The sequence below is a fragment of the Nocardioides marmorisolisilvae genome (assembly GCF_003725775.1).
GTDB lineage: Bacteria > Actinomycetota > Actinomycetes > Propionibacteriales > Nocardioidaceae > Marmoricola > Marmoricola marmorisolisilvae.
The window spans coordinates 449587-674701 of record NZ_RJSG01000002.1 but is presented as its reverse complement, the minus strand read 5'-3'; the positions used below and the strand labels follow the sequence as shown (position 1 = coordinate 674701).

Annotated in this window: 225 protein-coding genes, 6 tRNA genes, 1 other RNA gene, 1 pseudogene and 1 riboswitch (2 of these 234 running past the window's edge); of the genes and pseudogenes, 84 read left to right on the top strand and 149 right to left on the bottom strand. The window is 70.1% G+C overall.

Annotated elements, in window-relative coordinates; translation table 11 throughout:
- The 3 genes from obgE to rplU form a co-directional block, all read right to left on the bottom strand.
- Positions 1-1038, bottom strand: partial view of a GTPase ObgE gene (obgE, locus tag EFL95_RS07040; protein WP_123233316.1) — the 5' portion only. Its footprint begins 456 nt before the window's first position; only the first 1038 of its 1494 coding nucleotides appear in the window; it begins with the start codon at positions 1036-1038; its stop codon lies off the left edge, out of view.
- Between the two features lie 105 nt (positions 1039-1143).
- A complete protein-coding gene (gene rpmA / locus EFL95_RS07035; RefSeq protein WP_123233315.1) occupies positions 1144-1398 on the bottom strand; it encodes a 50S ribosomal protein L27 in 255 nt (84 codons plus the stop codon).
- Between the two features lie 46 nt (positions 1399-1444).
- Entirely contained in the window at positions 1445-1747 is a 303-nt protein-coding gene (gene rplU, locus EFL95_RS07030; RefSeq protein WP_123233314.1) for a 50S ribosomal protein L21, read from the bottom strand.
- Positions 1748-1969: 222 nt separating this feature from the next.
- Here rplU and EFL95_RS07025 point away from each other — a divergent pair, with 222 nt between their 5' ends.
- From EFL95_RS07025 to EFL95_RS07015, 3 genes are read left to right on the top strand one after another with little or no spacing between them, the layout of a single operon-like run.
- Complete coding sequence (locus EFL95_RS07025; protein WP_123233313.1) at positions 1970-3247, top strand: class I SAM-dependent methyltransferase; 1278 nt, start codon at positions 1970-1972, stop codon at positions 3245-3247.
- Between the two features lie 43 nt (positions 3248-3290).
- Positions 3291-5051: an MFS transporter gene (locus tag EFL95_RS07020; protein WP_246004841.1), complete on the top strand. Its 1761-nt coding sequence runs from the start codon at positions 3291-3293 to the stop codon at positions 5049-5051.
- The gene (locus EFL95_RS07015; RefSeq protein ID WP_123233312.1) at positions 5048-5491 is read left to right on the top strand and encodes a MarR family winged helix-turn-helix transcriptional regulator; all 444 of its coding nucleotides are present in this window, start codon (positions 5048-5050) and stop codon (positions 5489-5491) included. The genes EFL95_RS07020 and EFL95_RS07015 overlap by 4 nt, the downstream gene beginning before the upstream one ends.
- A gap of 62 nt (positions 5492-5553) precedes the next feature.
- Here EFL95_RS07015 and EFL95_RS07010 read toward each other — a convergent pair.
- The 3 genes and pseudogenes from EFL95_RS07010 to EFL95_RS07000 all read right to left on the bottom strand — a co-directional run.
- Positions 5554-8049 (bottom strand): annotated as a pseudogene (locus tag EFL95_RS07010) (Rne/Rng family ribonuclease); the annotation flags it as partial.
- A 535-nt stretch (positions 8050-8584) separates the two neighbouring features.
- A complete protein-coding gene (locus EFL95_RS07005) occupies positions 8585-9337 on the bottom strand; it encodes a TIGR03936 family radical SAM-associated protein (RefSeq protein WP_123233310.1) in 753 nt (250 codons plus the stop codon).
- A gap of 94 nt (positions 9338-9431) precedes the next feature.
- Positions 9432-10598: a winged helix DNA-binding domain-containing protein gene (locus tag EFL95_RS07000; protein WP_183407071.1), complete on the bottom strand. Its 1167-nt coding sequence runs from the start codon at positions 10596-10598 to the stop codon at positions 9432-9434.
- Positions 10599-10652: 54 nt separating this feature from the next.
- Here EFL95_RS07000 and EFL95_RS19440 point away from each other — a divergent pair, with 54 nt between their 5' ends.
- The 3 genes from EFL95_RS19440 (at position 10653) to EFL95_RS06990 (ending at position 12282) form a co-directional block, all read left to right on the top strand.
- Positions 10653-10826 carry a hypothetical protein gene (locus EFL95_RS19440; protein ID WP_183407070.1) on the top strand — a complete coding sequence of 58 codons (174 nt, stop codon included), beginning with the start codon at positions 10653-10655 and terminating at the stop codon, positions 10824-10826.
- A gap of 3 nt (positions 10827-10829) precedes the next feature.
- Positions 10830-11042, top strand: coding sequence for a hypothetical protein (locus tag EFL95_RS06995; RefSeq protein ID WP_123233309.1), 213 nt, complete (start codon positions 10830-10832; stop codon positions 11040-11042).
- Between the two features lie 85 nt (positions 11043-11127).
- Positions 11128-12282: an MFS transporter gene (locus EFL95_RS06990; protein WP_246004840.1), complete on the top strand. Its 1155-nt coding sequence runs from the start codon at positions 11128-11130 to the stop codon at positions 12280-12282.
- A 4-nt stretch (positions 12283-12286) separates the two neighbouring features.
- Here EFL95_RS06990 and EFL95_RS06985 read toward each other — a convergent pair whose 3' ends face one another.
- From EFL95_RS06985 to EFL95_RS06935, 11 genes are all read right to left on the bottom strand, one after another.
- Positions 12287-13204: a methylenetetrahydrofolate reductase gene (locus EFL95_RS06985; RefSeq protein ID WP_123233307.1), complete on the bottom strand. Its 918-nt coding sequence runs from the start codon at positions 13202-13204 to the stop codon at positions 12287-12289.
- Between the two features lie 29 nt (positions 13205-13233).
- Positions 13234-15180, bottom strand: coding sequence for a TIGR03960 family B12-binding radical SAM protein (locus EFL95_RS06980; RefSeq protein WP_246004839.1), 1947 nt, complete (start codon positions 15178-15180; stop codon positions 13234-13236).
- A gap of 46 nt (positions 15181-15226) precedes the next feature.
- Positions 15227-16240: a nitronate monooxygenase gene (locus EFL95_RS06975; protein WP_246004838.1), complete on the bottom strand. Its 1014-nt coding sequence runs from the start codon at positions 16238-16240 to the stop codon at positions 15227-15229.
- 12 nt (positions 16241-16252) lie between these two features.
- On the bottom strand, positions 16253-17443 hold the full coding sequence (gene rodA / locus EFL95_RS06970; RefSeq protein ID WP_123233306.1) for a rod shape-determining protein RodA: 1191 nt from the start codon (positions 17441-17443) through the stop codon (positions 16253-16255).
- Positions 17440-19569, bottom strand: coding sequence for a penicillin-binding protein 2 (gene mrdA / locus EFL95_RS06965; protein ID WP_246004837.1), 2130 nt, complete (start codon positions 19567-19569; stop codon positions 17440-17442). Before mrdA ends, rodA begins: the two co-directional genes overlap by 4 nt.
- Before the next feature lie 10 nt (positions 19570-19579).
- Positions 19580-20095, bottom strand: coding sequence for a rod shape-determining protein MreD (mreD, locus tag EFL95_RS06960; protein ID WP_123233305.1), 516 nt, complete (start codon positions 20093-20095; stop codon positions 19580-19582).
- Positions 20092-21003 (bottom strand): rod shape-determining protein MreC, encoded by a 912-nt coding sequence (mreC, locus tag EFL95_RS06955; RefSeq protein ID WP_123233304.1) that lies wholly within the window; start codon positions 21001-21003, stop codon positions 20092-20094. Before mreC ends, mreD begins: the two co-directional genes overlap by 4 nt.
- On the bottom strand, positions 21003-22037 hold the full coding sequence (locus EFL95_RS06950) for a rod shape-determining protein (RefSeq protein ID WP_123233303.1): 1035 nt from the start codon (positions 22035-22037) through the stop codon (positions 21003-21005). The genes mreC and EFL95_RS06950 overlap by 1 nt, the downstream gene beginning before the upstream one ends.
- A gap of 334 nt (positions 22038-22371) precedes the next feature.
- Positions 22372-22782, bottom strand: coding sequence for a nucleoside-diphosphate kinase (gene ndk / locus EFL95_RS06945; RefSeq protein ID WP_123233302.1), 411 nt, complete (start codon positions 22780-22782; stop codon positions 22372-22374).
- Positions 22783-22792: 10 nt separating this feature from the next.
- The gene (locus EFL95_RS06940) at positions 22793-23140 is read right to left on the bottom strand and encodes a DUF4233 domain-containing protein (RefSeq protein WP_123233301.1); all 348 of its coding nucleotides are present in this window, start codon (positions 23138-23140) and stop codon (positions 22793-22795) included.
- The gene (locus EFL95_RS06935; protein ID WP_123233300.1) at positions 23140-24534 is read right to left on the bottom strand and encodes a bifunctional folylpolyglutamate synthase/dihydrofolate synthase; all 1395 of its coding nucleotides are present in this window, start codon (positions 24532-24534) and stop codon (positions 23140-23142) included. The genes EFL95_RS06940 and EFL95_RS06935 overlap by 1 nt, the downstream gene beginning before the upstream one ends.
- 128 nt (positions 24535-24662) lie before the next feature.
- On the opposite strand from EFL95_RS06935, the gene EFL95_RS06930 reads away from it, so the two are divergent.
- From EFL95_RS06930 to EFL95_RS06910, 5 genes are read left to right on the top strand one after another with little or no spacing between them, the layout of a single operon-like run.
- Positions 24663-25133, top strand: coding sequence for a DUF4334 domain-containing protein (locus EFL95_RS06930; RefSeq protein WP_221176343.1), 471 nt, complete (start codon positions 24663-24665; stop codon positions 25131-25133).
- Entirely contained in the window at positions 25130-26233 is a 1104-nt protein-coding gene (locus tag EFL95_RS06925; RefSeq protein ID WP_123233298.1) for an NAD(P)-dependent alcohol dehydrogenase, read from the top strand. Before EFL95_RS06930 ends, EFL95_RS06925 begins: the two co-directional genes overlap by 4 nt.
- A gap of 44 nt (positions 26234-26277) precedes the next feature.
- Complete coding sequence (locus EFL95_RS06920) at positions 26278-27633, top strand: adenylate/guanylate cyclase domain-containing protein (RefSeq protein WP_123233297.1); 1356 nt, start codon at positions 26278-26280, stop codon at positions 27631-27633.
- 10 nt (positions 27634-27643) lie between these two features.
- The gene (locus EFL95_RS06915; RefSeq protein ID WP_123233296.1) at positions 27644-28792 is read left to right on the top strand and encodes an acyl-CoA dehydrogenase family protein; all 1149 of its coding nucleotides are present in this window, start codon (positions 27644-27646) and stop codon (positions 28790-28792) included.
- A 9-nt stretch (positions 28793-28801) separates the two neighbouring features.
- On the top strand, positions 28802-29851 hold the full coding sequence (locus tag EFL95_RS06910) for an acyl-CoA dehydrogenase family protein (RefSeq protein WP_123233295.1): 1050 nt from the start codon (positions 28802-28804) through the stop codon (positions 29849-29851).
- Between the two features lie 12 nt (positions 29852-29863).
- Here EFL95_RS06910 and EFL95_RS06905 read toward each other — a convergent pair whose 3' ends face one another.
- Complete coding sequence (locus tag EFL95_RS06905) at positions 29864-30757, bottom strand: GNAT family N-acetyltransferase (protein ID WP_123233294.1); 894 nt, start codon at positions 30755-30757, stop codon at positions 29864-29866.
- A 79-nt stretch (positions 30758-30836) separates the two neighbouring features.
- Between EFL95_RS06905 and valS the strand changes: the two genes are divergently transcribed.
- Entirely contained in the window at positions 30837-33461 is a 2625-nt protein-coding gene (valS, locus tag EFL95_RS06900; protein ID WP_123233293.1) for a valine--tRNA ligase, read from the top strand.
- 1 nt (position 33462) lies between these two features.
- Here the strand turns inward: valS and EFL95_RS06895 are convergent, their stop codons facing one another.
- The 9 genes from EFL95_RS06895 to EFL95_RS06855 all read right to left on the bottom strand — a co-directional run bounded on the left by EFL95_RS06895 (position 33463) and on the right by EFL95_RS06855 (position 40560).
- Positions 33463-33924 (bottom strand): hypothetical protein, encoded by a 462-nt coding sequence (locus EFL95_RS06895; protein ID WP_148045001.1) that lies wholly within the window; start codon positions 33922-33924, stop codon positions 33463-33465.
- Between the two features lie 115 nt (positions 33925-34039).
- A complete protein-coding gene (gene clpX / locus EFL95_RS06890) occupies positions 34040-35317 on the bottom strand; it encodes an ATP-dependent Clp protease ATP-binding subunit ClpX (RefSeq protein ID WP_123233291.1) in 1278 nt (425 codons plus the stop codon).
- A gap of 167 nt (positions 35318-35484) precedes the next feature.
- On the bottom strand, positions 35485-36090 hold the full coding sequence (locus tag EFL95_RS06885) for an ATP-dependent Clp protease proteolytic subunit (protein ID WP_123233290.1): 606 nt from the start codon (positions 36088-36090) through the stop codon (positions 35485-35487).
- 2 nt (positions 36091-36092) lie between these two features.
- On the bottom strand, positions 36093-36698 hold the full coding sequence (locus EFL95_RS06880) for an ATP-dependent Clp protease proteolytic subunit (RefSeq protein ID WP_183407188.1): 606 nt from the start codon (positions 36696-36698) through the stop codon (positions 36093-36095).
- 118 nt (positions 36699-36816) lie between these two features.
- A complete protein-coding gene (locus tag EFL95_RS06875; protein ID WP_183407069.1) occupies positions 36817-37284 on the bottom strand; it encodes an SRPBCC family protein in 468 nt (155 codons plus the stop codon).
- Positions 37285-37310: 26 nt separating this feature from the next.
- Positions 37311-38510, bottom strand: coding sequence for a lipase family alpha/beta hydrolase (locus EFL95_RS06870; RefSeq protein ID WP_123233288.1), 1200 nt, complete (start codon positions 38508-38510; stop codon positions 37311-37313).
- Between the two features lie 94 nt (positions 38511-38604).
- A complete protein-coding gene (tig, locus tag EFL95_RS06865; RefSeq protein ID WP_123233287.1) occupies positions 38605-39993 on the bottom strand; it encodes a trigger factor in 1389 nt (462 codons plus the stop codon).
- A 112-nt stretch (positions 39994-40105) separates the two neighbouring features.
- Positions 40106-40486 (bottom strand): GntR family transcriptional regulator, encoded by a 381-nt coding sequence (locus EFL95_RS06860; protein ID WP_183407068.1) that lies wholly within the window; start codon positions 40484-40486, stop codon positions 40106-40108.
- Between the two features lies 1 nt (position 40487).
- A tRNA-Pro gene (locus EFL95_RS06855) sits at positions 40488-40560 on the bottom strand.
- Between the two features lie 112 nt (positions 40561-40672).
- Between EFL95_RS06855 and EFL95_RS06850 the strand changes: the two genes are divergently transcribed.
- A tRNA-Gly gene (locus EFL95_RS06850) sits at positions 40673-40746 on the top strand.
- Between the two features lie 60 nt (positions 40747-40806).
- Positions 40807-41001, top strand: coding sequence for a hypothetical protein (locus EFL95_RS06845; RefSeq protein WP_123233285.1), 195 nt, complete (start codon positions 40807-40809; stop codon positions 40999-41001).
- 16 nt (positions 41002-41017) lie between these two features.
- Here the strand turns inward: EFL95_RS06845 and EFL95_RS06840 are convergent, their stop codons facing one another.
- Positions 41018-41512, bottom strand: a complete 495-nt coding sequence (locus EFL95_RS06840) for a DUF2510 domain-containing protein (RefSeq protein WP_183407067.1) — start codon at positions 41510-41512, stop codon at positions 41018-41020.
- Positions 41513-41614: 102 nt separating this feature from the next.
- On the opposite strand from EFL95_RS06840, the gene EFL95_RS06835 reads away from it, so the two are divergent.
- On the top strand, positions 41615-41860 hold the full coding sequence (locus EFL95_RS06835; protein ID WP_123233283.1) for a DUF3263 domain-containing protein: 246 nt from the start codon (positions 41615-41617) through the stop codon (positions 41858-41860).
- A gap of 21 nt (positions 41861-41881) precedes the next feature.
- Here the strand turns inward: EFL95_RS06835 and EFL95_RS06830 are convergent, their stop codons facing one another.
- From EFL95_RS06830 to EFL95_RS06805, 6 genes are all read right to left on the bottom strand, one after another.
- Positions 41882-42859: an LLM class flavin-dependent oxidoreductase gene (locus tag EFL95_RS06830; protein ID WP_123233282.1), complete on the bottom strand. Its 978-nt coding sequence runs from the start codon at positions 42857-42859 to the stop codon at positions 41882-41884.
- A gap of 87 nt (positions 42860-42946) precedes the next feature.
- Entirely contained in the window at positions 42947-44056 is a 1110-nt protein-coding gene (locus tag EFL95_RS06825) for a PP2C family protein-serine/threonine phosphatase (RefSeq protein WP_123233281.1), read from the bottom strand.
- Between the two features lie 44 nt (positions 44057-44100).
- Positions 44101-44931, bottom strand: coding sequence for an Fpg/Nei family DNA glycosylase (locus EFL95_RS06820; protein ID WP_123233280.1), 831 nt, complete (start codon positions 44929-44931; stop codon positions 44101-44103).
- The gene (locus tag EFL95_RS06815; RefSeq protein ID WP_123233279.1) at positions 44924-45433 is read right to left on the bottom strand and encodes a ribose-5-phosphate isomerase; all 510 of its coding nucleotides are present in this window, start codon (positions 45431-45433) and stop codon (positions 44924-44926) included. Before EFL95_RS06815 ends, EFL95_RS06820 begins: the two co-directional genes overlap by 8 nt.
- A 10-nt stretch (positions 45434-45443) precedes the next feature.
- Entirely contained in the window at positions 45444-46364 is a 921-nt protein-coding gene (locus tag EFL95_RS06810; protein WP_246004836.1) for an alpha/beta hydrolase, read from the bottom strand.
- Positions 46364-46945 (bottom strand): LURP-one-related family protein, encoded by a 582-nt coding sequence (locus tag EFL95_RS06805; RefSeq protein WP_246004835.1) that lies wholly within the window; start codon positions 46943-46945, stop codon positions 46364-46366. Before EFL95_RS06805 ends, EFL95_RS06810 begins: the two co-directional genes overlap by 1 nt.
- A 35-nt stretch (positions 46946-46980) precedes the next feature.
- Between EFL95_RS06805 and EFL95_RS06800 the strand changes: the two genes are divergently transcribed.
- Entirely contained in the window at positions 46981-47319 is a 339-nt protein-coding gene (locus EFL95_RS06800) for a DUF2568 domain-containing protein (protein ID WP_123233278.1), read from the top strand.
- On the opposite strand, the gene EFL95_RS06795 is transcribed toward EFL95_RS06800, so the two are convergent.
- Positions 47316-48146: a class I SAM-dependent methyltransferase gene (locus tag EFL95_RS06795; RefSeq protein WP_123233277.1), complete on the bottom strand. Its 831-nt coding sequence runs from the start codon at positions 48144-48146 to the stop codon at positions 47316-47318. The genes EFL95_RS06800 and EFL95_RS06795 overlap by 4 nt on opposite strands.
- A gap of 5 nt (positions 48147-48151) precedes the next feature.
- A complete protein-coding gene (gene metG, locus EFL95_RS06790; RefSeq protein ID WP_123233276.1) occupies positions 48152-49960 on the bottom strand; it encodes a methionine--tRNA ligase in 1809 nt (602 codons plus the stop codon).
- 205 nt (positions 49961-50165) lie between these two features.
- Between metG and EFL95_RS20015 the strand changes: the two genes are divergently transcribed.
- From EFL95_RS20015 to EFL95_RS20005, 4 genes are read left to right on the top strand one after another with little or no spacing between them, the layout of a single operon-like run.
- Positions 50166-50300: a hypothetical protein gene (locus tag EFL95_RS20015; RefSeq protein ID WP_281272198.1), complete on the top strand. Its 135-nt coding sequence runs from the start codon at positions 50166-50168 to the stop codon at positions 50298-50300.
- A gap of 57 nt (positions 50301-50357) precedes the next feature.
- Positions 50358-50489, top strand: coding sequence for a hypothetical protein (locus tag EFL95_RS20010; RefSeq protein ID WP_281272197.1), 132 nt, complete (start codon positions 50358-50360; stop codon positions 50487-50489).
- A gap of 19 nt (positions 50490-50508) precedes the next feature.
- Positions 50509-51348: a peptidylprolyl isomerase gene (locus EFL95_RS06785; protein ID WP_123233275.1), complete on the top strand. Its 840-nt coding sequence runs from the start codon at positions 50509-50511 to the stop codon at positions 51346-51348.
- Positions 51349-51366: 18 nt separating this feature from the next.
- A complete protein-coding gene (locus tag EFL95_RS20005) occupies positions 51367-54057 on the top strand; it encodes a peptidase domain-containing ABC transporter (RefSeq protein ID WP_123233274.1) in 2691 nt (896 codons plus the stop codon).
- Here the strand turns inward: EFL95_RS20005 and EFL95_RS06775 are convergent.
- Positions 54050-54673: a mycothiol-dependent nitroreductase Rv2466c family protein gene (locus EFL95_RS06775; protein ID WP_123233273.1), complete on the bottom strand. Its 624-nt coding sequence runs from the start codon at positions 54671-54673 to the stop codon at positions 54050-54052. The two genes, EFL95_RS20005 and EFL95_RS06775, sit on opposite strands and share 8 nt — an antisense overlap.
- 56 nt (positions 54674-54729) lie before the next feature.
- Positions 54730-56310 carry a CHAP domain-containing protein gene (locus tag EFL95_RS06770; protein WP_148045000.1) on the bottom strand — a complete coding sequence of 527 codons (1581 nt, stop codon included), beginning with the start codon at positions 56308-56310 and terminating at the stop codon, positions 54730-54732.
- A 143-nt stretch (positions 56311-56453) separates the two neighbouring features.
- Here EFL95_RS06770 and pepN point away from each other — a divergent pair, with 143 nt between their 5' ends.
- Positions 56454-58997, top strand: a complete 2544-nt coding sequence (gene pepN, locus EFL95_RS06765) for an aminopeptidase N (RefSeq protein ID WP_123233271.1) — start codon at positions 56454-56456, stop codon at positions 58995-58997.
- Positions 58998-59083: 86 nt separating this feature from the next.
- Here pepN and EFL95_RS06760 read toward each other — a convergent pair whose 3' ends face one another.
- Positions 59084-59464: a DUF5130 family protein gene (locus EFL95_RS06760; protein ID WP_123233270.1), complete on the bottom strand. Its 381-nt coding sequence runs from the start codon at positions 59462-59464 to the stop codon at positions 59084-59086.
- The gene (gene ctaJ / locus EFL95_RS06755; RefSeq protein WP_148044999.1) at positions 59451-59837 is read right to left on the bottom strand and encodes an aa3-type cytochrome oxidase subunit CtaJ; all 387 of its coding nucleotides are present in this window, start codon (positions 59835-59837) and stop codon (positions 59451-59453) included. Before ctaJ ends, EFL95_RS06760 begins: the two co-directional genes overlap by 14 nt.
- Positions 59838-59906: 69 nt before the next feature.
- Between ctaJ and EFL95_RS06750 the strand changes: the two genes are divergently transcribed.
- Entirely contained in the window at positions 59907-60944 is a 1038-nt protein-coding gene (locus EFL95_RS06750) for a mechanosensitive ion channel family protein (protein WP_246004834.1), read from the top strand.
- 62 nt (positions 60945-61006) lie between these two features.
- Positions 61007-61390 (top strand): globin, encoded by a 384-nt coding sequence (locus EFL95_RS06745; RefSeq protein ID WP_123233268.1) that lies wholly within the window; start codon positions 61007-61009, stop codon positions 61388-61390.
- Between the two features lie 25 nt (positions 61391-61415).
- Here the strand turns inward: EFL95_RS06745 and EFL95_RS06740 are convergent, their stop codons facing one another.
- Entirely contained in the window at positions 61416-62285 is an 870-nt protein-coding gene (locus EFL95_RS06740) for an acyl-CoA thioesterase (RefSeq protein WP_123233267.1), read from the bottom strand.
- A gap of 92 nt (positions 62286-62377) precedes the next feature.
- On the opposite strand from EFL95_RS06740, the gene EFL95_RS06735 reads away from it, so the two are divergent.
- Positions 62378-63589: an acetyl-CoA C-acetyltransferase gene (locus EFL95_RS06735; RefSeq protein WP_123233266.1), complete on the top strand. Its 1212-nt coding sequence runs from the start codon at positions 62378-62380 to the stop codon at positions 63587-63589.
- Between the two features lie 73 nt (positions 63590-63662).
- Here the strand turns inward: EFL95_RS06735 and EFL95_RS06730 are convergent, their stop codons facing one another.
- Positions 63663-64208, bottom strand: a complete 546-nt coding sequence (locus EFL95_RS06730) for a YceI family protein (protein WP_123233265.1) — start codon at positions 64206-64208, stop codon at positions 63663-63665.
- Positions 64209-64322: 114 nt separating this feature from the next.
- Between EFL95_RS06730 and EFL95_RS06725 the strand changes: the two genes are divergently transcribed.
- Together EFL95_RS06725 and EFL95_RS06720 are read left to right on the top strand one after the other, a co-directional pair.
- Entirely contained in the window at positions 64323-64811 is a 489-nt protein-coding gene (locus EFL95_RS06725) for a MarR family winged helix-turn-helix transcriptional regulator (RefSeq protein WP_123233264.1), read from the top strand.
- A 107-nt stretch (positions 64812-64918) separates the two neighbouring features.
- A complete protein-coding gene (locus EFL95_RS06720) occupies positions 64919-65569 on the top strand; it encodes a DUF4386 family protein (RefSeq protein ID WP_123233263.1) in 651 nt (216 codons plus the stop codon).
- On the opposite strand, the gene ettA is transcribed toward EFL95_RS06720, so the two are convergent.
- The 5 genes from ettA to EFL95_RS06695 form a co-directional block, all read right to left on the bottom strand.
- Positions 65541-67223 carry an energy-dependent translational throttle protein EttA gene (gene ettA / locus EFL95_RS06715; protein ID WP_123233262.1) on the bottom strand — a complete coding sequence of 561 codons (1683 nt, stop codon included), beginning with the start codon at positions 67221-67223 and terminating at the stop codon, positions 65541-65543. The two genes, EFL95_RS06720 and ettA, sit on opposite strands and share 29 nt — an antisense overlap.
- 32 nt (positions 67224-67255) lie before the next feature.
- Positions 67256-67732, bottom strand: coding sequence for a single-stranded DNA-binding protein (locus EFL95_RS06710; RefSeq protein WP_123233261.1), 477 nt, complete (start codon positions 67730-67732; stop codon positions 67256-67258).
- Positions 67733-67850: 118 nt separating this feature from the next.
- Positions 67851-69506, bottom strand: coding sequence for a GTPase (locus EFL95_RS06705; protein ID WP_123233260.1), 1656 nt, complete (start codon positions 69504-69506; stop codon positions 67851-67853).
- An 83-nt stretch (positions 69507-69589) separates the two neighbouring features.
- Complete coding sequence (locus tag EFL95_RS06700; protein WP_246004833.1) at positions 69590-71317, bottom strand: P-loop NTPase family protein; 1728 nt, start codon at positions 71315-71317, stop codon at positions 69590-69592.
- The gene (locus EFL95_RS06695) at positions 71314-72435 is read right to left on the bottom strand and encodes a PrsW family intramembrane metalloprotease (RefSeq protein WP_123233259.1); all 1122 of its coding nucleotides are present in this window, start codon (positions 72433-72435) and stop codon (positions 71314-71316) included. The genes EFL95_RS06700 and EFL95_RS06695 overlap by 4 nt, the downstream gene beginning before the upstream one ends.
- 49 nt (positions 72436-72484) lie before the next feature.
- On the opposite strand from EFL95_RS06695, the gene EFL95_RS06690 reads away from it, so the two are divergent.
- Together EFL95_RS06690 and EFL95_RS06685 are read left to right on the top strand one after the other, a co-directional pair.
- A complete protein-coding gene (locus tag EFL95_RS06690) occupies positions 72485-73915 on the top strand; it encodes an aminopeptidase P family protein (protein WP_246004832.1) in 1431 nt (476 codons plus the stop codon).
- A 62-nt stretch (positions 73916-73977) separates the two neighbouring features.
- On the top strand, positions 73978-74379 hold the full coding sequence (locus EFL95_RS06685; RefSeq protein ID WP_123233257.1) for a hypothetical protein: 402 nt from the start codon (positions 73978-73980) through the stop codon (positions 74377-74379).
- Here the strand turns inward: EFL95_RS06685 and EFL95_RS06680 are convergent.
- From EFL95_RS06680 to EFL95_RS06640, 9 genes are all read right to left on the bottom strand, one after another.
- Entirely contained in the window at positions 74366-76168 is a 1803-nt protein-coding gene (locus EFL95_RS06680; protein ID WP_123233256.1) for a hypothetical protein, read from the bottom strand. The two genes, EFL95_RS06685 and EFL95_RS06680, sit on opposite strands and share 14 nt — an antisense overlap.
- Positions 76169-76200: 32 nt before the next feature.
- Positions 76201-76620 (bottom strand): hypothetical protein, encoded by a 420-nt coding sequence (locus tag EFL95_RS06675; protein WP_123233255.1) that lies wholly within the window; start codon positions 76618-76620, stop codon positions 76201-76203.
- Positions 76617-77000 carry a cupin domain-containing protein gene (locus EFL95_RS06670; RefSeq protein WP_123233254.1) on the bottom strand — a complete coding sequence of 128 codons (384 nt, stop codon included), beginning with the start codon at positions 76998-77000 and terminating at the stop codon, positions 76617-76619. Before EFL95_RS06670 ends, EFL95_RS06675 begins: the two co-directional genes overlap by 4 nt.
- Positions 77001-77107: 107 nt before the next feature.
- Positions 77108-77842, bottom strand: coding sequence for an FAD:protein FMN transferase (locus tag EFL95_RS06665; protein ID WP_123234831.1), 735 nt, complete (start codon positions 77840-77842; stop codon positions 77108-77110).
- A gap of 44 nt (positions 77843-77886) precedes the next feature.
- The gene (locus EFL95_RS06660) at positions 77887-78405 is read right to left on the bottom strand and encodes an FMN-binding protein (protein ID WP_123233253.1); all 519 of its coding nucleotides are present in this window, start codon (positions 78403-78405) and stop codon (positions 77887-77889) included.
- Positions 78406-78412: 7 nt separating this feature from the next.
- Positions 78413-79819 (bottom strand): ferredoxin reductase family protein, encoded by a 1407-nt coding sequence (locus EFL95_RS06655; protein ID WP_123233252.1) that lies wholly within the window; start codon positions 79817-79819, stop codon positions 78413-78415.
- Positions 79820-79821: 2 nt separating this feature from the next.
- Positions 79822-80307, bottom strand: a complete 486-nt coding sequence (locus tag EFL95_RS06650) for a hypothetical protein (RefSeq protein ID WP_123233251.1) — start codon at positions 80305-80307, stop codon at positions 79822-79824.
- 152 nt (positions 80308-80459) lie between these two features.
- Positions 80460-81953 (bottom strand): sensor histidine kinase, encoded by a 1494-nt coding sequence (locus EFL95_RS06645; RefSeq protein WP_148044998.1) that lies wholly within the window; start codon positions 81951-81953, stop codon positions 80460-80462.
- A gap of 85 nt (positions 81954-82038) precedes the next feature.
- Positions 82039-82779 carry an SDR family NAD(P)-dependent oxidoreductase gene (locus EFL95_RS06640; RefSeq protein ID WP_123233249.1) on the bottom strand — a complete coding sequence of 247 codons (741 nt, stop codon included), beginning with the start codon at positions 82777-82779 and terminating at the stop codon, positions 82039-82041.
- Between the two features lie 76 nt (positions 82780-82855).
- Between EFL95_RS06640 and EFL95_RS06635 the strand changes: the two genes are divergently transcribed.
- Positions 82856-82929, top strand: a tRNA-Arg gene (locus EFL95_RS06635).
- A gap of 14 nt (positions 82930-82943) precedes the next feature.
- Here the strand turns inward: EFL95_RS06635 and EFL95_RS06630 are convergent.
- From EFL95_RS06630 to EFL95_RS06615, 4 genes are all read right to left on the bottom strand, one after another.
- The gene (locus EFL95_RS06630) at positions 82944-83540 is read right to left on the bottom strand and encodes a hypothetical protein (protein ID WP_123233248.1); all 597 of its coding nucleotides are present in this window, start codon (positions 83538-83540) and stop codon (positions 82944-82946) included.
- Positions 83541-84016: 476 nt separating this feature from the next.
- Positions 84017-85030, bottom strand: coding sequence for an adenosine deaminase (locus EFL95_RS06625; RefSeq protein WP_246004831.1), 1014 nt, complete (start codon positions 85028-85030; stop codon positions 84017-84019).
- A gap of 10 nt (positions 85031-85040) precedes the next feature.
- Complete coding sequence (locus EFL95_RS06620) at positions 85041-85763, bottom strand: DsbA family protein (RefSeq protein WP_123233246.1); 723 nt, start codon at positions 85761-85763, stop codon at positions 85041-85043.
- Entirely contained in the window at positions 85763-86248 is a 486-nt protein-coding gene (locus EFL95_RS06615; RefSeq protein ID WP_123233245.1) for a DoxX family protein, read from the bottom strand. Before EFL95_RS06615 ends, EFL95_RS06620 begins: the two co-directional genes overlap by 1 nt.
- Before the next feature lie 74 nt (positions 86249-86322).
- Between EFL95_RS06615 and orn the strand changes: the two genes are divergently transcribed.
- Complete coding sequence (gene orn, locus EFL95_RS06610) at positions 86323-86961, top strand: oligoribonuclease (RefSeq protein WP_123233244.1); 639 nt, start codon at positions 86323-86325, stop codon at positions 86959-86961.
- 45 nt (positions 86962-87006) lie between these two features.
- Positions 87007-87079, top strand: a tRNA-His gene (locus EFL95_RS06605).
- 30 nt (positions 87080-87109) lie between these two features.
- On the opposite strand, the gene EFL95_RS06600 is transcribed toward EFL95_RS06605, so the two are convergent.
- Positions 87110-88006 carry an SGNH/GDSL hydrolase family protein gene (locus EFL95_RS06600; RefSeq protein ID WP_123233243.1) on the bottom strand — a complete coding sequence of 299 codons (897 nt, stop codon included), beginning with the start codon at positions 88004-88006 and terminating at the stop codon, positions 87110-87112.
- A gap of 113 nt (positions 88007-88119) precedes the next feature.
- Here EFL95_RS06600 and EFL95_RS06595 point away from each other — a divergent pair, with 113 nt between their 5' ends.
- On the top strand, positions 88120-88524 hold the full coding sequence (locus EFL95_RS06595) for a hypothetical protein (protein ID WP_123233242.1): 405 nt from the start codon (positions 88120-88122) through the stop codon (positions 88522-88524).
- Between the two features lie 14 nt (positions 88525-88538).
- On the opposite strand, the gene EFL95_RS06590 is transcribed toward EFL95_RS06595, so the two are convergent.
- Positions 88539-89519, bottom strand: a complete 981-nt coding sequence (locus EFL95_RS06590; RefSeq protein ID WP_123233241.1) for a pirin family protein — start codon at positions 89517-89519, stop codon at positions 88539-88541.
- A gap of 69 nt (positions 89520-89588) precedes the next feature.
- Between EFL95_RS06590 and EFL95_RS06585 the strand changes: the two genes are divergently transcribed.
- Complete coding sequence (locus EFL95_RS06585; RefSeq protein ID WP_123233240.1) at positions 89589-91160, top strand: phytoene desaturase family protein; 1572 nt, start codon at positions 89589-89591, stop codon at positions 91158-91160.
- 163 nt (positions 91161-91323) lie between these two features.
- Positions 91324-91399: transfer RNA gene (locus EFL95_RS06580), tRNA-Lys, on the top strand.
- 3 nt (positions 91400-91402) lie between these two features.
- Here the strand turns inward: EFL95_RS06580 and EFL95_RS06575 are convergent.
- Positions 91403-91636, bottom strand: a complete 234-nt coding sequence (locus EFL95_RS06575; RefSeq protein ID WP_123233239.1) for a hypothetical protein — start codon at positions 91634-91636, stop codon at positions 91403-91405.
- 196 nt (positions 91637-91832) lie between these two features.
- Here EFL95_RS06575 and EFL95_RS06570 point away from each other — a divergent pair, with 196 nt between their 5' ends.
- From EFL95_RS06570 to EFL95_RS06555, 4 genes are all read left to right on the top strand, one after another.
- Positions 91833-93080, top strand: coding sequence for a hypothetical protein (locus EFL95_RS06570; protein ID WP_148044997.1), 1248 nt, complete (start codon positions 91833-91835; stop codon positions 93078-93080).
- 412 nt (positions 93081-93492) lie between these two features.
- On the top strand, positions 93493-95031 hold the full coding sequence (locus tag EFL95_RS06565) for a hypothetical protein (RefSeq protein WP_123233237.1): 1539 nt from the start codon (positions 93493-93495) through the stop codon (positions 95029-95031).
- Between the two features lie 69 nt (positions 95032-95100).
- Positions 95101-97149, top strand: a complete 2049-nt coding sequence (locus EFL95_RS06560) for an ATP-binding protein (RefSeq protein ID WP_123233236.1) — start codon at positions 95101-95103, stop codon at positions 97147-97149.
- A gap of 7 nt (positions 97150-97156) precedes the next feature.
- The gene (locus tag EFL95_RS06555) at positions 97157-98221 is read left to right on the top strand and encodes a DNA adenine methylase (protein ID WP_123233235.1); all 1065 of its coding nucleotides are present in this window, start codon (positions 97157-97159) and stop codon (positions 98219-98221) included.
- Here EFL95_RS06555 and EFL95_RS06550 read toward each other — a convergent pair.
- Together EFL95_RS06550 and EFL95_RS06545 are read right to left on the bottom strand one after the other, a co-directional pair.
- Complete coding sequence (locus tag EFL95_RS06550) at positions 98212-98511, bottom strand: GroES family chaperonin (RefSeq protein ID WP_123234830.1); 300 nt, start codon at positions 98509-98511, stop codon at positions 98212-98214. The genes EFL95_RS06555 and EFL95_RS06550 overlap by 10 nt on opposite strands.
- Positions 98512-98569: 58 nt before the next feature.
- Positions 98570-98815: a DUF3618 domain-containing protein gene (locus EFL95_RS06545; protein ID WP_246004830.1), complete on the bottom strand. Its 246-nt coding sequence runs from the start codon at positions 98813-98815 to the stop codon at positions 98570-98572.
- Between the two features lie 48 nt (positions 98816-98863).
- Here EFL95_RS06545 and bcp point away from each other — a divergent pair, with 48 nt between their 5' ends.
- Positions 98864-99337, top strand: coding sequence for a thioredoxin-dependent thiol peroxidase (gene bcp, locus EFL95_RS06540; RefSeq protein WP_123234829.1), 474 nt, complete (start codon positions 98864-98866; stop codon positions 99335-99337).
- Between the two features lies 1 nt (position 99338).
- Here bcp and EFL95_RS19435 read toward each other — a convergent pair whose 3' ends face one another.
- Positions 99339-99494: a hypothetical protein gene (locus EFL95_RS19435; protein ID WP_183407066.1), complete on the bottom strand. Its 156-nt coding sequence runs from the start codon at positions 99492-99494 to the stop codon at positions 99339-99341.
- A gap of 155 nt (positions 99495-99649) precedes the next feature.
- Between EFL95_RS19435 and EFL95_RS06535 the strand changes: the two genes are divergently transcribed.
- Complete coding sequence (locus tag EFL95_RS06535; RefSeq protein WP_221176342.1) at positions 99650-100114, top strand: HNH endonuclease signature motif containing protein; 465 nt, start codon at positions 99650-99652, stop codon at positions 100112-100114.
- 12 nt (positions 100115-100126) lie between these two features.
- Positions 100127-100207 (top strand) — tRNA-Leu (locus tag EFL95_RS06530).
- A gap of 1 nt (position 100208) precedes the next feature.
- Here the strand turns inward: EFL95_RS06530 and rdgB are convergent.
- The 4 genes from rdgB to EFL95_RS06510 form a co-directional block, all read right to left on the bottom strand.
- Complete coding sequence (gene rdgB / locus EFL95_RS06525; RefSeq protein ID WP_123233232.1) at positions 100209-100826, bottom strand: RdgB/HAM1 family non-canonical purine NTP pyrophosphatase; 618 nt, start codon at positions 100824-100826, stop codon at positions 100209-100211.
- A complete protein-coding gene (gene rph, locus EFL95_RS06520) occupies positions 100819-101547 on the bottom strand; it encodes a ribonuclease PH (protein WP_123233231.1) in 729 nt (242 codons plus the stop codon). The genes rdgB and rph overlap by 8 nt, the downstream gene beginning before the upstream one ends.
- A 98-nt stretch (positions 101548-101645) precedes the next feature.
- Complete coding sequence (locus EFL95_RS06515; RefSeq protein ID WP_123233230.1) at positions 101646-102428, bottom strand: ABC transporter permease subunit; 783 nt, start codon at positions 102426-102428, stop codon at positions 101646-101648.
- On the bottom strand, positions 102425-103339 hold the full coding sequence (locus EFL95_RS06510; protein ID WP_123234828.1) for an ABC transporter ATP-binding protein: 915 nt from the start codon (positions 103337-103339) through the stop codon (positions 102425-102427). The genes EFL95_RS06515 and EFL95_RS06510 overlap by 4 nt, the downstream gene beginning before the upstream one ends.
- Positions 103340-103470: 131 nt before the next feature.
- On the opposite strand from EFL95_RS06510, the gene EFL95_RS06505 reads away from it, so the two are divergent.
- Positions 103471-104643 carry a sensor histidine kinase gene (locus EFL95_RS06505; RefSeq protein WP_123234827.1) on the top strand — a complete coding sequence of 391 codons (1173 nt, stop codon included), beginning with the start codon at positions 103471-103473 and terminating at the stop codon, positions 104641-104643.
- 7 nt (positions 104644-104650) lie between these two features.
- Positions 104651-105310 carry a response regulator gene (locus EFL95_RS06500; RefSeq protein WP_123233229.1) on the top strand — a complete coding sequence of 220 codons (660 nt, stop codon included), beginning with the start codon at positions 104651-104653 and terminating at the stop codon, positions 105308-105310.
- Between the two features lie 47 nt (positions 105311-105357).
- Here the strand turns inward: EFL95_RS06500 and EFL95_RS06495 are convergent, their stop codons facing one another.
- From EFL95_RS06495 to EFL95_RS06440, 12 genes are all read right to left on the bottom strand, one after another.
- The gene (locus EFL95_RS06495; RefSeq protein ID WP_123233228.1) at positions 105358-106116 is read right to left on the bottom strand and encodes an MBL fold metallo-hydrolase; all 759 of its coding nucleotides are present in this window, start codon (positions 106114-106116) and stop codon (positions 105358-105360) included.
- Positions 106113-106952 (bottom strand): glutamate racemase, encoded by an 840-nt coding sequence (gene murI, locus EFL95_RS06490; RefSeq protein ID WP_123233227.1) that lies wholly within the window; start codon positions 106950-106952, stop codon positions 106113-106115. Before murI ends, EFL95_RS06495 begins: the two co-directional genes overlap by 4 nt.
- Positions 106953-107002: 50 nt before the next feature.
- A complete protein-coding gene (locus tag EFL95_RS06485) occupies positions 107003-108220 on the bottom strand; it encodes an MFS transporter (RefSeq protein ID WP_246004829.1) in 1218 nt (405 codons plus the stop codon).
- A 110-nt stretch (positions 108221-108330) separates the two neighbouring features.
- Positions 108331-108732 carry a hypothetical protein gene (locus EFL95_RS06480; RefSeq protein WP_123233226.1) on the bottom strand — a complete coding sequence of 134 codons (402 nt, stop codon included), beginning with the start codon at positions 108730-108732 and terminating at the stop codon, positions 108331-108333.
- A complete protein-coding gene (locus tag EFL95_RS06475; RefSeq protein ID WP_123233225.1) occupies positions 108725-109084 on the bottom strand; it encodes a hypothetical protein in 360 nt (119 codons plus the stop codon). The genes EFL95_RS06480 and EFL95_RS06475 overlap by 8 nt, the downstream gene beginning before the upstream one ends.
- Positions 109081-110028, bottom strand: coding sequence for a PLP-dependent cysteine synthase family protein (locus EFL95_RS06470; protein ID WP_123233224.1), 948 nt, complete (start codon positions 110026-110028; stop codon positions 109081-109083). Before EFL95_RS06470 ends, EFL95_RS06475 begins: the two co-directional genes overlap by 4 nt.
- A 1-nt stretch (position 110029) precedes the next feature.
- Positions 110030-110302, bottom strand: coding sequence for a MoaD/ThiS family protein (locus EFL95_RS06465; RefSeq protein WP_123233223.1), 273 nt, complete (start codon positions 110300-110302; stop codon positions 110030-110032).
- A gap of 9 nt (positions 110303-110311) precedes the next feature.
- Entirely contained in the window at positions 110312-110749 is a 438-nt protein-coding gene (locus tag EFL95_RS06460; protein ID WP_123233222.1) for a M67 family metallopeptidase, read from the bottom strand.
- Between the two features lie 74 nt (positions 110750-110823).
- Positions 110824-111708 carry an HAD family acid phosphatase gene (locus tag EFL95_RS06455; RefSeq protein ID WP_148044996.1) on the bottom strand — a complete coding sequence of 295 codons (885 nt, stop codon included), beginning with the start codon at positions 111706-111708 and terminating at the stop codon, positions 110824-110826.
- A gap of 103 nt (positions 111709-111811) precedes the next feature.
- Positions 111812-112387, bottom strand: coding sequence for a DUF2017 domain-containing protein (locus EFL95_RS06450; protein WP_123233220.1), 576 nt, complete (start codon positions 112385-112387; stop codon positions 111812-111814).
- Complete coding sequence (clpS, locus tag EFL95_RS06445) at positions 112384-112683, bottom strand: ATP-dependent Clp protease adapter ClpS (RefSeq protein ID WP_123233219.1); 300 nt, start codon at positions 112681-112683, stop codon at positions 112384-112386. Before clpS ends, EFL95_RS06450 begins: the two co-directional genes overlap by 4 nt.
- Before the next feature lie 13 nt (positions 112684-112696).
- Positions 112697-113050: a nuclear transport factor 2 family protein gene (locus EFL95_RS06440; RefSeq protein WP_123233218.1), complete on the bottom strand. Its 354-nt coding sequence runs from the start codon at positions 113048-113050 to the stop codon at positions 112697-112699.
- Between the two features lie 38 nt (positions 113051-113088).
- On the opposite strand from EFL95_RS06440, the gene EFL95_RS06435 reads away from it, so the two are divergent.
- Entirely contained in the window at positions 113089-113619 is a 531-nt protein-coding gene (locus tag EFL95_RS06435) for a DUF1697 domain-containing protein (protein WP_123233217.1), read from the top strand.
- An 81-nt stretch (positions 113620-113700) separates the two neighbouring features.
- Here EFL95_RS06435 and EFL95_RS06430 read toward each other — a convergent pair whose 3' ends face one another.
- The 5 genes from EFL95_RS06430 to EFL95_RS06410 form a co-directional block, all read right to left on the bottom strand.
- Positions 113701-114486: an ECF transporter S component gene (locus tag EFL95_RS06430; RefSeq protein WP_123233216.1), complete on the bottom strand. Its 786-nt coding sequence runs from the start codon at positions 114484-114486 to the stop codon at positions 113701-113703.
- Positions 114483-116099, bottom strand: a complete 1617-nt coding sequence (locus tag EFL95_RS06425) for an ABC transporter ATP-binding protein (protein ID WP_123233215.1) — start codon at positions 116097-116099, stop codon at positions 114483-114485. The genes EFL95_RS06430 and EFL95_RS06425 overlap by 4 nt, the downstream gene beginning before the upstream one ends.
- A complete protein-coding gene (locus tag EFL95_RS06420) occupies positions 116096-117223 on the bottom strand; it encodes a CbiQ family ECF transporter T component (protein WP_123233214.1) in 1128 nt (375 codons plus the stop codon). The genes EFL95_RS06425 and EFL95_RS06420 overlap by 4 nt, the downstream gene beginning before the upstream one ends.
- Positions 117223-118038 (bottom strand): hypothetical protein, encoded by an 816-nt coding sequence (locus tag EFL95_RS19430; protein WP_183407065.1) that lies wholly within the window; start codon positions 118036-118038, stop codon positions 117223-117225. The genes EFL95_RS06420 and EFL95_RS19430 overlap by 1 nt, the downstream gene beginning before the upstream one ends.
- Before the next feature lie 41 nt (positions 118039-118079).
- Positions 118080-118156, bottom strand: a riboswitch (cobalamin riboswitch).
- Positions 118157-118178: 22 nt separating this feature from the next.
- Positions 118179-119387, bottom strand: a complete 1209-nt coding sequence (locus EFL95_RS06410) for a homogentisate 1,2-dioxygenase (RefSeq protein WP_123233213.1) — start codon at positions 119385-119387, stop codon at positions 118179-118181.
- Positions 119388-119416: 29 nt separating this feature from the next.
- On the opposite strand from EFL95_RS06410, the gene EFL95_RS06405 reads away from it, so the two are divergent.
- The 5 genes from EFL95_RS06405 (at position 119417) to EFL95_RS06385 (ending at position 123925) form a co-directional block, all read left to right on the top strand.
- On the top strand, positions 119417-120280 hold the full coding sequence (locus EFL95_RS06405; RefSeq protein WP_123233212.1) for a hypothetical protein: 864 nt from the start codon (positions 119417-119419) through the stop codon (positions 120278-120280).
- Entirely contained in the window at positions 120277-121509 is a 1233-nt protein-coding gene (gene fahA, locus EFL95_RS06400) for a fumarylacetoacetase (RefSeq protein ID WP_123233211.1), read from the top strand. The genes EFL95_RS06405 and fahA overlap by 4 nt, the downstream gene beginning before the upstream one ends.
- Before the next feature lie 74 nt (positions 121510-121583).
- Positions 121584-122396, top strand: a complete 813-nt coding sequence (locus EFL95_RS06395) for an ABC transporter substrate-binding protein (RefSeq protein WP_123233210.1) — start codon at positions 121584-121586, stop codon at positions 122394-122396.
- 4 nt (positions 122397-122400) lie between these two features.
- On the top strand, positions 122401-123189 hold the full coding sequence (locus EFL95_RS06390; RefSeq protein WP_123233209.1) for an amino acid ABC transporter permease: 789 nt from the start codon (positions 122401-122403) through the stop codon (positions 123187-123189).
- Between the two features lie 4 nt (positions 123190-123193).
- Positions 123194-123925 (top strand): amino acid ABC transporter ATP-binding protein, encoded by a 732-nt coding sequence (locus EFL95_RS06385; RefSeq protein ID WP_123233208.1) that lies wholly within the window; start codon positions 123194-123196, stop codon positions 123923-123925.
- Here the strand turns inward: EFL95_RS06385 and EFL95_RS06380 are convergent.
- A complete protein-coding gene (locus tag EFL95_RS06380; protein WP_123233207.1) occupies positions 123922-124851 on the bottom strand; it encodes an AurF N-oxygenase family protein in 930 nt (309 codons plus the stop codon). The two genes, EFL95_RS06385 and EFL95_RS06380, sit on opposite strands and share 4 nt — an antisense overlap.
- A gap of 61 nt (positions 124852-124912) precedes the next feature.
- Here EFL95_RS06380 and EFL95_RS06375 point away from each other — a divergent pair, with 61 nt between their 5' ends.
- The 3 genes from EFL95_RS06375 to EFL95_RS19425 are packed head-to-tail and all read left to right on the top strand — an operon-like array spanning position 124913 to position 126071.
- The gene (locus EFL95_RS06375) at positions 124913-125602 is read left to right on the top strand and encodes a TetR/AcrR family transcriptional regulator (RefSeq protein WP_123233206.1); all 690 of its coding nucleotides are present in this window, start codon (positions 124913-124915) and stop codon (positions 125600-125602) included.
- Positions 125599-125874: a DUF4873 domain-containing protein gene (locus EFL95_RS06370; RefSeq protein ID WP_123233205.1), complete on the top strand. Its 276-nt coding sequence runs from the start codon at positions 125599-125601 to the stop codon at positions 125872-125874. The genes EFL95_RS06375 and EFL95_RS06370 overlap by 4 nt, the downstream gene beginning before the upstream one ends.
- 56 nt (positions 125875-125930) lie before the next feature.
- Positions 125931-126071 carry a hypothetical protein gene (locus EFL95_RS19425; RefSeq protein ID WP_183407064.1) on the top strand — a complete coding sequence of 47 codons (141 nt, stop codon included), beginning with the start codon at positions 125931-125933 and terminating at the stop codon, positions 126069-126071.
- Between the two features lies 1 nt (position 126072).
- On the opposite strand, the gene EFL95_RS06365 is transcribed toward EFL95_RS19425, so the two are convergent.
- Together EFL95_RS06365 and hppD are read right to left on the bottom strand one after the other, a co-directional pair.
- Entirely contained in the window at positions 126073-126465 is a 393-nt protein-coding gene (locus tag EFL95_RS06365) for a hypothetical protein (RefSeq protein WP_123233204.1), read from the bottom strand.
- Positions 126466-126478: 13 nt separating this feature from the next.
- Entirely contained in the window at positions 126479-127711 is a 1233-nt protein-coding gene (gene hppD / locus EFL95_RS06360) for a 4-hydroxyphenylpyruvate dioxygenase (RefSeq protein WP_123233203.1), read from the bottom strand.
- Positions 127712-127792: 81 nt separating this feature from the next.
- On the opposite strand from hppD, the gene EFL95_RS06355 reads away from it, so the two are divergent.
- A complete protein-coding gene (locus EFL95_RS06355; protein WP_123233202.1) occupies positions 127793-128257 on the top strand; it encodes an Lrp/AsnC family transcriptional regulator in 465 nt (154 codons plus the stop codon).
- On the opposite strand, the gene EFL95_RS06350 is transcribed toward EFL95_RS06355, so the two are convergent.
- From EFL95_RS06350 to EFL95_RS06335, 4 genes are all read right to left on the bottom strand, one after another.
- Positions 128238-130064 carry a DEAD/DEAH box helicase gene (locus tag EFL95_RS06350; protein WP_123233201.1) on the bottom strand — a complete coding sequence of 609 codons (1827 nt, stop codon included), beginning with the start codon at positions 130062-130064 and terminating at the stop codon, positions 128238-128240. The genes EFL95_RS06355 and EFL95_RS06350 overlap by 20 nt on opposite strands.
- Positions 130048-130329, bottom strand: a complete 282-nt coding sequence (locus EFL95_RS06345) for a DUF3039 domain-containing protein (RefSeq protein WP_123233200.1) — start codon at positions 130327-130329, stop codon at positions 130048-130050. The genes EFL95_RS06350 and EFL95_RS06345 overlap by 17 nt, the downstream gene beginning before the upstream one ends.
- A gap of 35 nt (positions 130330-130364) precedes the next feature.
- Positions 130365-130928, bottom strand: coding sequence for a YqgE/AlgH family protein (locus EFL95_RS06340; RefSeq protein ID WP_123233199.1), 564 nt, complete (start codon positions 130926-130928; stop codon positions 130365-130367).
- Between the two features lie 116 nt (positions 130929-131044).
- Positions 131045-131575, bottom strand: a complete 531-nt coding sequence (locus EFL95_RS06335; RefSeq protein ID WP_123233198.1) for a hypothetical protein — start codon at positions 131573-131575, stop codon at positions 131045-131047.
- A 136-nt stretch (positions 131576-131711) separates the two neighbouring features.
- On the opposite strand from EFL95_RS06335, the gene EFL95_RS06330 reads away from it, so the two are divergent.
- Positions 131712-132419, top strand: a complete 708-nt coding sequence (locus EFL95_RS06330; protein ID WP_123233197.1) for a TetR/AcrR family transcriptional regulator — start codon at positions 131712-131714, stop codon at positions 132417-132419.
- A gap of 13 nt (positions 132420-132432) precedes the next feature.
- On the opposite strand, the gene EFL95_RS06325 is transcribed toward EFL95_RS06330, so the two are convergent.
- Both EFL95_RS06325 and EFL95_RS06320 read right to left on the bottom strand, forming a co-directional pair.
- The gene (locus tag EFL95_RS06325) at positions 132433-133461 is read right to left on the bottom strand and encodes a DUF3048 domain-containing protein (protein ID WP_183407063.1); all 1029 of its coding nucleotides are present in this window, start codon (positions 133459-133461) and stop codon (positions 132433-132435) included.
- Positions 133462-133544: 83 nt separating this feature from the next.
- Positions 133545-134297: an SDR family NAD(P)-dependent oxidoreductase gene (locus EFL95_RS06320; protein ID WP_123233195.1), complete on the bottom strand. Its 753-nt coding sequence runs from the start codon at positions 134295-134297 to the stop codon at positions 133545-133547.
- Between the two features lie 118 nt (positions 134298-134415).
- Between EFL95_RS06320 and EFL95_RS06315 the strand changes: the two genes are divergently transcribed.
- On the top strand, positions 134416-135483 hold the full coding sequence (locus EFL95_RS06315) for a phosphatase PAP2 family protein (protein WP_123233194.1): 1068 nt from the start codon (positions 134416-134418) through the stop codon (positions 135481-135483).
- Here the strand turns inward: EFL95_RS06315 and EFL95_RS06310 are convergent.
- Together EFL95_RS06310 and EFL95_RS06305 are read right to left on the bottom strand one after the other, a co-directional pair.
- Complete coding sequence (locus tag EFL95_RS06310) at positions 135450-135860, bottom strand: HIT family protein (protein WP_123233193.1); 411 nt, start codon at positions 135858-135860, stop codon at positions 135450-135452. The two genes, EFL95_RS06315 and EFL95_RS06310, sit on opposite strands and share 34 nt — an antisense overlap.
- A 26-nt stretch (positions 135861-135886) precedes the next feature.
- Positions 135887-137074, bottom strand: coding sequence for a benzoate/H(+) symporter BenE family transporter (locus EFL95_RS06305; protein ID WP_123233192.1), 1188 nt, complete (start codon positions 137072-137074; stop codon positions 135887-135889).
- A gap of 56 nt (positions 137075-137130) precedes the next feature.
- Between EFL95_RS06305 and EFL95_RS06300 the strand changes: the two genes are divergently transcribed.
- Genes EFL95_RS06300 through EFL95_RS06290 form a run of 3 tightly spaced genes read left to right on the top strand, consistent with a single transcriptional unit; the run spans position 137131 to position 138732 of the window.
- Positions 137131-137475 (top strand): ArsR/SmtB family transcription factor, encoded by a 345-nt coding sequence (locus EFL95_RS06300; RefSeq protein WP_123233191.1) that lies wholly within the window; start codon positions 137131-137133, stop codon positions 137473-137475.
- Entirely contained in the window at positions 137472-137927 is a 456-nt protein-coding gene (locus tag EFL95_RS06295) for an SRPBCC family protein (RefSeq protein WP_123233190.1), read from the top strand. Before EFL95_RS06300 ends, EFL95_RS06295 begins: the two co-directional genes overlap by 4 nt.
- Before the next feature lie 16 nt (positions 137928-137943).
- Positions 137944-138732, top strand: coding sequence for an MBL fold metallo-hydrolase (locus EFL95_RS06290; RefSeq protein WP_123233189.1), 789 nt, complete (start codon positions 137944-137946; stop codon positions 138730-138732).
- Here the strand turns inward: EFL95_RS06290 and EFL95_RS06285 are convergent.
- From EFL95_RS06285 to ftsE, 9 genes are all read right to left on the bottom strand, one after another.
- On the bottom strand, positions 138729-139463 hold the full coding sequence (locus tag EFL95_RS06285) for a type 1 glutamine amidotransferase domain-containing protein (protein WP_123233188.1): 735 nt from the start codon (positions 139461-139463) through the stop codon (positions 138729-138731). The two genes, EFL95_RS06290 and EFL95_RS06285, sit on opposite strands and share 4 nt — an antisense overlap.
- Positions 139463-140239: an SDR family NAD(P)-dependent oxidoreductase gene (locus tag EFL95_RS06280; protein WP_123233187.1), complete on the bottom strand. Its 777-nt coding sequence runs from the start codon at positions 140237-140239 to the stop codon at positions 139463-139465. The genes EFL95_RS06285 and EFL95_RS06280 overlap by 1 nt, the downstream gene beginning before the upstream one ends.
- A gap of 57 nt (positions 140240-140296) precedes the next feature.
- Positions 140297-140669, bottom strand: a transfer-messenger RNA (tmRNA) gene (ssrA, locus tag EFL95_RS06275).
- Between the two features lie 50 nt (positions 140670-140719).
- The gene (locus tag EFL95_RS19420) at positions 140720-142096 is read right to left on the bottom strand and encodes a M10 family metallopeptidase domain-containing protein (protein WP_183407062.1); all 1377 of its coding nucleotides are present in this window, start codon (positions 142094-142096) and stop codon (positions 140720-140722) included.
- Between the two features lie 12 nt (positions 142097-142108).
- A complete protein-coding gene (locus EFL95_RS06265; RefSeq protein ID WP_123233186.1) occupies positions 142109-142978 on the bottom strand; it encodes an amidohydrolase family protein in 870 nt (289 codons plus the stop codon).
- Positions 142975-143451, bottom strand: a complete 477-nt coding sequence (gene smpB, locus EFL95_RS06260) for an SsrA-binding protein SmpB (RefSeq protein WP_123233185.1) — start codon at positions 143449-143451, stop codon at positions 142975-142977. The genes EFL95_RS06265 and smpB overlap by 4 nt, the downstream gene beginning before the upstream one ends.
- 26 nt (positions 143452-143477) lie before the next feature.
- Positions 143478-144686, bottom strand: a complete 1209-nt coding sequence (locus EFL95_RS06255) for a M23 family metallopeptidase (RefSeq protein WP_123233184.1) — start codon at positions 144684-144686, stop codon at positions 143478-143480.
- A 119-nt stretch (positions 144687-144805) separates the two neighbouring features.
- Positions 144806-145726: a permease-like cell division protein FtsX gene (gene ftsX / locus EFL95_RS06250; RefSeq protein ID WP_123233183.1), complete on the bottom strand. Its 921-nt coding sequence runs from the start codon at positions 145724-145726 to the stop codon at positions 144806-144808.
- A gap of 13 nt (positions 145727-145739) precedes the next feature.
- On the bottom strand, positions 145740-146429 hold the full coding sequence (ftsE, locus tag EFL95_RS06245) for a cell division ATP-binding protein FtsE (protein WP_123233182.1): 690 nt from the start codon (positions 146427-146429) through the stop codon (positions 145740-145742).
- 104 nt (positions 146430-146533) lie between these two features.
- Between ftsE and EFL95_RS06240 the strand changes: the two genes are divergently transcribed.
- Entirely contained in the window at positions 146534-147145 is a 612-nt protein-coding gene (locus EFL95_RS06240; protein WP_123233181.1) for a hypothetical protein, read from the top strand.
- Here the strand turns inward: EFL95_RS06240 and prfB are convergent.
- Both prfB and EFL95_RS06230 read right to left on the bottom strand, forming a co-directional pair.
- Positions 147142-148251, bottom strand: a complete 1110-nt coding sequence (gene prfB, locus EFL95_RS06235; RefSeq protein ID WP_123233180.1) for a peptide chain release factor 2 — start codon at positions 148249-148251, stop codon at positions 147142-147144. The genes EFL95_RS06240 and prfB overlap by 4 nt on opposite strands.
- 94 nt (positions 148252-148345) lie before the next feature.
- Positions 148346-150298: a hypothetical protein gene (locus EFL95_RS06230; RefSeq protein ID WP_123233179.1), complete on the bottom strand. Its 1953-nt coding sequence runs from the start codon at positions 150296-150298 to the stop codon at positions 148346-148348.
- 262 nt (positions 150299-150560) lie between these two features.
- On the opposite strand from EFL95_RS06230, the gene EFL95_RS06225 reads away from it, so the two are divergent.
- Genes EFL95_RS06225 through EFL95_RS06205 form a run of 5 tightly spaced genes read left to right on the top strand, consistent with a single transcriptional unit; the run spans position 150561 to position 157195 of the window.
- Positions 150561-152591: a hypothetical protein gene (locus EFL95_RS06225; RefSeq protein ID WP_148044995.1), complete on the top strand. Its 2031-nt coding sequence runs from the start codon at positions 150561-150563 to the stop codon at positions 152589-152591.
- A gap of 5 nt (positions 152592-152596) precedes the next feature.
- Entirely contained in the window at positions 152597-153520 is a 924-nt protein-coding gene (locus EFL95_RS06220; RefSeq protein WP_123233177.1) for a glycosyltransferase family 2 protein, read from the top strand.
- Entirely contained in the window at positions 153517-155601 is a 2085-nt protein-coding gene (locus tag EFL95_RS06215) for a hypothetical protein (RefSeq protein ID WP_148044994.1), read from the top strand. Before EFL95_RS06220 ends, EFL95_RS06215 begins: the two co-directional genes overlap by 4 nt.
- Complete coding sequence (locus EFL95_RS06210) at positions 155598-156299, top strand: class I SAM-dependent methyltransferase (protein WP_123233175.1); 702 nt, start codon at positions 155598-155600, stop codon at positions 156297-156299. The genes EFL95_RS06215 and EFL95_RS06210 overlap by 4 nt, the downstream gene beginning before the upstream one ends.
- Positions 156233-157195, top strand: a complete 963-nt coding sequence (locus EFL95_RS06205; protein ID WP_123233174.1) for a lysylphosphatidylglycerol synthase domain-containing protein — start codon at positions 156233-156235, stop codon at positions 157193-157195. The genes EFL95_RS06210 and EFL95_RS06205 overlap by 67 nt, the downstream gene beginning before the upstream one ends.
- Here the strand turns inward: EFL95_RS06205 and EFL95_RS06200 are convergent.
- The 9 genes from EFL95_RS06200 to EFL95_RS06160 form a co-directional block, all read right to left on the bottom strand.
- Complete coding sequence (locus EFL95_RS06200) at positions 157147-158484, bottom strand: cytochrome P450 (protein ID WP_123234825.1); 1338 nt, start codon at positions 158482-158484, stop codon at positions 157147-157149. The genes EFL95_RS06205 and EFL95_RS06200 overlap by 49 nt on opposite strands.
- Positions 158481-160277 carry a peroxidase family protein gene (locus EFL95_RS06195; RefSeq protein ID WP_221176341.1) on the bottom strand — a complete coding sequence of 599 codons (1797 nt, stop codon included), beginning with the start codon at positions 160275-160277 and terminating at the stop codon, positions 158481-158483. Before EFL95_RS06195 ends, EFL95_RS06200 begins: the two co-directional genes overlap by 4 nt.
- Positions 160278-160366: 89 nt before the next feature.
- On the bottom strand, positions 160367-161248 hold the full coding sequence (gene ligD / locus EFL95_RS06190) for a non-homologous end-joining DNA ligase (RefSeq protein ID WP_123233173.1): 882 nt from the start codon (positions 161246-161248) through the stop codon (positions 160367-160369).
- A complete protein-coding gene (gene ligD / locus EFL95_RS06185; RefSeq protein ID WP_123233172.1) occupies positions 161248-162171 on the bottom strand; it encodes a non-homologous end-joining DNA ligase in 924 nt (307 codons plus the stop codon). The genes ligD (EFL95_RS06190) and ligD (EFL95_RS06185) overlap by 1 nt, the downstream gene beginning before the upstream one ends.
- 98 nt (positions 162172-162269) lie before the next feature.
- Entirely contained in the window at positions 162270-163928 is a 1659-nt protein-coding gene (locus EFL95_RS06180; RefSeq protein ID WP_123233171.1) for an efflux RND transporter periplasmic adaptor subunit, read from the bottom strand.
- Positions 163928-164854 (bottom strand): hypothetical protein, encoded by a 927-nt coding sequence (locus tag EFL95_RS06175; protein WP_123233170.1) that lies wholly within the window; start codon positions 164852-164854, stop codon positions 163928-163930. The genes EFL95_RS06180 and EFL95_RS06175 overlap by 1 nt, the downstream gene beginning before the upstream one ends.
- A gap of 25 nt (positions 164855-164879) precedes the next feature.
- Positions 164880-166106, bottom strand: a complete 1227-nt coding sequence (locus tag EFL95_RS06170) for an ABC transporter permease (RefSeq protein WP_123233169.1) — start codon at positions 166104-166106, stop codon at positions 164880-164882.
- Complete coding sequence (locus tag EFL95_RS06165; RefSeq protein ID WP_123233168.1) at positions 166103-166807, bottom strand: ABC transporter ATP-binding protein; 705 nt, start codon at positions 166805-166807, stop codon at positions 166103-166105. The genes EFL95_RS06170 and EFL95_RS06165 overlap by 4 nt, the downstream gene beginning before the upstream one ends.
- Positions 166804-167985, bottom strand: a complete 1182-nt coding sequence (locus EFL95_RS06160) for an efflux RND transporter periplasmic adaptor subunit (RefSeq protein WP_183407061.1) — start codon at positions 167983-167985, stop codon at positions 166804-166806. Before EFL95_RS06160 ends, EFL95_RS06165 begins: the two co-directional genes overlap by 4 nt.
- Positions 167986-168094: 109 nt before the next feature.
- Between EFL95_RS06160 and ku the strand changes: the two genes are divergently transcribed.
- The 3 genes from ku to EFL95_RS06145 all read left to right on the top strand — a co-directional run bounded on the left by ku (position 168095) and on the right by EFL95_RS06145 (position 171292).
- On the top strand, positions 168095-169045 hold the full coding sequence (gene ku / locus EFL95_RS06155) for a non-homologous end joining protein Ku (RefSeq protein WP_123233166.1): 951 nt from the start codon (positions 168095-168097) through the stop codon (positions 169043-169045).
- Between the two features lie 211 nt (positions 169046-169256).
- Positions 169257-170537, top strand: coding sequence for a hypothetical protein (locus tag EFL95_RS06150; RefSeq protein WP_148044992.1), 1281 nt, complete (start codon positions 169257-169259; stop codon positions 170535-170537).
- A gap of 17 nt (positions 170538-170554) precedes the next feature.
- Positions 170555-171292 carry a class F sortase gene (locus EFL95_RS06145; protein ID WP_148044991.1) on the top strand — a complete coding sequence of 246 codons (738 nt, stop codon included), beginning with the start codon at positions 170555-170557 and terminating at the stop codon, positions 171290-171292.
- Here EFL95_RS06145 and EFL95_RS06140 read toward each other — a convergent pair.
- The 5 genes from EFL95_RS06140 to EFL95_RS06120 all read right to left on the bottom strand — a co-directional run bounded on the left by EFL95_RS06140 (position 171289) and on the right by EFL95_RS06120 (position 180719).
- A complete protein-coding gene (locus tag EFL95_RS06140; protein ID WP_246004828.1) occupies positions 171289-172194 on the bottom strand; it encodes an SDR family NAD(P)-dependent oxidoreductase in 906 nt (301 codons plus the stop codon). The two genes, EFL95_RS06145 and EFL95_RS06140, sit on opposite strands and share 4 nt — an antisense overlap.
- Positions 172161-173573, bottom strand: a complete 1413-nt coding sequence (locus EFL95_RS06135) for an amidase (protein ID WP_123233163.1) — start codon at positions 173571-173573, stop codon at positions 172161-172163. The genes EFL95_RS06140 and EFL95_RS06135 overlap by 34 nt, the downstream gene beginning before the upstream one ends.
- A 50-nt stretch (positions 173574-173623) precedes the next feature.
- Positions 173624-178459 (bottom strand): NAD-glutamate dehydrogenase, encoded by a 4836-nt coding sequence (locus EFL95_RS06130; protein WP_123233162.1) that lies wholly within the window; start codon positions 178457-178459, stop codon positions 173624-173626.
- 83 nt (positions 178460-178542) lie between these two features.
- Positions 178543-179811: an HNH endonuclease signature motif containing protein gene (locus EFL95_RS06125; RefSeq protein WP_123233161.1), complete on the bottom strand. Its 1269-nt coding sequence runs from the start codon at positions 179809-179811 to the stop codon at positions 178543-178545.
- A gap of 89 nt (positions 179812-179900) precedes the next feature.
- Entirely contained in the window at positions 179901-180719 is an 819-nt protein-coding gene (locus tag EFL95_RS06120) for a tryptophan 2,3-dioxygenase family protein (protein WP_123233160.1), read from the bottom strand.
- A 42-nt stretch (positions 180720-180761) separates the two neighbouring features.
- Here EFL95_RS06120 and EFL95_RS06115 point away from each other — a divergent pair, with 42 nt between their 5' ends.
- Positions 180762-181226 (top strand): DUF2505 domain-containing protein, encoded by a 465-nt coding sequence (locus EFL95_RS06115; protein ID WP_123233159.1) that lies wholly within the window; start codon positions 180762-180764, stop codon positions 181224-181226.
- Positions 181226-181711, top strand: a complete 486-nt coding sequence (locus tag EFL95_RS06110; protein WP_148044990.1) for a DUF2505 domain-containing protein — start codon at positions 181226-181228, stop codon at positions 181709-181711. The genes EFL95_RS06115 and EFL95_RS06110 overlap by 1 nt, the downstream gene beginning before the upstream one ends.
- Here the strand turns inward: EFL95_RS06110 and EFL95_RS19415 are convergent.
- Genes EFL95_RS19415 through EFL95_RS06095 form a run of 4 tightly spaced genes read right to left on the bottom strand, consistent with a single transcriptional unit; the run spans position 181704 to position 185308 of the window.
- Positions 181704-181856 carry a hypothetical protein gene (locus EFL95_RS19415; protein WP_183407060.1) on the bottom strand — a complete coding sequence of 51 codons (153 nt, stop codon included), beginning with the start codon at positions 181854-181856 and terminating at the stop codon, positions 181704-181706. The two genes, EFL95_RS06110 and EFL95_RS19415, sit on opposite strands and share 8 nt — an antisense overlap.
- Positions 181857-181870: 14 nt before the next feature.
- Positions 181871-183499 (bottom strand): L-glutamate gamma-semialdehyde dehydrogenase, encoded by a 1629-nt coding sequence (gene pruA / locus EFL95_RS06105; protein WP_123233157.1) that lies wholly within the window; start codon positions 183497-183499, stop codon positions 181871-181873.
- Between the two features lie 19 nt (positions 183500-183518).
- Entirely contained in the window at positions 183519-183863 is a 345-nt protein-coding gene (locus tag EFL95_RS06100) for a DUF6912 family protein (RefSeq protein WP_123233156.1), read from the bottom strand.
- A complete protein-coding gene (locus EFL95_RS06095) occupies positions 183860-185308 on the bottom strand; it encodes a WS/DGAT/MGAT family O-acyltransferase (RefSeq protein WP_123233155.1) in 1449 nt (482 codons plus the stop codon). The genes EFL95_RS06100 and EFL95_RS06095 overlap by 4 nt, the downstream gene beginning before the upstream one ends.
- 134 nt (positions 185309-185442) lie before the next feature.
- Here EFL95_RS06095 and EFL95_RS06090 point away from each other — a divergent pair, with 134 nt between their 5' ends.
- From EFL95_RS06090 to EFL95_RS06080, 3 genes are all read left to right on the top strand, one after another.
- Positions 185443-185865: a cupredoxin domain-containing protein gene (locus EFL95_RS06090; RefSeq protein ID WP_123233154.1), complete on the top strand. Its 423-nt coding sequence runs from the start codon at positions 185443-185445 to the stop codon at positions 185863-185865.
- Complete coding sequence (locus EFL95_RS06085; protein WP_246004827.1) at positions 185866-187239, top strand: hypothetical protein; 1374 nt, start codon at positions 185866-185868, stop codon at positions 187237-187239. It begins immediately after the preceding gene.
- 92 nt (positions 187240-187331) lie between these two features.
- Complete coding sequence (locus EFL95_RS06080; protein ID WP_123233153.1) at positions 187332-187811, top strand: Rv3235 family protein; 480 nt, start codon at positions 187332-187334, stop codon at positions 187809-187811.
- On the opposite strand, the gene secA is transcribed toward EFL95_RS06080, so the two are convergent.
- Complete coding sequence (gene secA, locus EFL95_RS06075; protein ID WP_123233152.1) at positions 187808-190714, bottom strand: preprotein translocase subunit SecA; 2907 nt, start codon at positions 190712-190714, stop codon at positions 187808-187810. The genes EFL95_RS06080 and secA overlap by 4 nt on opposite strands.
- Before the next feature lie 166 nt (positions 190715-190880).
- Here secA and EFL95_RS06070 point away from each other — a divergent pair, with 166 nt between their 5' ends.
- Both EFL95_RS06070 and EFL95_RS06065 read left to right on the top strand, forming a co-directional pair.
- Entirely contained in the window at positions 190881-191483 is a 603-nt protein-coding gene (locus EFL95_RS06070; protein WP_183407059.1) for a TetR/AcrR family transcriptional regulator, read from the top strand.
- A 1-nt stretch (position 191484) separates the two neighbouring features.
- Positions 191485-192576: a glycosyltransferase gene (locus tag EFL95_RS06065; protein ID WP_123233150.1), complete on the top strand. Its 1092-nt coding sequence runs from the start codon at positions 191485-191487 to the stop codon at positions 192574-192576.
- Here the strand turns inward: EFL95_RS06065 and EFL95_RS06060 are convergent.
- The 9 genes from EFL95_RS06060 to ahcY form a co-directional block, all read right to left on the bottom strand.
- A complete protein-coding gene (locus EFL95_RS06060; RefSeq protein ID WP_123233149.1) occupies positions 192573-192956 on the bottom strand; it encodes a PLD nuclease N-terminal domain-containing protein in 384 nt (127 codons plus the stop codon). The two genes, EFL95_RS06065 and EFL95_RS06060, sit on opposite strands and share 4 nt — an antisense overlap.
- Positions 192953-194155, bottom strand: coding sequence for a winged helix-turn-helix domain-containing protein (locus EFL95_RS06055; RefSeq protein WP_123233148.1), 1203 nt, complete (start codon positions 194153-194155; stop codon positions 192953-192955). Before EFL95_RS06055 ends, EFL95_RS06060 begins: the two co-directional genes overlap by 4 nt.
- 32 nt (positions 194156-194187) lie before the next feature.
- Positions 194188-194865, bottom strand: a complete 678-nt coding sequence (locus EFL95_RS06050) for a response regulator (RefSeq protein WP_246004826.1) — start codon at positions 194863-194865, stop codon at positions 194188-194190.
- A 63-nt stretch (positions 194866-194928) separates the two neighbouring features.
- Complete coding sequence (gene hpf / locus EFL95_RS06045) at positions 194929-195543, bottom strand: ribosome hibernation-promoting factor, HPF/YfiA family (protein ID WP_123233146.1); 615 nt, start codon at positions 195541-195543, stop codon at positions 194929-194931.
- A gap of 400 nt (positions 195544-195943) precedes the next feature.
- Positions 195944-196666 (bottom strand): ComF family protein, encoded by a 723-nt coding sequence (locus EFL95_RS06040; RefSeq protein WP_123233145.1) that lies wholly within the window; start codon positions 196664-196666, stop codon positions 195944-195946.
- 60 nt (positions 196667-196726) lie between these two features.
- A complete protein-coding gene (locus EFL95_RS06035) occupies positions 196727-198478 on the bottom strand; it encodes an LpqB family beta-propeller domain-containing protein (protein WP_123233144.1) in 1752 nt (583 codons plus the stop codon).
- Entirely contained in the window at positions 198475-200085 is a 1611-nt protein-coding gene (mtrB, locus tag EFL95_RS06030; RefSeq protein WP_123233143.1) for an MtrAB system histidine kinase MtrB, read from the bottom strand. The genes EFL95_RS06035 and mtrB overlap by 4 nt, the downstream gene beginning before the upstream one ends.
- On the bottom strand, positions 200066-200830 hold the full coding sequence (mtrA, locus tag EFL95_RS06025; RefSeq protein ID WP_221176339.1) for an MtrAB system response regulator MtrA: 765 nt from the start codon (positions 200828-200830) through the stop codon (positions 200066-200068). The genes mtrB and mtrA overlap by 20 nt, the downstream gene beginning before the upstream one ends.
- Before the next feature lie 30 nt (positions 200831-200860).
- On the bottom strand, positions 200861-202300 hold the full coding sequence (gene ahcY, locus EFL95_RS06020) for an adenosylhomocysteinase (RefSeq protein WP_123233142.1): 1440 nt from the start codon (positions 202298-202300) through the stop codon (positions 200861-200863).
- 129 nt (positions 202301-202429) lie between these two features.
- Here ahcY and EFL95_RS06015 point away from each other — a divergent pair, with 129 nt between their 5' ends.
- Entirely contained in the window at positions 202430-203380 is a 951-nt protein-coding gene (locus EFL95_RS06015; protein WP_123233141.1) for a DUF808 domain-containing protein, read from the top strand.
- A 10-nt stretch (positions 203381-203390) separates the two neighbouring features.
- Here EFL95_RS06015 and EFL95_RS06010 read toward each other — a convergent pair whose 3' ends face one another.
- Genes EFL95_RS06010 through EFL95_RS05995 form a run of 4 tightly spaced genes read right to left on the bottom strand, consistent with a single transcriptional unit; the run spans position 203391 to position 206332 of the window.
- The gene (locus tag EFL95_RS06010; RefSeq protein ID WP_123233140.1) at positions 203391-204416 is read right to left on the bottom strand and encodes an SIS domain-containing protein; all 1026 of its coding nucleotides are present in this window, start codon (positions 204414-204416) and stop codon (positions 203391-203393) included.
- A 3-nt stretch (positions 204417-204419) separates the two neighbouring features.
- Positions 204420-204596, bottom strand: coding sequence for a Trm112 family protein (locus EFL95_RS06005; RefSeq protein WP_123233139.1), 177 nt, complete (start codon positions 204594-204596; stop codon positions 204420-204422).
- Between the two features lie 10 nt (positions 204597-204606).
- On the bottom strand, positions 204607-205953 hold the full coding sequence (locus EFL95_RS06000; RefSeq protein WP_123233138.1) for a phosphomannomutase/phosphoglucomutase: 1347 nt from the start codon (positions 205951-205953) through the stop codon (positions 204607-204609).
- A 10-nt stretch (positions 205954-205963) separates the two neighbouring features.
- Positions 205964-206332 carry a DUF3499 domain-containing protein gene (locus EFL95_RS05995; protein ID WP_123233137.1) on the bottom strand — a complete coding sequence of 123 codons (369 nt, stop codon included), beginning with the start codon at positions 206330-206332 and terminating at the stop codon, positions 205964-205966.
- Between the two features lie 48 nt (positions 206333-206380).
- Between EFL95_RS05995 and EFL95_RS05990 the strand changes: the two genes are divergently transcribed.
- Complete coding sequence (locus EFL95_RS05990; RefSeq protein ID WP_123233136.1) at positions 206381-206815, top strand: metallopeptidase family protein; 435 nt, start codon at positions 206381-206383, stop codon at positions 206813-206815.
- 13 nt (positions 206816-206828) lie between these two features.
- Here EFL95_RS05990 and EFL95_RS05985 read toward each other — a convergent pair whose 3' ends face one another.
- The 3 genes from EFL95_RS05985 to EFL95_RS05975 are packed head-to-tail and all read right to left on the bottom strand — an operon-like array spanning position 206829 to position 211210.
- Positions 206829-208142 (bottom strand): DUF5719 family protein, encoded by a 1314-nt coding sequence (locus EFL95_RS05985; protein WP_123233135.1) that lies wholly within the window; start codon positions 208140-208142, stop codon positions 206829-206831.
- Positions 208139-210895: a glycosyltransferase family 2 protein gene (locus EFL95_RS05980; RefSeq protein WP_123233134.1), complete on the bottom strand. Its 2757-nt coding sequence runs from the start codon at positions 210893-210895 to the stop codon at positions 208139-208141. The genes EFL95_RS05985 and EFL95_RS05980 overlap by 4 nt, the downstream gene beginning before the upstream one ends.
- A 60-nt stretch (positions 210896-210955) precedes the next feature.
- A complete protein-coding gene (locus EFL95_RS05975; RefSeq protein WP_123233133.1) occupies positions 210956-211210 on the bottom strand; it encodes a WhiB family transcriptional regulator in 255 nt (84 codons plus the stop codon).
- Between the two features lie 206 nt (positions 211211-211416).
- Between EFL95_RS05975 and cofD the strand changes: the two genes are divergently transcribed.
- Genes cofD through EFL95_RS05955 form a run of 4 tightly spaced genes read left to right on the top strand, consistent with a single transcriptional unit; the run spans position 211417 to position 214942 of the window.
- Positions 211417-212433 (top strand): 2-phospho-L-lactate transferase, encoded by a 1017-nt coding sequence (cofD, locus tag EFL95_RS05970; RefSeq protein ID WP_123233132.1) that lies wholly within the window; start codon positions 211417-211419, stop codon positions 212431-212433.
- Complete coding sequence (cofE, locus tag EFL95_RS05965) at positions 212430-213392, top strand: coenzyme F420-0:L-glutamate ligase (protein WP_123233131.1); 963 nt, start codon at positions 212430-212432, stop codon at positions 213390-213392. Before cofD ends, cofE begins: the two co-directional genes overlap by 4 nt.
- Positions 213393-213452: 60 nt before the next feature.
- Positions 213453-214190, top strand: coding sequence for a DUF3105 domain-containing protein (locus EFL95_RS05960; protein WP_123233130.1), 738 nt, complete (start codon positions 213453-213455; stop codon positions 214188-214190).
- 11 nt (positions 214191-214201) lie between these two features.
- Positions 214202-214942 (top strand): DUF3105 domain-containing protein, encoded by a 741-nt coding sequence (locus tag EFL95_RS05955; RefSeq protein ID WP_123233129.1) that lies wholly within the window; start codon positions 214202-214204, stop codon positions 214940-214942.
- Positions 214943-214957: 15 nt separating this feature from the next.
- Here EFL95_RS05955 and EFL95_RS05950 read toward each other — a convergent pair whose 3' ends face one another.
- Positions 214958-216034, bottom strand: a complete 1077-nt coding sequence (locus tag EFL95_RS05950; protein WP_246004825.1) for a mannose-1-phosphate guanylyltransferase — start codon at positions 216032-216034, stop codon at positions 214958-214960.
- A 56-nt stretch (positions 216035-216090) separates the two neighbouring features.
- On the opposite strand from EFL95_RS05950, the gene EFL95_RS05945 reads away from it, so the two are divergent.
- Positions 216091-216741 carry a TIGR03089 family protein gene (locus EFL95_RS05945; protein WP_148044989.1) on the top strand — a complete coding sequence of 217 codons (651 nt, stop codon included), beginning with the start codon at positions 216091-216093 and terminating at the stop codon, positions 216739-216741.
- Here EFL95_RS05945 and EFL95_RS05940 read toward each other — a convergent pair.
- The 3 genes from EFL95_RS05940 to EFL95_RS05930 all read right to left on the bottom strand — a co-directional run bounded on the left by EFL95_RS05940 (position 216726) and on the right by EFL95_RS05930 (position 221894).
- Positions 216726-219671 (bottom strand): FG-GAP-like repeat-containing protein, encoded by a 2946-nt coding sequence (locus EFL95_RS05940; RefSeq protein WP_148044988.1) that lies wholly within the window; start codon positions 219669-219671, stop codon positions 216726-216728. The two genes, EFL95_RS05945 and EFL95_RS05940, sit on opposite strands and share 16 nt — an antisense overlap.
- Before the next feature lie 224 nt (positions 219672-219895).
- Positions 219896-221335, bottom strand: coding sequence for an LCP family protein (locus EFL95_RS05935; protein WP_123233126.1), 1440 nt, complete (start codon positions 221333-221335; stop codon positions 219896-219898).
- A gap of 64 nt (positions 221336-221399) precedes the next feature.
- Positions 221400-221894: an acyl-CoA thioesterase gene (locus EFL95_RS05930; protein WP_123233125.1), complete on the bottom strand. Its 495-nt coding sequence runs from the start codon at positions 221892-221894 to the stop codon at positions 221400-221402.
- Between the two features lie 65 nt (positions 221895-221959).
- On the opposite strand from EFL95_RS05930, the gene EFL95_RS05925 reads away from it, so the two are divergent.
- From EFL95_RS05925 to EFL95_RS05915, 3 genes are all read left to right on the top strand, one after another.
- Positions 221960-223117: an LCP family protein gene (locus EFL95_RS05925; RefSeq protein WP_123233124.1), complete on the top strand. Its 1158-nt coding sequence runs from the start codon at positions 221960-221962 to the stop codon at positions 223115-223117.
- A complete protein-coding gene (locus EFL95_RS05920) occupies positions 223114-224013 on the top strand; it encodes a crotonase/enoyl-CoA hydratase family protein (RefSeq protein ID WP_246004824.1) in 900 nt (299 codons plus the stop codon). The genes EFL95_RS05925 and EFL95_RS05920 overlap by 4 nt, the downstream gene beginning before the upstream one ends.
- 105 nt (positions 224014-224118) lie before the next feature.
- Positions 224119-224463 (top strand): hypothetical protein, encoded by a 345-nt coding sequence (locus EFL95_RS05915; protein ID WP_123233123.1) that lies wholly within the window; start codon positions 224119-224121, stop codon positions 224461-224463.
- Here the strand turns inward: EFL95_RS05915 and EFL95_RS05910 are convergent.
- Positions 224460-225115, bottom strand: partial view of a dienelactone hydrolase family protein gene (locus EFL95_RS05910; RefSeq protein WP_221176337.1) — the 3' portion only. The gene runs 88 nt beyond the window's last position; the window shows 656 of its 744 coding nt (coding positions 89-744); its start codon lies off the right edge, out of view — the gene reads right to left on this strand; its stop codon occupies positions 224460-224462. The two genes, EFL95_RS05915 and EFL95_RS05910, sit on opposite strands and share 4 nt — an antisense overlap.

Sequence of the window (225115 nt, the reverse complement as noted above, 5' to 3'; positions counted from 1 at the left end):
GACGATCCGCTCGGTCACCTCGACGACCCGCTCGCGGCGCGCGTCGGTGACGATCTCCGCCATCGCGAAGGTGAGCTCCTTGAGCCCCGCGTGCGAGAGCGCACTGATGGTGAACACCGGCCATCCGCGCTCGGCGACGTCGGCGCGCACGATCTCGGCCATGTCCGCACCGTCAGGCAGGTCGGCCTTGTTCAGCGCGACCAGGCGCGGCCGGTCCTCCAGGCCGCCGTACTTGGCGAGCTCGTTCTCCATCACCTCGAGGTCCTCGACCGGGTTGCGGCCGGGCTCCAGGGTGGCCAGGTCGATCACGTGCAGCAGCGCGGCGCAGCGCTCGATGTGGCGCAGGAAGTCGTGGCCCAGACCGCGGCCCTCGCTGGCGCCCTCGATCAGACCCGGTACGTCGGCCACGGTGAACGTGGTGTCACCGGCCTTCACCACGCCCAGGTTCGGGACCAGGGTGGTGAACGGGTAGTCAGCGATCTTCGGCCGGGCCCGGCTGATCGCGGCGATCAGGCTGGACTTGCCCGCACTCGGGAAACCGACGAGCCCGATGTCGGCGACGACCTTGAGCTCCAGGCCGATCGTGCGTTCCTCGCCGGGCTCACCGAGGAGCGCGAAGCCGGGCGCCTTGCGCTTCGCGGAGGCGAGTGCGGCGTTGCCGAGACCGCCCCGCCCACCCTCGGCGATCACCATCTCGGTGCCGGCGCCGACCAGGTCGGCCAGCACCGCTCCGTCCTCGGTGACGACGGTCCCGTCGGGAACGGGCAGGACCAGGTCCTCGCCGTGGGCGCCGTTGCGGTGAGCACCCGCGCCGTGGCCACCGTGGGTGGCCTTGCGCTTGGCGTTGTGGTGGTAGTCGATCAGCGTGGTGACATCCGGGTCGACCCGCAGGATCACCGAGCCGCCGGGACCGCCGTTACCGCCGTCCGGGCCGCCGAGCGGCTTGAACTTCTCGCGGTGCACCGAGGCGACGCCGTTACCGCCGCGGCCGGCGCTGACGAGCAGCGTGACGCGGTCGACGAAGGTGGGGACTGCCATCGGTACTCCTTTCTGAGAACGGTGGTTGAGCCTGCGAGCCTGCGAAACCACGAAGGGCGCCCCTGTTCAGGGACGCCCTTCGGAAAGCCTACTGAAGTCGTCCGGTCACTCCGACGGGACGATGTTGACGACGCGGCGACCACGACGGGTGCCGAACTCGACGTTGCCCGCGGCCAGCGCGAACAGCGTGTCGTCACCGCCACGGCCCACGTTGGCGCCGGGGTGGAAGTGGGTGCCGCGCTGGCGCACGATGATCTCGCCGGCGTTGACCAGCTGACCGCCGAAGCGCTTCACGCCGAGACGCTGGGCGTTGGAGTCGCGGCCGTTCTTGGTGGACGCCGCGCCCTTCTTGTGTGCCATTTCGTGTCCTTGGAAGTTTGTTGGAGATCCAGTGCTGACGAGACCGTCAGAGCTTGATGTCGGTGACCTTGACCTGGGTGTACTTCTGGCGGTGACCCTGGCGCTTCTTGTAGCCGGTCTTGTTCTTGTACTTCTGGATGACGATCTTCGGGCCCTTGGTCGCGCCGAGGACCTCGACCGTCACGGCGGCCTTGTCCAGGCCGGCGGAGGTGACCTTCTCGCCGTCGACGACCATGACCACCGGCAGCTTCAGGGAAGCGCCGACGGCCTCGTCGGTCTTGTCGATCTCGATGACATCGCCAACAGCAACCTTCTGCTGCTTGCTGCCACTGCGCACGATCGCGTACACGGCGGACTCACTCTCCTCGTAGGTTCACATCTGTAGTCCGTCGGCACACGGAAGCCCCTCGGGGGGAGGGGCTGGAGGTGCCGTCCGGAGCGGCGTACGCGAGCGCACACCGAGGGAAAACTCTACGCGAAAGCGCCGACGAGGGCAAAACGGTGAGGAGTCGCGACCACGGCCGCCCCTCCTGGGTTAGGTTGCTGCCCGACGAGACCGGGAGGGTCCTGAATGACCGAGGCGACGAACGTTCACCAGCAGGCCTACGTGCGCGAGGCGTGGGAGCTCATCGAGCTGATGGAGCGGATCGGCCCGACGCAGACGGCTTCGGCCTTCGCGCCGCGCTGGGAGGCGGCCCGCCGCAAGGGCGAGGACTTCTACGCCCCGGTCGCCTCCGGCGAGTGGTTCGTCACCGAGAGCCGGGACCTGTACGAGTCACCCACGAACCGGACCCGGTTCGCCCGCACGGTCGACTTCATCCGCCCCGGCGAGCGGATCATGGAGATCGGGACCGGCAAGGGCTTCCTGGCGCTGATGGCCCTCAAGGCCGGCCAGGCCGCGGCGTACCGGGGCATCGAGCTGGTGCCGACCAACGTCACCGCCACCAACGCGGCCCTGAAGGCCAACGGCTACGCCGACCGGGCGACGGCCGAGGTCGGCGACCTCTACGACCTGACCCGGGACACGGTCGCCGAGCACGACACGGATCTGCTGATCTGCTGCGAGGTGCTCGAGCACGTCCCCGACCCCGAGGCCGCGCTCAAGGTCCTGGCCGACTCCCTGCCCGAGGGCACCGACCTGCTGGTCTCGGTCCCGCTGCGCGGACGCCTCGAAGGCATCTGGGGCCACGTCGCCCAGTTCGGCGTCGCCCGGGTCCGGGCGATGGCCCGCGCTGCCGGGCTCACCGTCCACCACGTCGAGCCGCTCGCGAACACCTGGGTCTTCATGCTGGCGTCGCGCGCCCCGAGCAGCGAGCGGGCTGCCCTCGCCGCCGCCGCGGAGCCGGACGTCACCGCGGACCTGACGACCCCGGAGGACTGGTCGCTGCGGGTGGACAACGTGAAGCCCGAGGCGAGCGAGTCGACCTGGAACAAGAACCTGGCCTCGTACGCGGTCCAGGCGACGGAGAAGGGCGTTCGCCTGACTGCCGAGGCACAGAAGAAGCGGAAGAAGGGTGAGACCGCCTACGCCGGCATCACCTTCGCGTGCCAGGACATCCGCGGCATCCGGCTCGAGCTCGCCCTGGGCGACATCGACCTGGTCGAGGCGTTCTACGTCGACGCCTACGCCGGCTCCGAGCGGCTCGGCCGCTGGAAGTGGGTGCCCGCGGACGGGCGTCCCAAGCAGGCCAAGCCGACCTTCATGCTCCAGCCACAGCTGCGCGGGACGTTCTTCAAGCGGCAGTCGGCCCAGGACCTGCGCACCGCGGACCGGGTCGACCTCTTCGCCCAGCTGCCCGCGGGCGGCACCGTCGACGTCACCGTCACCCGGCTGGGCTGGTTCCGCTGACCCTGGTTGGATTTAGTTAACCAAAGTCAAGTAATCTGGCGCGGTGAGCACCGCCCCGGCCAATTCCGCGCCCCGCCCGTCCCGCTTCGACGCCTCGCACCCGCACTACCGCTGGGTGGCGCTGTCGAACACCACCATCGGCATGCTGATGGCCACGATCAACTCCTCGATCGTGATCATCTCGCTGCCGGCGATCTTCCGCGGGATCCACCTGAACCCGCTCGAGGCGGGCAACGTCAGCTACCTGCTGTGGATCATCATGGGCTTCCTGGTCGTGTCCGCGGTGCTCGTAGTCACGCTGGGCCGCCTCGGTGACATCTACGGCCGGGTCAAGATGTACAACCTCGGCTTCGCGGTGTTCACGGCCTTCTCGGTGCTGCTCTCGGTCGACCCGTTCCACGGGGGCGCCGGAGCCTGGTGGCTGATCCTGATGCGGGTCGGCCAGGGCGTCGGGGGCGCGATGCTCTTCGCCAACTCGACCGCGATCCTCACCGACGCCTTCCCCAGCCACCAGCGCGGAATGGCGCTCGGCATCAACCAGGTCTCGGCCATCGCCGGCTCGTTCCTCGGACTGGTCATCGGCGGGCTCCTGTCCGAGTGGCACTGGCGCGCGGTGTTCTGGGTGAGCGTGCCGATCGGCATCCTCGGCACGGTCTGGGGCTATCGCTCGCTGGTCGAGCTCGGGGAACGCCGCCCGGCCAAGCTCGACATCCCCGGCAACGTGACCTTCGGCCTCGGCCTCACCTCGCTGCTGGTCGCCATCACCTACGGCATCCAGCCGTACCGCGACCACGCCACCGGCTGGACCAACCCGTGGGTCCTCGGTGGGATCATCCTCGGCGTCGTGCTGCTGTCCGCGTTCGTCGTGATCGAGCAGCGGGTCGAGCACCCGATGGTCTCGATCGGCCTGTTCAAGATCCGCGCCTTCGCCCTGGCGAACATCGCCGGGCTGATGGCCGCCATCGGCCGAGGTGGCCTCCAGTTCATGCTGATCATCTGGCTCCAGGGCATCTGGTTGCCGCTGCACGGGTACAGCTACGAGTCCACTCCGCTGTGGGCCGGCATCTACCTGCTGCCGCTGACCATCGGGTTCCTGGTGGCCGGACCGGTCTCCGGCTGGCTCTCGGACCGGTACGGCGCCCGCTGGTTCTCGACCGGCGGCTCGCTGCTGGTCGCGCTCTCGTTCGTGCTGCTGCTGGTGATCCCGGTGAACTTCGCGTACTGGGCCTTCGCCGCGATCCTGCTGCTCAGCGGCGTCGGGTCCGGACTGTTCAGCGCCCCGAACACCACCGCGGTGATGAACTCGGTCCCCGCCCACGAGCGCGGCGCGGCGTCCGGAATCCGGGGCACCGTTTTCAACTCCGGCTCGTCGCTGTCGATCGGGGTGTTCTTCTCGTTGATGATCGTCGGGCTCGCCAACGTCCTCCCCCGCACGCTGACCGACGGCCTGACCGGCCAGGGTGTCAGCCACAAGGTCGCCGCCGAGATCGGCAACCTGCCGCCCGTCGGTTCGCTGTTCGCGTCGTTCCTCGGCTACAACCCGATCGAGTCGCTGGTCGGGCCGACCGGTGAGCTCGACCGGCTACCACAGTCCAACGCCGACAAGCTGACCGGCAAGGAGTTCTTCCCGCACCTGATGTCCGGCCCGTTCCACCACGGCCTGGTCATCGTCTTCGGCGCGGCCGCGCTGATGATGGTCGTCGCCGCAGCCGCCTCCTGGTGGGCCGGCGGCAAGTACGTCCATGACGAGCCGGAGCCCGAGCTGTCCGAGGCCGGGGCCGGAGAGGCACTGGGCCGCGAGTGAGCGCCCAGCCCGAGTCCCCGCAGGACTCCACGACCACCCGCCTGTACCTGGCTCTGGGCCGGCTGAACCGGGCGCTGCGGCGCGACGCCAAGGACGCCACCATCGGCCACGGGGGCCTGAGTGCGCTGGCCACCTTGATCGAGCAGGGTCCGCAGCGGGCCGGCACCCTGGCCGAGACCGAGGGCATCACCGCGCCGGCGATGACGCGGATCGTGAACTCCCTCGTCGAGCTCGGCTACGTGGAGCGCACCCCGGACCCGGCGGACGGCCGCGCCCAGCTGGTCGCGCCGACGACCAGCGGCACCGCGCTGGTGCTGGACAAGCGCGCCGTCCGGCTGCGGGCGCTCCAGGAACGCCTCGACCGGCTCAGCGAGGACGAGCGCGCGGCCGTCACGACCGCGCTGGCAGCCCTCGAGAACCTGACCAGCGAGATGAGCTGATTCTGATCACGATGGTCGTCAGGACGCTTGTCCGACGGCCATATCGCTCAAAATCGTGACGCTCAGCGCTTGCGGGCGCCGCGCTTCTTGACCGGGACGTGGAACATCGGAGCCGCCGTCTCCTCGTCGGTCTCGGCGGCCTCGACCTCGTCCTCCGCGACCTCGACGGCCTCGGCGGCCTCGGGTCCGTCCACGGCTCCGATCTCGGGCTCCTCAGCAACGGTCTCGGCAGCCGGCTCCTCCGTCGGCGCCTCTACAGGCTCGGCGACGTCCGACTCCGGGGCCTGCTCAGCGGTGGGCGTCACGGCCGGACCTGCAGGCCGACCGGCGGCGCGACGGCGACGGGTGGTGGTCACCACGACCGGGGCGGCGGGCTCGGCCGGCGCCTCGGCAGCAGCTTCCTGATCCGCTGAAGCCTGGTCGCCTTTCGGCTCGGTCTCGGTTGCGGCGACGTCGGCGTTCTGCTCGGCAGGAGCCTCGCTCGGCTCACCGTGCCCGGCCAGCTCGAGCTCCGGGGTCGGCTCGACGTCGACGATCAGCTCGCTCTCCGGGTGCGGCTTGGTGCCGGCCAGCGCCATCGGCGACGGCTTCGGCGTCTCGACCACGGCGGTCTCGCCCTCGGCGGCACCGCGGCTGCGGCCACGGCCGCCACGGCTGCGCCGGCTGCGGGGCTCGTCGCTGCCGCCCATGCCGCCGCCCTGGCCGACGCTGCGGTTGCTCGGCTCGATCGGGTGGTCGTGCACGATCACGCCGCGACCCTTGCAGTGCTCGCAGTCCTCGCTGAACGCCTCGAGCAGCCCCGAGCCGATCCGCTTGCGGGTCATCTGCACCAGGCCGAGCGAGGTGACCTCGGCGACCTGGTGGCGGGTGCGGTCACGGCCCAGGCACTCGACCAGGCGACGCAGCACCAGGTCGCGGTTGGACTCGAGCACCATGTCGATGAAGTCGATGACGATGATGCCGCCGATGTCGCGCAGCCGCAGCTGGCGGACGACCTCCTCGGCCGCCTCCAGGTTGTTCTTGGTGACCGTCTCCTCGAGGTTGCCGCCGGAGCCGGTGAACTTGCCGGTGTTGACGTCGACCACGGTCATCGCCTCGGTGCGGTCGATGACCAGCGAGCCGCCGGAGGGCAGCCAGACCTTGCGGTCCAGGCCCTTGGAGATCTGCTCGTCGATCCGGAACGACGCGAAGACGTCCTTCGCCTCTTCAGTCGCTTGCCCTGAGCTTGTCGAAGGGTGGTGCTCGAGCCGCTCGGCCAGGTCCGGCGCCACGTCCTTGACGTAGCCATCGACCAGCTTCCAGGCGTCGTCACCCTGGACGACGAGCTTGCCGAAGTCCTCGGTGAACAGGTCGCGGACCACCTTGAGGGTCAGGTCCGGCTCGCCGTACAGGAGCTCCGGGGACTTGCCCGCGGCGACCTTCTTCTCGATCTCGGCCCAGCGAGCGGTCAGCCGCTCGACGTCCTGGGTCAGCTCCTCCTCGCTGGCGCCCTCGGCCGCAGTGCGCACGATGACGCCGGCGGTGTCGGGGACGATCTCCTTGAGCAGGGTCTTGAGGCGGTTGCGCTCGGTGTCCGGGAGCTTGCGCGAGATGCCGGAGGTGTTGCCGTCCGGGACGTAGACCAGGAACCGACCCGGCAGGCTGATCTGGCCGGTGAGGCGGGCGCCCTTGTGCCCGACCGGGTCCTTGGTGACCTGCACCAGGATCGTCTGGCCGGACTTGAGCACCGACTCGACCTTGCGCGGCTGGCCCTCGACGTGGCCGAGCGCGGACCAGTTCACCTCGCCGGCGTACAGGACGGCGTTGCGGCCCTTGCCGATGTCGATGAACGCGGCCTCCATCGACGGGAGCACGTTCTGCACCCGACCGAGGTAGATGTTGCCGATCAGCGAGGTCTGCGACTCCCGCGCCACGTAGTGCTCGACGAGGACCTTGTCCTCGAGCACGGCGATCTGGGTGAGGTCGGCCTTCTGCCGGATGACCATCTTGCGGTCGACGGCCTCGCGGCGGGCCAGGAACTCGGCCTCGCTGACGATCGGAGCGCGGCGTCGCCCGGCCTCGCGGCCCTCGCGGCGGCGCTGCTTCTTGGCCTCCAGGCGGGTCGAACCACCGATGCTGGTGATCTCGTCCTCGAGGTTGCGCGGCTGGCGGACCCGGGTACGGCGACGACGGGAACCGGCCTCGCCCTCCTCGGAGTCGTCATCGCCCTCGGCGCCCTCTGCTGCCTCGGAGCTGTCGGCTCCGTCCTCGCCCCCGGCTCCGCGACGACGGCGACGACCGCCCCGGCGACGACGGCGACGGGCACCACCCTCGCCACCCTCGGCGTCGTCCTCGGCGCCCTCGGGCCCAGCGGCGTCGGCCTCGGCCGGCTCGTCGGCGGCAGCGGTCTTCTTGGCAGTCTTCTTGGCCGCGGTCTTCTTGGCCGCGGTCTTCTTCGCGGCGGCCTTCTTGGCCGGAGCGCCATCGCCCTCGGTCGCGGCCTCCGCGCCCTCGGCGCCGGCGTCAGCGGACTCGGCGGTCTGCTTCGCGGCCCGCTTGCGGGCCGGAGCTGCGGTTTTCTCAGGCGCCTGGAACAGCACCATCGGCGCCCCGGTCGCCGCGCCGGACTCGCCCGCGGGCGCCTCGGGGGCGGCGTCGGTCGCCTTCTTGGCCGTCTTCTTGGCCGGGGTCTTCTTGGCGGCCTTCTTCTTCGGGGCCTCACCGCCCTCGGGAGCCTCCGCCGCGTCAGCGCCCTCGGCGACCTTCTTGGCCGCCTTCTTCGCCGGCGCCTTCTTGGCGGCCTTCTTCGCGGTCTTCTTGGCCGCGGGGGCACCGTCCACCGGGGCGTCCAGGGTGGTGCTCGTGGGCTCAGCGGGAATGGTGGTGCTGGTGTTGTCGTTGCTGGGGTTGTCAGCGTCGAGCATGAGTTGCTCTCCTCTAGCACGCCCCCGGCTCAGTGCCGGTGTGGTCGTGCGGGTCACGCCACGTCGCGCTGCGCGCACCGTGGCAAAAGCCTTCGGTCGGCGGCGACATCCTCCGTGTAGGTCGGATCAAGGACTCGTCATCACCGACCGCGGTCGCTAAGCCGTCTGGCCGAGGGAGCTGTCACCAACCTCAGCCGGCCGCGTCGCGGTCCGGTGCCAACGGGTCCCCCACCGTGCCGGTCTGCGGATCAAGTGGACCTTGTGCCAGTCGCTGCGCAAGCGCTGCGGGCTGAACACCGGTTTCCGAGATCTCACGGAGCGCGGCGAGAACGTCGTCGGGTCTCACGGACGGGGTTCCGTGCCGTAAAACCACTTGCAGTATCGCACACGTTTGGGCACCCGCCTGCGACTCGCCGTCTGCCCGCACCTCGAGACTGACGATCGCGGCCCGGGCGTCGAAGGTGCGCAGGCCCTTCTTGGTCATCCGCTCGACCATCACCTCAGGGGCGGCCAGCAGCTGGGCGACCGCCGGCTCCAGCTCCTCGGCCGAGACTCCGTTCAGCGTGATCTCCCAGTGGGACCCCTCGAGCCGTTCGCTGAGAGATCCGCCGCTGGAGACCACCACGTCGAGGATGTCGAGGCCGTCCGGGAGCGAGTCGTCCAGGGCGCGCGCGACCGATGCGGGGTCGAGCACCTCGGCCAGGCCGATCTCGACGTACTCGGCCTCGCTGGCCGCCCCGGTCGGGCTCGCGCCGGCGTAGGAGATCCGCGGGTGCGGGTTGAAGCCCGACGAGTACGCCATCGGCACCCGGGCTCGGGCGATCGCGCGCTCGAAGGCCCGGCTGAAGTCGCGGTGGCTGGTGAACCGCAGCCGCCCGCGCTTGGCGTACCGGATCCGCAGTCGCTGGACCGGCGGGGCTTGCTGCTCGGGCTGTTCACGCACGGGTCGAGGTTATCGAGTGCTCGAGCTTGCTCGTTGCCGAGTGGCCGAGATCCCGTCGACGAGCGCCAGCGAGGAGCACGGGTCGAACCCTATTTCAGATGCCGCGGCGCACCAGCGGCGACTGGTAGATCGAGTTCACGACGTCCCCGTCGAGCCAGGCCGTCAGCTCCTCTGCCTGGGCCCCCAACGCCTTCGCAGCCTTCGCGGTCAGCTCCTCGGCCGGCACGACGACGACCGTGCCGTCCGACTCCTGGCGCCAGCCTCCGACGATCCGTCCGTTCCACCACGCCGTCGGGCCGCCGTTGCCGTTGCGGTCGAAGATCGCCTCGGCGTGCGGACCGAGGTACCAGTCGCGCTGCTTCCAGCCCATCGTCGTCGGGTCGAGCGCGGGCAACAGGGATCCCCAGTCGCCGGGAGCAGGCTCGTCGTCCAGGTCGTCGGGAAGCAGGTAGCCGGACTCCCCCGAGTCCAGACCGACCTCGACGGCGTCCACGTCAACGAGCGCGCGACGCACCGCAGCCTTGGTCGCGCCGAGCCACCAGACGATGTCGGCCTCGGTGCCCGGGCCGAAGGTGTGCAACCAGGAGCGCACCAGTGCCGCGTATCCGTCCGCCTCGTCCCAGGCCGGTCCGATCCCCGGCAGCCAGTCCTCGGTCGCCGTCCACCGCGGACGCGAGGTCTTCCAGCCGCCGTCGTTCTCGCCGCGGACGACGACGCCCGAGGCCGCCAGCGTGGTGAGCACCCGTGGCGCGACCGACACCTCCGCGCCCCACTTCTTGTCCGGTGACAGGCTCATCCGCGCCTCGAGCATCGGCAGCGCCTCGCGAAGCTGGGCGGTCGTCGTCGGACCGGCGGTCCGCAGGTGGTGCAGCACGGCGGCGCATGCCTGCTCGACCCACTCCTCGCCGTTCGCGGTGACGCCGTGCTTGACCACGTCCCGGGCGAGCTGGCCCTCCTGCTGGACCGCCACCCGCGCCGACGCACTGCCCCACACCGCGGGCAGCAGGTCGCGCGGAAAGGCGAACGCCGTACGCCGCATCGCCAGCTGTCGCACCACCGTGCGGTCGACGTACAGGGCGCGGTGCAGGTCGTCGCGCGTGCAGCCGGTCCGGGCCCACGCGGACAGGTAGACCGAGGCCGGCTCGGTCGCGTGCCAGCAGGTCATCGCGTCGGTCGCCGCCTCGACCGACGCGAACCCCGTGGCCAGCCCGTGCCGGCGCGCGAGGCGCGCCCGCCGCTGCTCGTCACTGATTGCTCGCACGGTGTTCATCAAACCGGACGCCGCCGACAACCGCTGAGCACGTAGCGTGGACGCGTGGTCGCGTTCCTGGTCTCAGCAGTGGTCGTGCTCGGCCTGTGCTTCCTCTACGTACGCCGCATCGCCCGCTCGCGCCGGTCGATCGAGTGCCTCTACGCCCAGCCCGACGACCTGAAGCGTGCGGACGCCAACCAGCCGCCACCCTTCGACGGTTCCGCCGGGTGGGTCTGACCGGTGCACGCCTTCGTGAAGGTTGGCCTCTGGATCCTCTTCGTGCTCGTGATGACCGCGCTGCGATTCCGCACCCAGCTCCAGCTCCGTCGCCAGATCCGCGCCTGGAGGCGCGGTAACCAGACGAGCATCCCCTCGGACGATCTGCGGCGCGCCGGCGACGACCGTTCCGAGCCGCCCGGGGGCTACCCGGGCTGGTCCGACCTGCGGCCCTGAGGGAACAGCCAGCGCACGATCGGGGTTGTCGAGAGATGTGACTCCCCCATCCCAGGACCGCCGGTTCGAGCGTGCCCTGGTCCTGGTGGGGATCGTCGTCCTCGCGTTCAACCTGCGCCCGGCCGCGGTGAGCGTCGGCCCGATCCTCGACGAGCTCTCCGCCGGTCTCGGGATGCGCGGTTGGGAGACCTCGCTGCTGACCAGCCTTCCGGTGCTGAGCTTCGCCACGGTCGGCGCACTGGCTCCGCGGATCGCCCGACTCGCTGGCGTCCACCGGGCCACCCTGCTCGCCCTCCTGCTGGTGACCGGCGGCCTGCTGGCACGCGCCCACGTCGGCTCCCCGGCAGCGTTCCTGGTGCTCTCGTTCCTCGCCCTGGCCGGCATGGCGGTCGCGAACGTCCTGCTCCCCAGCCTGGTCAAGCTGCACTTCCCCGACCAGGTCGGTCTGCTCACCGCCGTGTACTCGACCGGCCTGGCGATCGGTCTGACCAGCGCCTCGGTGCTCACCGTGCCGTTCTCCGACCGCGGCAGCGGGCCGCTCGACTGGCGCCACGGACTGGTCGTGTGGGCGTTCACGGCCGCGGTCGCCGCCGTCCCGTGGATCGCGCTGGTGCGGCACGACCGCAAGGCTGAGAGGACCACGTCACCGATCACCACCAGCGCGGTCGGCCGGACCCGGATCGGCCTGCTCATGGCGCTGGCCTTCGGACTGCAGTCGCTCCAGGCGTACTCGATCTTCGGCTGGCTGGCTCAGGTGTTCCGCGACGCCGGGTACAGCGCCCACGACGCCGGGCTGCTGCTCGGGGTGACCACCGCGATCAGCATCCCACTGTCGTTCGTCATCCCGGCTCAGACTGCCCGGGTCAAGGACCAGCGGGTGCTGCTCACCGCGATCATGGTCTTCTACCCGATCGGCTACCTCGGGCTGATCACCGCGGACGACCACGTCCCGTGGCTGTGGGCCGCGACGCTGGGTATCGGGACCTGCACCTTCCCGTTCATCCTCACCCTCATCGGTCTGCGGGCCCGCACGCCTGCCGGCACGGCCGCGCTCTCGGGCTTCACCCAGTCCGTCGGCTACCTGATCGCGGTCGCCGGTCCGTTCGGCGTCGGCGCCCTGCACGACGCGACGAACGGCTGGACCGTTCCGCTGCTGGTGCTGCTCGGGCTGGCCGTCCCGCAGTACCTCGTCGGCCTGCTCATCGCCCGACCGGCGTACGTCGAGGACGAGCTGGCCTGAACGCCTAGCGGAGGTGGGCGATCAGCTGTTCGGCGAGATCGACCGAGGCCTCGATCTCCTCGCGCCTGATCGAGACGCTCTCCACGTTGAGTCCGAACGGGACGCCGAGGCGCCGGCAGTAGTCGACGAGCTCGACGGCGGTCGCCAGGGCCTGGTCCAGCGAGGCGGCCAGCGGGTTCTTCGCGTGCCGCAGGTCGTTCTCGATCCACCGCGGGACGTCGACACCGAGCCAGCGCAGGAACTCCAGCGTCTTCATCGACCCGCAGACCGAGAACGTGAACACGATCGGCACCGGCGTCAGTCCGCGCGCCTCGCACTCGTAGCGGTAGTCGGAGACCAGGTTCTTGGCGGCGTTGAGGTCGTAGACGACCTGGGTGACGAAGAACCGGCAGCCTGCTTCCTGCTTCGCGATCAGCCGCAGGTGCTCGTTCTCGCGACGGCTGTGGCGCTCCGGGATCGCCACTCCGCCGAGCAGCAGGTCGGGGTTCGCCTCCGCGCGCATCGCCTGCGCCTCGGAGAGCGTGACCGGCGCGGACGTGCCGCTCGAGGCGGCGCCGACCATGACCGTCAGCGTGCGGCTCGGATCCTGCTCGCGGAGCCAGGCGTCGAGCCCGTCGTGCGGGTACTTGCTGACGGCGCGGTAGACGACCACCGGGGTCGGCCACGCGGCGAGGTGCGCCGACAGGTACTCCGCCGGGTCGACGGTCGGGCTGAACGGGAACGGGCGCTCGGCCGGGTTGCGCGAGCTCTCGTCGTCGATGTCGTAGAGGACCAGGCCGTCGAGGTCGAGGTGCTCGAGCCGCTCGATGGTCGCCCGGGCGATCTCCGGCAACCGCTCGGGCGGCGTCGACTGCCGGGGCGGCGTGATCGCGAACAGGACGAAGTCGCCCTGCCCCGACCGGATGCTCGTGGTGATGTCCACGGCGCGAGGCTAGCGGGCTTCGGCCACGGTCAGACGACGGAGAGCGGCAGCAGCCGCTGACCGGTCGGGCCGATCTGGATGTCGGTGCCCATCTCCGGGCAGACACCGCAGTCGTAGCAGGGCGTCCAGCGGCAGTCCTCGACGTCGATCGAGTCGGGGTCCAGCGCGTCCTCCCAGTCCTCCCAGAGCCAGTCCTTGTCGAGACCGGAGTCCAGGTGGTCCCAGGGCAGCACCTCGTCGTAGCCGCGCTCCCGGGTGGTGAACCAGTCGACGTCCACACCGGTGCCGGCCAGGCCGGTCTCGGCCGCGGCCATCCAGCGGTCGTAGGAGAAGTGCTCGCTCCAGCCGTCGAAACGCCCGCCGTCACGCCAGGCCGCCTCGATCACCTTGCCGATGCGGCGGTCACCCCGGGAGAGCAGTCCCTCGACGATGCCGGGCTTGCCGTCGTGGTAGCGGAAGCCGATCGCGCGGCCGTACTTCTTGTCGTTGCGGACGACCTCGCGCAGCTTGTAGAGCCGGTCGTCGGTGGTCACGTGGTCCAGCTGTGCGGCCCACTGGAACGGGGTGTGCGGCTTGGGCACGAAGCCGCCGATCGAGACGGTGCAGCGGATGTCGTTGTGGCCGGAGACCTCGCGGCCCTTCTGGATCACCTTGCGGGCGAGATCGGCGACCTGGAGGACGTCCTCGTCGGTCTCGGTCGGGAGGCCGACCATGAAGTAGAGCTTCACCTGCCGCCAGCCGTGGCTGTACGCCGCGGCGACCGTGTTGATCAGGTCCTCCTCGGTGACCATCTTGTTGATCACCTTGCGCATCCGCTCCGAGCCACCCTCCGGCGCGAACGTCAGACCCGAGCGCCGGCCGTTGCGGGAGAACTCGTTGGCGAGCGTGATGTTGAAGGCGTCGACCCGGGTGCTCGGCAGGCTCAGCGAGACGTTGCTGCCCTCGTAGCGGTCGGCGAGGTCCTTGGCGACCTCGCCGATCTCGGTGTGGTCGGCACTGGAGAGCGAGAGCAGGCCGACCTCGTCGAAGCCGGACTTCTCGATGCCGTTCTGCACCATGGCACCGATCGTGGTGATCGAGCGCTCGCGCACCGGGCGGGTGATCATCCCGGCCTGGCAGAAGCGGCAGCCGCGGGTGCAGCCGCGGAAGATCTCGACGCTGAACCGCTCGTGCACCGTCTCGGCGAGCGGCACCAGCGGGTTGGCCGGGTAGGGCCAGGAGTCCAGGTCCATCAAGGTGTGCTTCGCGACCCGTGCCGGCACGCCGGCCAGGTTCGGGACGGCCGGGCCGAGCGAGCCGTCCGGGCCGTAGGAGACGTCGTAGAACTTCGGCACGTACACGTTGCCGCTGACCGCGAGCCGGCGCAGCAGCTCGTCGCGACCTCCGGTCTCGCCCTCACCCTTCCACTCGCGCACGACCTCGGAGATCTTGAGGACGACCTCCTCGCCGTCCCCCAGCACCGCGGCGTCGATGAAGTCGGCGATCGGCTCGGGGTTGAACGCCGAGTGTCCGCCGGCCAGCACGATCGGGTGGCCGTCGGTGCGGTCCACCGCGTGCAGCGGGATGCCGGCGAGGTCGAGCGCGGTCAGCATGTTGGTGTAGCCGAGCTCGGTCGAGAAGGACAGCCCGAGCAGGTCGAAGGCACCGACCGGGCGGTGGCTGTCGACGGTGAACTGCGGGATGTCCTCGCGGCGCAGGACGGCCTCGAGGTCCGGCCACACCGCGTAGGTCCGCTCGGCCAGGGTGTCCTCGGCCTCGTTCAGCACCTCGTAGAGGATCTGCACGCCCTGGTTGGGCAGGCCGACCTCGTAGGCGTCCGGGTACATCAGCGCCCAGCGCACGGTGGTCCGGTCGTCGCCCCACTCCTTGGTGACCGAGTTCAGCTCGCCGCCGACGTACTGGATCGGCTTCTGCACGCTCGGCAGGTGCGGCTCGAGCCGGGCGAACACGGACTCGGGGGCGGTGCTGACGGGCACGACTGACCTCTCGGGGAAACGGGCTGGAACGACGTACCAGGGTACGTCAGCGAGCGAGGGCCGACAGAATCTGCGCGGCCGGAGCAGCGGTCGCGGCGCGGTAACCGGTGCCCGCCCAGAGGTTGATGTTCTCCGCATCGCCGGCCGCGGCGGCGGCACGCCGGATCGGCGTGGTCAGGTGGTGCAGCGCCGGGTAGCCGAGCGGTGCGGCCGCGTCGTGCGCGGCCATGAACGCCGTCGGTAGCCCGCGGGCCGGCCGACCGCTGTAAGCACGGGTCAGGACAGGGTCGCCGCGACCGGCCCCGGTCAGGGCACCCCGGTACGTCGCGGAGGTGCCGGCCTCGTCGGCGAGCAGGAGCAGGGTTCCGACGGCGACGGCCGAGGCACCAGCAGCCATGGCCACCCGGACGTCGGCCGATCCGCCGACGCCACCTCCGGCGATGACCGGGAGGTCGGCGACCGCGAGAACGGCGCGCACCAGGTCCGGCAGCGGGCTCGAGCCGATCGGTCGCTCGGGCGTGAACGTGCCGGAGTGGCCGCCGGCCGCGGGAGCCTGGACGACGAGCACGTCCAGGCCGGCGTCGGCAGCCAGCCGCGCCTCGTGGGGATCGGTCACCGTCTGCGCGAGCAGGCAGCCTGCAGCCCGCAGGCGCGCTGCGGACTCCGCGTCCGGCAGCCCGAAGGTGAACGAGACCACCCGCGGCGCGGCCGCGACCAGGAGGTCGACCTTGGCGCCCCAGGCGTCGTCGTCCTCGACGGGCACCTCGGGCAGCTCGACCTCGAAACGCGCGGCGAGCGGGAGCAGGCGCTCGCGGTAGGCCCGGTAGGCGGCGAGGTCGACGGGCACCGGTGCCGGTGCGAACAGGTTCACGCCGAAGCGTTCAGAACCGACCGCCTCGAGCTCGCCGGCGAGTGTCTCCGGCGACTTGTACCCCGCGGCCAGGAAGCCGAACGAGCGCGCCGTCGCGGCGGCGTCCACGAGCGCCACGGTCGTCGGCCCGCCCGCCATCGGCGCGGCCAGGACCGGCAGGTCAGCGCCCAGCTCGGCGAGGAGGTCCACCGTTCCGGTGTATCAGATGCGGGCGAGCGCGTCCGCTGCGCGGCGGTTGCGATCGTTCGTGCGCATGCCGATGTTCAGCAGCAGCCCGATCGCCGCCAGCGAGGCGAACATCGAGGAGCCGCCGTACGACACCAGTGGCAACGGGACACCGGTCACCGGCATGATCCCCAGGCACATCCCGACGTTCTGGAAGGTCTGGAAGCCGAACCAGCACGCGATGCCCGCGGCAGCGACCCGGCCGAACATGTCCTCGGCGGCGAGCGCGATCGCCAGCGCCCGGAACAGCAGCACGGCGAAGAGCAGGATCAGGACGCCGGCGCCGATCAGGCCGAGCTCCTCACCGGCGACGGTGAAGACGAAGTCGGTGTGCTGCTCGGGCACGAAGCCGGACCGCGTCTGCGAGCCGTGGAAGAGGCCCTGACCGAAGAGCCCGCCGTTGCCGATCGCGATGCGGGCCTGCTCGGTGTTGTAGCCGGCGCCGCGCGGGTCGAGGTCGGGGTTCGTGAACGCCATGAACCGGTCGACCTGGTAGGCCTTGAGGAATCCGGCGGTCACCATCAGCACCGCACCGAAGACCCCACCGGCGGCGAGACCGGCGAGCCAGCGACGCGGAGCCCCGGAGACGGCCAGCACGCCGAAGACGGTCGCGGTGAGCACGAGCATGGTGCCCAGGTCGGGCTGCATCAGGATGAGCAGCGCCGGGAAGCCGGCGATGAGCAGCATCAGCACGACCTCGACGTTGCCGACGCGACGACGACGCGAGCTCTCGGTCCGCTCGGCGACGGCCAGCGCCATCCCGACGACGACGGCGAGCTTCGCGAACTCGGCAGGCTGGATCGACAGGCCCCCCAGCATCAGCCAGGAGCGGGACCCGTTGATCGTCGTGCCCATCGCCAGCACCAGGAACAGTCCGGCGATCGAACCCAGGTAGACCAGCGGCGCGAGGATCCGCACCCAGCGCCGGTCGGTGAAGAAGACCATCGCCCCGAGGACGAGTCCGATCGCGACGTTGACGAGCTGCTTCTTCAGGTAGGCCGTCGAGTCACCGCCGGTGAGCTGGTCGTTGGTCGAGGTCGAGGACCACACCAGCAGGGTGCCGATCACCAGGATCGAGAGCGTCACCCCGATGAGGACCCAGTCGACGCCACGCCGCCGGCCGAGCAACGGCTGGGCGACCCGGGCTGCGGGAGCGAGAGCGGTCACTGCTTCCTCCTCAACGGCGGCAGGATCGAGCCGTCGGGCGCGAAGACCGGCAGGCCCTTCGGCGGGACGACGCCGGCGATCGCGGCGCGGGCCGCGTTCACGTCCTCGCCCCTGATGCCGTAGAGCGCCTCGTAGATCGCGCGCACCGCCGGGCCTGAGGTACCGGAGCCGGTACCGGCCTGGGTCACCATCATCACCACGACGTAGTCCTTGGTGTAGGTCGCCACCCACGAGGTGCTCTGCTTGCCGTAGACCTCGGCCGATCCGGTCTTGCCGCGGAGCTGGACCTTGTCCAGCGGGAAGCCGCCGAACTTCCAGGCCAGGGTGCCGACCTTCGGGGTCCCGAGCAGCGCGGCGTCGACGTACTTCAGGGCCGACTTCTTCGACTTCACGTGGCCCTGGACCAGCGGCTTGATCCGCTTGATCACCTTGCCGTCCGGACCGACGACGGCCTTGGCGATCCGCGGGGCGTACAGGGTGCCGCCGTTGGAGAGCGCGGCGTAGGCACGCGCCAGCTGGATCGGGGTGACGATCGTGTCGCCCTGCCCGATCGCGAAGTTCACAGCGTCGGTGGCCTTGTACTGGTTGCCCTCGAGGCAGAACTCGTGCGCGTAGATGTGCAGGAAGTCGCGCTTACCGGTCTTGTTCTGCTTGTCGACCTTGCAGTAGAAGCCCTTCATCGAGTTCCAGTAGGCGAGCTTCCACTTGCGGTCCGCGATCCGGCCGCTGGCCTCACCGGGGATGTCCAGGCCGGTCTTGGCACCGAACCCGAACTGCTTGGCCATCGCGACCAGCGGATCCTTGGCGTTGACGTTCTTCGGGTTCGAGCCGAACTGCGTCCAGAAGCCGAGGCCGACCCGGTAGAAGAAGCTGTCGCAGGAGATCTGCAGGGCCTTGGCGAAGTCGATGACGCCGTAGTTGGCGGACTCGTAGTTCTTGAACCAGCGACCACCGACCTGCAGGCCGCTGCTGCAGTCGAGCCGGCTACCGGCGTTGTAGCCGTTGTTGAAGGCCGCGACCGTCATGATCGGCTTCCAGGTCGAGCCGGGCGCGAACTGTCCCTGGGTGGCGCGGGACAGCAGCGGCTCTCCTGCCTTCTTGGAGTACAGCTCCTTGAGCTCCTTGCTGGAGATGCCCCCGACCCACACGCTCGGGTCGTACGTCGGCTGGCTGGCCATCGCGACCACGTTGCCGTTGTGCGCGTTGAGCACGACGACCGCACCGCTGTCGGCCACGTAGTTCTTGTGCGTCACCGGGTCGTAGGTCGCACGCGCGGTCATCATCGCCTTGTGCAGCTCGTGCTCGGCGACGGACTGCACCTTCGCATCGATCGAGGTGACCAGGGTGTCCCCCGGCTGCGCCGCGACCTGGCCGGAGTCGCCGAGGGTCCGGCCCATGCTGTCGACGGTCACCCGGGTGACGCCGGGCACCCCGCGCAACCACTGGTCGTAGGTCTTCTCCAGCCCGGCGCGACCGACCACTGAGGCGCCGTTGACCGTCTGGTCGTCGGACTTCTTGGCGTCGTCGAGCTCCTGGCCGGTGATCGGGCTCAGGTAGCCGAGCACGTCGGCGGCGTTGATCCCGTACGGCGCCGGGTAGGACCGCACTGTCTCGGCCTGGGCCAGCACGCCCGGGAAGTCCTCGGTCTGCTCGGAGATCTGCACCGCAGTGGTCTGCGGGATGTCCTCGGCGACCGGGATCGGCTGGAAGGGCGACCCGTTCCAGCAGGTCCCCTTCTTGGCCTTCGGGGCGCCGCAGAGCCGGGTCCGGGCCAGCACCTCGGAGTACTTCACGCCGACGGTGTGCGCGACCCGCTTGAGCAGCGCGGTGCGGTCGGCCTCCGACTGCTTGCCGAGCACGGTCCGGTCGACGCTGACCACCCAGCTGGTGCGGTTGGTCGCGAGCGGCCGGCCCTCGGCGTCCACGATCAGGCCGCGCGACGGCTGCACCACGACCTCGCGCACCGACTGCTCGGTGGCCTTCGCCTGGTACTCCTCACCGGTGAAGACCTGGAGGTACCAGAGCCGGGCGAACAGCGTGACGAACAACGAGAGCATCAGCACCTGCATCACGAACAGCCGCAGCCTGCTCCTGCGTCGGTCCGGCCGGATCAGGATCGCGTTCACGCAGCGACACTCATCCCAGGGCCAGGCGGGCCGGTCGCACCCGGTCGAGGAGCCAGAGCAGCAGCGGCACCAGGAACGGCGCGAGCATCAGGTCCCACAGCACGCTGATCACGATCACCCGGATGGTCTCGTCGATCGCCCACGTGCCGTCGCCGAGCACGGCTCCGGACAGGGCGAACAGCGACGTGCCGATGAAGGAGGCGGCCCCGACGAGGACCACGGCCATCATCGGCGAGGTGCGGGCGTCCTGGCGGACGCGACCGGCGAGGTAGCCGACGATCACCAGCGCCAGCGCCCAACGGCCGGCGATGTGGTCGGCGGGCGGGGCGAGGTCGAGGAGCAGTCCGGCCCCGAAGCCGAGGACGGCGGCGAACTGCGAGCCGCGCGCGATCGCTGCGACCACGACCAGGATCAGCGCCAGGTTCGGCACCACGCCGTCAACGCTGATGAAGCGGAAGATCACCGTCTGCGCGACGATCGCGAAGCAGACCAGCACGGTCAGGGCGGCACTGCGCATCGCGGTCATCGGACGGCTCCTTGACTGATCACGGCCCGGTTGCCGTGGGTCCCCTTCGGTACGACGACCCCGACGACGTCGAGCGCGGTGAAGTCGACGAACGGCTTGATGACCGCGACCCGCGAGCTCTGCCGCGGCGTGGAGACCACCGACTCGACCCGGCCGATCGGGATGCCGGCGACGTACGGGACACCGTTCTTCGAGCCCCAGGTGACGACCGAGTCGTCGCGCGAAGGCTCGACCGCGTTGTCGACCAGGTCGAGGTCGAGGCGGCCGCGATCACCGAGGGTGCCGCGTCCGCGGAGGAAGCCGATCTCCATGTTGGTGCTCAACCGGCCACCCACGACCGAGGACCGGTCGATGATCAGCAGCACGGTCGCGGTCGAACGCGTCGTGCGCACGACCCGGCCGACCAGGCCGTCGTTGTTGAGCACCGTCATGTCGGCCTTGATGCCCGAGGACGTGCCGGCGTCGATGGTGACCGTGCGGGAGAACGACTGCACCGGCCCCATCGCGATCACCCGGGCGGCGACGAGCGAGTAGCCGGTCTCGTTCGCGGTCCGGGTGAGTCCGTCGAGCTCCGCGAGGCGCTGCCGGTCGAGCGGCTCGGTGGCCATCTCTCCACGCAGGCGCGAGTTCTCGGCCGAGAGCGTGGCGATGTCGCCGCGCAGGGACTTGTTGGTGCGCAGGAAGCCGGTTGCGTCGGCGAAGGGCTGGGTGACCTCGTTGGTGACGTCCTCGAGCGGACCGACCACCGAGCCGACCGCCGAGCGGACCGGGTTCAGCGGCGAGTCCGCGCCGGTGCGGGCGTCCAGGGTGATCACGGTGAGCGCGGCGAGCACGAGCAGGCCCAGCACGCGGCGGGACGGGTCGGCCGGCCGCTGCCCCGAGATCCTGCGTCCGAACCTCCGCTGCATCAGGCGCTCCGACGTCCGTTCTCGGCGACCAGGACCTGCTGGAGGGCCTCGAACTCCTCCACGCACTTGCCGGAGCCGAGGACGACCGAGCTGAGCGGGTCCTTGGCCACGTGCACCGGCATCCCGGTCTCGTGCCGCAGCCGCTCGTCGAGTCCGCGCAGCAGGGCACCGCCGCCGGTGAGCACGATGCCGCGGTCCATGATGTCGCCGGCCAGCTCGGGCGGCGTCTGGTCCAGGGTGGTGCGGACCGCGTCGACGATCGTGTGCAGCTGCTCCTCGATCGCCCGGCGGATCTCCACGCTGGAAACCGGGACCGTGCGGGGCAGCCCGGTGATCATGTCGCGCCCGCGGATCTCGGCCGAGAGCTCCTGCGCCATCGGGAACGCGGAGCCGAGGGTCATCTTGATCTCCTCAGCGGTGCCCTCGCCGAGCAGGAGCGAGTGTTCCTTCTTCAGGAAGGCGATGATCGCCTGGTCGAGCTCGTCACCAGCGGTGCGGACCGACAGCGTGGTCACCAGCCCGCCGAGCGAGATCACCGCGACCTCGGTGGTGCCGCCGCCGATGTCGACGACCATGTTTCCGGTGGCCTCGTGGACCGGGAGCCCGGCGCCGATCGCGGCGGCCATCGGCTCCTCGATGATGTAGACGGTGCGGGCGCCGGCCTGGTACCCGGCCTCCTTGACCGCGCGCTGCTCCACCGGCGTGACTCCGCTCGGCACGCAGATCACCATCCGCGGCTTGGCGAAGTAGCGGCGCTTGTGCACGCGGGCGATGAAGTGGCGCAGCATCTGCTCGGTCGCGTCGAAGTCGGCGATGACGCCGTCGCGCAGCGGGCGGATCGCGGTGATGCCGTCCGGGGTGCGGCCGATCATCCGCTTGGCGTCGGTGCCCACGGCCAGCAGCTCGCGGGAGTGCGAGTGCATCGCGACCACGGAGGGTTCGTCGAGCATGACGCCCCTGCCGCGGACGTAGACCAGCGTGTTGGCGGTGCCGAGGTCCACAGCCATGTCACGGCCGATCAAACTGTTCGCCATCGTTCCTCGCAGGGCGTTTCGTGGGGAAGTGAGCGCGACGCATGTTTCCCGTACGTCACACGGAAACCACACGCCTCACCAGTAACGAGACTAGGTTCGCGCGCTCCCGATCAGGGCGCGACACGCGGTGCGGGCCGCGAGCAGGTGGGCGCGCCGCGGAAACGGCCCAAACCGGCCAGTAGCCCGATCGGGCTATAGATGCGCGACGTTCGGATGAGAAACGATCATCTGACAGCCGGTCCTGACGGATCGGCTGAAACCCCAGATCGCCGAGGTCGGCAGGTGGACCGCCCCAGAGTTTGCCTGTCGACCGAGGCTTTTCTTCTGCCCTGGCTCAGGTGAGGCCGGGGAACCAGATCGCGATCTCGCGCTCCGCGGACTCCGGCGAGTCGGACCCGTGCACCAGGTTCTCCCGGTTCGACAGCGACAGGTCACCGCGGATGGTGCCCGGCGCGGCCTTGCGCCCGTCGGTGGCGCCGTTGATCGCGCGGACGACCTCGATCGCCTCGTCGCCCTCGAGCACCAGCGACACCAGCGGACCGCTGGTCACGAACGCCCGCAGCGGCGGGTAGAAGTCGCGCTCGACGTGCTCGGCGTAGTGCTGGTCGGCGAGCTCGCCGGTGATCTGCCGCAGCTCCATCGCCACGACCGTCAGGCCCTTCGCCTCGAAGCGCGAGAGCACCTCGCCGACGAGACCACGACGGACGGTGTCCGGCTTGAGCAGGACCAGGGTTCGCTGAGTCATGGCACGAACCCTAGTGGGCCTCGGTGGCCGCGGCTTCGGCGGCGGCGCGGTCGGTGTCGATCAGCCGTCCGATGCGCACCGCGGCCAGCCAGAGCAGCAGGAAGATCGCGCCGAGCACGTACATCGCGGTGACCAGGACGCCGAGTGCGACCGCGGCGATCTGGATGGCCCAGCCGACGCCGTACGCCCAGGGCTTGCGGAGCATGCCGGCGACCAGCAGGCACGCCACGGTCAGGCCGAGCCCGATCCACAGGGCCTGGGACTTGTCGACGGACTCGACCGAGATCATCACCGGCGTCGAGAGCCCGAGGACGACGGCCTCGAGGAAGAGGATCGCCGAGCAGAGCCGACGTTGCATCACTCGGCTCCTGCCCGGCCGGGGTGCACGATCAGCGCGCGAGCCTCGCCGACGGTGATCACCGAACCAGTGACCAGCACGCCACCCGACCCGAGTCCCTCGCCGAAGACCCCTCCGACCTCGGCGAGCGCTGCGGCCTCGTCGATCGCGGAGACCAAGGACGGAGCGACGCTGACGCGGTCCTGGCCGAAGATCCCCCGCGCGGTCTCGGCCAGCTCGTGAGCCGGCAACGCGCGCTCGGTGGAGTTCTGGGTGCAGACCACGTGCGCGAGCACCGGCTCGAGAGCGGCGAGCAGCCCTTCGTAGTCCTTGTCCCTCATCACGCCGATGACGCCGATGAGCGGGCTGAACGTGAAGGAGTCCTCCAGCGCCTCGACCAGCGCAGCCGCGCCGTGCGGGTTGTGCGCCGCGTCGAGCACGATCGTCGGCGAGCGCCGCACGATCTCCAGCCGGCCGGGCGAGGTCACCTCGGCGAAGGCGTCGCGGACGACCTCCTCGCCGAGCGGCTCGTCTCCCCCGACGAACGCCTCGACCGCGGCCAGCGCGAGCGCGGCGTTCTGCGCCTGGTGGGCGCCGTACAGCGGCAGGAAGATCTCCTCGTACACACCGCGCAGCCCTTGCAGCGAGACCAGCTGTCCGCCGACCGCGGGCACCCGGCTGCGCACACCGAACTCCAGACCCTCGCGGGCTACCGTCGCCCCGACCTCGGTCGCGCGCTCCACGATCTGGGCCGCGACGTCCGGCTCCTGGACGGCGCTGATCACCGTCGCGCCGGGCTTGATGATGCCGACCTTCTCGCGGGCGATCTCGCCCACGGTGCTGCCGAGGTAGGCCGCATGGTCCAGCGCGACCGGCGTCAGCACGGCGACCTGGGCGTCGATCACGTTGGTCGCGTCCCAGGCGCCGCCCATGCCGACCTCGACCACCGCCGCGTCAACGGGTGCGTCGGCGAACGCTGCGTACGCCATCCCGACGACGGCCTCGAAGAACGACAGCGGGTGGGCTGACTCCTGGTCGACGAGGTGCGTGTACGGCGCGACCTCGTTGAACACGTCGATGAACGCCTCGTCGGTCAGCGGCTCACCGTCGATGACGATGCGCTCGTTCATCTTCTCCAGGTGCGGGCTGGTGAACCGGCCGGTGCGCAGGCCGAGGCCGCGGATCAGGGTCTCGACCATCCGCGCCGTCGAGGTCTTGCCGTTGGTCCCGGTCAGGTGCACCGCCGGGTAGGCCCGCTGCGGCTCGCCGAGCAGCTCGGTGAACAGGCGGATGCGGTCCAGGCTCGGCTCGAGGCGGGACTCGGGCCACCGCGAGAGCAGCGCGTCCTCCACCTCGGCATAGGTCTGGGCCGGGCGGGCGTCCGCCGGGAAAGCATCGTCGTCGAAGTCGGTCATCGCCCGCCCATCGTAGTGAGCCGACCGATGCCGTTCGGGTCTGGGTTGGTGCCGTCCGCGCTGGTTGTTGAGCAGGTTGCGCAGCAACCGTGTCGAAACATAGAACGTGTTCCACTATCGTCGGTCGGGTGACGGTCCGCGAACGCTTCGAGTCCCTCCGCGACGCCCCCTCCCCGTCGACGGCCGACCTGGACGCGCTGTGGTCCGACCTCGAGGTCCTGGACGCCTCCGCGATGCTCGGCGCCTGGCGCGGAGGTGACTTCGCGACCGGCCACCCGGCCAGCGCCCTGCTGACCACGATCGGCTGGCACGGCAAGCGCTTCGACTCGCTCCTCGACGGGCACCCGCTGATCTGCCGCGGCGAGGACGGCGAGCTGTACTCGAACACGAAGTACGCCGGCGGCGGCCACTCCTCGCTGTGGAACGTGGGCTTCCGCGGCGAGACCACCGCGACGATGGTCTACGACGCGATGGCGGTCTTCGACCACTTCAAGCGCGTCGACGACCGGACCGTGATGGGCATCATGAACGGCAAGCTCGAGGCGGCCTTCGGCACCGCCGACCCCTACTACTTCTGGCTGGAGCGTGAGCACGCATGAAGACCACCGTCGCCCTGGTGAACTCGCAGGGAGCCGACTTCTCCCTCGAGGAGGTCGAGCTCGAAGGGCCGCGTGCGGACGAGGTGCTGGTGAAGATCGTCGCCACCGGCCTGTGCCACACCGACATCCACCTCAAGGGCTTCCTGCCCGAGGAGATGTTCCCCAACGTGTTCGGGCACGAGGGCTCGGGCGTGGTCGAGGCGGTCGGTGCCGATGTCACCGGTATCGAGGTCGGTGACCACGTCGTCATCAGCTTCCGCTCCTGCCGCGCGTGCGGTCCGTGCACCGAAGGCGCCGTCGGTTACTGCGACAACTCGCTGCTGCTCAACTACATGGGCATGCGGATGGACGGGAGCCAGCCGTACTCGAAGGACGGGTCGCCCGTCTTCGGCAACTTCTTCGGCCAGTCCTCGCTCTCCCAGCACGCGATCGCCTACGCCGACAACGTCGTGGTCGTCGACAAGTCCGTCGACCTCACCAAGGTCGCGCCGTACGGGTGCGGGTTCCAGACCGGCGCCGGCACCGTGCTCAACGTCATCAAGCCGACGGCCGCGGACAGCCTGGTCGTGTTCGGCTGCGGCGCGGTCGGCCTCGCCGCGATAGCCGCAGCCCGGCATGCGGGCGTGGGCACGATCATCGCCGTCGACCCGCTGGAGAGCCGGCGCGACGCAGCCGCGAAGTTCGGCGCGACCGGCATCGATCCGCTGCCGGCCGGCGACCCTGACTTCAACGTCGTCGAGAAGGTCAAGGAGCTCACCGGCGGCGGTGCGTCGTACAGCATCGACACCACCGCGATCTCGGCCGTGGTCAAGCAGGCCCAGCAGGCGCTGAAGCCGCGCGGCACGCTGGTGGCCCTCGGCCTCGGACCCGAGGAGTACGCGATCGACGCGATCGACCTGCTCCAGACCGGGAAGATCATCCGGTCCTCGATCGAGGGCGACTCCGACCCGCAGGAGATGATCCCGCGGCTGATCGCCCTGAACGCCGCCGGCGAGTTCGCCGTCGACGACCTGATCGCGACGTACCCGTTCTCCGAGATCAACACCGCTGTCGCCGACGTCCTCGCCGGCAAGATCGTCAAGCCTGTCCTGGTGTGGTGATCCGCCGCTAGCCTGACCGCGGGAGGCCGAGTCAGGGGGTGAGCGTGTCCGCGACACCACGGATCGGCTACGCCCCGCGCGGGGACGGCGCGCACATCGGCTACTCCGTGCTGGGCGACGGCCCGGTGATGGTGTTCTGGCCGGGCGGCACGATCTCCGCCGCCGCCCTGTTCGAGGAGCCGCGGTGCGCCCGCGCCCAACGCCGGCTGGCGACCTTCGCCACCACGGTCGCCGTCGACCGACCCGGCGTCGGGTACTCCGACTCGCTCGGGCCCGGGGTCGCGCCGACGATCGAGCAGATGGCCGGCGACGTGCTCGCGGTGCTCGACCACCTCGGCGTGGAGAAGGCGGTGCTGTCGGCGAACGGCTGGGACAGCCAGGCCATGGTCCACCTCGCGGTCGAGCACCCCGAGCGCGTCGAGAAGCTGATCCTGCTCGCGTTCAGCCCCTGCCCGCTGACCGGCCCGGACTGGCCACACGGGGTTCCACTGGAGATCATCGGTGCGATCCAGGAGGAGGTGGCCGCCCCGGGAGAGGGCCGCACCCCGCAGGACATCACCAGCCTGATGGCGCCGACCCAGGCCGGAGACCGAGACCTCCAGCACTGGTTCGAGGAGGGCGGGCGGGTCGGCCCCAGAACCGCCGAGGCACACATCCTGGCGACCCTGCAGATGGACGTGCGGCCGCTGCTCCCCCGGATCACGGTGCCGACGATCGTGCTGCACTCGACCGGGGACCGCTGGGTGCCCGTCGAAGGTGCCCGCTTCTGCGCCGAGCAGGTCCCCGGCGCGCAGCTCGTCGAGTTCGACAGTCCCGACCACCTGTTCTTCACCGACCTGCTCGAAGAGCGGATGTCGGCGATCGAGGCCTTCGTCGAGAGCGGCCTCGACAGCGCTGCACCTGCGCACGCCAAGCGCCGGTTGATGACGGTGCTCTTCACCGACCTCGTCGGCTCGACCGAGCAGCTCAGCGCCACCGCCGACCACCGTTGGTCGGCACTGCTCGACGAGGTCGACAGCACCGTGAACCGGCACGTGCGGCGTCACGACGGCCGGGTCTGCAAGAACCTCGGCGACGGTCACCTCGCCCTCTTCGAGCGACCGAGCGACGCGGTGGGCGCAGCCCTGGACCTGTCCCGCGCGATGAACACGCTCGGGACGCCGATCCGTGCCGGCGTGCACATCGGGGAGGTCGAGCTGCGCGGGGACGACGTTGCCGGGATCGCGGTGCACGTGGGCGCCCGGGTCTCGGCCCTGGCTGCGGCCGGCGAGGTGCTGGTCACCCGGACCGTGGCCGACCTGATCGCGGGTTCGCCCTACCGGGCCGAGGACGCCGGCGAGCACGACCTCAAGGGGCTGCCCGGCAGCTGGAACCTGTTCCGGGTCGCGGCTGCTCGCTAGGGTCGCCTGCATGAGGCTGCGACTCACCGAGGAGGAGGCCGCGTTCCGCGAGGAGATGCGCGTCTTCTTCACCACCGAGATCCCCGAGGACATCCGCGAGAAGGTCCGCACCGGTCGGCACCTGGAGAAGGACGACTTCGTCCGCTCGATGCAGGTGATGAACCAGGCCGGCATCGCGGTGCCGAACTGGCCGGTCGAGTGGGGCGGCCAGGACTGGACGCCGCTGCAGAAGCACCTGTGGCACGAGGAGCTGCAGCTGGCCTGCGTCCCGCCGCCGCTGGCGTTCAACGCCGGGATGATCGGCCCGGTGATCGCGCACTTCGGCTCGCAGGAGATGAAGGAGCGGTTCCTGCCCGCCACCCGCAACCTCGACATCTGGTGGTGCCAGGGCTTCTCCGAGCCGAACGCCGGCTCCGACCTGGCATCGCTCACCACCCGCGCCGAGCGCGACGGGGACGACTGGGTCGTCAACGGCCAGAAGACCTGGACGACGCTGGGTCAGCACGCGGACTGGATCTTCTGCCTGTGCCGGACCAACCCCGAGGTCAAGAAGCAGGCCGGCATCTCGATGCTGCTGTTCCCGATGGACACCCCCGGCGTGACCCTGCGGCCGATCAAGATGATCGACGGCGGCTACGAGGTCAACGAGGTGTTCTTCGACAACGTCCGGGTGCCCGGCGAGAACCTGGTCGGCGAGGTCGACCAGGGCTGGACCCAGGCCAAGTTCCTGCTGGGCAACGAGCGCGTCGGGGTCGCCCCGGTCGGGGCGACCAAGCGGGCGCTGGCCACGGCCAAGGAGCACGCCGTCCAGCTCGGCGCTCTCGGCGACCCGCTGCTCGCCGCGCGCTTCGTCGAGCTGGAGAACGAGCTGCTCGCCCTCGAGCTCACCGCGCTCCGGGTCGTCGCCAACTCCACGGACGGCAAGCCGCACCCGGCCTCCTCGGTCCTCAAGCTGCGCGGCACCGAGCTCCAGCAGGCCGTCACCGAGCTGCTGGTCGACCTGGCCGGCCCGTTCTCGCTCTCCTCGGGATCGCAGACCGTTCCCGAGTGGGCAGCGCACGCGGTGCCGACGTACCTGAACTTCCGCAAGGCGTCGATCTACGGCGGATCCAACGAGGTCCAGCGCACGATCATCGCCGGAACGATCCTGGGACTGTGAGGGGCTGACATGGACTTCGAGCTCGACGACGAGCAGCAGGCCCTCCGCGACGCGGTCCGCGGTCTGCTGAAGGTGTACGACCCGGCCACGAACTCCGAGCGCCGGCGGGAGGTCACCGCGACCGACCCCGGGTACGACGAGGACCTGTGGGGCCGGATGGCCGAGATGGGCCTGCTCGGCCTGCCGTTCGCCGAGGACGACGGCGGCATGGGAGCAGGACCGGTCGAGGTCGCCCTCGTCGCGGAGGAGATCGGCCGGGTGCTCGCGCCCGAGCCGTACGTCGCCGCGGTGGTCCTGGCCAGCGGCCTGGTCGCCGAGCTCGGCAGCGACGAGCAGCGGGCCGAGGTCCTCGGGGGCGTCGCCTCGGGCGAGCGGCTGCTGACCTTCGCCTCGGGCGAGGTCGCCGAACCGGTGATCCAGGGTGCCCGGGCCGACACCATCGTGTGGGAGGTCGGTGGGCAGGTCTTCCTGGTCGACCGCCCCGAGGGCGTCACCGGGTACCGGACCCACGACGGCGGCCGGGCTGCGCTGCTGGAGTTCGACCGCTCCCGGGCGATCGCGCTCGGCGCCGGCGGCTTCGTCGACCCGGTACTGCGCAAGGTGCGCGCCCGGGCCCAGATCGCTGCCTGCCACGAGGCGGTCGGCGCGATGGAGGCCGCGCTGGCCCTGACGACGTCCTACCTGACCACCCGGCAGCAGTTCGGAGTCACGCTGAACCGGTTCCAGGCGCTGACGTTCCGGGCCGCGGACATGTACACCGACCTCGAGCTGACCCGGTCGATCGTCACCTGGGCGACGCTGGTCGCCGCCGACGGCGACGAGGACGCCCTCGGCGACGCAGCGGCGCGGGCCAAGCTGCAGACGATCCGGGCCGCGCGCAGGATCGGGCAGGAGGCGATCCAGCTGCACGGCGGCATCGGCGTCACCGACGAGTACTCCGTCGGTCACTTCACCTCGCGGCTCACCGCGCTCAGCCACTGGCTCGGCGATGCCCGCGAGCAGCTCTCGACCCTGTCGGCGGGCCTGACCCGGTACGGCGTCCTGGACCCGCTGGACTAGGTTTCGACGGGCTCAACCAGCGAGGATCCGCAGACCACCCGTCACCGCGATCGGCCGGTAACCGAGCCGCAGGTACACGCCCGTCGAGGTCTTGTTCTGCCCGTCCGCGAACAGGCACACCCGTGCACCCTCGTCGAGCAGCCGACGCGAGATCGCAGCGACCCCCGCGGCGGCGTACCCGTGGCCGCGGTGCTCCTTCGGCGTGTAGACCGGACCGACCCGGGCCACCCCGAAGCTCGGCGGGTTGAACGCCGTCACCGAGACCGGCGTGCCGTCCGGTGCCTCCCAGAGCCAGACGTCGCCGGCCACGATCCGGCCTCGGGTGCTCTCCCGGGTCTCGATGGCCGGGTGCGGATCGACGCGGCCGGCCTGCTCGGAGGCATCGGGGCCGAACAGGTCGAACCACCCCTGGACCAGGTCGACCTCGTCCTCGCGGGCGATCCGGAACCGGCCCTCGACGGCCGGCGGCTCGACCAGCTCGGTGACCTCGTACAGACTGGTCCGCTCGGTCTCGCTCGGCGAACCGCCGGACAGCGCGATCGTCGCGGCGCCGAAGACATCGATCGTCGGGACGTAGCCGTTCACGACCTCCACGCTCTCGCCGCGCTCGTGCAGCGTGCGGGCCAGCAGGACGGCGGCCTCCTCGGGCATCGCCAGCAGGTACGGCGGGTACGGAACCATCGGCGCGGTGCGCATCCCGGCCGACACCGGGACCCCGGCCTCGTCGCGGACCACGACCCACCACGGAGCCGGGGCGTCCACGGGTCGCGCGCTGTCCCCGCTGCGGGCGTGCCGGGCCGTGACCGACGCGACGACCGTGCAGCGGACCGGCTCGGCGGACAGCAACGGCTCGGCCGCTGCGAGGAAGGCGTGCGGGTCGTCGAAGAACTCCAGCGCGTAGCCCATGGCCGCGAGACTAGCCGGGGGTATCCGCAGGCCAGAACCGGTTTTCACCGCAACCGTGTGCGTCCGTAGAGTTCTGCCCATGACTGACACCCAGAGCACGCCGGAGACCACGACGACCGCTGCCACCAGCGGCGTCGTAGTACCGGACAAGCCTGCTCTGGAGGGCCTGGAGGCCACCTGGGCGGAGCGCTGGAAGGCGGCCGAGACCTACAAGTTCGACCGCACCCAGCCCCGCAGCAACGTCTACTCGATCGACACGCCGCCGCCGACCGTGAGCGGCAGCCTGCACGTCGGGCACGTCTTCTCCTACACGCACACCGACCTGATCGCCCGCTACCAGCGGATGACCGGCAAGGCGGTGTTCTACCCGATGGGGTGGGACGACAACGGCCTGCCCACCGAGCGCCGGGTGCAGAACTACTTCGGTGTCCGCTGCGACCCGTCGCTGCCCTACGACCCGGACTTCACCCCACCGGAGAAGCCGGACCCGAAGAAGCAGATCGCCATCTCCCGACCGAACTTCATCGCGCTCTGCGAGCAGCTGGTCGAGGAGGACGAGCAGGTCTTCGAGTCGCTGTGGCGCACGCTCGGCCTCTCGGTCGACTGGTCCACGACGTACACGACCATCGGCAAGGACGCGCAGACCGTCAGCCAGCGTGCCTTCCTGCGCAACTTCGCCCGCGGCGAGGCCTACCTGCAGGAGGCTCCCACGCTCTGGGACGTCACCTTCCAGACCGCGGTCGCCCAGGCTGAGCTCGAGGCACGCGAGTACCCGGGCGCCTACCACCGCGTGGCTTTCCACCGTCCTGACGGAACGCCGATCCACATCGAGACCACCCGCCCCGAGCTGATCCCGGCCGTGGTCGCCCTGATCGCCCACCCCGACGACGAGCGCTACCAGCCGCTGTTCGGCACGACCGTCAGCTCGCCCGTCTTCGGCGTGGAGATCCCCGTCGTCGCGCACGAGGCCGCCGAGCCGGACAAGGGGGCGGGCATCGCGATGTGCTGCACCTTCGGTGACCTCACCGACGTGCAGTGGTGGCGTGAGCTGCAGCTGCCCGTTCGCACCGTCATCGGGCGCGACGGCCGCCTGCTGCGCGAGACCCCGGAGTGGCTGTCCTCCCCCGCCGCGAGCGCCGCGTACGCCGACCTGGCCGGCAAGACGACCTTCTCGGCGCGCGAGGAGATGGTCGCCAAGCTGCGCGAGACCGGCGACCTCGACGGCGAGCCGAAGCCGACCCAGCGCATGACGAACTTCTACGAGAAGGGCGACAAGCCGCTCGAGATCGTCGCGACCCGCCAGTGGTACATCCGCAACGGCGGACGTGACGTCGACCTGCGCACCGAGCTCATCGAGGACGGCGCCGAGATCACCTGGGTGCCGCCGCACATGAAGCACCGGTACGACAACTGGGTCGGCGGCCTGAACGGCGACTGGTTGGTCTCGCGCCAGCGGTTCTTCGGCATCCCGTTCCCGGTCTGGTACCCGCTGGACGCCGACGGTGAGCCCGACTACGAGCACCCGCTGCTGCCGTCGGAGGACGCCCTTCCGGTCGACCCCTCCACCGACGCCCCCGTCGGCTACACCGCCGAGCAGCGCGGCCAGGCCAACGGTTTCATCGGCGACCCGGACGTGATGGACACCTGGGCGACCTCGTCGCTGACCCCGCAGCTCGCGTGCGGCTGGGAGTCCGACCCGGACCTGTTCGAGCGCACCTTCCCGATGGACCTGTGCACCCAGGCGCACGACATCATCCGCACCTGGCTCTTCAGCCGGGTCGTCCGCGCGCACCACGAGAACCACGTGGTTCCGTGGACGCACGCGATGATGTCCGGCTTCGTGGTGGACCCGGACCGCAAGAAGATGTCGAAGTCGAAGGGCAACGTCGTCGTCCCGACCGAGATCCTCGACAAGTTCGGCGCCGACGCGGTCCGCTGGCGCGCGGCCATGGCGCGCCCCGGTCTGGACTCCCCCTTCGACGAGTCGCAGATGAAGGTCGGCCGCCGACTGGCGATGAAGGTCCTCAACGCCTCGAAGTTCGTGCTCGGCGGCGTCGGGGCCACCGACCCGGACCCGGCGCAGATCACCGAGCCGGTCGACCAGGCACTGCTCGCCGGCCTTGCCGAGGTCACCGAGCGTGCCACCGCCGCGTTCGACGCCTACGACTACACGACCGCTCTCGAGGTCATCGAGAAGTTCTTCTGGGAGTTCTGCGACGACTACCTCGAGCTGGTCAAGGAGCGCGCGTACGCCGAGGACGGCGATGCGGCGACGAGGTCCGCGAAAGCGGCGCTCGCGACTGCACTTCACGTTCAGCTGCGCTTGCTCGCTCCGTTCCTGCCGTACGTGACCGAAGAGGTCTGGTCGTGGTGGCACTCTGCAAACTCCGGGGGAGGATCGGTCCACCACGCCGCGTGGCCGTCGTTCGGCGAGAAGCCGACCGGAGACTCCGCGATCCTCGGTGCGGTCGCGGCAGCGCTCGCCGGCATCCGCGGCGCCAAGTCGAACGCCAAGGTGTCGATGCGGGCCGAGCTGTCCCGCGTCGAGATCTCCGGCCCGGCGGCGCTGGTCGAGGCGGCCAGCAGCGCGAGCCAGGACCTGCGCAACGTCGGCAAGATCGTCGGGGACCTGGTCTTCACGACGACCGACGCGAACGAGCTCAGCGTCGAGGCCGAGCTGGCCCCGGTCGCCGAGGACTCCTGACCTACGCCTCGGTCTCGGCGTTCCGCTCGGCGGCACGCCGGGCGTCGCGCTCGGCCTCCCAGTCGGACTCCTCCTCCGGCTCGGGCGCCCAGACGTAGCTGACGACTCCTCCGACACCGGCGAGGACGACCATGATCACGCCGGTGACCGTGGCCGGCCCGAAGTCGAGCCGGCTGCCGCTGGTGATGTCGCCCGCCGCGAGGATGACGAACATGAAAACGGCTGCCGCGGCGACGTACGGGGCGAGCAGCCACGAATGCACCAGGGCGCCGAACGCGTAGCGAATCGCGAGGAGCGCTCCGATGAGAGGAGCCGCGGCGACCAGCAGGATCGCGAGGCCTCCCGGCCGGGCATCAGCGGCCCCGAGCACCAACCACGGGACCAGCGCCGAGGCCATCGGGACCAGCAGGAGCCAGAACGCCCGACGTGCGGGTCCCGGCTCAGCGGCGTGCGTCTCGCTCACCAGCACAGGCTAGGGCAGCAGCACCCCGCTGGGTCAGGACTCGCCCACGCGCTCGTTTGCTACGTGAGGGTTGCCGACGCGCGTCGCTGCCGACGCTGGTGTGGCAACTGAACGATCAGGCCGACTTCTTCTTCGGCTTGTCCTCGCGCGGAATCAGGGTGGGGTTCACGTTGTCCGCGACGACCTCACCGGTGACGACGACCTTGGCGATGTCCTCGCGGGACGGCACCTCGTACATCACGTTGAGCAGGACCTCTTCGATGATCGCGCGCAGGCCACGGGCGCCGGTGCCGCGCTCCATCGCCTTGTCGGCGATCGCGGTGATGGCGTCCGGGGTGAACTCCAGCTCGACGCCGTCGAGCTCGAAGAGCTTCTGGTACTGCTTGATGAGCGCGTTCTTCGGCTCGGTCAGGATCTGCACCAGCGCCGCGTTGTCGAGCTTGTTGACGCTCGCGATCAGCGGCAGACGACCGATGAACTCGGGGATCAGACCGAACTTCACGAGGTCCTCGGGCCGCACCTGGGCGAACATCTCGTCGGCCTCGGCCTCCTTGGAGGCACGCATCTCGGCGGTGAAGCCCAGGGTCTTCTTGCCGACCCGCTGCTCCACGATGTGCTCCAGGCCGGCGAAGGCGCCGCCGACGACGAACAGGATGTTCGTGGTGTCGATCTGGATGAACTCCTGGTGCGGGTGCTTGCGGCCGCCCTGCGGCGGGACCGAGGCGGTGGTGCCCTCGAGGATCTTCAGCAGCGCCTGCTGGACGCCCTCGCCGGAGACGTCGCGGGTGATCGAGGGGTTCTCCGCCTTGCGGGCCACCTTGTCGATCTCGTCGATGTAGATGATGCCGGTCTCGGCCTTCTTGACGTCGTAGTCAGCGGCCTGGATCAGCTTGAGGAGGATGTTCTCGACGTCCTCACCGACGTAGCCGGCTTCGGTCAGTGCCGTGGCGTCCGCGATCGCGAACGGGACGTTGAGCATCCGCGCGAGCGTCTGCGCCAGGTAGGTCTTGCCGCAGCCGGTCGGACCCATCACCAGGATGTTCGACTTGGCGACCTCGACCGCGTCGTCGCCCTTCTTGGCCGAGCCGTTGGTGACGCCGGCCTGGACGCGCTTGTAGTGGTTGTAGACGGCCACGGCGAGCGACTTCTTCGCCTGCTCCTGGCCGATCACGTAGGAGTTGAGGAACTCGAAGATCTCCCGCGGCTTGGGCAGCTCCTCGAGGCCGACCTCGCTGGTCTCGTTGAGCTCTTCCTCGATGATCTCGTTGCAGAGGTCGATGCACTCGTCGCAGATGTAGACGCCGGGGCCGGCGATCAGCTTCTTGACCTGCTTCTGGCTCTTCCCGCAGAAAGAGCATTTCAGCAGGTCTCCACCGTCACCGATGCGTGCCACGGGCGACCTCTCCCCTCGTTCTTGCCGGCACTAGGCCGACCTCGTCCAGCGCGCCCGCCACCGCACCTGGCACCGAACGCTGAGTCGACGGTACTCCGTCGAACCGACGTACGGGGCCAGAAAGCGGGGCGGACACGGTCATTTCTCCCTGGAGATCCCTGCCGCGCTCAGACGAGCGCAGCAGCCTTGCGGGACTCCAGGATCGAGTCGATCAGGCCGTACTCCACCGCGCCGGAGGCGGTCAGGATCTTGTCGCGCTCGATGTCGCGACTGACCTCCTCCTGGCTCTTGCCGGTGTGCTCGGCGATGAGCTCCTCGAGCAGCTCGCGCATCCGCAGGATCTCGTTGGCCTGGATCTCGATGTCCGAGGACTGCCCGTAGGTGCCCTCGGTGTACGGCTGGTGGATCAGGATCCGGCTGTTCGGCAGCGCCAGCCGCTTGCCCGGCGTACCGGCCGCCAGCAGGATCGCCGCCGCCGAGGCCGCCTGGCCCAGGCACACCGTCTGCACGTCCGGCTGGATGAACTTCATGGTGTCGTAGATCGCGGTCATCGCGGTGAACGAGCCACCGGGCGAGTTGATGTAGATCTGGATGTCGCGGGTCGGGTCCATCGACTCCAGGCACAGCAGCTGGGCCATCACCGCGTTGGCGATGTCGTCGCTGATCGGGGTGCCGAGGAAGATGATCCGGTCCTCGAAGAGCTTCCCGTACGGGTCGATTCGCCGGAAGCCGTAGGAGGTGCGCTCTTCCCACTGCGGGATGTAGTAGTTCATGGTCAGTCCTTGTTCCGGGCCGGACGGCCCTGGTCGGCGGCTTCGCGGGCACTGGTGATCACCTTGTCGATGAACCCGTACTCCAGGGCCTCGGGTGCGGTGAACCAGCGGTCGCGGTCGGCGTCGGCCTCGATCTGCTCGACCGTCTGGCCGGTGTGCTGGGCGATCAGGTCGAGCAGCACCTTCTTGATGTGCAGCGACTGCTGGGCCTGGATCTTGATGTCCGAGGCCGAGCCGCCCATGCCGCCCGACGGCTGGTGCATCATGATCCGCGAGTGCGGCAGCGCGTAGCGCTTGCCCTTCGCGCCGGCGCACAGCAGGAACTGGCCCATCGAGGCGGCCAGGCCCATGCCGACGGTGGCGACGTCGTTCGGGATGTAGTTCATGGTGTCGTAGATCGCCATGCCCGAGTCGACCGAGCCACCCGGGCTGTTGATGTACAGGAAGATGTCCGCCTCGGGGTCCTCAGCGGAGAGCAGCAGCAGCTGCGCGCAGATCGCGTTGGCGTTGGCGTCACGGACCTCGGAACCGAGGAAGACCGTGCGCTCCTTCAGGAGGCGCTGGTAGATGTGGTCGTCGAGGCCGTACGACGGGGCGCCGCCGTTCATCTGAGGGCTGGAGATCTCGTTCACGTCCACGACCCTAGACGGACCCACGGCCAATTCCACGGGCAATTGGTCCTTGTTCGCCCACAGCAGACGGAGCCCGCGGACGACGAGCCGGGCGTCAGCCCTCGACGGTCGCCTTCATCCGCTGGAGCGTGGTGGCCATGTGGCCCTCGAGCTCGTCGGCGTGTCCATCGCTGCCGCCGAGCGCCACCGGGGCGAACAGCTTGCTCAGCACCGTCATCTTCTTCGGCACCGGACGACGGTGCACGACCTTGGTCCCGGTGCCCTCCGGGCTGAGCTCGTAGATCCAGCGGGCTCCGCTGGTCTTGGTGTCCCAGGCCAGCGCCTTCTCGGCGTCGAGCTGGGCGACCACGCTGCGCGAGGGCCAGATCATCGCCTTGCGTCGGTTCAGCCCGAGGTACTGCTGACCGAGCTTCAGCCCGCCGGGCGTGAGCGGGATCATCGTGACCAGTTCCTCGCTCCAGGCGCGCATGTTGCGGAGGTCGGTCAGCGCGGCCCAGACCTGGGCCGGCGGTGCGGCGATGGTGGTCTCGGCGCGGAGCTCGCGGGCGGCGGCGTCACTCATGGCAGGGCCTTCCGGGTCAGCGATGGTCAGTCGGCGAGCCATCCTCGGAGCGCCGCGTAGACCTCGTCGTGGTTGAGCAGGTCGAAGTGATCACCCTGGACGTGCAGGACATCGGCGCCCGGGAACAGCTCCTGGCCGTCAGGGAGGATCCCCACAGCCGAACGGTACTGCACCAGGTAGTCGCCGATCGTCGAGGCGACCGGGTGCTTCGGTGACCGGCTGAGCGTGGCCGCGACCAGGTGGTAGCGGGCGTTCGGCACGTTCGCGGTGTCGTCCGGCATGCCGTCGTGCAGGTCGAGCACGCCGACCGAGCGCTGCTCGAAGATCCGGGTCAGCGGCAGCAGGTCACGGCGGCCGGTGGCCAGCCGCATGCCGCGGGCGATGGTGCGCTCGACCGGCGAGCCGGTGTGCGGCGTCCCGAGGGTGACGATGTCGGTGACCTTCTCGGTCCACTCCCGGTCAGCCGTGGTCGCGACCCCGCAGGCGGCCCGCGCGATCAGCCCGCCCATGGAGTGCCCGACGAACGCGATCCGGCGCACGTCGGTCGGCCAGGACTCGATGAGCCGGGTCAGCAGCGCACTGAGCGCGACGCCGGCCTCGGCGACCGGGACGCCGGTGTTGTTGCGGATGTAGACCGGGGTCCAGCCCGCGTCCGCGGCCAGGCGGGCGCCGTACGGGTCGGTCGAGCTGCCGTCCTCGCGCTTCGGCCGGCTGCGCCGGTCCCAGTAGTGCTCGGTCTCGCACAGGCCGTGCAGGAAGACGACCAGGTGGTCGGAGGCGTCCGGGAAGGCGCCGGCGAGCCCTTCGGGGGTGAGCGGCACGTCGCGACCGTGCTTCCGTACGCCGATCTCGATGGCCAGCGCAGAGCCGTCGGCGAGCAGCTTGTCGCCGATCAGCCCGTTGACCGCGGAGACGACGAAGCGCCCCTGTGCCGACTCGTCGACCCGCGGGCCGAGTCCGTGCGCGTTCGCCGTGCGCAGGGCTTTGGCAGCGCCGCGCAGGCCGAGCCCGATCCCGGCGAAGACCCCGGTGGCCACGCCGCGGTGGATCCGGTGCGGCATCGTGTCGTGCCCCGCCACGAGGTCGATGGCTCCGTGGACCCGGTCCGAGACGCTGTCGTGCACGTCGCGGACGGCGCCGACGATCAACAGGTCGAGGTGCTCGGCTGCCAGCGCAGTGGCTTCGAGCAGGCCGGGTTCGTCCGGTCGCCGCGAGGTCAGGGCCATGCCCACAATCAAACACGGGTCAGTGAACAGTTGTCCACTGACCCGTGTGTGACGTTGCTCAGGCCCCCTTCGAGACGGTTGCTGCGCAACCTCCTCAGGAACCGTCGGTCGGCTCCTCGGCCTCGGCAGCCTCGGCGGCCTCGGCCGCGGGCTCACCGATGGTGCCGTCCGGGCGCAGGTTCTTCAGCTCGACGTGCGCGCCGTTGGTGTCGGTCACCTTCGCACCCTCGACGATCAGCGCCAGCGCCTTGCCGCGCACGACCTCGGCCACCATCTCCGGGATGTGGTTGTGCTCGACCATGTGCTTGATGAAGTCGTCCGGGTTCTGGCCCGACTGCTGCGCACGACGGAACAGGTGCTCGGAGAGCTCGGCCTGCTCGACCCCGAGCTCCTCGGTCTTGGCGACCTCGTCCAGCAGGAACTGCGCCGCCATCGCGTCGCGAACCCGCTTCTCCAGCTCACCCTCGAACTCGTCGATGGTCTGCTTCTCGTTGTCGAGGTACTGCTCCATGGTCATGCCGGCGAAGCCGAGCTGCTGCTCGACCTCCTCGCGGCGACCGGCCAGCTCCGCCTCGACGGTGGCTTCGGGCAGCGGGATCTCGGCGGAGTCCAGCAGCTTCTCCAGCACGGCGTCGCGGGCGGCAGCGGCCTGCTCGAGCCGCTTGCCGCGCTCCAGGCGGGTCTTGACGTCCTCGCGCAGCTCCTCGGCGGTGTCGAACTCCGAGGCGGTCTGGGCGAACTCGTCGTCGAAGGCCGGCAGCTCCTGCTCGCGCACGGCGGAGAGCTTGACCAGCACGTCGACGTCCTGGCCGGCCAGGTCACCGCCGAGCAGCTGGCTGACGAACGACTTCTCCTCGCCGGCGGAGAGACCGGTCAGGGCCTCGTCCACGCCGTCGAGCATGTCGCCGGATCCGACCTTGTAGGAGTAGCCGGTGACCTCGCCGCCCTCGACGGTCTCGCCGTCCTTGGTGGCGATCAGGTCGATGGTGACGACGTCGCCGTCCTGCGCAGCCCGCTCGACCTCGTTGAGGGTCGCGAACCGCTCGCGCAGGTGCTCGACCTGCTCGTTGACGTCCTCGTCGGCGATCGCGATGGCGTCGACCTCGACGGCCAGGTCGTCGTACTTCGGCAGGTCGATCGACGGACGGACGTCGACCTCGGCGGTGAACTCCAGCGCCTCGTTGTCGGCGAACTTGGTGATGTCGATCTCCGGCTGGGCCAGCGGCTGCAGGTCGTTCTCCTGGAGCGCCTGCACGTACAGCTTCGGGAGGGCGTCGTTGATGGCCTCGTCCAGCACCGCGCCGCGGCCGACCTGGCGGTCGATGACGGCCGGCGGGACCTTGCCCTTGCGGAAACCGGGGACGTTCACCTGCTTGGCGATCCGCTGGTAGGCCGCGTCGAGGCTCGGCTTGAGCTCCTCGAATTCGACCTCGATGGTGAGCTTCGCCCGGGTCGGGTTCAGCGTCTCGACGGCGCTCTTCACAGGTGTTCTCCTTGTTGCGGGTTTCCGGTGCTCATTTCCGGCGCTCACCTGCGGAATCAGGGCGCGCTGCACCGACAGGCAAGACTACTTCAGCCTGTGCAGCCCGCCGAAATCAGGACGAGCGGATGGGATGCTCCTCGAGGTGGCGCACCAGGGCCACCGCCTCCGCCGCGGTCAGTCCGAGGGCCTTCGCCTGGGCCAGGTAGGCGGCTGCTGCTTCCCTCGCCCTGCGTTCGACCTGGTCGCCGGTCACGAAGCTGCCGCCCCTCCCCCGGGTCTCGATGACCCCGGACGCCTCGAGCTCTCGGTAGGCACGCGCCACCGTGTTCGTGGCGACGCCGAGGTCCTCGGCGAGTGCACGGACGGTCGGGAGCCGGAGGCCCGGCTCGAGCTCGTCGGCCGCTACGCCGGCGGCGATCCGAGCGCGGATCTGCTCGTACGGCGGCCGCGGATCGGCGTCGTCGAGGGTCCAGTGCTCGATCTCCAGGGCCACGTCGGGGCGACAGGACTCGAACCTGCGGTCTCCTGCTCCCAAAGCAGGCGCGCTAGCCACTACGCTACGCCCCGTTTCGACCCTCGCGAGAAGGCCGAGATCGCAGTCTAGAGGACTCCCGATATGCGGCGCGTGGGGCTGCTGTGGCACCATTTCCTCGCAGCCCGGGACGTGCTCCCCGGCTTCGGGGATGTAGCTCAATGGTAGAGCTCCAGTCTTCCAAACTGATTACGCGGGTTCGATTCCCGTCATCCCCTCCACCACGGCCTACGACCTACCTCTGTCAGCCCCGCGACAGGTCCACTGGCTAGATTCGCTGCATGGCTGAGCCCCAGATGACCGCGCTCGATCGGGTCGCCTTCGTCGCGACCCTGGTCTGGGTCGTGTGCGCCGGCGCAGCCGTCCCGGTCGTGGTGGCCGGCGTGCTCTACGGGAAGGTCGTCGCTCTCCTGGCCGGCATGGTCGGCGGTTACCTGGGTTACCGGATCCACCGGTACGCCTGGGCTGACAAGTGACCCCGGCCGCCCGTCATCACCGCCACAGGTCGCTGGAGGCAAAGAAGAGGACGCCGGCTCCGGCCAGGGAGAACGCCATCAAAGTCCAGATCAGCTGCTGCGGGAGCCGGTCGCGCCAGGCTCCGGCGAGATAGGCAACCGTGCCGCAAGCAGCAATCCCGAGGCCGTATCCGATGCCGGCATGGATCCCCACCCCGACCACGATCGCTCCGAAGTAGGGAACCGCGTAGCGGAGCTTGTGCGGGCTGTCTTCCTCGGGAAAGCCCCACCACGCGAGCACCAGGAAGAAGATGAAGGCGCCGCTGCCCAGGGCGAGGCACACCGCCATGCCGATCACCCCGCCGGCAAAGAGGACAGGCTTTGCGCGGTCCCAGTACTGCTTCCAGACGCTCGGCCCGGGCTCGTCCTGGTTCAGGTACACGCCCGTCCACGCCGCACCGTCCCAGTAGCGCCAGCGTCCGGATCCCTCCGGGTCGGCGTACCAGTTCGCGGGTGGCATCAGCTCGGTCATCACCCTCATCGTGCAGCAGCAGCGTGGTCCTCGTCACGATCTCCGCGGATGTTCACCTCGCCGATGCCCGGATCACGCCAACCCCGTGGCACCCTTTTCGGCATGTCCGACTTCACCGACGAGCACCGCGCGATGCTCGACTTCGAGTCGACCTGGTGGTCCTACCCCGGGTCGAAGGCCGCGGGGATCCGCGACCGGTTCTCGATGAGCTCGACGAAGTACCACCTGGAGCTGAACGCGGTCATCGAGATGCCCGAGGCGCTCGACCACGCGCCGATGGTGGTCAAACGGCTGCACCGGCAGCGGACGCTGCGGCGCCACGAGCGGCGGTCCAGCCGGATCGGCTGAGTCCCCTGGGTTTCGACAGGCTCAACCAGCGAGGGCTGGGATCACGGTCTCGCAGACGAGCCGCAGGCTCTCCCACGACGGCTCGGCCGGCAGACCTCCGCAGAGCGGGTGGTTGCTGATGACCCGGATCTCCTTGCTGCGGCACTTCTCGATCAGCTCGTCCGGGGTCAGCACCGCGTAGATGCCCGCCGTCCGCATCTCCTCGACCGACTCCGAGGCGTCGCGCACGAGTGAGTTGAAGTCGTTGTGCCAGGCGTTGTAGCCGCGCGCCTCGGCCAGCAGGTACCGGCCGTGCTCGGCCCAGAACTTGTCCGGGTCCTCGGAGCAGAAGATCGTCGCCGGACCGGGCGTGGGCAGCAGCACGAAGCCCGGCTCGCGACCGTGCTCGCGGCACTCGGCCTGGTACAGCTCCTTGAGCGCCGGGTCGGCGACCTGGGGCTGGAAGTGCAGACCGAGCCGAGCAGCGCGCCTCGCGGCCGCGGGCGAGCCGCCTCCGTAGAAGAGGACCGGGTCGCGGTTCGGCGTGGGGAGCACTCGCACCGTGCGGCCGGCGTACTCGAACTCTTCGCCCGTCCAGGCCTGCTGCAGCACCGCGATGACGTCCTCGAGCGCCGTGCCGCGACCGTCCCAGGTCGCGTCGAACATCGCGTACTCCTCGGGACGGTACCCGAGGCCGATCGTGTAGGTGACCCGACCACCGGAGAGGTGGTCGAGCACCGCGATGTCCTCGGCCAGCCGCAGCGGGTCGTACAGGTTCGCCAGCAGCGCGGCCACCGAGATCGAGATGGTGCTGGTCCGGGCGGCGACTGCTGCGGCCACGACCACCGGACTCGGCAGGTAGCCGTCCTGGGTGGCGTGGTGCTCGGAGAGCACGATCGCGTTCATGCCGTGCTGCTCGACGTAGCCGACCTGCTCGAGGCAGCGGGCGAACATCTCGTTCTGACGAGCCAGGGCCTCCCCCGGTGCGCGGAAGTCGTAACGGGCGATGAACGCGGTCATGCTTGCCTCTCCGGGACGGACGGCTCAAAACGAGAACGTGTTCTCATTCTGGCGGCCGGAGGGCCTCCGGGTCCAGGGACTCCCCGATCAGACGGGCGAGCGCCGGTGCACGAGCACCAGGGCGCCGTCGTCGTTGCTCGAGGACAGCTGGTCGATCAGGATCCGGGCGGCGCGCTTGAAGCCGTTCGGGAAGAGCAGCTGGGCGCGACCGGCCAGCTTGTCGATGCCGCTGCCGATGTCCCGGTTCACGGTCTCGACCAACCCGTCGGTGAACATCACCAGCGCGTCGTCGGTCAGCAGCCGACCGCGGACGACCTCGAAGGTCGTGTCCGGGATCAGGCCGAGGATCGGGCCCTCGGAGTTCAGCACCGACCAGCGGCCGGATCCGGCGTGCAGCCAGATCGAGGGCGGGTGCCCGGCCTTGCGCAGCTCGAAGTCGCCGGTGCGCAGGTCCAGGTGCAGGTGGATCGCGGTGGCGAAGCCTTCCAGCCAGCCCTGGCGCAGCAGGTAGCCGTTGGCGTCGGGAAGGAACCGCTCCGGTCCGACCGCCGAGGCGAGACCGCCGAACGCGCCCGAGAGCAGCAGCGAACGGCTGCCGGCCTCGACGCCCTTGCCCGAGACGTCGACGACGATCAGGTCGAGCGTCGAGCCGTCGGTCGCCTTGCTGGCCACGATGAAGTCGCCGCCGAACGAGGTGCCGCCGGCGGAGCGGAAGGCCGACTCGACGTGCCACTCCTCGGGCAGCGCCGGGATCGCGCCCTGCTTCATGATCCGGTCGCGCAGGTCGACGAACATCGACTCGCCGCGCGGGCCGGTGACCCCCAGGCGCTTGCGCCGGTAGGAGGTGACGATCAGCAGGATCGCGATGGCGAAGGTGATGCCGATCCGGACGAAGGTCACCGTGGTGATGTCGTCCATGTTGATCGCCAGCACGATGACCGCGCCCAGGCAGAAGATGACGAACCACGGCAGCGTGCGCGGACTGAGCCAGAGGCTGGCGAGCACGATCGGCAGCAGGATCGAGACCTGCGGGATGACGGTCTGAGCGGTGATGCCGCCGATGGTGAGCGCGATCGTCAGCAGCACCAGCAGCACCAGCGGGATCCGGTCGGACTCCATCATCTGGCGTTGGAGCCGGAACCAGCGCGACCTGATCCGTCGCGAGGACCCCGCGGCGAGGTCGCTCACTGGCGGCATGGCGCGTCCTTGCTTCCGGGGGTCATGTCTCGGATCAGTCCTGGTCAGCCTACGGCCCGCGAGCGGAATACGGGCTGGCACCGCGGACACCAGAACAGGTTGCGGCCCACCAGGACGTCGGTGCGGATCTTCGCGCCGCAGACCAGGCACTCCTGCCCGTGGCGGCGGTACACGTAGACCTCGCCACCGTGGTCGTCCTTGCGCGGCTCGCGCCCCATGGCCTCCGGCGTGTGCTCGGGACGGACCGTGTCGATGCGCCCGGTCTCCACGCCGTACTGCATGAGCTCGACCAGGTCGGCCCACATCGCGAGGAACTGGTTGCGCCGCAGGGTCTTGCCGGGCCGCAGCGGGTGGACCTTGTGCCGGAAGAGCACCTCGGCCCGGTAGACGTTGCCGACACCGGCGACGACCGCCTGGTCCATCAGCAGGTCGCCGATCGGACGGTGGCTGCGCGAGATCCGGGCCCACGCCGGTTCCGGGTCGTCGCCCTTGAGGGGGTCGGGGCCGAGCTGGTCGAGGATCTGCTGCCGCTTCTCCGGCCCGATCAGGTCGCACTGGGTGGCGCCGCGCAGGTCGGCGTACGAGGTGTCGTTGGCGAGACGGAGCCGCACCTGGCCGATGGCGACGGCCGGCGGCGGTGCCGGGTACAGGTCGAACTTGCCGATCAGCCCGAGGTGCACGTGGATGAACCGCTCCCCCGCGAGCTCGACGAACAGGTGCTTGCCCGCCGATGTCGCGGCCACCAGGTCGGCACCGTCGAGCAGCGCGGCGTCAGCGGCGAACCGACCCTGCGGGCTGGAGACACGGACCGGGCGGCCGGCGAAGGCGGCGTCGAGCTCGTGGGCGAGCCGGAGGAGGGTGTGGCCCTCAGGCATCCGGGCCGAGACCCTCTGCAAATCCTTGGGCCGACTCCGGCAGCGGCGGCAGGTCACCGGTGGTCTCGTACGCCGCCATCATCCCGATCCGGCGGACGTGCCGCTCGTCGTGCGTGAACGGCGTGGCCAGGAAGACCTCGATGAACCGGGTCATGTCGTCGACGCTGTGCATCCGGCCGCCGACCGAGATCACGTTGGCGTCGTTGTGCTCGCGCGCCAGCACCGCGGTCTCCTCGCTCCAGACCAGCGCAGCCCGGACTCCGTCGACCTTGTTGGCGGCCATCTGCTCGCCGTTGCCGGACCCGCCGATCACCACGCCGAGGCTGCCCGGGTCCGCCACCACGCCAGCGGCGGCTCGGATGCAGAACACCGGGTAGTCGTCGAGCGCGTCGTAGACGAAGGGGCCGTGGTCGACCGGCTCGTGGCCGTTGTCGCGGAGCCAGCCGAGCAGGTGCTCCTTCAGCTCGAGGCCGGCGTGGTCGGAACCCAGGTGCACGCGCATGGAGCGAAGGTTATCGACCGGCGTGCTGGTTGAAGAACCCGGCCACCTGACGGGTCAGCGGTTCGGCGGCGTCGAAGAGGTCGACGTGACGCCAGAAGCCGTGCAGCTGCCCGAGGTAGCGGGTCGCGACCACTGAGACGCCTGCCTCGGCGAGCCGGAGTGCGAGCTCCTCGCCCTCGTCGCGGAGCGGGTCGTGCTCGGAGGTCACCACGAGCGTCGGCGGCAGCGTGCCCAGCTGGTCCGACAGCAGCGGCGCGAGGTCCGGGTCGGTCAGGTCCTCGGGCTTCGCGGCGTACTGGCGCCAGTACCAAGCAGCCTCGGCCCGGTCGAAGGCGACGTCCGTCGAGGAGTAGGAGTCGAACGACGCGGTCGGGTCCAGGAACGGGTAGATCAGAGCCACCGCGGAGAAGACCCCGGGATTGCGCAGCGCCGTGACCAGGGCGAGGTTCCCGCCGGCGCTGTCGCCGTGCAGCAGCAGCGAGCCGGTGAGGCCGAGTCCGGTCGCCGCTCGCTGCAGCCAGCGCACCGCGGTGCTGGCGTCGTCGGGCGCCGCGGGGAAGCGGTACTGCGGCGGACGTCGGTAGTCGACGCTGAGCACCGCCATCCCCGCCCTGTTCGCCAGTCGTCGGGCCGCGGCGTCGTGCACCGCGATGTCGTGGAAGACGAAGCCGCCGCCGTGCAGGTGGATGATCGTCGAGGTGGCACCCGCCGGCCGGTAGAGCCGGCAGAGCACGCCGTCGGCGTCGACGTCGATGACCGAGTCCACGTGCTCGCGCGGCTGCTGGGCGGCGAGCTCCTGGGCGTCGGCCCGGAGCTTGCGGATCATCGCCATCGGGTCGTCGTCCGGCGGCAGGTCCAGCACGTACGCCGCTGCCTCGCGCTGCGCCTGCGGGTACAGCGTCGAGCGGGCGGCGGGTTCTTCGGCGGCCATCAGCGCGACATCAGGGCGTCGAGGGCGACGGTCATCGCGGCTGCGAGGCGGAAGTCCAGGCGCCGGTCGGGAACGTTGACGGCGTACCGGTCGCGCAGGCTGAACTGGCGGTCGACGTGCAGGACCGGCTGACCCTCCTGCACGAAGTCGAAGTGGAAGGTGAACGGGAAGTCCACGAACCGCCGCAGGATGGCGACCGCCTGGTTGCGCTCCTGGCCGATCGCGTTCAGCCCGTGCGGACCGTTGAGGTGGAAGGTTGAGCGCAGCAGGCTCTTGCCGAAGTCCTTGCGGAAGAAGCCGATCGCCTCGCCACGCTCGTCGAACACGTCGTAGCCCGCGTTGAGGTCGATGACCTGGCGCGCCTTGAACGAGAACACCGGTCGGGTGCGCTCCTCGTCGGCGTAGAAGGTGACCTGCTCGCGGAACGCCATCCGCTTCTGCTGGGCCACCGCGATCAGCTCGCCGGGCTGGCCGTCCGGGCCGGCCGCGCGGACCTCGTAGCGGTTCACCATCAGGGTCAGCTTCTGCTTCACGAAGAATGCGGGCAGATGCATCGGCGGGTCGTGCTTCGGCTCGGTCACTGGCCCAGCCTAGGAGACTCTCCTAGGGTGCCCGCATGGCGTTCTTCGGATGGTCGGTGCTGTTCTTCGTCTTCGTCGACGAGCTGCTCGCGATCGCGGCTGCGGTCACCTGGGGTGACTACCAGGGCGGAGCGTTGCTGGCGGTCGCCGCCGGTGTCGTGACCGTCGTCGGCTGGGCCCTGTTCGCGTCGCCCAAGGCACGGTTCGGTGGCCGGATCACGCGACCGCTGGGCAAGGCGATCGTGTTCACCCTGGCCACGATCGGGCTCTGGGTCAGCGACCACCACCCGCAGGCGATCGCGTTCGCGGTGTTCTCGGTCCTGATCAACGCGCTCGCCCAGCTGCCTTCGATCAAGGTGCTGGTGCGCGACTAGCGGGTGACGCGGGCGCGGACCACGTGCCCGCCGCCGGTCCTCCCGGTCGCCGGCAGCCCGAGGTAGCGGGACATGATCTCCGGCGCGCCGATGTCCTCGACCTCGTCGAAGCCGGCGTCGCGGAGCAGACCGGCCATCTCCTCGGTCGTGAAGTCGCCCGTGAACGGCTCGCCCGCCGCGGCCACCCGGCGCGAGAGCTCGCGACGCATCGACCGGGCCTTCCGGGAGAGCCCCCGCAGCCGGGTCGGGTAGTCGAGCACCACCTCGCCGCCCGGGATGCTCGCGATCCGGCCCAGCGTCGCCAGCACCGCTTCGCGGGTCAGGTAGGGCACGACCCCCAGCCACAGCACGTACGTCGGCCGCGTGGCGTCGAGGCCGGCCGCGACCAGTCGCTCGAGGAAGTCCTCGTGCTCGAAGTCGCAACCGACGAACACCACGTCGTCGGGCACCGCGATGCCGGCAGCCGCCAGGCGCTCGGCCTTCCAGTCCCCGGTCGCGGGGAAGTCGACCTCGAAGACGCGCAGAGCCTGGTGCGGGTTGCGGTAGGCGAAGGTGTCGAGACCGGCGCCGAGCACGACCGCCTGGTCGACCCCGCGGGCGACCGCGGCAGCAAGCCCGTCCTCGGCGAAGCGGTGCCGCACCGCGATGAACGTGCGCAGCACGAAGCGGTCTGCCTCCTGGGCGTCAGCAACGAGCTTCTCCCGGTCCGCCCCGAGGATCGTCCAGGCGAGCGGATCGGTGAAGATCCGACCGTCGTCGAGGTCCTGGTGCACGGCGCGGTGCACGGCGGCACCGAACGCGGTGCGGCTCGGCTCCCCGTCGCGCACCCGGATCAGCCCAGCCGGGCGAGTTCCTCGTCGACCACCGACGGGTCGAGCTTGGTGAACACCGGCGTCGGCTTCTCGATCGGCGTACCGACGACCACGGGCCGGCGCTCCCAGGCCGGGACGCCGGCGTAGTCGCCGGTCAGGATCGGGTAACCCGCTCCCCCGTCGAGGTCCTCGGCCTCGCGCAGCTCGGGCATCGGAGCGATGTCGCCCCTCCCGCCGTACGCCGCATCGATCGCGTTCGCGGAGAACGGGAGGAAGGGCGAGAGCACCAGGTTCAGGTCGACCACGCACTGCGCGGCGACGTGCAGGATCGTGCCGAGGCGCTCGCGCTCGTCCTCGCCCTTGAGCTTCCAGGGCTCGTGGTCGGCGAGGTACTTGTTCACCTCGGAGACCGCACGCATGGCCTCGCCGATCGCGGCCTTCTGCCGGTGCCGACCGATCAGGTCCCCGACGGTGCCGAACGCGGCAGCGACGGAGTCGAGCAGTGCCAGGTCCTCAGCGGTCAGCGGCCCTGCCGGCGGGATCTCGCCGAAGTTCTTGTTGATCAGGGTGGCGACCCGGTTGACCAGGTTGCCCCAGCCGGCGACCAGCTCGTCGTTGGTGCGCCGCACGAACTCGGCCCAGGTGAAGTCCGAGTCCTGGTTCTCCGGGCCGGCCGCGGCGACGAAGTAGCGGAAGGCGTCGGCCTGGTAGCGCGAGAGCAGGTCGCGCACGTAGATGACCACGCGCTTGGAGGAGGAGAACTTCTTGCCCTCCATGGTGAGGAACTCGCTGCTGACCACCTCGGTCGGCAGGTTCAGCTCGCCGTAGGAGTGCAGCGTGCCGCCCTTGTCGCCCTTGCCTGCGTAGGCCAGCAGCTCGGCCGGCCAGATCTGGCTGTGGAAGGTGATGTTGTCCTTGCCCATGAAGTAGTAGGACAGCGCTTGCTCGTCCCCTGAGCCTGTCGAAGGGTTCCACCACTGCCGCCAGGCCTCGGGGTCGTCGGTGCGCCGGGCCCACTCGATGCTCGCCGAGAGGTAGCCGATGACGGCGTCGAACCAGACGTAGAGCCGCTTGGTCGGGTTGTCGCGCCAGCCGTCGAGCGGGATCGGGATCCCCCAGTCGATGTCGCGGGTCATCGCGCGCGGCCGGATGTCCTCGAGGATGTTCTGGCTGAACTTGATGACGTTCGGCCGCCAGGTGCCGCTGGCCTCACGCTCGTCGAGCCAGACCTTGAGCGCCTCGGCCAGGGCCGGCAGGTCGAGGAAGAAGTGCTGGGTCTCGATGAACTCGGGGGTCTCGCCGTTGATCTTCGAGCGCGGGTTGATCAGCTCGTCGGGGTCGAGCTGGTTGCCGCAGTTGTCGCACTGGTCGCCGCGGGCGCCGTCGTACCCGCAGTGCGGGCAGGTGCCCTCGATGTAGCGGTCGGGCAAGGTGCGCCCGGTCGACGGCGAGATCGCGCCCTTGGTGGTCTGCTCGAGGAAGTAACCGTTCTCGAAGCACCCGGTGAAGAGCTCCTGCACCACCGCCGTGTGATTGCGGGTGGTCGTGCGGGTGTAGAGGTCGTAGGCGATGCCGAGGTCGCGCAGGTCCTCGGCGATGACCCGGTGGTTCTGGTCCGCCAGCTCCTGCGGAGTCATCCCGGCCTCGTCGGCCGCGATCAGGATCGGGGTGCCGTGCTCGTCGGTGCCCGAGACCATCAGCACGTCGTGCCCGGCCATCCGCATGTACCTGCTGAACACGTCGGAGGGCACGCCGAAACCGGCCACGTGGCCGATGTGGCGCGGACCGTTGGCGTACGGCCAGGCGACTGCGGAGAGGACTCGAGTCATGCGTGGATCCTAGTGAGCGCGTGCCAGCGGTTTACGCGCGGGACCCGACGGACAAAAGCCCCGTAGCCGCGCAGATCGTCACCGGTTCACGAAAACGTAACGGGCACCACGGCGGGGAACCGTTGTAAATGCCGGTTCGGAGTCCTACAAAGGAAGAGCACCTGACCCGGAGACTCCGGGCAACCTACTGGATGGGGTACACCAGATGGCTACTTTCACCGACCTTGCTCCCACCGAGGCCGACGCAGCTGCTGTTGTTGGCGGCGCGGCGTTCCTCGACCTCACGCCGGTGCTGAACCTGGCTGGTGTGATCGTCGCTGCGATCGTCCACATCGACTGATTTTCTCGGTCTCGGACTGTCCGCAACAACATCACACACACAACGGGGGTTACACCAATGGCTACTTTCACCGACCTGGTTCCGACCGAGTCCGAGGCAGCCGGCGTCGTCGGCGGTCCGTGTGCCTGGGCGGACTTCCCGCTCTGCGTGCTCGGCACCACCATCACCGCCTTCCTGCACATCGACTGATCCACCGCGGTAACCGGCGATGACGACGGGCGTCCTTCCCGACGCTCCGGAGACCGTCGCCGGTCGGCGACTCTTCGCCATCAACGACATCGAGTTCACGGTTGCCGAGGTCGCGCCCCACGCGCGGCCCGGCGGCCGTGAACTCGCTGTGTTCCCGGGGGACGCGGCCGCCGTGCAGGAGGCCTTCCGACGCACCCGCGGCCTGCTCACCGCCGACCAGCTGGAGTCCTGGCTGACCGGCTGGGCGATCACCGCCGACGAGTTCGTCGCCTGGACGGAGGCCCCGACCACGACGAGCTGGACCGGCTACGTCTGCTCGGGAGGGCTCGACCGTGACACCGCGGAGCTCGCCTCGGCAGCCGCCGCAGCCTGCGCGCTCGGCTCGGCGCCCACCGATGCAACGTCGTTCGACCCGTCCGGCTGGGTCGCCCGCCTGATGGCCCGCGACGTCACCCCCGAGGCGGTCGATGCGGCGCTCGCGCGGCACCGGCTCGAGTGGACCTGCGTCCGCGGCGCCGGCGTTTTCGCGCGCTCCCGGGCGGTGGCCGAGGAGCTGCGGCACTGGGTCCTCGTCGACGGGCTCGACCTCGCCATCGCCGCGACCCAGGCCGGCTGCCCGACGTACGTCGTCGACGGCGTGCTCGCCGACCTGAGCCCGACGACGTTGCGCGCCAGGGTCGCCGGTGCCCGTGCCGGTGAGCTGCTGGGGCCGGTCGAGGCCGGACCGGGCTGGACCCTGCTGCGCCTCGACGAGCGCGCCGAACCGGACCCGCAGGACGCGACGATCCGCGCACGAGCGCAGAGGAGCGTGGCCACCGAGGTGGTCGAGCGCGCGGTTCTGCGCCACGTGAGCGCCTGACTGCGGTAGGAACGGCACGTGAAGGACGACCTCCCCGGCGATGCCCTGGCGCTCGCCGATGCGCCGCTGCAGCTGCGCCTGATGGTCCAGGCGTGCCTGGAGGAGACCGTCCACGACTTCGGCGCCGAGCTCGCCACCCAGGGCGAGCAGCCGACCGAGGTCCACGTCATCGCTCAGGGCCGGGCCCGCTGCACGGTGCGCGGCACCGACGGCGTCGAGGTCCAGGTCGGGGTGCTCGGCCCCGGGGAGGTCGTCGCCGCCGAGGCCGCGTTCGACACCGCGTCGCCGGTCACCGTGCGCGCCTCCGGGCCGCTGAGCACCGTCCGGCTGCACGGCACGGTGGCGCGCGCCGCGGCCGAGCTCTGGGAGCCTGCGGCCGCTGCGCTGCAGCAGGTCGTCGTCGACCGGGCCCGCGACGTGGCCTCCGGGATCAGCGAGCCGATCGGGCGGCGCTCGACCCGGGCCGCGGACGCCCAGCACGCGCGCGACCTCATCGAGGCGGACGAGCGGAGCCCCGAACCACCGGCGGGGGCCAGCGCGGACTGGGAGCGCTTCCGCACCCGTCGCCGTCGCCCGAAGGTGCCGGTGGTCTTCGGTGTCGACGAGATGGACTGCGGACCGGCCGCCCTGACCGGTGTCAGCCGAGCCTTCGGACACCCGATCAGCTTCGCGGCGGTGCGCGAGGCGGTCTCGACCGCCTCGGACGGCACGAGCCTGCTCGGCCTCTACCAGGGCGCGACGGAGCTCGGGCTGGACGCGCAGATGACGACCGTCTCGGCGTCCCGGCTCGACGAGCTGCCGCTGCCGGCGATCTGCCACGTGCACGGCAACCACTGGGTGGTGCTCGAGAAGGTCGGTCGTCGCGAGGTGCGGGTGATGGATCCCCTCGGGGCCAGCGGCGCCTGGCCGCGGGCAGGGTTCGAGGAGACGTTCAGCGGCTTCGCACTGCTGGTCGCCCCCACGGAGAAGCTCAAGCAGGCACCGACCACGGCCTCGGGGTCCGGGTTCTTCCGGCCCTTCCTGCGCGCCGAGATCCCGGCCATCGTGCTGGCGTTCGTGTTCGGCATCGCGATCGCGGCCGCGAACCTGGCCGTGCCGTTGTCCAGCGAGTGGGTGATCAAGGAGGTCATCACCAAGAACGACACCGGGTCCCTGCTCCCGGTGGTGCTGCTCGTGCTCGGCGTCCTGGCGCTCGCCATGGTCCTCACCGTCACCCAGCGCTACGTGATCACGCGCGCCGCGTTGCGGATCGACCGTGCCAGTCTCGACCACGTGGCCGGGACCTTGCTCGGGCTTCCGGCGCACTACTTCCACACCCGCCGTACCGGCGACATCGAGCGACGGCTCAACGGCCTGCGCGAGGTGCGCAGCTTCTTCCTGACCCGCGGAGTCGGCGCGTTCGTCTCGATCTTCCAGGTGGTCGGCGCGCTGATCATCATCGGCCGCTGGGACCTGCAGCTCACTCTGCTGTACGCCGCGGTGCTTCCGCTCTACCTGGTGCTGATGGTGGTCTCGCGCAGCAAGCTGCGACCTGCCTTCCAGAGCCTCGAGGAGTCGTGGGGCCGTTACAAGTCGCGCCAGATCGACACCATCCGCGGGATCGACACCGTCAAGGCCGCCGGAGCCGAGCAGCAGGTGCGCTCCGGGCTCGACCGTCAGTTCGGCGACCTGGCCGACCGGCTGTTCAGCGCGGACCTCACGATCATGCTCTACGAGGGCGCGCTCTCGGTCGTCTCGCTGCTCCCGCTCGCGCTCGGCATCACCTTCGGCTCGTACGAGGTCGTGCACGGCGACCTCGGTTTCCCGCAGTACGTCTCGTTCCTCAGCCTGGTCATGCTGACCTCACCGCAGCTGACGCAGCTCTTCGCGCTCTGGGACGTCGTCCAGCAGGCCCGGGTGCTGCTGGACCGGCTGACCGAGTTCGTCGACCAGCCGCCGGAGCAGCTCGAGGGCGACGGGATCCCCCCGGGTCGGATCACCGGGCACGTGCGCCTGGACCAGGTCACGTTCCGGCACCCGGGCTCCGGCGACCAGCCGGTGCTCACCGACGTCTCGGTCCAGGCGACGCCCGGCCAGACGATCGCCATCGTCGGTCGCTCGGGCGCCGGCAAGAGCACGCTGCTGAACCTGCTCACCTCGATGATCCAGCCGGAGTCCGGCACGATCACCTGCGACGGCATCGACCTGGCCGAGATCGACCGGCGGGCCTACCGGCGCCAGCTCGGCGTGGTGCTCCAGGACAGCCACCTGTTCGACGGGACCATCGCGGAGAACATCGCGCTGGGCGAGGACCGCATCGACCTCGAGCGGATCGTCCGCGCCGCCCAGGTGGCCACCGCCGACGACTTCGTGCGCCGTCTGCCGCTCGGCTACGACACCCGCGTCGGCGAACGCGGCATCCGGCTCTCCGGGGGCGAGCGGCAACGCATCTGCGTCGCCCGTGCGCTCTACCGTGACCCGGTGCTGCTGCTCCTCGACGAGGCCACCAGCGCCCTCGACGCGGAGTCCGAGTTCGCGCTGCAGACCAGCCTGCGCACGGCACTCGCCGACCGCACCGTGTTCGTCGTCGCGCACCGGCTCTCCACCGTCCGCGACGCCGACGAGATCCTCGTGCTCGAGGCCGGCCGCGTGGTTGAGCGCGGCACGCACCACGACCTGCTGGAGCGCCGCGGGATCTACTACGAGCTCGCCGCGAACCAGCTCAGCTGAAGTCGAGGTCCCGGTTGCGGGTGCGCTTGAGCTCGAAGAAGTCCGGGTAGCCCGCCAGCGTCACCGAGGCGTCCCAGAGCCGTCCGGCCTCCTCGCCGCGCGGGATCTTGGTGAGCACCGGGCCGAAGAAGGCGACGTCGTTGATCGAGATCGTCGGCGTACCGACCTCGGTGCCGACCTGGTCCATGCCGAGGTGGTGCGACTTGGCGACGTCCTCGTCGTAGGAGGAGTCGTCCATCGCGTCGACCAGGTCCGGCTCCAGCCCGACCTCGGCCACGACGGCCTCGATGAGGGCGCGGTCGATCTTCTGCTTGCCGTGGTGGATCCGCTCGCCGAACGCGTTGTAGAGCGGGAACAGCACCCCGTCACCGTGGCGCTGGGCCGCGGCGATGAGCACCCGGACCGGGCCCCACGCGGGCCGCAGCAGCTCGCGGTACTCCTCGGAGATGTCCTTGTCCTTGTTCAGGTACGCCAGGCTCATCACGTGCCAGTGCACGTCGACCGAGCGCACCTTCTCCACCTCGAGGATCCACCGCGAGGTGATCCAGGCGAACGGGCAGAGCGGGTCGAACCAGAAGTCAGCGGTGTCCCGAGCAGCAGCATCTGAAGTGGTCATATCAATTTCAACCACTGCGTGCGGTCGGTATTCCCGGCCGCGTCCCCCCGCGGGATCTAGCCGAAGTGGACCACCATCGTGATCTTGCGGGCGTTCGTGGTGCGCGTCGCCGGGATCGAGAACGTGAGGGTCCGCTCCCCGTGCGTCGGCAGCCAGCTCGGCGCGAAGGTGGTGTGGCCCGCGGTGAGCTTGTGCTCGATCGGGTCGGTCTTCGCGTGCGACAGGGTCACGGTGCCGTAGACGGTCGACAGGCCGGGTGCGGTGACCCAGATGGTCACGTGGCCCGCGCTCATCGAGCGAACCTTGAACTGCGGGACGACCTTGATCGGCGCCCGCATGGTGACGGTCTTGGAGACCGAGGTGTAGCCGTCGCGGGCGTAGCTGACCTTCACGCCGATGGTGTGGCCGGCGTCGCCCGCGGTCGGGACGTAGGTGGTCGCGGTGGCACCGTCGATCGGCTCGCCGTCGCGCAACCAGGTCACCCGGGTCCGGGTCGAGCTCGGGGTCATCGCACCGACGTCGACGGTCAGCGTCTTGCCCGGGTGCGCCGATCCGGAGATCTTCGGGTCCCGCGCGACGACGAACTTCGCCGGGGCGACGGCCGCGGTCGCCGCGCTGGTCTGCGGCGAGTCGGTGTACCCGTACGCCGACGCGGTGCTGACCACGGTGATCTTCTTGCCGAGCTGCGCCGCCCGGACGTGGAACAGGCGCGAGGTCGCCCCAGGGACCTCGACACCGTCGGCGAACCAGGTGTAGCGGGTGGACTCCGCCTGCGGGGTCCAGGTGCCGGCGTTCGCGCGCAGCAGCCCGTCGACGCGGGGGGTGCCGCTGACGGTCGGCGCGGTGTTCGTGACGAAGTCACCCGGCGCCGTCGCGACCGAGACCAGGCTCTTCGAGGTGCCGGTCATGAAGTTCGTCTTCGCCGCCGTCACCTTCAGGGTGAGCCTCTTGCCGAACTGCTTGGTGGTCGGGGTGAACCGGACGCCGGTCGCGTTGGGGATGGCGACGCCGTCGGCGTACCAGCGGTAGGTGTAGCCCGAGGGCAGGTGGTTCCAGGTGCCGTGGCTGCCGACGACCTCGACCCCGACCTTCGGGTCCGCCTTCACCCGCGGGGCGACCGTGGTGACGAGCTGCTCGTCCATGAGGTGGATGAAGCCGGTTGGCCAGCCGCCACCGGTGCGCACGATCTTGCGCCAGTCGAAGTCACCGCCGTAGTGGTCCTCGGAGATGACGATGGTGTCCTTGTCGATGATCTTCTGGACGATGGCGACGTGGTTGCTGCTCCACCAAGCGATCGAGCCGATGTTCGGCGTCTGGTCGACCTTGTCGGAGAACACGACGCCCCAGTTGCGGGCGTCGCCGCTGCCGCTCCAGGGCCGGGTGGCGGACATGCCGCGCTGGATCATCCGGTACGAGACGTAGTTCGTGCAGTTGTGGCCGGAGTACATCCGCCACCACATCTTGCGGTAGTTGTCGGGGCCGTACCCGAAGCTGCTGTAGCCGTTGGCCTCGCACTGGGTGAATCCCTTGCAGACCAGGGTCGAGGAAGCGCCCGCGGGAGGCGCGACGATCACCCCGGCGACCAGTCCGAAGACGGTCAGAACGAGGGCAGCAAAGGGCAAGCGGCGGGAAGACACACCCGAACGCTAGAACAACTTTCGTCACTTTGACTACCACCTGTCACAAACTACAACGGTGCGACACGCCGTTACAAGCATGTAATTTTGGTCGTTCTTCTGCCCGTTTTCGGCGGCTTCACGCGTGGTGGCATGATCCCTGCATGCCTGGAACCAACCTGACTCGCGATGAGGCGCAGACCCGCGCCCGGATCCTCGAGGTCGGCTCGTACACCATCGAGCTCGACCTCACCACCAGCGAGAAGACCTTCGCCTCGACCACGACCATCGCCTTCACCTCACGAGAGCCCGGCGGCAGCGCGTTCGCCGACCTCGTGGACGCCGAGATCCACGAGATCACCCTGAACGGGGAGTCCCTGGACCCGGCCGAGGTGTACGCCGACAGCCGCATCCGGCTCGACAACCTGCACGTGGAGAACGTGCTCGTCGTCCGCGCCGACTGCACCTACAGCCACAGCGGAGAGGGCCTGCACCGGTTCGTCGACCCGGCTGACGACCGCGTGTACCTCTACAGCCAGTTCGAGGTGCCGGACGCACGTCGCGTCTTCACCACGTTCGAGCAGCCCGACCTCAAGAGCGTCTTCACGTTCGTCGTCACCGCCCCGGAGCACTGGAAGGTCGTCTCGAACGCCCCGACCCCGGAGCCCACGCCGATCGGCGACGGGAAGGCCACCTGGCACTTCCCGACCACCAGGAAGATGTCGACCTACATCACCGCCGTCGTTGCCGGCGAGTACCACGAGGTCCAGGACGTCTACGAGGGCAAGCACGGCACCATCCCGCTGGGCCACTACTGCCGGCAGTCGCTGGTGGAGTTCCTCGACCGCGACGAGCTGGTGAAGCTGACCAAGCAGAGCTTCGCGTTCTTCGAGGAGCAGTTCGAGTACCCCTACCCGTTCGAGAAGTACGACCAGCTCTACGTGCCGGAGTACAACATGGGCGCGATGGAGAACGCCGGCTGCGTGACGCTGCGCGACGAGTACCTCCCCCGCTCCCGCCAGCCGCGCTCGTTCTACGAGTTCCGCGCCTCGGTGATCACCCACGAGATGGCGCACATGTGGTTCGGCAACCTCGTGACCATGAAGTGGTGGGACGACCTCTGGCTCAACGAGTCGTTCGCCGAGTGGGCCTGCTACTGGTGCGAGGCTGAGGCGACCGAGTTCACCGAGGCGTGGACCGGCTTCACGAACGCCCGCAAGCAGACGGGTTACCGCCAGGACCAGATGCCGAGCACGCACCCGATCGCGGCCGACAACTACGACCTGCACGCGGTCGAGGTCAACTTCGACATGATCACCTACGCCAAGGGCGCCTCGGTGCTCAAGCAGCTGGTCGCCTGGGTCGGCCTGGAGCCGTTCCTCGGCGGCCTGCGGCAGTACTTCAAGGACCACGAGTACGGGAACTCCGAGTTCACCGACCTGCTGCACGCGCTCGAGAAGGCCTCCGGCCGCGAGCTCGACTCCTGGGCCACCGAGTGGCTCCAGACCGCGGGGGTGAACACCTTGTCCCCGAGGTTCGAGCTGGACGGCGACGGGAGCTACTCCTCCTTCTCGGTCCTGCAGACCGCCGACCCGGACTGGCCGACCCTGCGCCGGCACCGCATCGGCGTGGGCCTGTACGACGAGGTCGACGGCGCTCTGGTCCGGCGCGAGTACCTCGAGGTCGACGTCGAGGGCGCCGAGACCGAGCTCGCGGCGCTGGTCGGCAAGCAGCAGCCCGACCTGCTGCTGCTCAACGACGACGACCTGACCTACGCCAAGATCCGGCTCGACGAGCGCTCGCTGGCCACCGTCATCACCGGACTCGGCAAGCTGGGCGACTCGCTCCCCCGTGCGCTGTGCTGGGGCTCGGCCTGGGACATGACCCGGGACGCCGAGATGAGTGCCACCGACTTCGTCGACCTGGTGCTGGCCAACATCGGCCAGGAGACGGACGCCTGGGGCATCAGCCGGATCCCGGACTACGCGGCCCAGTCGGTGAACTCCTTCTCGGCCCCCGCGAACCGTCCGGCGCTGCAGGCGAAGTGGGAGCAGGGCCTGCGCACGCTGCTCGCCGAGGCCGAGCCGGGCACCGACCAGCAGCTGACGTTCGCCCGGTCCTTCGCCGGCGCCGCCCGCAGCGACGCCGCGCTGGCCGACCTGGAGGCGATGCTGGACGGCACCCTGACCTTCGACGGTCTGGCGATGGATCAGGACCTGCGCTGGGTGCTGATCACCGGCCTGGCCCGTCGCGGTCGCGCCGGCAACCGGATCAGCGACGAGCTCGCCGCCGACAACACGATCTCCGGCAAGGAGAACGCCGCTGCCGCGCGGGCCTCGCAGCCGACGCCCGAGGCCAAGGCCGAGGCCTGGGAGGCGACGATGGTCCAGGCGGACACCCCGAACGAGACCCACCGCTCGATCGCCATGGCCTTCCACGCCACCGGTCAGGACGAGGTGCTGACGCCGTACGTCGCCAAGTACCTCGAGGCAGCGGACACCACCTGGGAGCACCTCGGCACGCACAAGGCCGCGGTCGCCCTGGCGGGCCTGTTCCCCCGCTCGCTCGCGTCCCCGGAGCTGCTCGACCAGATCGACGCCTGGTTGGAGACGACCACCGCCAACCCGGGCGCCCAGCGCCTGGTGCGCGAGGGTCGTGCCGACGTGGCGCGCTACCTGAAGGGTCAGCAGAAGGACAGTCTCCAGTAACACCAGTCGACCCGGCAGAAACTCACTTTCAAAGCGCCGTCGGCGCTTTGAAAGTGGGAGTTTCTGCCGGGTCGACTGCTTGTTGCTTAGGCGTGCAGGGTCTGCGGAACCCGTGCTGCTTCTGCCAGCTGCGCCACACCCCGCTTGAGACCGCCGACGAGGTCACCCTCGGCGAAGGCGGACTCCATCGCCACCGCGGCGAGCCGGACGGCGTCGTCGGGGAGCACCCGGCGCACGACCGAGCCGGTGACGATCTCGAGCAGCCGGGCTGCCGGGTCGACCATGATCAGGACGCTGCGCCCCGGGGCGATCAGCGAGGCGTGCAGCTTCTCCGCGAACGGCCCCGACTCTCCCTCGGACGCACCGACGAAGACGGAGAACTCGTAGCGGCAGACCATCTCCGCGGCGCGGATGGCCCGGTCGATCTCGTAACGCTGGTCGGAGGAGAAACCGTCACCACTTGCCACTGGTGCCACCTCGGTCGGCCTCGGCGGCCTCGATCTGCTCAGGCTTGACCTCGTCGGTGGCTTCGAGACCCTTGCGCGGGCCGCCGAACCACTCCGGCTCCGAGCGCCAGGCCTGGCCCGGCTCGTAGCCCTTGTCGCTGATCATCGACGGCAGCGCCGCGAGCAGCGAGATCACCAGGAACAGGCCCGCGGGGATCAGCACCAGCACCACGAGGAACTGGAGTCCGGAGACGTGCTTCTCGTTCTCCCAGGCGGCCGGGGTGTCCGCGAACGCGGCGACCGGGGCGAGCAGGAGCCCGAAGAGGGCCACGGAGACGGCCAGCACAGCCCGGCGGGCAACGCTGCGGGACTTCTGGGGACGGTGATCGATCACACCTGAAGAATACTCAGTGCGAGCGCGGTCGAGCACACCAGCCGCCGTGATCCTCGCTACGCTCGACAGATGCCCTTCGCCACGACCGTTCCGATGGCCCTGCTGGAGATGCCCAAGACCTGCAAGGACATCAACAACGGCGACGGCAGCTGGACCTGCGCGGCGGTCTACAACTGGACCCACAACGACTGGCTCGCGCACGCGGCGGACTGGGCGATCGGGAAGCCCTTCTCGATCCTGTGCCTGATCGTCGGGGCGCTGGTGGTCCGCTGGGTGCTGAACCGGGTGATCGACCGGCTGGTCGCCCGGGCCAGCGACGGGATCCTGCCCTCGAAGCTGGCCCGCGGGCCGTTCGCCGACCCGGGTGGAGAGACCTCCGCGCACCGCCGCGTGCAGCGCGCCGTTACGATGGGCAGCCTGCTCAAGAGCGTCACCGGCGGCGTGATCTTCGTGGTCGTCTTCATGATGGCGCTCGCCGAGGTCGGGGTGAACATCGCGCCACTGATCGCCGGTGCCGGGATCGTCGGCGTCGCGCTCGGCTTCGGTGCCCAGAGCCTGGTGAAGGACTTCCTCTCCGGCATCTTCATGATCTTCGAGGACCAGTACGGCGTCGGCGACTCGGTCACCTTCGGCGACGTCTCCGGCACCATCGAGGCCGTCAGCCTGCGGGTCACCCGCGTCCGCGACGTCGACGGAACCGTCTGGTACGTCCGCAACGGCGAGATCCTCAAGGTCGGCAACCAGAGCCAGAACTGGTCGCGCACGGTGCTCGACATCGCGGTCTCCTACAAGGAGGACGTCACCCGGGTGCGCCGGATCCTCAAGGACGTCGCGCACCAGCTGTGGGAGGACGAGCGCTACCGCGAGAAGATCATCGAGGAGCCCGAGGTCTGGGGCGTGCAGTCACTCGGCCCGGACTCGGTGGTCGTCCGGGTGACGCTGAAGACGATGCCGCAGCAGCAGTGGGTGGTCGCCCGCGAGATGCGCGAGCGGGTCAAGGCGCGGTTCGACGAGGAGGGCGTGATCACGCCGCTCCCCCAGCGGATCCTGTACGGCGACCCGGGCAAGCCGGCCGGACCGCCGCCGGAGACCGACCAGCCCGAGTAGCGCCTCGCCCTTCGGGAGGGACCGGTCGCCGCGCGCTGGTGGCCGGTCGGCAGAATGGGCACGTGAGCAGCGAGACGTTCTACGACGAGATCGGCGGGATGGCCACCATCACCGCGATCGTCGACCGCTTCTACGCGGGCGTCGCCGCCGACACCTTCCTGCGTCCGATGTACCCCGAGGACGACCTGGGTCCGGCGGCCGAGCGGTTCGCGCTGTTCCTGGCCCAGTACTGGGGCGGGCCGACGACCTACTCCGAGAACCGGGGTCACCCGCGGCTCCGGATGCGGCACGCGCCGTTCCCGGTCACGCCGACCGCGGCGCAGCACTGGCTGACCCACTTCCGCGCGGCGCTCGACAAGGTCGGGCTGACGCCCGAGCAGGACGCCCAGTTCTGGGACTACGTCACCCACGCGGCGCAGTTCATGGTGAACACCCCCGAGGCCTGACCCTTCGAACGGTCGCTGCTCGACCTCAGGAACCGAGGTCCAGCTCGGCGGCGAAGGCCGCCCGCTGCTGCTCGGTCATCGGCGCGGCCTTCTGGGTCTCCACGTCGAAGGTGACCATCACGACCCGGCTGCGCGCCAGCACCTCCGGCGTACCGGTGCCGTCGCCGGGGTCGCGGATCTCGTGGACGACCGTGTACGACTTGGAGCCCATCCCGCTGACCCAGGAGTGCACCTCGTACGGCGCACCGCGGTAGTGCAGCGGCCGCAGGTACTCCACGTCCATCCGGGCGATGACGTTCTGGCTCCAGACCTCGCCCCGGGTGTGCAGGTGCCGGATGTAGGAGACCCGCGCCTCTTGGAAGTACTCGTAGTAGTGCACGTTGTTCGCGTGCCGGTACGGGTCCAGCTCGGACCACCGCACGTGCAGCGGGTAGACGTGCCGCGTCGAGCCCTCGACGCTGATCGGCGAGCGTGCCGGCGTCTCGACCAGGTACGGGCCGAGGAACTCCTTCTCCTCGGGCGACAGCCGGCGGGGCGAGGCGGTGGCGAAGACGAACGGGGCCAGCTCGGTCGAGGCGCGCGCGAACACCGTGCGACCGGAGTCGTCCTCTCGGTAGATCTCGTGGGCGAGGGTGAAGGCACCGGCGCGGATCCGCTCGACCCAGGTGTCGACCAGGATCACCGTGCTGCGCAGGTTCAGCGGGATCAGGAAGTCCACCTGGTGCTTGACCACCAGGATCCCCTCGGGAGTCTCCTGGCCGGCGGCGATGGAGCGGTGCTGGCCGAAGAACGCGATCCGCGCCTCCTGGAGCAGGTCCACGTAGGTCACGTTGTTGACGTGGCCGAGCAGGTCCATGTCGGCCCAGCGGAGCTGACCTGTGTAGGTGTGACGCACACCGCTGATCCAACCACCAGAACGCGTTCTAGGATGACCGGGGCAGCGCAGGCGTTGCCCAACTCACACTTCACCTTTGATCGGAGAACCACATGCCTGAGGCAGTGATCGTTTCGGCCGCCCGCACCCCCATCGGCCGCGCGAACAAGGGGTCCCTCAAGGACTTCCGGGCCGACGACCTCACCGCCTTCATCACCCAGGCTGCGCTCGACAAGATCCCCGGGCTGGACCCGAACGAGGTCAACGACCTGATCCTCGGCTGCGGTCTCCCCGGCGGCGAGGCCGGCAACAACATGGCCCGGATCGTCACCACGCTGATGGGCTACGAGATCCCCGGCACCACGCTGACCCGTTACTGCGCCTCGTCGGTGCAGACCTCGCGCTCGGCGTTCCACGCGATCAAGGCCGGTGAGGGCGACGTCTACATCTCCGCCGGCGTCGAGATGGTCTCGCGGTACCAGTTCGGCACCTCCGACCACATCCCGAACACCAAGAACCCGAAGTTCGAGGACGCGCAGAAGCGCACCGAGAAGTACGCCGAGGGCGGCCAGGACTGGCACGACCCGCGCGAGGACGGCCTGCTGCCCGACATCTACATCGCCATGGGCCAGACCGCCGAGAACGTGGCGCGCCTCCGCGGCCTGGACCGCAAGGAGCTCGACGAGTTCGGCGTGCGCAGCCAGAACCTGGCCGAGAAGGCGATCAACGACGGCTTCTGGGCCCGCGAGATCACCCCGGTCACCCTGGCCGACGGCACCGTGGTCTCAGCGGACGACGGCCCGCGCGCCGGCGTCACCTACGACGCGATCTCCCAGCTGCAGCCGGTCTTCCGCCCCGACGGCGTGGTCACCGCGGGCAACTGCTGCCCGCTCAACGACGGCGCCGCCGCGGTCGTGATCATGTCCGACACCAAGGCCAAGGACCTCGGCATCACGCCGCTGGCCCGGATCGTCTCCACCGGCGTCTCCGGCCTCTCCCCCGAGATCATGGGCCTGGGCCCGGTCGAGGCGACCAAGCAGGCGCTGAAGCACGCGAACATGTCGATCGGCGACATCGACCTCGCGGAGATCAACGAGGCGTTCGCTGCTCAGGTCGTCCCGTCGTACCAGGACCTCGGCCTGGACCTGGACAAGGTCAACATCAACGGCGGCGCGATCGCGGTCGGCCACCCGTTCGGCATGACCGGCGCCCGCCTGCAGAACACGATGCTGAACAGCCTGGACTGGCACGACAAGTCCACCGGTCTGATCACCATGTGCGTCGGTGGCGGCCAGGGCATGGCGATGATCCTCGAGCGCGTCTGAGGTTTCGACCGGCTCTCCAGCACAAGACGAAGGCCCCGGACCGTTCGGTCCGGGGCCTTCGCGTTCCCACAGGTCACGCCTGGGCGAGCACCGCCTGGATGCTCAGCGTGATGTTCACGGTGTGGCCGACGAGCAGCTTGCCGCCGTCCAGCGGGATGTCGAAGTCGACACCGAAGTCCTTGCGGTTGATCTCGGTGGTGGCCTCGAAGCCGATCCGGGTGTTGCCGTAGGCGTCCTTCTCGATGCCGAGGAACTCGACCTCCAGCTCGACGTCCTTCGCGATGCCCTTGATGGTCAGCACGCCGACCGCCTTGGAGCCGTCGAACGAGGTCGAGGTGAAGGTCATCGGGCCGTGGTTCTCGACGTCGAAGAAGTCGCCGCTGCGCAGGTGGCCGTCGCGCTGGGCGTCGCGGGTGTTGACCGAGTTGAGGTCGATGGTGGCCTCGGCCTTGGTCTCGGCCAGGGTCGCGCCGGTGGTGACGGTGCCGGTGAAGGCCTCGAACTGGCCGCGGACCTTGGTCATCAGGTGGCGGACGGTGAAGCCGACCTCGGAGTGGCTGGGGTCGATGCTCCAGGTGCCGGCGACAAGCTCGGTGGGGGTCTGCGTGGTGCTGGTCATGGCGGATGCCTCTTCCTGATTGATAGTTGAATTCTAAATCTGTTCCAAGCGTAGCACGCTTTGTTGAAGTGTCAACTATCTCTGGGCGGCCCCTATTCCCTAGACTCCCCTCCCATGAGCCCAACCGAGACCCGCTGGCTGGACGCCGATCAGCAGGCGACCTGGCGCGCGTTCATCGTGGGCAGCACGCTGCTGATGGACACTCTCGACCGCGAGCTGCGCCAGGAGCACGACATCTCCCTGGGCGAGTACGAGATCCTGGTCCGGCTCTCGGAGTCCCCCGACCGGACCCTGCGGATGGCGAAGATCGCGGAGTCGATGCGGCACTCGCGCAGCCGGGTGACCCACACCGTGAGCCGGATGGAGAAGGACGGCCTGATCCGCCGCATCGCCGCCACCGACGACAAGCGCGGCGTCGATGCGATCATGACCGACAAGGGCTGGGAGCTGCTCCAGGCAGCCGCCCACACCCACGTCTCCGGGGTCCGGGCACACTTCGTCGACCTGGCGGACCGGGCCGATTACGCCGCGCTGGGACGCGTGATGAACTCGGTCTCCGACCAGCTGGTGGCCGAGAACCCGACCTTCGAGGACATCCGCTAGCTCTCCCCGGCAGCCTCCCGCCTGCGGGCGATGATGAGGCGTTCTCCCCATGCGTCTGCGGGCCCGGGATTCCTAGCGTGGGAGCACCCTGCGACGAGGAGGCTCCCGTGACTACCCAGACCCTGACTCGACCGACCCGGACCGACGCGTCCGCGAACCTGACCATGAGCGCCCTCGGGCTGGTCGGTTTCCCGCTGCTGATCCTGACCTACTTCGCCCTCTACCCCGCGTACGGCGAGACCAAGGCCGCCGCGGTCTTCAGCTCGATCTCGGCTGACACCGGACGCACACAGCTCGCGGACGTCTTCGGACTCCTCGGCTGCGTCCTCGCGGTTCCGGCAGCACTGGCGTTCCTGCGGGTACTCCGCCCGGGCAGCCCTCGGGTGGCCGCAGCAGCGGCCTGCTGCACGATCGTCGGCTGGATCGCCGTGGCCACCTCGATGATGACCGATCCGGTCGCGGTCGAGCTGGGCGACGAGAAGGCCTTCCACGCCGTGTACACCAACCCGGTGGTGCTCGCGGTGAACGTCACCGCCTCGCTGCACCTCATCGGCGCCGTGCTGATCGGGGTCGCGCTGATCCGGACCCGGACCATCCACCGCGGTCTCGCGATCGCGATGACGGCCGCGCCGGTGGTGCACCTGACCTCGAACCTGGCCCGTCAGTTCTGGCTCGACGCCCTGACCTGGATGGTGACGGCTGCCGCGGGCGTTGCCGTCCTCCGGGTGCTCAGTCGCGCGTCAGGCGGCGGTGCGTGACCCGGTGCGGCCGGGCTGCCTCGACGCCGAGGCGCTCGATCTTGTTCTCCTCGTACGAGGCGAAGTTGCCCTCGAACCAGAACCAGCTGCCCGGCTCGTCCTCGGTCCCCTCCCACGCCAGGATGTGGGTCGCGGTGCGGTCCAGGAACCACCGGTCGTGCGAGGTGATCACCGCGCACCCCGGGAAGTCGAGCAGCGCGTCCTCGAGGGAGGACAGCGTCTCGACGTCCAGGTCGTTGGTCGGCTCGTCGAGGAGCAGCATGTTGCCGCCCATCTTCAGGGTCAGCGCGAGGTTCAGCCGGTTCCGCTCACCACCGGAGAGCACGCCGGCCTTCTTCTGCTGGTCCGGGCCCTTGAAGCCGAAGGAGGCGACGTAGGCGCGGGAGTTCATCTCGAAGTTGGCGACCTTGATGAAGTCCAGGCCGTCGGAGACGACCTCCCAGACGTTCTTGTTCGGGTCGATGCCGCCGCGGCTCTGGTCGACGTAGGAGATCTTCACGGTCTGGCCGACGTCGAGCGCGCCCGAGTCCGGCTGCTCCTGGCCGACGATCATCCGGAACAGCGTGGTCTTGCCGACGCCGTTCGGGCCGATCACGCCGACGATGCCCGCGCGCGGCAGGGAGAAGCTGATGTCCTCCCACAGGTTGCGGCCCTCGAAACCCTTGGTCAGGCCCTTGGCCTCCAGCACGACGTCACCGAGGCGCGGGCCGGCCGGGATGTTGATCTCGGAGGTGTCGATCTTCCGGGCGCGCTCCGCCTCGGCCGCGAGCTCCTCGTACCGGGCCAGACGCGACTTGCTCTTGGTCTGGCGGGCCTTCGGGTTGGAGCGGACCCACTCCAGCTCCTTCTCCAGCATCTTCGCCCGCTTGGCGTCCTTCTGGCCCTCGATGACCAGACGCTCCTTCTTGGTCTCCAAGTAGGTGGAGTAGTTGCCCTCGTAGGGGTGCGTCTTGCCGCGGTCGAGCTCGAGGATCCACTGCGCGACGTTGTCGAGGAAGTACCGGTCGTGGGTGACGGCCAGGACGGCGCCGGGGTAGCTGGCGAGGTGGCCCTCGAGCCACTGCACCGACTCGGCGTCGAGGTGGTTGGTCGGCTCGTCGAGCAACAGCAGGCTGGGCTGCTGGAGCAGCAGCTTGCACAGCGCGACCCGGCGACGCTCACCACCGGAGAGGTGGTCCACGAGCGCGTCCGGCGGCGGGCAGCGCAGCGCGTCCATCGCCTGGTCCAGACGGCTGTCGAGGTCCCACACGTTGGCGGCGTCCAGCTCGCTCTGCAGGTTGCCGGCCTCCTCGTTGAGCTTGTCGAGGTCGGCGTCCGGGTCGCCCATGGCCATGTACAGGTCGTCGAGGCGCTTCATCTTCGCCTTGGTGTCGGCGACCGCCTCCTCGACGTTCTCCAGCACCGTCCGGCCCTCGGTCAGCGGCGGCTCCTGCTGCAGCATCCCGACCGTGGCACCCGGGTCGAGCAGCGCCTCGCCGTTGTTGGCCTTCTCCAGCCCGGCCATGATCTTCAGCAGCGTCGACTTGCCGGTCCCGTTCGGGCCGACGACACCGATCTTGGCGCCGTGCAGGAACGACAAGGTCACGTTGTCGAGGACCACCTTGTCGCCGTGGGCCTTGCGGACGTTGCGCAGCGTGTAGACGTACTCACCCATAGCCCCCAACCCTACGGTCACTCCGGCCGTGGTCAGGCAGCGGGTTCACCCCGCTCGAGGATCTCGTTGCCGTCGGCGTCCAGGCGCGGACCGCCGGGCTCGACCGCGTGCACCATCTCGCGGACCGCCTCGTCCAGCGGGTCGGGGCCGCCGGACCGCGCCGACTTGAGGAACGCGGCCGTCCCGCGGTTCAGGTCGTGGCCGACGAAGATGGCATCGACGATCCAGGACACCGACGGCGGCTGACCCTCGCGCTCCCACACGTCGACCCGGACCCGGCCGTGCACGACCACCGGGTCGCCCTTGGCCACCGAGTCGGCGACGTTGCGACCCAGCGCCCGCCAGCAGTTCACGGTGAACCAGGACGTCTCGCCGTTGGTCCACTCCCCGCCCTTGAGGTAGCGCGGCGTGCAGCCCAGCCGGAACGAGCTGCACACGGTGTCCCCGACCTCCCGCTGGTCGACGTCGTTACCCACCCAGCCCTGCAGCGTCACGTAGGACTCGTTCATCTGTTCCCTCCTTTGTCGTGGAGGGAGCAGCGTCCCGGCGGGGACGGGCCGGTCGCGAGGACCGTCGAGAGGCCTGTGCAGGACCGGACCGGCGAAACGGCCTGTGGGTGCAGAACGGTCAGCCGCGAGCGGCGCGCAAGCCTTCTGTGGTCAGCCGGTAGGCCAGCAGCTCGGCCTCGACCGGCTCGATCACCAGCTCCTCGGTGACCTCGTCGACCGCCTTGCGAAGCCGGGCATCGGCCTGCTGGGCACGGCGGCGCGCGCTGCGCTGCACCAGCACCCGGCAGAGCACCGCGAGCACGATGCCCAACCCCACCCCGCCGAGCAGCAGCAGCGTCGGCACCGGAACGGAGCCGACCTTGGTGTCGGGCAGGTCGGGGAGCTTCAGGAAGCTGATGCCCGCCAGCGCCACCAGCCAGGCTCCCCCGGCGAGAGCCGAGAGGAGCAGCAGCCACTGGAGCGCCCGCACGGCCCGGGTCCAGAACGGGACCTTGGCGACGCCGAGGTCGGTCGCGGCCACCGCGCGGTCCAGACGGGCCTCGAGCTCGGGAAGCCGGGAGACCGACGCCTTGCGGACTGCGGTCGCCCAGGGTCGGGTGAGCGTGGCCGAGAGCCGGTCGGAGAAGTCGCGCACGGCGGTGTCGACCCGTGCGTTCTGGACCTCGTTCGCGTCCGGGATCGAGGAGCGCGCGGCGGTGATCAGGTCGCGGGTCCCGCCCGGCACCTCGAGCTGGAGCTTCTTCAGCGGGTCCGGCCGGAACCGCCACATCCAGGAGGTCAGCGGCCACCCGGTGGCACGACGGGAGCGGATCAGGGTCGCCTTCTCCACGGCCTCGACGACCACCGGCACCCCCGCGGCGTCGGCGACGGCCGCCCGGATCTCCGCGTGGTCGCGCACCGAGAACGCCGGCGGCTGCGCATCGCCGCTGACCGCGGTGATCGAGGCGGCCAGCTCGGACAGGTTCGTCGACAGCCGGTGCCGGGTCGCAGCCTTGTCGGCCACCCGGCTGGTGATCGCGTGGCGCAGCTCGTCGATGCCGATGCCCTCGCGCGCCGAGGTCGCCAGCAGGGTGATCCCCTCGAGGCCGTCGTCATCCAGCAGCCGACGCAGGTCGGCCAGCATGCCCGGACGTCGTTCCGGGGCGACCTCGTCGATGTGGTTCAGGACGATCAGCATCACGTCCTTGTGAGCCGCCAGCGGCTTGAGGAAACGGTCGTGCAGCGCCGCGTCGGCGTACTTCTGCGGGTCCAGCACCCAGACCAGCAGGTCGGCGAGCTTCACCAGCCGGTCGACCTCGAGGTGATGGGCGACCTCGGTGGAGTCGTGGTCGGGCATGTCGAGCAGCACCAGACCGTCGAGGTCCTTGGGCTCACGACCGGTGTCGAGCATCGAGTCCCGCACGATCTGGTGGCGCGGCGGGATGCCCAGCCACTCCAGCAGCTCGTTGGCACCCTGGACGCCCCAGGTGCAGGCGGTGGCCCAGGAGGTGGTCGGCCGGCGCACGCTGACCGAGGCCAGCTCGAGGCCGACGAGGGCGTTGAACGTCGAGGACTTGCCGGAGCCGGTGGCACCGCCCAGAGCGACGACCGTGTGGTCGGCCGAGAGGCGCAGCCGTTCGGCGGCCTTGGAGACGATCTCGTCAGCGGGATCGAGCAGCGCGTCGTCGAGCCGGCCGCGGGCAGCCTGGACCGCCGACTCGAGACCGTTCACGCGGACCCCGATGTCGGTTCCCCGGGTGACCAGTCGCTTGGCACCCTCCAACAAGGACGACATCTGCTCCCTCTGCACGGCTGACGAATGGAACCATCAGCCTACCGAGTAGGAGTCCTCCCCCGTGCCTCGACGGGGAAGCCGGGTCACGCGGGAGCGGAGAACCGGATGTCGTCGATGGTGCGCGCGCCCGAGCGCAGCTCCTCCTCGACCTCGGTCGAGATGCCCAGGGCGTCGAGCAGGGCGCCGTAACGGCGCTGCTCGTCGTCGAGCAGCAGCATCATCCGGTGGTTCAGGTCGGCACGCGCCCGCTCGGCGAGCCGGCGTACCGCCTGGTCTCCGAAGACGGCCTCGAGCAGCTTCTGGCCGATCACGGCCGAGCCGCCGGCGATCCCGACCTCGGCGCCGGTGACCCCACCGGTGGAGGCGAACACGGTGACCATCAGCGCGACCGCGAGCCCGTTGACCCCGAGCGCCAGGAACCGGGCCGAGCCGCGCTTGTCGGCACCCTCGTCCCGGACCATGTCCAGCACGGCCTCCTGCCACTCGCGGACCGAACGCTCGGCACGCACCCGCAGGTCGCGGGAGGCCCGGGACAGGTCCTCGTCAGTGGTGGCCAGGAGGTCGCGGCCGGCGGCGATCGAGCGCCAGGCGGCGTCGGCCCGCTCGGCGGCGGCCTCGGCGTGCTCCATCACCAGGGTCTGCAGCCCCGACTCGACGGCGACCGTCAGCCGGGTGGCCTGCTGCGGCTGCCCCTTGACGGCGTTGCTGACCCGGTCGCGGATCCAGCTCACCTTCGACTCCAGCGAGCTGATCAGCTCACCGGTGCCGACGAACTCCTGCCAGCGGGCCAGCACCTCGCCGCGCATCAGCGTCCCGTCGGCGCAGGCGTGGTCGATGGCGTTCAGCGCCTGCTCGTAGGAGCCCTCGGCGTCCCGCCGCAGCCGTCCGGAGATCTCCACCTGGTCGTGGCAGGCATCGGCCACCGCGAAGGTCCGCGTCGACAGCGTCCGGATCACGCCGTCCAGGGTCTGACGGACGATGCTCTGCCGGGCGGCTGCGTCGCCGGCCAGGGAGCTCAGCCAGCCCCGGATCTCGCGCACCGAGGACGACGGCAGCAGCCCGGCAGCGTCGACCTCACCCTCGGGGACGATGAACAGCGGCGAGTCCCGCAGGCCGCGCGCGGACATCATCCGGGCCAGGTGGGTGCTCACCTCCTCGATCGCCTCGGGCTGGGTGCGGTCGAGCACGATCGCGACCGCGGCGCTCCGGTCGGCGGCGGACTGCAGGAACTCCCACGGCACCTGGTCGGCGTACCGGGCTGCCGAGGTGACGAACAACCACAGGTCCGCGGCGCCGAGCAGCTGTGCGGCCAGGGTCCGGTTCTGCTCCTCGACCGAGTCGATGTCCGGAGCGTCCAGCACGGCGAGCCCGGACGGGATGGCGTCCGAGGCCACCAGCTGCAGGCTGCCCGGGTTGGCGCCGGCGTCGTCGGTGCGGTTCAGGTCCGGCAGGATCCGCTGCCCGGCGAACCACTCGGCGTCCGCGGGGTTGTACACCAGCACCGGCGACCGGGTGGTCGGGCGCAGCACGCCGGGCTCGGTGACCCGCTCGCCGATCAGCGAGTTGACCAGCGTCGACTTGCCGGCGCCGGTCGAGCCACCCACGACGGTCAGCAGCGGTGCCTCGATCTGGATCAGCCGCGGCAGCACGTAGTCCTCGAGCTGGTCGACCATCTCCTGCCGCGAGTGCCGCGCGCTCTCGACGTCCGGGATCTGCAGCGGCAGGTGCGCAGTCTCGAGCGCCTCGCGCAGCTTGACCAGCGTGGTGACCATCTGGGCAGCGGCCTGACCGGTGAGCCCTCCCGACGTCATCGGCCCGCCCCGACCAGGTTCTGTGGCCATACCAGCCGCGGGCGCAGCTCGAACATCCGCTGCACGTGGGCCTGCCCGAGCTCCTCGTAGTGCGCGGGCGCGGTGCCCCGCAGGAAGCGGTGGTGCAGGAATCCCAACTCGATTGCCTCCGACTGATAGCTCTTCATCGCGTCGAGGGCTCCCTCCCCGCCGGTCCGAGCAGCGTACAAGCGTGCTGCCTTCCGCGCGGGGATGCGGGTCAGCCAGGGCACCTCGCTCGCGTCGAGGAGGCCACGGCCGGCGCAGTCGGTCAGCGCCCGGGCGAGCAGCACGCCCTCGCGGCGCCGCGCCCAGACGGCGAACGCGACCATCACCACGAACGCGGGCACCATCAGCAGCAGGTACGCCGACATCGCACCGCTGCCGCCGTTGATCAGCAGCGCCGCGTTCCAGGCGGCGTGCGCGCCGATGGCGAACACCAGCCCGATCACGGGGAGGACCGTGCGGGTCAGGCGTGACCGGCTGCCGACCGCGATCCCGATCCCGATCCCGGTGAATGCGGTGAAGAACGGGTGCGCGAACGGTGCACCGATGCCGCGCAGCACGAACAGGCCGACCGCGTCCTCGATGCCGCCGGTGCGTCCGTCCTCGCCGACGTAGGCCTGGGTCAGGTACAGGATGTTCTCCATGAAGGCGAAGCCGATGCCGACCATCCCGGCGTAGACGATCCCGTCCAGGATGCCGTCGAGCTCGGCGCGGCGGTACAGGAGCAGCAGCAGGATGAACAGGCCCTTGGCGGCCTCCTCGGTCACCGGCGCGACCAGCACCGACTGGGTCGCCTCACTCGGGCCGAAGGCGAAGGAGTCGAAGGCCTGCAGGAAGATCGCGCCGCTGGTGGCCACGAACGCGCCCCAGCCCAGGCCGAGCAGCAGCAGCGAGCGCGGTTCCGGTTCGTAGCGGTCCAGCCACAGGTAGCAGCCGATCACCGGACCCACCGGGATCGCGGCCAGGACCACGCCGACCGCCAGCGCTTCGGGCGCTCCCGAGGCGAGCAGCACCAGGGCCATCACGCCCGCCCCGAGGAGCAGCGTCGCACCGAGGAGCACGGTGAAGGCGACGCTGTTCGCAGGCTTGCGCATGCCCGAAACTCTAGCGAGCGAGCGGTGCCCTCCGACGTACAGTGGCGGGGTGAGCGACCAGGACACCAACACGCCAGAGGCAGCCCACGGACCCAAGGTCGAGAGCCACGACCAACCCGTGCCGGAGAAGTACGCCGCGTTCATGCGCACCGGCTGGGGCGACCGCGACCTCGACCTGCCACCGCACCCGGTGGTCCCGTACGCCGCCGCGCGGCGCGCCCGCCTGGCCGAGCTGTTCCCCGGTGAACGTCTGGTCGTTCCCTCGGGCGGTTTCAAGGTCCGGGCGAACGACACCGACTACCGGTTCCGCTCCGACTCGGCACACACGCACCTGACCGGCAACCAGACCAGCGACGCGGTCCTGGTCATCGAGGGTGGCGAGTCGACGCTGTACGCGCGACCGCGAAGCTCGCGCGAGACCGACGAGTTCTTCCGGGACCGCCAGTACGGCGAGCTGTGGGTCGGCCGCCGCCCCTCGTTGGGCGAGATCTCGGCATCGCTGGGCATCACCACCCGGCACATCGACGAGCTTCCCGCCGTTCTCGGCGACAACGCGAAGACCCGGGTGCTGCGCGGCGTCGATGCGCGGGTCGACCGCGAGGTCGCCCGCGACGAGGCCCGCGACACCGACTTCGCCCGCGTCCTTTCCGAGCTCCGGCTGGTCAAGGACGAGTGGGAGCTCGCCGAGCTCCAGAACGCCTGCGACATCACCACCCTCGGCTTCGAGGACTCGATCGCCGAGTGGGACCGCGTCCTCGAGTTCGGCGAGCGCTGGATCGAGGGCACGTTCTTCCGCCGCGCCCGCGCTCTGGGCAACGACATCGGCTACGACTCGATCGTCGGCGGCGGACGGCACGCGACCACCCTGCACTGGATCGACAACTCCGGCCCGATCGTGCCCGGCGAGCTGATGCTGCTCGACATGGGCGCCGAGGCGTCGTCCCTCTACACCGCCGACGTGACCCGGACGTTGCCGATCAACGGCAGCTTCAGCGGCCTCCAGCGCGAGCTGTACTCGGTCGTGCTCGAGGCCCAGCAGGCCGGCATCGACGCGGTGAAGCCCGGCGTGCACTTCCGGGCTCCGCACCACGCAGCCATGAACGTGCTCGCGCACGCACTCGGCGACCTGGGCCTGCTGCCGTGCTCGGTCGAGGAGGCTCTCGACGAGGACAACAAGGTCTACACCCGCTGGACCCTGCACAGCACCAGCCACATGCTCGGCCTCGACGTCCACGACTGCGGTGCGGCGTCCCCGGAGTCCTCGGTCGACGGTCCGCTGGCCGAGGGCATGGTGCTGACCGTCGAGCCCGGGCTCTACTTCCAGCCCGACGACCTGCTCGTGCCCGAGGAGCTGCGCGGCATCGGCATCCGGATCGAGGACGACGTCGTCGTCACCGCGAACGGCTGCCGCAACCTCTCCGAGGCACTCCCCCGCGACCCCGACGCGATCGAGGAGTGGATGGGCCGGCTCCGCGGTTGAGCTCAGGCATCCGCCGCGCGCGGGATCGTTACCGCGGGTGGAACGAGTGCTACGACGCGCGCATGGACCGCTTCTACTCGAGGTGGCTGCTGCTCGTTCTCGGACTTCTCTTCGTGTTCGTGGGGCTCGGATCCCTTCCGTCTGCCATTCACGCAGCACGGCATGACGGGACCTGGGGCGTGTTCACCGCGACTGATCGTCACTGCTCGCGTGGCGGCTGCCTGTGGGACGGGACATTCCGGAGCGACAACGGGGCGATCGTTCAGGATGAGGTGACCTACGACGGACACGGCATCGATCACGTGGGAGACCGGGTTCGTGCCGAGGTCGTGAAGGGTTCCTCCGACGCCTACGGCCGCCACAGCGATGCTCTGCTCGAGAGCATCCTGTTCTCGATCGGCGGCGTGGTGTGCCTGGTCTGGTGGGAGGTCCTCCGACGACGGCGAGCCGTCAGCGGGGGGTGAGCACCCAGTCCTGCTCGTCGTCCGGATCCGGCTCGTAGCTACAGGTCAGGCCGGTCTGCACGCTGCGCTTGAGGTGCCGGGCCAGCGCCTCGTCGACGGTCTCGACGCGGGCGATCGCGGTGGTGATCGCTTTCTTCACCGCGACCCGGGCGCGCTCGGCGCTGGAGCCGGTGGTGCGGGCGCGACCACCGAGACCGGCTACCCGGCCGAGCTCGTCGAGCAATGCCTCCTTCTCGGCACGTGCCGCGTCCAAGCGCCCGCTGTCGGCCCAGTCCTCGGCCTCGGCCAGCTCGGCGTCCAGGTCCGCCAGCCGCTTGCGGTACGCCGCCAGCGCCTGCGGATCGGCCAGCTCGCCCAGCCCGCTCTCCTCGACCGTGCCACCACCGGCGCCGACCAGGTCGAGGGCGGCGATCTGCTGGCCCGGCCGCGCGACCAGCTCGCGCAGGTAGCCGAGACCACGCAGCCCGGCGACCGGCGTCGCGTCGCGCCCGACCAGCCAGAGTCCGCCGGACGACGGGTGCAGGTGGACCTGCGATCGTCCCGGTGCGACGGCCGCAGCCGTCGAGCCGGCCAGCCGGTCGCGCCACCAGGAAGCACCGATCCGCTCGTACGTCGCCAACGCGTGCTCGCGGTGCACCGCGGCTTCCTCGTCACGCCCGAGCACCAGCAGGGCTCGGCTCAAGGTGTCGTCCGTCGTGCCGTGGAACATCACGGCGCCGGCGTTCACGACCGCGCGGCCGGCGTACGGGTGCAGCAGCTCGGCGGCCTCGGTGATCAGCTCCCGGTCCTCCAGCGCCAGCGCCGTCTCGAGCACGGTCTGCAGGGTGAGCATCCAGTCGACATCGCGCGGCAGCTGCGACAGCACCCCACCGTGGAAGGTGCGCAGCAAGGCCTCGGCACGGTCGAGCCGACCGGCCATCATCCACATGAACGCGGCCTCGCCGCAGACCACGATCACGCCCTCGCTGACCGCGAACTCCTCGGCGCCGGCGGCCATCGCCGCCAGGGTGTCGGCGTCGCCGGACATCATCGCCGCGTACCCGGTGTTCACCGCGACGAGCGCCCAGTCGTCCGGGATGACCACCTCGCTGGCGGCCTGCTGTGCGACCGTGATCAGCTGCGCCACGGTGTCGGGGCGCCCGCGCAGCATGTCGAGCATCGCGCGGCGGGTGGCCGCGAAGAAAAGTGCGCGCGGTGACTGGTCACCGAGCAGCTCGATCGCCCGGATCTGGCGGTTCATGGCGTGCAGGTCGAGCGTCTCGCAGGCGACGTGCAGCTGCCACAGGTGGGCCTGGAGGCGCTTGTCCGGGTCGGTGACGTGCGCGGCGACCTCGTCGAGCTCGCCCGCCAGCGCGCGTCGGTCCTCCAGGTCGTCCGGTCCCCAGCGCACGGCCAGCGCCGCGTCGAGCGCATCCGCGACCTGCACCGGTTCCCCCGCCTGCCGAGCCAGGGTCAGTGCCTCGTCGGCGAACGGCTGCCCGCGCTCGGCCTGGCCGGCGTAGGCCCAGCAACGCGCCAGTGCCGCCGCCACCCGGGAGCGCTGCAGGTCATCGGTGGTGCGGACCAGGACGTCGTAGAGCAGCGCGGGCAACCGGCCCGGCTCGGCGCCGAAGACCTGCACGGCGGCCAGGCCGAGGGCCGCCTCTGTCCAGGCCTCCAGGTCGTCGGCGCTGCGCGCGGCCTCGGCGGCCTCGCCGTACAGGCGGTTCGCCTCGGAACCTCGCCCGGCGACCTTTTCCGACATCGCCCGGGCGAGGAGCTCGGCCTGCTCTGAGGTCTCGGTCCCCACGACCTCATCGTAGGGACCGAGACCGGCTGCGGTCAGGGCCTGACCAGAGCGACCTGCTCCGCGTGCTCGCGCTGGCGCTGGTCGTCCCAGTCGCCGGTGCAGTAGATCGCCATCTCGGTGATCGTGGCGCCCTCGACGTCGGCGCGGATGATCTCGCGCGCGTACCAGCGCTCACCCTTGTCCTCCCAGCGCTCCTCGAACTCGATGACGAATCCGCGGTCGGTCGGGTCGACCCGCTGGACCTGCACCGTGCCCCGGAACGGGTGTGCGTGCTCGCGGATCGCGACCAGCCGGTCGGCGGTCTCGGCCTGGAGCCACCAGGTCGGCAGGCTGACGTCGGAGAACATGTCCGGCGCGAACAGCCCCTCGGCCACCTCGCCGGTCTCCAGGAACCGGATCAGGCCGGCCACCGCAGTGGTGGCGTCGGGACGGGTCTCGGTCGCCGCGCTCATGCCGGCGCCCCGGCGGCTGCGGCCATGTTCGCGCCGACGACCTCCATGGTGGCGTTCAGCTCCGCGGTCGGGCTGAACTCGGTCACCGAGGTGCCCCCGGCGATCAGCGGCAGGTGACCGGGCGGGGCGTAGTAGGCGTCACCGGCGACGTAGGTCTCCTCGTGGTCGGCGTACCGGAAGGTGATCTGGCCGCTGGTGACGACTCCCCAGTGCGGGCACTGGCAGCGGTCGTCGGGCAGACCGGCGAAGAACGGACCGGGGTCGACGTCCTGCGGGAAGCTCTCGAAACCGACGGTGTACCCGTCGAGCTCCGCGTAGCGACCCTCGATGAGCTCCTCGTCGACGGCGACGGGAGTGCTGAGCTTGTTGGCGCTGGGCATGATGTCCTCCTGGGGTTGTGTGGTGCTGACACCCAGGAGGCGTGACGAACGATGGAACATCGTGACGCGCCCGTGACGGCGCACGTGACGACGCCCGTGACGCCCGCTCAGCAGACGTCCTCAGCACTCCCGACGAGCTCGGTCCTGCCGTCGGCGTACACGATCAGTCCGGTACGTCCCGCGCGCCCGGCCAACCAGGTCGCGGCGCCGTCGCCGAGCACGAACGCGGCCGTCGCCTCGATGTCGACCCACGTCAGGTCGTCACCGATCACGGTCACCGAGGCCAGCGCGGCCGGTGCCTTCCCGGTGCGCGGGTCCTCGATGTGGTCGCCGCGGTGCGCGGTTCCCGAGGTCGCCACCGCGCCGTTGCGGACCGGTACGACGGCCACGATCCGGCCCGGTTCGTGCGGGTCCTCGATGCCGATCCGCCAGCCCGGCGATGTCGGGGACTGCGACCGGCAGACCATGTCGCCGCCGGCGGACAGGCAGAAGTCGGTGTCCTCGAGCACCGCGAGTGCCGCGGCGGCTCGTTGCACCGCCCAGCCCTTGACCACGCCGCTGGGGTCGAGCCGAACGGTGCCGTCCTCCCCCGGTCGGCGGACGTCGAAGGCGCCGTCGGACTCGACCCGCGCCTGCTCGGCGATCGCCAGCACCTCAGCGACCTCGGCAGGGCAGTCGGCCAGGGCGAGATCGCCACGATCGAGCCGGGAGATCACCGAGCCGGTCCGGTAGGTGCTGAACACGCGGTCGGCCTCGCGCAGGCTCGCCAGCGCCGCTGCCCAGGCCGCGTCGGCGCGGACGTCGTCGGCGTGCTGGCCGCGCAGGGCCAGGCTGATCGGCATGCCCATCACCTGTTCGACCCGGCGGTAGGTCGTCCCTCCGGGGTTCACAGGTTGGCCTGGTCGAGCGCGCTCTGCAGGGACTGCACGTAGCCGTCGCTGGTCACCGTCGCGCCGCTGACCATGTCGATGTTCGCGCTCTGGGCGTCCACGGTCTCCTGCACCAGGATCGGCAGCGCGTAGCTGTTGATCTCGGCGTCCTTGCCGTTGCCGTTCGGGTACTGCACGACGCTGACCTTGGTGATCTTGCCGTTCGCCACCGTCAGCTCGACCTGGACCGGACCCCACCGGGTCTGGGCGACCGAGCCGGTCACGGTGCTCGAGGCGCTCGCCTTGCTCGACGAGCTGCCGGAGCTGCTGGACCCCGAGCTCGAGGAGCTCGATCCGCCGGACTCGTCGACCGTGCCCGAGGTGCTCGAGCCGGACGTCGAGGTCGCACTGCTGACCACCGGTTGCTGCGAGGTGGTCGAGCTCGTGGCGAGCGGGCCGGAGGTGGAGGTGTGGTAGCTGAACAGCAGCACCACCGTCGAGATGGTGCTCAGCACCCAGTAGCTGATCTTTCTCATCGCAGTGTCACCACGCAAAGGTCTCGAGATGGATGTTCTCCTCGGGCACGCCGGCGGCGTCGAGGGTGCGCAGCACCAGGTAGGCCCACGCGGTCGGACCGCAGACGTAGACGTCGCGATCGGCGATGTCGGGCACCCAGTAGCGCAGCGCGGTCAGGTCGTCGGCGCTGCCGATCCCGGCTCCGAGCCAGGAGTCCGGCGTCCGCCGGCGGCCCGGGAGCCGCAGCACTCGCAGACCGCGCTCGGCGGCGAGCTGGTCCAGCTCGCCGGCGAACAACGGCCGGTCGGTGAAGCGCTCCAGGTAGACGGCGTCCCCTGCGCGGTACTCCAGCCCCTCGGCCAGTGCGCGCAGCGGCGTGCTTCCGACCCCGGCCCCGATGAAGGCGACCTTGTGCCGCGTCCGGGCCCTTTCACTGAGCCGGCCGTAGGGGCCCTCGACGAGCACCCGGGTGCCGGGCTTGAGAGCACGGGTGGCGTCGCTGCCGTCGCCGACTCCCTGCACGGTGATCCGCAGGCTGCGTCCGTCCGGCGCTGCCGAGAGCGAGTACGGGTTGGCCCGCGACCAACCCGGGCCGTTCAGGAACCGCCAGCCGAAGAACTGCCCCGGCTCGACCTTGAGCCGGTCGAGCTTCTCGCCGGTCACGTAGACCGACCAAGTGCCCTCACCCTCGTCGACCACCGAGGTGACCCGCAGCCGGTGCCGCAGGTTCCGGTACGCCGGCACCGCGAGCCGCCAGCAGAGGACCGCGGCCGCCGATGCGGCCCAGGCCGTCCACCAGAACACCGTCTTGGTCGGCGAGTCGGTGAACTGCTGGCCCGTCCAGAGCTGGTGCGGCAGTGCGAGGCCGACACCGAGGTAGGCGTAGAGGTGCATCAGGTGCCAGGACTCGTAGCGCAGCCGTCGCCGGGCCGCCTTCACGCTGGTCACCACGACCATCACCAGGCACGCGGTGCCGGCCAGCGCGAGCAGCATGCCCGCGTAGTTGGTGGTCAGGTCCCAGAACGTCGAGGGGATCGCGGGGATGCCGCCGCCGGCGTACCCCCAGGTGATGGTGAGGACGTGCAGGACCATCAGGTTGAACGAGGTGAAGCCGACCAGGCGGTGCAGGTGCGCGAGCCGGTCCTGCCCGAAGGCTCGTTCGAGCACCGGAACACGCGCCATCAGCACGACCTGGGCGAGCAGCAGCACCGACGCGACCAGGCCGGTGATCCGGCCGACCGAGGTCAGTCCGCTCGCCCAGCCGAACAAGTCCTGCACACCGCGGTCGGAGATCCACCACGAGGTGACCAGCAGCAGGCTGAGCCACAGGGTCCACCCGGCAGCGCGGCGCACGAAGGCGTCGAAGCGGGCGCGTCGCCCGTAGACCGGCGCGCTGTCGGCGCCGGCCTGCGGAGTGCGGTCGAGGACGGTCATGGTCACGAGTTGGTGCCGGAGTCGTTGCTCTGGTTCTGGGACTGGCCCTGGGACTGGCCCTGGGACTGGCCCTGGCCCTGCTGCAGGTTCGGGCCCTGGAAGTTCTGGCCTCCGGGCATCTGCCCGTTGCCGGGCACCTGGCCGCCGGGGCCGTTGAAGCCGGCGCGGTCGAACCGGGCCGGGAACTGCCGGTTGCCGTCGTCGTGGCCGACGCCGACGGCGTAGCCGATGCCCCCGCCGCCGATGAAGATCGCTGCAGCAGCGCCGGTCGTCGCCAGGCCGCGGGCCGTCACCCAGCTCGGCAGGCGCGAGCCACGCGGTGCTGTCGGCTCCGAAGCCTCCGTCGCTTCCGGAACGTCGATCGGGGCTGCGGTTGCCGGCGCCTCGATCGGGTCAGCGGAAGCCGCCGGTGGCTCGACGCCGTTCTCGTCCGCTTCGGTGGGCTTGTCCTTCTCCCACCGGTTGCCGCTGTTGTTGGTCTCGCTCACGGGTCCTCCCCCAGGTCTTGGTTGGTGAGCGCCAGTCTGTGAACCACGGATGGGCGGGCCGTGTGCTCGACCTGTGTGGCTCCTGTGCAAGCGCGCCACCCTCGACGTCACCACGAGGGTGCGCCGGTGGGGCTGACAGCACCCTGAACGGATCAGGCGGACTGCGGCAGCGTCACCACGAAGACCGAGCCGGCCGGCGTCCGGTCGCTGTGCCGGACCTCGCCGCCGTTGGCACGGGCGAGCTCGCGGGTGATGAACAGGCCGAGACCGCTGCCGAGCACGTCGGGCGCGGTCTCGGCGCCGCGCGAGAAGCGCTGGAAGAGGTGGTCGCGGAACTCCGTGGGCACGCCAGGCCCGCAGTCCTCGACCCGGACCTCCACCTGGCCGTCAGGACGCGCGACCGCAGAGACCCGGGTCGCGCCGCCGGCGTACTTGTCCGCGTTGCTGAGCAGGTTCACCAGGATCTGGTCGAAGTGGCCGGGCTGCACCGAGGCGAGCAGCCCCTCGGGACATTCGACCTCGGGCTGCATCCCGGGCGGGCGTCCCGAGGCTGCGGCGCTGAGGTGGTGGTGCACCAGGCAGGGCTCGGGCGCCGCCGCGAGCGCTCCTCGGTCGCTGCTGACCATGGTGAAGATGTCGTAGAGGACCGCTCGGATCTGCACGGCGTTGCGCTCGATGACCGCCAGCGCCTTGCGGGCGGTCTGCGGCTCCTCGTCCGCGATCGCCTCCTCGGCCAGCTGTGCCCAGCCCTGGACGGCGGTGAGCGGGTTGCCGATCTCGTGGCTCAGCATCGACATCAGGTCGATCTTGAACCGGTTGGCCAGCTCGAGCTCTTCGTTCTTCCGCGCCAGCTGTGCCGCGGTCGCGGCGCGTTCCCGCAGGGGCTCGTGCAGCGAGGCCCTCTGGGCGAGCACGTAGACCGGGATGAACAGCAGCGTGAACCAGGCGCCACCGGTCCACACCGCGGAGAGCAGACCGCCGATGACCAGGACGCCGGACTCGGTGGCGTAGAACGACCAGCTCGTCAGGGTCTGCCGCAACCAGACCTCGTCCGCGGCGTCGTTCAACAGCGCCGAGCCACTGAACAGCAGCGTCTCGACCGCGAGGAACGCGACGGCAGCGACCACGACCGTCGCCAGCCCGCGCCCGCCGTCCCCGTGCATCCAGTTCGCCTGGGTGTCGACCATCGCGTACCGGACCAGCGCTGCGGCGATCGCGGCCAGCACCAGGAAGGCGGCCGAGCCGACCCACTTCCACAACGGGACCCGGATGCTGCGCCAGCGTGCGTGCGCGTAGGTGGTCGGGACGATCAGCAGCAACCAGACCGGGGGCAGCAGCAGTGCGCAGGCGAACGCCCACGCGGACAGCGCCTTGTGCGGTTGCTGGGTGCGCGCGAGACCACCGGTGATCATCCGGCTGATCTCGACGTTGAGCACCGAGACCAGCGTCAACGCGGCCGCGGTGACCCAGACCGGGATCGAGGCGTCGACCGGCAGGTCGAGGACGAGCGGCAGCGTGACCGCGGCGGCGCCGGCGACCAGCAGGTACCCCCGGACGACCAAGGGTGTCCCGGTGAACGCGGCCCACTCCGCGACTGCCGTCGTCGACGTCCGCCCGGTCCCTCCAAAACCGGTGGCGTCTCGCACGGCACGACTATGCCCTATTTGTCTTTCCTGTGGCAGCGCTCGCCCACAGATCAGCCGTTCGGACAATTCGGACCACCCGGGTGGGTCACCACACGACGCCGCGGTCCACCTTGAGGTTCGAGCCGGTGATCGAGGAGGCCGCGTCCGAGGCCAGGAACATGATCGCCTCGGCGATGTCGGCCGGCGGCATGAAGCCCGGGATCACGCTCTGGCTCTTCGCGACGAGGTCCCAGTTCGCGTCCTCGGGGAGGCTGTGCGCCGCATCGTTGATCATCGGGGTGTCGATGCCACCCGGAGAGACGCAGTTGACCCTGATCCCCCGGTCGGCGAGCTCGATCGCCAGGGCCCGCATCGCCAGCAGGACGCCGCCCTTGCTGGCGCAGTAGGCGGTGTTGTACGGCTGGCCCATCATCGCCGAGATCGACGCGACCGTGACCACGTTGCCGCGTGACTCGGTGAGCGCCGGCAGGAATCCCTGGGTCAGCAGAACCGGTCCGACGACGTTGACGTCGAGGTGCTTGCGCAGCATGGCCGGGCTGAGCGTCTCGAGCCGGGCGTGCGCCTGGACGCCAGCCACGTTGCAGAGCACGTCGAGACCGCCGAGCTCCGCGAGCGACTGCTCGACCACCGCGGTGATTGAGGCGTCATCGGCGAGGTTGCCCTCGAGCACGCCCTCGCTCGGGACGACGTCGACGCCGACCACCCGGGCGCCCTCGGCGCGGAACAGCTCGCACAGCTGGCGGCCGACGCCGCCGGACGCGCCGGTCACCACCACGCGGCGGTCGGTGAAGCGCTGGGCCCGATCCTGGGCTCGGGTCTCGGTCATGGGTTCCTCCTGGGGTATCGGCGCGATATCGCCGAGGTCTGGGGCGGGCGGACCGGCATAATCGACGGAGCACCAAGCCCCCGTAGCTCAGCTGGATAGAGCAAGAGCCTTCTAATCTCTAGGTCGCACGTTCGAATCGTGCCGGGGGCGCTCTTCCTGGATCCTCACACTGTCCGCTGCCGTAGCGGGCAGCTGGAGATGTCCGGCTGGTCGGCGTACAGGGGCAGCTCTTCCATCGTGTAGGTGAGCTCCTCGGACGAACCGAACAGGCGCGCCGGGTCCAGGTAGACGTCCTCGTCGAAGAACTCGCTGACGATCGCCCGCACCGGCGGAGAGCCCGGGGTGAGCGTCCGCGCGACGGCGTCGCGCACGTAGCCCTGACGCAGCGGGTGCAACCGTGCCGAGGAGGGCGTGTGGATCATGTGCCACCCGTGGAAGAACTCCTCCTCCGACAGCCGGTCAGGCTTCGGGAACCAGGTGAAGTGAGTGAGCAGCGTCCCGGGCGCGATCGGCTGTGGCACCGACTCGGTCACGAGGTAGGCATCGCCTGCGGCCTGCTCGACGACTTGGGGCCACACGTCGACATTGTCGACCCAGATCTCGGCCAGACCCCGCAGTTCGGAACCACGCCCCATCAACAGCGTGGCTCCGGGGAGGTCCGCGGCTTCGGAGACCCGGACGGACCGAAGGCCGGGCACGGACAGGCTCGCAGCGCCGTCCACCTGGTCCCTCTCCCAGATCAACAGATCGATCTTCTCCACCGGCACACCTCCGTGTTCGTCGCCGCGACGAATAGTAGAACGTGTTCTAAGTAGCCGGGAAGACCCGCAGCGTGTTTGAGCGGTACTGGCGGGGGTAGTAATCGCTCACCCAGAAACGGGCGCCCGGTTCCCCGTCGCCCACGAAGCCCACCCGCCGTACCGCACGCGGCCGGGTGGGCTTCGGCATTGTCCGTTCAGCCAGTGGGCCCTAGGCGGAACTGGCTACAGACAGCCGACCGCTTGGATCTTCAGGATCGATCCTGGCGCGCCGTCTCGCCTCCTGCCCCCAAGAGCCGAGACGGCGCTGCCTCCACGTCCGGGCGGACTTCCTCGCAATTTCCTGCGAATTCGCCTGTTGCACGGTGATCCGTACCACTGCGTACGCGTGTCGCGGCCAGGGTGAAGGGTCGCATTGACATACAAATGTGACTGGGCCAGCGGAGTATGAGACCGCTGGCCCTTAAACGTTCCCGGACCTAGCGCTCCGCCACGTAGGAGTCGATCTCCCCGCGCAGCTGGGCCTTGAAGGCGTCGTCGGCGAACGACGCGTCGACCGCCGCCTTGGCCAGGTCGCCGAGGCCGGCCTCGTCCAGGCCGAGCAGGTCCGCGGCGATGGCGTACTCGTGGTTCAGCGTCGTGGAGAACATCGGCGGGTCGTCGCTGTTCACGGTGACCTGCACCCCGGCGTCGCGGAACGCCCGGATCGGGTGGTCCTCGAGCCGCTCGACCGCGCGCGTGGCGATGTTCGAGGACGGGCAGACCTCCAGCGGGATCCCGGTCTCGGCCAGGTGCGCGAGCAGCTCGGGGTCCTGCGCGGCCGAGGTGCCGTGGCCGATCCGCTCAGCTCCGAGGACGTTGATCGCGTCCCAGATCGTCTGCGGACCGGTGGTCTCGCCGGCGTGCGGGACGCTGTGCAGCCCGGCTGCCCGGGCGGCGTCGAAGTGCGGCTGGAACTGCGGCCTCGGTACGCCGACCTCCGGGCCGCCGAGACCGAATCCGATGAGCCCGTCGGTCGGGTTCTTGAGCACGAACTCGAGGGTGGCGTCGGCCGCCGGCAGACCGCTCTCCCCCGGGATGTCGTAGATCCACTGGAGCCGCAGCCCGAAATCGCGCAGGGCCGCGGCGCGTGCGTCCTCGATCGCCTCGCCGTAGGCCTCGATCGGAATGCCGCGCACCACCGAGGTGTACGGCGTGCAGGTCAGCTCGGCATAACGCAGCGACTGGGTCTGCGCCATCTCGCGTGCGACCTCGTAGGTGAGCAGGCGGATGTCCTCCGGCGTACGGATCAGGTCGACGACGGCGAGGTAGACCTCGATGAAGTGCCCGAAGTCGCGGAAGGCGAAGAAGTCGGCCAGCGCGTCCGGGTCGCTCGGCACCACGCCTGGGTGTCGCTCCGCGAGCTCGGAGACGATCCGCGGGGACGCCGATCCGACGTGGTGGACGTGCAGCTCGGCCTTGGGCAGTCCGGCGATGAAATCGGTGAGGCTCACATCGGCGAACCTAGCCGACCGCCTTCTCGATCGCATCGACGATCTGCGGCACCCCGCCGGAGACCGGCTTGCCGTTGATGAAGACGGTCGGGGTGCTGGTGATCTTCTTCTGCGCCATCACTGCGCTGGCCGCCTGGAAGAAGGCGTTGTCCTGGGTCTTCAGCGCGGCCTCGACAGCCGCGTTGTCGCCGCCGGCCTTCTTCACGAAGCCCAGGATCTGGCTCTGCGAGACGCTCCCGGAGTCCGACTCGTAGGGCTGGTTCTCGTAGAGGAGGTCGTGCAGCTTCAGCGCCGCTTGCGGCGTGGAGTGCGCGAGCACGGCGGCGAAGGCGTTCATCCCGCGCTCGCCGTAGACGGACTGGAGCAGGTCGATCGGGCGGTACTCGACCTGCACCTTGCCGGCCGCGGCGTTCTCCCGGAGGAAGTCGCGCGTCGAGTCCTCGAGCTGGCGGCAGTACGGGCACTGGAAGTCCTCGTAGACCACGACCTTGACCGGTGCGTCGGCCTTGCCGGCCAGCACTGATCCCTCCCCGGCGGTCGCGGTCACCGCTGCGGCCGGCTTGTCGGACGGACCCCCGCCGCTGTACCAGGTGCCGGCGGCGACGACCGCGCCGAGGATGACCACGATCAGCGCCACCAGCCCGATGCGGCGGTTGCGTTCCTGGCGGGCCTGGTCGGCGCGGATGGCCGCCGCACGCTCGGTGCGGCCGACCTCACGGTTCTGCTTGGACATCAGACTCTCTCCAGATCGTCAACGGCCACCGGCCGCTCGGGGAACAGGACGCCGTCGACCGACAGCGCCGTACGGGGTCGCCAGGCCAGGTACGCCGAGGCGAGCAGCAGCGCGACGTCCCGGGCGATCTCCCACGGGTAGTGCGAGATCGCGTTCGGGTCCGCGCCGCCGTCGCCGAAGCAGCCGCAGTTGATCGAGATGCCGCGCGCCCACACCGAGGAGATCCCGATGATGAAGGCGATCTGCAGCAGGGCCGAGACGCCGCCCGAGACCCGGGTGATCAGACCCAGGACGAGCACGATCCCGACGGTCAGCTCGAGCACCGGCAGCAGGTGGCCGACTGTTTCGGCCAGGTCGTAGGGCAGCAGCTGGTAGGCCCGGACGGCGGTGACGCTGGAGGCCGGATCGCCGATCTTGAGCAGACCTGCCCAGATCCAGATGCCGCCCACGACCAGGCGCAGGAGCAGGCCGATCCAGCGTCGCATGGGATCACCGTAGGGGCGCGTCCTGAATCGTTACTGAGGGATCGCCGTACGGAGCATGAGTAGGCTCACGCGTTGTGAACGACCGACTTGTGTGGATCGACTGCGAGATGACCGGCCTGGACCTGGGCGCCGACGCGCTGATCGAGGTGGCGGCTCTGGTCACCGACTTCGACCTGAACGTCCTCGGCGACGGGGTGGACGTGGTCATCGCGCCACCACGCAAGTCCCTCGAGCAGATGGTGCCGTTCGTCACCGAGATGCACACCAAGTCGGGCCTGCTCGCCGAGCTCGGCGCCGGTACGACGCTCGAGGACGCCCAGGCGCAGGTGCTGGCCTACATCCGCGAGCATTGCCCGGACGGCAGCCGCCCGCCGCTGGCGGGCAACACCGTCGCCACCGACCGCTCGTTCCTCGCGCGCGACATGCCCGAGCTCGAGGCGTTCCTGCACTACCGGATCGTCGACGTCTCCTCGATCAAGGAGCTCTCCCGGCGCTGGTATCCGAAGGCGTACTTCAACGCCCCGGCGAAGTCCGGCGGCCACCGCGCGCTGGCGGACATCCAGGAGAGCATCGAGGAGCTCCGCTACTACCGGCAGGCCGTGTTCGTCGCCGAGCCCGGTCCGGACTCCGACGAGGCCAAGCGGATCGCGGCCCTGCACCAGGGTGCGCTCACCGGAGCCACGGTCGCCGACCGTGGTTCGGAGCACCCCTGAGTCTTCGGTACACTTCTGCCTGCTCACGCTGATGCGGGGGCGATGGTGGGTATAGCTCAGCTGGTAGAGCGCCGCCTTGTGGTGGCGGATGTCGCGGGTTCGAGTCCCGTTACTCACCCTGATGAGACCCCAGGTCCGAGGCAGTGCCTCAGGCCTGGGGTTTCTTCGTCAGCAGCGCCACGATCTTCTCGGCGACGGCCTGGTGGTAGGCCTTGTACGGGTGGAACTGGAGGGCCTTGCCCTTGACCGCCTTCGACCCGTTGACCCAGGGGTCGTCCGAGCACGCGTCGTGGCCGCGGGAGGCCGCCCACATGTCGATGTAGTCGGCGCCCTCCTTCTTCGCGACCTTGGCCAGGGCCTCGTCTGCCGCCTGCACCACGGTGCGGATCCGGTTCAGGGCGACCGGTGGGAACGGGAGCTGCTTGCAGGTGCCCTTGTCGGGGGCGACACGGGGGTAGCCGACCAGCACGATGCGGGCGTTCGGCGCCTGCTGGCGGATCTGCTCCAGCCCGTTCTCGACGTCGTCGGAGAGCGACTGGATGACCGAGTCGAACCCGGAGTCGGGCTGGGCCAGGTAGTCCGAGCAGGTCTTCGGAGCCTTGCCGTTCTTCTCGGGCAGGCAGGTGAACAGCAGGAGGTAGGAGATCCGGGTCCCGTTGGTGGTCGTCGGGGCGTCGTTGAGGCCCATCCCGACGGTGACCAGCTTCGTGTCGGCGGAGACCGCGTCCAGCTGCGCCTGGTTGACGCCCTTGCCGGTGATGACCTGGCTCTGGGTCAGGTTCACGGTCTGCGCGCCCCCGCAGGAGGCGTCGGCGAAGGAGTCGTACTTCATCTTCTTGGCCACCAGCGCGGGATAGTCCTCCGCGCTGCGCTGGCACGGATTGTCGAACGGGCCGTAGCCCGCGACGGCGGTGAACGAGTCACCCAGGCCGACGTACTCGTTGCCCTGCTCGGGCGGCGGGGGCTGCTCCTTCTTCCCGCAGGCCGAGACCGTCACGGCCAGGGCAGCGACGAGGGAGAGCGCGAGGAGTCGGGAGCGGGGCACGCACGAATGATCGCATCCAGCCCCATGTGAACCAGGTCACGTCGACGTCTGCGTCACGAGGCCCGAATTCGCGGGTCTCGGTTCACGACAACTCCTTCCCTCCCAGGAGCACCGTGCCTGACAACGACGACGGCCTCATCCGGCCGCGCCACCGCAAGAAGGGTCGCGCCAGCAAGCGCGGCACCGAAACGCCGGGACGCAACCTGCGCGTCGTACCGGATCCCGCCGAGCAGGACGCAGCTCCGCTGGGGCACTACCCCGTCGACGACCTCGCCGCCATGTCGCCCAGCGCCGTCGAGATGCTGGTGCACCGCGCGCGCCTGGAGGCGGAGTCGATGGCCGCATCGATCCCGCACGTGCTGATCACCCGTGACACCGAGACCGGCGCCGCCACGACGTCGGAGCCGTTCGCCGACGGGTTGCACGCGCTCGTCACGGCCCGTGAGTTCGTCGAGAAGTACCGCGACCTCCAGCCGCGCTGGGACTTCACGCTGACGGTGGCGCCGGTTCCCGGCTAGCTCCGCCTGCTGGGTCACCCCTCCTGGAGGGTGGTCGGCGCGCCGTGGACGCTCGGGATGGTGCCGAGCCTGCCCTTCTGGAAGTCCTCGTAGGCCTGCATCACCTCGGCCTTGGTGTTCATCACGAACGGCCCGGCCCAGGCGACCGGCTCACGGATCGGCTGACCGCCGATGACCAGGACGTCGAAGGCCGGCGTCCGGCTGTCCTGGGTGGTCGCGCCCTGGAGGGTGACGAAGTCACCGGCACCGAGGACGGCCAGGTTGCCCATCCGCAGCGGCTTGGCCTCGATGCCCACCGAACCGTGCCCGGAGAGCACGTAGACCAGCGCGTTGTAGGAGGCGTCCCAGGGCAGCTCGAGCCGGGCGCCCGGTTCGATGGTGGCGTGCACCATCGTCATCGGCGTGTACGTCGAGCCGGGGCCTTCGGTGGTGCCGACCTTGCCGGCGATGACCCGGACCAGCGCACCGGCGTCGGCGGAGGTGGCCAGGCCGACCTGCCCCGAGCGGATGTCCTGGTAGTGCGGGGCGTTCATCTTGGCGTCCTTGGGCAGGTTCACCCAGAGCTGGATGCCGTGGAACAGGCCGCCGGCCTGCACCAGCCACTCCGGCGGAGCCTCGATGTGCAGCAGCCCGGAACCAGCGGTCATCCACTGGGTGTCGCCGTTGGTGATCGTGCCGCCACCGCCGTGGCTGTCGTGGTGGTCGAAGACGCCGTCGATGATGTACGTGACGGTCTCGAAGCCGCGGTGCGGGTGCCAGGGCGTGCCCTTCGGCTCGCCGGGCGCGTACTCGACCTCGCCCATCTGGTCCATGTGGATGAACGGGTCGAGGTCACGCAGGTCGACTCCGGCGAAGGCCCGGCGCACCGGGAAGCCCTCGCCCTCGTACCCCGAAGGCGCGTCGATGATCTGCTTGATCGGGCGCACCGTGTCGCCGAGCCCGGGAACGGGCAGGCGGTCCAGGACGGTCAGGTCGTCAACGGTGATTGCTGGCATGTCCAGCACAATAGTTTGATATTCAACTTTATTCCAGACCCTGAGCGATTTGTCCACTACGGTGCTTCCATGAGCGCGCGGGGGAGCTACGACGTCGTGGTGGTGGGCGGCGGGCACAACGGACTCACGGCCGCTGCGTACCTGGCTCGTGCGGGCATGTCGGTGCTCGTGCTGGAGCGCCTCGACCACACCGGCGGCGCCGCGATCAGCACCGAGGCGTTCCCCGGCCTGCCCGCCCGGCTCTCGCGCTACTCCTACCTGGTCTCGCTGCTCCCCGAGTCGATCGCCGCGGACCTCGAGCTCGACGTCGAGCTGCGCTCGCGGTCGGTCGCGTCCTACTCCCCCACGATCCGCGACGGCCGCAGCCTCGGCCTGCTGGTCGAGCACGAGGAGGGGCGGGCGACCCAGGAGTCGTTCCGCGCCCTGACCGGCAGCGACGACGAGTACGCCGCCTGGCAGCAGTTCTACGGCGACGTCCGCGGGCTCGCCGAGCGGGTGGCGCCGACCCTGACCCAACCGCTCGTCACCGCGCGCGCGATGGCCGAGGGCGTCGACCCCGAGATCTGGTCCGCCCTGGTGGAGCGACCGATCGGCGAGGTGATCGAGAAGCGCTTCGCCGACGACCTGGTCCGCGGCGTCGTCGCGACCGACGCCCTGATCGGCACCTTCGCCGACGTCCACGACACCTCGCTGATCCAGAACCGCTGCTTCCTCTACCACCTGATCGGCAACGGCACCGGTGAGTGGCGGGTGCCGGTCCGCGGCATGGGCTCGGTCACCGACGCGCTCGCCCGTGCCGCGGCCAAGGCCGGGGCCGAGGTGCTCACCAACGCCGGGGTCAGCGCGATCCGCGCCGACGGCGACGGCGCGGAGGTCACCTGGCACGACGGCGACCGCGAGCACAGCGTGCGCGCCCGGACGGTGCTCTCGAACGTCGCCCCGTGGGTGCTGCGGATCCTGCTCGGCGAGGAGCCCGACGCCGCCTCCAAGCCGGTCGGCTCCCAGCTCAAGATCAACTTCCTGCTCTCCCGGCTCCCCCGGCTCAAGAGCGGCGTCGACCCGCGCACGGCCTTCGCCGGCACCTTCCACGTGGGCGAGGAGTACGACGCGCTGGGGGCGGCGTACCGGAGCGCGGCCGCGGGCGACCTGCCGGCGAGCCCGCCTGGCGAGCTCTACTGCCACTCGCTGACCGACCCCTCGATCCTCGGCGAGCTGGCCTCGTTCGGTGCCCACACGCTGACCTACTTCGGACTGCACCTGCCCGAGCCGCTGTTCGCCGTCGACAGCGAGGAGCGCCGGCTCGAGGCGGTACGCCGCGCGATCGCCGGCATCGACGAGCACCTGATGGAGCCGCTGCTCGGCTGCGTGATGACCGGACCGAACGGCGAGCTCTGCGTCGAAGCCAAGTTCCCCCAGGACATCGAGGCCGACCTGGCGATGCCGGGAGGGCACATCTTCCACGGCGACCTGGCCTGGCCCTGGGCCTCGAACCGGGAGTCGCTGGCCACCCCAGCCCAGCAGTGGGGCGTGGCCACGGACCTCGACTCCGTGCTGCTCTGCGGCTCCGGTGCACGGCGTGGCGGAGCGGTCTCGGGGCTCGGCGGGCACAACGCCGCCCAGGCGGTGCTCGCGTCGCGCTGACGGTTTCCCTAGGCAGGACGTGAAACCGGCAGAGCGACCCGATGCATCGGGTCGGAAGCGCCGGGAACGGGTCGGTCGGCGACCGGTCCGTGAGCCCGGGCACATCGGGCGTATCCGATTTCGTCGAGCGGCTCTGCGGCTGCTAAGGTTCCCAACGCTTCACGCGCCATTAGCTCAATTGGCAGAGCAGCTGACTCTTAATCAGCGGGTTCGGGGTTCGAGTCCCTGATGGCGCACCACCACTACGTGTCGGTCCCCGGATCTTCGGTCCGGGTCGACCTCGACCAGTCGGGCTCCTCCCAGGAGCCGGCCCGTTCCTCGGGCATCCGCTGCACCGTGTTGCCGAGCGGCATCCGGGGCGGCGGGAGGACCAGGACCCGCCGTGAGGCGCGGATGTAGCCGACCCGTACGCCGACGGCGAAGGCGATAGCGCCCCAGAGCATGGCGGCGCCGAAACCGATCAGAGCTGCTCCCATGAGGAGCCCCTACCCACGGCGGCGCGGCCGACTCCGGGACCAAGGTCCCGACTTACCTTTATGTCCGTTTCGCCCGTAACTTCCCTTTCTTGCTCGCGTTGATCTGGTCACGGGAGTCACCAACGGATTCGCACCCACTGCGGGACCTCCTGATATCGCCCCAACGGAATGGGGCCCTACCAGAGAGATGATCACCATGACCCGCAGCCGCTTCCTCACCGGTTCCCTCGCCAGCATCGCCGTCGCCTCGGCGTTCACCCTCGCCGCCCCGGCGGCCAACGCGGCCGATGAGCGCGGCTGCGGCCAGCCGGCCGTGGACGCCGTCTACAGCACGGTCGTGCACGACGCCGTCTTCCGCACCGTCCCGGCGCAGAGCCACAACGAGTGGCTCTGGCAGCGCGACGTCGACGACTACTCCTACGAGTACACCAAGCTGGTCTCCCCCGCGAGCGTCGAGACGAACTGGACCCGGCAGGTCGCCGGCCCGACCGAGTACCTGTGGACCCGGACCGTGACCGACGTCCCCGCCGTTCCCGCTGTTCCCGGCACCCCGGCGACCGGTCACTACGACACCGTGGTCACCACGCCCGCCGTCGTCATCACCGAGTGGGAGTACGAGCACCAGGTCACCCACAAGCTGCGCTGGGAGTCCGAGGACTGGGGCGCCCAGAACGGCCAGGGCAACGGCTGGGTCAAGACCGGCAACACCCGCGAGACCGTCGTGACGCCGGCCGTCACCACCCAGGTCTGGGTCGTCGACTCCCCCGCCACCCCCGGTACGCCGGCCGTCCCGGCCATCACCCACGACGAGTCGGTCTGGTCGCTGTCCTCCCCTGGCGGCGACTGGACCGGCCCGGCCGACAGCCGGCCGGGCACCAGCACCACCGAGAACGAGACGACCGACGGCGACGCCCCGGCCGGCGACGGGTGGAGCCTGGTCGCAACCCGGAGCTTCGACGCGGTCTACGACACCGTCTGGACAACCTCCGCGCCGGCGGGCTACGACCCGACCGGCAACTCCAAGGTCAGCGGCTCCCACCACGAGCAGACCGACGCGACCTCGGCCGCCGCGCCCGCCGGTGACGGCTGGAGCGAGGTCGCGGACTCCGAGACCACGATCGTCGACGTTCCCGAGTCGAAGGAGCTCGTCAGCGACGGGTGGACCGAGCAGGTCCTGCTCAGCCCGGCCCTGCCGGCCACGGCGCCGTGCGTCGACCCGCCGAGCGACGACCCGACCACCGACCCGGGCACCCCGACCACCGACGTGCCGACCGGCGACACCGCCGGGCCGCAGGCCGCCCCGGCCGCCGAGACCTCCTCCTCGGCGACCGTTCTGCCCGAGACCGGCAACGGCGTCCCGCCGTGGATGGCGCCGACCGGCCTGCTGGCGATGCTCGCCGGTGCCGCGCTGATCCGCTTCAGCCGCCGGCACGGGGTCCGCTGACCCCTCACAGACCGGAGGGCCTTCCCTGTTTCTGGGTGGGGAGGGCCCTCCGACCAATTCGGCGTCATCATGTGCGGCCACGCCCGTCCGCCTGTATGAACTCGAACCAGATCCGGACCGCGATCCTCCAGCTGGTTGCGATCGCCCTGCTGACCACCGCGGTGGCGGTAACTGCAGTCATCCTCGTCATCCACGCAGAGTCGGGGCCCACGCTCCATCGCCCTCCTCCTCACGGGGCACCTCGAGGAGGCCTCCCCCCGTGGCCGTCACCACCCAGACCGCTCGATTGCTCGAAGCTGCACGGGACCCCGACACAGTTCAAGGGTTGTGCCACGAGCTCGCGAAGGTGACGTCGTACCCGGGAAGCAACGTGAGTCGTTAATATCCCGAGACTCCCTCCCGAAGGATCCTGATGCGCCGCCTCCTCACCGTGCTGTCCCTGCTCCTCGCCGCCAGCCTCGCCACGGCCCTCCCCTCGGCGTTCGGCGTCGCGGCGATCCCGATCCCGTCGGACCCGCGCGATGCGCTGCTCCAGCCGTTCGTCGGAGCGCCGTCGACGGCACAGCCGCTGCCGCTCCAGCACGTGCCGCAGCACCCGTTCATGGCAGCCAACGACAGCAGCAACCTGCACAACGACGCCTACCAGACCGACGCCTACAACCGGCCGGGGCCGATCGGCAAGAACCTCAAGGTCAAGAGCACGCTCTTCGTCGCCGACTGCGGCTCGGTCACCTTCGACAAGCTCGGCCGGATCGTGACGGTCTGCGTCTCCCCGACCGGCGCGACGCTGCGGCTGATGAACCCGACGACGCTGGCCACCATCGCGTCGTACAACCTGCCGGCGCGCAAGAACGTCGGATCGTTCTCGTTCCAGAACTTCTCCGGCGGCGGGTACTTCTACCTCGACAACCTCGATCGCGCGGTGGTCTCGACCTTCACCGGCCACATCTTCACTATCAAGGTCTCCGGCAACACGCTGACCAAGGTCCGCGACGTCGACGTCAGCGCAGTGGCCCAAGGCTCGGGCATCCAGTCCGCGCTGCCGGACTGGCACAACAACCTCTGGTTCGTGACCGTCTCCGGCAAGGTCGGCTTCGTGACCCCGGGTGGTGTCGTCCGCTCGATGTCGCTGCCGACCGGCGAGACGATCGCGAACAGCTTCGCCATGGACGAGTCTGGCGGCGTCTTCATCGTCTCGACCGCGGCGCTGTACCGGTTCGACGTGAAGAACGGGCAGCCGAGCGTGACGTGGCGCCAGCCCTACGACAACGGTTCACGGGTCAAGCCCGGCCAGGTCAGCCAGGGCAGCGGCACCACACCGACACTGATCGGCTCGGCCTCCGCCGCCGGCGGCGGCTCGATCGCGATCACCGACAACGCCGACCCGAAGATGAACGTCCTGGTCTTCCGTCGCGGCAAGGCCGGACCGGGTCCGGTGCTGTGCAAGCAGCCGATCTTCGCCGACGACCTCGGCTCCGACGAGAACAGCCTGGTCTCGGTGCCCGGCGGCCTGATCGCGGAGAACAACTACGGCTACGAGGGCCCGATCCCCAAGGACGTAACCCTGCGCTCCCCCGACACCGAGCCCGGCGTCGTCAAGGTCGCGGTCGACTACGCCAACGGCGGGTGCCACATCGCCTGGGAGAACGACCAGGTGCGGGTTCCGACGGTGGTCAGCAAGGCCGACCTCGCAACCGGCCTGCTCTACACCTACACCCACCCGAGCGCGGCCGAGCTGCCCTGGAAGGCTCTGCCGCTGCCGAACGCGCTGGCGCCCGAGACGTGGTTCTTCACCGCACTCGACCTGCGCACCGGAAAGCAGGTGTTCTCCAAGCTGGTGGGCAGCAACCTCGGCTTCAACAACAACTACGCCCCGGTGAGCATCGGGCCGGACGGCGCGGCGTACGTGGGAACCCTCGGCGGGCTGGTCAGGATCGCCGACGGCAGTTAGCCGGACCTGCCCACTCGCAGGCCTCCACCCGCATAGGGTGGCGCCCTGAGGTCGAGACGAGGAGGCCTGTTGAACCGCACTCTGGGCCTGCGTCTGGCCGGAGTCCTGACTCTGATGTTCGGCTTCGGCCTGAGCGCGGTCGCCACCCAGCCCGACGGTGGGCACGCCGGCTTCATGTGGCCGGTCGGCCTGGCCTCGGGCGCCCTGGTGATCAGCCCGCGCCGGGCCACCCCGTACGTCGTCGCCGGCATCACCACGCTCACCTCGATCACCTTCCTCATCGGCGGCTACCCGGTCGGGGTCTCCCTCGGGTACTCGGTCGCGGTCACGATCGAGGCGATCGTCGCCCAGCGGGTGCTGACCCTCGGGTGGACCCGACGCTGGTCGCTGCTCGAGCCGAACGACCTGGGCCGCTTCTTCTTCGCCTGCGCCCTCAGCGCGCTGACCGGCGCCGGCGGTTTCGCTGCCGTGTCGGCGGCCAACAGCTTCGGGGTGCCGTGGCGCGTCGCGATCGCCGTGTTCGTCACCCACCTGGCGAGCGAGGCGCTCCTTCTCGGTCTGTTCAAGACCTACAGCGGCGCCAACGCCGTCTACTACGGCAACCTGGAGCGGATCGCCGCGTGGGTCCTCACCATCGGCGTCACCACGGCGGCGTTCATCCCGCGGGAGATGCCGAGCCTGGCGTTCCTGGTGATCCCGCTGCTGGGCTGGGTCGCCTTCCGCGCGCCGATGCGCGAGGGGCTGCTCCAGCTGCTGACCGTCGGGATCATCTCCAGCACGCTGAGCAACAGCGGCTACGGACCGTTCTCCGACCCGGCCCTGATGGACCGGCTCAACCCCGAGGCGCACCACCTCCCCCAGCAGGCGTTCCTGATCGCGTGCGCGATGGTCACGATCCCGTTCGCGATGGCGGTCTCCATGCAGCGCGCGAGTGCGAGCCAGGCGCTGCGCGAGCGCGCCCGCAGCGAGCGGCTGGTGCAGAGCGCCCGCGGCATCGCGATCATCGGCACCGACGAGCTCGGCCGGATCAATCTGTTCAGCCCCGGCGCGGAGGCGATCCTCGGCTACGCCCCGGAGGAGGTCTTCGGGCAGTCGACGCGGATGTTCCACACCGAGGCCGAGCTCGCCCGCCACGCCCGTGAGCTCGGCACCGACCCGACGTACGTCTCGGTCGTGCGGGCGACCGGCCAGCTGCCGCCGGGTACCGCGCGGACGTGGCAGTTCGTGCGCAAGGACGGCATCCCGCGGACGCTGTCCTTGATCCTGTCGCCGATCACCGACGACCACGGCGCCTTCGTCGGGTACGTCGCGACCGCCGACGACATCACCGACCGCATCGACGCCCAGAACGCGCTCCAGAAGGCCCTGGACACCGAGCGCCGGGCGGTGAAGCGGCTCACCGAGGTCGACCAGGTCAAGGACGCGTTCGTGTCCTCGGTCAGCCACGAGCTGCGCACGCCGATGACCAACATCGTCGGCTACCTCGAGCTGATGCAGGACGGCGTCTACGGAGTGCCGACGCCAGGTCAGACCGACGCGATGAGCCGTATCGACCTGAACGCTCGGCGCCTGCTCACCCTGATCGACGACCTGCTGACGCTCTCCAGCATGGAGAGCATCGACCAGCGGCGGCGCCGCGGGCAGGTCGACCTGGTTGGCGTGGTGCAGCGCGCCGTCGAGATCGTGAGACCCGGCCTGGAGAACCGCGAGCTGACGTTCGCGGTGGACGCGCCCGCGAACCCGGTCTCGATCACCGGGGACAACGGCGAGCTCGAGCGACTGGTCATCAACCTCGCCACCAACGCGGTGAAGTTCACCCCGGACGGCGGCACGATCACGGTGCGCTTGGCCGGTCCCCGCGACGGCTGCGGGCCGGTTCTCGAGGTCCAGGACACCGGCATCGGCATCCGCGAGGAGGACCGCTCGATGCTGTTCACCCGCTTCTTCCGAACCTCGCACGCCCATGAGCTCAATGTCCCCGGGTCAGGCCTCGGCCTCTCGATCGCCAAGGCGATCACCGAGGTGCACGGCGGCAAGATCAGCGCCAGCTCGGTGCACGGCCAGGGCTCGACGTTCCGGGTCGAGTTCCCGCGCCAGGAAGCAGCGGCTGCTCGATGAGGCCGGCGTGATCAAGTACCTCGGCTCCAAGCGGCTGCTGGTCGGCGTGCTGGGCGACATCGCCCAGGCCGTCGGGGCGAGTACCGCGCTCGACCTGTTCACCGGCACGACCCGGGTCGCCCAGGAGCTGAAGAGCCGCGGCCTGTTCGTCACGGCGGCCGACGTCGCGTCGTACTCGGGGGTGTTCTCCGACTGCTACATCGCCACCGACGCCGACTGCGTCGACCCCACCGAGGTACGAGCCGCGCTGGACGAGCTGGCGGCTCTGCCTGGCGTGCGCGGGTACGTCACCGAGACCTTCTGCGAGGCCTCGCGCTACTTCCAGCCGCACAACGGCATGCGGATCGACGCGATCCGCGACCACATCGAGGCCCGGTACGCCGCCAGCCCGCTGCGCCCGATCCTGCTGACCTCGCTCCTCGATGCCGCCGACCGGGTGGACTCCACGACCGGTCTGCAGATGGCCTATCTGAAGGCGTGGGCGCCGCGCTCGTACGAGGACCTGACGCTGCGCGAGCCGCAGCTGATCGCCGGCCCGGGACGCACCGTGGTCGGCGATGCGGCCGAAACAGCCCGCAGCACTCCGAGGGTCGACCTGGCCTACCTGGACCCGCCGTACAACCAGCACCGGTACTTCACGAACTACCACGTCTGGGAGACCCTGGTCCGATGGGACGCCCCCGAGCACTACGGCATCGCGTGCAAGCGCATCGACGCCCGGGATGACGTCACCAAGAGCCGGTTCAACCGCAAGCGCGAGATGCCGCAGGCGCTCGCCGAGCTGATCGCGTCGGTGAACGCCGAGACTGTGGTCGTCTCCTACAACGACGAGTCCTGGGTGACCCCGGAGGAGATGACCTCCTGGCTGCTCGACGCCGGGCACGAGGAGGTCGGCGTGCTGGCCTTCGACGCCAAGCGGTACGTCGGCGCGCAGATCGGCATCTTCAACGGTGCTGGGGAGAAGGTCGGCGAGGTCAAGAAGCTGCGCAACACCGAGCTGGTGTTCGTGGCCGGACCGAAGGAGAAGGTCGCCGCCGCGACGGCGGCACCGTCAGCGCTGGCTCAGAGGTAGAGGCCGGTCGGGCTGTCGCCCAAACGGTCTGCGGCGACCGCGTGCAGGTCGCGTTCACGCAGCACCACGTAGATCTCGCCGTGCACCTCGACCTCGGCCTTGTCCTCGGGGTCGAACAGCACCCGGTCGTCGACCTGGACCGAGCGGACCAGCGACCCGATACCGACGACGCGGCACCAGCTCAGGCGCTTGCCGCCCATGGCCGCGGTGGCGGGGATGAGGATGCCGCCGCTGGACTTCCGCTCACCGGCCTCCCGGTCGAGCACGACCAGGACCCGGTCGTGCAGCATCCGGATCGGGAGCTTCTCCCCCTCCGCCTGCTTGGTGGTGCGCTTGCTCACGAGGGTGTTACTTGGCGATCTTGCGGATCAGCGAGAAGACGACGACGAACCCGACCACGCCGCCGGCGACCTTGATGATGTTGTCGGTGCGCGGGCCGTTGGCGTCGACGAAGAAGCCCTTGATCGAGTTCACCTCGCGCTTGGCGATGGTCTTCGGGCTGGTCCGGTAGGCGAGCTGGTCGATCGTCGAGGCCAGCCGCGCACGCGTCTGCTCGATGTCGCTCTCGATCGAGCTCAGGTTCCTGTCTGCCACGACCACTCCTCGTCTCGGTGCCTGCGAGGGGAACGTTACCGTGTGGTCATGACTACCCGTCTTGCGCCCGGCGATGCCGCTCCCGACTTCGAGCTCCCCACCGACGACGGCGGGAAGATCCGCCTCAAGGACCTCCGTGGCGGCAAGGTCATCGTGTACTTCTACCCGGCCGCGATGACCCCCGGCTGCACCAAGCAGGCCTGCGACTTCACCGACAACATCGCCTCGCTCACGTCCGCCGGCTACACGGTCGTCGGCATCTCACCTGACACGCCTACGAGGCTCGCGAAGTTCCGGGAGCGCGACCACCTGACCATCGCGCTGGCCTCGGACGCCGACAAGAAGGTCATGCAGTCCTACGGCGCCTTCGGTGAGAAGAAGCTCTACGGCAAGGTCGTCGAGGGCGTCATCCGCTCGACGTTCGTGGTCGACGAGAAGGGCAAGGTCGAGGTCGCCCAGTACAACGTCAAGGCAACCGGTCACGTCGCCAAGCTGCGCCGGGACCTCGGGCTCGACGCCTGACCTACCTGCCGGGGATGGGCATCGGGAAATCCAGGATGCCCGTCAGGACTCCGAAGAAGAGTGCGATGACGCCGAAGATCGTCACGCACATGAAGACCACGCCGACAAACACCCCTCCGACAGCGAAGTCTCCGAGGATGTTCCTGCCGCGGCCCACTCCGCAACGATAGCCAGCGCACGGGCGGGACCGAGGTCTCGAGTCGGAATGTCGACGCTCGCCTATAACGTCGTTACATGACGGGGAGTCGTAGAAAGTACACGCGAGAACTGCTTGAGGACGTCGTCGCTCGGTCATCGTCGGTAGCAGACGTCTTGCGCCGACTCGGGCTCAACCAAGCCGGCGGAACGCACGCGCACATCAGTCGAACTATCAAGGCATTCGAGATAGACACATCTCATTTCGGCGCTTGGAAGCGCACCAACGACAGCCACAAGCGTCGGCTGAAGCCCGAGCAGATCCTCGTCCGGCTGACACCAGGTTCAAACCGCCAGAAGCCGCACCTGCTGCACCGAGCTCTCAGAGAGTCTGGCCGCCCCTACCGATGCGCTCTCTGCGGCATTGACGGGACCTGGCAGGGCGCCCCGCTCCGCCTAGAGGTCGACCACATCGACGGCGATTACCACAACAACGAGGAATGGAATCTGCGTTTCCTCTGTCCGAACTGCCACACACAGACAGACAACTTTTCAGGTCGGACCCGCGGCAAGTACGTGAACCAGACGGGCCAGCTCGCCCTGTTCAACACCCTCAAGCCGCCAGACGGCAGCGCCGCATAGACTCGAGCCCGAGCCGAAGTGGTGGAACGGTATACACGCAACGCTTAGGACGTTGTGCCTTCGGGTATAGGGGTTCGACTCCCCTCTTCGGCACTCAGCCCAGGATTGCGGCGACCTGGGGCGCCAGTTCACGCAGCGCCTTGCCGCGGTGCGAGATGGCGTCCTTGTCGTCCTTCGACAGCTCGGCGGTCGTGACGCCCGGCATGTCGTCCGCGACGAACACCACGTCGTAGCCGAAGCCGCCGGCGCCGCGGACCTCGCGGATCACGCTTCCGTCCATCCGGCCCTCGACGACCAGCTCTCCGCCGTCGTGCACGAAGGCGACGACGCTGACGAAGTACGCCGTGCGCCGCTCGTCGGGGACGTCGTGCAGCTGGTCGAGCAGCAGCTGGTTGTTGCGGTCGTCGCTCTTGGGCAGACCGGACCAGCGAGCCGAGAGCACGCCGGGCATCCCGTTGAGCGCATCGACGCAGAGCCCGCTGTCGTCGGCAACCGTCGGCAGGCCGGTCTTCTCGAAGCCGACCCGTGCCTTGAGCAGCGCGTTGCCGGTGAAGTCGGGCTGGTCCTCGACCGGCTCGTCGTACGGGGTCACGTCGTCGAGCCCGAGCACCTTCACGCCCGGCAGCGCCTCACCGAGGATGCGCTCCATCTCGATGAGCTTCTTGGCGTTGCGCGACGCCAGGAAGACCTGGGTTTCGACAGGCTCAACCAACGGGGGTCGCCAACGCTTCGTGCTGGAGCCGGGTGAGGTCCGCGCAGCCCTTCTCGGCCAGCGCGAGCAGAGCGTCCAGCTCGGTGCGCGAGAACGGAGCGCCCTCGGCGGTGCCCTGGACCTCGATGAAGGCGCCCGCGCCGTTCATCACCACGTTCATGTCGGTCTCGGCGCGGACGTCCTCCTCGTAGGGGAGGTCGAGGCGTGGAACGCCGTCGATGATCCCGACCGAGACGGCGGCGACGGAAGAGACCAGCGGCTCGCCGGCCAACGCGCCCTCGGCCTTGAGGTGGGCGACGGCATCCGCAAGCGCGACGTAGGCGCCGGTGATCGCCGCGGTGCGGGTACCGCCGTCGGCCTGGAGCACGTCGCAGTCGAGGACGATGGTGTTCTCCCCCAGCGCCTTGTAGTCGATCGCAGCGCGCAGCGAGCGGCCGATCAGGCGCGAGATCTCGTGGGTGCGACCACCGATGCGGCCCTTGACCGACTCGCGGTCCGACCGGGTGTTCGTGGCCGACGGGAGCATCGCGTACTCGGCGGTGACCCAGCCCAGGCCCGAGCCCTTGCGCCAGCGCGGGACGCCGACCGAGGCGGACGCGGCGCAGAGCACCTTGGTCCGGCCGAACTCGACCAGCACCGAGCCGGCGGGGTGGTCCTGCCAGTTCCGGGTGAACGTGATCGGGCGGAGTTCGTCGTCGGCACGGCCGTCTGCTCGGGTCATGGGCAGAACCCTACGCAGACGCACCGACGCCGGCGTCCTCGGGAGGGAGGACACCGGCGTCGGCTGAGAAGGCGTCCGGGAACGCTCAGGGCGAGGAGCTACTTGACCTCGGCTCGCAGCACCCGCCACAGGCCGGCGAGGAACGGCAGGATCACCCAGATCGTCGCCGTGACTGCCAGCTGGGTCCACTCGGTCCCGGTCAGGTTGCCGGTGTCGCCCAGCGGACCCTGCGCGGTGCCGAAGTCGATCCACGGAGCCGAGTCCTGGAGGGCCGGGATCACGTTGAACAGGATCGAGAACACCGTCGGGACCACGAAGTACAGCACGATCGCGGCCGCCGAGTTCAGCAGCAGCAGACCGAAGGCCAGACCCTGGAGGATCCCGGTGACCTGGAGGATCCCGAACTTCACGATGTCGATCCCGCCGAAGTCGCGGTACGGGTCGTGCCCGCCGAAGACCGTGGTCGCGAGGAACGCGACCGCGACGGCGATCGCGAACGCAGCGACACCGACCAGCAGGGCGCCGAGAACCTTCGCCCAGAGGACTCGACCGCGGTGCGGCTCGAGGGCGAACGTCACCATCCCGGTGCGCTGGCTCCACTCCTGGGTGACCAGCAGGATGCCGAGCACCGGCAGCAGGAAGCCCTGCGGGGCTCCGGAGAACTGCATGAAGTTGTAGAAGGTCCGGTCCTGGTCGTGGCCGAAGATCCCGAAGATCGTGCTCGCGATGACCGCGACACCACCCATCGTGACCATCAGCCAGAATCCCGACCGGGTGTCGGTCATCTTGCGCAGCTCGACCTTGATCAGCCGGCTCATCGGCACGCGCGGCGTGCGCGAGACGTCTAGCTTCGCGCCGTACGGGGCGGTTGCGGTGCTCATGCGGAAACTCCTTGGGTGTTGATGGACTCGCGCGCGTCGTCGGCGGTGAGCTCGAGGAACATCTCCTCCAGGCCGGCACCCTCGGCGGGCCGCAGCTCGGCCAGCACGACTCCGGCGGCCGCAGCCGCACGGCCGACGACGATCGGGTCGCACTCGGCACGGAAGCCGCCGTCACCGGACGGCAGCGCCTTGATGCCGGCCTCGGCGAGGGCGGCGGTGAGCTTCTCCGGCGACTCCGGCTTCACGAAGGTGCCCGCGGTCTGCAGCAGCTCGGCCTTGGTGCCCTGCTTGACGATCTTGCCGCGACCGATGAGCACCATGTCGTCGGCGATCATCTCGACCTCGTGCAGCAGGTGCGAGGACAGCAGCACCGTGCCGCCGCGCTCGGCGTAGCCGCGCAGCAGGGTCCGCATCCAGTGGATGCCGGCCGGGTCGAGACCGTTGGCAGGCTCGTCGAGGATCAGCACCGACGGGTCGCCGATCAGCGCGTTCGCGATACCGAGGCGCTGGCGCATGCCGAGCGAGTAGTTGCGCACCCGGCGCTTGGACTCGCTCTCGGTGAGGCCCACGAGCTCGAGCATCTCGTCGACGCGCTTCTCCTTCAGGCCCATGGTCAGGGCGGAGAGCGCCAGCACCTCTCGGCCGGTCCGGCCCGCGTGCTGGGCCGAGGCGTCCAAGAGGACACCGACGTGCAGGCCGGGGTTGGGGATGTCGTGGTACTTCAAGCCGCCGATGGTCGCCGTGCCGCGGTCCGGGGGCGTGAGCCCGACCATGATCCGCATGCTGGTCGACTTGCCGGCGCCGTTGGGCCCGAGAAAACCGGTCACCCGACCGGGCTGAGCCACGAAGGACACGTCGTCGACGGCGGTGTAGTCGCCGTACCTCTTGGTCACACCTTCGAGTTTGATCATGGGTCCAGCCTCGCCGATCAGCGCAACCGAATACATCGGACCGCGGGCTCGATCTGGGGTAGACGAAAGTAGGGGGTGCTCGGAACCCCGGTCGCTGGTCGCGGACCGTACAGGATCCCTAGCCTGGGGTGGTGCAGGAAGCAACGCCGGAGATCTACGACCAGCCGCTGTCGCGGTGGAGTCGGGTCTGGCGCGTCCTGCTCGCGCTGGTCATCTCGGGCCTAGCCTGGGGAAACATCGCGTACCACCAGTGGAACGGCAACCAGGTCTGGTTCTGGGTCGACCTGGCGGGCGGGATCGTCTCGTTCGTCCTCGTGCGCTACCGGCGTCGTTGGCCCTACCCGGTGGCACTCATCCTCACCGCCTTCGGGTTCTTCTCGATGTCCTCGGCGGGCCCCGGCGTCTGGGCCGTGGTGTCCCTCTGCCGTCGCCGCAACCTGCGACAGATCGTTCCGATCGCCCTGACCAACGTGCTGGCCACCCAGGTCTATGCGCTCTACGACCCTTCGAAGGACTCCAGCCCGGCGTGGGTGAACTTCGCGTTCACGCTGGTGGTCACCGTCGCGGTGGTCGCCTTCGGCATGTACATCGGATCCCGCCTCGAGCTGGTCTGGACGCTGAAGCAACGCGCGATCGACGCCGAGGCCGAGCAGGGCCTGCGCGTGGAGCAGGCGCGGTCCGCGGAGCGCGAACGGATCGCCCGGGAGATGCACGACGTCCTCGCCCACCGGATCTCGCTCGTCACGATGCACGCCGGCGCCCTCGCCTACCGCACCGACCTCCCGCCCGAGCAGGTGCGCGAGACCGCCGAGCTGATCCAGACCAAGGCGCACGAAGCGCTGGCCGACCTGCGCCAGGTGCTGGGCGTGCTGCGCGGCACCGAGCACGGCGACCGACCGCAACCGACGCTCTCCGACCTCGGCGAGCTGGTCGAGGAAGCGACCACGAGCGGGATGACCGTCGACTTCGCCGACGAGACCGGCCCGGAGGCGCCGGCCGAGCAGACCGGCCGCACCGTCTACCGGATCGTCCAGGAGGCGCTGACCAACGCCCGCAAGCACGCGATCGGCGCCCACGTCGCGGTCCGCGTGACCGGGAGCCCGGACGACGGCGTCACGGTCAGCGTCAGCAACGCCCGCCGCGTCGGCGTCCAGGGCATGCCGACCACTCCCGGTGCCGGCCTCGGCCTGGTCGGCCTGCGCGAGCGCGCCGAGCTCGCCGGCGGCTCGCTGGCGGTGGTGCAGGACAGCGCGACCTTCACCCTGCGAGGCTGGCTCCCGTGGAGCCCGGGGAGCCAAGGATGAGTGCAGGGTGAGCGAGAGCCCGATCAAGGTCGTCATCGTCGATGACGACCCGCTGGTCCGTAGCGGGCTGGCGATGATCCTCGGCGGCAGCCGCGAGATCGAGGTGGTCGGCCAGGCCGGCGACGGGCTCGCCGGGCTCGAGGTGGTCGAGCACCACCGACCGGACGTGGTGCTGATGGACATCCGGATGCCGCTGATGGACGGGATCGAGGCCACCACCGCGCTCGTGGCCCGGGAGGCGCCGCCCGCGGTGATCGTGCTGACCACCTTCGACGCCGACGACTACGTGCTCCGCGCGCTGGCCGCGGGCGCGAGCGGGTTCCTGCTCAAGGACACCCCGCCCGAGCAGATCGTCGAGGCGATCCACAAGGTCGCCGACGGCGAGCCGATGCTCTCCCCCAGCGTCACCTCGACACTCATCCAGCAGGTCACGACCCACCAGTCACCGGACCGCAGCGACGCCCTCGCCCGGATGGGGCGCCTCACCGAGCGCGAGCACGAGGTCGCCCTCGCGGTCGGTCGCGGTCTGAGCAACGCCGAGATCGCCGCCGAGCTCTACCTGAGCGTGCCGACCGTGAAGGCGCACATCGGCCGGCTGTTCACCAAGCTCGAGGTCGAGAACCGGGTGCAGATCGCGTTGTGCGTGCACGACGCCGGGCTGGCCTAGTCTGCGCGCGTCCGGCACCAGGTTTCGACTGGCTCAACCAGCGAGCATCAGATGTCGTAGGTCTTGCCCGGGACCGCGAGCTCGACCGGGCCGTCCCAGGTTAGGTGCGACTCCTCGAGCATCACCGCGCAGTCGTGCCACGGCGGCACGTGCGTGATCACGAGGCGCTTGGCACCCGCCTGGCTGGCCATCGTGCCGGCTTCGGCGCCGGTCAGGTGCAGGTCCGGCGGGTTGTCCGCGCCCTCGAGGAACGAGGCCTCGCAGAGGAAGAAGTCGGCGTCGCGCGCAGTCTCGACCAGGGCGTCGCAGGTCCCGGTGTCGCCCGAGTAGGCCAGCACCTTGCCGTCCGCCTCGATCCGCAGCCCGTACGCCGTCACCGGGTGCGCCACGCGGCGGGCGGTGATCGTGAACGGGCCCACCGTGAACGGGGCATCGGGGTAGACGATGAAGTCGAACTCCTCGTTCATCCCCGGGTCCTCGTCGAGGTCGTAGGCCTTGGCCATCCGCCGGTCGGTGTCCTCCGGACCCCAGACCGGGATCTTCGGGCAGTGCCCGTTCGGGTGGTAGCGACGCAGCACGTAGAAGCCGGTCAGGTCCAGGCAGTGGTCGGCGTGCAGGTGCGAGAGCACCACCGCCTCGACCGTGGTCGGGTCGATGTACTGGTGCAGCACGCCGAGCGCGCCGCTGCCCATGTCGATGAGCATCCGGTAGTTGCGACCCTCGAAGTCGGACTCCAGCAGGTAGCAGCTCGCGGGCGAGTCCGGGCCCGGGTAGGACCCGGAGGCCCCGATCACGGTCAGCCTCACAGGTTCACCACCTGGGCAGCGGTCCAGGCGCTCGGCGAGCCCCCGGCGTACTGGGAGACGCTCTGAAGCTCGGGACCGAGGAACCGGCGACCGATGGTGGCGAACTCACCAGGCTGCCCGGTGGTCAGGAACTGGTGCGCCGGAGGCGTTCCGCCGGCAGCGCGCTCAAGGCCGCGCGAGGTCAGCGTGCGGTAGACGTCCTTCGCGCACTCCTCCGCACTGCTCACCAAGGTGACGTCCTCGCCCATGACGTAGGAGATGACACCGGTCAGCAACGGGTAGTGGGTGCAGCCCAGGACCAGGGTGTCGACACCGGCCTCGACGAGCGGGTCGAGGTACTCGTGGGCGACCTCGATGAGCTCAGAACCGCCGGTCACGCCGTTCTCGACGAACTCGACGAACCGCGGGCAGGCCTGGGTGGTCAGGGTGACGTGCGGGGCGGCGGCGAACGCGTCGTCGTAGGCCTGCGACTCGGCGGTGGCGCGGGTGCAGATCACGCCGATCCGACCGCTGTGCGTGGCCGCGACCGCGCGCCGGGTGGCGGGCAGGATCACCTCGACGACCGGTACGTCGTACCGCTCGCGGGCGTCGCGGAGCATGGCCGCGCTGGCGGAGTTGCACGCGATGACCAGCATCTTCACGCCGACGTCGACCAGGTGGTCAAGACATTCCAGGGCGTACTCGCGGACCTCGCCGATCGGCTTGGGCCCGTACGGCTGGCGCGCGGTGTCACCCAGGTAGAGGACGGACTCGTCCGGAAGCTGGTCGATCACCGCCCGGGCCACGGTGAGACCACCAAACCCCGAGTCGAAGATGCCGATGGGTGAGTCCGCCACGCGAACAGGCTAGTGGTGATCGTCCGTTTTGGGGACGACCGCGACCCACATCACGTCCCGCTTGTTCCCTGGGGCACACTTTTCGCGGTCCGCGTCAGGCCGAGCAGGAACACCAGCAGGCCCAGACCTGCGAGCCCGGCCCCGACCAGGCTCGGCGCGCGGTAGCCGTGGCCGTCCGCGATCACCACGGCCCCGAGCCAGGCGCCCAGGCCGTTCGCGATGTTGAGCGCGGAGTGGTTCAGGGCCGCCCCGAGCATCTCGGCGTCCCCCGCCGAGTGCATCAGCCGGATCTGCAGGTTGATCGCCAGCACCGAGCCGAGCACACCGACTCCGAGGACCATCAGCCACAGCGCGAGGGGGAAGCCCGCCACCGCGACGACGGCGAGCAGTACCCCGACGATGGCGAGGAAGCCGACCACGATCGCACGGACGTTGTCCCAGTCCGCCAGTCGACCGGCGAGCCAGGACCCGAAGACCGAGCCGATGCCGAAGGCGAGCAGGAACCACGGGATCGCCGAGCGCGACAGGTCCGCGACATCGGTGACCAGCGGAGCGACGTAGGAGTACATCGCGAAGATGCCGCCGAACCCGATCATCCCCGCGCCCAGGGCGAACAGCACCTGGGGCTTGGTCAGCGCGGTCAGCTCGCCGCGGATCGTGGCGCTGCGGTTGCCGGGCGAGGACGGGACGAAGGCCAGGATGCCGACCATCGTCACCACGGTGATCCCGAGCACGGCCCAGTAGGCGCTGCGCCAGCCGAGACCCTGGCCGAGCCAGGTGCTCGCCGGGACACCGGCCACCGTCGCGACCGAGAGGCCGAGCATCACGCCGCTCACGGCCCGTCCGCGCCGGTCCTCGGGAACGAGCGACGCCGCGATCAGCGAGGCGACCCCGAAGTAGGCGCCGTGCGGGAGACCGGCGAGGAACCGGGCGACCATCACCTGGCTGTACCCGTGCGCCACCGCGGTGACCGCGTTGCCGATCCCGAGCGCCAGCACCAGGGCGACAGCCAGACCGCGGCGCGGAAGGCGGGCGCCGAGCGAGACGATCACCGGTGCGCCCACCACGACCCCGAGCGCGTAGGCCGAGATGATGTGGCCGGTCGTCGGGATCGAGCGGTGGATGCCGTCCGCGATCTCCGGGAGCAGACCCATGGTCACGAACTCCGTGGTGCCGATCGCGAATCCGCCGAGCGCGAGGGCGGTGATGGCGAGGCCGACGTGGGTCGCCCGGGTTTCGGCACGGGTTTCGACAGGCTCAACCGTCACGGTCGAATCGGTCGGCTGGGCCGTCACGTCACTGCTCACCACAGGACAAGTCTCGGCGACCCGGGTTCATTCCGGCGACCGGGTTTCGGGACGGTTGCAGCGCAACCTCCTCAACCGACGCGGCGGGTCCGGTAGAGCCACCACAGGCCGACCATCGGCAGCACCAGCGGCACCCAGCCGTAGCCGGCTCCGAAGTCCGACCAGACGCTGGCCTCGGGGAACTTGTCGGTGGCGAGCAGGCTGCTCAGGCCCACCGCCAGCACCCCGAGCAGCTCGAAGGAGACGGTCGCCAGCGCGATCCGGCGCCGCCCGGTGGCCAGCGCCCAGGTGGCGACGACGTAGATCACGGCGGCCAGGATCGAGAGCGAGTACGGGAACGGCGCGTCGCTGAACTTGGTGGTCAGCTCGAAGGTCGCCCGGCCGCTCGCGGCGAACGCCAGGATGCCGTAGACGAAGACGATGACGCGGCCGAAACCGCGGCTGGTCGCCGCCCGGCCCGCCTTCTCAGACATGGGCCGACCAGAGGTCGTGCAGCCGCAGGAACAGCACCGGCAGCACCAGCACGCCGACGAGCAGCACCGCGGTGCCGCTGCGGCTCTTCTCCGAGGCCGACCACAGGAACGCCACCGGCAGGATCAGCAGCGCGCCGATCAGGTAGGCCAGGTAGGCGGCCACCGAGACGCCGTCGTGGTTGTCGGCCACCCGGACCACGCCCCACACCAGCTGGACCACCAGGCCCACCTGGAGCGCGACGAGGCCGAAGAACCCGACGTTGGTGACCTGCTCGTCACGGACGATGTGCCAGACCAGGACCAGCGCCACCAGGGCAGCCAGGACCGAGAGGACGACCTGAAGCTCGTTCATGCCCAGAGCTGGCCTTCGAGCTTCTCCTCCGCCTCGTCGATGGTGCCCTCGTAGGCACCGGTCGAGAGGTACTTCCAGCCACCGTCGGCGACCACGAACGCGATGTCGGCGCGCTCCCCCGCCTTGACCGCCTTGGCGGCCTGACCCAGCGCGGCGTGCAGGATCGCGCCGGTCGAGATGCCGGCGAAGATGCCCTCGGACTCGAGCAGCTCGCGCACCCGGCGTACGGCGTCACGCGGGCCGACCGAGAAGCGCGAGTCGATCAGCGAGGCGTCGTACAGCTCGGGGACGAAGCCCTCGTCGAGGTTGCGCAGGCCGTAGACGAGCTCGCCGTAGCGCGGCTCCGCCGCCACGATCTTCACGTCCGGCTTGGCCTGGCGGAAGTAGCGGGAGACGCCCATCAGCGTCCCGGTGGTCCCGAGACCGGCCACGAAGTGGGTGATCTCCGGGAGGTCGGCGAGGATCTCCGGGCCGGTGCCCTCCTCGTGCGCGAGCGCGTTCGCCGCGTTGCCGTACTGGTAGAGCATCACCCAGTCGGGGTGCTCGGCCGCCATCTGCTTGGCGACCCGGACGGCCTCGTTGGAGCCACCGGCGGCGGGCGAGGAGTAGATCTCGGCGCCCCACATCCGCAGCAGCTGGCGGCGCTCCTCGGAGGTGTTCTCCGGCATCACGAAGACGGCGCGGTAGCCCTTCATCTTCGCGGCCATCGCCAGCGAGATGCCGGTGTTGCCCGAGGTCGGCTCCAGGATCGTGCAGCCGGGACGGAGCAGTCCGTCCTTCTCGCCCTGCTCGATCATCTTCAGGGCCGGACGGTCCTTGATCGAGCCGGTCGGGTTGCGGTCCTCGAGCTTCGCCCAGATCCGCACGTCCGGGCTCGGCGACAGCGTGGGCAGCCCGACCAGCGGCGTACCGCCGACGGACTCGAGCAGGCTGTCGAAGCGCACGTCAGCCGCCGGCGACCGCGGGAAGGATGACGACGACGTCGCCGTCGGCGAGCTCCTTGGCGAGCCCGCCCTCGAAGCGCACGTCCTCGTCGTTGACGTAGACGTTGATGAACCGGCGCAGCTCACCGTTCTCCAGCAGCCGGTCGCCCAGGCCCGGGTGGCTGCCGTCCAGGTTCGCGATCAGGTCGGCCAGGGTTGCGCCGTCGGCGTCGACGGCCTTCTCGCCGTTCGTGTACGTACGCAGGATCGTGGGGATCCGGACCTCGATGGCCATGTCGCTCCTCTAGGCGCTTTCCGTCAGCTGTTCAACGACCTCGACCGGTTCCTCGGTCACGTCGCCGTCGATGATTCTGTACGACCTGAACTCCACCGGGCCGTCACTATTCCCATGTTCCCGTGTGGAAACGAGCACATAGTGCGCTCCTGGCTCGTTGGCCAGCCCGATGTCGGTGCGGCTCGGGTAGGCCTCGGTCGCAGTGTGCGAGTGGTAGATCACCACCGGCTCCTCGTCCTTGGCCCACATCTCCTTGTAGAGCGCGAGCAGCTCTGAGGAGTCGAACTCGTAGAAGGTCGGCGATCCGGCGGCGTTGATCATCGGCACGTGCCGCGTCGCCGCGTCCGACCCCTCGGGGCCGGCGACGATGCCGCACGCCTCGTCCGGGTGGTCCCGCTTGGCGTGCGCCACGATGGCGTCGTACGTCGCCTGGTCGAGTCTCAACACGTGGACAAGCGTAGGCGACAGCGCCGTCCGGGAGGCACGAGGCCCACGCTCCGGACGGCGCTGCCGTGGGGGTGTCAGGGCAGGAAGTACATCGGGTTCGGGACCTTGAACGTCTTGTCGGCGAATCCGCCGGTCAGGTCGCTGTACTGGTCACCGAAGTTGGCGACGATGTCGTAGCCCATCGACTCGATGTGCTGCCGGGTCAGCGACTTGTACTGGACCGTGGTGCACACCGGCGTCGAGGTCGCACAGCTGGAGAGCCAGGGCGCACTGAGGTCCTTCAGGTACAGCTGCGCGTTCGGGACGGCCGGGTACCCGACGCTCTGCAGGTTGGCCTGGGTCCCGGCGCGCTGGGACTCGGGGCGACCGGTCAGGAAGAACACGGTGTAGCCGTGGTCCTGGGCCCAGCTGACCAGCGCCGGCATCCCCGGCACCGCTGGGAACACACCCGCGTTGACGAAGGCAGCGTTCGTCGTGGGGTTGTAGACGAAGTTGCTGTAGATCTCGTAGCTGTAGGTGTTCAGCGTGGTGTCGTCGACGTCGAACAGCACCGCCTTCTGGCCGTGCGCGTGGTGATGGTGGTGGTGACCGCGGTACGGGTCCTCGAGGTAGGCCTGGGCGTGCGCCTCGATGCCCGCCATCTCCTTCACGTACGCACTGGTCGAGGAGAAGGTGTGCAGCGCCTTGTCGCCGCCGTCGATGCTGTTGTCGACCGGGTCGACCTGGGCGGTGGTGGTGTCGCCGTAGTAGCCCTTGATGGCGGTCTTCACCTGGTCGATGTTCTGGATCTGCGACGCGCTGGTGGGACTGGCCGGCGGGGCGGGCACCGCGACGTGGCCTCCCGCGACGGCGGACCCGGTCAGGGTCAGCCCGAGGGCGGCGCCGGCGAGCGCCAGCACGGTGAGCGTACGTCGGGAATTGCGTGTGATCGCCTGGGCGATCCGGACTCGAGCGAACAACGAGACCTCCGAGAGAGTGGGGAACGGCTCCGATCAGCCGTGGCTCTCATACCCAGCCGGCGTCCCGGATAACCGGTGGCCGGGGAAACCTGCGGTGAACGCTTCAGGAGGCAGCGTGGACGAGCGTCTCCTGGAGGTAGCCGACCCACTCGTAGATGTCGTGCACCTGTCCCTCGGGGTCGTCATCCGGCAGCGCGTACCAGCGCTCCTCGTCCCCCTCCTCGATGCCGAGCCGGGTCGCGATCGCCAGCCGCATGTCGGTGAACGAGCGCATCCAGGTGACGGCGGCCTGCGGCCCGAGCTCGACGTCGATGAAGACGCCGTCCTCGGGCTGCTCGTCGAGGCCCGCCTCCTCGAGGGTGTCGATGATGGTGGCGGCGCCGGCGGCCTTGCCGTTGCGCAGGTCCGACTCGGTGTAGCGGCGGAACTCGGCGGCGGCCTCGGCGTCCTCGGGGTAGGCCGTCGGGAAGAGCCGTGCCAGCACCGGGTCCTCGGGCACCAACGTCGGCCCGGAGAAGTCCAGCAGCTGCTCCAGCGGGTCGAGGGTCTCCGGGGCGGCGACCTCGTTGCGCAGCAGCTCGATCAGCTGGCCGGCCAGCGAGCGCAGCAGGTCCGCCTCGAACGCGCTGAAGGTCGCCGCGCAGACACCGGTCTTCTTGACGCGCGTGAAGCCGCTCACGGGGTGTCAGCCTTCTGCATCGTCGCCCACAGCCCGTACTCGTGCATCGCCTGCACGTCGCGCTCCATCTCCTCGCGGCTGCCGGTGGAGACCACCGAGCGGCCGTCGTGGTGCACCTCGAGCATCAGCTTCTCGGCCTTCTTCTTCGAGTACTTGAAGTACGTCGTGAAGACGAAGGTCACGTACGACATCAGGTTCACCGGGTCGTTCCACACGATGGTGACCCAGGGAGTCGCCAGCAGGGTGAGGTCGTCGGTGACCGGTTCGTCGAGCTCGATCGGGCTGGGAGCTGACATGGGACCAGCGTAGTCAGTCGACGACGGCGCGGAGCTCGGCGATGCGTCCCTCGCCGTCGACCCGGATCGTGTCGATCACCCGCACCACCATGTTCTCCTCGCCCAGCGGGACGGTGATGGTGAAGTGGAACGACGCGAAGTCGCCGGCGACCAGGACCGGACCGGTCAGCTCGGTGCTGAACGGCATCCCGAAGGACTTCTCGAAGAACCCGCGCACGGCGTCGATTCCGACGTTCGGCGGGGTGCCGATCGGGTCCTCCTGGTAGGCGTCGTCGGCGAACACCGCCAGCGTCCCCTCCAGGTCCTGACGGCCCACGGCCGCGACGTAGCTCTCGATCAGCGCGTGGATCTCTTCCTTGGTCGCCATGGCGCCACCTTGTCAGATGGCGCGGCTAGCCTCAGCACATGCCCACCCACATCGGTTTCCTGCGCGCGGTGAACATCGGGAAACGGCAGTACAAGACCGCCGACCTCCGCGCCGCACTGACCGGCGCCGGGTACGACGACGTGGACACCTACATCCAGACCGGCAACGTCCGGATCACGACGCCGCTGCGCTCGCGGGCCAAGGTCCAGGACGAGCTCGAGGCGCTGTTCCTCGCCGACCGCGGATTCGAGGTGCCCACCATGGTGTTCACCCCGGCCGAGCTGCGCACCCTGGTCGAGGAGGCATCCGAGGTCCCGGAGAAGAAGCCGGAGTACGCGCACTACGTGAGCCTGCTCCAGCAGCCGGCCACCGCGGCGCAGGCGGCGGCAGGTGCCGCGCTGAGCCTTCCGGGCGAGACCGTGGTGGTCCACGGCAGGGCGGTGCACCTGCTCTACGACATCCCCTACGGGCAGGCCAAGCTCTCGAACCCCAAGCTGGAGAAGGCAGTCGGACCCGCCACGAACCGCAGCCTCAAGGTGCTGACGGAGATCGTGGATCGCTGGTGCTGAGGGGTTTCGACAGGCTCAACCAGCACGGGTAAGGAGGTTTCGACAGGCTCAACCAGCACGGGCAAGGAGGTTTCGACAGGCTCAACCAGCACGGGTGAAGTGCGCCTTGCGGGCCGCGCGCCGCAGGGTGGCCAGGATCGCCGGCCCGGTGACCAGGATCAGCACCACGTTGGTCAGCCCGCGGACCAGGTCCCAGCCGAGCGAGGTCGAGAACGAGAACACGAAGAACCGGTGCAGGTTCTCGGTGATCGGGGCACCGGCGATGAAGCTGAGCGAGGTCCGTTCCCCCAGGCCGAACGGCCAGAACGACAGGTTCTGCAGCACGCCGTAGGCGACTCCCGAGATCGCTCCGTAGACGGTCAGCATCGCCAGCTCCCACCGACCGGTGAGCGGCGGCAGCAGCCCGGCGAACAGCCCGACGATCGCGGCGCCGAGCATCTGGTACGGCAACCAGGGCCCGACGCCGCCGGTGAAGAGCGCCGAGCCGAACAGCGTGGTCGCGCCGAGCACGAACCCGAAGCCGGCCCCGAAGACACGCCCTCCCAGGATCAGCAGGAAGAACACGGTCTCGATGCCGGCAGTCCCGGCGCCCAGCGGGCGGATCGCCGCGCCGATCGCCGAGAGCACCCCGAGCATCGCGACCGCCTTCGGGTCCAGGCCGCCCTCGCTGATCTCGAAGAGCACCACGGCCAGCACGACCGGCAGCAGCGAGCCGAGGATCAGTGGCGCGGCCTCGTTGCCCGACAGTGAGGACCCCGGGGTGACCAGCAGCGGCCAGGCGAAGGCGATCAGGCCGGCGACCACGGCCAGGGCGATGGCGATCGTGGAGCGCGGGCGGAGGGCGATCGCAGGGACGACGGTGCTCATCGGCGTTCTCCGAAGGCGCGAACCACGTCGTCCATCGCGAGCAGACCGCCGCCGAGCACCTTGCTGATCTGCGGCGCGAACGCGGGGCTCGACGTCACGACGTCACGGGTCGGACCGTCGGCGACGATCTCGCCGCCCGCCATCACGACCACCCGGTCGGCGACGATCGCGGTGAACTCGACGTCGTGGGTCGACAGCAGCACCGCGTGGCCGTCGTCCGCGAGCCCGCGGAGCACCTCGGCGAGCGCTGCCTTGCCCTGGTAGTCCAGACCGCGGGTCGGCTCGTCGAGCATCAGCACGTCCGGGCGCGCGGTGAGCTGCACCGCGAGCACCAGTCCGAGGCGCTGTCCCTCGGACAGGTCGCGCGGATGGGTGGCCGGATCGATGTCGGGCAGGATCCGGTCCAGCAGCTCGCGGCAGGTTCCGGGAGCGGACCGGGTCTCCGTGTCGGCCTGGGCGCACTCGGCCCCCACGGTCGACAGGTAGAGCAGGTCGGTCGGGGTCTGAGGCACCAGCCCGACCCGGGTACGGCGCACCGCCGGCGCGAGGTCGCCAGGGTCCACAGCGTCGTCGCCACCACCGAGGGTCACCGAGCCGCCCGAGCGTCGGCCCGAGCCCTGCAGCGCCCAGAGCAGGCTGGACTTGCCGGCACCGTTGCGGCCCATCAGCGCCACCACCTCGCCGGCGTACAGGTCCAGGTCGACCTCTCGCACGGCGACCAGGTCACCGTGCCGGACCGAGACGGAGCGAGCGGACAGAACGATCGGGTTTCGAGGCAGGCGCTGGGGCGCCTGCACCTCAACCACCGAGGACTGGAGGTCCCCCGCCAACCGCCGGGCGTCCCGCACCGACAACGGCAGCGGCGACCAGTCGGCCCAGCGGCCGAGCTCGACGACCGGTGGCGCCACCGTCGCGGTGCGCATCACCGCAGCGGGCTCTCCCGACTCGACGGCTCCGTCGACGACGTGCACGACGCGGTCGGCGTAGGCGAGGACCCGCTCGACGCGGTGCTCGGCGACCACCACGGTGATGCCGAGGTCGTGAACCAGGCGGGTGATCGCGGCCAGCACCTCCTCGGCGCCGGTCGGGTCCAGGGCCGAGGTCGGCTCGTCGAGCACCAGCACCTTCGGGTGCGCGGTCAGCACGGCGCCGATCGCGACCCGCTGCTGCTGGCCGCCGGACAGGTCGGCCAGCGGGGCGTCGCGGAGCTCGGCGATGCCGAGAAGGTCGAGCGTCTCCTCGACCCGCTTGCGCATCACCTCGGGCGGCAGGCCGAGCTGCTCCATCCCGTAGGCGAGCTCCTCCTCGACCGTGTCGGTGACGAACCCGGCCAGCGGGTCCTGGCCGACGACCCCGACGAGGTCGGCCAGGTCGCGCGGCCGGTGCGCGCTGGTCTCGCGACCGTGGACGGTGACGGTGCCGGTGACGGTTCCGCCGGTCGAGTACGGGACCAGTCCGTTGAGCAGGCCGAGCAGGGTGCTCTTGCCCGAGCCGGTGCGGCCCACGACCAGCACGAGCTCTCCCTCGGAGATCGACAGGTCCACCTCGCGCAGCACCGGCTCGACAGCGTCGGCGTAGGTCACCGAGACGTCGCGCAGCTCGATCGCGGTCATCCGGCCACCTCCTCGAGCTCGCGGCGTACCGGGGCGGCGGCTCGGTGGCTGCTCGGCGTCGGCGGGGTGACGAAGGCGGGCAGAGCCGCGATCAGGATCCCCACGGTCGCGAGCAACGGAAGCGTCGGCGCCGCGATCGGCTGCAACGGCATCACCAGCTGGTGGCTGTCGACGTTGCGGCTGATCCCCATCGCCGTAGCCGTCACCACTCCGGACAGCACGGTGAGGGTCTCCGGCAGCCGCCACGGGTCGGACCGGTAGCTGGTCACCCGGACCTCGCGGCCGCCCAGGGCCAGTCCCCCGGCTGAGGACAACAAGCCGAGCACCAGCAGCGGAACGCCCCAGTGGCCGGTGGTGTGCTCGGAGTCGAGGACGCCGTACATCCCGAACGCCAGCGCGAGCAGCCCCCCGAGCGTCAGCGTCCCGGTGAGCAACCGACGGGTTCCGTCGGCCTCGCGCCTGCTGCCGTACCCGCGGGACTCCATCGCGGCGGCCAGCATCAGCGAGCGGTCCAAGGTGTCCTGGAGCACCGGCAGCGCGACCTGCGACAGCGCGCGCAGACCGAGGCCGGACTCGCCGCGCAGCAACCGCGCCCGGTAGACCCGCTGCACGCTCTCGGCGAGCTGGGGCGCGACGCTGACGGAGACGACCACGGCCGTGCCGACCTCGTGCAGCGCGTTCGGCATCGACCGCAGCAACCGCTTCGGGTTGGCCAGGGCGTTCGCGCCACCGATCGCGATCACCAGGGTCGCGAGCTTGACGCCCTCGAGGACGGCGGCGAGCCAGCCCTCGAGGTAGACCGGACCGAGCACGTTGATGCCGGCGGCCCAGTCCGGCAGTCCCACGGTCGGCAGGTCGAAGAGCTTGTGGTCGCCCCACTTGAACCCGACCAGCACGTGCAGCACCACCCGGAAGAGCACGATCACGATGCCGAGCCCGACGTAGATCCGGAACGCGCGGGCCCAGGGCGAGTCGGACCGTCGGGCCGCCACGACCAGGGTGACGACACCGAGGATCAGCGCCAGGAGCAGCGGATTCGTGGTCATGCTTGCCGCCACGGCGAGCCCGATCGCCCAGCCCCACCAGGCGAGCGGGTGCAGCGCGCGCGGCAGCTGGGCGTTCATCAGGCCTTGCGCCTGCTGACGGACTTGGCGGCTGCCGCTCCTCCGAGCAGCACGACGAGGACGACGCCCCAGACCCAGGAGCGGTTGCCCCCCGAACCGCCGTCGCGCACGGCCTTGTTCTCCACCGAGTCCGCAGCGTCCGTCGCCTGGTCCGGGGCTGCCACGTCGTCGGTCGCCTGAGCCGTCGGCCCGCCCGTGGCGGTCGCCTCCGGGTCCGTCGGCCTGCCCGAGGTCGACGCGGTGGCATCCGGTGCGGTCGGCGTGCTGCCGCTGCTGGCGTGGCCGGTGGAGTCCGGCTTGACCACCGGGTTCGAGGCCCCGGACGTCGGGTGGCTGACCGGACGGCTGGGCGTCGAGGTCGGCTTGGGGGTCGGCGTGCTCGCGGTTCCCGGCGGCGCGGACGTCGGAGCGGACCCACCGCCGAACCGCCAGCCTTCGACGGTGCCGGGCTTCGGGTTGTAGCTGCCACCGCCGGTACTGCTGTAGGACCAGGAGCCACCGGGCTTGGCGTGGAAGTACGCCCAGTACGCGCTCTGCGGCGGCATCGACGGGCAAGCGTGGTCGGGGTAGCTGTTGATCGAGCAGATGGCTCCGGTGCCGTTGCCGGTGGCGAAGGTCAGGCTGAAGCCGGCCTTGCTCAGTGCCTGGTAGCCGGACACCGGATCTCCCGCGGCGCACCCGACCTCGGTGTGGTCGGGGAACTGCACCAGCACCGTCACGCCGGACGACCCTGAGCAGGCGGCGGCCTGCGCCGGCGCAGGGAGCACCAGAGCGGCTGCGGCCAGCAGCAGAACAGCGAACGAGCGGTGCAGCATGAAAGTCTCCGCAGACCTCGACGGATGGAACCGGCGCATCAGGTGTTCCGGCTCGTCGTCAGTCCCGGGACGGACGACCTACGGTTGCGGGTCAGCGCCGGATTCGCACCGGCTTCCCCTGAAGGCCCTAGCGGTTCAATCTACCCGAGGGAACGACCCGCCCACGTCCACGCGTAGGCGGGATCCTCGACCGCCAGGCCGCCCTCACCGAGCTCGAGCGGGCGGAAGGTGTCCACCATCACCGCGGACTCGTCGAAGTACTCCACGCCGATGGACGCCTCGATGGCCGACGGCTGCGGTCCGTGGGCGTAGCCACCGGGGTGCAGCGAGATCGAGCCGAGGCCGATGCCGCTGCCCTTGCGGGCCTCGTAGTCGCCGGCGACGTAGAACATCACCTCGTCGGAGTCGACGTTGGAGTGGTAGTACGGCACCGGGATCGACTGCGGGTGGTAGTCGACCTTGCGCGGTAGGAAGTTGCAGACCACGAAGTTCCAGCCCTCGAAGACCTGGTGCACCGGCGGCGGCTGGTGCACCTTGCCGGTGATCGGCATGTAGTCCTCGACGTTGAACGTGTACGGGTAGAGGCAGCCGTCCCAGCCGACCACGTCGAACGGGTGCGTCGCGTAGGTGAGGCGGGTGCCGACCAGGCCGCTCGGCCCGTTGCCGCGGTGCTTGACCAGGACCGGGACGTCCTCGCCCTCGGCGTGGGTTTCGACAAGCTCAACCAGCGAGTGGGGGCCGTGCAGGTCGCGCTCGCAGTACGGCGCGTGCTCGAGCAGCTGGCCGTAGCGGGACAGGTAGCGCTTCGGAGGCCCGATGTGGCTGTTGCCCTCGATCGCATACAGCCGGCTCGGTTCGGCCGGCAGCCAGCGGTGGGTGGTGGCCCGCGGCAGGATCACGTAGTCCCCGGTCCGGTAGGTCAGCGCGCCGAAGACCGTCTCGACCGTGCCGGACCCGCTCTCGACGTACACGCACTCGTCGCCGACGGCGTTGCGGTACAGCGGCGAGTCGACCAGCGCCAGGCCGTAGGAGATCCGGACGTCGCCGTTGCCGAGGATCAGCCGCCGGTGCTCCACGGCGTTGCTGTCGGCCGGCGCGTTGTCGAGCAGCTCGTGCAGCCGGAGGTGTCGCGGCTTGAGCGGATGGTTGGGCGTGGTGCCGAGGTCGCCCAGCTCCCACACCTCGCTGCCGGTGATCGCCGACGGCACTCCCGAGTGGTAGAGCAGCGAGGAGTCCGAGGAGAACCCCTCTTCTCCCATCAGCTCCTCGTAACGAAGATTGCCGTGGTCGTCACGGAAGGCGGTGTGACGCGTCTTCGGCACCTCGCCGACGGATCTGTAATACGCCATGCAGCCAGCCTGCCACTAACGTGTGAGCCGTGAGTAGCGCTTGGTGGCAGGGTCTCGTCGACGACGCAGCGATCTTCCCGCCGGGGAACCTCCCGCTCGACCGGGCCGTGGCCGAGCACCGGGAGCACCGGGCCAGCGAGTACGCCGACCTGGTCGGCGGGTTCGTGATCTCGGACGTGAAAGTCGCGGACCTGATCGACGTCCTCGACGACGCTCCTGAGCTCGTCGAGCCTGTCGAGACGCCCCTGGGGGTGAACCTCGTGGTCACCGGCGGTGCCGGTGCCATCGAGCCCGCGGCGCGCTGGCTCAACCGGGCTCCCACCGTCAGCCTGCGCGCCGTCGAGTTCGCGCTGCGCGACGAGGAGGACCTGGCCCACAACGCGCAGCGCGCGATCACCGCGTGGGACCTGCTCGAGGACGACAACCCCGACGCCCAGGTCTACATCGAGATGCCGAGGCTCAACGGCGCCCCGACCCACGGCTGGCTCGCGGCCATGGACGAGGTCGCTGCTCGCGGACTGCGCGTGAAGTTCCGCACCGGCGGCGTCGAGCAGCAGATGTTCCCCACCTGCGGCGAGCTCGGCGACGCCATCAGCGCGGCCCTGGACCGCGAGCTCGAGTTCAAGTGCACCGCCGGCCTGCACCACGCGCTGCGGCACCACGACTCCGCGACGGACCTGACCCACCACGGGTTCCTCAACGTGCTGCGCGCGACGCGGGCGGCCCTCGACGGGGACGACCCGTCCGAGGTTCTCGCCGAGGAGTCGGCCGCGGTCCTGCTCGAGGACTTCGACCCCGACGAGGCGCTGCGCACCCGGCGGTGGTTCACCGGGTTCGGCAGCTGCAGCGTGCTGGATCCGCACGAGGACCTCGTCGACCTGGGGTTGCTGTGAGTACGTGGGTGCCGGGAGCGGCCGGGTCGCTCTTCGATCTCGACAACCTGCCGTTCGGGGTGTTCTCGCCCCGCGGGCAGGCCGCTCGGGTCGGCGTACGGATCGGCGACCAGGTCATGGACGCCGGCGCGGTCGCCTCCTACGGCCGGGAATCCCTGCAGCCCGGCGACGGCCCGGACCTGATGCCGCTGTGGCAGCAGCCGAGCCTGAACGCCTTCCTGGCGGCCGGCCGTGAGACCTGGGACGTCGCCCGCGACTGGCTGGTCGAGGTGCTCGGCAACGAGGTCCACGCCGAACGGACCCGCCCGCACCTGTACCCGGTGGGCGAGGTCGACCTGCACCTGCCGGTCGAGGTGGCCGACTACGTCGACTTCTACTGCTCCGAGCAGCACGCCACCAACGTCGGCCGGATGTTCCGCCCGGACGGCGACGCCCTGACGCCGAACTGGAAGCACCTGCCGATCGGCTACCACGGCCGCGCGGGCACGATCGTCGTCTCCGGTACGCCGGTGCAGCGGCCCAGTGGACAGGGCCGGCCCAGCGCCGACGGGGGTCCGCCCCCGTTCGGACCGAGCCGCCGACTCGACATCGAGGCCGAGCTCGCCTTCGTCGTCGGCACCCCGACCGATCTCGGCACCTCGGTGCACACCAGCGGCTTCGCCGACCACGTCTTCGGCGTGACCCCGCTCAACGACTGGTCCGCGCGCGACATCCAGGCCTGGGAGTACGTCCCGCTCGGTCCGTTCCTGGGCAAGTCCTTCGCCACCTCGATCTCGCCCTGGATCACCCCGCTGGCCGCGCTCGAGGCGGCCAAGACGCTGCTGCCCCCGCAGGACCCGCCGCCGCTCCCCTACCTCGAGGTCGACGAGCGCGGCGGGTACGACATCGACTTCGAGGTGCTCCTCAACGGCGAGGTCGTCAGCCGCCCGCCGTACGCATCGATGTACTGGTCCCCGGCCCAGATGCTCGCCCACCTCACCGTCAACGGTGCTTCTCTGCGCACCGGTGACGTGTTCGCGTCCGGCACGATCAGCGGCGACGAGCGCGAGCAGCGCGGGTCCTTCCTGGAGCTGAGCTGGGGCGGCGCCGAGCCGTTCACCGCCGGCGGCCGGGAGCGGACGTTCCTCGAGGACGGGGACGAGGTCGTCCTGCGTGCGACCGCCCTCGGCGCGCTCGGCGGCCGAATCGGGCTCGGCGAGGTCAGCGGACGGGTAACGCCTGCTCTATAACGTCTCGGATACGGGATCGAATCTCGGTTCGCAACGCTGACGAAGCGAAACAATCCGGGTCTAGGGTGCTCCGCATGACGATGAAGAACGCCCTCAAGGCGGTAGCGCTGACCTCGGTCCTGGGTCTGGCGCTCGCGGCGTGCGGTTCCAGCAAGGACGACAACAAGAGCGGATCCAGCAGCGACCTGAACCTGATCAGCTCCGGCACCCTCACGGTGTGCTCCGACGTTCCGTACCCGCCGTTCGAGGACTTCGACAAGTCCGCGCCGTCCGGCTTCAAGGGCTTCGACGTCGACGTGGTCTCGAAGATCGCCGACGCGCTCAAGGTCAAGCTGGTCATCAAGGACTCCGACTTCGACCCGCTGCAGAGCGGCCTGCTGCTGACCACGAAGAAGTGCGACCTCGGCGCGTCGGCCATGACCATCACCGACGAGCGCAAGAAGCACCTGCTGTTCAGCGACGGCTACTACGACTCCAAGCAGTCGCTGCTGGTCCCGGCCGACTCGAGCATCAAGTCGATCGCGGACCTGGCCGGCAAGAAGGTCGGTGTCCAGAAGGGCACCACCGGCGAGACCTACACCACCGAGCACGCACCGGACGCGAAGCGGATCCAGTTCAAGGACGACGGCACGATGTACCTGGCCCTCAAGGCCGGCACCATCGACGCCATCCTCCAGGACCTGCCGGTCAACCTGGACCACCAGAACGACCCGAAGGAGCCGGGCAAGTTCAAGGTCGTCGAGACCTACAACACCGACGAGGAGTACGGGTTCGCCGCGGCGAAGGACAACACCGCGCTGATCGATGCAGTGAACAAGGCGCTGGCGGACATGAAGGCCGACGGCACCTACCAGTCGATCTACGACACCTACTTCGCGGTCAAGTGACCCGTTGAAGCGAAGCACCAAGCGGCGGCTCCGGGACGGAGCGCTCTACGCGCTCTTTCTCGGGGCCGTCGCCACTTTGATCCTGGTTGCCGACTGGTCCAAGATCCGGCACAACTTCTTCGACGGCGGAGTCCTGAAGGCCATCTGGCCGGAGCTGGTCACCGAAGCCGCGAAGAACACCGTCGTCTACACAGCCGAGGCGTTCATCGGCGGACTCGCGCTGGCGTTCGTCCTCGCGCTGATGAAGCTGTCGCCGCTGAAGCCCTACCGCTGGGCGGCAACGGCCTACATCGAGTTCTTCCGCGGGCTGCCGGCTCTGATCGTGATCATCCTGTTCGCGCTCGGGATTCCGCTGGCCTTCAACGGCAAGGCGCTCCCGGGCGGCGCCATCGGCGCCGCCGTCATCGCCCTGATCGCGGTCTCCGGTGCTTACATGGCCGAGACCCTGCGTGCGGGGATCCAGGCGGTTCCCCGAGGTCAGACCGAGGCCGCGCACTCACTGGGCATGAGCGGAACCTGGACGATGCTCAGCGTCGTGCTCCCCCAAGCGGTGCGGATCGTCATCCCGCCACTGACCAACGAGATCGTGCTGCTGCTCAAGGACACCTCGCTGATCTCGGTCGCCGGAGTCGGGATCGGGCAGGCCGAGCTGACGAACTTCGCCTCGGACAACGTCGTCATCAACAGCAGTCCGACGCCGCTGATCGCCGCCGCGGTCTGCTACCTCATCATCACGCTGCCGCTGACCCAGCTGGTCGCCTACCTTGAACGACGTTCCCAGAAGGCCCGGTGATCTGATGCCCACCGCAATCGAGGTCCGCAACCTGCACAAGTACTTCGGCGAGAACGAGGTGCTCAAGGGCATCGACTTCACCGTCGACCAGGGTCAGGTCGTCTGTGTCATCGGGCCGTCCGGCTCGGGCAAGTCCACGCTGCTGCGCTGCGTGAACCGGCTCGAGGAGCCCACCTCCGGGCAGATCGTGGTCGAGGGCGAGGACATCACCGACCCCGAGGTCGACCTGAACAAGGTCCGCTCCCGGATCGGCATGGTCTTCCAGCAGTTCAACCTGTTCCCGCACCTGTGCGTGCTCGACAACCTGACCCTGGCGCAGCGCCGGGTGCTCAAGCGCGACAAGGCTGAGGCCGAGAAGATCGCCCGTGCCAACCTCGAGAAGGTCGGCCTCGCCGAAAAGGCCGACGCCTACCCGGCCCACCTGTCCGGAGGTCAGCAGCAACGCGTCGCGATCGCGCGGGCGCTCTCGATGGACCCGGACATGATGCTGTTCGACGAGCCGACGAGTGCGCTGGACCCCGAGCTCGTCGGCGACGTGCTCGACGTGATGCGCCGTCTGGCCGACGAGGGCATGACGATGATGGTCGTCACGCACGAGATGGGCTTCGCGCGCGAGGTCGGCGACAAGCTCGTCTTCATGGACGGCGGCGTGATCGTCGAGGAGGGCGACCCGCGCGAGGTGCTGAGCAACCCCCAGCACGAGCGGACGCAGCAGTTCCTCTCGAAGGTGCTCTAGTCCCGGCGCAGCAGGAACGACGCCTGCCAGGTCTTCCGGATGCGCCCCGACTTCGGGATCATCCCGACCTCGTCGAGGTAGGGCACGACCTTCTCCCCCATCCAGGCGATCGACTCGCGGTAGTTCGGGTTCGACAGCGCGGCGTGCCGCCCCTCGCGCGGGTCGATCCCGACCGCGGCGTAGACCTTCGGGTTCACCAGCGACCGCATCGTCACGTACGCCGCCTGCGCGGCCACGAACTGGTGCCACTTCAGCTCGCGCTTGCTGATGCCCACGAGACCCTTCTCGAGCTCGTCGCGTGCGAACGAGACGTGCCGCGCCTCCTCGAGGACGTGGATCCGCGCCACCATCCGGAACAGCGGCTGCAGGCGCTCGTCGTTCATGGCGTCGCGCTGCCAGCGGTCGACCGGCTCCTCACCGAGCAGGGTGGCGGCATAGGCACCCGGTCCGCGCAGTACCGCCGGAACCAGGCGCCCGAGCTGCACGGCGTCCTTGCGCGGCCCGTACGCCGGTACGCCGAAGCGACCGATCGCCTTGCCGAACATGGTCGAGTGCCGGCACTCGTCGGCGATCTCGGTGAGCAGGTAGTGGGTGCGCGGCGCAGTCGCGTCGCTGCGGTAGACGTCCTTGAGCAGCAGCTGCATCAGCACGATCTCGAACCAGAGGCCGACGCTCGCGATCGAGGCGACCTCGTGCTTGGACAGCTCGAGACGCTGCTCGTCAGTCATCCGGTCCCAGAGCGGGGTGCCGTACAGCGACATCCGTTCGGGCTGCATCCACCACAGTCCGGGGACCTCGGGCGCGTCCCAGTCCAGGTCGACCTCGGGGTCGTACGACTGGCGCGCCGAACCCTTGAGCAGACGCTCGACCAGGGCGACGCCTGGGGACGACTGAGCGTCGTCGCGGTCCGGCAGGGTGGCGGTCATCCGAGCTCCTCGTGAAGTGTCTGTTACTTCAAGTAACGCCTACTCCTGTACTGTGACCCACATGGCAAGCCGAGTCAAGGACCCCTCCCCCAGGGACGGCGACGGTCGCAGCACCCGCTGGGACGACCATCGCGAGTCCCGGCGGGCCGAGCTGGTGGCGGCCGCGGTCGACGCCATCGACACCCACGGCTCGGGCGCCTCGATCGCGGAGATCGCCCAGTCGGCCGGGGTCAGCAAGCCGGTCCTCTACCGCTACTTCTCCGACAAGGACGACCTCTACCGCGCGGTCGGCCAGTGGGGCGCGGAGATGGTCGTCGAGCAGCTGCTCCCGGCCCTGACCTCGACCGGGTCGATGCGCGAGCGGATCTACGCAGGCTGCGACGCCTACCTGGAGGTCCTCGAGGAGCACCCGCAGGTCTTCCTGCTCCTGGTCGAGCACCGCAGCGCCGATGACCCGCTGGCCGATGGCAAGGAGCTCATCGCCGCGACGATGGCCAAGATGATGGGCGACACCCTGCGCCGCCTCAACGTCGACGCGGCCGCCGCGGAGCCGTGGGCGCACGGCCTGATCGGGATGGGGCTCTCGGTCGGCGAGTGGTACCTGCGCCGCGACATCATGAGCCGGGAGTCCACGGCTGAGTACCTGGCCGCGTTCATCTGGCACGCATTCGCGGGCTTCGCAGCCGAGAACGGCGTCGCCAGCGAGGGCAGCGGCGAGCTCACGCTGCTGAAGAAGAAGGAAGCCCGATGACCGAGGTCCACGAGCCGGGTGAGGAATACGCCGGCCCCGCGTCCATCGAGGACCTCGCCGTCCGGGTCGATCTGCGCGGCCACTTCGAGCCGATCGACGGCCGGTTCCACTGGTTCGGGCGTATCGCGGCGGACGAGGCCCTCAACGAGCGCCACCGCTCCGGGGCGACCGTCACCCTCACGACCCCGCACGGGTCCGCCGAGGGACGGCTGTCCGACGTCGACCCGTGGGGCCGCTTCCGGGTCACCGGCCTCGGCGCTCCCCCGTTCTGAGCGCTCCACGGCGCGTCACCCGGGCACGCGGACCCAGCCGTCGTACGGTCGGAGACGTGCCTTGCGACTACTGCGGACAGCCGTTCGACCCGATCTCCACGCGCTGGCTGTGCCCGCACTGCCACATGAAGGCGAACTGCTGCGACGGGGCCCCGCTCGCGGAGCGGGTCTGCGAGCTCCCGGCCCAGGCAGGCTGACTCAGCGCAGGGCGTACCAGCCGCGCAGCCTGAGCGCCGCCACGATCGCCACACCGATCGCGAGGGCAACGGCGTCGTCGAACGATCCGTCCGCGAGCATCCGGAACAGTCCGGCGAGGGCGACCAGCGCGACCACCGACAGTACGTCGGCCAGCGGCTGGTGCTTCTCAGGCACCCAGGCGAGCACGGCCGCCATCATCAGTGCGGAGACCGCGACCAGACCGGTGAGCTCGCCGAGATAGGTCATGCCGAGCCCCAGCAGCACGAGGCTCCCGAGACCCACGCCCACACCGAGTGCGAGCGCCTCTCGGACGGTCCAGCTCCGGACAGGAGCGCGCCGCGGTTCGGCGGTGCGATCCCGCCACTCCTCGAAGCTCTCCGCCCGATCGGTCACGGGAGCATTCTGCCTACAGGTTGCCGCGCTTGTCCTGCTCCCGCTCGATCGCCTCGAAGAGCGCCTTGAAGTTGCCCTTGCCGAAGCCGAGCGAGCCGTGCCGCTCGATGAGCTCGAAGAACACCGTCGGCCGGTCGCCCAGCGGCTTGGTGAAGATCTGCAGCAGGTAGCCGTCCTCGTCGCGGTCGACCAGGATCCCGCGCTTCTGCAGCTCCTCGATGGGAACCCGGACGTTGCCGATCCGGGCCCGCAGCTCCGGGTCCTCGTAGTAGGAGTCCGGGGTGTCGAGGAACTCCACGCCGTTGTCGCGCAGCGCGTCGACGCTGGCCAGGATGTCGTTCGTGGCGACCGCCAGGTGCTGGGCCCCGGCGCCGCGGTAGAACTCCAGGTACTCGTCGATCTGGCTCTTCTTCTTCGCGATCGCGGGCTCGTTGAGCGGGAACTTCACGCGGTGGTTGCCGTTGGCCACGACCTTGCTCATCAGCGCCGAGTAGTCGGTGGCGATGTCGTCGCCGATGAACTCGGCCATGTTCACGAAGCCCATCACCCGGTTGTAGAAGTCGACCCACTCGTCCATGTGGCCGAGCTCGACGTTGCCGACGATGTGGTCCAGAGCCTGGAAGATCCGCTTCGGCTGGTTGACCGGGCGAACCCGCGTCGAGGACTTCGCGACGTAGCCGGGCAGGTAGGGGCCGGCGTACGGGACGCCGTCGACGACGCGCTGCACCAACGTGTGCCGGGTCTCCCCGTACGTCGCGATGGCAGCGATCCGGACCGAGCCGAACTCGTCGGTGTGGATCTCCGGCTCGACCAGGACGGTCGCGCCGACCTTGCGGGCCTGCTCGACGCAGCGGTCGACGTCCGGGACCTCCAGAGCGATGTCGACGACACCGTCGCCGTGCCGGCGGTGGTGGTCGGCGAGCGTGCTGTCCGGGTCGACGGCGCCCTGGACGACGAAGCGGATCGAGCCCGAGCGCAGCACGAACGCCTTGTGGTCGCGGTTGCCGTTCTCGGGGCCGGAGTAGGCGACGAGCTCCATGCCCCAGGCGGACTGGTAGTAGTGCGCGGTCTGGGTGGCGTTACCGACCACGAAGACGATCGCGTCCCACCCGGTCACCGGGAAGACGTCGCCGTCCTCGTCGTACTCGACCAGCCCGACCAGCTGTTGCAGCTGCTCGAGGGTCAGATCGGCCTTCAGCTCATCAGCGGTCAACGTCATCGCGGTGGTTGAGCTTGTCGAAACCATGGGCCAAGCCTGCGAGAATTCGACATTCTGTGCAACACTCGGCGTGTTGGCTGAACACATTGCACAATCTGGGAGGCGACCGTGGACGATCTCGACGTCAAACTGCTCGAATTGTTCACGGACGAGCCGCGCATCGGTGCACTGGAGGCGTCCCGCCGGCTCAAGGTCGCGCGCGGCACCGTGACGGCTCGGCTCGAGCGTCTGGAGGCGACCGGCGTGATCACCGGCTGGGCACCGCAGCTCGATCCGGCCGCGATCGGGCACCCGGTGACCGCCTTCCTGACCCTGGAGATCAGCCAGGGGGTCGGCCACGACACGATCGGCGACCACCTGGCCGGCATCCCCGAGGTGCTGGAGGTGTGCACCATCACCGGCGCAGGCGACCTGTGGTGCCGGGTGGTGGCGCGCTCCAACGCCGACCTGCAGGCCGTCATCGACCGGGCTCTGGCGCACCCCGGGATCGTGCGTTCCTCGACGGTGATCGCGCTGGCGACCCAGGTCCCCTACCGGGTCCTGCCGCTGCTGGTCAGGAGCTCTTCTTCGTAGCCATCTCGCGCAGCTTGTCGATCCGCTCCTGGAGCTGACCGGCCGTCGCGACCGCAGCTGCAGGCCCGCCGCACTCCTTGCGCAGCGCCGCGTGGGTGACACCGTGCGGGGTGCCGGTGCGGTGGTTCCACGCCGCGACCAGGCCGTTGAGCTCGCGTCGCAGGATCGCCAGCCGTTCGTGCGCGACCACGTCCGGCTCGTCGGGCTCGACCGGCTCGGGCGCAGCGGCCTGCTTCTCGCGACGCTGCTTCTGGCGGTGCTGGAGCAGGCTGCGGACCTGGTCCGGCTCGAGCAGGCCGGGGATGCCGAGGAAGTCCATCTCCTCCTCGGAGCCGACGTGCACCTCGCCGGCGTGGCCGAACTCGGCACCGTCGTAGAGGACGTGGGCGAAGGTGGCCTGCGAGCCGAGCGCCTCGAACCGACCGAGCTCCTCGGACGAGGCGGCCTCGCCGGCCTGGGCCTGGGCGAGCAGGGCGTTCTCGGCGGCGAAGATGTCGCCCTCGTCGTTGATGGTCCGGCCGAGCACGTGGTCGCGCTCGACCTCCATCTCCGAGGCGAAGCCCAGCAGCGCCATGCTCGAGGGCAGGAAGACCGACGCCGTCTCCCCGCGGGCGCGGGCCCGGACGAAGCGGCCGACGGCCTGGGCGAAGAACAGCGGGGTCGAGATCGTGGTCGCGTAGACACCGACCGCCAGCCGGGGCACGTCGACACCCTCGGAGACCATCCGGACCGCGACCATCCAGCGCGCGTCCCCGGCAGCGAACTTCTCGATCCGCTTCGAGGAGGTCTTCTCGTCGGAGAGCACGATGACGGGCTTCTCGCCGGCGATCTTGGCCAGCACCGCGGCGTAGGCGCGAGCCGAGTCCTGATCGCTGGCGATCACCAGACCACCGGCGTCCGGAACTCCCCTGCGAACCTCCGTCAGGCGCTGGTCAGCGGCCGCCAGCACCGAGCCGATCCACGAGCCGGCCGGGTCGAGTGCGGTGCGCAGGGCGTGCGCGGCCATGTCCTTGGTGAGCGGTTCGCCGAGACGGGCCGAGACCTCGTCGCCGGCCCGGGTGCGCCACTGCAGGTCGCCGCCGTAGGCCCAGAACAGCACCGGGCGCACGACGTGGTCGCGCAGCGCGTGCCCGTAGCCGTAGGTGAAGTCGGCGGCCGAGCGCGGGATCCCGTCCGGTCCGGGCGCGTAGCTGACGAACGGGATCGGGTTCACGTCGGAGCGGAACGGCGTACCGGTCAGCGCGAGCCGACGCTTGGCCGGCTCGAACGCCTCACGGACCGCCTCTCCCCAGGACAGGGCGTCGCCGGCGTGGTGGATCTCGTCGAGGATGACCAGCGTCTTGAAGCGCTCGGTGCGGATCCGCATTGCCAACGGGTTCGTGGCGACACCCGCGTAGGTGACCGCGATGCCGACGAAGTCGCCGCTGGTGCGTCCCTTGCCGCCCGAGTACGCCGGGTCGATCGGGATGCCGACCTTCGCCGCGGCCTGCGCCCACTGCGTCTTGAGGTGCTCGGTGGGCGCGACCACGGTGATCCGGTCGATGATCCGCCGCGAGAGCAGCTCGGCGGCGATCGTCAGCGCGAAGGTCGTCTTGCCCGCGCCGGGAGTCGCGACCGCGAGGAAGTCCTGCGGGTCGGTCGCGAAGTAGTTGCCGATGGCCTCGCTCTGCCAGGCGCGCAGGCTGGAGACGGTGCCCCAGGCCGCCCGGGCCGGGTAGGCCGGGGAGAGCTTGTCGAGCGGAGCCGGTGCGGTGTCGAAGAGGTCGGGTTCGGTGGTCTTGGGGGCGTCGTCAGGCGTCCGGGCCATCGCCGTCCTGCATGCTCTCCCAGATCTCCTTGCAGTCCGGGCACACCGGGAACTTCTGGGGGTCCCGGCTGGGTACCCACACCTTGCCGCAGAGCGCGACCACCGGAGTGCCGTTGACCATGGCCTCCATGAGCTTGTCCTTGGGGACGTAGTGCGAGAAGCGCTCGTGGTCGCCGTCCTCGAGGTGCTGCAGCTCTTCGACGACCCGGGTGTCCTCCAGGACGTCGGTGCTGAAGCCGACTCGGGGCTCGGACTGCTCGCTCATCCGGGGGATCTTAGCAATGCCGGAGGGCCGGATCGTCAGTTCAGCCCCGGCTCGGCGGGCATCGTCGCGAGCATCGCCAGCTGGCCGCCCTGGCGCCGCAGCACGGTGGACCACAGGCCCGACGGGTCGTCCAGGAACGGGTCCCCTGCCTCGGCCGGCACGACGTACCAGGCGCCTTCGGCGATCTCGTCCTCCAGCTGTCCGGCCGACCAGCCGGCGTACCCGGCGAAGATCCGCAACGACGAGAACGCCGGGGCCAGCAGCTCGACCGGGGCGTCGAGGTCGACCAGTCCGGTGCTCGCGAACACGCGGCGCCACCCGACCGGCTCCTCCCCCTCGGCCCAGGACTCGGCGACGTCAGCGACGGCGAGCGCGCTGTCGGTCTCGACCGGTCCGCCCTGGAACAGCACGTCCGGGCCGGAGACGACCTCGGCCCACGGCTCCAGCACCGAGGAGACGGCGAGCTCGGTCGGCCGGTTCAGGACGACGCCGAGGGCACCGTCGTTGCCGGCGTCGAGCAGCAGCACGATCGTCCGGGCGAAGTTCGGGTCGGCCAGGGTCGGCGCTGCGACCAGCAGACTCCCCGCGACCGGCTCCATTCCTTCATGGTGCACCACGCACCCCCCGCGCTGGTTGAGCTTGTCGAAACCAAAGACAGATCCCCGGAACCGCCGATGGGAGGGAGGCGGCCCGGGGATCTGCGTGGGAGTTTGGATCAGGCGGCGAGAACCGCGCGGATCCGGTCGACCAGGGAGGGAGAGCCCACGGTGTCGACAGTCTGGACGGCCGCGACCGGCGCACCGGCCCGGGCCTTGTTCGAGACGCGCTCACCGGCACGGGCCGCTGCGACGCTCTCGTCGTTGGACAGGCCGGAGGCGGAAGCGAGCTTGAGCCACTCCTTCTCCTGGGCGCGGGTGAGAGCAGCGGCCATCTCCGGGTCACTCGGGGACTCGGTGTAACGGTCGATGATCATCCGGATGCCCGGGGCCTCGGCACTGGTCTTGCGCCAGGCGGTGATGATCGCAGCCTCGATGTCCAGGGGCTGGTGCATCAGCTCGCGCTCGATGTTTCCGGAGAGCCGCGCGTGCCACTTGATCGACAGGGCACCGATCAGGTCGAGCTCGCTGTGGAAGGTCTCCGAGACGCCAGGCAGGTTCATGGGCAGCTCGCCGTCGAGACGGGCGTCCGCTGCATCGATAACGGTCTGGAGGATCTCTCCACGGTGATGGAAGGCGTTCCAGGTCATGGTCCACATCCTTTCTTTCACATACCGTTGGTACGTACTCAGAGTATGCAGCGGACCATGGGTAGGCAATTTAAAACAGCGTTCAACCACCGTGACGCTGCGCACACCTACCGTTAGTCGGTCATAGACTCCCGGTATGGCCGCGCGCTCACCCGCGGAGAAGATCCGCTCAAACCTGCCCAAAGTTCCCGGTGTCTCGCGGCGGCAGCAGTACTCCGCCTCCACCAAGCGCGCCCTGGTCGACGAGGCCAGCAAGCTGTTCACCAAGCAGGGCTACGCAGCAACCAGCCTGGACGCGATCGTCGGCAGCGCCCGGGTCACCAAGGGCGCGCTGTACCACCACTTCAGCGGCAAGCAGGCCGTCTTCGAGGCGGTCTTCGAGAAGATCGAGACCGACGCCTCCACCCACATCCGGAAGGCGCTGAAGGGCTCCAAGGACCCGTGGGAGAAGGCCCTGATCGGCCTGCGCGCGTTCCTCGAGATCGTCCAGGATCCCGGCTACCAGCGGGTGGTGATCCAGGAGGGCCCGGCCGTGCTCGGCTACGAGCGCTTCCGCGAGCAGGAGGAGCGCTCCAGCTTCGGCCTGGTCCAGGAGATGGTGCGCGCGGTCCTCGAGGCCTCCACCTACGACCTGTCCAGCGAGATGCTCGAGACGTTCAGCCGGATCTTCTTCGGCGCGATGTCCGCCGCCGGCGAGAGCGTCAGCACGGCGGCCAACCCGAAGGTCGCGGTCGCCCAGGTGGAGACCGCGATCGGGTTCATCCTGGCCGGCATCCGCTCCCTCGCCGAGAGCGGTGTCTCGCTGCCCGACCCCGAGGACCTGCTCGCGGGCGGGTCCGAGTAGGGCGGACGCCCGGTCAGTTGTAGGTGACCGACCCGGCGCCGTTCAGCGGGCCGGCGGCCGGCATCAGCTCGATCCAGACGTGCCCGGCCGGAACCTTCAACGTCCCCGCCGTGGTGCGCAGGGTCAGCGCCGAAGTCGGCTTCGGCTTGCTCCACGAGCCGCGCACGACCTGGCCGTTGTGGAACAGCAGGGCCGAGCCGCTGCCGAAGAACTTCGCCTCCGGGACCGGGTTGCCGGCCGGGTCGTGGTAGCCGGCATTGCCCTCGCGCACCCGCAGCACCAGCACCGAGTCGGCCAGGAAGTGGTCCGAGGAGCTGGCGTGGCTGTTGGTGTTCACGTACTTGTGCGCACCCGGGCTGTAGCGGAAGCGGGTCGTGCTGGTGGTGCTGAACTTGACCGCGATGTTCGTCGCGGGGCTGACGCCGGTGAAGTCGGACTCGCTCCCCCACGGCAAGTAGTTCTGCGTCGGACGGGCGCTGTCGTGCAGGGCGGTCACGAACCGCGGCAGCCGCATGAAGAGGTTGTACGGCGCGTGCCGTGAGCCGTCGCGGTACATCCCGACCGAGCCCTCGAAGTGCATCGCGATCCCGGCCTCACGAAGCCGGTTCTGGGTCCGGGTCGCAGCGCCGCTGGCGACCAGCACCGCGTTGGCCGGCTTGATCACGCCGATGTCCGAGGCGCGCGCCGAGCGGACCGGACCCACCACCGACGGGAGCTGGGAGTAGAACATCGTCGCCAGGCGGGTGATGCCGCCCTCGACGAGCTCCTCGACCACCATGTCGGCGCTCTTCAGCCCGACCTGCGGCTCGCTGTTGAAGGTGTTGTCGATCTTGACCACCATCACCGGGTGGTTCGGGAGCCCGCCCTGGACCTTCAGACCCGTCATCGGGGAGATCTGGGTGAGCTTGGTGCCGTCGGCGGTCTTCTGCGCGTCCGGGACCTTGGTGCCGTCGGTGTCCTGCTTGCCACCGCCTCCGCACCCGGCGAGGGCCAGGGAGGCGATCAGAGCGGTGGTGAGCGGAATTCCGAAGCGACGAATCATGCGGACCAGCATGACGGAGGGGTCCTGGCGTTCAAGCCAGGACCCCTCCGTGTTGGACCAAATTTTCCCTGATAAGGGGACCGTCAGATCTTGGCGCCGCCGTCGACGTACAGGGTCTGGCCGGTGATGTAGGACGCCTCGTCGCTGCACAGGAACGCAGCCGCGGCGGCGATGTCCTCGGGGAAGCCGACCCGCTTGACCGGGTTGGCCTCGGCGTTCAGCTTCCGGAACTCGTCGACGTCCATCTTCAGCCGGCGCGCGGTGTCGTCGGTCATCTCGGTGGCGATGAACCCGGGGGCGATCGCGTTGACGTTCACCCCGAACGGGCCGAGCTCGAGCGCGAGGGTCCGGGTGAAGCCCTGGACGCCGGCCTTGGCAGCCGAGTAGTTGGCCTGACCGCGGTTGCCGTTGGCCGAGATGCTCGAGAGGTTGAGGATCTTGCCGTACTTCTGGTCCACGAACGTCTTCTGCGCGGCCTTGCTCATCAGGAAGGCACCCTTGAGGTGCACGCCCATGACGGCGTCCCAGTCGTCCTCGGTGAGCTTGAAGAGCAGGTTGTCGCGGGTGATGCCGGCGTTGTTGATCAGCACGTGCAGGCCGCCGAGCTCGGCGAGCACGCGCGCGACGCCTGCCTCGACCGAGGCGGAGTCGGTGACGTTGACCCCGACGCCGATCGCGGTGCCGCCCAGGCCGGCAGCGGTCTCGGCCGCCTGCTCCTCGTTGATGTCGAAGATCGCGACGGAGGCGCCCTCCTCGATGAACCGCTTCGCGGTGCCGGCGCCGATGCCGCGGGCGGCACCGGTGATGATCGCGACGCGACCGTCGTAACGACCCATGACTGCTCCTTGTTCAAAGTCGGGTGTGGGGAAGCAGGGTCACTCTAGGACCCGACGGCGTTGCCATAGGCTGCACCCCGTGCGTCGAGCCAATTTCATGTTTGGAGGGGCCTGCGCGGTGGCGCTCGCCCTCGCGACATTGATCGTCTCCGCCGTCGAGGACCTGCCGATCCGCGACCCCGACGGCGTCGTCGTCCCGGCGTACCTGCAGATCCCCGCGATCCTCGGCTTCGCCTGGCTGCTCGACGTCGTGCCCCGCACCCTGGGCCGCAGCCGTGGGGACTGGCAGCACCTGCGCACCCGGTTCCGCGAGGTCGTGCACGAGCGCTGGAACCGGCGCCACACCGTCTTCGCGCTGTCCGGCCTGGCGACCTGGTACGTCTCCTACGCGGCGTTCCGCAACCTGAAGAGCGACGTCCCGTTCGTCAACGGCACGATCTGGGACGCCAAGCTGCGCCACCTGGACCACACGCTGTGGTTCGGCCACGACCCGGCCAACGTGCTGCACTCGTTGTTCGGCCAGACCGTGGCCGCCGAGATCTTCTCGCTCGTGTACGTCGCCTGGATCGTGCTCGTCCCGGCCTCGATCGCGATCGCACTGATCTTCACTCGGCACCCGGCGGCCGGGTCCTGGTACGTCACCGCGGTCTCGCTGTGCTGGGCGTTCGGGGCGATCGGCTACTTCGCGCTGCCGACGCTGGGGCCGGCGTACACGCAGCCGCAGAACTTCGCCCACCTCAAGCACACCTACACGACCACGCTGATCCAGCAGCTGTGGGACGACCGGGTGAAGGTGGTGCCGACCCCCGGTGCTGACGGGGTGAACCTCGGCGGCGACCCGCACAGCACCCACATCGTGCAGACGATCGCGGCGTTCCCCTCGCTGCACGTCGGCATCATGGTCACGATCTGCCTGTTCTTCACCCTCATCGGCGCCGCGAAGTGGCTGCGGGTGACGTCGTGGGTCTTCCTGGCGCTGACGGTCCTGGCGACCATCTACTTCGGCTGGCACTTCTCGATCGACACCCTCGGCGGCGCGATCCTCGGCGCCTCGGCCGTGTACGTCGCCGCGCTCGGCACCGGCAACCGGGACGGGTGGAGACCGAGGCTCGTCGAGCGCGGCACCCACGAGGACCCGGTCGAGGACGAGGCTCAGCCCAGCGAGCCCGCCACCCGGCTGGCGTAGTCGGCCGACTCGGCCGCGTCGGCGTACTTCGTCCGCGGCCAGAAGAAGCCCTTCAACCCGTCGCCCTTGGTCCGCGGCACCACGTGGCAGTGCAGGTGCGGGACCGACTGGGACACGGTGTTGTTCATCGCCACGAACGAGCCCTGCGCCCCCAGCCCCTCGACCATCGCCGTGGCCAGCCGCTGCGCCCGCTCGAGAAAGCCGTCGCGCAGCCCGGCCGGCAGCTCGGGCAGGGTGACCACGTGCTCGCGCGGCACCAACAGGGTGTCGCCCTTGAACACCGGGCGGATGTCGAGGAACGCGACGAAGTCGTCGTCGGCCAGGACGATGTCGGCCGGTACCGCACCCGCGGCGATGTCGCAGAACAGGCAGGACATGGCCCGAGGCTAGCGTCCGGCTCCGACTACACCCGGACGCGCAGGGAGTACGGCCCGTGCAGCAGGCCGTGCACCACCAGGCCGGCGACGAGCGCCCAGAACGCCGAGCCGACCCCGCCGAACGAGACGGTGCTGGCAGCCACCACGAAGGTGACGACCGCGGCCTCGCGCCCCTCCTCCGCCTCGGTCGCGCCCTTGAGCGCCGATCCCAGAGTGCCGAGCAGCGCCAGCCCGGCCACCACCTCGATCAGTCCGTCCGGGGCAGCCCCGACCACCGCGACCAGCGCCGTCGAGACGGCAGCGAGCACGAGGTAGGTCCAGCCTCCTGTGTGCGCGGCGATCCAGCGCCGCTCCGGCTTCGGGTCCGCCTCCGGTGAGGCCACCATCGCCGCGGTGATCGCGGCCAGGTTGATCGCGTGCCCGCCTGCCGTGGCGCCGGCCAGCGTGCCGAGCCCGGTGACGGTCATCGACTCGCGCCAGGGCACCTTGAACCCGAACGTCGCCAGCACCGCGACGCCGGGCACGTTCTGCGAGGCCATCGTGACGACGTACAGCGGGATCGCGAGGCCGACGACGGCCTGCCAGTTCCAGGTCGGCTCGGTCCACGCGACGTGCGGGGCGAGGTCGAGGTGCGGCGAGCCGTGGTGGATCAGGTACACCGCGATCACGACCATCGTCGCCAGGAACGCCCCGGGGACGGCGAGACGTCGCGCGAAGCGCAGGAGCAGCACCCACACCACGAGGATCGGCGCTACCAGCCCGGGTCGGTCGGCGAAGACCTTCACCGGCTCCAGGCAGATCGACAGCAGCACCCCGGCGAGCATGGCCTGGGCGATCGGGGCCGGGATCGCGGCGATCAGGTCGCCGAGCACCGGCCACAGCGCCGTGAGCAGGATCAGGCCGCCGACCACCAGGAATGCGCCCACCGCGGCGGGCCATCCGCCTTCGCTGGCACCCGAGCTGACGAGGAGCGCGGCGCCCGGCGTGGACCAGGCGAGCATCAGCGGGATCCGGTGGCGCCAGGTGAGCCAGAGGATCCCGATCGCCTGGGTCACGCACACCGCGAGCAGTCCCGAGGCCGCCTGGGACTGGGTGGCGCCGACGGCCTCGAGGCCGGCCAGGACGACGGCGAACGAGCTCGCGAAGCCGACCAGCGCGGCCACGACTCCGGCGCCGACCGGCTGCCAGCGGTGCGTCTCGACGGGCTCGTCCATGGCGGGAGGCTAGCGGTCTCTTGCGCTGCTCATTGGTAAGTTGTAACTTACCGTTCGTGACGACTTACCGAACCGACGGCGCCCTGGCCGTCGAGGCGCTGGGAGATCCGACCCGTCGGGCGATCTTCGAGCTGCTCGTCGACGGGCCCCGGTCGGTCGGCGATCTCGCCGACGTGGTCCCGATCAGCCGCCCCGCGGTCTCCCAGCACCTCAAGGTGCTGCACCAGCGGGGACTGGTCGACGTTCGGCCGCAGGGCACCCGTCGGCTCTACCTGGTCGACCCGCACGGGGTCGAGGCGATGCGTGCCTACCTGGACCAGATGTGGGACTCGGCGCTGCGGGCCTTCGCCCGGGCGGTCGAGACGGACAACGAGAAGAACCCGAGGAAGAGGACGACATGACCGCACCGGTGCAGAAGACCATCACCGTCCCGACCGACCCGCAGCGCGCGTTCGAGGTGTTCACCGCGAAGCTCGGCACCTGGTGGCCGGCGTCGTACTCGATCGGCGACTCACCGGCGGTCGACTTCGTGATGGAGCCGGTGGCCGGGGGCCGCTGGTACGAGGTCGGCGAGGACGGCAGCGAGTGCGAGACCGGCCGGGTGCTCGCGTGGGACCCGCCGAACCGCCTGCTGCTCGCCTGGCACCTCGACGGGCACTGGTCCTACGACCCCGACCCGGAGGCCTCCAGCGAGATCGAGATCCGGTTCATCGCCGACGGCGACGCCACCCGGGTCGAGCTGGAGCACCGCGGACTGGAGCGGCACCGGACCGCAGCCGACGAGCTGCGCACCAGCATCGACGGCGAGGGCGGCTGGGGATCGCTGCTCGCGCTGTACGCCGCAGCCGTCTGACGGCCAGACTGGGCGCATGACCCAGGCCCGGATCACGCACATCGGCGGCCCCACCGCCCTGATCGAGGTCGCCGGGTGGCGCATCCTCACCGACCCCACCTTCGACCCGCCCGGGAAGCGTTACTTCTTCGGCTGGGGCACGACCTCGCGCAAGCTCACCGGCCCGTCCGTGACGCCCGAGGAGCTCGGGCCGATCGATGCCGTCCTGGTCAGCCACCACCACCACGGCGACAACCTCGACCCGTCGGCCCAGGCGCTGCTCCCCCGGTGGGGCACGACCTTCACCACCAAGAAGGCGGCCGCCAAGCTGGGCGGCGCGTGCGTCGGCCTGGATGCCTGGGAGACCACCACCCTGGAAGCGCCGGGGAAGCCGACGATCACGATCACCGCCACCCCCTGCCGCCACGGCGTGGTCGGCAGCGACCCGATCACCGGCCCGGTCGTCGGGTTCGCCCTGGCCTGGGAGGGCCAGCAGCACGGGCAGCTCTGGGTCACCGGCGACACCGTCCTCTACCCGGCGCTCCGCGAGGTGCCGCAACGTCTCGACATCGGCACCCTGCTCATCCACCTCGGCTCGGTACGTTTCCGGTACCTCTCCGGCTGGCTGCGCTACACGATGGACGCCCGGGAGGGTGCCGCGCTGATCGACCTGGTCGCTCCGACCCACGTCGTCCCGGTGCACTACGAGGGCTGGTCGCACTTCCAGCAGGACCGGCCCGCGGCCGAACCGGTGCTCGCCACCTCGACGTACGCCGACCGGATCAGCTGGGTCGACCCGGGCCAGAGCGTCGAGCTGGACGTCTAGCCGAGCAGCGCGATGAACTTCTCGGCGAACAGGTAGGCGTCGCCCGGCCAGCGTGCCGAGACGTAGTTGCCGTCCTCGACCACGAACGCGTGCGTGTGATCGGTCCGGGTGCCCCGCGTGGTCTCCCGCGGGCCGCGCTCGAACTGCGCCGGGTTCGCCAGGTTGGCCACGACCTCGTCCTCGACGTACTCCGGATAGGTCCGGTAGTACTTGCCGAGCTTCCAGGCGGTGAGCAGGTAGCCGCTGCGCTCCAGGTACTTCGGCAGGCACGTCGTACGCCGTTCCGCCAGCACGCTCCGGCCATCGGCGTCCTTGCTCCGGGCGAGCACGAGCACGCCGTGGCAGATCGCCGCCACGGGCTTGCCGGTGGCCCAGAACCGTGCGATCGACGCCTGGAGCTCGGCCGATCCGAGGTACTGCCGCATCCCCGGCGCGTGACCGCCCGGCAGCAGCAACCCGTCGTAGGTGGTCACGTCGAGACCGCGCCACGACAGCGGCGCGCCGAAGGCGGCCGAGCGGGTCATCTCCTCGTAGAAGGCGATCGGTTCGGGCTCCGCGCCCAGCTTCCCGAACAGCACCCCGTCGAGCAGCCGCTGGTCGCAGCGTGGGGCGACCCCACCGTCCTCGGTCGTGAAGACGACCTCGTGACCGGCCTCGGTGAGCAGCTTCCAGGGGACCGCGACCTCGGTGGTGTCGAAGTCGGTGTCCGGGAGCGGGACCAGGACGCGCATCAGCCCGCCAGGTGGCCCTGGTCGACCGGCAGGATGCTGCCGTGCACGGCGGCCGCGTCGTCGGAGGCGAGGAACGCGATGACGGCCGCGACGTGATCGGCCTCCATCAGCCCGCGCTTGGCCGAGACCCGCATGATCAGGTCCCAGTCGGCACCCTCGGGCACGTCGATGGTGGTCACCTGCGGGGTGTTCATCCCGCCGGGGCACACGCAGTTCACCCGGACCGGCGTGTTCAGGTACTCGATGGCGAGCGCCTTGGTGAGCCCGACGATGCCGTGCTTGGAGGCCGTGTACGCCGCCGAGTAGGCCTCCCCCATGATCGCGGCGACCGAGGCGACGTTGACGATGTTGCCGCCGGTCTCCAGCAGGTGTGGCAGCGCCGCTTGGGCGACGAAGAACGCACCCGACAGGTTGAGCGCGACGTCGTGCGCCCACTGCTCGTCGGTGACCTCGGTGGTGATCCGGAAGTCGTGCCGGCCGGCGTTGTTGACCACGACGTCCAGGCGCCCGAACGCCGCGACGGCGCCCGCCACCGCGGCGCGGCAGTCGTCGGCCGAGGTCACGTCGTGCGACCCGAAGGCGACCTCCCCCGGCAGGTCGGCGCACGAGGCGGCAACCTCGGCGAGCAGCTCGGTGTTGCGCGCCGCCGCGTAGACGCGACCTCCGGCGGCAGCGAAGCGGCGCACGGATGCGGCCCCGAGGCCCGAGGACGCGCCCGTGACCAGGATCGAGCGGCCGGCGAACACGTCCGGCCGCAGCACCGGGGTGAGAGTCATGGTCGGAGACTAGCGACGAAAAGGCCGCCCCGTGGGGCGGCCTTCGCGTCAGAGGGCTGGTGGAGCTGGCGGGAATCGAACCCGCGTCCTTGAGCGCCGAACCAGGTCTTCTCCGGGTGCAGTCCGCAGTGTTCGCGTTTCTCGGCCCCGACGCTTGCACGGACACGTACGTCGACAGGCTCAGCCGGGATTAAGTCCCGATCAACCCTCCCGACGGAGGTCGATCAGCAAGTCTCCTAGATGACGCACACGTCCGGGCCGGAGACGGATACCCGGGTGTGCGCTTCGATCACCGCTCAGGCGGCGAGAGCGAAGGAACTGCGCTTAGCGTTGGCAGTTATTGGTTTCCAGCGAACGTTTACGAGATGACGCTGGCTTCTCGACCCGCTTCTCCTGGAACTAACATCCCTAGTCGAAACCAATCAGCCCCTCTTGAGTTGTGGGCCCAGTCTACCGGGGAGCGACGACGGGTTCGAACCGTTAAGGCGTGGGCGTGGTGTCCGCCGTCGGAGACGGGGTCGGATCACCGGTCGGATCAGGCGTCGGATCAGGCGTCGGGGTCGGCGTCGGCTCGGGTGGCGGGGGCGGCTGCCAGGCCGAGGTCCGGTAGCTGCCGGAGAGGTCGACGGTCCGGTTCAGACCAGCGCCGGTCACCACCGCGAACCCGCTGACGTCGTACTGCCAGACGGGCAGGCCGAAGTTCAGCATGTGCCAGAACAGCTCGCCGGTGTAGATGAGCCCACTCTCCTTGTACATCGACACGGTTCCCGTCGTGGTCACCACGAGCCGGTCGCTGACGTCGACGCTGGTCCCCGACAGCACGGCCTTCGGGTCGACCAGGTCGAGGCTGGAGGGCGAGGCGACCAGCTTCGGCACCTGGGTGAGCACCGCGGCCGGGACCCGGTAGTCCGAGGACGTGCTGGTGGTCGCGCCGACCCGGTTGGAGGCGCGCACCTGGAAGCGGACCGCCCGACCGGCGTACCCGCGGTCGGCGATGGTGTCCAGCGGGACCGTGAAGTCCGGTGTCGTGCTCGAGGCGATCGTGCCGAGCTCGGGCGAGGAGAGCGCGTAGGTGACCGGCCCGGAGACCGAGACCACCGGCGCGGTCGCCACGCTGACCTTGTTCCCGGAGCGCACCACCGCCGGCGGCTTCGGCGTCGGCGCCGGGACCAGGCAGCCGGCGCTGCGTCCCAGCCGGTGCAGCCCGGAGAGGTCACCGGTCGCGTAGTGCGAGGGACCGTTCGCGAGCACCGAGCCGTTCATGATCTGCCGACCGTCGCTCACGTCGCCGAGCCCGAGCACGTGGCCGAGCTCGTGCAGCGCCACCACGTACTGCCGCCGTGCCGACATCGTGAAGACGTGCCCGGAGTTGAAGACCACGTAGCCGGTGTGGGCCAGCTCGAAGCCCTTGTTGGTGTGCATCGTGGAGTAGCCGCCGATGCCGGCGACCCGGTTGTCGCTCGGCAGCATCGCCGAGCGCGTCGACCCGTAACCGGACCGCGCCCAGGTGATGACCAGGTCGGCGGTGGTGCCCTTGGTCGGGTTGTACGTGTCGTCGGGCACCACCGCGGTGCGGCCCAGGTACTTGAACGGGATCCCGGTCGCGCGGGACGCCTCGGCGACCGCGCTCCACACCCGGTTTATCGCCGCGGTCCCGGCGACGCCGTTCGGATTGATCCGGTAGGTGATGGCCGTGCACGGGTTCCAGCGGACCGGCTCTGACGGGCTGCCCTGGATCGCGTGGAAGACGTAGGAACGGGTCGCGCTCTCGGCCTGCGGGCACGCCAGCAGCGTGCTCACCGCCAGCAGCAGCACCAGGCACGCGCGGCGGCCTCGAATCCCGGGAGGAGGGGCCACACAGGGATCAGATCAGATTTCCGTCGCCCCGAAAAGTGTGTCCGCATTGTGCCAGCAGACGCGTGCCAGCCAGTCGTCGTCGAGGCCGGGCGCCGAGCCCAGCAAGCGCTCCAAGCCCTCGAGCTGGTGGGCGTACTCGTACGGCAGGTTCGGGAAGTCGCTGCCGTAGAGGATCTTGTCGCCGAGCCCGGTCAGCCGGGGCACCAGGGCCGGCGGGAACGGGACGAAGAACTCGGTGAACACCATCGTGGTGTCCAGGTAGGTGTGCTCGTTGCGCTCGGCGAGGTCGAGGAACTCGGCGAACTCGGGGGCGCCCAGGTGCGCCACCACGATCCGTACGTCGGGATGCTTCGCGAGCAGGCGCTCGAGGTGCTGCGGCCCGGTGAAGGCGTTGCCCACCGGACCCGACCCGACGTGGGTGACGACCGGGATCCGCGCCGCGGCGATCTGCTCCCAGGCCGGGTCCAGCAGCGGGTCGTCGAGGAGGAACTCCCCGACCTGGGTGTGCAGCTTGAAGACCTCGACTCCCCCGGCGACCAGGTCCGCGACGTACTCGCCGACGCCCGGCTCGGGGTAGAAGGTGGCCGATGCCAAGCACTCCGGCACCTCGGCCGCGAGCCCGGCCGCCCAGTCGTTCAGGTACCCGGCGACCCCGGGCTTGTGCGCGTACGGGAGCGCGGTGAACCGACGCACCCCGAAGGAGCGCAGCTGCTCGACGCGCTCGGTGACGCTGCCGCGGTACAGGATCGGCCACGGCCGTCCGATCTTCGGACCGGCCTGGTCGAACTCGCGCCAGACGGCGGCCTGGATGTTCGCGGGCAGGAAGTGGACGTGGACGTCGAAGAGGCCCGGGATGCCCAGCCGGTCGAGGACGTCGCTCAATCCATGCCCTTGAGCCGGCGCCCGACGGCCTGCTGCTTCTCGCGATTGGCCTGACGCTCGGCCAGCGCGTGGCGCTTGTCGTACGTCTTCTTGCCGCGTGCGAGACCGAGCTCGACCTTGGCGCGGCCGTCCTTGAAGTACATCGACAGCGGGACCAGCGTGAAGCCGCGCTCCTTGATCTTGCTCTCGATCTTGTCGATCTCGTGCCGGTTCAGCAGCAGCTTGCGGACGCGGCGGGGCTCGTGGTTGGTCCAGGTCCCCTGGGTGTACTCGGGGATGTGCACACCGTGCAGGAAGGCCTCACCGTCGTGGATCTCCGCGAAGCCGTCGCCGAGGGTCGCCCGACCGGCGCGCAACGACTTCACCTCGGTACCGACGAGGACCAGCCCGGCCTCGTAGGTGTCGTCGACGTGGAAGTCGTGCCGCGCCTTGCGGTTCTGCGCAATCAGCTTGCGCCCCTGCTCCTTGGGCATAGCGAGAAGTCTCTCAGCCCTGGCAACTAGAAAAACTGCATGGGGTCCACGGCGGTGCCGTTCACCAGCACGGTGAAGTGCAGGTGGCAGGCGGTGGACCACCCGGTGGTGCCGGCGTAGGCGACGATCTGACCGGTCCGGACCTGTTGGCCGGTGCGCGCCTTGTAGGAGCTGATGTGGTTGTAGATCAGCGTCACCGGCTTGCCGTTGAACTTGCCGACGTCGAGGTAGAGGCGGTTGCCCCACACGTCGGAGTAGTACTCCTGGATGACCGTGCCGCTCCGGCCGGCCAGCAGCGGGACACCGCACGGAGCGTGGAAGTCGTCCCCGTCGTGCAGGCCCCAGTAGCCGTAGATCGGGTGCTTGCGCCAGCCGTACGGCGAGGTCACGTAGGTGTTGCGCACCGGCATGATCAGGAAGCCCTTGTGGCCGCCGCTGTAGCCGCCGTGCTGGTGGCGCGCCCGGGCGAGGATGATCTGCTTGATCCGCTCCTCCTCCTTCTTGGAGCGGGCCAGCTTGCGGGCGTCGGACTTCTTCACCTTCGCCGCCCACGCCGCCGACTTCTGCCGCTGGAAGACCAGCGAGGCGACCTGGGCCGAGTAGGCAGCGGCCTTCTTCTCCAGCGCGTTCTTGCGCGCGAGGTTCACCGCTGCGGCCTGGCGCTGGTCCGCGACGACCCCCTGGTACGCCGCGACCTTGTCCTTCTGCACCCGCAGCAGCGCCTCCGCCGCCTTGAGGTGGTCGAACATCGAGGTCTGCTTGTCCATCAGGTTGTCGATGGTGTTGAACTGCGTGGCCAGCTCGTCCGGGCTCTGGGCGTCGACGATCGCGGTGAAGCGGAGCAGGCGCGGGTCACCGATCTGGTAGTTCTCAGCGGCGAGCCGACCGATGTCCGCGCGCTGCCGCTTCACGTTCGCGATCCCGGTCTTCAGGTCGCTCTGGGCCTTGGTCAGCGCCGCCTGTGCCTTGATCAGCTTCGCCTGCATCTGGGCGTCGAGGACGCGCGCCGCGGTGAGCTGGCCCTGGGTCTGGGCCAGCGTCTGCTGGGCCGAGGCGAGCTTGGTCTGGGCCGTCTTCAAGTTCTTGTACGCCGTGGCCAGCGCCCGGCTGGAGTCGTCCAGGTCCGCCTCGAGCGACCTGACGTGGTTGTGCTGCCGCTTGTTCTTGTCGTGCAGGTCGTCAGCCTGCGCACCGGAGAGGACCGGGGCGCCGAGGAGTGCAGCGGTCGCCAGCACAGCCGCGGTCCTGCGGACCAAGCGGCGGGTGCGGTGCGTTCGGGGAAGGTTTCGCGCCACGGGCCGACCTGTTCATTACTGGGGAAGAAGTGAACTTGTGTGACCGTAGCGGACCGGAGTCAGACTTTGAGGTATTTGCGTGTCGTCACGAGTGTCGGAATCAGGGTCGCGAGGATCCCGAGCGCGGCGACCTCGGCGAGGGCCGTCCCGGCATCGCGCCAGCTGACCCACTCCACGACGTGCAGATCTGGCCTCAGATTGCCGTACACGAAGAAGTACATGACCCCGCCGACGGCGAGGGCGGCACCGGCAACGCCGATGACGGCGGCCACCAACGTCTCCATCAGGAACGGCAAGGAGATGTAGAGGTTCGACGCGCCGACCAGGCGCATGATGCCGATCTCCTTGCGTCGTGCGAACGCGGCCAGGCGGATCGCGTTCGACACCTGGAGCACGGCTGCCAGCAGCAGGAAGGCCGCGACGACCAGGGCGCCCCACTTCATCTTGTTGAAGGTGGTCAGGATCGGCTGCAGCACGTCACGCAGGTCGTTGACCTTGTCGACCCCGTCCATCCCGGACAGCGCGGACTCCACACCGCGGTACTGCTGCGGGTCCTTCAGCGTGACGCGGTAGCTGTTCTGCATGTCGTTCTCGGTGACCGCGGCGTAGATCTGCCGCTCCTCGGCGTCCTTGGAGACGTAGATCTTCTTCCAGGTCTTGAACGCCTGCGCCTTGGTCTCGTACGAGTAGGACGCGACCTCGGGGTGGGTGTTGAGGATGTCGACGATCGCAGCCTGCTGGGCCGGGTTCGTCTCTCCCGAGGTGCAGTGCGGGCTGCGCGAGTTCTGGTTGCAGAGGACGACACTGATCTGGAGCTTGCTGCCCCAGTAGTCCTCCGCCTTGTTCGCCTGGGCGTTCAGGAGCAGACCCAGCCCGACCAGGGTCAGGGAGATGAAGATGGTGACGACGAGCGCGATCGTCATGGAGACGTTGCGCTTCAGGCCGTTGCCGGTTTCCGAGAAGACGTACTTCAGTTGCATCGAGCCAGGCCCCTCAGTGCTGGAAGCCGTAGACGCCGCGGGACTGGTCCCGGACCACGGTTCCGTCGGAAAGTTCGATCACGCGCTTGCGCATCTGGTCGACGATGCCGGCGTCGTGGGTCGCCATCAGCACGGTCGTGCCGGTGCGGTTGATCCGGTCGAGCAGCTTCATGATGCCGACGCTGGTCTCCGGGTCGAGGTTTCCGGTGGGCTCGTCGGCGATCAGGATCTGCGGCCGGTTCACGAACGCGCGCGCGATCGCGACGCGCTGCTGCTCGCCGCCGGAGATCTCGTCGGGCATGCGGTCGCCCTTGCCCTCGAGGCCGACCAGCTCGAGCGTCTCCGGGACGACGAGGTTGATGTGGCTCTTCGGCTTGCCGATCACCTGGAGCGCGAACGCGACGTTCTCGGCAACGGTCTTGTTCGGCAGCAGCCGGAAGTCCTGGAAGACGGTGCCGATCTTGCGACGCAGCGCCGGGACCTTCCAGCTCGCCATCCGGTTGATCTCCTTGCCGGCCACGTAGACGCGGCCGTGGTTGGGGCGCGCCTCGCGCAGCACCAGCCGGAGGAAGGTGGACTTGCCCGAGCCGGAGGCACCGACGAGGAAGACGAACTCCCCCTTCTCGATGTCGACGTTCACGTTGCCCAGAGCGGCCCGGTTCTGGCCCGGGTAGGTCGTGGAGACATTCTCGAAACGGATCACAGTGCTGGCGAGTCTAGGTCGTCCGCCAAGAGGATCGGAGCAGGCACGGGCGCGGTGTGTGGCCCATTTCTCGCGGAAGCACCGCTCTCGTCTAGCCTTCGCGCATGCGCCTGCTCCGCCCGACCGCCCTCCTGGGGCTGATCCTGGCTCTGGTGCTGACCGGGTGCGGCGGCGACCAGACCCCCGCCGCGAAGCCGACCACGACTCCGACGTCGATCGCCCGTCTGGACGCGGGCTCGATGCGGGTCGTCCGGGTGGCCTTCTGCGACCTGGTCCCGCGGACCGCGGTGCGCTCCGCGCTGGGCGCCGGGCCGACGCTGTCCCGCTCCTGGCGCAACGGCGACCGGCTCCGCGAGGCCGGGCGCCAGATCGGCCACGAGTTCGGCTGCGCGTGGTTCGGACCGCACCGGCGCGCGGCCCGGGCGTGGGTGTTCGCGCAACCGGTGCGGCCGACGTTCGCCACCGGGCTGGTGCGCCGCGCCGGCCAGGAGCACGGGTGCCGCGGTACGGCGAGCAGGCTCTTCGGCACGCCGTCGGTCGTGCAGACCTGCCGCGTCGCCCCCGGGGTGCAGCGGATCCGGCGGGCCGGACTGTTCGGGGACACCTGGCTGACCTGCGAGGTCACCGGACCCGTCTCGACCTCCCTGCGGGCGCGGACCGACCGGTGGTGTGTCAGCGTCGCGAGCGCGCTGAACGCCGGGCGGACGAGCGACTAGCTGGCCTCGGCGCCGCGGCGCCAGCGGATCCCGGCCTCGAGGAAGCCGTCGATCTCGCCGTCGAGCACCGACTGCGGGTTGCCCGACTCGAACTCGGTGCGCAGGTCCTTGACCATCTGGTACGGGTTGAGAACGTAGCTGCGCATCTGGTCGCCCCAGGACGCGGCGACGTCGCCCTTCAGGTCCTTCTTGAGCGCCGCCTCCTCGGCCTTCTTCTTGGCGAGCAGCTTGGCCTTGAGGACCACCATCGCCGAGGCCTTGTTCTGCAGCTGCGACTTCTCGTTCTGGCAGGAGACCACGATGCCGGTCGGGATGTGCGTGAGCCGGACCGCGGAGTCGGTGGTGTTGACCGACTGGCCGCCGGGGCCGCCGGAGCGGAAGACGTCGGTGCGGATGTCGTTCTCGTCGATCTCGATCTCGTCGGTCTGCTCGAGCTGCGGCACCACCTCGACGGCGGCGAAGCTGGTCTGGCGGCGGCCCTGGTTGTCGAACGGGCTGATCCGCACCAGCCGGTGGGTGCCGGCCTCGACCGAGAGCGTGCCGTAGGCGTACGGCGCGTGCACCGCGAACTCGGCCGACTTGATGCCGGCCTCCTCGGCGTAGGAGACGTCGAAGACCTCGACGCCGTACTTGTTGCGCTCGGCCCAGCGGGTGTACATCCGCATCAGCATCTCGGCGAAGTCCGCGGCGTCGACGCCACCGGCGCCGGAGCGGATCGTCACGATCGCCTCGCGGGCGTCGTACTCACCGTTCAGCAGGGTGCGCACCTCGAGCGCCTCGACGGACTTCGCGATCCGGTCGAGCTCAGCCTCCGCCTCGGCGAGCGAGTCGGCGTCACCCTCCTCGTTCCCGAGCTCCACCAGCGTCTCGACGTCCTCGATGCGGTCGGACAGGGAAGTGAACCGCTCGACCTCGCCCTGCAGGGCCGAGAGGCGGCCCGTGACCTTCTGCGCGTTGGCCTGGTCGTCCCAGAGGTCGGGGGCAGCGACCTGCACGCCGAGGTCGGCGATCTCGGCGCGCATCGAGTCCAGGTCCAGGACCTTCTCGATGGTGCTCATGGTCGCCTGGAGCTGCTTGATCTCGGAGTCGTAGTCGCGTTGTGCCACGAGGAGCAAGGTTACCGGTCAGGACCGCACCGGAACGCACCGCGGGCCGGGTGGGATCATTCCCACCCGGCCCGCGGCCCTTGCTACGTGCCGATCAGATCGGCAGGGTCCCGAGGATCTGCGTCAGCAGAGCCGACACCTGCGGGTTGGTGGTGACCGGGTCCGTCGCCTGCTGCAGCGCCGACTTCAGCGCTGCGTTCAGCTGGGCACCCTGGGCCGACGGCTTGTACAGCGGCGAGAGCAGCTGCGCGACCGTCACCCCGAGCGGGTTGTTGTAGACCGCCACACCGGTGCCGAGCATGAAGTCGACCACCAGGCAGCTGCCCAGCAGCGGGGTCTCCGACGCCGACCAGGTGGCCGTGCCGAGGAACTCGAAGCTGCGCGGAGCGCTGACCGCACCAGCGGCCACGAACGGCTCCAACCAGACCGGGTACCCGTTCGGCTCGTTGGCCGCCGTGTCAGCACCGAGAACGGCGCTGAACGTGTCCGTCAGAGCACCCTGGGCCGGCGTCCGCATCTTGCCGAAGATGTGGAAGACCGGGCCACCGGCGATGGTTCCGAGCGGGCCGGCAGCCGGCACGTCCGGGATCAGGTCGGACCGCTCGACCGTCCAGCCGTACGGAGCAGTCGGGGCGAACCGCGGCGTGGCCGAGGTGTTCGTCGCCGACTTCGCCGCGAGGCAGCCGTTCGGGACCGAGTCGATGTAGATGCCCAGGATCAGACCGGCCTGCGCCGTGGCGTCGGAGACGATCTGGACCCCGTGCTGCGTCGTCGACGGGTCGATCTGCAGCGCGTCGAGCAGGCTCAACGAGGTCTCGTACTGGCCGTTGTTGACCTTGACCTTGGTCGCGAGCAGCGTGTTGATGTCGATGCCCTTGGCCGCGGCCTGCGTGGCCAGCTTGGTCAGCGCCGCCTTGTACTGCGCATCGAGATCAGTACCGAGCGACGTCAGGGTCCGCTGCGAGCCGTTGACCTTGGCCACGGCGATGAACGCCTGGCTGTCGAGGTCGAACACACCGACGAGACCGTTGGGCGCGGTCGGCGCCTTGCCCTGCGGCTCGTTGATGATCATGATCCGCGGCGTGACGCCGGGACCGGGCTCGACCTTGACCGCCGTGGACGGCAGGCAGGAGGCCGGGTTGGCGGCACACGCGGCCGGGTCGCTCGGGAGCGAGAAGCTCGCCGCGTTCGGCAGCGCGTAGAACGTGGTGTTCTCCGGGGTGCCGGCGTAGATCGGCGTGACCTGGGTGCCGACGGTGAACTTGTTCTCCCGCGGGATCACGTTCGCCTGGACCTTGCCGTTGCCGAAGACGTCGGTGAACTGCTCCTGCCACGGCCGGTAGATGAACGTGGTGGTGGTGGTGACCGGGCCGGGGATCACGGACTTGTTGCCGTTGGCCGGGTCCGGGACACCGATCACGCACGGGGTGGTCTGGCCACCGGTACCGGTCGAGCGGTAGCGGATGGTGTTGTAGTTGGTCGTCGTGACCGTGTACGTACCGGACGGCTTCCCGGCCAGGCTCACGTTGAGCGAGAGGCCGTGGGTGCCGGTACCGGTGTAGTCGCCGATGTAGTTGGCGGCGCTCGGCGCGGGCTGGGTGGCGATCGGGTTGCCGTTGCCGAGAATGCTGACGTCCCGGGCCGGGCTGGTCGCCGTGGCGACGACCGTGTTGTTCGGGTCGGTCACGGAGACGACGGTCCGCGCGGAGTTGTCGGTTCCGGTGCCGGGCAGGTTGCCCTTGCACAGCAGGTTGCTCAGGTTCAGCGCCTTGAGCGTGTTCAGCGAGGACGCCGTGTACGCGGTGTTCGCGATGTTCGCGACCGTGGCGGTCTTGAAGTAGGTGAGCGCGCTGACGTCGACGTTGACGGTCGCCGAGTCGTTGCGGACGACCGGCGGGTTCGTCCCCGCGTCACCGCCCGTGACGGTGGTGGTCGCGGTCGCCGGGCCGAGGATCGCCACGACGGACGCGACCAGCGCTCCGGCGATGACGACCGACCTCGTGCGCCCGAATCGGCCGCGCTGCGGCCGGGAGGCGTGCTTGGGCATGCTTACTCCTTGGGAGGGGGAAAGCCGTCCCCGAGGAGGGCTCAAGGGTGCGTTGGTGCCAAGAATCGAACGGCTCAACGAGCGATTCATGGGACCTGGACAGGTCCGTATATAACCCGCTAGACAGCCCGATTTGTCTCAGTAACCTCACTGGTGCTCACTCGTACAGGTCCGTCCGAAAAATCTGAACTGACCGCACCCGGACACTTGGCGTTCAAACCAGCGCCAACACCGGTTCGGAAAGCGTCGTGACCCTGACGTTGTGACCACCGTCCTGGCGCCACCGGACGCCGGGACCCGTGTTGCCCCTCCCCGGCCCGTGACCGACGTCCCGCGGGTGCTCCGGTGGGTGAGCCTGGGCGTGGTCGTCGCCGGCGTGGTGATGGGTTTCCTCGGGGCTCTGCGCACCGGGACCTCCTGGGACGAGCCCTTCCACGTGATGCGGCTGCGCAACTACCTCGACCACGGGCTGTTCAGCCTGGACTGGTCCTCGAGCCCGAGCGACCCCGAGTCCAACACCGTCGTCTACGGCCCGGTGGCGATGCTGCTGCTGCACGGACTGGGCGTGCTGTCCGGCGTCGAGCACGCGAACACCGTGTCGACCTCGCCCGCGGCGTACGAGGTCCGCCACGTCGGCGTCTTCCTGATCGGGATGGCCGGAACGGCGGCAGCTGCGGCGATCACCCGGATCCTGCTCGGCTCGTGGCGCTGGGGACTGGTCACCGCGGCCACGCTGCTGGCGCTGCCGATGTGGACCGGGCACCTGATGTTCAACATCAAGGACGTCCCGGTCGCCACCGGCTACACGGTGACCACCCTCGCTCTGATCGCGATGGTCGCGCCGGTGCACGGCAACCGGCTGCTCCGCGTCACCGGGCTCGCCGCCGGAGTCGTGCTGATGGTCGGCACCCGGCCAGCGATGTTCTCAGCAGTGCTGGCCGGCGTCGCGATCCTCGCGGTCGGCGTGCTCGCCACCGGCCGGTTCGGCAACGGCAGGACGGCCCTGGCCGAGGCCGCGTCGGGCGTCGTCGTCGCTGCCCTGGCACTGCTCGCGATCTACCCGAAGGTCTTCTCGGACCCCTTCAACCTGCTGCAGTCCGCCGAGCAGTCGGCACACTTCCGCGGTGGCTCGGAAGCCGCGGTTGCCTACGTGCCGTTCTTCGTCGCCGCCCAGGTCCCGCTCCTGCTGCAGGGGTTCTTCGTCGTCGGGCTGGTCGCGGTCATCGGGTTCGCCCGGTCGTCGTGGCGCACCGACCCCGAGCAGACCACCCGGTACACGCTGGTCCTCGCCCAGCTCCTCGCGCTGCCGCTGGTGGCTGTGCTCAAGCAGTCCGACCTCTACAACGGGCTGCGCCAGCTGCTCTTCGCCTCGCCGGCCTGGGCGATCATCGCCACGCTCGGCCTGGCCCGGGCGGTCCGCTGGGCCCGCGAGCGCGGCCGGACCCGGATCCTCGGCGGTATCGCCGCCGCGGCACTGGTCCTCCCGGTGCTCGACCAGGTCAGCCTCTTCCCGTACCAGTACACGTACTACAACGCCGCGCTCGACGCGACGAACGTGCACGTGCCCTCGGACTACTGGCGGGTGAGCACGCGCGAGCTCATCGGGTCGCTGCCGAGGAACGGCCAGATCGTCTGCTCGCCCACGCGGGTGGGCGACACGGCGTACCGGTTCGCCCAGGACACCAGCGTCGACTGCCGCACCGACGAGCTCGGTCCGCTGGCCTCGCGCTGGTCCGCCGAGGGCCTGTCGACGAACGAGCTCCTGCCGCACGACGCGTTCTACGTCATCGTCGACCGGGGGCACCCGACCCCGGGCAACTGCACCCGGCTGGCCTCGGTCGACCGGACCCGGCACCTGCGCACCCTGTCGATGACGTACGCCGCCCGCTGCACGCTGCCCGCACCGACGCTCGGCTCCGCGCCGGTCGTGTTCACCCGCGCCGCCGACTCCGACATGGCGCCCGACCTCTGGGGCTACGCACCCGAGGGCTGGGTCAGCCGCGGCACGACCAGCGCCATCACCGCGCCCGGAGCCTCCGCCGCCCTGGCCTTCCGGGTCCCGGCCGACTGCACCGCCGACGGCTGCACCCTCACCGCCCACGCGGACGCTCCGCTCGACCTCGTCGCCGACCTCGACGGGACGTCCGTCGCCCTGACCCGCACTGACGCCGGCTTCACGGTCGCGCTCCCCGCCGGTACCGGCACCGCCTGGATCACCCTCCACCGCACGTCCGGAGCGCCGCTCGGCCTCCGGGTCCACGAGCTTCACCTGGCACCCACCAACAAGGAGTGAAGGCCATGACCACCAACCTCTGGGTCGTCGTACCCGCCCTCAACGAGGCCGAGAACCTGCCGATCGTGATCCCGGCGATCGTCAACGAGATGGCTCTGCTCGACGTCGAGGGTCACGTCCTCGTCGTCGACGACGGTTCCACCGACAAGACCCGCGAGGTCTCGATCGACCTCGCGGACCGGCTGCCCCGGGTCTCGCTGCTCTCGATGGGCCGCAACCAGGGCAAGGCCACCGCGCTGCGGCACGGCTTCGAGCGTGCGCTCGGTGAGGGCGCCGAGGTCATCGCGATGATGGACGCCGACGGCCAGGACGACCCCGCCGAGCTCGGCGTGCTGCTGGCCCGGATGGCCGACGGCGCCGACCTGGTCACCGGCGCCCGCAACGAGGGCCGCAACGACCGGTTCATCAAGCGCAACACCTCGAAGATCTACAACGGCGCGACCGCCCGCCTCTCCGGCGTACCGGGCAAGGACTTCAACTCCGGCTTCAAGGTGATGCGCGCCGACGTGGCCCGCCAGGCGGCGCCGATGATGTACGGCGAGCTGCACCGCTACCTGACGGTGATCGCGCACTGGTTCGGGTTCCGCACCGCCGAGGTCACCGTCCAGCACCACCAGCGCCTGCACGGCAAGAGCAAGTACGGGCTGGCCCGGTTCTGGCGCGGTTTCGTCGACCTGCTCACGGTCCGCTTCCTGATGTCCTACGAGAGCCGGCCCTCGCACCTGTTCAGCGGCGTCGGCCTGAGCAGCTTCGTCGTCGGCGGTCTCGGCCTGACCTACCTCGCCGCTGAGAAGGTCGCCGGCCAGGCGATCGGCGGACGCCCGTTGCTGATCGCCTCGGTCACCGCGGTGCTCGCCGGACTCCAGTTCGTGCTCTTCGGCCTGCTCGCCGAGCTGGTCGTCTACTCCCGCAATCGCGAGCGCGCGTGAGACCTGCGCTCCCCCGGTTCCCCGCCCCACCGCGCGCGCTGGTCGCGGCCAGTGCCGTCGTGCTCGTGGTCTGCACGGTGCTCGCGGTCCTCGGTGCGTTCCGCGCCGGGATCAGCACCGACGAGCCGATCCACGTGATGCGGTTGCGGAACTACTTCGACAACGGCTGGTACGCGCTCGACTGGGACTACGACGGCAAGGGTCCCGGCAGCGACGGCACCAACACCTTCGTCTACGCACCGGTGGCGATGTTGCTGCTGCACGCCTGGTCGGTGCTCTTCGGGGTCGAGGGCTGGAACCACGTCTCGGGCAGCGCGCACGCCTACGACGTCCGCCACCTCGGCGTCGTCGTGATGGGGCTGGTCGGGCTCGCCGCCGTCGCCGCGATCGGCCGGGTGCTGCTGCGGCACTGGGGCTGGGGCGTCGTCTCCGCCTCGATCCTGGCCGCGATCCCGATGTGGACCGGCCACGAGATGTTCAACGTCAAGGACATCCCGGTGGCGACCGGCTACACGCTGGCCACCCTCGGCCTGATGCTGTTCGTCCGTGCGGAGCGCCCCGGACGACGACTCGCCGCTGCCCGGGCGTTCTGCCTCTTCGCCGGTCTCGTGCTCGCGATGGGGACGCGCCCCGGGATGTGGCCGGGACTGGTCGGGGTCGTGGCCGTCGCGATCGCCGGCATCTGGCTCGCGGCTGGTCCGCGTCGGCCCGCGGTGCTCACCACCGTCGAGCTCGGGGCGGTCTGCGTCGCCGCCGGAGCCGCGCTGGTGGCCATCTACCCCAAGCTGTTCGGCGACCCGTTCCGCGCGCTGCCGCGCACCACCGAGGGCTCCTCGAAGTTCCGGGACGGCGTCCCGCCAGACCGTCTCTACGTGCCGGCCCACCTGGCCTCGGAGATCCCGACGCTGCTGCTGTTCTTCATCCTCACCGGCCTCGTCCTCGGCGGGCTCCTGGTTGCCCAGCGGTGGCGCACCGACCCCGTGATCGCCGCCCGCGTCGGTCTGGTCGGATTCCAGGCGGCCGCGATGCCCGTGGTCGCCATGCTGGTCGGCTCGGACCTCTACAACGACCTGCGCCAGCTGCTGTTCTCCGGACCCGCGTCGGCCGTCCTCGGTGCCTACGGCATCGCCTGGTGGCTGCAGCGCCCGCGACTGCGGACCCGACGCCTGGTCGCGGTCGCGGCTGTCGCCGGTCTGCTGCTCCCGCTGGTCGACCAGATCACGCTGCAGCCCTACCAGGTCACCTACGCCAACTTGGCCAGCGACGTCGCCGCCGGCCTCACGCACGCGGACGATGCGCACCCGGGCAGCGACTTCTGGCGGGTGAGCATCCCCGAGCTGATCGAGGCCCAGCCGCTGAACCACCAGCTGCTGTGCAAGGCGACGGTGTCGAAGGAGACCGACCGCGCCTTCCGCTTCATCAACGGCGGGCAGTACTCGACGAGCCGGAGCCTGGACTGCCGCGAGGAGGCCAACGGGCCGTTGGCACCGGAAGGGCTGACGGTCAACCGCGCCCCCGGCGACCGGGTCTACGACGCGGTGTTCCTCAAGGAGGCCCCGCCGAACTGCACGCCGCTGAACAAGGTCACCCGGTGGCGGCACGGCTTCGACGTCACGCTGACCGTGCTGGCGCGGTGCAGCAACGACCCGCCGATCATGCCGCCCGAGGGCGTCTACGCCGACAGCACCGCGCTCGCCACCGCGCAGCTGCGCGACCTGTGGCGGTTCGCCGTCGACGGCTGGGAGCGCTGGCCGACCCGCTTCTCGCTCCAGGCCCGCGCCCCGCAGGCCTGGATCTCGTTCCGGCCCGGCGGCCAGTGCCGGGTCTACGGCTGCACCCTGCAGATCAGCGGCTACGGACCCTCCGACCTGACCGCACGGGTCAACGGCGACCTGGTGCGGGTCCAGCGCACCCCCCAGGCGATCGGCGTTCCCATCAGCGTCGAGGAGGCCGGCAACCCGCACGGCATCTGGGTCTCGCTGCGGCGTGCCTCCGGAGGAACGCTCGGCGTCACCATGACCGGGCTCTCCGAGCGCGAGCTCGACCAGGACCACTTGAAACCAACGGAAGGCCAACGATGAAGAACGCATACGTCTCCGGGATCCGGGCCCTGCGCCGGGTGCTCGCCGCCATCGGGGTGCTCGGTCTCCTCGACCGCTGGGCGGCCCGGTCCCGGACGGGGCTGTGGGTGCGCTCCCTGCTGTCGATCTACGACCTCGAGGACCTGCTCCCGTACGACGTCCCGTGGTGGACCTTCAAGGCCTCCGACGAGGTCGCGGCGGTGCTGGAGAAGAAGCCCGACGCGCGGGTCTTCGAGTGGGGCTCGGGAGCCTCGACGGCCTGGCTCTCGCGCCGTGCCGGGTCGGTGACCTCGATCGAGCACGACGCCGCCTGGGCCGAGATCGTCCGACCGGTGCTGCCGGCGAACGCCGCCGTCACCGTCGTCGCGCCGGCCCGGGCGACCGGTGCCGCCGGCGAGGAGCTGAGCGAGAAGGACGGCTTCGCCGGCCTCGACTTCGCCGAGTATGTTGCGGCCGTGGACTCGACCCAGGGCACCTTCGACCTGATCGTGGTCGACGGACGCGCCCGCAACGCCTGCTTCCGGCACGCGGTCAGCCGGCTGGCACCGGACGGCGTCCTGGTCTTCGACAACGTGGACCGCGAGCGCTACCGCGACGCCATCGCCGACTCCCCGGTTCCGGTCGACGTCGAGTGGACCCGGGGCCTGACCCCGGCGCTGCCGTACCCGACCCGGACCGCGTTGGTGAGGCTGCGCTGAGCTCCCGCGCCACGCAGGTTCTCCGGGCCGCCTTCCTCCTCGCGGTCGTCGTCTTCGCCTGGCTCAGCCTGCGCGGACGCTTCGACGAGGTCGGCCACGCCCTGGCCGACACCTCCCCTGCGGGTGCCGCCGGCGCGCTGGTGCTCGTGCTCCTCGGACTGACGGCGACCGGCGTCCTGTGGCTCCGCCTGATGGCAGCCCTCGGTGCCGAGCTGCCGTTCACCGACGGCTCGGCGATGTTCTTCGTCGGCCAGCTCGGCAAGTACATCCCCGGGTCGGTGTGGTCGATCGGTGCGCAGGCCGACCGGGCCCGGCGCCACGACGTGCCGCCACGGGTCACGGTCGCTGCGGGGCTGCTCTTCCTCGGCTACAACGTCGACACCGCGGCCCTGGTCGGGTCGCTCGCGCTGATCAGCGGCAGGCTCGACCCGGACTGGCCGACCTGGGTCCCGTGGGTCGGCCTGGTGGTGAGCCTGGTCGGCCTGGCGCCGCCCCTGGTCCGGCTGCTCGCCCGCAAGATCGGGGGCCGCGAGCCCTCCCTGGACCTCGCCGGCACCGGTGCGGTCGTGGTGCTGCTCGCCCTCGCCTGGGCCTGCTACTCGGTGGCCCTGGTGCTGCTCGCCCCCGGCACCCCCTGGCACGACCTGGTGGCGCTCGGTGGCGCGTTCACGATCGGCTACGCCGTCGGCGTCGTCATCGTCTTCGCCCCGGCCGGGGTCGGCGCGCGGGAGACCGTGTTCGTGCTGCTGCTCACCCCGATGCTCAGCGTCGCCGACGCCACCGCGCTGGCCCTGGTGGCCCGGGTGGTGCACACCGCTGCCGACGCACTCATGGCCGCCGGCTGGTCCTACGCCGCGCGCAGCCGGATCTTGAGCGAGCCCAGGTCCACGCCGTAGGGCAGCGGCTTGCCCGGCTTGAGCCGCGGCCCGGACTCGACCACCGGGTCCGCCTTCGTCAGGAGCGTCGCCAGGAACGCCTGACCCAGGAAGATGCTCAGACCGGCGCCCGGGCATCCCTGCGGGCCGTGGCTGAAGAAGTTGAACGACCAGTCGCTCGCGGCGTCGCCGCTGACCCACTCCTCGGGCGCGAACCGGTCGGCGTACGGGACGCGGGCGCGGTTGCGGTGGTTGAACAGGTTGTGGATCAGCACCTGCGTCCCCGCCGGCACCAGCTCGCCGTTGGAGAACCGGACGTCCTCGGTGGTCACCCGACCGAACAACCCGGTCGTCGGCCAGAGCCGCATGGTGTCCTGGATGCAGCCGGCCAGGTACTCGGCGCCGGCGATCGTCTTGCTGGTGTCCAGCCGCTTGCCCGCCAGCTCGGCGCGCACCTCGGCCAGGGCCAGCGGGTGGTCCGCGAGCACGGCGATCGTCCGGAAGAGGTTCGCCGGCAGGGTGTCGCCCATCGCGAACAGCCAGTGCACGAGCTGTCCTGCCGGGTCGACGTCCGCCCCGCGGTTCTTGACCGCGACCGCGCCGACCATCCCGGTGAGCGCCGCCGGGTCGGGCGCATCGACGTACTCGGCGAGCAGCGCGTGGAACTGGTCGTAGCCCTTCGCGGGCTTGCCGGGCATCTTGTTGCCGGCGTCCATCAGCTTCGCGAGCTGGGTGGTGATCTTGCTGTCCTCGGCCGCCGCCTCACCCAGCACCACCCGCCGGGTGAGCCTCTGGAACGCCGTGTTCACGTCCTCCCACGCCAGCGGTCGATCGAGCTCCAGCAGGGCGTCGGCCTCCTCGGCCGCCTTCGCGATGAAGCCCTTGGCGAGCTTGTGCGTGGGCTTGCTGGTGTTCAGCACGGACTCGGCGAACGCCCTCCGGCTCGACCACAGGTCACCGCGGGAGAGCGTGAGGGCGTTCGGCTGGAACGCGGTCATGCCCTTCTTCTTGGCGTCCGGGTCCGAGGCGAACGGCGAGGGCGACCCGCCGAGCACGATCCTGATGTCGTCGGGGTGGTGCACGAGGAGCGCCTCCTCGGCGACGACGCGCACGTAGAACGGGTCGACGCCGTAGCGCTTCACCAGGCCCGCGGTGCAGCGGTACGCGAGCAGGTCCGCCTGCACGAGGCTGGCGGCCGAGACGACCGGCTGGCGCTTGCGGAACAAGCCCTGCACCACGTTCGGGACCGCGACCTGGGTCGAGAACAGCACCCCGTCCGCGAGCGAGGCGTGCTTGAAGTCGAGGCTCAAGCGCCGGCCTTCCGCCACGGGGCGAACGCGTTCTGGCTGCCCTCGAGCGCGCCGGCCAGCTCCGGGAAGTGCCGGACGATCACGTCGCCCATGTTGTTCCGGTCGATCCACTCGATCCCCTGCGCGGTGTAGATCTCCGGGGTGTAGTCGCGGGTGAAGAACCGGTCGCTCTTCAGCCGGCGCGACGCCATCAGGATGAAGATCCGGAACGCGGTGTCGCTGAACCCGAAGCCCTCCGGCGGCTTCTCGCCGAGCAGGCCCACCTGCAGGTCGACGTCGTCGACGGAGTCGTAGAGCGCCTCGATCTCGGCGTTCCACTGCGGGTTGTCGGTCAGCTTGTCGAAGGACTTGATCCGCGGCATCCGCAGCTGCTCGCGGAAGTCGTTGTAGCGACGCACGCCACGTTCCCGGTCGCGGAGCACGTCGACGGCTCCGAGGTCCAGGTGCTGGCCGGTGACCCGGGTGTGGTCCATCAGCGCCCGCGGGTGGTTGTGCAGCGTGATGGCGCCGGGGTTCTCGGTGCCGAAGTGGTACATCAGGTCGGACCAGCCGAACTTGTCGACCGCGGCCCGGGTGTCGTTGCCCATCAGGTCGTTGAACTCGACGTTCTCGATCAGCTTCCCGGTCCTGTGGTCGTGGATCGGGTAGTCGTCCGGGATCAGCGGGTGCAGCCGGTAGACGGAGATGAACTCCTCGGTGATCGCGAACGAGGCGCCGTGGTGCTTGAGCTCGGAGCCGATGATGCCGGCGCCGGCCTCGAGGTCGAGCAGCTTGGTCAGGCCGCGGGTCGCCTTCATCCAGGCCGGCAGGGCGCCGTACCAGTTGGCGTGCATGCCGGTCTGCAGCACCGGGGTGTTCAGGATGCCCGGGGTCCACTCGACGGTGTGGATCTTCGCCATCAGCGCCGCGTTGATCAGGCGGGCGGTGAGGAACAGCTTCTCGTCGTCCCAGGACGGGTAGGACTTCTTGAGCATGTCGCAGATCGCGTTGTGCTCCTTGACGAACAAGGTGTGCAGCAGCGCGAGGCCGACCCAGTAGTTGTCGTTGAAGCCGGTGCGGTCGATGCCGCGCAGGACCGGGTCCTCCTCGAGCGGCAGCTTGCCGTCGATGAGGGTCATCTTGCCGTCCTCGCCGGAGCGCATCACCCGGTTCTGGTCCTCGCTCGAACCGTAGATGGCCGAGCCGTCCCACCAGTGCGTGACCTTGTTGAGGTAGGTCGCCGGGCGGCCGTCCTCGGGGTCGCGGGTCCGGTCGCCGATGGTCCGCTCGACGACCATCGAGTCCTCGGACCAGTCGTCGTCCTCGGCCAGCTCGATCTCGAGCAGCCGGTCGGGGTCGTTGGTGCCGTGCCCGAACCAGCCGTGGTTCTGGAACTGGATCCAGGCGGCGGCCAGCACGTTCAGGCCGGTCGCCGGGGCGAACTCGTCGCGCCAGAAGAGCTTGCGGCTGACCTCGCGCGGCGACGGGTTGAGCAGCCGCGGGGGCTCCTCGGCCGCCGTCTGGTCGAGCGGGAAGTTGCGGCCGAACCGGGTGCCGGCCGAGCCCATCTTCGCGTCGTACGGGTCCTGCATGGTGCCGTCGTAGGTCCGGTACGGCGGGAGGTTGTCGAGCTCCTTCTCCTCCGCGTCGTCCCGGGTGTCGTGCAGGTTGTCGTGCCGCAGGTCCTCGCGCAGCGCCGCCAGGTTCAGCGCGCCGGCCGGCCCGGGCAGCTTGTGCCAGGGCACCCCTGCCTTGTTGACCGTGCGCCACACAGCGGCGTTGGTCCCGGTGATGATTCCGCGGATCGATGGCACTTCAAGACCCCCTAGTCCGGCTCCCTGCTGCGGAAGTTACCACCGGCGCACCGGCAGCGGGAGGGTTCGACATCCCGGTGTTGAACGGCTCAGGCCTCGCGCTCGAGCACCTCGGTGAACCGCAGCTGCTCCAGTCCGAGCGGGTCCTCGGCCCCGGCCTCGATCTCGTCCCAGGTGCGCGGAGCGGCGACCGTGGGGAACTCCCGTCCCCGCAACGAGTACGGCGCGATGGTGGTCTTGGCCCCGACGTTCTGCGACCAGTCGAAGAACACCTTGCCGCCGCGCCGCGCCTTGGCCATCTGCGAGACGACGAGCTTGGGGTGCGCAGCCTCGAGCTCCTCGGCCACGTCCTTGGCGTAGTCCCGGACCTCGTCCGAGGTGCGCGAGCGGTCCAGGTCGGCGTACAGGTGGATGCCCTTGGACCCGCTGGTGACCGCCCAGGTCTCCAGCCCGTCCGCGGCCAGCCGCTCGCGGACCATCAGCGCGACCTGCGAGCACTCCATCAGCCCGGCGGGCTCGCCCGGGTCGAGGTCGATGACCATCCGGTTCGGGTTCTCGGGCCGGCCGTCGGCGTCCACGGTCCACTGGTGCACGTGCAGCTCGAGCGCAGCCAGGTTCACCATCCAGGTCAGCGTCGCCAGCGAGTCCACGACCGGGAAGCGCAGCTCCCCGTCCTCCTTCGACTTCGTCCGCGACCCGCTCGTCGGCACCGTCACGACCCGTACCCAGCTCGGCGTGCCGCCGGGGACGTTCTTCTCGAAGAAGCTCTTGTCGCCGGTGCCGTGCGGCCAGCGGATCCGGGTGACCGCGCGGTCGGCCAGGACGGGCAGCAGCTTCGGGGCGATCTGTGCGTAGTACTGGAGCACCTCGGCCTTGGTGGTCCCGGTGCGCGGGTACATCACCTTGCTCAGGTTCACCAGGGTCAGCGTCCGGCCCTCGACGTCGACCTGGACCTCCGTGCGCTCCACCATCAGCCGAGGTCCTCCGGGGTCAGGTCGGTGCGGATCCCGCGGTAGGCCGGCTGGCGAAGCCGGCCGTCCGGGGTCAGGGTCAGGTACTGCACGTCCACGATGATGCTCGGCTCGACCCAGACGGTGCCCACGGTGTCGAGCCTCGGGAGCGCCTCGGCGAAGGGCGAGGTCGTGACGGCCAGAGGCCGCAGCAGCTCGCCGAGCTTCTGCCCGGCCTTGCCTGCGATGCCGGAGCCGACCCGGCCGCGGAAGACCAGACCGTCCTCCGTGGGCTCCCCGACCAGGACGGCACCCAGGCGCTGGTCGCTGCCGGTCTCGTGCCGGTAGCCACCGACCAGGTACGACCCGGTCGGTCGGATCGGGAACTTCAACCAGTCCTTGCTGCGCCGGTCCGGGAAGTACAGCGAGGTCAGCTTCTTGCTGACGATGCCTTCCAGGCCCTGGGCTTCCGCCGCCTCGAGCAGCACCGCACCGTTCTCGTACGTCGGGGGCACCTGCCAGGCGACGTCGTTCAGTCCGAGGTTCTCCAGCGCCTGCCGACGGCTCTCGAACGGCTGCCGGGTCAGGTCCTCACCGTCGAGCGCGAGCAGGTCGAAGACCAGGAGGGTGACCGGATTGGTCTGCGCCAGCTGTGCGGCCTTGCGGGCGTCGCGGACGTGCATCCGGTCGGCCAGCGCGCTGAAGCTCGGGACACCGGAACCGAGCGCGACGATCTCGCCGTCGAGCAGCAGGTCGTGGCCGAGGTCGGCCAGACCGAGCAGCTCCGGGTACGCCGGCGTCACGTCGTTCTCGTTGCGCGAGGTGATCCGCACCCGACCCCCGGCGACCTCGACGAGCGCCCGGATGCCGTCCCACTTCACCTCGTGGGCCCACCCGGTCCCTGAGGGCACCTGGTCGCCCCGGGTCGCGAGCATCGGCTTCATGGCGCCATCTTGGCAGGCACAGCGCTCTCTGCCCGACTGGCGCCGGGCGCGCTGTGCCTCCCCTGCCGCTCAGCGCCCGGGGCGCGTTCAGGTGGTCATCAGCCTCCGCGGCTGAAGGTGACCGGTCCCCCGTTGCCGCCGGCGGGCGCCCGGAAGGTGCCGCCGGCCGGGAACTGGAAGTTGCCCCGGTTGTTGACCGAGGTGGCCGCTCCCTTGATCGCCTGGTCGACGTTGGCCAGGACGACCCGCGTGCCCGCGCTCAGACCACTGCTGATCGCGACGGTCCGGGACCCGACTGCGCCCAGCTGCACCGTCTTGCGGGTCAGCGTGCTGCCGTTCCACGTGCTCACCGTGGCCGTGGTGCCCGAGCCGCTGCGGGTGACCGCCGACGTCGGCACCGTGACGACGTCCTTCGCTGTCTCCAGCACGATCTGGATGCTGGCGCGCGATCCGGCCGGCAGCGAGATCGTCGGGTCCTCGACGGTCACCGTCACCGGGTAGGAGGTGGTGCCCGTCGAGGAGTCCGCGACCAGTCCGATCGCGGTGACCTTGCCGGTGGTCTTCTTCGAGATCCCCGGCACGCTCACCCGGACCGTCTGGCCCACCTTCACGCTGTCGACCTGGGACTCGCTGACGGTGGCGGTGATGGTGACGGCGTTGCCACCGACCACGGTGGCCACCGTGCTGCCCGCGGTGACCTGGTCACCCACGGCCGTGTCCAGCGCGACGACCGTGCCGGACCGGGTCGAGCGCAAGGTGGCTTGCGCCAGGTTCTGCTGGGCGGCGATCACCGAGGCCTGCGCCTCCTCGATCTTGGCCTGGTCCGACGCCAGCTGCGCCGCGGTGACCGTCTGGCCGGTGGCGCCGTTGCTGCTCGGGCTGCTCGACTGCTGGTCGGAACCGTCCGAGCTCGGCGTGCTGGCGTCCGACACCGCGGCCTTCGCGTGCGCCGGGGTCTGGCTTCCCTGCACCGTGCCGAGCGCCTGACTGAGGACCTTGCCCAGGGCGTCCAGCGCCTTCGCCAGGTCGTCCTGGGCCTGGCTGACGACGTCCTGGGCCTGCTGGACCGCGGCCAGCGCGGCGTCGCAGTCGTCACCGCTGCCGTCGTCTGTGGGTGAGTCCGTCGGCGTTGCGGTGGCCGTGGCCGTCGCGGTGGGCGAGGGGGCGCAGGCCGCCTGCTGGGCGGCCAGGGCCTGCTTGGCCGCGGCGATCGCCTGCGAGGCGTGGCTCTGCGCCACGATCACCTGGCCCTGTGCCTTCCGCAGCGCCTTGAGCAGCCTCGCGGTCGCAGCAGAGCTCTGGTCGTTCCCCGTCGGCGTCGAGGAGCCCGACGGCGTGCTCCCCGTGTCCGACGGGGTGCTGGACTGGTCGCTCACGGCGCTCGCCTGGGCGTCTTCGTCGGACGCCAGCTGGGCGACCGCGCGGGCGTACTCGGCCTTGGCCTGGGTCAGCGCCGCGTCGAGGTCGGTGGTGTCGAGCTTCCCGATCGCCTGCCCCGCCTTCACCGAGTCACCCTCGGCGACGAACAGCTTCGCCACCGTGCCGTCGGTGCCGAAGCCGAGGTCGGCGCGATTGGCTGAGTCGACCGAGCCGGTCGTCGCGAGTGTCTCCTCGACATCGGAGATCGTCGCCGCGACCGTGCGGTAGCTGGCGGTCGCGTCATTGCCGGTGACGGCGTACGCCGTGCCGGTGCCGAGCACCGCCAGGGTGGCCAGCCCGATCACGGGCCACCGCAGTCGTCGTCGGTCGAACCGCATCACGACGCCTGACCGGTCGTGCTCGACCCGTCGCCCGAGGCGCCGCCCGGGCCGCCGTTGCGCGAGCGGAAGAACCCGCCACCGCACTCACCGTCGACCGCTGCGGAGAGCGCGACCGTCTTGGCCGTGACCGCACCCGTGGAGTCGGTCGTGCCCTGGGCCGTCATGCAGCCGCCGGTCTTGACGTCGGAGGCGCTTGCCTTGGCATTCGTCGTGAAGGTCGTGCTGCTGGTCGTGGTCACTGCGACCGAGGTCGTGGTGGTGTCCGAGGAGCCCGTTCCGCCGGGCCGGGTGGCCTCGACCTTGAAGCCCGATCCGGACACCGCGGTGACCTTGCCGACGGCGCCGAAGCTCCCGCGGAACTGGCCACGACCGGTGCCGTTGGTCGGGGCACCGCTCGGCAGGTTGCTCGGCGCGCCGCTCGGCGGGGTGCCGTTGAAGTTCGGACGCTGCCCGCCGCCCGGACCACCGAACCCGGTGGTGCAGTCGCCGCTGGTGGAGGTGATCCGGACGGTCGCGGCAGTCACCTTGGTGTCGTCGGTCGAGGTGCTGTCCGACGAGCTGGTGTCGCTCTGGCTGGGCATCGCCACGACGCAGTCGCCGACCTTGACGTCGGACTGCTTCGCCGCCACCTGCTGGGTGAAGGTGGTGTGGGAGTTCCAGGTGACGGCGACCTGGCCGTTCTGCTGGCTCTGCACCTGGGCGGTCGACCCGTCGACCTCAGCGATCTTGCCGCTGGCTCCGGGGAACTGGCCGCCGTTGCCGTTGTTCTGGGTGGTCTGCGGTCCGGCGTTCGAGGTGTTGGTCGTGCCGTTGTCGTTGCTCTTGCTGCCGCAGGCGCTCGCCCCGACCAGCAGTACTCCGACCCCGCAGGCGGCCGCGATGCGACGCCCGGTGGTCATCCGCGAGTACAGGGTGCTGTTCATGGTTCTCCTCGTTCGTTTCACTGGGTCACTCGTTGCGCAGGGCATCGATGGGGGTGAGTCGGGCTGCACGGCTGGCCGGGTAGACGCCGAACCCGACACCGAGGCCGAGAGCGACGCCGAGGGCGGCCGCGATCGCCGGCGCGGACACGCTCACCGGCTGGTTGATGAAGGACGGCAGCACCATCGCGCCGACGACGCCGATGGCCGCACCGATCGCTCCGCCGGCCACACCGAGCAGCGAGGCCTCCAGCAGGAACTGGCGCCGGATCGCTCCGGGGGTCGCGCCGAGCGCCTTGCGCAGGCCGATCTCCCGGATCCGCTCGGTGACCGAGACGAGCATGATGTTCATGACCCCGATGCCGCCGACGAGCAGCGAGATCGCCGCGATGCCGGCCAGCAGGATCGTCATGGTCTTGTTCGTCGAGTTGGCCGTGGAGAGCAGGGCGTCCTGGGTGGCGATGCTGAAGTCGGCGCTGCTGCTCGTCACGTCGTGCGCGGTCAGCAGCGCCGCGTTGACCTCCTGGTAGGCAGCGCTGAGGGTGTCGGAGGACGTCGCCTCGACGTAGACGCTCGCCAGCGCGTTGCTGGTGGAGCCGCTCAGTCGCTGGGCAGTGGTGATCGGCACGACTGCGACGTCGTCCTCGTTGCTGTCGTCCGAGCTCGCTCCGGACTCGGCCAGCACGCCGATCACCGTCAGCGCGGTCCCGTCGGCGGTCACGGTCTGGCCGACCGGGTTGCCCCGGGAGAAGAGCTCGCTGGCGGTGTCGGAGCCGAGCACGACCACGTTGGCGCCGGTCGAGAGCTCGTCGGCGGTGAAGAACCGGCCCGAGGACAGCGTCCGCTTGCGGACCTTCTCCCAGGTGGTCGTGGTGCCGACGATCTTGGTCGTCCAGTTGGTGGTGCCGTTGGTCAGCGACGTCGAGGTCGAGGTCGCCGGCGCGACCCGGGCGACGTCGGGGGCCACTGACTTGTCGGCGATGGCGTCGGCGTCGGCCTGCGTCAGCGACGCCGCCGACCCGAAGCCGCCGCGGACGCCGGTCGAACCGGTGCTGCTGCCCGGGGAGACGATGAGCAGGTTCGAGCCGAGCGCGTTGATCTGGCTGCGCACCTGGTCCTGGGCGCCGAGGCCGAGGCCGACGGTCAGCACGACCGAGGAGATGCCGATGACGATGCCGAGCATGGTCAGCAGCGAGCGCAGCCGGTGGGCGCGGATCGCCGCGCCGGCGGTGCGGAGGGTCTCCAGCCAGCTCATGAGGCGAGCTCGCCGTCGTGGATCCGGAGCACCCGGTCGGCCTGCGCGGCGACGTCGTTCTCGTGGGTGATCAGCACGATGGTGCGACCGGAGTCGTGCAGCTCGCGGAACAGTGCGAGCACGTCGGCGGACGAGACCGAGTCCAGGTTTCCGGTCGGCTCGTCGGCCAGGATCATCGCCGGCTCGGTGACCAGCGCCCGCGCCACCGCGACCCGCTGCTGCTGACCGCCGGAGAGCTCACCGGGCCGGTGGTCGGCGCGGTCGGCCAGACCGACCCGCTCCAGCGCCCGGCGGGCCCGCTGCTCGCGCTCGTGCGGACCGACGCCGGCGTAGACGAGCGGCAAGGCGACGTTGCGCAGCGCAGTCAGGTCCGGCAGCAGGTTGAACTGCTGGAAGACGAAGCCGATCTCTGCATTGCGGATGTGCGCGAGCTCGGTCTCCTCCAGGTCGCTGACGTCGCGCCCGGCCAGCTCGTACCGCCCTTCGGTCGGCACGTCCAGGCAACCGAGGATGTGCATCAGCGTGGACTTGCCCGAGCCGGACGGACCGATGATGGCGACGTACTCGCCCTCGGTGATCGTCGCGTCGATCCCGCGCAGGGCCTCGACCGCGATCGTGCCGGTGGCGTAGGTCTTGCGGACGCCGTCGAGCTCGATGATCGTGCGGGTGCCCACGGTCCGGCTCACCACGTCCGCGCTCACTGGCCACCCACGAACTGCGGCGCCTGCCCACCCGGGAAGGTGCCGCTGAAGGTCGGCCCGTTGCCGTTGCTCCCGTTGTTGCCGTTGCGCTGGAACAGGCCGCCGCCGGGCGCGTTGCCGCCGCCGCCGGCGCGGAAGTTGATCACCTCGACGGTGTCGCCCTCCTTCAGCCCGCTCTTGACCTCGGTCTGGGCGCCGTACGCCGTCCCGACGGTGACGGTGGTCTTGGTGCGCTTGCCGTTCTTCACGACGTACACGTAGGTGCTGCCGTTGTCGGTGTGCAGCGCCTGGGTCGGCACCGCCAGCACGTTCGTGGCCTGCTTGACCGTGATCGCGACCGTCGCGCTCGATCCCGGGTAGAGCCCGCTCGGCGTCCCGGTGACCGTGATCGTGACCGGGAACTGGGCCGCACCGCTGTTCGAGGCGCTGGCGATCTTGCCGATCTCGGTGACGGTCCCGTAGACCGCGTCGCCACCGCCGGTCGGGGTGATCTCGGCCTGCATGCCGGTCTTCAGCTGGCTGACGTCGCTGGACGACACGTTCGCCTCGACCAGGAGCTTGCGCGGGGTGATCACCGTGATGCCCGAGGAGGAGGACGAGGAGCTGTCCGCCGCCGGCTGATTGCCGCCGGAGCCCGCCACGTCCCCGACCGAGTAGCCGACCGCGCTGACGGTGCCGGTGAACGGTGCCCGCAGGGTCGCGTTGTCGACCGCGTCCTGGGCCTGGGTCAGCGAGGACTCGGCCGCGGCGACCGAGGCCTCGTCCGCCGAGATCTGGCTCGAGGACGACCCGGAGTCCTCGGAGAGCTGGGTGCGCGCGGCCGAGAGCTGGGCCGAGGCGGCGTCGCGTTGGGCGATCAGCGCGGTGTCGTCGATCTTGGCGAGCACATCGCCCTTCTCCACGGTGTCACCGGCGGCGACCAGCACCTCGGTCACGGTCCCCGAGGAGGTGAACGCCAGGTCCGAGGACTTCTTCGGCGTGATCGTCCCGGTGGCCGACACGGTCGTCTTGTAGGTGCCGCGGGCGACGGTCTCGGTGATCGAGGTGGGCGTGTTGGTCGAGTCCGGCTTGAGCAGGAACCAGCCGCCGACGCCGAGGCCGACCACGACGACCAGCCCGGCGGCCTGCCAGCGGCGGCGGATCGACCGCAGCCGGGAGAGAGGGGGGAGTGAAGGCATGCGTGGAGCGTGTCGGCGCCGTCTGTGCGGCCGCTCCCGAGACCTTGTGAGGACCCTGTGAGGCCGGATCTGGGTGGCAGAGACGCGGATCAGGGGTAATGCTGGTCCCATGCGAGCGATCTGGAAGGGCGCGGTCTCCTTCGGGCTGGTCAGCGTCCCGGTGAAGCTGTACTCCGCGACCGAGAACAAGGACATCTCCTTCCGCCAGGTGCACGCGAAGGACGGCGGCCGGATCAAGTACCAGCGCGTCTGCAGCCTGGACGGCGAGGAGGTCGCGTACGCCGACATCGCCAAGGGCTACGAGACCGAGGACGGCGAGATGGTCATCCTCGACGACTCCGACATGGCCGACCTGCCCGCGACGAGCAGCCGCGAGATCAGCGTCGAGAAGTTCGTGCCGAGCGAGCAGATCGACCCCATGCTCTTCGAGAAGAGCTACTACCTGGAGCCGGAGAAGGTCGGGGCCAAGCCCTACGCGCTGCTGCGCAAGGCGCTGGAGGAGTCCGACCGGATGGCACTGGTGACGGTGAGCCTGCGCAACCGGATGTCGCTGGCGGTGCTCCGGGTCCGCGAGGACGTCATCGTGATGCAGACGATGATGTGGCCCGACGAGATCCGGAACCCCGACTTCGGGGCCGTCGACGTCGAGGACGCCAAGCCCGCCGAGGTCAAGATGGCCAACATGCTCGTCGAGACCCTCGCCGGCGACTTCGACCCCGACGAGTTCGAGGACGACTACCGCGAGGCGGTCGAGGCGCTGGTCAAGGCCAAGATCGAGGGCGGGGAGATCAAGGCCGCCCCGACACCCGCCAAGACCGGGGGCGAGGTGGTCGACCTGCTGGCCGCCCTCCAGCGCTCCGTGGACGCCGCCAAGACGGCTCGCGGCGAGTCTTCCGCCGAAGAACCGGTCCAGACCAGTTCCCCCTCGAAGGGGACACCGAGGAAGACCGCCAAGAAGACCGCAACAGGAGCCTCAGCAGCCCCACGCGCCACGAAGAAGGCGAGCGTGAAGAAGGCCCCGGCGAAAACAGCCAAGAAAACCGCCAAGAAGGCGAGCTGACCGAATCAGCACTATTTTCATGACCCGTAACCAAATGACGGATTTGGCTGTTGTTATCTTCGTCATGTTTTGCCACAGCGAGCGCAGAACTCATAAGATGTGGCTCGTTCCAAGGTGTTGGCAACAGCAGCACCAGTAGTTCCATCGAGTATCAACGTGTTTCATTTTCACGGTGTCGCGGGAATGCGGTGCCCTGCCGGGAGGAACCATCTTGAACCGACGTGTGTTGCGATTCGGAGCGATCGTGGGGGCCGCTGCGCTCTCGACGCTCGCCATCGCGCCCGCATTCGCCGCTGCTTCGGGTACGTCGCAGTCGAGTGCTCAGAGCCTGAAGCTGTCGATCGCTGGCAACAGCGTCATCGCGCAGCAGACGACGGCTGCCAACGACGGCTCCAGCGAGACCGTCACCGACAACAGCACCGTGCCGACCCTGGCCGACCTGCTGCCGAACAACGTGCTCCTCGGCGCTGGCGTTGCACCGCAGGCTGCGGTCGCCAAGCCTGACGGCACCTCCTACGCCTGCTCGGGTATCGCCGGCACCGGTGGCGGCATCGTCACCGTGGGCGACAGCGACTGCAACCTCAACGGTGAGCCGCTGACCATCGACCTGGCGCACCTGGACCTCGGCAACGTGATCCTCGGCACCAACAGCGCGCTGGGTTCGGCCCTGGCTCCGCTCGACGTGCTGCTCACCCCGCTCGGCAAGGGCGTGACCGACCTGGTCAACGCGCTGTCGTCCGGTCTTGCCGGCACCCCGCTGGGCGAGATCAAGATCGGCGGCTCGCTGTCCGCGATCTACGCCTCCTGCCAGGCCGACCCGGACCACGCCACCGGCGCTGCCCACCTGGTCGACACCCAGGGCGGTTCGGACTCGACCGCGATCAGCATCACCCTTCCGGGCGTTGCCGACCCGATCATCCTGCTGAACCTGCCGGCCAACCCGGGTCCGAACACGTCGCTGTTCCTGAACACCAAGGACGTCGTGGCGACTCTGACCGACGCCCTGACCACGGAGCTGAACACCGCCGTCGGCGGTGCTCTGCAGCCGCTCAACCTCGGTGGCGTTCTGACCCAGATCCGGACCGCGGTCGTCAACCAGCTGATCGACAACCTGCAGCCGCTCCTGACCGCCATCAACGACAACCTGCTGAACATCGTTCTCAACAAGCAGGTCGTCAGCGACGGCGGCAAGAAGATCGAGGTCACCGCGCTGACCCTCGACGTGCTGCCGGCCGCCGCTCAGTTCACCGGCTCGTCGCTCATCAGCGGTGAGATCGGCAAGGTCTCCTGCGGACCGAACACCCGCATCGTGACCCCGCCGACCGTGACGCCGACCCCGACCGACAACGAGAAGCCGCCGACGGTGGTTGACTCCGGTGTCGCCGGCCAGGCGAACCACACCGCTCGGGACGTGCTGACCGCCACCGCAGCCCTGATGCTGCTGGCCGGCACCGCTGGTCTCATCGGCTACCGCCGCATGCTGACCAAGTGATCCAGCACCACTAAGTAGTGAAGCAAGGCAGAGCCGGCGATCACGTCGGAGGAGCAAGCAAGAGACTTCTGGTCCTGCTCCTCGCGATGGTGGTCGCCGGCTTTGCCATTCCCTCCCCCGGTCTGAGCATCGCCGGGCCGGACGCCTCGTACGGGCAGGGGCGCTACCGGCTCCTGGCCCACCCGGCGGCACCGACGCTCCTCATCGTCCCGTCGATCGGCCTCAAGGCCCCGGTCATCCCGATCGACGCCGACGCGAACCACGTGCTGCACCCGCCGGCCGACGTGCACGAGGTCGGCTGGTGGCGCGGCAGCGCCAAGCCCGGATCGCTGCACGGCCAGACCCTGATCACCGGGCACACCGTGCACACCGGCGGCGGGGTCATGAACCAGCTCGGCGACCTGCACCCCGGAGCGATGATCGAGGTCAAGACCGCGCTCGGGGTGCTCGAGTACAAGGCCACCAAGGTGTTCGTCTACACCAAGCCCGAGCTGGCCAAGCACGCCAACGAGCTGTTCGGCCAGAAGCGTGAGCACAACCGCCTGGTGCTGGTCACCTGCACCGGCTGGACCGGCTCGGAGTACACCTCGAACATCATCGTCTTCGCCGAGCCGCTGGGCGTGCTCAGGACGAGCAGGACGCCCGGCACAACGCCCGGCAAGACGCCTGCCAAGACCCCGTCCAAGTCCCCGTCACGCGGCACGGACGACGAGAAGCCGGGCCACCAGCCCGTCCAGGTCGAGCCTGCGGCCTAGCGGCCCTCTCCCCGCGCGGCGGCGGAGTCCGGGAAGCGTCGTGACGCCGTCGCGGCCACCCAGTCCATCAGGCGTGGAGCGACCAGGTTCAGCACCTCGCTGACGTTGCCGACGGTCGTCGAGATGGTCAGCGGCCGGTCCTCCAGCGCCCGCACGACCAGGGCCGCGGCCTGCTGCGGAGACTTCGCCGGCGCCTTCTCGTAGGCCTCGACCGTGGTGATCATGTCGGTGCGCACCAGCGAGAGCCGCAGGTTGGTGAAGGTGACGTTGTCGGCGTACGCCTCGCGGCCGGCGATCCGGCTGAAGGTGTCCAGCGCCGTCTTCGAGGCGATGTACGCCGCGAACCGCGGCGCCTTGATCTGCACGCCCCAGGTGACGATGTTGACCACGTGCCCGAACCGCTGCTCGCGCATCGCCGGCATCAGGCCGAGGATCAGCCGGACCGGGCCGAAGTAGTTGATCGCCATGGTGCGCTCGAAGTCGTGGATCCGGTCGTAGGAGTACTCCAGCGAGCGGCGGATCGAGCGACCGGCGTTGTTGACCAGCATGTCGACGACGCCGTGCTCTGCCAGGAGCGTGGCGATCAGTGCGTCCACCGAGGCGGTGTCGGTCAGGTCGCAGGTGTAGGCGGTAGCGACTCCCCCGTCCGCCTCGATCTCGGCTCGCACCCGGTCCAGCTCCTCGGCCCGCCGGGCCACCAGCAGGGCGTGGGCGCCGCGTGCAGCGACGGCACGGGCCGTGGCCTCCCCGATCCCCGAGGAGGCGCCGGTGATCAGCACGGTGCGACCGGCGAGCGGGCTGGGCAGGTCGGTGAACGGCCCCAGGACGCGGCGTCGCCAGAACGCCTTCGGCGTCAGCAGGAGGTCGGTCATCGGGCCGAGGAGTCCGTCAGCAGCGGCCACGCCCGGGCACGCTCGATCTGCGCCGAGAGCGAGAGCAGCGTGGTCTCGTCCGCGATCCTGCCGACGAGCTGCACCGCGACGGGAAGGCCGTCGGCCGCGATGCCGGTGGGCACCGAGGCCGCCGGGTTGCCGGTCACGTTCCACAGCGCGGTCCAGGCGACCATCGGCCGCGACTTCAGCGACATCGCGATGGTTCCGCCCTTGTTCAGTGCCCCGACCCGCCGCGGTCGGGGACCGATCACCGGGGACAGCAGCACGTCGACCTCGTCGAAGACGCGGTTGGCGCGCTCGGCGACCTTGTCGCCGGCGGCCATCGCCTTCTCCACGATCGCCTCGCTGACCCAGGAGCCGAGGCGGTACGTCTCCCGGGTGCGCTTCTCGAGCCGGCCGAAGTGCTCCATCGCGTCGGCCTCGGCGCGGACGCCGCCGAAGAACTGCGGGATGAACGCCGCTGTCGGGTCGGGGTAGCGCGGGTCGACCTCACGGACGTCGTGCCCGAGGTCGGCCAGCAGCGCCGCGGTCTCGTGCACCGCCGCGACGTGCTCGGCCGCGGGCTTGACGCCCTTGGTCACCGGAACGGTGGACCAGCCGATGCGGAGCTTCCCCGGGTCGGCCCCGGCCGCCGCGATGAAGGACGTCTCCGGCTCCGGGGCGCGGAACCGGTCTCCGGCCAGGTTGCCGCGGATCACGTCGTAGACCAGCGCCGAGTCCAGCACGGTCCGGGTCAGCGGGCCGGTGGTGCCCAGGGCCCACCACAGGTGCGGCATCGGGTCGCTGGTCACCCGGCCGCGGGTCGGCTTGAGGCCGAAGAGGCCGCAGCAGGCGGACGGGATCCGGATCGAGCCGCCCCCGTCACCGCCGAGACCGACCGGCACCATCCCGGAGGCCACTGCGGCCGCCGTACCGCCGCTGGAGCCGCCCGGGGTGTGGCTGCGGTCCCAGGGGTTGCGGGTGACGCCGCCGGCGACCGACTCGGTGAACGGCCACTGGCCGAACTCCGGCATCCGGGTCTTGCCCACGATGACCGCACCGGCCTGGCGCAGCCGCCGGACGACCTCGCCGTCGACGCTCACCGGCGTGCTGTTCGCGACCCCGCCGAAGGTGGTCACGCAGCCGGCGACGTCGAGCTCCTCCTTGATGGCCACCGGTACGCCGTGCAACGGGCCTGGCTGGCCGCCCTCGGCGATCAGCGCGTCGAGGCGGGCAGCGTCCGCGCGGGCCTCGTCGGCCAGCACCACCGAGAACGCGTTCAGGCCGGGGTCGCGCTTGGAGATCCGGTCCAGGGAAGCCTCGACGACCTCCTTCGCGCTGGCGCCACCGGAGGTGGTCAGCCGGACCAGGTCGCTCGCCGGGAGGTCTGCCGTGACTCGTGAGGACATCGCGATCGTCTTACCTGTCTGCCGGGGGTGGTGACGCAGAACCTATCCGTTCAGGGGGTCTCCAGGAGAGAGCGGACCACCCGCAGCGCGACCGACATCCGGGCCAGGTCCGCGTCGTCGTCGGCGCAGATCGTCGCGATGGTGTCGGCGGCCCGCGTCAGCGCCGCGCCCTTGGCCTGCTGCCAGGCCTCCAGGCTGCTGACGTCGAGCACCTCGCCGGTCAGCCGGGCGTGCACGCTGTGCAGGTCGTCGCGCAGCGCGGCCCGCGCCATCGTCTGCCAGCGGTCGCGCCGCGGCAGCGCCAGGATCCGGGTGATCAGGCCCGGCAGCCCGAGCAGCTCGCCGACGGCGAAGTGCAGCCGGGCGACCTCGAGCGGGTCGACGTCGGTGCGCGCGGCGGTCTGGACGATGCCCAGCACCATGTACGCCGGCGGGCAGGCCGCCACCCGCGCCGCGAGCTCCTCCGGCACGCCGAGTGCGGAGAGCGCCTCGCAGCGGGCCTCGAACGCCGCCAGCTCGGCGCCGGTCATCAGCTCGGGCAGCGCGGTGGTCACCTTCTCGACGGTGACCTCGAACTCCTCGACCACCGCCTCGCTGTCCAGCGGGAGCCGGCGGTTGTTCACCAGCCAGCGGCTGGCCCGCTCGACCAGGGTGCGCACCTCGATGCGCAGGCGGGTCTGCACCTCGGCGTCCAGGACGTTGTCGAGCGCGTTGATCTGCCGGTTCAGGCTGGGCGACCCGAAGATCTCCCGGGACAGGAAGTTGGCCAGGGCGAGCTGGTCGGCGCCGGCGGCGGACTCCCCCGCGAGCCGGTGGTAGTAGGTCATCCCGGCACCGTTGACCAGCTGGTTGACCAGCTGGGTGACCACGATCTCCCGGCGCAGCGGGTGGGCCTCCATCGCGGAGCGGTAGTCCTGGCGCATCGTCGTCGGGAAGTAGCGGTAGAGGTCCCCGCGCAGGAACGGGTCGTCGGCGATCGAGGACTCCAGCAGCTCGTCGGCCAGCACGATCTTGGTGTAGGAGAGCAGCACGGCGAGCTCCGGGCCGGAGAGCCCCTCGCCGCGCTCGATCCGGCCTGCCACCTCACGGCGGCTGGGCAGCGCCTCGAGCTCGCGGTTGAGCAGGCCTTGGGACTCCAGCGAGCGCATCCAGTCCTCGTGCACGTGCAGCAGGGCCGGTGCCTGGGCGACCGCGTTGGCCAGCGCCAGGTTCTGCTCGTAGTTGTCCGCGAGCACCAGGTCGCCGACCTCGTCGGTCATCGAGGCGAGCAGCTCGTTGCGCTGCTTGCCGGTCAGGTCGCCGGCGGTGACCACCTTGTCGAGCAGGATCTTGATGTTCACCTCGTGGTCGGAGGTGTCCACGCCGGCGGAGTTGTCGATGAAGTCGGTGTTGATCCGGCCACCGGAGCCCCCGCAGCCCTGGGTCGCGTACTCGATGCGTCCGCGCTGGGTGAAGCCGAGGTTGCCGCCCTCGCCGACGCAGCGTGCCCGCAGCTCGCCGCCGTCGACCCGGATCGCGTCGTTGGCCTTGTCCGCGGCGTCCGCGTCGGACTCGCTCGCGGCCTTCACGTAGGTGCCGATGCCACCGTTCCAGAGCAGGTCGACCGGTGCCTTGAGGATCGCGTTCATGAGCGCGGCCGGCGTCATCGAAGCGTCCTCGACGCCGAGCGCCTCGCGGACCTGTGCGGTCAGCGGGATCGACTTGGCGGAGCGCGGGAAGACGCCTCCGCCCTCGGAGATCAGGGTCGAGTCGTAGTCCTTCCACGACGAGCGCGGCAGGGCGAACATCCGTTGCCGCTCCGCGAACGAGACCGCCGGGTCGGGGTTCGGGTCCAGGAAGATGTCGCGGTGGTCGAACGCGGCCAGCAGCAACGTGTGCTCGGAGCAGAGCATCCCGTTGCCGAAGACGTCGCCGGACATGTCCCCGACGCCGACGCAGGTGAAGTCCTCGTTCTGGCAGTCGACGCCCATCTCCCGGAAGTGCCGGCGGACCGAGACCCAGGCACCGCGGGCGGTGATGCCCATGGCCTTGTGGTCGTAGCCGGCCGAGCCGCCCGAGGCGAACGCGTCGCCGAGCCAGAAGCCGTAGGAGATCGCGACCTCGTTGGCGATGTCGCTGAAGGTCGCGGTGCCCTTGTCGGCCGCCACCACCAGGTAGGTGTCGTCCGCGTCGTGGCGGACGACCTCGGCCGGAGGGACGACCTCCCCCTCGACGAGGTTGTCGGTCACGTCGAGCAGGCCGGCGATGAAGGTCTTGTAGCAGGCGATGCCCTCGGCCATCCAGGCGTCGCGGTCGGCCGGGTCGGGCAGCTGCTTGGCGTAGAAGCCGCCCTTGGCGCCCACCGGCACGATCACGGTGTTCTTGACCATCTGCGCCTTGACCAGGCCCAGCACCTCGGAGCGGAAGTCGTCGCGGCGGTCGGACCAGCGCAGACCGCCGCGGGCCACGGTGCCGAACCGCAGGTGCACGCCCTCGACCCGGGGCGAGTAGACGAAGATCTCGAACTTCGGCCGGGGCTCGGGCAGGTCCGCGATGGCGGACGGGTCCAGCTTCAGGGACAGGTAGGAGTGCGGCCCGCCGCCCTCGGCGCTCTGGAAGAAGTTGGTCCGCAGCGTCGCGGTGATCCAGGTCAGGTAGCTGCGCAGGATGCGGTCGTGGTCGAGGCTCGTCACCTCGTCCAGTGCCCCGACGATCCTCTCGGCGAGCACCTCGCACAGTGCCGTCCGGGACTCGTCGTCGGCCGCCAGGTCGCGCTGGCCCGGGTCGAAGCGTGCCTCGAAGAGCTGGACCAGCAACCGGGTGATGTCGACGTTGATGCGCAGCGCGTCCTCGATGGTGGCCTGCGCGAACGGCGTACCGCCCTGGAGCATGTGCCGGCAGTACGCACGCAGCACCACCGCCTGGCGCCAGGTGATCCCGGTGGAGAGCACCAGTGCGTTGAAGCCGTCGACCTCGTTCTGGCCGTTCCAGACCGCCAGCACGGTGTCCTGGAACTTCTCCCGGGCGTTGTCCGGCAGGCCGCCGCGGTGGCGCAGGCCGAAGTCGTAGACGTAGGACGGGGTGTCCAGGCCCTCGAGCTCGTAGGGCCGCTCGTCGACCACCTCGACGCCCATCGCGGCCAGCACCGGCAGCACCTCGGAGAGCGAGAGCCGTCCGCCGACCCGGTAGATCTTCAGCCGGGCCTCGCCGACCGCGGCCCCGACCTCCTCGTAGAGCGAGAGTCCGATGCCCTCGGGCGAGTCGGCCAGCGCCTCCAGGCGACCGATGTCGACGGCCCCGGTGCGTGAGGGGTAGTCCTCCTTGTACGCCTCCGGGAACGACCCGGCGTACCGGCGGGCGAGCCGGCTCCCGGCCTCCTCGCCGTACTCGGCGATGACGGCGGCGCTGAAGTCGTCGCTCCACGAGCGCGCGGTCTCGGCGCAGCGACGCTCGAGGTCGGCCACGTCCACGTCGCCGACCAGCTCGCCGGCCGGCGGTCGGATCACGAAGTGCAGGCGGGCCGCGAAGGAGTCGCCGACGTTGGCGGTGTACTCCAGCGAGTCCCCGTGCAGCTGCTCGGAGAGGATCGCCGCGATCCGTTCGCGCACCGCGGTGTTGTAGCGGTCCCGCGGCAGGTAGACGAGCACCGACCAGTAGCGGTGGTAGACGTCGCGGCGCACGAACAACCGCAGCTGGCGGCGCTCGCGGGTGTGCATCACCGCGGTCGCGATCGGCACCAACTCCTCGACGCTGGTCTGGAACAGCTCGTCGCGCGGATAGGTCTCCAGCACGTCGAGCATCGCCTTGCCGGCGTGGCTCATCGGCTCGAAGCCGGCCTCGGCGATCACCGCACGGGCCTTCTCGCGGGCCAGCGGGATCCGGGTGACGGACTCGGTGTACGCCGCGGAGGAGAACAGCCCGAGGAAGCGGCGCTCGCCGATCACCTGGCCGTCGGCGTCGAACTTCTTCACGCCGACGTAGTCCAGGTGCACCGAGCGGTGCACGGTCGCCCGCGAGTTCGCCTTGGCGAGCACCAGCAGCACCTGCTCACGTGCCCGGGCAGCGACCAGCGGCGGCAGCACCCCGGCGGCGGTCGGGTCCGAACGCAGGATGCCGTACCCGGTGCCCGGGACGGCGACCAGCTCCTCGAGGTCGCCATGACTCCGCAGCTCGTACTCGCGGTAGCCGAGGAACGTGAAGTGGTTCTCCCCCAGCCAGCGCAGGAAGGCGGTGCCCTGCTCCAGCTCCTGGGCCGGGAGCGGCGGCGGGGTGGTCTCGAGCTCGGTGACCAGCGCGTCGAGCCGCTCGTGCATCCGGCGCCAGTCCTCGACCGCTTCGCGGACGTCGGTGAGCACCTTCTCCAGGCGCGCGGCCACCTCGGTCGCCTCGTCAGCCGAGATCCGGTCGATCTCCAGGTGCATCCAGGACTCGCGCTGCACGTCGTGGGCCTCGAGGTCGCTCGCGCTCGCGTCGCTGCCGAGCACGTCCTCGAGATGGCCGGCCACGTCGCGGCGGACGACCAGCTGCGGGTGCAGGACGACGTGGACCGCGTGGCCGGCCTCGTCGAGGGCCATCGTCACCGAGTCGACCAGGAACGGCATGTCGTCGGTGACGACCTCGACGACGGTGTGCCCGGCGGCCGACCAGCCGTCGTCGGGGACGGTCGGGGTGAAGATCCGCACCGTCGCGGTGCCCTGGGGCCGCTCGGTGCCGGTGCGCAGGTGGTGCGCGGCCCCGCCGTACAGGTCGATCTCGGAGCGCTCGGTGAGGTCCTCGTAGGCCGCGTGCAGGTAGTAGGCCTGCAGCAGGGTGCTGAGCGAGAGACCCTCGGGACCGGCCGGTGGGTGCTTGGCTGCGTAGTCGCACAACCGTCGGAGAAGCTCGGCCCTACCGTCGTCGGTCGTCATCGGCACACTTCCGAGGCTAGGACCCGGACCGATCGCGGACAACAACCCTGATGTCCGATTCTCGTTTCCGAGACGCCCATTCCTCACGTCCGCCTGTGGAACCTGAGCTTGCCGCCGGGTCGGGGCTCGGTGGTGTAGCGGGGGTCGTGGATCTGGGTGTGGTGGGGTGCGCAGATCATGACGCCGCGTTCGACGCTGGTGCCGCCGCCGTGGGCCCACTGGTCGAGGTGGTGGACGTGGGCGTCCTGGGGTCCGCGGTCGCAGCCTTCGATGATGCAGGTCTTGTCGCGCAGGGCGATGGCGATGCGTTGGGGTTCGGTGTGGAAGCGGGTCTTGCGGCCCAGGTCGAGGACCTGGGATCGGGTGCCGAGGACGGCGGGAATGATCCCCGCCTCGCAGGCCAGGCGGCGGGCGGCTGCTGCGGAGATGGTCTCGCCCGTATCGAGCTGGCCGGCGGCCTTGAGGTCGCCGAGCAGGGTTTCGAGGGGCATGGTGACCACGACGGTGGCCGCGATCCCACCGACTCGGGGCACCGAGCTCGCGGGGCGGGTCTCGATGTACTCGGTGAACGCTGCGCCCCAGCGCCACGGCTTCGTAACCGTGGTGCCGGTGGGGTCGAGGGCGGCCATCGCGTTCTGGTGCCGTGGTGCCGCGATCGCGGCGAGGTGTCTTTCCAGCATCCGTCCGGCCAGGAGTGGGATCTTGAACCGGCCGACCATGGAGCCGTGGCCATCAGGACGCATCGAGAACGAGCTGGTGGCCTCGGCGTGGGCCTCCTCCGCCTCCAGCACCCGGGCCAGCGCCGCATCCGCGATCTCGGGGGCTTCGACCTCGAGGATCCGACGGCCGATGATGCGCAGCTGCTTCGGGTCGAGATCGGCGGCGAACTCGATCAGGTGGTTCTCGGCCTTGGTCCGCAGGCCCGGGTCGACCAGGTCGGTGGGCAGGTCCTCGACCGCGGCGATGATCGCCCCCGCCTGGTCCACCGTCACCGCGCCGTCCAACGCCGCAGCGCGCACAGCCTGGTGTCCGTCGTCATCCAGGTACTCGGCGAGCCGCAGGTCCCGCTTCGCCTCGGGCTTCGCGAGGTGGGTGGCGGCGGCGTACCAGCCGAGCGTGTTGGCGTACCCGTTCGGATCGCCGACCTGCTGCCGATCCGCCTCCCGTAGGACCGTGAGCCCAAGGGCCCTCATCGCGGTGTTGTGCGTCGCCAGTCGCGGCACCGCCTCGCTCAGCTCGGTCACCGACATCGTCCAGACCGGCGCACCGGCGTACTTGGCTCGCACTGCCTCCAGCTCATCGAGCATCGACAGCACGGGGTGCCGTCGATCAGGAAGGTGCTGGATGCTCATGTCACGACGTTATGAGTCGCGACCGACAGAAACCGTCCGAAATGAAAGTCCTTCGGTGGGCCGAGGAAAGTCAGGAAGAACTCGTCCGGTCAGAGGGCCGAGCGGAGCTCCCAGAGCAGCGGGTAGAACTTCATCGCCAGCCGGCTGCGCAGGTAGCCGGCCCCGCTCGACCCACCGGTGCCGCCCTTGTCACCGATCATCCGCTCGACCATCACCACGTGCCGGGCGCGCCAGGCGGCCGCCAGCTCGTCGTGCTGGAGCAGCGCCTCGGCCAGCCCCCAGAGGTCGGCGTAGTCCGACCGGTGGTGCGCGACGTGGCGCAGCGAGGCGGTGATCGCCTCGTCTGAGGAGGTGTCCAGGCCGGCCTCGCCGACGACGTGCACGAACCCGTCCCACAGGCTCGGCTCCTCCAGCCGCCGGGCGAGCCGCTCCTCCTCCACCGGGGTGAGTCCCTTGAACCGCTTCAGGTAGCCGGGGTCCTTGGCACCGGAGAGGAACTCCAGCTCGCGGAACTGCACCGACTGGAAGCCGCTGGCCGGCGCCAGCCGCTGGCGGAACTCCAGGAAGTCCTGCGGGGTCATCGTCTCCAGCACGTCGACCTGCTGGACCAGCACCCGCTCGATGACGTGCATCCGGGTGAGCAGGTGCCGGCAGAACCACAGGTCGCGCCCGCCGCTGGCCGCCTCGGTGGCCACTAGGGCGTCCCGGACCGTGCCCGCCTCGTGCAGCAGCTGCTTGAACCAGAGCTCGTAGACCTGGTGGATGGTGATGAACAGCAGCTCGTCGTGCGCCGGCGGGTCGGACTCCAGGTGCTGGGCGTCGAGCAGGTCGGGCAGGCGCAGGTAGCTGCCGTAGGTCAGCAGCGCGCCCTCTTCGCCGAAGCTGACGAAGTTCTCAGTTCCGTCCACAGGGACCAACGTAGGCCATCGGGCTTAGGACATGATGTGCGCATGAAACTGCGCCATGAGCTGACCTACGACGCCGCCCCCGAGGCCGTGCTCGCGATGCTGACCGACCCCGCGTACTGGGACAAGGTCGCCGAGGCGACGGGCGCCCTGACCTCCCGGGCGACGGTGACCGGCAACAAGGTGGTCGTCGACCAGGAGCAGGCCGTCCAGGGAGTGCCGTCGTTCGCGAAGAAGTTCGTGGGCGAGTCCACCCGGGCGATCAACACCTACACCTGGGACGGTCTGGCGGCGGCGTTCGTCGTGGAGACCCCGGGCAAGCCGACCTCGATGTCCGGCACCGCGACCGTGTCCGCGCAGGGTGCCGGCAGCGTGCTGACCTACGACCTGGACGTCAAGGCCAGCGTGCCCCTGATCGGCGGCAAGCTGGAGAAGCTCGTCGTCGACCTCACCACCGAGGGCTTCGTCAAGGAGCAGGCCGTCGGCGCTGCGTGGCTGGCGGGTGCCTGATGGCGAAGAAGGTCCGTTACGAGCTCCGGTACGACGGCGCGACGATCGAGCAGGTCTACACGATGCTCTCGAACCCGGACTTCCGCGACGCGGTCTGCGAGTTCCAGCGCTTCCCGCGGCGGACGGTGACGATCAATCCCGCCGGAGCCGGTATGACGGTCAAGGTCGACCAGTACCGGCCCGCCCACGAGGTGCCGTCCTTCGCCCGCAAGCTGGTCGGCGACGAGATCAACATCGTCCAGGAGGAGGCCTGGTCCTCGAACTCCCAGGCCGAGCTGCACGTGACGATCCCCGGCAAGCCCGGTGACATGCTCGGAACGGTCACGCTGACCGAGGTCGACGGCGGCGTCACCGAGGTCGTCGCGGTCGACGTGAAGGCCTCCATCCCGCTGATCGGCGGGAAGATCGAGGGCTTGATCGGCGACATGCTGGGCAAGGCGCTGCGGGCCGAGAACAAGGTCGGCCGCGACTGGCTCGCTAGCTGACCTCGTCCTCGTCGTCGATGCGCTTGCGGGCGATGTAGATGGTGACCGCGAGCAGCAGGATCGGCCCGAAGGCGAGCACGAACACCAGGACGTGCTCGTAGGGGTGCAGCTTGCCCAGGTGCTCCGGAATCAGCGCGGCGATCACCCCCTCAGTCTCCCCTAGCCCATGTGCGGGTAGCCCACCCGGGTGGGCGGCACGAAGGTCTCCTTGATCGACCGCGGCGAAGTCCACCGGCGCAGGTTGTCGGCCGCACCGGCCTTGTCGTTCGTCCCCGAGGCCCGTGCACCGCCGAACGGCTGCTGGCCGACGACAGCCCCGGTCGGCTTGTCGTTGACGTAGAAGTTGCCCGCGGCGAAGCGCAGCCGCTCGGTGGCCCAGTCGATCGCGTAGCGGTCCCGCGAGATCACCGCGCCGGTCAGCGCGTACGGCGCGAACGACTCCAGCTGGTCGGCGACCTTCTCGAACCGGGCGTCGTCGTAGACGTGCACGGCCAGGATCGGGCCGAAGTACTCCTCGGAGAACATCCGGTCGGTCGGGTCGGTCGAGGTGACGATCGTCGGGCGGACGAAGTAGCCGATCCGGTCGTCGACCTGACCACCGGCGACGACCTTGAGCTTGTCTGCCCGCTTGGCCCGGGTGATCGCCGCCTTGTGCTTGGCGAACGCGCGGTCGTCGATGACCGCGCCCATGAAGTTCGACAGGTCCCGTACGTCGCCCATGCTGAGCGACTCGGTCTCGGCGATCAGCGGGTCGCGCAGCTTAGCCCACAGCGACTTCGGGACGTAGGCCCGCGAGGCGGCGGAGCACTTCTGGCCCTGGTACTCGAAGGCTCCGCGGATCAGCGCGACGCGCACCACCTCCGGGTCAGCGCTCGGGTGCGCCAGCACGAAGTCCTTGCCGCCGGTCTCCCCGACGATCCGCGGGTAGGAGCGGTAGGAGGTGAGGTTCTCCCCGACGCTGCGCCACAGGTGCTGGAACGTCGGCGTGGAGCCGGTGAAGTGGATGCCGGCCAGGTCCGGGTGGTTCAGCAGCACCTTGCTGACGTCGATGCCGTCCCCGGGCAGCAGGTTGATCACGCCCGGCGGCAGGCCGGCCTCCTCGAGGATCTGGAGGATCAGCTGCGCGGCGTACTGCTGGGTCGGCGACGGCTTCCAGATGACCACGTTGCCCATCAGCGCGGGCGCGGTCGGCAGGTTGCCGGCGATCGCGGTGAAGTTGAACGGGGTGATCGCGTAGACGAAACCCTCCAGCGGGCGGTGGTCGGTCCGGTTCCAGACTCCGGGCGCGTTCGCGATCGGCTGCTCCTCGAGGATCTGCCGCGCGTAGTGCACGTTGAAGCGCCAGAAGTCGATCAGCTCGCAGGCGCTGTCGATCTCGGCCTGCCAGGCGGTCTTGGACTGGCCGAGCATGGTGGCCGCGTTCAGCCGCGCACGCCACGGGCCGGCGAGCAGGTCGGCTGCCTTGAGCAGCACCGCGGCCCGCTCGTCGAAGGGCAGCGCCCGCCAGCCGGGCGCGGCCTTCGCGGCCGCACGGACGGCCGCCTCCGCGTCCGCGGTGGTGCTGTGCCGGGAGACCCCGAGCACCTCCGCGTGCGCGTGCGGCTGCACGACCGTGAACTCTGCTCCGCCGGGCGTCCGGCGGCGGCCACCGATCGTGGCCGGGAGCGAGACGGTGCGGGCGGACTGTCGGGTGAGCTCCGCTTCCAGGGCGGCCCGTTCGGGGCTGCCCGGCGCGTAGTCCAGGTTCGGCTCGTTGGTGGGAGCCGGGGGGTGGGTGATGGCGTCCATGACCCGATGTAATCACGGGCTAGCGCGAAGCCAGCAGCGCCCCGATCTCCTGGGTGGCGTACCAGCCCAGGTCCGGGAGGTCGCGGGCGTCCGGTGCGACGACCTCGTCGTCGGCGTGCACGGCCACCACCCGGTCCAGGGCGAACGCCGCGTCCGGGTCGGCGACCTCGGCGACGACGACCACCCGACGACCAGGGCCGGCCAGCATCTCGGCCGAGTCCTCGGCGGCTGCCGCCAGGGCGTCGTACTCGGAGTCCTCGGACTCGTCCTGGGCGACGTACCGGTCGACGCTCGCGGGCACCTCGCCCGCGGCCACGAAGACGGCCAGCTCCTCCAGGGTGGTGGGCAGGTAGACGCGGGTCACTTGTCGGCCCCGTCGCGATCAGCCCGTTTCCGTCCCCGGGGGGCCCGCGGCCGGGAGTCGCTGGCACTGTCGACCAGCTCGTCGAGCGCCTCCCGGACGCACTGCCCGAGCACGTCGACGTCCGGCAGGATGTCGCGGTCGGCGGTGATGCCGTAGTAGACCCCGCCGTCGTAGGAGGTCACTCCGATCGCCAGCGCGAACCCGGGCTGCAGCGGCGGCACCGGGTAGGTCTCGACCATCTCCGCGCCGGCCATGAACATCGGGAACTGCGGACCGGGCACGTTGGTGATCACCAGGTTCACGCCCTGGGACTCCTCCACCGCGACCCGGGAGCCGAGCGCGTGGAACGTGGTGGGGGCGAAGCCGGCGACCCCGGCGATCCGGTCGGCTGCGACCGCGTTGCCGGTCTCGCTGTGCGCCTTGAGCGCGTAGGAGACCTGGTGCAGCCGGATCACCGGCGAGGCCTCGCCGATCGGCAGGTCGACCTTGTGGCCGATCACCTGCGAGCCGAGCGAGGTCGGCTCGAGCTCCTCGTCGATCACGCTCATCGGGACCAGAGCCTTGATCCGGCGACCGCTGCCCACCGACTCGGCGCGGGTCATCAGCCAGGCCCGGACGGCGCCGGTCAGGGTGGCCAGGATGACGTCGTTCACGGTGCCGCCGTGCACCCGGCGCACCCGTCGGTAGTCCTTGAGCGCAGTGCGGACCAGCACGACCCGGCGCTGCTCGGAGGGGTCGACGTTGAACGGGCTGTCCGGGGCCGGACGGCGGTTGGAGAGTGCGCCCGCGATCGCCCCGAAGCGGTTCAGCACCGCGCCGGCGGCCTTGCCGACGGCTCCCGCAGCGCCCTGGACCGAGGTCACCGCGCTGAGCGGGTCGCGCGCGGTGTCAGCCAGCGCGTCCAGCACCAGGCTGGTCCCGGACGGTTCCTCGGCCGGCATCCAGTCGTCGGGCACGAGGTGCCGCGGGCCGGGGTCGACGTCGAGCAGGACCTGACCGAGGTCGACCGTCGCGATGCCGTCGACCAGGACCTGGTGGGACTTCGAGAGCACCGCGACCCGACCGCCCTCGAGTCCCTCGACGAAGTAGACCTCCCACAGCGGGCGGGACGGGTCGAGGCGGCGCGACATGATCCGGGCGGTGAGCTCGCGGAGCTGGTCCAGGGTGCCCGGACGCGGCAGCGCGGAGCGCCGCACGTGGTAGGCGAGGTCGAAGTCCGGGTCGTCGACCCAGACCGGGTTGGCCAGCCGGCCCGGCACCTGGCGGACGGCCTGGCGGTAGCGCGGCACGAAGGTGATCCGGTCCTCGATGTGCGCGATCAGGGCTTCGTAGTCGAACCCGGACTCGCCCGGTTCGAAGATCTCCAGGGTCGCGTTGTGCATCGGGGTGCGCCCGGTCTCGGCGGAGAGCAGGGCAAGGTCGGCGCCTCGCAGTCGCTCGCTCACACGTCCGCCTTTCGCACTAAGGGTTCCCTGAGAACTCCTGCAGAGTTCCCAACCTGGGTGGTTGCACCACTCCTCGTCATGGGATTCTGACAGAGCGCACCCGCGCTCCCCCACCCGTCCCACCTGGAGTTCTGATGCCCGCACGCCCCGCCCTCGCCGCCGGCGCCGCCACCGCACTGGTCCTGGCGCTGTCATTGACCGCCTGCGGCTCGGACGGCAAGAAGCCCGGCTCCGAGCCCGAGGCCGAGCTCTCCGCGACCCCGTCGTCCCAGGTGACCACCGCGCCCTCCTCCGACGCCAAGGTGATCGCGATCAAGCTCTCCGGCGACACCGTGACGCCCAGCGGCGACAAGGTCGAGGTCAAGGCGAACCAGCCGATCGTGCTCCAGATCAACGCCGACAAGGCCGGCGAGCTGCACCTGCACAGCTCTCCCGAGAAGCACATCGAGTTCCCCGCCGGCGGTTCGGAGATCACCCTGAAGCTGGCCCAGCCGGGCGTCGTCGACCTCGAGGACCACGCGCTGGACAAGCTGATCGTCCAGCTCGAGGTCCGCTAGGTGGTAGCCGACCTGGTCGGTCCCGTCGTCCCGCTGCACGGGCTCGGCGGGGCGAAGGACCTGCCGATCCCGGCGCCGCTGGCGATCGCCGGCGGCACCGCTGCGCTGGTGGTCTCCTTCTGCGTGCTGATCCTGGCCTGGCGCAACCCCCGGTACGACGGCAAGGGTGAGCTCGGCCGCCCGCTGCCGCGCGAGGTGGCCCGGACCATCGACAGCCCGTGGTTCGAGGGCGGCCTGCGGCTGCTCGGCCTCATCTTCGGCGGCTACATCGTCTGGGCGATGGTCGCCGGGCCCGACCTGGTCACCAACCCGGTCTTCGGCACCTTCTACGTCATCCTCTGGGTCGGCATCGTGCCGTCCTCGGTGCTGTTCGGCCGGTTCTTCCGCGCCGTCAGCCCGGTGCGCACCCTGAACCTGCTGTTCGCGAAGGCGACCGGTTCGGATCCGGCCAAGGGTCTGTACGCCTACCCCGAGCGGCTCGGCTACTGGCCCGCGGCCGCCGGGCTCTTCGCGTTCGTCTGGCAGGAGCTGGTCAACCCGCGCTCGGCCTACCTGGGCGCCTCGGGCCTGCACCCGGGCGTGATGACCTGGGTGGTCGGCTACTTCCTGATCATGCTGATCGGCTCCGCGCTGTTCGGGGACGCCTGGCTCTCCCGCGCCGACCCGTTCGAGGTCTACTCCGACCTGCTCGCCAAGCTCTCCCCCTGGGCCCGCGACCAGCGCGGCGCCCTGGTGCTGCGCAGCCCGCTGGCCAACCTGGCCACGCTGACCCCGCGTCCCGGCCTGGTGGCCACCGTCGCGGTCCTGTTCGGATCGACCGCCTTCGACTCCTACAAGGACTCGGTGCGCTGGGTCCGCTTCGTCGACAAGCTGAACGTCGACGTCCAGGTGGTCAACACCCTGGCCCTCCTCGCCGCCTGCTCGATCATCGCCATCACCTTCGCGCTGGCCACGATGTCCACCGGCGTGGACCCGAGCTCCGAGGCCGGGTCGCACCGGCGGACGCTGCCGCTGCTCTTCGCGCACTCGGTGGTCCCGATCATCGTCGGCTACATGACCGCGCACTACCTGAGCTACTTCGTCGAGCAGGGCCAGATCACCGTCCTCCAGCTCTCCGACCCGATGGCCAACGGCAGCAACCTGTTCGGCACCGCGGACTGGTCGGTGGACTACTGGCTGTCCTTCCACCCGACGACGCTGGCCTGCATCAAGGTCCTCGCCGTGGTCGCCGGGCACATCGTCGGCGTGATCGCCGCGCACGACCGGGCGCTGGCCCTGCTGCCGAAGAAGCACCAGGTCACCGGTCAGCTCGGCCTGCTGGTGATCATGGTCGCCTACACCGGCACCGGGCTGTACCTGCTCTTCGGCGCCTGACCTGCCGCGTTTTTCCTCACCGGGCCGCCGTCATCGACGGGCCGTTCCTGCGTCCGCTCTGCACCGCACTCCCCCGCCTACCCGGAGGTGCCATGCAGCGCAGCGCCCTACGCGTTGTCCCGACCCAGCGCTCGGTCACGACCCAGCTCGCCCAGCCGCAGTCCCGGCTGCGGCTGGACTTCGGGCCGCCCGCAGGATTCCCGCTCCGGCCGAACCTGCGGCTGGTCACCGGTGACGACTCCGAGCTGGACGCGTTCGCGACCCGCTTCGCCCAGGCGATCGTCGAGGTCATCGGCGGCGACCGGAGCGTCCAGCAGCTGATGCGCTGGACCACGCACGAGGTCTACGACGACCTGGCGCGGCGCAGCAACGCCCTGCAGCGCACCCTCCCGGCCGATCAGCGGCGGCGCCGCCTGCGGGCGCAGGTGCGCAGCGTGCACCTGTCCCGCCCGCAGCCGGACGCTGCCGAGGTCAGCATCCACGTCCGGCACGGCCAGCGCTCGCGCGCCATCGCCGTACGGATCGAACGGATCGAGAACCGCTGGCGGTGCTCGGCCGTCGAGTTCGGTTAGCCGCCCGAGCTGGTGTTGAAGGCGCCCGGATTCGGGGCACCGTGGCACTGCTTGTACTTCTTCCCGGAGCCGCACGGGCACTGCTCGTTGCGGCCGACCCCGGCGAACGGGTCACCGGCGTTGCTCACGGTCTGGCCCTTGAGCTCCGCCTCGCCGTCCTCGCTCGGGGCCGAGTAGGTCAGGTTCTGCGGCTTGCGCGGGGCCTCCAGGCCCTTGGCCCGGATCACAGGCGCGTGCGCGGCCGCGGTCTCGGCCTCCTGGTGAGCCTTCTGCGCGGCCGCCGCCTCCATCGCGGCCTCCGCGGCCCCGGTCCCGATCGGACGGAAGATCGGTGGGTGCGAGTGACCCTCGTGCCCGGGCTCGATCTCCATGCCCTCGGGGACCTCGACCTGGGAGTAGTCCACCTCGGGCTCGACCTCGACCTCGAGGTTGAACAGGAAGCCGACGGTCTCCTCGCGGATGCCCTCCTTCATGGCCGCGAACATGTCGAAGCCCTCGCGCTGGTACTCGACCAGCGGGTCGCGCTGGCTGTAGGCCCGCAGGCCGATGCCCTCGCGCAGGTAGTCCATCTCGTAGAGGTGCTCGCGCCACTTGCGGTCCAGGACCGAGAGCAGCACGCGGCGCTCGAGCTCGCGCATGACCTCCTCGCCGATCTCGGCCTCGCGGGCGGCGTACGCGGCCTGCGCGTCGGCCTGCAGGGCCTCGAGCAGCTCGGCACGGTCCATCCCGTCGCGGCCGCCGGCCTGCTCCTCCAGGTCGGCGTGGCGCAGCGAGATCGGGTACAGGGTCCCGAGCGCCACCCAGAGCGCCTCCAGGTCCCACTCCTCCGGGAAGCCCTCGGTCGCGGCACCCACGTAGGTGGCCACCGCGTCGTCGATCATCACCAGGATCTGCTCGGACAGGTCGCGGCCCTCGAGGACCTCGCGGCGCTCGCCGTAGATGACCTCGCGCTGGCGGCTCATCACGTCGTCGTACTTGAGGACGTTCTTGCGGGACTCGAAGTTCTGCGCCTCGACCTGGGCCTGGGCGGACTGGATCGAGCGGGTCACGGACTTGTTCTCGATCGGCACGTCGTCCGGGACGCGGAGCGCGATCAGCACCCGCTCCACGAAGGCGGCGTTGAACAGCCGGAGCAGGTCGTCCTCCAGGGACAGGTAGAACCGGGACTCGCCCGGGTCGCCCTGACGGCCGGAACGACCGCGCAGCTGGTTGTCGATGCGACGGGACTCGTGCCGCTCGGTGCCCAGCACGTAGAGGCCGCCGAGGTCCTTGACCTCGTCGTGCTCGGCCTTGACCTGGGCGGTGACCTTCTCCAGGGTCGCGGCCCAGGCGCCCTCGTACTCCTCGGCGTTCTCGAACGGGTCCAGGCCGCGGCTGCGCAGCTCCTGGTCGGCCAGGAACTCGGTGGAACCGCCGAGCATGATGTCGGTGCCACGACCGGCCATGTTGGTCGCGACGGTGACCGCGCCCTTGTGACCGGCGACCGCGACGACCTTCGCCTCGTTGGCGTGCTGCTTGGCGTTGAGCACCGTGTGCGCGACGCCGCGCTTCTTGAGCAGGCCGGAGAGCAGCTCGGACTTCTCCACCGAGGTCGTGCCCACGAGCACCGGCTGACCGGCCTTGTGACGTTCCTGGAGGTCGTCGGCCACCGCGTTGAACTTGGCCTCCTCGGTCCGGTAGACAAGGTCCGGCTGGTCGATCCGGGCGAGCGGGCGGTTCGGCGGGATCGGGACCACGCCGAGCTTGTAGATCTTGTCGAACTCGGACGCCTCGGTCATCGCCGTACCGGTCATGCCGGAGAGCTTGGTGTAGAGGCGGAAGTAGTTCTGCAGGGTGATCGTGGCCAGGGTCTGGTACTCCTCCTGGACCTCCACGCCCTCCTTGGCCTCGATCGCCTGGTGCAGGCCGTCGTTGTAGCGGCGGCCCTGCAGGAGGCGGCCGGTGTGCTCGTCGACGATGAGCACCTCGCCGTCGAGGACGACGTACTCCTTGTCCTTGCGGAACAGCTCCTTGGCCTTGATCGAGTTGTTCAGGAACGAGATCAGCGGGGTGTTCGCCGACTCGTAGAGGTTGTCGATGCCCAGGTGCTTCTCGACCTTGGTGATACCGGCCTCGAGGATCGAGACGGTGCGCTTCTTCTCGTCGACCTCGTAGTCGCTGTCCTTGTCCAGGGTGAGCACGAGCTGGGCGAACTCGCCGTACCAGTGCACCTCGTCCTGGGTGGGGCCGGAGATGATCAGCGGGGTCCGGGCCTCGTCGATGAGGATCGAGTCGACCTCGTCCACGACGGCGAAGTTGTGGCCGCGCTGGACGCAGTCGTCCAGGGCGTTGGCCATGTTGTCGCGCAGGTAGTCGAAGCCGAGCTCGTTGTTGGTGGCGTAGGTGATGTCGCAGTTGTACGCCACACGCCGCTCGGCCGGGGTCATCTCCGGCAGGATCACGCCGACGGTCAGGCCCAGGAAGTGGTGCACCCGGCCCATCCACTCCGCGTGGTACTTGGCCAGGTAGTCGTTGACCGTGACGACGTGCGCGCCCTTGCCCTCCAGCGCGTTCAGGTACGCCGGCAGCGTGGAGACCAGGGTCTTGCCCTCACCGGTCTTCATCTCGGCGATGTTGCCCAGGTGCAGCGCCGCGCCACCCATCAGCTGCACGTCGAAGTGCCGCTGGCCCAGGACCCGCTTGGCCGCCTCGCGCACCGTCGCGAACGCCTCAGGCATCAGCTCGTCGAGCGTCTCCCCGTCCTCGAGGCGCTTGCGGAACTCGTCGGTCATGCCGCGCAGCTCCTCGTCGCTCATGGCGACGAAGTCGTCCTCGATCGCGTTGATCGCCTTCGCGATGGTCTCCAGCTGGCGGAGGATCTTCCCCTCGCCGATGCGGAGGATCTTGTCGATGATGGCAGGCACGTTCGTCTGGCTCCCGTTGGGTGGGTTCTTCGCAGAAGTTGCGACTGCCCACTGTACCGAGCCGGGCGTGAACGGACAGCGACACCGTGGAGGACGACAGGTGCTCCCAAATTTGATGTAAATCGTGATTGACATCAAATACTTTTTCATGTCAACTATCACTGACATGAAAACGACTCGCACCTACACCCAGACCGCCCGCGCCACTGCTGCCGAGGAGACCCGGCTGCGCATCGTCCGCGCCGCGTTCGAGCTCCAGGCCGAGCGCCTGACCACCGAGATCTCGCTCGAGGACGTGGCCGCCCGGGCCGGGGTCAGCGTGCAGACCGTGCTGCGCCGGTTCGGCAGCAAGGCCGGGCTGTTCGAGGAGAGCCTCGGCTGGATCAACGCCGAGATCTCCGACGAACGGCGGGCACCGGTCGGAGAGGTAGCCGTGGCGCTGCACGTGCTGGTCGACCACTACGAGAAGCGCGGCGACTTCGCGCTGCTGATGCTGGCGCAGGAGAGCTCCTACGAGCACGTGCGCCGGATGAGCGACGCCGGCAAGGACACCCACCGGACCTGGGTCGCCGAGATCTTCGAGCCGTACCTCCCCACCGACGCCGCGGCTCGCGAGGAGGTGCTGGACCTCCTCGTCGTCGCGACCGACGTCTACGCCTGGAAGCTGCTGCGCCGCGACCGGGGGCTCTCCCGCGACCGGACCGAGCAACGCATCAACACCCTGGTGGCCGCGATCCTCGCGGCCCGCCCCGAGAAGAAGGAGGGCTGAGATGGCCCGCATCGTGATCGCCACCTGGGACGGCGGAGGCAACGTCCCGCCGCTGCTCGGCATCGGCGCCGAGCTGGAGCGACGCGGCCACGCCGTCCGCGTGATCGGGCACGCCGGGCAGGCCGCGACCGTCGCCGCGGCCGGTCTGGACTTCGTCGTCTACCCGACGGCCCGCCCGTTCACCTCCCAGCGCAACAACCCGCCGTGGACCCTGGCCGCCGCGTGGGCCGGGGCGGACCTGGGCCGGGACGTCGTCGCCGAGGCTGACTCGTTCGGGGCCGACCTGGTCGTCGTCGACTGCCTGCTGCCCGGAGCGATGGCAGCGCTGCACGCGGCGGGTCGCCGGTACGTCGTGGTGGAGCACCTCTTCGACGGGTTCCTGCCGAAGCTGCTCAAGGGGCCGATCGGCGGGCTGGTGCGGCTACGCGGGGTCCGTTGGGCCGACGGGCTCGCCAACGCCGAGGCGCGGCTGATCGCCTCGGTGCCGAGCCTCGACCCGGCCGCCGGCTCGCTCGCTCCCAACGCCGTGCACACCGGACCGGTGCTGACCGCCGCTCCGGCACAGCCGGAGCAGCCGACGATCCTGGTCAGCCTGTCGACGTACGCCTACACCGGGATCCGCGCCACCCTGCAACGGGTGCTCGATGCGTGCGCGGACCTGCCGGCCCGCGTGGTGGTCACCACCGGTCCCGTGGTCGACCCGGACGAGCTGCGGCTTCCCGAGAACGCCGAGGCCCACCGCTGGGTCCCGCACGCCGAGCTGATGCCGCAGGTGTCCCTGGTCATCGGGCACGGCGGTCACTCGACCACGATGCTCGCGCTGGCCCACGACCTGCCGGTCCTGGTCCTCCCGATGCACCCGATGGTGGACCAGCCGATGGTCGGTGCCGCCGTGGAGCAGGCCGGGGCCGGACGTCGGCTGCCGAAGAAGTCCTCCCCCGCGCGGCTGCGCCCGGTGATCGCGGAGCTGCTGGGCGAGGGGCCGCACCGGGCAGCGGCCGCCCGGCTGGGCGCGGAGGCACGCGCGCTGAACGGCGCCTCCAACGCTGCCGACCGGATCGAGGCCCTGGTTCCGAACGGCGTGCGCCCCTAGGCTCCGCCGTTCTCCTCGGCTTCGCGGCGCTTCTTGTCCTCGGCCGCCTTGCGGCGCTGCTCGTCGGCGCGCTCACGGATCTTGCGGAGGAACTCCTCGTCGGACTCCGGGGTCACCCCCGCGGCGCGGCCGGGACGGTCGTACTCCGGGAAGGAGGTCGCCGAGCGCTCGTACGCCGAGGGGCGGCGCGCACCCGGCTGCGGCCGGCCGGCGGCCAGCCAGGCGATCGAGCCGATCGGCGGGAACAGCAGGATGAGGATCAGCCAGGCGATCTTCGGCAGGTTGCGCACCTCGTCGTCGCGCGTCTGGATCAGGTCGATCACGCAGAACACGTCGAGCGCGAGGACCAGGAGGAAGAAGCCGCCTTCGAAACGGATCATGCCGCGGATCGTACGGCGGATCGGAGCGCTGCGCTGAGATCTCCGCGGCCTGCCACCGTTATCGAGCCGAGCCCCAACCAGCCGGCCAGCTCGGCCAGCTCCAGCGCGAGCTCGTCCGCGGTCTCGGCCGGGGCGTGCTCCTCGGCGTAGGCGGCCTTCACCGCCAGCACGCCGGCCCGGCGGTCGGCCTTCAGGTCGACCCGGGCCACGATCCGGTCACCGAGCAGAAACGGCAGCACGTAGTAGCCGTACTCGCGCAGGTGCTCGGGGACGTAGATCTCGATGCGGTACCGGAACCCGAAGAGCTGCTCGGCCCGGGTGCGCTCCCAGACCAGCGGGTCGAACGGGCTCAGCAGCGCTCGGGCGTGCACGCGGCGCGGCAGCCGGGCGTCGCGGTGCAGGTAGCCGGGGCGGGTCCAGCCCTCGACCGCGACCGGGACCAGCTCGCCGTCCTCGACCAGCGCCGCGACGGCCGGCTTCGACTCGGCCGGCTTCATCCGGTAGTAGTCGCGCAGGTCCTGCTCGGTGCCGACCCCGTGGCTGATCGCGGCGCGTCGGACGAGCTCGCGGTGGGCCACCTCCGGCGTCGGGGTCGGGCGGGCGAGCACGCGGTCGGGCAGCACCCGCTCGGGCAGGTCGTAGAGCACCTCGAACTGGCTGTTGCGCCCGGCGATGGCCAGGTCACCGACCACGAACATGAAGTCGAGCGCCTTGCGCGAGGCCGACCAGTTCCAGCCCCAGTGCTTCTTCTCCCGGGGCAGGCCGTCGTCGAGCTCGCGGGCCGTGCTGGCCCCGCGCTCCCCGATCTCGGCCACCAGGGAGGCGACCAGGTCGTCGGTCACCCCGTCGGTCCACCACTTGCCGCGCTGCGGACGGTACTGCTCCATCCGGTGCTGCATCTCCGGCCACAGGTCGACCGGCATCAGGGCCTGCACGTGCGCCCAGTACTCGACCAGGCGGCGCTGCTGGCGACCCGTGGACGCGCGCCGGAGCAGCTCGGTGTCGTAGGCGCCCATCCGGCTGTAGAGCGGCATGAAGTGGGCACGCTGGAGCACGTTGACCGAGTCGACCTGGAGCACACCGGTGCGACGTACCGTCCGGGCCAGGGTGCCCATCGTCGGGCTGGAGTGCGGCGTGTCCAGGAACCCCTGGGCAGCCAGGGTGATCCGCCGGGCCTGGGCGCTGGACAGCGACTGCATGGCCGTGAGGCTAGTGGGCGGGACCGACAGGCCTACGGAATGTCGAGCAGCTTCTCGCGGACGGCGTACATGACCGCCTCCATCCGGGAGTGCAGCTGCAGCTTGTCCAGGATGTTGCGGACGTGGTTCTTGACCGTGTTCTCGCTGATGAACAGCTGCTTGGCCACCTCGCGGTTGTTCATCCCCTTGGCCACCAGCCGGAGCACCTCGAGCTCGCGGTCGGTCAACCGCGGCGCGTTGCCGGGCTCCCGGTCCGCGCGCGAGATCTCCTTGAACTCGTCGATCAGCTTGGCGGCCATCGACGGGCTGATCAGCGACTGGCCCTCGGCGACGACCCGGACCGCCTGGGCGACCTCGTCGATCGAGGAGTCCTTGAGCAGGTAGCCGGAGGCGCCGTTCTTGACGGCCTCGTAGAGGTCCCCCTCCTCGTCGCTCACGGTGAGCATGATGATCCGCGTCGAGGGCGCCTGCTCCTTGATGCGCATGCAAGCCTCCAGGCCGCTGCGCTTGGGCATCCGCACGTCGAGCAGCACGATGTCCGGCGTCGTCGCGGCGACGAGCTCGACCGCGCTGACACCGTCGCCGGCCTCGCCGACCACCTCGATGTCCGGTTCGACCCCGAGCAGCATCGTCAGTCCCCGTCGGAACAGCTCCTGGTCGTCGACCACGACGACCCGAACCGGTTCCGAGGCCCCCATCAGTTCTGGCACAGATGCATCATGCCCAGATCTACCCACTTGTGCACAGGTATCAGCCGAACGGGCTATGCCTGGTTACGACAGGTCTAGAGAGATGACCCCGTAGTCGTAGCCCCTGCGGCGGTAGACGACCGAGGGACGCTCGCTCTCCTTGTCCACAAACAGGTAGAAATCGTGCCCGACGAGCTCCATCTCGTAGAGCGCCTGCTCCAGCGTGATCGCCGAGGCGGCGTGGGTCTTCTCGCGCACGACCAGCGGGCCGTCGCCGTCCATGCTGACCGGGCCGACCTCGTGGTCGACCTGGTCCTCGGCGGGGGCGGACCCGTTCACCCCGTTCTCGGCACGAGCCATCGCCTGGTGGACGGACTCGGGGGCGTGCTGCCCGCGGTGGACCTTGCGGCGGTCGGCAGCGCGGCGCATCTGCGCCGACATCTTGTCCAGGGCGAGGTCGAGCGCGGCCATCTTGTCCTCGGCCGCGGCCTCGGCCCGCAGGATCGGGCCCTTCGACTTCGCGGTGAGCTCGACGCGTACCTGGCGCTCGGGCTGGCGGGCGTTGCGCTCGCGCTCCAGGAGTACCTCGACGCGGATGATCCGGTGATCGTGCTTCTCCAGGCGTCCGAGCTTGTCCTCGACGTGCTCCCTGAACCGCTCCGAGACCTCGCAGTGCCGACTGCTGACCACAACGTCCATACAGACCTCCCGTTGTCGGGGCGGCTCAACCCGCCCGTTGGTTCTACCTTCGAGCAGCGTCAGGTGGAGCCCGTCCGGCCGACCTGGTCTTCTACCCCACACCCGCCTGCTGAGACGGTCGCAGCTTCTGCCACTACTGGCCTTCTCCCTCGCGTCCACGTGTCTGACGTGGGGCAAGAGGCAGGACTTACGACTAAGCCGCACCGTGATCGACGCTCCAGGGACGAACCCTGCCTGGTCTTACGTGGGCCGTTTCGCCTGCGACTGGCATCGGCTTGTCGGGCTGGTTCTGGCCGGAGACATCCCCGGACCGGCACCTGCCTGACGCAACCACGGACCCGGACGGACTCCATGTACAGACGTTAGCCGCAGGGTAAAGAAAGCGGTAGCGATCAGCCGATCAAAGGACCTTCGGTGCCGATCGGCGACGCGTCGCCGCCAGCGTCACCGCAACGGCGGCCGGTACGCCGACCGCGCGCAGCGCCCGATGCGCCTCGGACAGGGTCGCGCCGGTGGTGAGCACGTCGTCGCAGAGCACCACCAGGACGCCGGCCGCCGCGTGGGCTGAACGTGCCGCGAGCGCTCGGTGCGCCCGAGGACCGACGCCGAGGCGGCCGGCCAGGTTGGCCGCACGCGCCTCGGCGTCCAGACCGGCCTGGTCGGCGACCGGCTGGACGACCCGGAGCATCCGGGCCACCGTGACCGGCCGCCCGGCGGCGGCCAGCGCGCCGGCAGCGCTCCGCACCATCCGGAGCACCGGGTCGTGCCCGCGCCTCCGGGTCGCCGCGGGCGCGGAGGGCACCGGCACCAGGACGAGCAACGCCTCGCGCGGCGCGGCGAGGAGGTCGGCCGCGTCGACCAGCACCGAGGCGAGCACACAGCCGAGCGGAGCGGTGAGCCCGAACGCCTGCCGCTCCTTGTGCGCCAGCACGAGCCGGCGCAGCGGATCGGCGTACTCCCCCGCGGCCAGGACCGCGGGAAGTCCGGCCGGCGCCGGGTCCGGACGGGTCAGGTGCCCGCCGTACGGGAGCCTGTCGGCGCAGTCCCGGCACAGCACCCGCCCAGCCCCTCCGCAGCCCGCGCAGCAGCCACCGAGCAGCAGGTCGGCGAACGCGTCACGCATCCCGGGAGGGTGCCGGCACGGCCTCCCCGGCGCCAGCGGTCCCCCGTAGCCTGTGCAGAACTACTGCGGGTACGCCGCTGCGAGGAAGTTGGAGGCCGAGGGGACCCACTGGCCGGCGTCGGTCAGCTCGAGCAGCTTGCCGGGTCGATCAGGCTGTCCGGGATCCTTGGTGACCACCCGGAGCGGGTCGTTCGGGTCCGGGCTGCCGAGCAGGCCGACCATCAACCCCGGGACGACGTCCGGGTCGGAGCCCGGCACCCCGGGTGAGCCGTCCAGCTCCACGGAGATCACCCGGCCCGAGCGGGACGCGGACTGCACGAGCACCGCGACCGTGGTCGCCGAGTCCTGGGCCACGTCGAGGGCCGGCCCGAGGTCGACGCCGGGGACGGTCACCGCGCTGATTCCGCTGACACGCTGCACGCTGCCGCCGGCGGACCGGACGACGTTGCCGACCAGCACCGTCGGCGCGGTGCCGCCGGCGAGCGTCGCCACGAAGCGCGCGCCGTCGCGGGTGACGGTGAAGGCGGAGATGCCGCGGCCGCTGACCCCGGTCACCGGCAGCACCCGATCGCGTCCGCCCGAGTACACGTGCACCACCGCGCCGCTCGGGGTCCGGTCGATCGTCCAGAGCCGGCCGAAGCGGTCGAACACCGGTCGCAGCAGGTTGGTACCGGTGACCGCGGTGCGCACCTTCGTCGCCGAGGTCGAACCCTGGTCGGCCGCCAGGTACAGCCGCCGGCCGTTGCCGGCCACCGCCGCCACGCGGTGCCGCTCGATGTCGAGGGCCACCGAGCGCAGCGAGAAGCCCTGCGTGCCGAACGGGCCGCCGATCGGACCGATGGTGCCGTCGTCGTCGAGCACCACCCGGCGCCCGACGATGCCGACCACGTCGTGCGAGTTGGCGATCACCGGATCGAGCTCCGACCCGGAGTTCACGCTGGTGTCGGTCTGGCCGTCGGGCAGCGTCAGCGGTGAGCCGTCGACCGTCAGCCGCAGCCGGTTGATCCCCGGGACCTGGCGCAGCGTGCGGGAGAGCTCGGCGATGACCCGGGTCATCTCGACCCGGGTCATCCGCAGGCTGCGCGGTCCCAGCGGCACCTCGGCCAGACCCGAGTCGTCGACCGTCACCGCGAGGTCGAGGGTGGTCCGGGGCGGGAACGCGCTGACCGCCACGTCGTCCAGGGCCGAACCGGGACCTGCCAGCAAGCCGCGCACCAGGTTCGTCGCGGTCTGCTCCCCGCGCGGGACGTAGACCCGACGGGGCACCAGCACGGTCCCGGTGCGGTCGAAGAAGTACAGCGTGAAGGGCACGAACAGGCTCGGGAAGTACGTCGCCGGCACCGCCAGCTCGTCGGGCGGGTTGTCGATCCGCCACTCGCCGTCCTCCTGGGTCAGCCGGAACTCCACCGAGGTGGTGGTCGCTCCGTCGCCCGGTTCCCAGACACCGGACGGGCCGAGCCGGTGCGCGTCCCCCAACCGGGCGACCACGCTGTCAGCGGTGGGCTCGACCGTGGAGGTGTTGTAGATGACGGTCCCCTGGTCCGGCTGCCAGTGGGCCCGCTCGGAGAGGAACTGCCGGGCCACCACGATGCTCGGCGGGTTGGCCTGCATCGCGAGCAGGAAGCCGCGAACCACTCCCGCACGGTCGTCGCCCTTCGTCGGCCCCGGAGGCACGAAGTACGGCGCCTGCCCCGGACCACCGGCGTCCACGTCCGGACGCGAGTGCACCTCGCCGCTCGTCGGGAGCGTGCTGCACCCGGCCGCGAGCAGCACCGCGGCCAGCAGGCCGACGAGTCCGGAAGGGCGTCTCACGAGGTCACCTCAGCGTCGGCAGGGATCAGCGGCAGCGGGCTGTGCCCGAGCGGGTCGCCGGCGCGCCGGGGCACGGTGACCCGGAACTGGGCTCCCGCGTCCGGAGCACCCCAGACCTGGAGCCAGCCACCGTGCAGCTGGGCGTCCTCGAGCGAGATCGCCAGACCGAGCCCGGTGCCGCCGGTCGTCCGGGCCCGGGCGGGGTCGGCCCGCCAGAAGCGGTTGAAGACCATCTGCAGCTGGTTCGGCGCCAGGCCGACGCCGTAGTCGCGCACGGTGATGGCAGCCGCGTGGGCGTCGCCCTTGACCGTGACGACGACCCGCGCGTCGCCCCGGACGTCGGCGTGGTCGATCGCGTTCGCGACCAGGTTGCGCAGGACCCGCTCGATGCGACGCTCGTCGATCTCGGCCACGCAGGGGTCGGGAGCGACCAGCTGCAGCTCCACGCCGCGGCCGCGGGCGACCGGGTCGGAGGCCTCCACCACCCGGTGGGCCAGGTCGACCAGATTCACCTCGGACAGCTCGAGCCCCGCCGCGCCCGCGTCGAACCGGCTGATCTCGAGCAGGTCGGCGAGCAGGTTCTCGAAGCGGTCCAGCTCCTTCTGGAGGAGCTCGGCCGCCCGCGCGGTCACCGGGTCGAACCCGGCCCGGGAGTCGTGCAGCACGTCGCCGGCCATCCGCACCGTGGTCAGCGGGGTCCGCAGCTCGTGGGAGACGTCGGAGACGAACTGGCGCTGGACGCGCGAGAGGTCGACGAGCTGGCGGATCTGCTGCTGCAGCGCGTCGGCCATCTGGTTGAAGGACGTGCCGAGGCGGGCGATGTCGTCCTCGCCCTGGACGTGCATGCGTTCCTCCAGGCGGCCCGAGGCGATCCGCTCGGCGACGCGGCGCGCGAGCCGCACCGGGGTGATCACCTGCCGGGTCACCAGGAACACGACGCCGGCGGTGAGCAGCAGCAGGAGCACCCCGGAGGTCAGCAACGAACCGCGCACCAGGTTCAGCGTGCGCTGCTCCTCGCGCATCTCGAAGAGGTAGTAGAGCGTGTAGGTGCCCCCGTCCGAGGGCAGCACGACGCGCGAGCCGACGACGACGGCCGGCGTGCCCTGGCCGGGGTTCTGGGACAGGGTGCGCACCCGGGTGTACGTCCAGGCGGTCCGGCTGGATCGCTCGACCACCGTGCGCAGCTTGGTCGGCACGCTGTCCGCGGAGATGCCCGGGGTGGTCCGGATGCCGGTGGCCGGGTCCGGGTCCGAGGAGGACCCGATCGGGCCGAGGACCACGACCTTGAAGCCGCGCTCGTCACCGCGGGCGACCAGGCTCTCGACCAGCTGGCGCAGCTGCGTGGAGGGGTCGAAGTCGCTGCTGCCGGCCTGCCCGAGCTTGTCCCGTGCGGTGGCGGTCTCGCTGCCGGCCTCGGAGACCGCGGCGCTGACCCGGGAACGGACCAGGCCGTCGGTGATCTGCTGCATCAGCAGCAGGCCGACCGAGCCCGCGACCAGGGCGCCGAGCAGCACGATCGCCACCACGACGCGGGTGCGGATCGAGCGCCGCCAGAAGGTGAAGGCACCACCCAGAGCGCGGCGCAGGTCAGCCGGCGAGGTCGCCATCGTGGTCGTCGCCGGTCGCGCCGTCGTGCCCGGGGCTGCCCGCCTTGTAGCCGACGCCGCGGACCGTCACCACGATCGCGGGGTTCTCGGGGTCGTGCTCGATCTTGGCCCGCAGGCGCTGGACGTGCACGTTCACCAGCCGGGTGTCGGCGGCGTGCCGGTAGCCCCAGACCTGTTCGAGCAGCATCTCCCGAGTGAACACCTGCCACGGCTTGCGCGCCAGGCAGACGAGCAGGTCGAATTCCAGCGGGGTGAGCGCGATGGCCTCCCCGCCGGGGCCGCGGGTCACGCTGTGACCGGCGACGTCGACCTGGAGGTCGCCGACCCGGATGAGCTCCGGAGCCGGCGACTCGAAGTGCCGCATCCGGGCGCGGATGCGAGCGATCAGCTCCTTGGGCTTGAACGGCTTGGCGACGTAGTCGTCCGCGCCGGACTCCAGCCCCACCACCACGTCGACGGTGTCGGACTTGGCGGTCAGCATCACGATCGGCACCCCGGAGTTGGGACCGGGTGTCGCCCGGATCTGCCGGCACACCTCGATCCCGTCGGTGCCGGGGAGCATGAGGTCCAGCAGGACCAGGTCGGGCTTGTACTCGAGGAACGCCCCGTGGGCCTCGTCCCCGCGGCCGACGATGCGGCTCTGGAAACCCTCGTTGTGCAGTACGAGCGTCAGCATCTCGGCGAGCGCGGCATCGTCGTCGACGACGAGGATGCGCGCCTTACCGACCTGGTCCTGCTGGGTCACTTCTGGGTCACTTCTGGTTACTTCGCCTGATCAGTAGCGGTAGTGGTCCGACTTGAACGGTCCCTCGACGGGAACGCCCAGGTAGTCGGCCTGCGCCTGGGTCAGCTCGGTCAGCTCGACGCCGATCGCGTCGAGGTGCAGCCGGGCGACCTCCTCGTCCAGGTGCTTGGGCAGCACGTAGACGCCGATCGGGTACTCCTCGAGCTTGGTGAAGATCTCGATCTGCGCCAGCACCTGGTTGGTGAAGGAGTTCGACATCACGAACGACGGGTGACCGGTCGCGTTGCCGAGGTTCAGCAGACGACCCTCGGAGAGCACGATGATCTTCTTGCCGTCGGGGAAGATCCACTGGTGGACCTGGGGCTTGATCTCGTCCTTGACGATGCCCTCGATCTTCGCCAGGCCGGCCATGTCGATCTCGTTGTCGAAGTGACCGATGTTGCCGACGATCGCCTGGTTCTTCATCCGCTGGAAGTGCTCGACCCGGATGATGTCGAAGTTGCCCGTCGTGGTGATGAAGATGTCGGCGAAGTCGACGACCGACTCCAGGCGCTTGACCTCGTAGCCGTCCATCGCCGCCTGCAGCGCGCAGATCGGGTCGATCTCGGTGACGATGACGCGCGCACCCTGGCCGCGCAGCGACTCCGCGGAGCCCTTGCCCACGTCGCCGTAGCCGCAGATGACGGCGGTCTTGCCGGCGATCATCACGTCGGTGCCGCGGTTGATGCCGTCGATCAGCGAGTGGCGGCAGCCGTACTTGTTGTCGAACTTCGACTTGGTCACCGAGTCGTTGACGTTGATCGCCGGGAACAGCAGCGAGCCGTCCTTGAAGCGGTCGTACAGGCGCAGGACACCGGTGGTGGTCTCCTCGGTGACGCCCTTGATGCCGGCGCCGATGTTGGTCCAGTACGTCGCGTCGTTCTCGAGCGAGCGGGCGAGGACCCGGAGGACCTCCTTGTACTCCTCGTTGTCGGTCGAGTCCTGGCCCGGGACGGCACCGGCCTTCTCGAACTCGGTGCCCTTGTGGACGAGCAGCGTGATGTCGCCACCGTCGTCGAGGATCATGTTCGGGCCGATCGGGTTGCCCTCGGAGTCCTTGAACTGGAAGACCTTCTCGGCCTCGTCCCAGTACTCCGCCAGGGACTCGCCCTTCCAGGCGAAGACCGGCGTACCGGCCGGTGCGTCGACCGTGCCGTTACCGACGACGACCGCGGCGGCCGCGTGGTCCTGGGTCGAGAAGATGTTGCAGGTGGCCCAGCGGACGTCGGCACCGAGCGCGGTCAGCGTCTCGATGAGGACACCGGTCTGGATGGTCATGTGCAGCGAGCCGGCGATGCGGGCGCCCTTGAGCGGCTGCGAGGCGCCGTAGCGACGACGCATCTCCATCAGGCCGGGCATCTCGTGCTCGGCGAGGGTGAGCTCCTTGCGGCCGAACGTGGCCAGGGAAAGGTCAGCGACCTTGTAGTCCATGGTGGATTCCTTGCATGGTTGTAGAGGGTTCGTTCGAGACTGGATAGACAGGTTGGAACCTGTGCAAGGCGTCTGGCCACGATCTCGTGCGCGAGGCGCGGCCTTCATCGTACCCGGTAGCCTGCGCGCGTGAGTGCAGGATTGTTCGGTCTCCTCGACGACGTCGCCGCGCTGGCCAAGCTGGCCGCCGCCTCGGTCGACGACGTGGGCGCCGCGGCCGGGCGGGCGAGCGCGAAGGCGGCCGGCGTGGTCGTCGACGACACCGCCGTGACCCCCCAGTACGTGCAGGGCGTGGCCGCCCACCGCGAGGTCCCGATCATCAAGCGGATCGCGACGGGTTCGCTGCGCAACAAGCTGCTCTTCATCCTCCCGGCGGCCCTGCTGCTGAGCCAGTTCGCCGACTTCCTGCTGACCCCGCTGCTCATGGTCGGCGGCACCTACCTCTGCTACGAGGGCGCCGAGAAGATCTGGGAGCGCGTCTCGGGCCACGGCGACCACGCGGGCGACAGCGTCGAGGAGGTCAAGGAGCACCTCGACGCCGACGCCGAGGAGGAGGTCATCACCGGCGCGGTACGGACCGACTTCATCCTCTCCGCCGAGATCATGGTGATCGCCCTCAACGAGGTCTCCGACGAGCCGTTCCTGTCCCGCGCGGCGATCCTGGTGGTCGTCGCGGTCGCGATCACCGTCCTGGTCTACGGCGTGGTCGCGCTGATCGTGAAGATGGACGACTTCGGCCTGCACCTGGCCCAGCGCGGCTCGGCCGCCCGCCAGGCCGTCGGACGCGGCCTGGTCCGCGCGATGCCGGTGCTGCTCTCGGTGATCGCCACCGTCGGCGTGGCGGCGATGCTCTGGGTCGGCGGGCACATCATCGTCGCGGGTCTCGACGACCTCGGCTGGCACGGCCCGTACGACCTGGTGCACCACCTGCAGCACGAGGTCGAGCACGCGCTTCACTTCGCGGCCGGGGTGTGGGGCTGGCTGACGAACACCCTCGCCTCCGCCGTCGTCGGCCTGCTGGTCGGTGCGGCCGCCGTCGCGGTGATGCACGTGCTCCCGGTCGGCGGCACCGAGCACTGACCGGAGCGTCCTAGCCGGAGAGCCCGATCTCCAGGTAGCGGGCCGCGAAGTTCCCCGTCGCCAGCAGGCTGGCGTAGCGGGCCACGTCGCCGTCGGCCTCGGTCGTCACCGTCTCGACCCGGACGCCGGTCGCGTCGGCCTGGGCCTGGAGCCGGGCGCGGGTCTCGGCCACCACCGGGTCCGGCGAGCCGTCGTCGAGGATCACCAGGGACGGGCGGAGGTCCGCACCGTCGTCCGCGAAGGGGTCGGCGAACACGTCGGACTGCGGGGCGGCGGCGATCACCGGCAGCAGGTGCTCGGCGTCGGCGGCCAGCGCGGCCCGGCCCGTGGAGCGGCGCACCGACTCGGCGACCCGGCGCGCTGCCCGGGCGGCCAGCACGGTTCCGCCCCACAGCAACGGGCTGGTCTCCGCGATCCCGCTGGCCAGCAGCTTGGCCGGGTTCACGGCCAGGTCCCGGAACGGACCGCAGCTGACGGCGACGTCGTCGAGCGCGGTGGCCACGACCTCGGGATCGGTGTCCGGGCCCAGCGCCAGCCGGTCGAGCAGGTCGAGCATCACCGTCGCGGTGGCGAGCTGGTCACCGGTGACCGTGGGCAGCAGCGTCGCATCACGACCGGGGACGTGCCGGCCCACCAGCGAGTCCTCGGGAGTGGCGACGACCAGGGGGCAACCCCGGCGGTTCGCCTCGGCCACCCCGGCGGCGGTGGCCGGGTCCGACCCCTCGGGCGCGAGCACGACCACCAGGTCCAGGGCTCCGGCCCAGCCCGGCAGTCCGGCACCCGGCCAGGCGACGAACGGCACCGGGCAGACCGGCTCGAGCACGGCGCGCAGGAGGCGCGAGTCGGGCCCGGCGGCGAGCACCGCGCGCGGCTGGGTCCCGCCGAGGCGGGCCACCGTCTCGGCCACGGAGTCGGCGGCCGAGACCGCCTCGCGGCGTACCCGGGCACCGCCCTCGGCCAGGTTCCGCAGGACCGGCTCGGCGGAGCGCAGCGCGTCCTCGTCGTCGAGGAGGCCGTCGTCGAAGACCGCGGCCACGGCTCAGCCCTCGGTTGGCTTGCGGGCCTCGTCGACGAGCAGCACCGGGATGTCGTCGCGCACCGGGTAGGCCAGGCCGCAGCCCGTGCAGACCAGCTCCTCGGCCGCCTCGTCCACCGCCAGGTCGGCGTGGCAGGACGGGCACACGATCAGGTCGAGCAGCCTCGCGTCGAGGTTCATCAGTACTCCTTCAGGCCCGGATCGCGGCGAGGACCTCGTCGCGGATCTGCTGCATGGTGGCTTCGTCCTTGCCCTCGGCGTTCAGCCGGAGCAGGGGCTCGGTGTTCGAGGCGCGCACATTGAACCACCAGTCTGCGGCGACGACCGACAACCCGTCGAGGTGGTCCACCGAAACACCGGGCCTGGTCCCCCAGTCGGCCTCGAGCTGGTCGAGGATCGCCTGCTGGTCGGCCACCGAGGTGTTGATCTCCCCGCTGGCGACGTGCCGGGTGTACGGCGCCAGCACCGCGGAGAGCGGGGCGTCGGTCTCGGCGAGGGCGGCCAGTGCGTGCAAAGCCGCGAGCATCCCGGAATCCGCACGCCAGAAGTCGCGGAAGTAGAAGTGCCCGGAGTGCTCGCCGCCGAAGATCGCGTTCTCGGTCGCCATCGTCGCCTTGATGAAGGAGTGCCCCACGCGGGTGCGCACCGGTCGGCCCCCGAGCTCGGTGACGATCTCCGGCACGGCCCGGGAGGTGATCAGGTTGTGGATGATCGGCGCGCCCGGCTCCTTGGCCAGCTCGCGCGCCGCGATCAGCGCGGTCAGCACGCTCGGGCTCACCAGCTCGCCGCGCTCGTCGACCAGGAAGCAGCGGTCGGCGTCGCCGTCGAAGGCCAGGCCGATGTCGGCGCCGTGCTCAAGGACGGCTGCCTGCAGGTCGACCAGGTTCTCCGGCTCGATCGGGTTGGCCTCGTGGTTCGGGAAGGTCCCGTCGAGCTCGAAGTACAGCGGGAAGACCTCGGCGTCGATCCGGCTGAGCACCGCCGGGGTGGTCAGGCCACCCATCCCGTTGCCGGCGTCGACCGCGATCTTCAGCCGACGACCGGAGACCGGCGCCAGCTTCAGCAGGTACGCCGCGTACTCCTCGAGCAGCTCGACCTCGTCCAGGCTGCCCGGGGTGTCGGCGGTCAGCGTCTCCCCCGACGCGACCCGGTCGCGGATCTCGGCGAGACCGGTCTCCATGCCGATCGGCTGCGCGTGGGTGCGGCACATCTTGATGCCGTTGTACTGGGCCGGGTTGTGGCTGGCGGTGAACATCGCGCCGGCCCGACCGAGGTGGCCGGAGGCGAAGTAGAGGCCGTCGGTCGAGCAGAGGCCGATCAGGGTGACGTCCGCCCCGGCCTCCCTCGCACCGTCCGCGAAGGCGCGCGCGAGCTCCGGCGAGGAGGGCCGCATGTCGTAGCCGACCACGATCGGCCCGTCGCCGATCACCGCGACGAACGCGTTGCCGACCTTGCGCACCAGCTCGGCGTTGATCTGGTCCGGGACGGTGCCGCGGACGTCGTAGGCCTTGAAGAACGCGTTCAGGTCGGTCGACATGACGCGAAGACTAGTCGTCGGACTTGAGGACCCTCAGGTGACCCTTGCGGGCGACCTCGCGCATCTCGAACGGCTCCCGGGCGACGTCGACCGGACGCGGCTGCGCGGCCTCGCGGACGGCGTCGGCGAGGGCCAGCAGGTCGTCGCTGGTGTGCGCGTGCGGGTCGTCCTGGACGAGCCGGAGCACCTCCCACCCGCGGGGTGCGCTGAGTCGCTCGCTGTGCACCTCGCACAGGTCGTAGGCGTGCGGCTCCGCGTAGGTCGCCAGCGGTCCGAGGACGGCCGTCTGGTCGGCGTACACGTAGGTGAGGGTGGTCGCAGCCGGGCGGCCGCACGCGGTGCGCGAACAGCGGCGGACCAGGCTCCCGGGCGAACTCACGGGCCGAGGCTACCGCCGCGCCGCACGGTGGGCGCTTAGGCTCGCGGGGTGCGTCGCAAACCCTCCCTCCGTGACCGTCACGACCGCGGCCTGCGCGGCCCGGCGTTCGGCACCGGCGGCCTCGTGCCGAACGGCGTGCCCGCCCGGCTGACCCGCTCCGAGCGGTTCGACGACGTCGCACTGCGGGTGATGCGGGCCGTGGTGGCGCGCTGGCCGGACCGGATCGGCGACGTCGACCTGGCCGTCGAGGAGGTGCCGGTGATCCCGGCCGGCTGGGCCGAGCGGACCGTGCCGCTGGCGTCGTACGTCGACCGGACCCCGACCAGCCCGCCGCGGTTGGTCCTGTTCCGCCGCCCGCTCGAGCACCGTGCCGAGACGTTGATCGACCTCGAGTCGCTGCTGCTCACCGTCGTGGTCGAGCAGCTCGCCGAGGTGCTCGGCATCCCGCCCGAGGACGTCCACCCGGGCTACGAGGCAGACTGAGCCGACGTCCGGTTCACCAGCCCGGTCGGACGGCCGGGAGCCGCGTCGACCGGATCGCGGGCGCGATGCCGGCTGCGGCGATGCCGTTCTTGGGGCTCATCGAGAACGCGCCGGCCACCGTCGCACGGTCGGCGACCAGCTGCACGTAGCGGACCTGCGAGGTCAGCTTGACCGCGGCGCTGGTGCCCGCCTCCACCGCGACCGTCCGGGTGAGCACCGCGTGCCCACGGGAGTCGTACCCGGTCACCTTGACCGAGCCCGCCTCGCCCAGCGAGGAGAGCACCAGACGTCCGGTGCCCTGCGGCAGGCCGAAGGAGGTGCTGTCCCGGAGCGCCTGGACGCCGGTGGCGAACGAGGTGTCGCCGGCCTTGGTCGTCCGGATGGTTCCGGTGACCCGTCCGTCGGTGGTGATCCGGATCGCCATCGGGCTGCCGTCGATGACGTCGGCGATCTGCAGCGTGGTGACCGACTCCGGCGGCACCGTCACGGGGGCGAGGCCCTCGGGGCTGAACGTTCCGTGGTTGCCGATCACCTCGAGCTTCGCGATCGCCTCGGTGCTGCCCGGGTTGACCAGCGTGAGCGCCGCCAGGCCGGGCTTGGAGGGCAGACCGGCGAGCACGAGCGTCTTGGACGGAGCGGGCTGCGGCGGCAGCCACTCCTGCACCTTCTTCCCGATCAGGCCCGGGGCGAAGGTGTCCGCGGCCGTCACGGCCACCAGGCCGCGGCTCGCGATCACGCTGACCGCGACGTTGCCCGAGGTCGGTGCGGATCGCCCCAGGTCGACCACCCGGGTCGAGCGCCCGCCGATGGTGATGCCGTGCAGGCCCGGGGCGGTGACGGCGCCGTCGTCCCCGTAGACGTCCACGTCGATGACCGCCGCACCCGGACGGGGATTGGTGATGGTCAGCACGGTGTCGTGGGTGATCTCGGCGCTGCCGCCGCCGGCGAACCACCACTCGGCGTGCGGCTCCGGGCACGGCACCCAGGCCAGCTTCTTGCCCACGACCGACTCCTGGCCCGCGAATGCACCGCGGGCGACCGTGCGGTCCGCGACGATCCGCAACGGCTTGCTCCGGACGGTGCGGTTCTTGGCGAGGCCGGTGTCCAGGTTGCCGCTCAGGACGCGGTCGGCGCCGAGCCCGCCGGTGCAGGAGAACACCCGCTCGTCGAGCTTGACCCGCGGCGGATCGTCCACCGGCCGGCCGATGCCCAGCGGGGTGGTCCCGGCCAGGGTGAGCAGGGCGAAGGTCAGGCCGACCAGCATGATGCCGATGGCCGCGGGGCGACGCGCAGCGTTGCCGCGCCGGGTTGGCGTGGGCGTGCTCATCGGCGTCGCCTCCGGCGTTCCGGGGCGGCCAGCACCAGGCAGGCCAACCAGCCGATCACGCAGGTCGCGACCCACGCCGGACGCAGCCAGGCGCGCTGGTCGGCGACGGAGGTCAGGCTCGGGTCGACCTGGACGACCCACGCGCGCGCGTGCAGCGGCGCGCTCGCGCTGCCGAAGTCGTTCGCCGCGTCGAACCCGCCGCTGACCACGTCGGCCACCGGCGCGGGCGCGTACACGTACTTCACGCCGTACGACGCCAGCAGCGCCGCGTCGCCGTCGTCCGCGGTCGACAGCAACCGCTCGACGAGGGCCCGGAACTTGGGATCGGGGTCGGTCAGGGACAGCGTGCCGTCATCTCCGAGCCGGGGCACGCCGGAGCGCAGCACCTGGTACTCCAGCCCGTGCTCGAGGCCGCCGGTGATCCGCAGCACCGCGCTCTTGCTGGTGCCGTCGGCCAGCTCGCGCATGTAGGTCGGCAACGCGTTCGTCTCGTACCGGTGCATCGGCCCGTCACCGCCGTAGGTCAGCCACCAGAACACGCCCAGCACCGGGGAGAGCACCGCGAGCACCACGGTGACGGCGGCGACGGGCTGGCGCCAGGTGAAGTCGGCGTCGGCGGTCAGCTTCACCGCACCGTCGGCGGCGATGGCGGCTGCGGCGATGAAGCCGGCCTGGATCAGGATCAGCAGGAAGCCGGGCCAGGGCCGGAATTCGACCGGCACGCCCGGCAGCGAGACCGGCACCCGCGAGGTGGCGGCGAGCACGGCGGCCGCGGCCAGGATGACCACCCAGACCTGCAGCACCTTGGCCCGGGTGTCGGGCCGGATGAAGGCCACCACGGCGGCGATCGGCAGACCGATCGCCAACCAGCCGGGCGCCTCGATCACGCCGCCGGTACGGCCGAGCACCAGGTCCCAGAGCGCGGGGTCGGCCGGCAGCGAGGCCGCCCGGCCACCCTCGACGAGCCAGGCGCCAGGGGCACGCAGGGTGCCGATCGCCCAGGGCAGCACCAGCACCAGCGGCACCAGGGTGATGATCAGCAGCTCGGGCTTGCGACCCTCGGCGAAACCACCGACGACGGCGAAGAGTGCGAGCAGCACCAGCACCAGCCACGCCGGCGGGACGAACGAGATCAGCAACCCGGCGAGCAGCGCGACGCGCCAGGCCGAGCGCCAGCGGCGGACCGGCTCCTCGGCCCCGAGATCGAGCGCGGCGCGCACCAGCCACGGCAGCACCGCCGCGCCCACCACGGCCCCGATGCGACCCTGGCCGACGGCGCCGGAGAGCACCGGGAGCAGCCCGTACGTCGCCGCACCCCACAACGGGGCCACGTTGCCGACCGAGATCCGGCGCAGCAGGCCGAGCGCGCCGGCGAAGGCAGCCGGCACCGCGAGCAGGAAGATCAGGTCGACGACCAGCTCGGGATGATTGAACGTCAACGTTGCGACCACCGCGAGCGGCAGCAGGTACGCCGGGCCGGGAGCGTCCGAGCCGGTGCCGAGGTCCGTGCGCCACGATCCCCAGGTCTTCCACCAGTGGCCGACGCCGTCGGGCACCGGGAGCAGCGCGCCGCCGTGGAGCGGACCACCGAAGAGGTAGGAGTGTCCAGCCACCAGCGCGAGCAGGGTGGCCCACAACGTCGGGGAGAGCAGCAGCCGCTGGAACCACGGGGTGGTGTCGGTGACCCCGGGCGGTCGACGGCGCTCGGCCTGGTCGCGCACCGCGTGCCCGACCGCTATCCCGATGTCGGTCACGTAGTCCAGGCCGTGGCGGTACGGCAGCCAGAACGGGGCGAGCAGCGGGCGCACCTCGGCGTGCGGGACCTGGGCGGTGCCGGCCCGGGCCCGGCGTGCGCGGATCGCCCGGCCGGGGTGCAGGAAGATGTTGAGCAGCGCCGCGACCTCGTCGGCCGCCTCCCCCGGCGCGCGCACCAGCAGCAGGCCGAGGGCGCGCAACAGGCTGCCGAGGATCATCCGGGCGGACCGGAACGGGATCGTCCAGGCCGGGCTGTTGACCAGCAGCGTGTACTGGGCGCCCTCGCGCTCCTGGCGCCGCGGGTGCTCGACCAGCTCGGAGTCGCGGCGGCCCTGGCGGGAGGCCTCGACGTGGAAGACGACCGCCTCCGGGATCACCTTGGTCGCGTAACCGGCACGGGCGACCCGCCAGCCGAAGTCGAGGTCGGCCCCGAAGACGGGCAGGAGCGGGTCGAGACCGACGGACTCGAGCACCTCGCGCCGCACCAGCATGCCGGCGGTGTTGACCGCGAGCACGCGGTGCTGTTCGTCGTGCTGCCCCTGGTCGTACTCGCCGCGCTCCAGCCCGGTCTCGCGCTGGCCGGTCCCGGTCAGGGTGACGCCGACCTCGAGCAGCCGCTTGAGCGAGGGCCACTCGCGGTGCTTCGGGCCCAGCACCGCGACCAGGTCGCCGGCCTCCTCGCTGGCCTCGACCAGCTTCTCCAGACACGTCGGCGCGGGGTTCGAGTCGTCGTGCAGCAGCCAGACCCACTCGTCCGCTTCGGCTGGCGGCAGGCTGGCCAGCGCGACGCGGACGGACTCGCCGTACGGGGTGCGGGGATCGAGCACCAGGGGCGGGCGGCCGGTGGCAGCGGTGACCAGGTCGACGGACTCGTCGGTCGATCCGGTGTCGACAGCAGCGATCGCGTCGATCTTCCGGGTCGAGGCAGCCAGCCCGGCGAGCACCGCTGGTAACCAGCGGGCGCCGTTGTGGCTGACAAGGAGAGCCGTGACCTTCACGAGGGGTCAGCCTAGGTGGTGGCCGTTCATCCCCCGAACGGCCGCCTCACCGGGTGTGACTCAGACGGCTCGCTTCTTCAGCTTCCGGCGCTCGCGCTCCGACAGACCGCCCCAGATGCCGAAGCGCTCGTCGTTGCCGAGTGCGTACTCGAGGCAGTCACCACGCACGTCGCAGGTCAGGCAGACACGCTTGGCCTCGCGGGTGGAACCGCCCTTCTCCGGAAAGAACGCCTCGGGGTCGGTCTGGGCGCACAGGGCACGCTCCTGCCAACCACTCTCGTCAGCGTCCCCCTCGAGCAGGTAGAGCTCGCGCATGATGTTCCCCTTCGACCCTGCGACCCTGACGGGCCGCGATTTGTGTGAGGGTGATCTTCCTCACCGACGCGAGTCAGCGTTGAAAACCACACTGATGTGATTACATGCCTGTCGCTACGCGTAAGTCAAGCCCAACTCTGATATTGCTCTCCCCCGGAAGAGGGGTGCCCTGAGCGGGTTCTGAGCCGCGCGGCACACTTCTCCCCATGACGGCAGCTCGGTCGGTGACGGTTCCCGCCTCCATCACGGTCCTCTCCGGGGGCGTCGGCGGTGCCCGTTTCATCCAGGGCGTGCTGCGCCTGATCGAGACCAGTGGCGCCGCGGCCGAGGTCACCGTCATCGCGAACACCGGCGACGACATCTGGCTGCACGGGCTCAAGATCTGCCCCGACCTGGACACCGTGATGTACACGCTCGGCAACGGGATCGACACCGAGCGCGGCTGGGGCCGCGTCGAGGAGACCTGGCACGCCAAGGAGGAGCTCGCGGCGTACGGCGTGGAGCCGGCCTGGTTCGGGCTGGGCGACCGCGACCTGGCCACCCACCTGGTGCGCACCCAGATGCTCGACGCCGGCTACCCGCTCTCCGCGGTGACCGAGGCGCTCTGCCACCGCTGGAAGCCGGGTGTCCGGCTGCTGCCGATGTCGGACGACCGCATCGAGACCCACGTCGCCATCGACGACCCGGACACCGGCGAGCGCCGCGCGGTGCACTTCCAGGAGTACTGGATCCGCCACCAGGCATCGGTCCCGGCCTACTCGGTGGTCCCGATCGGCGCGACCGAGGCGAAGCCCGGGCCGGGCGTCCTGGAGGCGATCACCGACGCCGACCTGGTGATCCTGCCGCCGTCCAACCCGGTGGTCTCGGTCGGCACCATCCTCGCCGTGCCGGGCATCCGGGAGGTGCTGCGCGCCACGAAGGCGCCGGTGGTCGGCGTCTCCGGCATCGTCGGTGACGACCACGTCCGCGGGATGGCCCGCCAGGTGCTCGGCATCATCGGGGTCGAGTGCTCCGCGGCCGGCGTCGCCGAGCACTACGGCGCGCGCTCGGCCGGAGGTGTCATCGACGGCTGGCTGGTGGACACCGTCGACGCCGGTTCGGTGGAGCGCATCGAGGCCGCGGGCATCCGCGCCCGCGCGGTGCCGCTGATGATGACCGACCACGACGCCACCGCCGCGATGGTCGCCGAGGCGATCGACCTCGCCGGGTCGCGGGCGCCGTGACCCACCTCGAGGTCGTCGCCCCCGACGGCATCGGCGAGGTCGTCGCCGGGACCGACCTGGCGGCACTGGTCGCCGAGCACGCTGACCTGCACGACGGCGACGTCGTCGTGCTCACCAGCAAGGTGGTGAGCAAGGCCGAGGGCCGGGTGGTACCCGGGGACCGCGACGAGGCGATCCGCGAGGAGACCGTCCGGCTGGTGGCGCGCCGCGGACCGACGAGCATCGTGGAGAACCACCTCGGCCTGGTGATGGCCGCTGCCGGGATCGACGCCTCGAACGTCGAGCCCGGTCTGCTGGTGCTGCTACCGCTGGACCCGGACGCGACCGCACGTCGGATCCGCGAGGACCTGCTGGCGCGCACCGGCACCAACGTCGCGGTGCTGGTCAGCGACACCGCGGGCCGGGCCTGGCGGCACGGCCAGACCGACCTGGCGATCGGCGCCGCCGGCCTGGAGCCGCTGATCTCCTTCGAGGGCCGCACCGACGACTACGGCAACGAGCTGGCCGTCACCGCTCCTGCCGTCGCCGACGAGATCACCGGCATCGCGGAGGTGGTCACGGGCAAGCTCGGCGGCCGCCCGTTGTGCGTGCTGCGCGGCCTGGGCGACCTGGTGCTCCTAGCCGGCGAGCACGGCCCGGGGGCGCGCTCGCTGGTGCGCGAGGCGGAGTCCGACATGTTCGGGCTCGGCAGCCGCGAGGCGGTCGTCGCCGCCCTGGCCGGGGACCGGCGCGGCTTCGGCGCGCCGGCCGCCACCGGGGACCTGCTCGACGCACTCGCCTCCTGCGGGTTCGCGGCACGGGCTGACGACGACGGCGTCCTGGTCGACGTGGCCGCGGACGACGTACGGCTCGGCCTGCTGCTGCTGGCGCACGGCTGGCAGGCGCTGCCCCGGATTCCGGCCGGGATTCACAGCAACGGATCCGCCGAGACGGCGACACGCGTTGCACCGCTTTCGTAGACTTCCCCAGGTTTCCCGACACGCACCAGTCCTGACCTGCCCGACGACAGAGAGCTAGCCGTGGCCAAGAAGAACGCGAAGAACACCGAACGACGCGCGATGGTGGAGCAGATGCGCGCCGAGCAGGCCCGCAAGGAGCGGATGCGCAGCCTCGGCATCCTCGGCGTCTGCGTCGTGATCGTGGTCGGCCTGCTGGGCGTCGCGGTGGTCAAGGTCATCCAGGACAACAACAAGCAGGACAAGCTCAACAGCCAGTCCCTGCGCGATCTCGGGGTGAGTGCGTCGGCCGCGAGCTGCGACCCGATCAAGACCACCAAGACCGACAAGAACCAGACGCACATCCCGGCGCCGACGCCGATCACCTACAACGACGCGCCGCCGGCCTTCGGCCCGCACCGCCCGCAGCCGGAGCCGTTCGGTCGCGCCTTCTACACCGACGACCGGCCCGACGTGGCGGTCCTGGTGCACAACGAGGAGCACGGCTACACGATCGCCTGGTACGACGACACCGCGGCGAAGGACAAGACCGAGATGGCCCAGCTGGAGACCATCGCGAACAAGTACAAGTCCGCCAACGAGCGGTTCATCGCCGTGCCGTGGCACAGCTCCGACGGCGCCGCGTTCCCCGAGGGCAAGCACATCGCCCTGACCCGGTGGAGCGCCAAGGCCGGCGACCCCTCGAACGAGGCAGACCAGCGCGGCAACTGGCAGTACTGCGGCCAGGTCAGCGGCGCGGTGATCGACGACTTCTTCAAGAAGTGGCCGAACGAGCAGTCCCCCGAGCCGGGACTCATGTGACGGTCTGACCCATGGCCAAGAACAAGCCCGGGAACGCCGAGCGGCGCGCGATGGTCGAGAAGATGCGCGCCGAGCAGGCGCGCAAGGAACGGCTGCGCAGCCTGGCGATCCTGGGAGTCTGTCTCCTGGTCGTGGTCGGCATCCTCGGGCTGGCCGTCGGGAAGTACCTCAGCGACGGCGGCGACGGCAGCGACAAGATCAGCCTGGACAAGATCGGCGTCCCGGCCCCGCAGGCCCAGTGCGACCCGATCACCACCAAGGCGCCGACCGGCAAGCAGCGCTCCGGCGTGGACGGCAACCACGTCAAGATCGGCACCACGATCACCTACCCCACCAGCCCGCCGGCCTTCGGCCAGCACTGGCCGAACTACCTGCAGGCCTCGGAGTACCGCAACTTCTACTCCCCCTCGGACCGGCCGCAGCTGGAGCGGATGGTGCACAGCCTCGAGCACGGCCACACGCTGATCTGGTACGACGGGACCATCACGCCCGGCAGCACCGAGTACCAGCAGCTGCAGAAGGTCGCCGACAAGTACGACGGCACCACGACCTACATCAACGTGGTGCCGTGGCTGTCGACCGACGGGCCGGCGTTCCCGGACGGGAAGCACGTGGTGCTCACCCACTGGGCCGGGTCGGGCGACCACCAGCAGGGCATCTGGGAGTACTGCGGGAAGACCAGCGGCCAGGTGATCGAGAGCTTCGTCAAGAAGTACCCGAACACCGACTCCCCGGAGGCTGGGGCCCCGTAAGGCTCGTCGCCGTGCTCAGGTGAGCTCGGAGCGTCCCGAGTCCTTGAGCGCCTGCACGACCGCCTTCACGTCCTGGGCGTGCTCGGTCGTGGTGACCAGCAGCGCATCGCCGGTGTCGACCACCACGACGTCAGTGAGGCCGAGAACGGCCACGGTCCGCCCGGTCCCGGCGACCACCAGGCCGGTGCTGTCGATCGCCAGAACCGCAGCGGCGTCGCCGAGCACCTTCATCCCGTCGGCACCCGCCGGCAGCAGGTCCGAGAGCGCCTCGAAGTCGCCGATGTCCTCCCAGCCGAAGGCACCGGGAACGACCGCCACCCGACCGGCAGCAGCCGCCGGCTCCGCGACGGCGTGGTCGATCGCGATCTTGGTGAGTCCGGGCCAGATCTCATCCATCCGGGTCGGGTCGGCGGCGATGGCGCGGACGCCGGCGGCCAGGTCCGGGTGGTTCTCGGCGAGCAGGTCGAGCACGACGCTCGCCCGGGCGACGAACATGCCGGCGTTCCAGCGGTACTCCCCGCTGGCCACGTAGCCGGCGGCGGTGGTGGCGTCCGGCTTCTCGACGAACTCGGCGACGGCGTGCGCGGTCGGGAAGTCCTCGAGGCGCTCGGCGAGCCGGATGTAACCGAAGCCGGTCGACGGGAAGTCGGGCTCGATGCCCAAGGTCACCAGGACCCCGGTCCGGGCGACGGCTGCGGCCTCGCTGACGCAGGCGCGGAAGGCTTCCGGGTCGGCGATCACGTGGTCGGCGGCGAAGGAGCCCATCACGGCGTCCGGGTCCTGGCGCTCGATGATCGCGGCGGCCAGGCCGATCGCCGCCATCGAGTCGCGCGGGCTCGGCTCGGCAACCACGTTCGCGGTCGGCAGCGCGTCCAGCTGACCGGAGACGGCCTCGGCGTGGGCCGCCCCCGTGACGACCAGCAGCCGGTCGCCGACCAGCGGCACCAGGCGGTCGTAGGTGGCCTGCAGCAAGCTGCGGCCGGTACCACCGAGGTCGTGCAGGAACTTCGGGGCCGCGGCGCGCGACAGCGGCCAGAGCCGGGTCCCCGCTCCACCCGCCGGGACGACGGCCCACAGGTTCTCATCAGCCATGCCGCGCATCATGCCCCAAGGCGGCTGACCGTCGGCGGGTGACCTAGCGTGTGCGGGTGACCACGCTGCCCGCCCTGCTCCAGCGACGGCTGCTGGCCGACCCCGGGCAGCCCTTCGTCACCTACTACGACGACAGCACCGGCGAGCGGACCGAGCTGTCGGTGAAGACCTGGGCCAACTGGGTCTCGAAGACGGCCAACCTGTTCGCCGACGAGCTAATGCTCGATCCCGGAGACGACCTGCGCATCGACCTGCCGCCGCACTGGCTCGGCACGGTCTTCCTCGGTGGCCTGCTCAGCTGCGGCTTGTCCCTGGACGGCACTGCACCGGTGGCGATCGTCGGACCCGACGGACTCGGCGGGAATCTCGCCTCGACCACGATGGCCTGCGCGCTGCACCCGTTCGCGACCCGTTTCACCGAGCCGTTGCCCCCGGGCGTGCTCGACCACGGCGTGCTCTGGGCCGGGCAGAGCGACGTGTTCTCCCCGATCGAGCCGACCGAGCTCGGCGACGTCGTGCCCGACGACCGCCGGGTGCTCACCGACCTCGACCCGCTGGGCGAGGAGGGCCGTGCGCTGCTGGTCGGCCTGCTGGCCGGCACCGGTTCCCTGGTGCTGGTGCGGAACCTGGACGACAGCGGGTGGCCCGCTCGCTCCCAGAACGAGCGGGCCACTGCTGTCCTGCGGACGGATCAGCCGATCAGCTGATATCCAGCGAATCCGTTTGCCACCCACAACCGGGGGGCGAACCCGCCGGTCGTCTTCCCCGGGAGCAACCAGATCGTGCCGGTTCCCTTTTCCCTGGCCAGGACATCTGCGATCCCGTCACCGTCGACATCACCGAGGCCGACGTACGAGTCGTACGCAGTGTCCACACTGCCGTTTGCCGCCCGCAGGGCGTCTCCGACCGTGCTGCCCACCATCGGCACGATCGAGCTGTTGGTCGAGCGGAGCGCGGCGCCACCTTGCGGCTTCCACGCCCCCGTCCCGATCTGGTTGAAGGTCCGCAGCGAGGCCGGAGCCACGCGCGGGGCCTTGAACCCCTTGGTGCCGTAGCCCGGGAAGATCTCCCAGGGCCCGGTCCCGATCCGACCGATGAGGTCGGGGTACCCGTCACCGGTCACGTCGCCGACGGCGGAGAGGTTGCGCACGCCGCTCCACCCCTTGCCCAGCGAGTGACCGCGGCCGAAGGTGCCGTCCGCGTGACCCGGGTACCAGACCAGCAGGTCGCTGCTGGAGCTGCGGATGATGACGTCGCTGCGACCGTTGCGGTCCCAGTCGCCGACGTTGATGACCTGGCTGGCCGCCGGCAGCTGGAGGTTGGCCTTGAGCGAGCTGGTGATGTTCCGCTTGCCGCTGTTGGCGACCACGACGAGGCGTCCCTGGGAGTCCCGACCGACGACGTCCGCCGCTGCGGTGCCCACCATCGGCGCCATCGAGGTCTTCTTCAGCGTGCTGAAGCCGGAGAACGAGCCCCAGGTCTGTCCGAACTTCCCGCTTCCCGCACCGGACAGGATGGTGCCGAGGCCGGTACCGGCAGCGCGGGCCATCACGTCGGTGTGGTCGTCGCCGGTGAGGTCGCCCCAGGAGAGCAGGCCGATCAGCGGCGTGACCGACTTCTTGACCTGGACCTTCGGGCCGAGCGACAGCCCGCCCTTGCGACCCGGGAACAGGTAGACGGTGTTGCCCCCGGAGATCGCCATCAGGTCGGGGTACTTGTCGCCGTTGAAGTCGCCCACCGCGGTGGTCCCGCTGTAGGTCCAGTCCTTGGCGATCGTCCTCCCCAGGGCGAACTTGCCGCCGCCGGTGCCGCGGAACAGCACCAGGCCGCCGGTCACCCGGGACTTGCCGAGCACGTCGAGCTTGCCGTCGCCGTTGAAGTCGCGCGCGGCGATCAGGGTGCTGAGGTCCTTGAACTTCGCGGTGCTGGCGATGCCCGTGGTGGACACGTGCCCCTGCCCGTCGCCGCGGTACACCGCGGTCTGGCGGGTCTTCGCGTCCCGAGCCAGCACGTCGGACTTGCCGTCGCCGGTCAGGTCACCGACCGCGACGATCACGTCCTTGCTGAACCAGACGCCCTTGCTGACCACCCGGCTCTTGTAGGTGCGGATGCCGTGGGTCGGGACGACGCGGATCATGTCGGTCGGGGACTTGATGATCAGGTCCGGCCAGCGCTCGCCGGCCAGGCTGGTCCGGGACGGGAACGAGATCGTCGGCTGGTCGACCGCCGGCGCCGGCGCCTGGGTCGGGCTCGCCGATCCGGCGGGGACCGGGAGCACCGGCCAGTTCACCGGGTCACCGGTCAGCTGGGAGTCGTTCTGGATCTGCGCCGCCATCGCACGGATCTCGGGGATCTTGGCGTACAGGTAGCGCCCCGGGCACGCGGTCTGGCCGACGTCGCGGTGCCCGTTGATCGCGTTGAGGTAGCGGTCCTTGACCCACAGGTGGGTCGCGTCGGCCTTGATGCCGTACAGCGACAGCTTCCAGGCGAAGAGCTTGGCGTAGGCGACGAGCACGGCCTGCGGCGGCTCGGCGATGTCGTAGTTGCCGATCGCCGACATCGCGAACGCGTACTCGTTGTAGCCCAGGGTGTGCGCGCCGACCACCGGACGGTCCACGCCGCCGTAGCGGCCCTCCCAGATCCGACCGAACCGGTCGACCAGGAAGTTGTAGCCGATGTCGGACCAGCCGCGGGACTGCGTGTGGTACGCGTAGATGCCGCGGATCAGCGCCGGCACCTGCTCGGGCGTGTAGTTGTTCGCGTTCACCGTGTGGTGGATGAAGCCGGTCTTGATGGTGCCGTAGTGCAGCGAGCTCTTGTCGCGCAGGCTCTCGTTGGCGCCCCACTGGGCGCGGGAGAAGATGAACGGCTTCGGCGCCGTCCGCATCGCAGCGAGGTTCAGATCGGCTGCGGCCCCATCCCCATGGGCCGCAGCCGATCCGCCTCCCCCCATCCGGGCCGTCGAGGAGATCGGAGCCGCACTGGTGGCTCCGGCATCCGAGGCCGGAAGCTTCGAGGTGTCGATGGCCGCAGGCTGCTCGACCACCTTGCTGGTGCCCGGGTCGATCACGGCCAGCTCGAGGTCGGCCGGCGCCGGGGCACCGTGGGTGACCGCGCGCATCTGGACCTGGTCGACGTTGCCGACCACGATCGGGTCGGTGCCCGGCCGCTCGGGACGGTCGCCCTCGGCCTCGCCGGCGTCCGGGCCGTGGTCGTCGTGGTACGCCGCGGTCTGCCAGCCGGACCAGGTGCCGTTGCGCGCCGTGCGCACCTGCACCTTGATCTGGTCCTCACCGAGCTTGGTGCCCGGCTTCCAGGTCACTCCGACGGTCGCGTAGCCGTGCACGGCGGTCGGCTTGGACAGCATCGTCTGGGACAGGGTCGCCCGCGCCGCGGTCCGGGTCCTCGGGGTCGCGATCTTGACCTCGCGCACCTGGGGGGCGACCGGCCGGGTGGCGACGTACGCCTCGGACTCCTGCACCGCCGGGGTCAGCGAGGACGCCTCCGGGGCGCGCTTCTCCGGCGCGACGATCTGCAGGGTCATCACGCCGGCTGCGGACAGCCCTACGGCCACGACGGCAGCAGTCACCAGGAACTGCTGGCAGATCGTGACGTAGCGAGCTCGGGTCAAACGCATTGAAAAGACTCCATGTGAGGGGGAAGTAATTCACACGAGTCCCAAGATTCACATCAGTAACATGCGTTACGCAAGACATTCCTCCTAATTACAAACCTGTAATTCCTGAATTACATGGATGTAATTAAATGCATTTCCTGTCGACATTTTGAAAAGCCCGCAGAAATGCAGAACCCGCTCCTTCCCGTATCGGGCGGAGCGGGTCCTGGCTGAGGTTTTGCAGGTCAGCAGGCCGAGCCGAGGTCGCTGGCCTGGTTGGCCGCGTACCCGGCGTGCATGCTGCCGATCGCTCCCCCGGTGGTGCCCTGGTCGGTGCTGGTGGTCGGCTTCTTGGTGGTGCCGGAGTGCGACTTCCCGCTCGACTTCTTCGCCGGGTGGATCGCGGCATTCACCATCCGGTGGATCTTGGCGATGTCCGGCTTTCCGGTGACGATCTGCGGCGGGACGAACGAGATCGTCCGGACCGCCTGACCGCGAGCCTTCAGCGCCAGCGAGATGAAGTGGTCGACCTCGCTGCGCGGGATGTCGGTGGTGATCAGGGCCGCGCTCGCGGAGGCGATCTTGTCGAAGTTGAGCACGACCTTCTCCGGCGAGAGCTGGTGCAGCATCGCGTTCATCACGCACTTCTGCCGCGCCATCCGTGAGTAGTCGTCGGCCGACTCGCGCGAGCGGGCGAACCAGAGCGTGTCGTGCCCGTTCAGCTTGCGGGTGCCGGGCTCGATGTAGCCGGTGACCGGTCCTCCGACACCGCCGATCGGGATCCGGTCACGAACCTTGAGCGTGACGCCGCCGACGGCATCGACCATCCGCTGGAACCCCTTGAGGTTCACCATCGCGAAGTAGTTGATCTTCAGACCGGTGATGCCCTCGACCGCTTCGGTGGTCGCCTCGACGCCGGGGTTCTTGATGCCCTTGAACAAGGCCTTGTGGTCGGCAGCCCAGGTCGCCAGCGAGTTCAGCTCGCAGGTGATCCCGCAGTTGTAGCCGTCGGGGTACTGCTCGGCCATGATCGAGCCCTTGGCGAACGGGAAGTTCAGCATGTTGCGCGGCAGACCGAACAGGATCGTCTTCCCGGTCTTCGCGTCGATGCTGGCGACGGTGATGCTGTCCGGGCGCAGGCCCCAGCGGCCCTTGCCCGAGTCACCGCCGAGCAGCAGCACGTTGTAGCGCCCGTCGGTGGCGTCGGTCGCCTTGCCGCTGCTGAAGACGTTGGTGATCAGGTCCTTGTTGACGTTGACCAGGTGCGAGGCGAAGAGCAGTGAGCCGGCCACCGAGAAGCACAGGAAACCGTTGATGCCGACCATCGCGAGCCGCTGCTTCTGCGCCAGGGCCAGCGGCTCACCGATGCGCCAGGCATCGACGAACAGGAAGGCCCAGCCGATCGCCAGACCCATCAGCACGAAGCGGATCATGCCCAGCCAGAACGGGTTGAGGAAGAACCAGAAGGCGAAGCTGTGCGAGACCAGCGCCAGCGCGAACACGAGTCCACCGATGAGCAGCACGGAGAACCAGATCCGCATCGCGATCCGCCCGACCTCCTTGCGTCCGGCGGCGAGCTGGGCCGAACCGGGAAGGACCAGCGTCATCAGCATCAGCGCCACGGCGCGACGGAAGCGGATCCGACCGAGGGCAGCGCGGTGGTCCGGGGGAAGGGCGGACTGCATGACAGCGAGTATCACCAGTCACACGCGTCACTCCTGTGAGGCGCGCCGAACGGTTTCTCGTGCCCTAGTGCGCCCGACCCTCGAGGATCTCGGCCTTGCTCGCCAGCCGGTGCGCACGGCGGATCTCCGCCTCCCGCAGGCGCCGGATCTCGTCCGGCGTCTCCGGTGCCAGCGGCGGCACCGCCCGCGGCGCCCCACCCGGGTCGATGGCGACGAACACCAGGTACGCCGAGGCCACGTGCACCGGTGCTGTGCCGGCCTGGTTCCACGGCTCGGTCTCCACCCGGACCCCGACCTCCATCGAGGTGCGCCCGGCCCAGTTCACCTGAGCGGTGGCCCGCAGGATGTCGCCGACCTTGACCGGGGCGAGGAAGGCCATCTCGTCCATGGCGGCGGTCACCGCCGGCCCGCCGGAGTGCCGTCCCGCCGCCGCACCGGCGGTCGAGTCGACCAGGCGCATCACCTCGCCGCCGTGCACGTTGCCGAGCAGGTTCACGTGGTTCTGACCGGCCAGCAGCGTCAGCGTCACCCGTCCGTAGGACGGTGGGAGCGGTTCCATGCGGGTGAGCGTAGTCACGCGGGCGTCGCGTGGCTCGCACCGTTGGTCCCTGTAGGTTCGGGCGCATGCCGGACCGCCCTGAAGACTCGCCGGAGTACCACTGGCTCTACGGGCTCAAGCACGGCTCGACCCCGCCCGCGGACGAGGTCGAGGAAACGCAGGTGATCCCCGGTCGGCCCGACCCGCGCACGCACCCGGCCGCTCCGGACCTCCCGCCGGGCGGCCCCCGGCGCATCCAGCCCGAGCCCGGAACCGCTCCGCGCAAGCGCCGCCGCTTCCCGTACGGGAAGGTCGTGCTGCTGCTGGTGCTGGCCTGGATCGCCTACCTCGTCGCCGTCCCGACGCTGGCGTGGAAGAAGGTCGACAAGGTCAACGCGTTCCCCGCGGCCTCGACCCGTCCCGCGGACCAGCCCGGTACGACGTACCTGCTGGTCGGCTCGGACAGCCGCGCGGGACTGACCGCCCAGCAGCGCCGGCAGCTGACCACCGGCGGCGACGTCGGCCAGCGCACCGACACGATCATGCTGCTGCACATCGGGTCCGGGAAGCCGCTGCTGCTCTCGATCCCCCGCGACTCCCTGGTGCCGATCCCGGGTCACGGCACCACCAAGATCAACGCGGCGTTCGCCTACGGTGGCGCGAAGCTGCTGATCCGCACCCTGGAGCAGGACACCGGGGTGAAGATCGACCACTACGTCGAGATCGGCTTCGGCGGGTTCGTGAACGCGGTCGACGCGGTCAACGGCATCACCGTCTGCCCGACCCGGCGGATGTTCGACCGCAAGGCCGGGCTGCACATCTACGCCGGCTGCCAGCACGTGAACGGGATCACCGCGCTCGCCTACGCGCGGTCCCGGCACAGCGACCCGGCCCTCGGCGACATCAGCCGGGCCAAGCACCAGCGCGAGGTCGTCAGCGCGATCGGCGACAAGGTGAAGTCGCCGTGGAGCGTGCTCAACCCGTTCCGCTACTCCGACCTGATCAACGCCGCCACCGACTCGCTCAAGGTGAGCGACGGCACCGGCGTGATCGACATGGCGAAGTTCGCCCGTGCGATGACCCAGGTCAACGGCAAGAGCGGACTGACCTGCTCGATGCCCATCCGCGACCTCGCGGTGCACTGGGACCGCGACCGGGCCCTGGCGCTGATGCGCCGCATCAAGACCGACAAGACCGACCACATCCCCCGCAACCTCTGCTCACCGACAGGACTGCCCCAGTGACCGACCCAGTGACCGACCCAGTGACCTACGAGTTCGAGACCCTCGCGGTCGACATCGACGCCGACGGCATCGCGACGCTGCTGCTGAACCGTCCCGACGCACTCAACTCCTTCACGGTGACGATGGCGGTCGAGCTGGAGCAGTTCTTCCTCGACGCCGCGGCCGACGACGACATCCGCGCGATCGTGGTCACCGGGGCCGGCCGCGCCTTCTGCGCCGGCATGGACCTCTCGGCCGTCGGCAACGTGTTCGGGCTCGACGAGGACGCGAACCCGACGCCGGCCGACCTGCGCGACCGGCTGACCGAGGAGCCGTTCCAGTCCGGCGTCCGGGACACCGGCGGCAAGGTCACCCTGGCCATCCACGCCTGCCCGAAGCCGGTGATCGCCGCGATCAACGGACCGGCGGTCGGCATCGGCGCGACCATGACTCTGGCGATGGACCTGCGCCTGGCCTCCACCAAGGCGCGGATCGGCTTCGTCTTCGGCAAGCTCGGCATCGTGCCCGAGGCGGCCTCCACCTGGTTCCTGCCCCGGATCGTCGGCACCGCCCAGGCGCTGGAGTGGATCTACTCCGCCGAGATCATGACCGGCGAGCAGGCGCTCGCCGGTCGCCTGGTGCGCTCGGTGCACGAGCCCGAGGAGCTGCTCGAGGCGGCGTACGCGCTCGCCCGCACCTTCGTGGTCGGGCGGTCACCGGTCGCCCTGGCGCTGGCCAAGCAGATGGTCTACCGCAACTCCGCCGCCGACCACCCGATCGAGGCCCACCGCGCCGACAGCCTCGCGATGTGGCACGCCTCGACGGGCGACGGCAAGGAGGGGGTCGCCGCGTTCCTGGAGAAGCGCGACCCGGTGTTCACCGGCAAGGCGAGCGAGACCCCCGAGATCTACCCCTGATCGGGGGCGTGTCCGGCGTCACGTGCAGGGGGTGACCGGCGAGACAGCGCTTTCACGCGAGTCGTTCCACGATGACGGTGTAAACACCGAGCAGGAGGACGCGTGATGGCTGCAGCAGCTTTCGTCGAGAACCGGGGTACGAACCGCGCCGACGTCCGCCCGGTCGAGGTCGGCGCCTGGACGCTCGACTACCTCGGCCCGGGATTCCGCGTCCAGCTTCGGGTGACCGCGCGCGGGGGTCGCGGCCACATCTCGGCCTGGATCTCGCCGCCGACGGCGGCCCGGGTCTTCCTCGTCGCGGTCGGCAACGGCGACGCGCACGAGGAGGCGGTGGTCAGCAGCAACGGCCACTTCGAGTTCGACCGGGTCCGGGCCGGCAGCGGCTACCGACTCGCCTTCGTCACCGAGACCTGCGACCGGCCGATCCTGACGCCGCCGTTCTGGGTCTAGAGGGTCCGGGCGAACAGGTCGCGCAGCTCGGCGTAGTGCCGCTCGGCACCGGCCTCCTGGTACATCGAGGTGTCGGCCATCGTGTAGCCGTGCGGGGCGTCCGGGTAGATGACGTTGCTGTGCGCCAGGCCTGCGCCGGTCAGCGCGGCCTCGAGCGCCTCGACGGCCTCCGGCGGCATCGACCCGTCGTTGTCGGCGTGCCCGTAGACGAACTCGGCGCGCGCCTGCAGTAGTCCGAGGTGCGGGCTGTCCTCGGCGTCGGTGACCAGGCGACCGCCGTGGAAGCCTCCGACCGCGGCGATGTCGTCCGGGTGCAGTGCGGCGGCCCGGGTCGCGATGCGGGCACCGAGGCAGTAGCCGGTCACCCCTACCGGCCCCGGCGCAACGCCGGGCATCCCCCGGAGTGCCTCCACGTACGCCGCCACGTCGTCCACTCCGTCCCGGGGAGCCAGGTCGTCGATGCGGGGGCCGACCGTCGCGAAGAATCTCTCGCGCTCGCCGGGCTGTCTCAGGTCTCCGCTCGGTGCCAGCTCGGCCACGGTGCCGGTGCGGAAGAAGAGATGGGGAGCCAGCACGACGTAGCCCCAGGACGCGATCCGGTCGACCATCGTCTGGATCTGCGGCCGGAGTCCGATCGCGTCGGCGAGGAACA

Excerpts from the sequence above, each read along its gene's own strand:
- rpmA (WP_123233315.1), bottom strand. The coding sequence starts at position 1,398 with ATGGCACACAAGAAGGGCGCGGCGTCCACCAAGAACGGCCGCGACTCC.
- EFL95_RS07025 (WP_123233313.1), top strand. The coding sequence starts at position 1,970 with ATGACCGAGGCGACGAACGTTCACCAGCAGGCCTACGTGCGCGAGGCG.
- mreD (WP_123233305.1), bottom strand. The coding sequence starts at position 20,095 with ATGACCGCGATGCGCAGTGCCGCCCTGACCGTGCTGGTCTGCTTCGCG.
- mreC (WP_123233304.1), bottom strand. The coding sequence starts at position 21,003 with ATGCAGCGGAGGTTCGGACGCAGGATCTCGGGGCAGCGGCCGGCCGAC.
- EFL95_RS06950 (WP_123233303.1), bottom strand. The coding sequence starts at position 22,037 with ATGGCGAACAGTTTGATCGGCCGTGACATGGCTGTGGACCTCGGCACC.
- ndk (WP_123233302.1), bottom strand. The coding sequence starts at position 22,782 with ATGACTCAGCGAACCCTGGTCCTGCTCAAGCCGGACACCGTCCGTCGT.
- EFL95_RS06940 (WP_123233301.1), bottom strand. The coding sequence starts at position 23,140 with ATGCAACGTCGGCTCTGCTCGGCGATCCTCTTCCTCGAGGCCGTCGTC.
- EFL95_RS06935 (WP_123233300.1), bottom strand. The coding sequence starts at position 24,534 with ATGACCGACTTCGACGACGATGCTTTCCCGGCGGACGCCCGCCCGGCC.
- EFL95_RS06925 (WP_123233298.1), top strand. The coding sequence starts at position 25,130 with ATGAAGACCACCGTCGCCCTGGTGAACTCGCAGGGAGCCGACTTCTCC.
- EFL95_RS06915 (WP_123233296.1), top strand. The coding sequence starts at position 27,644 with ATGAGGCTGCGACTCACCGAGGAGGAGGCCGCGTTCCGCGAGGAGATG.
- EFL95_RS06910 (WP_123233295.1), top strand. The coding sequence starts at position 28,802 with ATGGACTTCGAGCTCGACGACGAGCAGCAGGCCCTCCGCGACGCGGTC.
- EFL95_RS06905 (WP_123233294.1), bottom strand. The coding sequence starts at position 30,757 with ATGGGCTACGCGCTGGAGTTCTTCGACGACCCGCACGCCTTCCTCGCA.
- valS (WP_123233293.1), top strand. The coding sequence starts at position 30,837 with ATGACTGACACCCAGAGCACGCCGGAGACCACGACGACCGCTGCCACC.
- EFL95_RS06885 (WP_123233290.1), bottom strand. The coding sequence starts at position 36,090 with ATGAACTACTACATCCCGCAGTGGGAAGAGCGCACCTCCTACGGCTTC.
- EFL95_RS06880 (WP_183407188.1), bottom strand. The coding sequence starts at position 36,698 with ATGAACGGCGGCGCCCCGTCGTACGGCCTCGACGACCACATCTACCAG.
- EFL95_RS06875 (WP_183407069.1), bottom strand. The coding sequence starts at position 37,284 with ATGAGTGACGCCGCCGCCCGCGAGCTCCGCGCCGAGACCACCATCGCC.
- EFL95_RS06870 (WP_123233288.1), bottom strand. The coding sequence starts at position 38,510 with ATGGCCCTGACCTCGCGGCGACCGGACGAACCCGGCCTGCTCGAAGCC.
- EFL95_RS06845 (WP_123233285.1), top strand. The coding sequence starts at position 40,807 with ATGGCTGAGCCCCAGATGACCGCGCTCGATCGGGTCGCCTTCGTCGCG.
- EFL95_RS06840 (WP_183407067.1), bottom strand. The coding sequence starts at position 41,512 with ATGACCGAGCTGATGCCACCCGCGAACTGGTACGCCGACCCGGAGGGA.
- EFL95_RS06835 (WP_123233283.1), top strand. The coding sequence starts at position 41,615 with ATGTCCGACTTCACCGACGAGCACCGCGCGATGCTCGACTTCGAGTCG.
- EFL95_RS06830 (WP_123233282.1), bottom strand. The coding sequence starts at position 42,859 with ATGACCGCGTTCATCGCCCGTTACGACTTCCGCGCACCGGGGGAGGCC.
- EFL95_RS06825 (WP_123233281.1), bottom strand. The coding sequence starts at position 44,056 with ATGCCGCCAGTGAGCGACCTCGCCGCGGGGTCCTCGCGACGGATCAGG.
- EFL95_RS06820 (WP_123233280.1), bottom strand. The coding sequence starts at position 44,931 with ATGCCTGAGGGCCACACCCTCCTCCGGCTCGCCCACGAGCTCGACGCC.
- EFL95_RS06815 (WP_123233279.1), bottom strand. The coding sequence starts at position 45,433 with ATGCGCGTGCACCTGGGTTCCGACCACGCCGGCCTCGAGCTGAAGGAG.
- EFL95_RS06810 (WP_246004836.1), bottom strand. The coding sequence starts at position 46,364 with ATGGCCGCCGAAGAACCCGCCGCCCGCTCGACGCTGTACCCGCAGGCG.
- EFL95_RS06800 (WP_123233278.1), top strand. The coding sequence starts at position 46,981 with ATGGCGTTCTTCGGATGGTCGGTGCTGTTCTTCGTCTTCGTCGACGAG.
- metG (WP_123233276.1), bottom strand. The coding sequence starts at position 49,960 with ATGACTCGAGTCCTCTCCGCAGTCGCCTGGCCGTACGCCAACGGTCCG.
- EFL95_RS20015 (WP_281272198.1), top strand. The coding sequence starts at position 50,166 with ATGGCTACTTTCACCGACCTTGCTCCCACCGAGGCCGACGCAGCTGCT.
- EFL95_RS20010 (WP_281272197.1), top strand. The coding sequence starts at position 50,358 with ATGGCTACTTTCACCGACCTGGTTCCGACCGAGTCCGAGGCAGCCGGC.
- EFL95_RS06785 (WP_123233275.1), top strand. The coding sequence starts at position 50,509 with ATGACGACGGGCGTCCTTCCCGACGCTCCGGAGACCGTCGCCGGTCGG.
- EFL95_RS06775 (WP_123233273.1), bottom strand. The coding sequence starts at position 54,673 with ATGACCACTTCAGATGCTGCTGCTCGGGACACCGCTGACTTCTGGTTC.
- pepN (WP_123233271.1), top strand. The coding sequence starts at position 56,454 with ATGCCTGGAACCAACCTGACTCGCGATGAGGCGCAGACCCGCGCCCGG.
- EFL95_RS06750 (WP_246004834.1), top strand. The coding sequence starts at position 59,907 with ATGCCCTTCGCCACGACCGTTCCGATGGCCCTGCTGGAGATGCCCAAG.
- EFL95_RS06735 (WP_123233266.1), top strand. The coding sequence starts at position 62,378 with ATGCCTGAGGCAGTGATCGTTTCGGCCGCCCGCACCCCCATCGGCCGC.
- EFL95_RS06730 (WP_123233265.1), bottom strand. The coding sequence starts at position 64,208 with ATGACCAGCACCACGCAGACCCCCACCGAGCTTGTCGCCGGCACCTGG.
- EFL95_RS06725 (WP_123233264.1), top strand. The coding sequence starts at position 64,323 with ATGAGCCCAACCGAGACCCGCTGGCTGGACGCCGATCAGCAGGCGACC.
- ettA (WP_123233262.1), bottom strand. The coding sequence starts at position 67,223 with ATGGGTGAGTACGTCTACACGCTGCGCAACGTCCGCAAGGCCCACGGC.
- EFL95_RS06710 (WP_123233261.1), bottom strand. The coding sequence starts at position 67,732 with ATGAACGAGTCCTACGTGACGCTGCAGGGCTGGGTGGGTAACGACGTC.
- EFL95_RS06705 (WP_123233260.1), bottom strand. The coding sequence starts at position 69,506 with ATGTCGTCCTTGTTGGAGGGTGCCAAGCGACTGGTCACCCGGGGAACC.
- EFL95_RS06700 (WP_246004833.1), bottom strand. The coding sequence starts at position 71,317 with ATGACGTCGGGAGGGCTCACCGGTCAGGCCGCTGCCCAGATGGTCACC.
- EFL95_RS06695 (WP_123233259.1), bottom strand. The coding sequence starts at position 72,435 with ATGCGCAAGCCTGCGAACAGCGTCGCCTTCACCGTGCTCCTCGGTGCG.
- EFL95_RS06685 (WP_123233257.1), top strand. The coding sequence starts at position 73,978 with ATGGACCGCTTCTACTCGAGGTGGCTGCTGCTCGTTCTCGGACTTCTC.
- EFL95_RS06675 (WP_123233255.1), bottom strand. The coding sequence starts at position 76,620 with ATGAGCGCGGCGACCGAGACCCGTCCCGACGCCACCACTGCGGTGGCC.
- EFL95_RS06670 (WP_123233254.1), bottom strand. The coding sequence starts at position 77,000 with ATGCCCAGCGCCAACAAGCTCAGCACTCCCGTCGCCGTCGACGAGGAG.
- EFL95_RS06665 (WP_123234831.1), bottom strand. The coding sequence starts at position 77,842 with ATGCCGATCAGCCTGGCCCTGCGCGGCCAGCACGCCGACGACGTCCGC.
- EFL95_RS06660 (WP_123233253.1), bottom strand. The coding sequence starts at position 78,405 with ATGAGAAAGATCAGCTACTGGGTGCTGAGCACCATCTCGACGGTGGTG.
- EFL95_RS06655 (WP_123233252.1), bottom strand. The coding sequence starts at position 79,819 with ATGACCGTCCTCGACCGCACTCCGCAGGCCGGCGCCGACAGCGCGCCG.
- EFL95_RS06640 (WP_123233249.1), bottom strand. The coding sequence starts at position 82,779 with ATGACCGAGACCCGAGCCCAGGATCGGGCCCAGCGCTTCACCGACCGC.
- EFL95_RS06620 (WP_123233246.1), bottom strand. The coding sequence starts at position 85,763 with ATGTCCAAGCAGAACCGTGAGGTCGGCCGCACCGAGCGTGCGGCGGCC.
- EFL95_RS06615 (WP_123233245.1), bottom strand. The coding sequence starts at position 86,248 with ATGCGACGCTGGATCGGCCTGCTCCTGCGCCTGGTCGTGGGCGGCATC.
- EFL95_RS06590 (WP_123233241.1), bottom strand. The coding sequence starts at position 89,519 with ATGCCAGCAATCACCGTTGACGACCTGACCGTCCTGGACCGCCTGCCC.
- EFL95_RS06585 (WP_123233240.1), top strand. The coding sequence starts at position 89,589 with ATGAGCGCGCGGGGGAGCTACGACGTCGTGGTGGTGGGCGGCGGGCAC.
- EFL95_RS06575 (WP_123233239.1), bottom strand. The coding sequence starts at position 91,636 with ATGGGAGCAGCTCTGATCGGTTTCGGCGCCGCCATGCTCTGGGGCGCT.
- EFL95_RS06570 (WP_148044997.1), top strand. The coding sequence starts at position 91,833 with ATGACCCGCAGCCGCTTCCTCACCGGTTCCCTCGCCAGCATCGCCGTC.
- EFL95_RS06565 (WP_123233237.1), top strand. The coding sequence starts at position 93,493 with ATGCGCCGCCTCCTCACCGTGCTGTCCCTGCTCCTCGCCGCCAGCCTC.
- EFL95_RS06550 (WP_123234830.1), bottom strand. The coding sequence starts at position 98,511 with ATGCTGCACGACCGGGTCCTGGTCGTGCTCGACCGGGAGGCCGGTGAG.
- bcp (WP_123234829.1), top strand. The coding sequence starts at position 98,864 with ATGACTACCCGTCTTGCGCCCGGCGATGCCGCTCCCGACTTCGAGCTC.
- rph (WP_123233231.1), bottom strand. The coding sequence starts at position 101,547 with ATGACCCGAGCAGACGGCCGTGCCGACGACGAACTCCGCCCGATCACG.
- EFL95_RS06515 (WP_123233230.1), bottom strand. The coding sequence starts at position 102,428 with ATGAGCACCGCAACCGCCCCGTACGGCGCGAAGCTAGACGTCTCGCGC.
- EFL95_RS06510 (WP_123234828.1), bottom strand. The coding sequence starts at position 103,339 with ATGATCAAACTCGAAGGTGTGACCAAGAGGTACGGCGACTACACCGCC.
- EFL95_RS06480 (WP_123233226.1), bottom strand. The coding sequence starts at position 108,732 with ATGTCTGAGAAGGCGGGCCGGGCGGCGACCAGCCGCGGTTTCGGCCGC.
- EFL95_RS06475 (WP_123233225.1), bottom strand. The coding sequence starts at position 109,084 with ATGAACGAGCTTCAGGTCGTCCTCTCGGTCCTGGCTGCCCTGGTGGCG.
- EFL95_RS06465 (WP_123233223.1), bottom strand. The coding sequence starts at position 110,302 with ATGGCCATCGAGGTCCGGATCCCCACGATCCTGCGTACGTACACGAAC.
- clpS (WP_123233219.1), bottom strand. The coding sequence starts at position 112,683 with ATGTCAGCTCCCAGCCCGATCGAGCTCGACGAACCGGTCACCGACGAC.
- EFL95_RS06440 (WP_123233218.1), bottom strand. The coding sequence starts at position 113,050 with ATGGCGACCAAGGAAGAGATCCACGCGCTGATCGAGAGCTACGTCGCG.
- EFL95_RS06435 (WP_123233217.1), top strand. The coding sequence starts at position 113,089 with ATGCCCACCCACATCGGTTTCCTGCGCGCGGTGAACATCGGGAAACGG.
- EFL95_RS06430 (WP_123233216.1), bottom strand. The coding sequence starts at position 114,486 with ATGAGCACCGTCGTCCCTGCGATCGCCCTCCGCCCGCGCTCCACGATC.
- EFL95_RS06425 (WP_123233215.1), bottom strand. The coding sequence starts at position 116,099 with ATGACCGCGATCGAGCTGCGCGACGTCTCGGTGACCTACGCCGACGCT.
- EFL95_RS06420 (WP_123233214.1), bottom strand. The coding sequence starts at position 117,223 with ATGAACGCCCAGCTGCCGCGCGCGCTGCACCCGCTCGCCTGGTGGGGC.
- EFL95_RS19430 (WP_183407065.1), bottom strand. The coding sequence starts at position 118,038 with ATGCTGCACCGCTCGTTCGCTGTTCTGCTGCTGGCCGCAGCCGCTCTG.
- EFL95_RS06410 (WP_123233213.1), bottom strand. The coding sequence starts at position 119,387 with ATGGCGTATTACAGATCCGTCGGCGAGGTGCCGAAGACGCGTCACACC.
- EFL95_RS06395 (WP_123233210.1), top strand. The coding sequence starts at position 121,584 with ATGACGATGAAGAACGCCCTCAAGGCGGTAGCGCTGACCTCGGTCCTG.
- EFL95_RS06385 (WP_123233208.1), top strand. The coding sequence starts at position 123,194 with ATGCCCACCGCAATCGAGGTCCGCAACCTGCACAAGTACTTCGGCGAG.
- EFL95_RS06380 (WP_123233207.1), bottom strand. The coding sequence starts at position 124,851 with ATGACCGCCACCCTGCCGGACCGCGACGACGCTCAGTCGTCCCCAGGC.
- EFL95_RS06375 (WP_123233206.1), top strand. The coding sequence starts at position 124,913 with ATGGCAAGCCGAGTCAAGGACCCCTCCCCCAGGGACGGCGACGGTCGC.
- EFL95_RS06370 (WP_123233205.1), top strand. The coding sequence starts at position 125,599 with ATGACCGAGGTCCACGAGCCGGGTGAGGAATACGCCGGCCCCGCGTCC.
- hppD (WP_123233203.1), bottom strand. The coding sequence starts at position 127,711 with ATGGTTTCGACAAGCTCAACCACCGCGATGACGTTGACCGCTGATGAG.
- EFL95_RS06350 (WP_123233201.1), bottom strand. The coding sequence starts at position 130,064 with ATGGCCCGGACGCCTGACGACGCCCCCAAGACCACCGAACCCGACCTC.
- EFL95_RS06345 (WP_123233200.1), bottom strand. The coding sequence starts at position 130,329 with ATGAGCGAGCAGTCCGAGCCCCGAGTCGGCTTCAGCACCGACGTCCTG.
- EFL95_RS06340 (WP_123233199.1), bottom strand. The coding sequence starts at position 130,928 with ATGGAGCCGGTCGCGGGGAGTCTGCTGGTCGCAGCGCCGACCCTGGCC.
- EFL95_RS06335 (WP_123233198.1), bottom strand. The coding sequence starts at position 131,575 with ATGACCTGGAACGCCTTCCATCACCGTGGAGAGATCCTCCAGACCGTT.
- EFL95_RS06330 (WP_123233197.1), top strand. The coding sequence starts at position 131,712 with ATGGCCGCGCGCTCACCCGCGGAGAAGATCCGCTCAAACCTGCCCAAA.
- EFL95_RS06325 (WP_183407063.1), bottom strand. The coding sequence starts at position 133,461 with ATGATTCGTCGCTTCGGAATTCCGCTCACCACCGCTCTGATCGCCTCC.
- EFL95_RS06320 (WP_123233195.1), bottom strand. The coding sequence starts at position 134,297 with ATGGGTCGTTACGACGGTCGCGTCGCGATCATCACCGGTGCCGCCCGC.
- EFL95_RS06310 (WP_123233193.1), bottom strand. The coding sequence starts at position 135,860 with ATGTCCTGCCTGTTCTGCGACATCGCCGCGGGTGCGGTACCGGCCGAC.
- EFL95_RS06305 (WP_123233192.1), bottom strand. The coding sequence starts at position 137,074 with ATGGACGAGCCCGTCGAGACGCACCGCTGGCAGCCGGTCGGCGCCGGA.
- EFL95_RS06295 (WP_123233190.1), top strand. The coding sequence starts at position 137,472 with ATGACCGCACCGGTGCAGAAGACCATCACCGTCCCGACCGACCCGCAG.
- EFL95_RS06290 (WP_123233189.1), top strand. The coding sequence starts at position 137,944 with ATGACCCAGGCCCGGATCACGCACATCGGCGGCCCCACCGCCCTGATC.
- EFL95_RS06285 (WP_123233188.1), bottom strand. The coding sequence starts at position 139,463 with ATGCGCGTCCTGGTCCCGCTCCCGGACACCGACTTCGACACCACCGAG.
- EFL95_RS06280 (WP_123233187.1), bottom strand. The coding sequence starts at position 140,239 with ATGACTCTCACCCCGGTGCTGCGGCCGGACGTGTTCGCCGGCCGCTCG.
- smpB (WP_123233185.1), bottom strand. The coding sequence starts at position 143,451 with ATGCCCAAGGAGCAGGGGCGCAAGCTGATTGCGCAGAACCGCAAGGCG.
- ftsX (WP_123233183.1), bottom strand. The coding sequence starts at position 145,726 with ATGCAACTGAAGTACGTCTTCTCGGAAACCGGCAACGGCCTGAAGCGC.
- EFL95_RS06240 (WP_123233181.1), top strand. The coding sequence starts at position 146,534 with ATGCGCCTGCTCCGCCCGACCGCCCTCCTGGGGCTGATCCTGGCTCTG.
- EFL95_RS06230 (WP_123233179.1), bottom strand. The coding sequence starts at position 150,298 with ATGCCCAAGCACGCCTCCCGGCCGCAGCGCGGCCGATTCGGGCGCACG.
- EFL95_RS06220 (WP_123233177.1), top strand. The coding sequence starts at position 152,597 with ATGACCACCAACCTCTGGGTCGTCGTACCCGCCCTCAACGAGGCCGAG.
- EFL95_RS06210 (WP_123233175.1), top strand. The coding sequence starts at position 155,598 with ATGAAGAACGCATACGTCTCCGGGATCCGGGCCCTGCGCCGGGTGCTC.
- ligD (WP_123233173.1), bottom strand. The coding sequence starts at position 161,248 with ATGGTGGAGCGCACGGAGGTCCAGGTCGACGTCGAGGGCCGGACGCTG.
- ligD (WP_123233172.1), bottom strand. The coding sequence starts at position 162,171 with ATGAAGCCGATGCTCGCGACCCGGGGCGACCAGGTGCCCTCAGGGACC.
- EFL95_RS06180 (WP_123233171.1), bottom strand. The coding sequence starts at position 163,928 with ATGCGGTTCGACCGACGACGACTGCGGTGGCCCGTGATCGGGCTGGCC.
- EFL95_RS06175 (WP_123233170.1), bottom strand. The coding sequence starts at position 164,854 with ATGAACAGCACCCTGTACTCGCGGATGACCACCGGGCGTCGCATCGCG.
- EFL95_RS06170 (WP_123233169.1), bottom strand. The coding sequence starts at position 166,106 with ATGAGCTGGCTGGAGACCCTCCGCACCGCCGGCGCGGCGATCCGCGCC.
- EFL95_RS06160 (WP_183407061.1), bottom strand. The coding sequence starts at position 167,985 with ATGCCTTCACTCCCCCCTCTCTCCCGGCTGCGGTCGATCCGCCGCCGC.
- ku (WP_123233166.1), top strand. The coding sequence starts at position 168,095 with ATGCGAGCGATCTGGAAGGGCGCGGTCTCCTTCGGGCTGGTCAGCGTC.
- EFL95_RS06135 (WP_123233163.1), bottom strand. The coding sequence starts at position 173,573 with ATGTCCTCACGAGTCACGGCAGACCTCCCGGCGAGCGACCTGGTCCGG.
- EFL95_RS06130 (WP_123233162.1), bottom strand. The coding sequence starts at position 178,459 with ATGACGACCGACGACGGTAGGGCCGAGCTTCTCCGACGGTTGTGCGAC.
- EFL95_RS06125 (WP_123233161.1), bottom strand. The coding sequence starts at position 179,811 with ATGAGCATCCAGCACCTTCCTGATCGACGGCACCCCGTGCTGTCGATG.
- EFL95_RS06115 (WP_123233159.1), top strand. The coding sequence starts at position 180,762 with ATGAAACTGCGCCATGAGCTGACCTACGACGCCGCCCCCGAGGCCGTG.
- EFL95_RS06110 (WP_148044990.1), top strand. The coding sequence starts at position 181,226 with ATGGCGAAGAAGGTCCGTTACGAGCTCCGGTACGACGGCGCGACGATC.
- pruA (WP_123233157.1), bottom strand. The coding sequence starts at position 183,499 with ATGGACGCCATCACCCACCCCCCGGCTCCCACCAACGAGCCGAACCTG.
- EFL95_RS06090 (WP_123233154.1), top strand. The coding sequence starts at position 185,443 with ATGCCCGCACGCCCCGCCCTCGCCGCCGGCGCCGCCACCGCACTGGTC.
- EFL95_RS06080 (WP_123233153.1), top strand. The coding sequence starts at position 187,332 with ATGCAGCGCAGCGCCCTACGCGTTGTCCCGACCCAGCGCTCGGTCACG.
- EFL95_RS06070 (WP_183407059.1), top strand. The coding sequence starts at position 190,881 with ATGAAAACGACTCGCACCTACACCCAGACCGCCCGCGCCACTGCTGCC.
- EFL95_RS06065 (WP_123233150.1), top strand. The coding sequence starts at position 191,485 with ATGGCCCGCATCGTGATCGCCACCTGGGACGGCGGAGGCAACGTCCCG.
- EFL95_RS06060 (WP_123233149.1), bottom strand. The coding sequence starts at position 192,956 with ATGATCCGTTTCGAAGGCGGCTTCTTCCTCCTGGTCCTCGCGCTCGAC.
- EFL95_RS06055 (WP_123233148.1), bottom strand. The coding sequence starts at position 194,155 with ATGCAGTCGCTGTCCAGCGCCCAGGCCCGGCGGATCACCCTGGCTGCC.
- hpf (WP_123233146.1), bottom strand. The coding sequence starts at position 195,543 with ATGGACGTTGTGGTCAGCAGTCGGCACTGCGAGGTCTCGGAGCGGTTC.
- EFL95_RS06040 (WP_123233145.1), bottom strand. The coding sequence starts at position 196,666 with ATGCGTGACGCGTTCGCCGACCTGCTGCTCGGTGGCTGCTGCGCGGGC.
- mtrB (WP_123233143.1), bottom strand. The coding sequence starts at position 200,085 with ATGGCGACCTCGCCGGCTGACCTGCGCCGCGCTCTGGGTGGTGCCTTC.
- ahcY (WP_123233142.1), bottom strand. The coding sequence starts at position 202,300 with ATGGACTACAAGGTCGCTGACCTTTCCCTGGCCACGTTCGGCCGCAAG.
- EFL95_RS06005 (WP_123233139.1), bottom strand. The coding sequence starts at position 204,596 with ATGAACCTCGACGCGAGGCTGCTCGACCTGATCGTGTGCCCGTCCTGC.
- EFL95_RS06000 (WP_123233138.1), bottom strand. The coding sequence starts at position 205,953 with ATGTCGACCGACCTGAACGCGTTCTTCAAGGCCTACGACGTCCGCGGC.
- EFL95_RS05985 (WP_123233135.1), bottom strand. The coding sequence starts at position 208,142 with ATGAGCACGCCCACGCCAACCCGGCGCGGCAACGCTGCGCGTCGCCCC.
- EFL95_RS05975 (WP_123233133.1), bottom strand. The coding sequence starts at position 211,210 with ATGCGCGAGCTCTACCTGCTCGAGGGGGACGCTGACGAGAGTGGTTGG.
- cofD (WP_123233132.1), top strand. The coding sequence starts at position 211,417 with ATGACGGCAGCTCGGTCGGTGACGGTTCCCGCCTCCATCACGGTCCTC.
- EFL95_RS05955 (WP_123233129.1), top strand. The coding sequence starts at position 214,202 with ATGGCCAAGAACAAGCCCGGGAACGCCGAGCGGCGCGCGATGGTCGAG.
- EFL95_RS05950 (WP_246004825.1), bottom strand. The coding sequence starts at position 216,034 with ATGGCTGATGAGAACCTGTGGGCCGTCGTCCCGGCGGGTGGAGCGGGG.
- EFL95_RS05940 (WP_148044988.1), bottom strand. The coding sequence starts at position 219,671 with ATGCGTTTGACCCGAGCTCGCTACGTCACGATCTGCCAGCAGTTCCTG.
- EFL95_RS05935 (WP_123233126.1), bottom strand. The coding sequence starts at position 221,335 with ATGCAGTCCGCCCTTCCCCCGGACCACCGCGCTGCCCTCGGTCGGATC.
- EFL95_RS05930 (WP_123233125.1), bottom strand. The coding sequence starts at position 221,894 with ATGGAACCGCTCCCACCGTCCTACGGACGGGTGACGCTGACGCTGCTG.
- EFL95_RS05925 (WP_123233124.1), top strand. The coding sequence starts at position 221,960 with ATGCCGGACCGCCCTGAAGACTCGCCGGAGTACCACTGGCTCTACGGG.
- EFL95_RS05915 (WP_123233123.1), top strand. The coding sequence starts at position 224,119 with ATGGCTGCAGCAGCTTTCGTCGAGAACCGGGGTACGAACCGCGCCGAC.